The following is a 202408-nucleotide window of genomic DNA, read 5'->3' on the forward strand; positions in this document are numbered from 1 at the left end:
TTTTCGACAATAGGTGGTGACTTTTCCTTCTTGCGCTTGCCTAGAGGAAGAACTCCATCTTTTCGAAATCTTTGAAGCCAATTACCGTTTTGAGCACGGTTTGCAATATTGCTTTTTCTATTCCCTTGTCGCATAACTCAGTATTGCTTTACATTGCCACCAACTCTCAAATATGCTAAATCATTGCTTACAAACTTCCGCCAATCACAATCAGTTCCGAGGCTTTTGCGAAGCTCGCTACACCGCTATTTGAAATTGGATTTGTTTTAAGATACAAAGGGGAATACAAAAATGTAAACAAAAACCGACTTATCCAAACTTGTTTTAATATAAGAATACCCATTGCAAAATAGCAATATTGCAACTGTGAACATTGTTCACTTATGTATCATTGTGTATCATACTGTATCATTGTTGCCCACAATTCATCCCTCATTTCCCAATTTTGTTACGAATCAAGAGTAGTAACCGAATAGTCACAACTAATTGGCTAACAAAGGCAAGAAAAGGCAACTATCGGCAAGTGAAACTGCCTGAGAATAAAGATAATCCGCTCTAAATCCGCGAATCCGTAATCCGCCTACTTCCCAATACAAAACTTACTAAAAATAAAATCCAGCTGGTCTTCATTGGTGATCTGGCCGGTGATGGTGCCGAGGTAGTGAAGGCTCTGCCGTATGTCCAGCGCCAGCAGGTCGCCGGGCAGCTGGTCATTGATGCCGCGCTGCACCTCGTTGAGCGACTCGCCCAGTTTCTGCAGCGCTTCGTAGTGGCGGGCATTGGTGACAATGGTTGACTCCTGCGAGATATTTCCCTGCACCGCTTTTGCCACCAGCGCGGCGCGCAGCCTGTCTATATGCCGGTGCTGCCGGGCAGAGATGGGAATGATGCCGGGCAGCTGGCCAAAGGGCTCCGGCAGGGTTGCCGCATCCGTATCGGCCTTGTTGGCGATAAGCAGGTGCTTGATCTGCTCCCCGTCCAGCCCGGCCCGGACAGCCTGCAGCTCTGCAGGGGTGGTGTCGTTGATATCGAAGAGATAGAGAACAATATCTGCCGCGCGCATTTTTTCCCTGCTTCTTTCCACGCCGATGCTTTCGATCGCATCCTGTGTGTGTTCGCGTATGCCCGCGGTATCGATCAGGCGGAAAAGAATGCCGTCTATGTTCAGCACTTCCTCTATGGTATCGCGTGTGGTTCCGGCGATATCGCTTACAATGGCACGGTTCTCGTTAAGCAGGGTATTGAGCAGGGTTGATTTACCCGCATTGGGCTTGCCGATAATAGCCACCGAAACGCCGTTCTTGATCACATTACCCAGCTGGAACGATTGCAGCAGTCTTTGCGTTGCCAGCTGCAGCTGCGCTATCAGCTGCTGCAGCTGCGCACGGTCTGCAAACTCCACATCCTCCTGCGAAAAATCGAGTTCGAGTTCTATCAGCGCAGAGAATCTGATCAGCTGTTCGCGCAGCTGTTGGAGGTCGGTTGAAAAACCGCCGCGCATATGGTGCAGGGCGGTTCTGCGGCTGGCTTCGGTATTACTGGCAATCAGGTCGGCCACCGATTCGGCCTGGGCAAGATCCATCTTACCATTCAGGAAAGCGCGCTGCGTAAACTCACCGGGTTTGGCAATACGCACCCCCCGGCGCGTGATGGCCTGCAACACCTGCTGCTGCAGAAACGGTGAACCATGGCAACTGATCTCGATCACGTCTTCGCCTGTATACGAGCGCGGCGCTTTGAACAGCGATAACACCACTTCATCCAGCACCGTATCGCCTTCCTTCATCAACCCCACCTGCAGGGTATGCGAAGGCTGCTGCTGCAAATCCTTCGAGGGAAACAGGGCATTCACCACCTCAAATGTGCGGGGGCCGCTTACCCTGATCACACCGATCGCTCCCACGCCGGGCGGGGTTGCCAGCGCTGCTATCGTATCATCCCAGCCATTGAGCATTGTGTTCATCGGGTAAAAATAAACCAAAATTTATACCTGAGGCGTTAGACCTGAGTTGTCATGAGTTACCGTGAGTTGGCATGGGTTGGAGGGTACTCACATCAACTCACGACAAACTCACGATAACAACTCACGTCAACACGCATTCCCCTTTTTCAGTCGTTCTGCACTACAAACGTGATACTCTGTTTCTGGCGGTGCGTTACTTTTCTGCCGTTCTGGATGGCGGGAGACCAGTTGCGGCTTTTTTTCAGTACCCTGAGCGCTTCATCCCTGGTGCCATAGCCGGGATCGTTCTCGGCCCTGATATCGCTGAGCAGGCCGTTCACATCCACGCTGAAAGAGATCACCACGGTATATTTTCCGAGGGGCGCACCGTTCTCGCTGGGAAGATCCTTGTTGAGGTTACGTTCCAGGTATTTCAGCCATTCTGCCGCACCGCCGGGGTATTCGGCCGGGGTTTGCACGATATTGAACTGCTCGTCGATATCCCTGTCAACCTTGGGCGCCTCCACCTTACCGGGATCTTTTTCGGGAGGCGGCGCAACAATGCCCTCGTCTTTGGCACCCTCCATGTTGATGGTTCCGATCTTTGTGTTTTCCAGCTTGTCTACATCCCTGATCTCGTCTTCGGGTTGTACCTGGCTGTCCTGCACGATCCTGGGCGGTGTAAACTGCGACATAGCCACTTTCGGCGGTTCGGTTTTTGGCGGAGGCAGGGGTGGCGGTTCAAGGGGTTTGGGCTCTACGTAATTCGTCAGCTTCATCTCTGTTACCAGTTCGATGCGACCGGACGATTTTCTGCTGCCCGCGATAACGGCGCCCACCACAAACAGCAGGCATACCACCACCGTTCCGGCAAGTGCATAGGCCAGGCGTTTGGGATAGGTTCTGCGCAGTTCATAAGCACCATACAGTTTGTTGCGGCACTCGAACAGTATATCGAGCAGGTCCGCCGTAAGAATGGATAATTTTTCCATAACGTTGGTTTAGGAATGGGATGCGTTGAAGGAAAAAATCCATACCGAGATTTTGGAATTGGGGATTGGGAAATTTTGAAATTGGTCTTGCTCATCACGTGTCCTTTCAATTTCAAAATTTCCCAATTCAAAATTTCAAAATCAAAAAAAATCCCCGCAGATAACCTGCGGGGATTTTATCAGTAAAAAGCTGAAACGATTATTCTTCAGATACCATGAACGTAATGCTCTGCTTGTGGCGGTAGATTACGTTGCGGCCGTTCTGAACCGCAGGCTTCCATTTGGGACCTTTCTGGATTACCCTAACGGCCTCTCCCTTGGTTCCGTAGCCAGGATCGTTCTCAGCAACCACATCGCTGATGGCGCCGTCCTTGGCAACGATAAAGGAAACGATCACGGTGTATTTGCCGGGAGGCGCTCCGTTCTCAACAGGTAAGTCCCTGTTAAGGGTACGCTCCAGGTACTTGGTCCAGCCTGAGAGACCGCCGGGGAACTCGGCAGGGATCTGTACCACGGTAAATACCTTATCGTAATCTTCTTCCACTTTGGGCGCTTCCACCACACCGGTGGGTTTTTCAACCGGGGGCGCTACGATGCCTTCGTCTTTCACACCTTCCTGGTTAATGGTACCGATCTTGGTGTCTTCCAGTTTTTCCACCTCTTTGATTTCCTCTTCAGGCTTCACTTCTTCATCCTTCACAATTTTGGGAGGGGTGAATTTGGTGATCTCCACTTTGGGTGGCTCCTGCTTGGGCGGGGGGGGCGGAGGAGGAGGCTCGGGCCTTTTCTCTTCCTTTTTCATCGCTTCCAGGTTTACGTCCTGTACCACGATCTCGGTTTTGGGGCCACTGCTTTTGTTGGCAATGATCGACAGGGCCAGTAACAGTGCGCAGATCACGAAAGTGCCGATCAGGGCATTCCGGATACGCCTGTTATAAGTCTTACGGAGTTGGTAGGCACCGTATTCCTTATTACGCCCGTCGAACAGGATATCGAGGATATCCGCGGTGGCAATTTTATTAATATCCATGGTGACTGTCTTTAATAATTAGATGCTGTGATTCAGATTTTCCATATTAATTCTGGCCGGCGGCGGCTGACTGGTCTGATATTTTCACCAGCTGCGCTTCCGAATCAGAAATATCCACCAGTGCGTAACGCTTCAGGATGTTGATGGCCATCTCGTCGAGAATATCCACCACATTCTTATACGTACAGTCATCCGATGGTTTGATCACCACAACCAGGTCTTTCTCCGGCGTACGGGCCTTTTTATCGATCAGTACGGTACGGATCTCCTTGAAATTGGACGATTTGAAGTTGGAGCCATCCGGCTTCAGGGTACCTTCGTAGTAGAAGACATGGTTGTCTTTTCCCAGAAGGATGGTGATAACACCCGATTCCTTGGCTTTGTTCTGCTCCTCCGGTTTATCGGCATCTTTCGGAAGAAAGAGCCGCATAGCGGTTGCTTCGCTCATCGTCGTGGTGAAAATGAAAAACGTAATGAGCAGGAAGCCCAGGTCAACCATGGGCGTCAGGTCAACTCGGGTAGATAGCTTCTTCCCTTTCTTGACCCCGGGGCCTTTTTTATGGCCACCGCCACTCGAGGTATCCATTTCTGCCATGTCGGTAGAATTTTGTTTTCGTTACAAATTTGTTTGCTCGCGCACCTATTCTTCCGATTTCTCACCGGCCTGACCTTTCTTCCACAGGTCTGTGCCCACAGGCGCCCCTTCGGGGTTGGTGATCATCTGGAATTTCAGGATGTCGTTCTTCTTGAAAGCAGTGATAATGGCTTTGAATGCCGGATACTTGGCAAAATTATCGCCTTTCAGCAGGTATGCCGGTTCTTTCTCGCCGGTATAGGCTTCCTTGATAACACGCATCCAGGTAACCAGTTCATTATTTGCTGAATCCTTTACGGGAATACCGGGTAACAGGGAACCTTTTTTCGCTTCGGGAGCGAGTTTCAGGAACGATGCCATGCTTCCGAGGGGTGCACCGAAGAATTCGGCGTTCTTGAAGGCATTTACATCCAGACCCAGGTTCTGTGTAGTATTCAAAGCATTGGCAATCAACTCTTTCTTGTCTGCTTTATCCATCGCAATAAACACTTTGCCGTCCTTGTCAAGAATTACCTGTACAAAATTCTCCGAAGGCGCTACCTTGGAAGACACCGAATTGGGCGTCTTCACTTCTATCGCTTCCGATGGTTTGAATTTCGTGGTCAGGATAAAGAATGACAACAACAGAAAGGCCACGTCACACATCGCCGTCATGTCGATGTTCGTGCTCTTACGAGGTAATTTGGCTCTACCCATTGTTTGTTGTTTAGATTGATTATCAGATTATAGATTCAAAACCCGCAGTTTTCCACATAATAATCTTTCGATTATTTGTAGTTGGCTGCAAAGCTTTGTGTTAATGTAAAACCTGATTCATCAATACCATAAGTGATACCGTCGATACGGGTAGTGAACACGTTATACATAATGATCGCAACGGCTGAAGTACCGATACCCAGTGCGGTGTTGAACAGGGCCTCGGAGATACCTTTTGACAGTTCGCGTGCAGCATCACCACCGCCTTCGTCGCCAAGGGCAGAGAATGATTTGATCATACCCAGTACCGTACCCAGCAGACCCAGCAGGGTAGCCACCGATGCGATGGTTGAAAGGAACACCAGGTTTTTCTCCAGCATAGGCAGTTCCAGTGCAGTGGCTTCTTCCACTTCTTTCTGGATGTTCAGCACTTTCTGCTCGGTAACCAGTTCGTTGTTGGTGATCATTTCCTTGTATTTTTTCAGACCCGCTTTCATTACGTTGCCTACAGATCCTTTTTGCTTATCACAGGCAGCCAGGGCTTTATCAACATCTTTGTTGGCAAGGTGAAACTGTACGCTGCGTACAAACTCAGCGATACTGCCGGTACCGGCAGCTTTGGAGATGGTCAGCAGCCTTTCGATACAGAAAGTAACCACAGTCAGGAAGCAGCCGATCAGGATCGGTACGATGATACCACCCTCGTACATCTTGCTAAGGCCGGCTTTAGGTCCTTTGTGCTGAGGCCAAAAACCACCATTTGAATCGGGTGTAGTGAAGTTGCTCGGTGCACCCAGCACAAAACGCCAGATAACATATCCGAGGATGATACAACAAAGCGGAGCCAGCCAGGAAATGGAATTACCTTTCTTCTTGGGTTGTGCAGAAGACGGGCTTTTTACGGCAGCGCTTGCAGATGGTTTTGTTTCAGCCATGACTCAATTGATTTTTTGGTTTAAAAAATTACAGTTGGTTGTTAAAAAAAATTCCCCGCAATTCTACTGAAAATTGTCTTGAAAAAACAAAACAATCTTTTACGTACATTCAAGGGGAGTACAAAATAGTTAATTTATTGAACGCGGCAAAACCACATTGGTAAACTTTTTCGAATCCTTCCCGAGGGGGTTCGCAGGGTAAGGGGTTCTTTTCCCGGCCGGTACGGGATTCGCCGATTAAAACGGCCTTTCCACCATCCCTCATAATGCGCTTACAACAGCCGTAAATAAGTTTGTCGCCACCCTATCTTTAGGGCTTTCTTCTAAAACTATCATTACACTTTATGAAAAAACAATTACTCGCAATCGCGCTACTGGCGGTTACCGCAGCCACTGCGCAGCAAAGGGATACCAGCTCGCCCGCCCCCCGTGGAGGTGCGTTCCCCGGGTTCCCGGGCGGTGCGGCCGGCGCCGGCGCCAGACCCAGACCCTACAAAGACGTGATCACCGACAAAGCCATCACCAAAAAAGGCCTGTTTACGGTGCACAAACTGGAGGAGAAGTATTATTTCGAGATCGCCGACTCCGTTCTGGGCCGCGAAATACTGGCCGTTACCCGTTTTGTGAAAGTACCCGGCGGCGGCGGCAAATACGGCGGTGAGCAGGTGAACGAGCAGAGCCTGAAATTTGAAAAAGGCCCCAGCAACAATATCTTCATCCGCGTGGTGACGCTGATCAGCACGGCCGATTCCACCACGCATATCTCGAGGGCGGTGAAGAATTCCTACCTCGACCCCATCGCAGCTGCATTCCCCATTGCGGCATTCGGCAAAGACTCCTCCAGCGTGGTGATCGATGTCAGCGATTTCTTCAAGGGCGATAACCAGGTTGTGAGCCTGGACCCCAACGATAAACGCGCTTTCGGCCTGGGCATGCTTGCGGCCGACAGATCCTATATCCAGAGCATCAACACCTACCCCATCAATACCGAGATCAGGACGGTGAAAACCTATTCTTCCTCTGCAGGCGGATTTGGCGCTGCGCCCGGTGCGCCCGGCGGCGGCGCCAGTTTACCCGCTGCACAGGCGGCCGGTGCGGTTACCCTGGAGCTGAACACCTCCATGATCATCCTGCCCAAAACACCGATGGGACGCCGGATGTTCGATTCACGCGTCGGGTTCTTCGCAGACCGCTTTGTGGTGTACAGCGATGACCAGCAGCATGTGGACAACCAGACCTTTGCGGTTCGCTACAGGCTGGAGCCCAAACCCGAGGACAGGGAGAAATACAAACGCGGTGAGCTGGTGGAGCCCGCCAAGCAGATCGTATACTATATCGATCCCGCCACGCCAAAACAGTGGGTAAAACCCCTGATCGACGGCATCAACGACTGGCAGAAAGCCTTTGAAAAAGCCGGTTTCAGGAACGCGATCGTGGGTAAAGAATGGCCCAACGATCCGAACATGAGCCTGGAAGACGCGCGTTTTTCCGTGATCCGCTATTTTGCCTCCGATATAGAGAACGCATACGGTCCGCAGGTACACGATCCCCGCAGCGGCGAAATTCTCGAAAGCCATATCGGCTGGTACCATAACGTGATGAAACTGGTGCACGACTGGTATATGGTACAGACCGCAGCGGTTGATCCCAAGGCAAGAAAAATGAAGTTCGACGACGAACTGATGGGCCAGCTGATCCGTTTTGTATCTTCCCACGAAGTGGGTCATACCCTCGGTCTGCGCCACAATATGGGCAGCAGCAGCAAAACACCGGTGGAGAAACTGCGTGACAAAGCCTGGGTGGAAGCCAACGGACATACCGCGTCCATCATGGATTATGCGCGTTTTAACTATGTGGCGCAGCCGGAAGACAATATCTCTGAAGTGGGGTTGTTTCCCCGTATCGGCGATTACGACAAGTGGGCGATTGAATGGGGATACCGCTATACCGGCGAGAACGACGTGGAAAAAGACAACCTGATCGCCAACAAATGGGTGGTGGAACGCCTGGGCGCCAATCCGCGTCTTTGGTTTGGCGGCGAGGGCGGTAACCAGGACCCCCGTGCACAAACCGAGGACCTGAGCGACAACAACGTGAAAGCCAGCGAATACGGTATCAAGAACCTGAAACGCATCATCACCCAGCTTCCGGAGTGGACCAAAGAAGAGGCCGACCGTTATGAGAACCTGAATGAAATGTATACGCAGCTCCTGGGACAGTTCAACCGTTACATGGGTCATGTGATCAAGAACGTAGGCGGATACTATGAAACCTTCAAGAGCGTGGAACAGACCGGTGATGTGTACGAGGTTACACCGAAAGACAGGCAGAAAGACGCCGTTGCCTTCCTGAACAGCCAGCTGTTTACCACGCCCACCTGGCTGCTCGACAGGAATATCCAGAACAAGATCTACTCGCCCCTGGCATCTGAAAGACCGGTGGCTGCCGGAAATACCAATGCCACGGTACAGACCATCCAGACCAACGTACTTAACAGCCTGCTCGATGGCCAGCGCCTGTACAGGCTGGTGGCATCCGGCAACCGCTTTGGTACAGCCGCTTACGGTCTTGATGAAATGATGGATGATGTGCGCAAAGGCGTATGGAGCGAGCTGAGCAGCAAAAAACCAACCGATGCCTACAGGAGAAACCTGCAGAAAGCCTATGTAGACAGGCTGATTGCCCTGGTAAAACCAACGCCGATCACCATCACCATCATAGGCGCTCCCAGGGGTGCCAATTTCGGTGGCAGCCTGCCAACCAATACGCTGAACACAGATGTAACTTCTGTGGCCCGCGGTCAGTTGCGCACATTGCAGTCTGAAGTAAACGCAGCCATTGGCGGCACTTCCGACAAAATGAGCAGGTACCACCTGCAGGATGTGGCTGCAAGGATCAGGGAAGCACTGGATCCGAAATAATAGCTGATCAGGGAAAAGCTGTACCGGTTTCGGTACAGCTTTTTTTTGCTGCAATCGAATGTCCGGCATCCCGTGATGTCCCGTTTTATCCCTCGCAACAAATGTTAAAACTCAGGCTAAACACCCAAAGTGTCCGGCATTTCGCTCCCGCTTTCCGCATTTAGCCTCACACCTTTTTATCTTTGTAAAAAATCGGCTATGAGAAAGGCACTGGCTGCACTACTGGTTTTGTTTACGCTGACGGCATCTGCCCAGAAGAAAACGGTATGGGGTTACCTGAGGGACAGTGCAACACACGAGATCATACCACTTGCCAGTGTTACCAATCTCAGTACAGGCAGAACAGTGATGACAGGAAACAATGGCCGGTTCTCCATCGAACTCTCTCCCAACCAATTGTTATCGTTCGCAGCGGTAGGCTATCATTTCGATACCGTTTACTATAACAACAAACATGCGCAGAGCGATACGCTGACCTTGTATCTTTCCTCTCTTGCCCACAACCTGGGCAATGTTACCGTAACATCAAGGGCCGTGAGCCGCTACCAGTCAGACAGCATTGAACGGAGAAGGTTTTTTCTGCAGGGAAAGGCCGAATACAAAATCCCCACCGTTGCCAAAGCCAACTCGGGCGCCGGCATTGCACTGAACCTGGATCGTTTTTCGAGACATGAAAGAGAAAAAAGAAAAGCATTCGACCTGTTCGATACAAACGAAAAAGAGGCTTATATCAACTACCGTTTCCCCGGGTCACTGGTAACCGGGTACAGCGGTCTGAAAGGAGACGATCTCCGGCAATTCATGCAGCAATACCGCCCTTCTGCCGGATGGCTGAGATCGCATACCGACGAGGAGGACATCAAATACTATATCAACGACCGGCTCAAAGAATTCAAGAAGCGGGGAGTGAATTAGCGGATTATGGATTCGCAAATCCGCTAATTATTACTCATACCTCAACGCCACAATCGGGTTCAGTCTGGCTGCTTTCATGGCGGGGTAGATGCCGGCGATAAGACCCACAACAGAGCAAATGATCACGCCCGTGATCACCCAGCCCCAGGGAACAACGAATCCGGTTTTGAGTACGATGGAAAAAAGATTGCCTACCAGTACCCCGAGTATGATGCCGAACAAAGCGCCGAGCAGACTGATGATCATACTTTCAAACAGGAACTGGTGGCGGACGTTCCTGCTTTTGCCGCCAATGGCTTTGATAAGACCCACTTCCTTGGTGCGTTCATTTACCGCAACCAGCATGATGTTCATCAGACCTATCGCCGCCCCGATCAGTGTGATCAGGCCGATGGCGCCGGCAGACCCTGTGATGCTGCTGAGAAAACCGATGAACATCTCTGCAAATTTATCGCTGCGTTCGATCACGAAATTATCTTCTTCAGTGGGCTCCAGTTTACGTACGGCGCGGAAGATGGAGGTGGCTTCGTCCGATGCCACATCGAGCTCGTTTACATTGTTCACCATCACACCCAGCATATAGGAGTTACTCGCATTCCTGAAATTCCTGACATTGGTATAGGAGGTGATAAGCACATCGTCCTGCCGCATCATGGCGCTGGATCCCTTGCTTTTTAAAAGCCCGATCACACGGTAGGGTAAACTGCCCACCCGTACGATCTTGTCGATGGCCCGCTCCGGTCTGTCGCCAAACAGTTTTGACGCCACATTGGAACCCAGCAGGCAAACGCTGCGGCCGCTCTGGATATCAAGTGAATTGAGGTTGCGGCCTGCCGCTACGGAATAGCCGTTTACCAGCAGGTAGTTTTCATCGCCACCCCAGATCACCACCTGGGGATTGGTTTTTTTCTCTTCGAAATGGATTTCCTGTGCCGCCGGACCTCTTCTGTACAAAGCCACCTGCGCACCCGGGAAATCGTAATTGGTTTTAAAGAATTCCGCTTCTTCTTTACGGATCGGTTTGTTGAGGTTTGACTTCTTCTCTTTCAGTCCGCGTTTCTTCTTGGCCATATTACCGCCGCCATTGCCGCCAAACCGTACGCGCGATTCTTTGAACCGGATATTGAATGCATTGGCACCCATGGAGGAAAAGCTCTCCTTCAGACTCTGGTTCATCGCCTCTATGGCCGTAATGATCCCGATCAGGGCCATAATACCAAAAGCGATGATGGCCACGGTGATGCCTGTACGCAGCTTATTACTCCGTACCGTACGCCATGCCAGCGAAAAAGAATCCAGTAAGGTCATAGGGGTGTTGTAAGGCTTATAAAGGTAACAGAATTCGGCAATTGGGGAGGGAAATATGAGGAACGGCGGGAAGGAAGAAGAACATGAGTTGGCGTGAGATGACGGGTGAGATGAGACCAAAGAAATGTCCAATCCACTCACGTCAGCTCACGATAATAATTCACGATAGCCATGTCCAATCTTACCTATTCCATTCATCAGAAATACAGAAAATTCAACACCCACGACGGGAACAGCCCGATCAGGATAATGGCCGCCGCGGTGATGATGAGCAGGGTATGGAAGCTTTTGCCGGTGGGCACCACGGATGGTGTGCCTTCTTTGAAGTACATGGCCTGTATAACCCGGAAATAGTAGTAAACGCTGACAGCGGCAAATATTACCGCGATGATCACCAGCCAGATGGAGCCGCCTGCTTTTACAGCGGATGCCAGCATATAGTATTTGGCGAAGAACCCTGCGGTAAGCGGTATACCCGCGAGCGATAACAGGAATACCGTATTGGCAGCTGCCAGCACAGGATGTGTTTTAGCCAGGCCGTTAAACCCGTCGAATGTATAATCGTTCATCTTGATCAGTATCGCAAATATGCCGATAGTGGCAAGACTGTAGGCTATCGAATACAGGAGAATGCCTTCTTTGGCAAGATCGTTATCGCTGTACAGCGCAAACAGCATAAAACCGGCCTGCGCAATGCTGGAATAGGCGAGCATGCGTTTTACGCTCTGCTGGAATACGGCCGTAATATTGCCTACCAGCAGGGTGGCGATGATCACGAACGTAACAATGATACGCCAGCTGGGACCCATCAGCGCTGTATGCATGCTGAACAGACGCACAAAAGCAATAAAGCCGGCTGCTTTTACCACCGTAGCCATAAAGGAGGTGAACACGCTGGGTGCACCGTCGTATACATCGGGCGTCCAGAAATGAAAGGGCGCGGCAGACACTTTAAAAGCCATCGATACAAATACCAGCAGTATGCCCGCCACTTCCAGGAAGGGGGCGCTGACCATGGTGGTACCCGGAATGGGCTGGCTGTTACCAAAAGAGAAATTACCCGTGGCGCCGTATATCAGCGTAATACCCATGAGCAGTATGCCGGTAGAGAAACAGCCCATCAGGAAATACTTCAGCGAAGCCTCGTTGCTGCGCAGGTTTTTTTTGTCGGCACCGGTAAGTATGTACAAAGGGATCGATAAGATTTCGATGCCCAGGAACAGCATCAGCAGCCCGTTGAAAGAAGTGAGTATGCTTACACCGCACAGCACAAAAAAGACCAGTGCATAGTATTCCGCGGTATCCGCGCCCGTGCGCTCCATATCCCTTCCGCTGAGCAGTACATACAATAAGGTAGCCGTAAATGCAATGGTGTTAAAGAACAGACCGAACTGCTGGAACTCCAGCATGCCGTGTGTATTGACATGAATCACCCAAACACCGTAGGTGTTAAGCAGGTTGGCGATGACCAGCAGCAGCAAACCCGCAGCGGCGATATTGGTGATAGCGGCCCTGTTCTTTACCCAGATACCGCTGAACATCATCAATACACCCAGTAAAGCAGAAACAATGATTGCATTCATAATTCTTATCTTGATCCTCCCCGCCAGGCGGGAATGAAATTCTTTTATCTGTTTACCAATACCGCCTGCACACTGTCTTTTGTGAGGTTGATCATCGGTTGCGGGTACACACCCAGTACCATGATACCGATGGCCAGCAGCACCAGTGCCCACTGCACATTGGGCGCTGTTTCGCCCGCCTGTTCGGTTATGGAACCGGTGCTTCCATACAATACTTTCTGTACCATATTCAGGGTATATACCGCTGCCAGGATCACGCTGATGCAGGCCACGGCAGCCATCCACATATTATACTGGAACAACCCGTTAAACATCAGGAACTCGCCTACAAACGCATTGGTCAGCGGCAGCGCGATATTGGCGAATGCCATCACCGCCAGCAGCACGGCCAGTGCCGGCGCTTTTTGTGCCAGTCCGCCAAGTTCGCTGAACTTCCGTGTTCCCAGCTGCTGTTCGATGGCGTCTGCCACGATCCACAGCCCGATCACATTGATACCGTGGTTGAACATCTGTACCATGACGCCATTCAGTCCTGCGCTTTTGCCCGCAAAAATGGCGGCCGACATCAGACCGATATGCGCTATGGAGGAATAGGCGATCAACCGTTTGAAATCGTCCTGCCGGATCGCTATCAGCGATGCGTACAGGATACCGATCACCGAAAGAACGATCACCACATCTGCAAAATGAACCGATGCATGCGGGAATACGGGCAGCAGCCAGCGTATCACCGCAAAGATGCCCATCTTCACCATTACGCCGCTCAACACCATAGTAACGGCCGTAGGCGACTGTTCATAGGCATCGGGCTGCCAGGTATGGAAGGGAAATACCGGCATCTTGATGGCGAAAGCGATGAAGAAAAGCCAGAAAACAAAATTCTCCATCCTGGCATCGAGCACCGCACGGTAAAATGAGTGCATGGCAAAAGAGCGGTCGGGTGTATGGAAATATACATACAGGATACCGATCAGCATCAACAGCGAGCCGATGAATGTATAGATAAAAAATTTGAACGTAACGGGTATCCTTCTTTCTCCGCCCCAGATGGAACACAGGAAGTATACGGGTATCAGTGCCAGCTCCCAGAAGAAGTAGAACAGCAGCGCGTCGGTGGCAACAAATACGCCGGTAAGACCGGCCTGCGTTAACAGCATCAACGCATAAAAACGGCCCGCGTTCCTGTATTCGTTACGGTAGGTGGCGAGGAAGATGACAGGGAAAGATACCGCCGTGAGCAGGCAAAGCATCTTACCCATGCCGTCCATCTGCAGGGCAAACCGGCTGCCGAGATCCGGTAACCATGCTGCATCAAATACCAGTTGCTGTTTGGGATAAAAGAATACACCTGCTATGGCAATGATCAGGCTTACCAGCGAGGACAGCAATGCCCATCCTTTCGCGGTTTCACTTTGTTTCAGCAGGAGGCTAACCAGTCCTGTGACCAAAGGCGTCAATATGAGTAAAACAGGGATCATCTATTGTCCGTTAAAATATTTTGCTGAAAAAACGCGTGATCGTTGCATCATTGAACCATATCAGTATAAACACAACAATCGCCAGTACCATTACCAGTATATAATTACCTACCTGACCGCTCTGCAGCAAACGCAGTTGCCGCGAACCGTATCCCACCAGCCTGCCTGCGCCGTTCACAATACCGTCGATACCGCTTTTCTCCACCACATTTTTCAGGAAGCCGGCAAGCGCGTTCAGCGGGTTTACGATCAGGGCATCGTACAGCTCATCCACATACCATTTGTTTTCGAGCGCTTTGGATAAACCGGCGCTGGTTTCTTCTTTGGGCTGGTAATTTTTGTACAGTCTCACTGCCAGCACGATCACGATCACGATCGCCGCGGTTGAGCCGGCCAGCATCAGCCATTCCTGCGAAGCCTCGGGGTGGTGGTGTTCTGCCACCGCATTCGATCCCGCAAAAACGGGTTCAAGAAAATGTTCCAGGCTATGCGCATTCGCCGCAAACAGCTCGGGAATACCGACAAAACCGCCCAGCACCGACAACACCGCCAATACGATCAGCGGGAAAGTCATCTGCCAGGGACTTTCATGAAGATGGTGTTCCTGCTCGTGCGTGCCTCGGAAATTACCTAGGAAGGTAAGCGTGTACAGGCGGAACATATAAAATGCAGTCATCAATGCGCCGGCAACGCCGATATAGTAAAACAGCGGATTTTTTGCATAGGCCGCCACCAGTATCTCATCTTTGGAAAAGAACCCCGAGAAAGGAGGTATACCTGCAATGGCCAGGCAGGCAAGCAGGAATGTGATATGCGTAATGGGCAGGTATTTTTTCAGTCCGCCCATTTTACGGATATCCTGTTCATGGTGCATGGCATGAATAACGGAGCCCGCGCCAAGGAATAACAGGGCTTTGAAGAAGGCATGCGTCATCACATGAAAAACGGCGCCGGTATAAGCCCCCGCACCAAGACCCAGGAACATATAACCCAGCTGGCTGACGGTTGAATAGGCCAGTACTTTTTTAATATCGTTCTGCTTAAGCGCAATGGTTGCGGCAAATACCGCTGTTGCCAGTCCGGTAACCGCCACCAGCGTCTGCGTGGCCGGCGCCAGCGTATACAGGATATTGCTGCGCGCGATCATATAGATGCCCGCAGTTACCATGGTGGCGGCATGGATGAGTGCGGATACCGGTGTGGGACCGGCCATTGCATCGGGCAGCCAGGTGTACAGTGGTATCTGGGCGCTCTTGCCCATTGCGCCAATGAACAGCAGGGTTGTGACAGCCGTGATATCGGCCGTGCTTAATTTGGAAACATTGGCAAAAACATCGCCGTAAGAAACCGTGCCCAGTCTGAAGATCAGCCAGAATACGGCCAGCAGGAACCCAAGATCACCGATACGGTTCATCACAAAAGCTTTCTTGGCCGCGTAATTGTAATTGGTATTCTTAAACCAGAAGCCGATCAGCAGGTAAGAGCAGAGACCCACGCCCTCCCAGCCAATAAACATGATTACATAGTTGGCGCCCATAACCAGCAGCAGCATCGAGAATACGAACAGGTTCAGGTAAGCAAAATACCTTCCGAAATGCTGCGGCTCCTCTTCGTGCATATAGGCAGAGGAATAGAGATGGATCAGGAAACCGATACCGGTAATGATCAGCAGGAAAAGAGAGGAGAGCTGGTCTACCTGGAATGCAAATGGAATGCTGAAATTGTCAACACTGATAAAATTGAACAGGGTGCTGGTGCCACCACCGTTGGCTTTTACATCGAAGAAAAGCACCAGGCTCACCACAAACGACGCCAGTATAGCACCGCAGCCGATAATGCTCACGGCCGGTTTTGACAGGAAGCGCCTGCCCAAACCATTGGCAAGAAACCCGATCAGGGGAAACAAGGGCACCAGGAAAACAAGTTTGCTCATAATTATGCTGAATGCTCAGGGTTGCATGCGCGGCACTTTACGGAGAAAGAACCTGGCATGGCCAAAAGCCTTAGTTTTTAAGCCTGTTCAAAAAATTAATGTCCACCGAATGCGTATTCCTGTACAACATCACAATGATGGCAAGGCCCACGCTTACTTCCGCTGCCGCCACCACCATGATAAAAAATACGAACAACTGTCCTTCAATACCCGTTGTTGCCGCCGGGTTCAGTGTGAGCGCTGCCGCATGGTGCATTTTTGAGAATGCCACCAACAACAGGTTCACCGCGTTCAGCATCAGTTCCACGCACATGAAAACGATGATGGCGTTACGGCGTGTAAGCACGCCGATAATGCCGATGCTGAACAATACCAGGCAGAGATAGATATAATACTGAATGGGCATGTTAGTTGCTTAATGCGCGGTGCCAGGAACTTACCGTTCAGGGCAACATGCAATGATGAATATGTCAATTTTTTTACTCCTTGTTCTCTTTGCTTTCAGCCTTACGGCTTGCGCCCTGCTCTATTTCTTTCCGATCACCACTGCCCCCACCATCGCGCTGAGAAACAATACGCTTGTTATCTCGAATGGCACCACATAATCCTGGAACAGCGCTTTGCCAAGGTTACCGATCAGACCTATATTACCCGTTTTCATCAGGGCCGTCTTACCCTGCATATCGCCTGCCTGGCGAACAAGCGAGATCAGTACCATCAGAAAACAGCCCCCCGATATGACACCGGCCAGCTTCATCCAGATATGTTTCTGCGGTTCGGTTTGGGTATTCAGGTTCATCAGCATGATCACAAACAGGAACAGTACCATGATGGCACCCGCATATACGATCAGGTTCACAATGGCAAGGAACTGCGCATTCAGCAATACATAATGACCCGATATGGTAAAAAACACCACGATCAGCCACAATACGCTGTGCACAGGACTTTTACTCACCAGCACCATAATGGCGCTGAAAACAGCAAGTGCAGAAAGAAAATAAAACAGTATTTCGGTTGTACTCATTTCGGTCAGTTGGTAATCAGTAATTAATAATTGTATTGGTTATTAATGATTAACCGGCTGTTGTTGGTTCTTTACGGCCTTTTGCTTTTTCATAACCCTCGGGGTCTGTTTTCGGATTGGGGATCAGCAGATCGTCTTTTCCGTATATAAACCCTTGCCGGTTGAAATTGGAAGGCGCAAATGTTTCACTTAGGTAAATAGCGTCTTTTGGACAGGCTTCCTCGCACAGCCCGCAGAAGATACAGCGCAGCATGTTGATCTCGTATTTGGCTGCATACTTTTCTTCGCGGTACAATCCTTTTTCTTCGGGCAGTCTTTCTGCGGCTTCCATGGTGATGGCTTCCGCCGGACAGGCAACCGCGCACAACCCGCAGGCGGTGCATCTTTCACGGCCTTCCTCATCCCTGTTCAGCACATGCAAACCGCGGAACACCGGGCTGAACGGACGTTTCTGCTCGGGATACCTGATGGTGGGCTGTTTTCTGAAAATATGACTGAACGTAATGGCCATGCCTTTAAAGATCGCGGGCAGGTACAACCGCTCCCATAAACTCAACGGCTTACGCCCTACCGCCTGTGCCCTGTTCGTTAATGCATCCATTTTGACAAAAATATTTTTATACTTTATTGATTGCAACTTTTATTTGGTGCTTGGTCTGTGCTTATCCTAACTACAGGCCACAAATTACAGACCACTTCTACCCCTGCCTCCACAATATCACCGCCCCGGTTGCCAGCATGTTCAGCAGTGCCAGCGGTATCAATGTTTTCCAGCCCAGGTTCATCAGCTGGTCGTAGCGGAAACGCGGGATCGTCCAGCGGATCCACATAAAGATGAAAATAAAGATCACGATCTTCACCAGCAGGGCCAGTACGCCCAGCAGGGCCGCCAGGTTAGGCGCCAGTGTGCTTTCGTCCAGGAAGGGTATATCATAGCCGCCAAAGAAGATACAGGCCATTACCGCGCTGCTCATGATCATGTTCACGTATTCGGCAAACAGGTAAAAGCCCAGTTTCATCGATGAATATTCCTGGTGGTACCCAAAGTTCAGTTCATTCTCTGCTTCCGGAAGATCGAATGGCGTACGGTTGCATTCGGCCATGGCACAGATAAAAAAGATCAGGAAACCCAGCGGCTGGTAAACCACGTTCCACATTCCGCCCTGTGTCATCTGCTGCTCAACGATGGTGCGCAGGCTCAGCGAGCCGGAGATCATGAGTACCGCGATCAGCGAAAGTCCCATGGCCAGTTCATAACTGATCGCCTGCGATGCACCGCGCAGGGCGGCCATCAGCGAGAACTTATTATTCGAGGCCCAGCCGCCGATCATGATGCCGTATACACCCAGGCTCACCACACCAAATATGTAAAGGATACCGATGTTGATATCGGCCACCTGCAATTCAATATTCCTTCCGAACAGTTCCACATGACTGCTCCAGGGGATCACCGCGCAGGTCATCAGCGCCGCCGTCATGGCCAGAATGGGTCCCAGCACAAACAACACCTTATTGGAGGTGTTCGGGATGATCTCTTCTTTCATGATCAGTTTCAGACCGTCTGCAAAGGGCTGTAACAAACCAAAAGGTCCGGCACGGTTGGGTCCCGGCCTGTCCTGCAGTACCGCCGCCACCTTCCGTTCTGCGAATGTGGTATACAATGCAATCCCCAGGCTCGCGAAAACGATGATCGCGATCAGCACGAGTTTTTCGATGAGCAGAAACCAGTCAATAACAAGTAAACTCATTCAGGTTTTTTTAAAATATTCTCACAATCAGATTTCAGCTTCGGGATATCGTTTTCCACCGTTTCCCAAACCTTCTGTTCACCGACGCCAAAGTATTCGTGAACAATTATGTTTCGCATTCCTTTCATCAACACCCAGTCAAACTCCTCATGCTCCAACTTAAATTCCTTTGTAATTACTGCTGGTGCTTCTCCGATAATCATTATAAAATTGCAAACCGCAGCACTCAAATAAAATCATTCAGAAACCTGTTTTCATCATAGCCTTGTGTCGAAATAAGTATCTTGTTACAGGCATCAAGAATATGCTGAACCCTTGTTTGTCTCCGAATTCACTTTTCATAAAGCAGCCATTTATCTGCCTCTATAAAAGGTCTCATATATTCCGATATAGCATTTGTGCTAACCACCTGTACCCTCTTGTTTACCAATCTTTCAATATCCTCATGCCATGCAAGGTAACGTAACCCTATCTTACTCCTCTCTTCCAGGTCAACCAAAACATCAATGTCGCTGTCTTCTTTCGCTTCGTTTCCCGCATAAGAACCAAATAACCAAACCCGCTTAACAGGTTTTCCTGAAAAGTATTCGCGAATTACACGTTGTATATGGTTTCTTGACAGGATCATTTTGCTCCCCTAAAATCTTTTGCGTGCGCCGGACCCTCTATCTTACTTAATTCAACATTCGGCTTATTCACTTCGCTTACCTTATGAATATCCATCAGCAGTTTGGGTTTACGCCCTTCATGCACCGCTTCAAATATCTCCGTTGGTTTGATCATACCCACTTTGCCCTGGTAATGGTTTGCCGATATCACCGAATGGCGGTTGATCATTCTCGGTCCTTCGATCACCCAGTCGCTTGTTTTCTTTTTATCAAAGCGGCAGGTATTGCAGATCCAGGCCGGTTTGCCATCGGGACCGTCTTCCACCTCACCCCATTCGTCTTTCCTGGCCGTAACACGGTATACTTCATCGCCACGGTTCCATAAAGTTACTTTTCCGCTGCAGCTGGGACAGTCGCGGTGCGCATCCATCGGTTTCAGGAACCATACGCGGTTCTTGAAACGGAAAGTACGGTCGGTCAGCGCGCCCACCGGACAAACATCGATTACGTTACCGATAAAATCGTTGTCGAGGCTTTTCTCGATGAAGGTTGCGATCTCCGAGTGGTCGCCGCGGTCGAGTACGCCGTGTTCCCTTTTCTGCGTCAGCTGGTCTGCGGTAAACACGCAGCGGTAGCAAAGGATGCAGCGTGTCATATGCAGCTGTATATAAGGGCCGATATCGTGTTTCTTAAATATGCGTCGCTGGAATTCATAGCGTGTGCCTTCCTTGCCATGTTCATAGCTCAGGTCCTGCAGGTGGCATTCGCCCGCCTGGTCGCAGACAGGACAATCGAGGGGGTGATTGATCAGCAGGAATTCAACCACACCGGCGCGCATATCGAGCACTTTGGGACTGGTGATGTTCTTTACCTCCATCCCATCCATTACGGTTGTTCTGCAGGAAGCCACCAGTTTGGGCATGGGGCGCGGATCTTTTTCGGAGCCTTTGCTCACTTCCACCAGGCAGGTACGGCATTTGCCCCCGCTGCCCTGCAGTTTGCTGTAATAGCACATGGCAGGAGGCGCCACTTCCCCGCCTATCTTACGCGCAGCATTCAGTATCGTGGTACCCGCGGGCACTTCGATGCTGATGTTGTCGATGGTGACTTTTACTAATTGCTGATCAGCCATGGTAATTCAAAATTCAAAAGTCAAAATTCAAAAGCCAAAATTCCAGAACCAGAAATCAACAGTCATTGCTGTCTTGTGTTGTGTAAGACCGGCGCCGTATAGCACAAGGTCTTTGTTCTTCGTGAAACCCAAAATCAAAACCAACATTCATTTTTTGAATTTTGACTTTTGATTTTTGAATTCCTACGCCGGAACATGAATCGCATCCGCATAATGCGCAAGTCCATAGTTCCGTTTTTGCGACTCCTCGGGATTCTTCACATGCCATTCAAACTCGTCTCGGAAATGCCTGATGGCGGCTGCCACCGGCCATGCGGCGGCATCACCCAGCGGGCATATCGTATTGCCTTCGATCTTGCGCTGGATATCCCAGAGCAGGTCGATATCGCTTGTCTTTCCTTTTCCGTACTCGATGTTCTTCAGTATTTTTTCCATCCAGCCTGTTCCTTCGCGGCAGGGAGAACACTGGCCGCAGCTCTCATGGCGGTAAAACCGCGCAAACGTGAGAGTGTTCTTCACCACGCACTGTTCTTCATCCAGCACGATAAACCCGCCCGAGCCCATCATCGATCCGGTGGCAAAACCGCCATCGCTCAGGCTTTCATAGTTCATGTACCTTGTTTCGCCCTTGGCTGTTTTCAATAACAGGTTGGCAGGCAGGATGGGCACGGATGAGCCACCCGGTATACAGGCTTTCAGTCTTTTGCCGTTGGCGATACCGCCGCAGTATTCATCACTGAAGATGAACTCTTCCACGGATATCGTCATATCGATCTCGTAAACCCCCGGCTTTTTGATATTACCGCAGGCAGAGATCAGTTTGGTTCCGGTTGATTTGCCAACGCCGATCTTTGCATATTCCTCGCCACCCATATTGATGATGGGTACTACGGCAGCCAGTGTTTCTACGTTGTTCACCACCGTAGGCCGCATCCACAGACCCTGCACCGCAGGGAATGGCGGTTTGATGCGCGGGTTGCCGCGTTTGCCCTCGAGCGATTCGATGAGGGCCGTCTCTTCTCCGCAGATATAAGCACCTGCGCCGCGCTGCACATGGATATTGCAGTCGAACCCGGTGCCGAGTATATTCTTACCCAGCCATCCGTTGGCTTTTGCCTCGCCGATGGCCGCTTCGAGTATATCTACGATCCAGGCATATTCGCCGCGTATATAGATATAGGTATCGTTGCTTCCCAATGCAAACGAAGACACGATCAGCCCTTCGATCAGCAGGTGGGGCAGGAATTCCATCAGGTACCTGTCTTTGAACGTACCGGGTTCGCTTTCATCGGCATTGCAGACAAGGTGACGGGGAACGCCCTCGGGTTTGGCGATAAAACTCCATTTCATACCCGCCGGGAAACCCGCGCCGCCGCGACCGCGAAGTCCGCTTTTCTTTACCTCTTCCACGATTGCTTCGGGGCCCATGGTCTTGAGGGCTTTCTCCACGCTGCGGTAACCGCCTTCGCGGCGGTACACATCGTAGGACCTGATGCCCGCTACCTGTGCTTTCTCTAAAAGTAATTTTACACCCATATGAAAAGTCAAAAGTCAAAACCCAGAAACCAAAGGAAAACTGCGTTTTTACTTTTTGATTATTGGTTTTTAATTATTGGCTGCGGCACTGCTACGGCATTCGGCAATGATCGCATCTACTTTGTCTTTGGTCAGGTGTTCGCGGAAATGTTTTCCAAGCTGCATCATGGGGGCATAACCGCAGGCGCCCAGGCATTCCACTGTTTTCAGTGTGAACATCCCATCGGGTGTTGTCTCACCCGGTTTGATACCCAGTTTTTCGCCGATATAGGCAATGATATTATCGCTGCCGCGCAGCATACAGGGACCTGTCTGGCAAACTTCGAACATATATTTACCAACCGGTTTCAGGTTGTACATACTGTAGAAGGTAGCCACTTCGTACACCTCGATAGGGTTCAATTGCAGCAGTTCGGCCACATAATCCATGGTCTCGCTGCTAAGCCATCCGCCAAAACTCTCCTGCGCCAGGTGCAATACGGGCAGCAGCGCACTTTTCTGTTTCCCCTCCGGATAGCGGGCAACAAGCCGGTTGAATTCCTGTAACTGTGTATCGTTAAACTTGGTCATATTTTGAAAATTTGTGAATTTGAAAATTTGAAAATGCTTTCAGCATATGTCAACCTGAAAAAACATTTTCAAATTAACACATATTCAAATTTTCAAATGACTACCCATCCATCTCTCCCGCAATCAGGTTCAGGCTGCTCATGGTTACGATGGCATCGCTGAGCATGCTGCCTGTTACCAGTTCGGGATAGGCCTGGTAGTAAATAAAACAGGGCCTGCGGAAATGCAGTCTGAACGGCGCACGGCCGCCATCGCTGATCAGGTAAAAGCCCAGTTCACCGTTGCCGCCTTCCACCGACTGGTACACTTCGCCCTTTGGCATATCCACTTCTCCCATTACGATTTTGAAATGCCAGATCAGCGCTTCCATTTTCGTATACACATCTTTTTTCTCGGGCAGGTAATACTCCGGTGTATCTGCATGGTATACGTTGGCCTCTCTGCCTTTGAATTCCTGTACTTTTTTATACGCCTGTTCGATAATGCTCAGGCTCTGCCACATTTCTTCGTTGCGGACCAGGAAGCGGTCATAGTTATCGCCTGTTTTACCAACAGGTATGATGAATGCAAAATCCTGGTAGCTGCTGTACGGACTGTGAACACGCACATCGTAATCAACACCTGCGGCGCGAAGGTTGGGACCGGTAAAGCCATAGCTTAGTGCGCGTTCTGCACTGATGGCGCCGCCGCCGATGGTTCTTTCCATGAAGATGCGGTTGCGCGTGAACAGGTTTTCAAACTCCTTCAGCACTTTGGGATACTCGTTCAGGAATTTCTCGAGTTTCGCAAACGCTGTATTTGTGAAATTCCTTTCAAAACCGCCAATACGCCCAATATTAGTAGTAAGACGGGACCCGCATACTTCTTCATATATCTCATAAATAAGTTCGCGATACTGCATTACATACAGGAAGCCGGTATAAGCGCCGGTATCCACGCCCACGATAGAATTACAGATCAGGTGATCCGAAATACGCGCCAGCTCCATGATAATGATCCGCAGGTAATCCACCCGCTTGGGTGTTTGCACGCCCAGCAGTTTTTCGCAGGTGATATGCCAGCCCATGTTGTTGATAGGACTGCTGCAATAGTTCAGCCTGTCTGTCAGCGGCGTGATCTGGTACAAAGGTCTGCGCTCCGCAATTTTTTCAAATGCGCGGTGGATATAACCCACGGTAGACTCGGCAGAAACGATGCGTTCGCCATCCAGTTCCATGATGTTCTGAAACACACCATGCGTGGCAGGATGCGTTGGTCCCACATTCAGCGTAGTCGTCTGCTTCTCAATCGAGCCCTCCGGCAATTTGATATGATGCTGCTCTGTCATTTTCTGTTATTGCTGTTCAGTTCCTTATCTCTCTCTGTCCCTGCTCCCCCACTCCTTACTCTTCTGTTCCTTGCTCTTCTGTTCCTTGCTCTTCTGTTCCTTGTTCCTCCGTTCCCCACTCCTACCCTCTTCCAAACATCTCATCATCCTTATCCACCCTGGTCTGGTCTTCGAGCGGGTATTCTTTACGCATAGGGAAATAGTCCATTTCGTCTACATTCAGGATGCGTTTCAGGTTGGGATGACCCACGAAGTTCACCCCGTAAAAATCAAAGGTTTCTCTCTCCATCCAGTTGGCTGCCGCAAACAGTTTGGATGCCGTGAATACATCGGGCTGCGCCACGGAGGCATGCACCCTGAAGCGTATGCGCACATTGTCCTGCAGGTTATGCAGGTGGTATACAACCGCCAGCTCCCTTCCCGCATCATCGGGGTAATGCACCGCACAGAGATCGGTGAGGAAACGGAAATTAAGCGATGGCTCGTCAAAAAGGAACTGCATCACTTTCAGGTTATTTTCTTTGGCCGCTTCAAAGCTGAGCATACCATAGGATTCTTCAAAATGAAAAACGGCTTCTCCGAATTTCTCAGTCAGCTTCTGTTGTATGGTCTCGTTGGTCAAAGCCATGTTGTTTGCCTTGGTCCATGGCCCATAGTCCATGGTGATAACATTGTAATAAAAACGCTTCCATGGGCTATGGGCCATGGATATGTTGACTATTGTATGCCGTAACTGTTCATCAGCGCTTGGTACTGCTCGCTGTTTCTTCTGCGGATGCTTTCCTGGCCCACCAGTTTCTGCACGTTCATGATACCATCCAGTATCGCTTCGGGACGTGGCGGGCAACCGGGCACGTATACATCCACCGGGATGATCTGGTCGATACCCTGCAGCACGCTGTAGGTATCAAAAATACCGCCGCTGGAGGCGCATGCCCCTACGGCGATCACCCAGCGGGGCTCTGCCATCTGCAGGTATACCTGGCGCAATACGGGGCCCATTTTTTTGGCGATGGTGCCCATTACCATCAGCAGATCGCACTGCCGGGGCGAGAAACCAACCCTTTCGGAACCAAAACGCGCCAGGTCGTAATGCGAGCCCATGGTGGCCATGAACTCGATACCGCAGCAGGACGTGGCGAACGGCAGCGGCCAGAGCGAATTTTTGCGGGCCAGCCCAACCACATCGCTCAGTTTGGTGGTAAAAAATCCTTCCCCGGTATATCCTTCCGGCGCTTCTGCTACAGATACGGCGCCCGCGGTATCTGCTTCTATGGGGTGAATATTGAATCGTACGGGACGAGGCATAATGTTAATTGATCATTAATAACGGGTAATCAGTCATCAGTACAAGGAGTGTGCTTGGTTTCCGTGCTAACCGTTGATTATCGATTATTAATTGTTAATTATTAATTTTTATCAGTCTTCCCACTTCAGCGCACCTTTCTTGATGATGTATATAAACCCGGTAAGGAAGAAAGCTACGAACATAAGCACCGCGCTGAAACCTGCCCATCCCAGTTCGCGGAAATTGACCGCATAGGGATAGAAAAAGATCACTTCCACATCGAACAGTACGAACAGGATGGCAACGAGGAAATATTTGATGGCGATGGGCTGGCGTGCCTCGCCATGGTTTTCGATACCGCTGGCAAATGTCTCGAGTTTATCGGCCGTTTTCCGCTTAGGCCCCAGCCAGGCAGATACGGCGATCATGGTGAGCACAAACCCGGCTGCAAATACCAACTGGATACCTATCGGGAAGTAATTGTCAGCAGAATTGGATGTATTCACATCCGCCAGGAAGTTTAGCCAGCTCATGATTAGAATAATATGGCGCAAAAATAAGCCAGCGAAGGATATAAAAGAAAAACTCCCCGATTATGGGGAGTTTTTCAGGGGTTTATTTTGAAGATTTGCTGTCTTTGGCGGTTGAACTACGGGTACTGGTAGACCCGGACGATTTTTTGCCCTGGGGCTTGCTGTAGTAATCTATTCTTTTTTGCACTTCGGCTTTGGCGCTTTGTGCGTATTTGTTATTCTCATCGGCCGGATCGGGGTACAACTGCATCATACGATCGGTTGTTTCCACCACTTTCTGGGCCGTTGCCAGGTATTCGTCAACCACAGACGTACGTGTACCGTCTGAAGTTACCTTGAAATTGGGGTCATCGCTCAGCGTGGCCATTTTTTTCAGGTAATACTTCATAATATAGTACTCGTTAATAAATACGTCCTTTTTGTTCTTTTCCTTGTCTTTTGTCAGCAGCGCTGAATCCAGGAACATGATCGCCGGTACACCGGTACCTGCCAGTGTATCAGGGTCACCCGCCACCGCGGCTCTCCGCAGGAAGCTGTAGGGCTGTGCTTTTTCAGGATAGGCCTGCAGGTAAGCTTTTGCCAGGCTGATGGTCTGCGGGTAATCTTTTGATGCAAATGCCGCGTTTGTAATGGTGTAGAACTCAAACTCTCCCATGGGGCCGCCCCTCAGATTCGCCTGCTTCTGCAGCCATTCGATCTGCTGGGGGTACATTTTAGCCTTGCCGAACAGGGTGGCTGCCTGGCCCATATAGGCGATCTTGTTTACTTTGGAAGTATCGCTGGCAATCGCTTTTTCCAGGTAAGAAACCGCCTGTGTTTCGCTGCCGGGGAACTTGGAGAACACTTTCACCGCCAGGTCATAATCTTCGGGTTTGATCTCGCTGGCAGGGTTGGCAAAATATTTTTCCAGGCTGGCTTTTGACTGAACCGAATCACCCATCCTGTCGTAGTTCAATGCATAGAGGTAATAGATGGCAGGAAATTTATCCGCACCGCCAATAGAAGCTTCGGCCTGTTTCAGTTTGGCCACACTCTCGGCATTATTGCCTGAACGGAACAGGTATTCGGCTACGAACACCTCGTTTTTGGCATCCTTATCTGCTTTGGTGATGTATTTATCCAGGTATTCCTTTGCCTTGTTTACGTCTTTGGCAGCATAATAGCTGTACAAAGCGTGGTATGCCAGCGGAAATTCCGGATCGGCGGTAATGGCATTGTTGAAATACTGCTCGAACAGATCTTTGTTGTTCTGGCTCTGGTAGATCTTACCGATACGGTACAGGGCAAACGCATGTTTGGGATCGATGGTAGCTGCCTGCTGGAAAGCTTTTACGGCTTCTCCACCATTTTCGCCGCCCATTTTCAGGTAATTGATACCCATATTTACATAGATCTCCGCATTGGCGGGATCGATGGCGGCTGCCTGTTTCAGTTTGTCAACGGCATACACATTATCGCCTTTGCCTGCGGGTGCATAGGCATTGGCGCGGCCGATCGCATTCAGCACTCCGGCATTGGCCCTGCCTTTGTTCCTGCCCTTGGTTTCGGTGGAGGCGGTGATGGCCTGCTCGAATTTCTGCTTGGCGGCATTCAGATCGCCACCCTCCAGTATTTCCACATGACCCATGCCAACAAGCAACCAGGGATCGCTCCCGATTTCGCCCAGGCCTTTCTGGTAAAGGTTTTTTGCTTCCAGCAACTGTGCGGGAGATACCGGCGTAGAACCGTCGGTAGCCAGGTAAGCCTGACCCAGCCAGTAAATGGACTGCGGGTCTTTGGGATTGGCCGCATAGGCTTTTTGCAAAACATCCTTCGCACTGGCATTTTTACCATAGTTCAGGTATTTGATGCCGTCGGCCACCTGGGCCGTCAAACACTGTGCAGCAATCAGTGCTGTCAACATCAGAGAAACGATCTTCTTCATTGTTCGGGTTGTTTATAGTTATTGTTAATCCGCATTCTTAATATTCCCTTTCCTGCTCATAAATCCCATTTTCGCAGGTGCCAGGAATGCCCTTCTGAAAATCAACTGTCCGCGTTCAAGACTCATAAAGTTCATAAAGCCCGTCCCCAAACGGTTTGTGTTTTCTTTCAGGATATAAAACAAGGGCCGTGCCAAAGGGTATTGCCCATATGTTATAGTTGACTGTGAAGGTTTCGCAAATTCTTCCTTGTCTTCACAGCTAATGCATTGCACCAGTGCCAGGCGTATCTTGTTACGGTACGCCAGCTGCTTGGGATCGTACAAATCTCCCACCCAGCTCATGCCCACAAAACCGATGACATCGGGGTTACCGGATACGATGTCGATCACTTTCTCGCTGTTTTCAGCAGCCACCACATTTGCACCGAAAGACGCACCTTTTAACAAACTGTCCTGCAGGTAGCGAACCGTACTGGTTGCATTCCTACCATCCATCACCGCCGTCAGTTTGTGTCTGCCGCTGAGGATATCCTTCAGCGCCGCAATGGTGAACACACTGTCTTTCGCGTCCCTGTTTACCACCACCGCTATCGCATCAAACGCCAGCACGCCGTATACCGGCTTGAATTCGAGTCTTGCCTTGTACGCATCTTCTTCTTTCTCCGTCAATCCCTTCGCCACAATGATCATGCGTGTGCTGTCAGACTGCAAATCCCTGAAACAAGCTGCTTCCGATTTATAGGAAGCAATGATATTGGTGTTGGGAAAAGAAGAATGGTAAACCTGCAACTGTTCTTCAATCACCGGTTTAAAACTTTCATCAACGCTGATACGGATGGTGCCTTTCTGGGGCGTGTCTGGCGCTTCTCCCTTTTGTGAAGAATCGCCGCAGGAAACAAAGAACATAGCTACCAATCCGGATACTACTGTAAGAAGGTATCTTTTTTTCATCTTATCCCTGACGTTTGATACCCCTGTACAATCTGAACCCGCCGTATAGCAAACAGATACCGCCGAACATATACCGGAACATCGGATCGATACCTTCAAATTGTGTCAGCTTCAACTGTTCCGCAAACAGCATCACCACGGCCATGCTGAGGAACAATACTGCCATCACCAGGTCATAAGTCATCCTCATTACCATATAGCTTTTCTGCTTTCTCTCTTCAAAACCTGAATTCATAGCGTTTCCTTTATAACCCGGGAGGGGCAATTTAAAAAAATATTTCAATTCCCGCGTGATCCAGTCGGCTGTCAATTTTTTAGATCCGGTCATTTGACAGTAAGATGCCCGCCCCGTTTATTTCCATAAACACCGTGCCGCGGATGCTAATAACTGTTAGCAGATTTAACAGAATCGGGGCCGCAGTGCAAACCCATTATCTTTGTGTTCATGAGATTACTGATGGTATGTCTGGGTAATATCTGCCGCAGCCCGCTGGCGGAAGGGATCATGAAGAACCGGGCGGCAGCGGCCGGTCTCGACTGGGAAATCGACAGCGCGGGCACCGGCGGCTACCATATCGGGGAGGCGCCACATGTTCTATCACAAAAAGTGGCCATGTGCAATGGCATAGATATCAGCGCACAACAATGCCGGCAGTTCCGGAAAGAAGATATAGACAGGTTCGACAGGATACTGGTCATGGATCTCGACAATTACCTGGAAGTAAAACGCATCAGCGGAAATAATTGGGCTGAGGATAAAGTTTCCCTGCTGCTGGATACATTGTATCCCGGTGAAAAAAAAGAAGTGCCTGATCCGTGGTATGGTACCGAAAAAGACTACCATCTTGTTTTTGATATGATCGACCGGGCCTGCGGAAAGCTGATCGACACCCATCTGAAACGGGTAAGCTGAGTATTTTTGTGGCCTGCGGGCGCAACAAAATCTAACAAAAAACTAACGATACACTAACCGAATTTTAAGCGATCCGGCGCCGAAAAACCGCCGGCAGCCACCACATCAACTCATCATCTTTCATGAACAAACCAGGCTTACCACAGGGAACCCGAGATTTCAGCGCTGTCGTTGTCAGAAAGCGCAACCATATTTTCACAACCATACGTTCGGTTTTTGAACTGTACGGGTTTCAGCCGCTGGAAACACCCGCCATGGAAAACCTGGATACGCTGATGGGCAAATACGGCGAAGAAGGCGATAAACTCATTTTTAAAATACTCAATAACGGGCTCGATAACCCGGCCAAGGAGCAGCAGGCAAAAGAAGCCTTCAGCAAAATACTCTCCGGCAAAAGCAGCAGGGATATTACCGAGCGGGCGTTGCGCTATGACCTTACCATCCCCTTTGCAAGGTATGTGGCCATGAATTTCGGGCAGCTCACCCTGCCGTTCAAACGCTACCAGGTGCAACCCGTGTGGCGCGCAGACCGCCCGCAGAAAGGCCGTTACCGCGAGTTTTACCAGTGCGATGCCGACGTGGTGGGCAGCCGCTCTTTATTGAACGAAGTGGAGCTTGCGTATATCTACAGCCAGGTATTCAGTAAACTGAGGGTACCGGTGACCATCCATATCAACAGCCGCAAGGTGCTGGCGGCGCTGGCAGAAATCTGCGGCGGGGAAGACAAAATGATGGACATCACCATCGCCATCGACAAGCTGGATAAGATCGGACTGGAAAAAGTAAAAGAAGAATTATCCGGTAAAGGCCTGAACAGCGGGCAGGTAGCCGTGATAGACCAATACCTGTCAATCGGCGGCGATGAAACGGAGAAAATGACGCAGCTGAAAACACTGCTTGGCGGTAACGCCTCCGGGCTGCAGGGCATTGCGGAAATACAGTATGTGCTTGATCGCTGCAGATCGCTGCCCGCCGGCAGCCGTCTTCAGACAGATTTCACGCTTGCGCGCGGACTGAATTATTATACCGGCATCATATTCGAGGTAAAAGCCAACGGTGTGCAGATGGGCAGTATCGGCGGCGGGGGCAGGTACGACGATCTTACCGGTTTGTTCGGTGTACCCGATGTACCCGGCGTGGGTATCAGCTTTGGCGTTGACAGGATCTACGATGTGATGGAAGAACTGCAGGTGTTTCCGGATGATGTGGCTGCGGGCACACGCGTACTGTTTTTTAACCTGGGCCAAACAGAAAGCGAGAAAGCCTTTGCACTGATGCAGCAGCTGCGTGAAAAACAGGTTGCCTGCGAACTGTACCATGAACAGGCCAAATTTGACAAACAGTTCAGATACGCCGATAAAAAACAGATCCCTTTTACGGTGATCATCGGCAGCAAAGAGGCGGAAAACGGCACCTGCGTGGTAAAAAACCTCGCCAGCGGCGAACAGCACACCATTGCACAGGCGGTCTTGCCGGATTTCTCCTTTCAGTAGTGAAATGCCGGCGTTCTTACGGTAAACACTGCAACGCATTGTTGCAAACAGTCATAAAAACCTGCGAATCTGCGGTCATAGGGTCCAGCAACCAGAATTTGGCATAATATTTTAGGTATTCCGGCAAAACAATCAGTAAGGTATGAAAAGAGTTTTCGGCATTTTGCTGCTGGGTGTTGTTGCATTGGCATCCTGCAGCAAAAAAACTCGTCCCACAACCAGCGTTCCCGCTAAAAAAACAACACCCCCCGTAACGGTGCTCGCCCCGCCGATAAGCGATTCGGTGGTTACCGCCCCCACACCCGTTCCAAAGCCGGAAACACCGGCCATCACGCTTCCCGCCGGAATGGCCCCGATGATCGTGATAGACGATAAAGGCCGTATTGTAACGGCCAAGGAAAAATTACCCGAAGAAGTTGCCGACAAAGTAAACTACAGCCGGATATCAAGGGGATTCAGCCCGGTACAGCGCCAGAACCTGATTTATCGGTTCAAGATGATACCGCCCCGGGTATTGTTCGTTCCCGACCAGCTGGCGTCCAAAGGCGCAAAAGGCACGTATGTGATCTATAAAAAGAAGTTCTGGTACTGGAAAAAAGAGGATGGTCTTTTTCACCTCGATGAAACCTATTACCAATAGGCTGGGAATAACGAATACCGATCGGAGTTCATTTCGACATTCGATATTCCTTGTTCAATATTCGTTATTCTATCTCGTATCCGCTTCCTCCCGTCTTCTGATCAAATATCCCGTGGGTTCGGTCTTTTTCCCTTCGAGCAGGTAGCCCCTGGCATCGATAACGATACCGCTGATCTTTTTCTGCTCATCGCGCCTGAAAACGGCAAGTCCCTGGAAGGAAACGATCGAAAATGTATCGGCGGCAATACGGTTGAAATCGGATTCGCCCGCAGAAGAAGCGATCAACAGACCGTTGCTGCCCATAGACACCACCACCTGCGCCACCACGCTTCCTTCGGGAAAAACATAGGTGCCAACATAGGGTCTTAGCAGTGCGGTATCAACTTTGGATTGGGCCTGTGTACACAGAATGGAGAACAGCAGGATAAACAGTGTAAGGATTTTTTTCATAGCAGTGTCGTTGTTACCGAATATACGATTATATGACGGAAGACGGTATTGCTATATTGTTACATTGCGGTATGGTTGCATTGTATTGCTGAGGATTACGCTGTGGCGATGTGTAACAATTAAGCTATTCAACCATACAGCAATGCAGCAAGCAACAATTCAGCCATCTCCCTACAGCCCCTCGTACACGATCGCCGCACCCTGTCCAACACCTACACACATGGCGGCAAGGCCGTATTTTGTTTTCCGCCTGCGCATTTCGTGCAGTAAGGTGGTTGATATACGGGCTCCGCTGCAGCCCAGGGGGTGTCCGAGTGCAATGGAGCCACCGTTCACATTAACGATGGATTCGTCGAGCCCCAGGTCGCGGATACAGGCGATGCTCTGGGAAGCGAAGGCCTCGTTCAGTTCTATCAACCCCATATCCTGTACGGTAAGTCCAGCGCGCAGCAGGGCTTTCTGTATGGCGGGAACAGGGCCGATACCCATAATGGCCGGATCAACACCTGCCACCCCCATGCTCACTATCCTGGCCACCGGTTCCAGGCCGAATTCTTTCACGGCTTCTTCGCTGGCCAGCAGCAGCGCCGCCGCGCCATCGTTGATACCGGATGAATTGCCTGCCGTTACCGTTCCGTCTTTTGCAAAAGCAGGTTTCAGCGAAGCCAGTTTCTCGATCGATGTCTGGCGCGGATGCTCGTCCTGGTTAAACCAGGTGATCAGCCGGTCTGCGATCATTTCTATGGCAACGATCTCCTCCTCCCATTTACCCGCCTCGAGTGCCGCAAAATATTTCTGCTGCGAGGAGAAGGCAAACATATCCTGTGCCTCGCGGCTGATCTGCCATTGCCGGGCAACATTTTCCGCTGTTTCGCCCATGCTGAAAGGCGGGTACATCTCGGCCAGCTGTTTATTGGTAAAGCGCCAGCCGATCGTGGTATCGTAGGTCTCCTGCTTTCTGCTCCAGGCCCCCTCGCTTTTGGCGGTAACAAAAGGGGCGCGTGTCATGCTCTCCACACCCCCTGCCAGGTACAGCATCCCTTCTCCGCACCGGATGGCCCTTGATGCATCCATAACCGCCTGCAGACCGCTGGCGCAAAGCCTGTTTACGGTATTACCCGCCACCGTAACCGGTAAACCGGCAAGCAGCGCCGCCATCCGGGCCACATTGCGGTTGTCTTCCCCGGCCTGGTTGGCAGCGCCGGCGATCACGTCTTCGATGGCTGCGGGGTCTACCTGCTGGTTGCGCTGCAGCAGCGAGGAAAGGGTATGCGCCAGCAGGTCATCCGGCCGGATGGTACTCAATCTTCCCCCGTAACGGCCGATAGGTGTTCTGACAGCATCGATAATATAGCAGGTTTGCATGGTTGCGTTTTTTAAAAAGCAGCGAAGGCTATGTGTAAGAAGCAAAGAAGTCGCTCATTACCAACCTTCACTAAAACATCCCGCAAAGGAAAACAAAACGTTACAATCTGTGAAATCGGGTAAAAACGGCTGCGTTGGGGTTATCTTTGCGCCATGGATACCGGTTTACCCAATATACGCCATGCCGCAACTGCCGAGCTGGAGAAATATTTTGAATCGATAGGAGAAAAGAAATTCCGCCTTAAACAGGTGCAGGAATGGCTTTGGCAGAAACATGCGCATCGTTTTGAGGATATGACCAACCTCAGCAAGGGACTGAGAAGCCAGCTGGCGGCGCATTTTTCTCTCCCGGCATTACAGACAGACCTCACGCAGCACAGCGCCGACGGCACCGTCAAAAGCCGTTTCAAAACATACGACGGACACCTGGTGGAAGGTGTGCTGATACCCACGGACGAACGTAAAACGGCCTGTGTGTCCTCACAGATCGGCTGCAGCCTGAGCTGCAGGTTCTGCGCCACCGGGTATATGGAACGCAAGCGGAACCTGAGTTATGACGAGATATACGACGAAGTGGTGCTGATCAACCAGCAAAGTGAAAAAGCCTACGGTAAAAAACTCACCAATATTGTATTCATGGGTATGGGCGAGCCCCTGCTCAACTACAATAATGTACTGAAAGCCATCGAACGGATATCGGCGGAGGACGGTTTGTTCATGAGCCCGAAAAGGATCACCGTTTCCACCGCCGGCGTGGCCAAGCAGATCAAAAAACTGGGTGATGACCAGGTACGTTTCAAACTGGCTTTATCGCTTCATGCCGCCAACGACGAGAAACGGAATAAGATCATGCCCATCAACGAAAGCAATAATATCAGAGCGCTTGTGGATGCGCTGAATTATTTCTACAGGAAAACCGGCAACGAAATAACGCTTGAATATATCCTCTTCAAAGACCTCAACGACTCGGAAAAAGACGCGCAGGAACTGATCAAGATCTACCGCCAGGTTCCCGCAGACCTCGTTAACATCATCGAATACAATCCCATCGACAATTTCCAGTTCACCAAACCGGATGAAGACGCCGTGCAGCAATTCATGCAAACCCTGGAATCGAACCGCGTCAACGCCCGTCTGCGCAAAAGCCGCGGCAAAGACATCGATGCGGCATGCGGACAGCTGGCGAATAAGTAATTTGAAAATTAGATCATTGGACAATTTGAAAATAGTGATGGCATTGCTATATGGCTTAATTGTTAAACAACAATGTTACCATTTAGCAATGTAACCATTCAGTCATTTTCAAACCTGCCTGCCGGTAGGTGGGTTTTCAAATTATCCTTTAACATTTGTTTACATCTTCCGCTTAAACCTCCCCTTTCTCCCCTGGTCTTATCTCCAAACAGTAAAATAAAGACCATGAAAAAAATGCTGATAGCTGCCGGAGCGCTGGTATTGATTGCGGGCGTATCGCAGGCACAGACAACAGAGAACAAAGACAAAACCATTGAGCACCACAGACATGGCGGGTTCAGGCAGGGTAAGGATTTTGGAAAAGACCTTAACCTGAACGAAGACCAGAAAAAACAGTTCAAAGAGATCAACGACAGTTACCACAAACAGGTCATCGATATCCGCAATAACAAAAGCCTCAGCGCCGACGAAGTAAAAGCAAAAACACAGGCTTTGCGCAAAGAGCAGTTCGGCAAAACACAGGCTGTTCTGACAGCAGAGCAGAAAGCGATCATTGCCGAAAAAAGAAAAACCACCGGGGGCAGGGAATTTCATAAAGGAAGAACAGCGATGCAGGAGGGCAGACACGCCGGCCAGCTGAAGGAAAAACTCGGTTTATCCGACGACCAGACCGCCAAACTCGAATCCAACCGCCAGGCTTTTCACGAAAAAGCAAAAGCTATCCACGGGAATGCCAGTCTTACAGATGAGCAGAAAAAAGAGCAGGTAAAAGCACTGGCCAGGCAAAACCACGAAAGCATGAGGTCCGTCCTTACCCCGGCACAACTTGAAAAATTAAAAGCTGGACGAAAACATAAAAATGGTTCTAAATAAGCATGGGTGATTTTTGGTGAGGGAGCAGGCGATGAGCCTGCTTCTTTTGTTAGATAGACTATCGAACAGGGAATAACGAACAAGGAATATCGAATGTCCGGGGGACAGGGCTTTCGCTTCCTAATCGACTATCCGGCGTTCCTTGTCCGATATTTGTTACCTTTGCCCTTCATTCCTGTTGTAAAACAGCAAATCCCGCACAAATGAAGAAGCGTACAGACAACTTCGACAAGTTCAGCAATCAGAAGAAAGGTTCCGCCATCAAGGAAGAGTTCAGGCAGCAGAAAAGAAAAATCAAGCAGGAAGCCAGGGCCGCAGGCGAGGAAATGCGTAAGAAGAAACTGGACAAACAACGCGGCATCAAAGAAGAAGACGGGGGAAGCCCTGCAAAGTACGAGGCAAGAGGTCCGAAGAAACCCTTTAAGACCGCGGAAAAAAACGCCGGAAAGCAGTTCGGGAAAAAACATCCCCGCCAGGAAAAAAATGCAAAGCCCGATCCTTCTCCGCAGCCAATTTCCTTCAAAAAAAATACGAACGACACAGAGCAGATGCCGCTGAACAAATTCATTGCGCATGGCGGCGTTTGTGGCAGACGCGAAGCCGCAGAGCTGGTGAAAGAAGGCAAAGTGACGGTGAACGGCGATAAGATCTTTGAACCCGGCTACAAAGTTTCCGGCAAAGACAAAGTGATCGTAAAGGGCAAGCAGGTATTTCTCCAGAGAAATGCCGTGTATATCCTGCTCAATAAACCCAAAGACTACCTCACCACTTCCGCCGATCCGCAGGGAAGAAAGACCGTGCTGGACCTGGTCAAACAGGCAACCACCGAAAGAGTATACCCTGTTGGCCGACTTGACAGGAACACCACGGGTGTATTGGTCCTTACCAATGACGGCGAACTGGCTCAGAAGCTAACGCATCCTTCTTTTGAGATCAAGAAGATATACGAGGTAACACTCGATAAACCCGTTGCCAAAAAAGACCTTGAATCCATCCTGAACGGCCTTGTTCTCGAAGACGGACCGGTGAAGGCAGACGCAGTGGGTTATTCAGAAGGCAATAACAAAAATGTGGTGGGCATAGAGATACACAGCGGCCGCAACCGCATTGTGAGAAGGATATTTGAACACCTGGGTTACGATGTAAGGGCGCTGGACCGTGTAATGTTCGCCAATCTTACCAAGAAGAATGTGGACAGGGGTAAATGGCGCTTCCTGAATGAAAAAGAAGTGAGGCTGCTCAAATTCATGAACAATTCCTTTGTCAGGAAACAGAAAGTATCCTGAGCATGCACATAGATATCATTTTCGAGAACGATCATTTTATTGCGGTCAATAAACCTTCCGGTCTGCTCAGCATTCCCGACAGGATCGGAGAGGAAATCTCCCTGAAACAGTTGCTGATCAACCGGTATGGCAGTGTTTATACGGTGCACCGTCTTGACAGAGATACCAGCGGTGTGATCGTTTTTGCCAAAGACGAGGAAACACATAAACAGCTGTCGCAGCTGTTCGAAGGGCGGGATATGGAGAAATACTATCTCGGCCTGGTATATGGTTCCATGATCAACACATCCGGAAGCATTGACGCACCCATCATGGAACATCCCGGCAAAACAAGTAAGATGATGACGCATGCCAAAGGCAAACCATCGTTGACCGATTACGAGGTGCTGGAAACCTTTCGCCTGTTCTCCTGGGTAAAATTCCGGATACATACAGGCCGCACACACCAGATCCGGGTACATATGCAGCATATTGGTCACCCCATCGTATGTGATGATTTGTATGGTGATCCCAAACCTGTATTGCTGTCTTCGCTCAAAAGAAATTTTAAATTATCCAAAGCAGCCGAAGAAGAGCGACCCATACTTAACCGCCTGGCTTTGCATTCATCAGAACTGTTGTTCTCACTCAATGGCGTGTCGTTTCATCTTACGGCTGAACCGCCAAAAGACCTGCGGGCTGTGTTGCAGCAGCTGCGGAAATTATGAGTGATTGATCCTGTTGCATGGTTATTTCCGGCTACTCATAATGGCGGTAAACGACAGGTGCTGTAGGCATCGCACAGTTCCATACCGCCCGTAAAAAATCCAGCTGTCTTTGCCGCAGCGCTGATCATGTCCTGGTCTTTTGCATCAAAGGTTACATGAAAATTACCATCATCGCAAAGATGCAGTGCCAATGGATGCGCAGGATTATCGCCTATCAGGAACCAGACAGGTATATCGTATACATGGGAAAAAAGCACCAACGGAATAACCGAGGCAAGTCCCTGTTGATCGAGTTTTAAAACGATGGACGATTCCTTCCTGCCTGCATAACCCAGCATTCTGTTACGGCTGCGGAAATGCTCAAACGGGAACTCCTTCCAGGAGGATTGTAAGAAATCCAGCAGGTAAAAATGTTTGTTATCTGTTGCCGGCAGAAAAGCGGTTAGCCTATGCAGGATCTGTTCGCGGTAATCCTTTCGATTTGCTGCATTCACCGCTATCACCATATGCGATTTGGTGATGAGGGGCTGTGGTTGAAACGGCTCCCGGTGGTCATAGTATTTACGGATCCTTTTTCGGTCGGAATAATTGGCTTCGTCAAAATCCGAGGCGTAGGACGACTGGAAGGAAGCTATCAACTGGTCTGCAAAAACGGACTGCCGGAAGAAGGCATCCCTGCTTATTTTTTCTACCATCACTGTGAAAATAGTGGGAAACTACAGATTCTTAACTACAACACCGTTTTTCATCACAAAACGCACACGTCCCATGCTTGATATGTCTTTTACCGGATCACCATCCACTGCAATGATATCGGCAAATTTATCTTTCTCTATCACGCCTACCCTGTCATCTCCCAGGAGATCAGCGGCGCTGACGGTGGCGGCGTGTATTGCTTCCAGCGCAGGCATTCCCGCTTCTACCATATAGGCAAATTCCATCCAGTTCTTGCCATGCGCGTATACACCCGCATCGGTACCAAAAGCGATCTTCACCCCCGATTTATAGGCCTGGGCAAATGTGCTCTGTATCTTGGGCCCGATGGCCAATGCTTTGGGTGTAACGATCTCCGGAAAATAGCCTGGCTTTTTTGCCGAATCCGCAACAGATTTACCCGCGGTGATGGTAGGTACAAAATAGGTTCCCATTTTCTTCATCAGTCCCATCGCTTCCTCATCCATATAGGTTCCGTGTTCGATAGAGTTCACGCCGGCGCGTATGGCACGTTTCATGGCTTCTGCGCCGTGGCAGTGTGCCGCCACCTTAAAACCATAATCCTTAGCTGTTTCTACAATCGCTTTTAACTCTGCTTCCGTAAACTGTGGGTTCTCCCCGCTTTTGGCTACGCTCAGCACACCGCCCGAAGCGGTGATCTTGATCACATCGCTGCCTTCTTTGTAACGCTGCCGTACGGCCTTGATACAATCTTCCACACCGTTCACCACACCCTGCGCCGGACCGGGATCGCCCATCAGATCGCGGCGGTAGCCGTTGGTGGGATCTGCATGACCACCGGTTGTGGCGATGGATTTGCCGGCGGTATATACCCGCGGACCTTTGATCAGTCCTTTGTTGATGGCATTGCGCAGCGAGAGATTTACCCCGCTGCCGCCCAGGTCGCGCACCGAAGTAAACCCTGCCATAAGCGTGCGTTCTGCAAACAGCACCGACTGGTAAGCATAGTCAGCGGGATTGAATGTAAAAGTCTCCATGTACTTGTTCGGATTGGTCTCCGTTTCCATGTGCACATGCATATCGATCAGACCGGGCATAACGGTTTTGCTTTTGAGGTCGATGGTCCTGTCGGTTCCCATCGCTGCCGTATATCCTTTCTGCACCTCGGTTACTTTGTTGCCGTCTACGATAATAGACATCTCCTTCAGTATTTCATTCCTGCGGGCATCCACCAGCTGTCCGCAATGGATGATGGTGCGCTGTGCGAACAGAACAGAACCCATCATCATAGCTGTTACAACGAACAACAATTGTTTTCTCATGGCAATTATTTGTACCAAGATAACGCAAAAAGTCCCCATTCAGGCAAAATGCCTGATGGGGACCTGACAAGTACGAACGAAAAAACTATTTATTGGGCTGGGGCGTGTACCGCAGGTAAGGTTTTACCACGTTCACTCCTTTCGGGAATTTTTTGATCGCGTCTTCCGTGCTTACGGAGGTAACCACGATCACATCCTGGCCTTCCTGCCAGTCGGCGGGTGTGGCCACGCTGTAATTGGCGGTCAGCTGCAGTGAGTCGATCACGCGCAGCACTTCGTAGAAATTCCTGCCGGTGGAAGCCGGATAGGTGATCATCAGCTTTACTTTTTTATCGGGCCCGATCACAAAAAGCGAACGAACGGTAAAAGTCTCCGATGCGTTGGGATGGATCATACCGTAGGCATTGGCGATGCTTTTGTCCTGGTCGGCAATGATCGGGAATCCAACGTTTACGTTCTGTGTTTCATTGATATCGTTTACCCAGCCCTTGTGTTTGTCAAGCGGGTCAACGCTCAATGCCAGTACCTTGACATTACGTTTGGCGAATTCTTCCTGCAGCAGGGCAGTTTTGCCCAGTTCGGTGGTACATACCGGTGTATAATCGGCCGGGTGCGAGAACAGGACACCCCATCCATCGCCTAAATACTCGTAAAAATCAATGTCGCCCGCAGTTGTCTGGGCCTGGAAATTGGGAGCTATATCCCCTAAACGTAAGCTCATACTATTTGGTTTTGGTGGTAAAAATAAGGATTTTTATTATTTCCTACTAAAAAAGTAGACTTTGAGGCAATTTGAAAATGAGGACAAGTGAGGGTATTGCCAAATGGCTGCATGGTTGTATTGTTATACTGTTTGGGATCAGAGACTGCCAACAATATAACCGTTTAGCAATGCAGCCATTCCTACCCATTTTCAAATTTTCAAACTACCTCATTTTCAAATCTTCTTCACCACCCTCGCTTTCTGCAAGGAGTTTTTGCCGTATTTGTTTTTTACCTCGTCGATGGCTTTGTAGAGGTTGTTCTTGCGGGTTGCATCGTCGAACAGGCTGCCCTGTACGGCGTGGTTGGTGAGTTCGCTGAGGCGAACGCCCAGCAGGCGAACGGGCTGGCCCTTGCGGTGCAATTTACGGAACAGGTCGATGGCAACCGGTATCAGTTCATCATCGCGCAGGGTATAGTCAATTTTGGTTTGCCTGGAATTGGTTTCAAAATCGGGATACCGGATCTTGACGGCGATACAGCCGGCCAGTTTTTCATCCTGCCTGAGTTCAAAAGCGATTTTTTCGGTCAGACGAACGATCTCGCTCAGCAGGAAAGCTTCGTCGGCGGTATTTTCTTCAAAGGTATTTTCGCTCGATATGGATTTTGCTTCATGATAGGCATGCACTTCCCCGTGATGAACGCCATGGGATTTCTGCCAGAGATCGGCGCCCCATTTGCCCAGTTTTTTCTCAAGCAGTTCCACCGGTGTTTCGCTCAGGTCGCGGATGGTGTGTATACCCATAGCCTGCAGGGTGCGGTGCATCTGCTCGCCAACGCCTGAGAATTTGTTCACCGGCAGGGGGGCAAGGAATTCTTTTTCGCGGCCCGGCTGCACAAACAGGTAGCCATTGGGTTTGGCTTCATCGGTTGCGATCTTGGCCACCATTTTATTAGTGGCCAGACCGAACGAAATGGGCAGCTGGGTTTTATCGATGATCTCCGTACGCAGGTCGATCGTCCAGCGATAGGGATCAAAGAACCTGTCCATGCCCGTGAGATCGATATAGAACTCGTCGATGGATGCTTTCTCGAACAGCGGTGCTTTGGCAGCGATGATCTCGGTAACCCATCTGGAATAATGACTGTATTGTCCGCGCGTACCCCGAACCAATATGGCATGCGGACAAAGCTTAAGCGCGGTCTTCATTGGCATCGCGCTTCTCACGCCGAACTTTCGCGCTTCATAGCTGCATGTGGTTACCACGCCCCTTTCTCTCGAGCCGCCCACAATAACCGCCTTGCCCCTGAGCGTAGGATCGTTAAGCATCTCCACACTTACAAAGAAAGAGTCCAGGTCAAAATGGGCAATATATCGCTGCGGAGCGCTCATCGGTTTAGCAAGGTAGAAAGAATTGATTTACGGAGTAATGGATTCCGGATTGGCGGATTCCGGATTCGTGAATCCGCCGATGCACAGTCAGTCGGATTATCGCCCCGCAATTCCTGAATATACAATCCATAATCCGCCAATCCGGAATCCACTAATCCACTCATTCCTTATCCTACTTCCACGGACATGGGATTGGCCTGGCGACCCGCTGGGGGGAGCGGAAGATGAGGGATATTTCGTAGGTTTTGAGGTTACCGAGCGAGCTTTTGTAGGTGCCTACGGGAACATCATAGGTAAAGCCGGCCTGCAGGTTGCGGTAACCGAAACCGAGATAAGGTATCACCGCTTCTTTACTCCGGTACCAGATGCCGGCATTGATCACCGAGGGCGATTCTTCATCGCCAAACAGGCGGCCGAAATTTACGCCGGCAGTCCAGGAATTGAGGTTGCTTTCCAGCATACAGATGGCATTGCTGTTGAACACCCATTTATCGCTGAGAAAAGTCTGGTAGTCTGCATGGATATTGTATCTCGGCGGATCGATCTGCTCTTTATCGTTCAGCGCAGAGCGCGCCGTTTTCAAGAACCGGTATCCCGATACGCCAAAATCAAAACTCGCCCCTTCCGATACCAGGGAGTAATTGATCCCGGCAAACATGGAGAAATAGGGTTGTATATTCGAGAGATACGGCTCCTGTGTAGGCAGGGCCCGGTTGAATCCCGAGGGACCCAGTTGCTGCGGAAAGCTCAGCTCGGCAAAATTGATCACCGTATTGGAATAGGTTCCGCCCAACCCTATCGACAGTCCGTGCATCTCGTCCTCATCCAGTCCTACATGCGAGCTGACGATAAAATGAAAGGAATTGCTTTTGTAGGCGCCGGAAAGACCCCTGTCCTGCAGGAACATCAGTCCACCCGCGATATAATTCGATTCTTTTGCTTCCTGTTTAAAAAGTTTCCCGTCAAAACAGATCGAGGTGGTGGTTAACGGCTCCACGCCCTCTCCCAGCCACTGGCTGCGGCGATTGCCCACAATACGCCAGCTGGCATCGCCGTTACCGGCCAGGGCCGGGTTAACACTTAACGGCGAGGAATAGAATTGCGAGAATACCGGATCCTGTGCCCGCAATTGTGTGATCGCAAGCAGCAGCGCTGTTACAGCAGTCAGTAGGTATCTGGTACTTTTTCTCATTTCAGTTATCGAAGTAATAATACCTGGCCTTTTTTCTCCACGGGACTGCCGTCAAGCGCAATGCCTGTGGCCACCCATATATAGATCGCCATCGGCTGCTGCACGCCGCCCATGGTTCCATTCCAGCCAATATCTTTGTTCTTTGTTTCAAACACCATTTGCCCAAGCCGGTTAAACACTTTGAAATAATGGAAGGTTTTGATTCCCGACAGGTAGGGATACAGTATATCGTTAACACCGTCTCCATTGGGTGTAAAACTTTTTGGCACCATGATGTTCACCAGGTTCGGATCGAATACGCGCACCAGCATACTGTCTGGCGTAATACAGCCCGCAGGCGAGATCAGTTGTATCACATAATCCTGCGTTACCTCGAAATTGAAATTCGGGTTAAAGGTATTCGGATTATCAATGCCTTTTGTGGGTAGCCACTGGTAGCGGTAACCGGCACTGTCTCTTCCCGTCAGCTGCGTGGGCTCGCCGCGGTAAACACTTACAGACGGAAGCCGTACCGCCGCAATGGGGTACTGGATATCCAGTGTACTGTCGGCCATATTCACCGATGCGGGACAATACAACTGGCTGGCGCGCAGTTTCACATGGTGCTTGCCGCCTTTTACATAGACGTTCACACCGTTGAAATCCGATGCAGTCCGGTTATCGCCAAAATCCCATAACCAGTCCGTGGGACCCATACCCGCGGTGTCTACCAGGTTGGTAAAATGTATCGGCATGTTCACGCAATAGATATCGTAGCTGAACTGCATCAGCGGTTTGTTGATATAATACAGCGCAACCGGCGCGGCCGCGGTATCGATACAGCCAAACTGGTTGGTCAGTATGGCATTATAGCTGCCCGGCGAGCGCGTGGTAATGGCCGGCGTGGTAAGCGATGGAACGACAGCCGACCCGTTATAGGTCCATTGATAGCTCAGCGTTTCGGCAGACTGTATCGAAAGCGTATCCAGTTTGTCTTCGCAGATATAGATGCCGTGTTTTGTAACAACCTGGCCAACGGGCAGGGGATTGATCTTTTGCGTAAGACCGCTGGTATGGATACTGTCTATACAGGCATTGTCGGCAGAACGCATGATGGTGAATGTTCTGCTTTCGAGAGTGGGTATGGCGTTCACCACCCATTTATACGCAGCCGTGGTGATATTGGAGATCGTTCCGGTAACACCGTTATCTGTGTAGTCAAAGGTCCAGGGGCCCTGTCCCACAAAATTCACCGCCAGTGTATCAAACGGATACCGGCAGACAACCGTGGGACCTGAAACCGTGGCGCGCGGCACGGGACGCACATACACCGCCACTTTAAACGGATTGCCGGTACAGCCGGTATTGAACGGCACTACCGAATAGGTAACCGTATCCATCAATTCGGTGAGGTTTTTCAGCGTCTGGCTGATGCGTGTTTGTCTCGACAGCCCCGCGCTGAACCCGCTGGCAGACAGAACAGGCGCCACCGTTGGCGTTGACCAGGTATAGGTTGTGTTGGGCGGCGTGGTTGCCGGGGTTTCTTCAAAAGTCACTTCACTGCATACGACCGTGGCCCGGTCCGCCACTTTTGCCAGCGGTATGCCTACGGTTTCTGTAAGCGTAAACGGTGTGCCTGTACAACCATTGGTGCTCGGCGTAACCGTATATACGATCTCGGCAATGGCATTGCTGCCGTTGAACAGGGTCTGCGATATCGTGGGTGCGCCTATGTTTCTTGCACTGCCTCCGGTTACAATACCGGCGGGTACGCTGGCGGGTGCCGTCCAGGTATACAGTGTGTTGATGGGTACCGGTGAAGGTATTACGGTAAACGCCAAGCCGGTGCACACCGTATCGCGCAGGTTGGCCACAACCGGTGTGGGTTTCACAGGCACCACCAGCGTAAAGCTGTTACCCACACAGCCCGACGCAGAAGGCACCACGGTATAGGTGGCGGTATCTGTCAGGTTGTTGGTGCTTTTCAGCGTCTGGCTTACCGCTACCTGGCTGATGGTTTCAGGAGAACCGCCGGTAAGACTGTTCAGGGGCCCCAGTACCGGCGTGCCCCAGGTATAACTGGTGCCTGCGGGAACGGCAACGGCGGCATAACTGAAAGCGGTGCCGCTGCAAACAGACGCCAGCACCTGGTTGGGAATAGATGGCGCCGGTGTTACGCTGACGGTGGCTGCAAACGAAGCACCCGTACACCCGTTGGTCTGCGGCGTAATGATATAGTTGGCAAAGGCCGTGTTTACCGTGGAATTGGTAAGTGTCTGCCCGATATTGTCCTGCGGAACAGGTTGTGCCGAGATACCGCCGATCGTTCCCGACGGGTTGGCAGAAGGCAGGGCCCAGGTATACCTGGTGCCTGCCGGCACATTCAGCGGGTTGATATTGAATACCGTATTGGCGCAAATGGAAACGGTTAGGTTGGCCACCTTAGGCGCTGGCTTTACAATGGCATAGACCGTTTGCTGGTTGGTACAGCTATTGGCCGTAAGCGTATAGTTGTATGCAACGGTAACTGGATTGATGGTTGTATTCACCAGCACTTCTGCGGGATTGATAGGCCCCGCACCATTACCCTGCCCGTTGCTGATGGCGGGCAATACCGGACGCACCCAGGCATACGTGGTGCCTGTTGTAGCCGAGGCGGGTGTATACAGGAACTGTGTGCCGCTGCAGATGGCCGCAGGGTTGAGATCGCTGGTCAATACCGGAGCGGGGTTTACCACCACATTTACCTGCTGCACCGCCTGGCAGGCGTTCGGCGTGTTCAGCGAATAGGTATAGGTTACCGTTACCGGGTTGGAGGTGATATTGATCAATGCCTCGGCAGGATTGCCTGTGCCGCTCGCAGCCGAATTGCTGATGCCCGTTACCACCGTTCTTGTCCAGGAGAATGCAGTTCCCGGCGTATTGCTGTCGGGGGTATAATTGAACACATTGTTGCTGCATACCGCAGGCGGGGTAAGACTTGTATTCAGGCTCGTAGCGGCATTTACCGTTACCGCCACAATAAAAGGACTGCCCGTACAGCCGTTCGCTGCAGGTGTTACCGTGTATGCCGCAAAAGCCGGAGCGCTGGTGCTGTTATTCAGCACCTGGGAGATAGTGTTCTGCGGTATGTTTTGCGCCGTGCCGTTGGCGATTGCCGTAGTGGGCGTGTACAATGGCTGCCCCCAGGTATACTGTGTGCCCAAGGGAACATTGGCAGGACTGACAACAAACGCCGTATTGTTACAGGTGCTGGTGAACTGGTTGGTGATGGTGGGCGTGGGCTTTACATCCACATTAACGGTTTGCGAATTGGAACAGCCGTTGGCGGTAAGCGTATACAGATAAGGCGTGCGTATGGTGGCCGTAGTGCTGTTTACCAGCACCTCGGCAATATTGGTTGTGCCGGAAGCAACCGTACCGTTGTTGATGGCTGCCATGGTTTGCCGGGCCCAGGTGTAGGTGGTTGAGGCTGTAGAAGAAGTGGGCGCAAATGAGAACGGCAACCCGCTGCAGATAGCCGCCGGCGCCGGATTGGTCAGCACAGGCAAGGCATTTACATTCACGGTTACATTCTGTGTATTCACACATCCGGCCGGCGTTGTCAAAACATAGGTATACACCACCGGAACGCTGCTGCTGGATACATTGACCAGCGTTTCGTTCGGATTATTGATGCCCGATGCAACCGGATTACTGATGCCCGTTAAAGCGCTTCTCGTCCACGAAAACATCGTTCCGCTGGTGTTGGACAAAGGATCATAACTAAAAAGCGTGCTTCCGCAGATTGCCGCGGGTGTGACGGCACTGGTAAGCTGCGGCACAAAGGCAATATTCGCATCAAGCGAAAAAGCACTGCCGGTACAGCCTCCTGCCGAAGGTATAACCGAATAGGTTGCCGTGGCGGCAGCCGATGAGCCGTTGACCAGCGTTTGCGTAATCACCGATGCATTGGTTCCCGCGCTTGCATTATTGATGGTACCCGCGGGTACATAGGTAGGAAGCAGCCAGGAATAGGTGGTGCCTACGGGTACATTCAGCGGACTTACGGTAAAACTGGTATTGCTGCAGGTATTCACTACCAGGTTACCCACCATCGGCGATGGCTTTACCGAAACCGTAACCGTCTGTGTACCGGAACAGCCATTGGCGGTGAGTTTGTATACATAGGGCACGGTTACTGTTGCCGTGCTGGTGTTAACCAGTATTTCGGCGGGATTGTCTACCCCCGATCCGCTGCCATTGCTGATGGAACTGACAACGCTCCGCTGCCATTCGAAAATGGTTCCCGAAGTGGCCGAGGCCGGCGGGTACGAAACAGCGCTGCCGCTGCAGATAGCGGCTGCCGTTAAGGATACACTCATCTTGGGCACCGCGTTTACCCGAACGGTAAGCGATTGGGTATTAGAACAGCCGTTGGCAGAAAGGGTGTAGGAATAGGGGACATTCACAAAAGCGGTGGAGGTATTCACCAGTGTTTCGCTGATGCTTCCGGTGCCGCTGCCGGCTGCATTGCTGATATTGGCGGTAACGATGCGCGACCAGGTATAGCTGGTATTCGCCACCGTGCCTTGCGGTGTATAGGTAAACACCGCATTGCTGCAGACCTCGCCTGCAGAAACGGGCGCGGTCTGCACCAGGGTGGGCAATGGCTTTACCGTAACAGGTATCAGCTGGGTGTTTTCGCAGCCTGTAACATCTTTCGTGGTAAAAGAATAATAGGTGGTGATGGGCGAGTAATACCCCACCAGCATCGTAAGTACTTCATCCGGATCGTCTGTTGTGCCGGAGGTAAGCGCGCCGCTGATACCGGTTACATTAAACCGTTTCCAACTGTAGGTTGGACCGGTGGCGGTGGAGTTTGCATGAAAATTGAACTTGGTGCCGCTGCAGATGGCGGCAGGTGCATTGTTCGAGATCAGCGGCACCGAAGAACCTGCGTTCACCGTAACGGTAACGGTAAAATCGGCACCTGGACAAAGGTTGTTCCAGGGCGTAACGGCATAACTCACCGTTCCCGTTGTTCCCGCATTGGTCAGTTGCTGTCCCACAAAAAACTGCGGTACGCCATTGGCGCTGGCGCCTGCGATGGAGCCCGTTACGGCGGGTGTTGTCCAGGTATATTTGGTAGCGGCAGGCACATTGCTTGGCGATGCAAAAAAAGTATTGCCGCTGCAGACTGTTACACTCATATTCGCGATGCGGGGTAATGGGTTCACCCCTACGGTAATTCGCTGCGCCGATCCCTGGCAACCGGTCACCCCGTCTGTGGTGCGTATGCTGTATACGATATAGCGGGTATTGGTGGCATTGCTGTTGATCAGGATATCATTGATGGAAGCGGTACCCGAATTACCCGCTCCCCCGTTCACTTCGGCATTGGTGGTGGAGATGGTCCAGGCAAAAGTGGGCGCATTGAACAGCGTGGCCTGCGGCGTATAGTTGAATGCGTTGCCGCTGCAGATGTCTACGGGTGTTACCGGCGTGCTTAACACCGGGCTGGGGTTTACCGTAACCGCCACATCCTGTGTATTGGAGCAACTGTTGGCGCTGAGTGTAAAACGGTAGTTTACCACCACCGGCTGCACCGTACTGTTGTTGAGCAGTTCGTTGGGATTGCCTACGCCAAAACCACCGCTGTTATCGATACCCGTTACCACATTCCTGGCCCATACGATGCTGGCGCCCGTGGTGCTGCTTGCCGGTGAATAGGTATACCGCTGGCCGCTGCATAGGGCAGCGGGCGAATTGCCCTGGTTGTTTAATACCGGGAGTGGATTTACCGTTGTGGTTACCAGGAAGGAATTGCCTGCACAGGCGCCTGTTTTAGGCGAAACGGTATAGGTTACCGTGGCCGGCGCGGTGGAGGGATTCAGCAGGGTTTGTCCGCCTATGAACAACTGAGAACTGGGCTGATCGGCGGCGCCGGTAACCACACCTGCAGGACTGCTGGCAGACACCACCCAGGTATACCGGGTATTGGCTGGCACATCGGTGGGCGTATACGAAAACAGGGAACCGCTGCAGACGGGCACAAACAGGTTACCGATGCTGGCGGCAGGGTTAACGGTGATACGCAGCAGAAAGCTTATGTTCCGGGAAGTGGTAACGGTATAGTCGGCCACAACCGGTGTGTTGATGGTATTGGTAAGTGTCTGAAAAACCTCCAGCTGGTTAACGCCCGAAGAACTGCCGCTGGCCGCGCCGCCGGGTGTGATCACCGGCAGCGACCAGCTATAGGTTTCGCCCGGGGTATGACCGGGGTATTTGTAATGAAGTGCTTCCCCGCTGCAAAGGGTAACGCTGTAAGTGGTTTGTGTGAAAGCAGGCAGGCTGGCCGCTGCGCACAGCAGAACGGCAAATACCCTGAGGGCATGGTTTTTCATATTGAAGCGGATCTTACCGACGGCCATCACAGACATTTAATTATCTATCGCAGTTAAGCAGTATACTACCTGAACCAAACCCGGTTTCGGGGCTGGGGCGCCGATGAATCCAAATGCAAGAGATGAATCCCTGATAAGCCGCTGCCTGCAAGCGCGGCAAAATAAAGTTTTCCATCCCTGTCTGAAGACACATGGGAAGCTAATTTAATAGAATACTAACAAAATCGAGCGGCGGCAAAAGAAATTCCGCCTGTTTTCAGCGGTAAATATCTAATAATCCGTCTGGCAGGACTACGTGGATTTTCCCGTTTTTATGGTCGATTTTCTCAAGGGTTTCTTCGTGCAGGGGTATATACGCTTCTTTGCCTGCCAGGTCGATACGCAGTAATACCTGGTGCGGTTGCTCGATCACTTCCAGTATCGGGCCCAGGTCTTCTTCCTCGGTAACTAACTGATAACCAATCAATGAAATGGGCGACGACTTACCCGCCAGTTTACGGAAATCCTCTTCGGGCAGCCAGGCCCTGCGGGAAGAAAGGCGGTTGGCGGCTTCTTTGGTATCCACGCCTTCAAGTTTCACATAGGTCTCTTCCTGGTCCCTGGCCCTGGATGTTTCCACGAAATAAGGCAGGTACTGGCCCTTCTGCTCTTCGATGAACAGGGCTTCAACACCTTTCAGCACGGTTTTCTTACCAAGCGCGTGCTTGAGGATCACCTCGCCCTTGAGCCCGAAGCTGGCCACGATTTTTCCTATATGAATGTATTCTTTCATGGGCCTGCAAATTATTGATTGCTGCGGATAAATGGCTGCATTGTTATAGGGTTACATGGCTTTACAGTTACATGGTTTTATAACCAGAGACAAGGAAGCCGTATAACCATGTAACCATACGCCTGCAAAAACAAAAGACCCGAATCACTTCGGGTCTTTCACTATCATGCCTGGAAGATTATGCTTCTGTGTTTCCTTCAGCTTGTTCTTCAACTTTCGCTTCTACCTTTTTAACAACAGGTGTGTAAGCTTTTTTTGCACGCTGTGTTTTCCTGTGCTCTTCGTTACGACGGGCAACACTTGCCTCGTGCTCGTTATGCCAGGCCTGGAATTTGGTCATTGCCGCAGCATCGTCAAACAATCCCAGTTTTACACCGCGCAGCAGGTGTTTCAGGTACAATACTCCCTTGAAAGAGAGAATCCGGCGTACGGTATCGGTGGGTTGTGCACCCTTGTTCAGCCATTCCAGCGCTTTCTGACGATCAAGCTGAATGGTGGCCGGTACTGTAAGCGGGTTGTAAGTTCCTACTTTCTGAATGAACTTACCGTCTCTTGGCGCACGCGCATCTGCCACTACGATAAAGTAGAAAGGCCTTTTTTTGCTGCCGTGCCGCTGCAATCTCATTTTTACTGCCATTTTAAATAGACATTTAAAGGCGTTAATAAATTGGGTTTCGGTCTCGATTAAGAATAATCGGACGGCAAAACTAATTAATTAATAAGAAACAATACATAATTAACCATCCGAATTAGCAATAACTTAATAAAACCCTGCTTGATTGATGAAAAATCATTACTTATTGGCTCCTGTTTATGAAATAATTACTTCCGGCCCATGAACCTGCCGCCCATCGGCATATTGTTCATCATCTTCATCATCTGCTTCATCTGTTCAAACTGCTTCATAAAGGCGTTTACCTCGGTCATATCCTTGCCGCTGCCCCTGGCGATCCGCTGTTTGCGACCGGGGTTGATGGCATCGGGATTGGCGCGTTCATAGGGTGTCATCGATTTGATCATCGCTTCTATACCCTTGAATGCATCGTCGTTGATATCGATATCCTTGATGGCTTTACCCATACCGGGTATCATGCCCATCAGGTCTTTCAGGTTACCCATTTTTTTGATCTGCTGCAGCTGGTCCAGGAAGTCCTGGAAATCGAACTGGTTCTTACGGATCTTTTTCTCGAGTTTTTTTGCCTGCTCTTCGTCGTACTGCGCCTGCGCTTTTTCTACCAGCGTGGTAATATCACCCATGCCCAGGATGCGCTGCGCCATACGTTCGGGATAGAACACATCCAGCGTATCCAGCTTCTCCCCGCTGCTCGCAAATTTGATCGGTTTGTTAACCGTGTATTTGATAGACAGCGCCGCACCGCCGCGTGTATCGCCATCCAGCTTGGTAAGCACCACGCCGCTGAAGTCCAGCCTGTCGTTAAACGCTTTGGCCGTATTCACCGCATCCTGCCCGGTCATGGCATCCACCACAAACAGTATCTCGTTGGGTTCAACGGCCGATTTGATGCTGGCCACTTCGGTCATCATCACCTCATCTACCGCCAGCCGGCCAGCCGTATCGATGATCACCACGTTCTTGTTCTTCGATTTGGCTTCTTTGACCGCATTGCGGGCAATGGCAACGGCATCGTTGTTCTCGCGCTCGCTGTAAATATCCACGCCAACCTGTTCCGCCAGCACGGTCAGCTGGTCAATCGCCGCAGGACGGTAAATATCCGCGGCCACCACCATAACTGATTTGCCTTTCCTGGTTTTGAGATAACTGGCCAGCTTGCCCGTGAACGTGGTTTTACCGCTACCCTGCAAACCCGCTATCAGTATCACGGCGGGGTTGCCGGTAATGTTGAACTCCGCCTCGGTGCCGCCCATCAGCTCTGTCAGCTCGTCTTTAACGATCTTCACCATCAGCTGCCCGGGACTGATCGCATTGATCACTTTCTCGCCCACCGCTTTGTCGCGCACTTTCTCGGTAAACTCCTTGGCGATCTTGAAATTCACATCCGCATCGATCAGTGCACGGCGTATTTCCTTTACCGTATTGGCAATATTGAGGTCGTTGATCCTGGCTTCACCCTTTAGGTTCTTGAACGCCGATTCGAGCTTTTCACTTAAGGAATTAAACATAGTTCAGCTTGTTTCTGCCTGAAAATTGGGCAGCAAAGATAGGGGTTTGGGAGGAGGATGGCTGGGCGGGGTGGATCGGGGAAGCAGGGTGGTATTGTTAAATGGCTGAACGGTTAAATGGCTGACAGGGTTTGGGATGAAAGTCTCGAACAGGCCATATTGAATAGTCAGGCCGGGGTGGTAAGCGCGTTTTACTTTGTTCGTTATACCCCGCCCGCCATCGCCTTACCCCAGGTAGAATTTCAGGTGCTTGGAACGGTTGGTGCTGCGGAGTTTGGTAATGGCCTTGTCTTTTATCTGTCGCACCCGCTCCCGGGTGAGGTGAAAACGTTCGCCGATGTCTTCGAGACTCAGGGGGTGGTCTACGCCGATGCCGAAGAAAAAGCAGATCACTTCCTTTTGTCTTTCGGTAAGGGTTTTGAGGCTGCGTTCTATTTCAAGACGCAGTGACTCATGGTGCACCAGCTGTTCATCGGTCCGGTCTGCATTGGGGTTTTCCATCAGGTCAAGCAGGGTGCCCTCCTCTCCTTCCGACAAGGGCGTATCCATGCTTATGTGGCGGAAGCCTACGCTCATCGTGGCTGTAATTTCGTCGATGCCGATCTGCAGTATCTCGGCCAGTTCCTCGGGTGTGGGCTCGCGCTCAAACTCCTGTTCCAGCTGCTGGTAGGCCTTGCTGATGCGGTTGGTAAGTCCCACTTTATTAAGCGGCAGGCGTACGATGCGGCTCTGCTCGGCGAGCGATTGCAGTATGCTCTGGCGTATCCACCAAACGGCGTAAGAAATGAATTTGAAACCCCGGGTTTCGTCAAAACGCAACGCCGCCTTGATCAGACCCAGGTTGCCCTCGTTGATCAGGTCGGGAAGGGTTAGTCCCTGGTTCTGGTATTGCTTGGCTACCGACACCACAAAACGCAGGTTGGCCTTGATCAGCCTGTCCAGCGCCGATTGGTCGCCCTGGCGGATACGCAGGGCAAGCTGCACCTCTTCTTCGGGAGAGATCAGGTCAACCTTGCCGATTTCCTGCAGGTATTTTTCAAGGCTTTGCGATTCACGATTGGTAATGGATTTCGTGATCTTGAGTTGACGCATACTCATAGCTGAAACAATGTTTTGGGTGTATGTAGGGTTGTTACGTTTTAGCCTGTTTAGGGGGGAGAGATCCTGCGTCACGGAGCCGGCCGATAAGCAATTTAAGCTGTTTTTGAAAGTTTTACAAAAAATTCACATAATACAATTTGCTGATATGCAGGGCTTTAGTAATGGTGCAACATTGAGTTTTTTTGCGGTTTTTTCCCCCCTCCCATCGGCCTTAAAAAAACATTTGGAAGCCATGATTTATTTAATATTATTGCAGCCCTACGAAGATTGTAGATTAAAGAGATCGTAATGAGTAAAAAGCAACTTTATACGCTGGAATTCCCGGTAAGATGTTCTCCTGCTATTTTATACGAATTCCTGGCCACACCGGCGGGTTTACAGGAATGGTTTGCCGATAAGGTAGATGAATGGGAAAATGTATACAGTTTTTCCTGGAACGGCGGTGCGCCCGATAAAGCCGATGTACTGGATAAGGAAGAAGATAAATTTATCCGTTATCACTGGCAGCACAGCGACAAGAACGAATATTTTGAATTCAAAATAGAGAAGACGGAGATATCCAACCAGACCATTCTTCTGATCAAGGACTTTGCAGAAAAGAACGAGATCAAAGACCAGAGCCAGCTTTGGGAATACCAGGTAAAAGAACTCTTTCACAGGCTGGGCGCTTAATGCCTGCCTGTTGCGGTGTGCAGGTCTGCACTACCCTCCAGCATAACCAGTATTTCTTCAAATCCCTTACAGAAAAAATCGGGCAGCCGGTCCCATTCCTGCAGCGGTATTTTTTTTGCGATTTTCAGGAAGGGTAACTCCTGTCTGACCGTTTGTGTTGTTGCCGGAACATACCTGTCCGCCCGCAAATGATGCTCCCACGCATCCTCACCTGTACAAACCAGCCAGTCGCCCGGGTATTGTGCCAGGTACCTGTTTACATTTTCCGAATACTGCCGCAGGTAAGCACCCGATAACTGCAGCGTGATGCTGCAGAAATTTCCCCACCAGAAAAAACTGCGTATCGCAAAAGCATCCTGGCCCGAAAAATTGCGCGGGTGATCCAGCATTACCCAGGGCAATCCCTCGTACTGTTCTCCTTTCGATATCTTCGGTGAACGCGGACCGGCATCTGTTTTCAGTTTCGGGTGCCGGTCGAGCAGTAAGCCGTATTCCGCGCTGGTCTGACCGAACAGTGCGTATACTTTTTCGATAACGGCGTTCTTTGTTAAAATCCAGCCGGCATCAACCACCAGTTGGCGTTCCGTGGGCGAAAGCATTATTTTTGCGCGGGCCATAAAACAATATTAAGAAGGATACGTGATTAAAAAACTCGACATACTCATCATCCGTTCGTTCCTGGGTCCTTTTCTGGCTGCATTGCTGATCTCGCTGTTTGTGCTTACCATGCAGTTCTTCTGGCTGTATATCGACGATTTTGTGGGCAAGGGCCTGGACCTGTTTGTGATCCTTAAACTGGTGGGACTGGTTATCCTGTTCTGGGTGCCGATGGCATTGCCGCTGGCCCTGTTGTTTTCATCGATCATGACATTCGGTAACCTGGGCGAGACTTTTGAACTGGTGGCGATCAAGGCATCGGGCATACCCCTGCTGCGGTTTATGCGGCCGCTGACCATCATAGCGATATTCATCTGCGGACTTGCCTTCCTGTTTGCCAATAACATTGTACCGGTGGTTAACCTGAAACTGTCGGCGCTGAAATACGATATCATCGTTGCCAAACCGGCATTTGACATCAAGGAAGGTGTGTTCTACGACAAGATCGAGGGCTTTGTGATCAAACTGGGAAAAAAAGAAAAAAACGACAGTGTGATCCGTAACGTGGTGATCTTTGAAAAGAACCGCGATAACCTTTTACAGGACAACCTGCTGGTAGCCGAAAGCGGTATCATGCGCATCACGCGCGACAAGCGCTTCCTGGAGTTTGTGCTGAAGAACGGCTGGCGTTACGAGGAAAAAGGCGCTTATAACACCGTCAATACGCAGTTTACCCGGATGGGGTTCAAAGAATACAAAAAGGTTTTCGATCTCAAAAGCTTCAAGCTTACACAAACCGGCGACAGCGCATTCTACGACCCCAAGATGCTCAGTCTGCGCCAGCTGGACAAAGCCATCGATTCGCTGACCGATATCGACAGTTTTTATATTGCGCGATCCGAGCGGGAGGTGACGCCCTATCTCCCTTTTGCAAAATATGCCGATACCGGGTGGGCAAAAATAGACAGCCCTGCGCTGAACAAAACCGCCAAAGTGTTCAGCCAACTGATCCCCGACTCCATACGGATGCAGGTACTCGATGCGGGCTCCACCCAACTGGCCAGCATCAAGGGAAACCTGTCGGTACTTGCTTCCGATTACCAGGAACGGTATAAGCAACTGCTCAAGCACGAGATAGAATGGCATAAAAAATTCACACTGTCATTTGCCTGTTTTGTCATGTTCCTGATCGGCGCCCCGCTGGGTTCGATCATCAGGAAGGGCGGACTGGGTGCGCCGCTGGTGTTTGCGATCATCTTTTTTGTGCTGTTCCACCTGTTCAACACTTTTGGGGAGAAATTCGTGACCTCACAGCAAACAGGGCCTTTCCTGGGTATGTGGCTGTCTACCTTTGTACTGGTGCCGGTTGGCATTTTCCTGGTGTTTAAAGCCATGCGGGACTCGCAGCTGTTTAACCAGGAATTCTACTACAGGTTGTTTAAAAAGTTGCGGGCTTTTTTGGTTAACTTTAAGCCTGCAAAAAAATCAAGCTAAATTTTATTGTATGAAAAACCATAACAAGGGCCGCCGCGATTTTATCAGAAACGCAGGCGCCGCCGGTATTGCCGCAGCTGTGCTGCCATCCTTCGGCGCTTTCGCATCCGATTTACCCGGCACGGGCTTTACACAGAAACCTTTGCCTTATGCCTATACCGCATTGGAACCGGTGATCGACGCCATGACCATGGAAATTCATTATTCCAAACATGCCGCCGCTTACGCAAAGAACCTCAACGATGCATTTACCGAGGAGAAAATCAATACCGCCGGCAAATCGCTGGAATCCATCCTGCGCGATATCTCCAAATACTCCGGCAAGATCCGCAACAACGGCGGCGGGCATTATAACCACGAACTGTTCTGGCAATGTATGAAACCGGGTGGCGGCTCACGCCCCTCGGGAAAACTGGCGGCCGCGATAGACCGGGGCTTCGGCTCCTTCGACGCCTTCAAAACACAGTTTACCGATGCGGGCAAGAACCGTTTCGGCAGCGGCTGGGCATGGCTGGTGCTGAACAACGATAAAAAATTAGTGGTGGGATCCACCCCCAACCAGGATAACCCCCTGATGAACCTCAGCGACCTGAAAGGCACGCCCCTGCTGGGCCTCGACGTATGGGAACATGCCTACTACCTGAAATACCAGAACAAACGCCCCGACTATATCAACGCCTGGTGGAATGTGGTGAACTGGGACTATGTAGAAAAAAGATTCGAGTCGGCCTAAAACAATGAATGCGGAAGGCCAGGTGTGAAAAGATCAACGTCTTTTTGCACCTGGCCTTTCCTTTTGCAGTTTCCTAACTTCGCTTTATGAAAACAACAACCAAATGGGTGTCTGCACTTGCTTTTGACGGCGTGGCGGATACCGGTCATACCGTTCGGATCGACACCAGTGTGGAGGGCGGTGGACTGGGCTCTGGTATGAACCCCAAGAAGATGCTGCTCTGCGCTGCCAGCGGCTGCAGCGGTATGGATGTGGTGGAGATACTCCATAAAATGAAAGTGCCTTTTACCGTACTCGAGATAGAAGCCGAAGCCGAGCAAACCGAAGACCATCCCAAAGTGTTCAAATATGTGAACATGGTTTATAAAGTTGATGCCGCACCGGAATACCTGGATAAAGTGGAACGCGCCGTTACCCTCTCCCAGGAAAAATACTGCGGTGTTTCGATCATGCTGTCGAAACACTGTAAGATCGGGCATAGCGTGGAATTGATTCGGAAGGATTAGTGGATTTGCGGATTACGGATTTGTGGATGATTGGCCGATGGCGGTGAGCTGACTGCAATTGCAAAGGGCAAAATAGTTCTCTTCTCTCTGCGAGCCTCTGCACCTCCTGCGTCTCTGCGGTGAACAAGCACTGTCTCTTCACCGCAGAGACGCGGAGAAAGGGAGTTTCGCAGCATGCACTCCCGCCGATGTTGGTCGCATGACCAACATCCGATAATCCACTAATCCGTAATCCGCAAATCCCTCATCACCCCCCATCCCGAAAAAATAATCCGTGAATCCATCATCCGCGAATCCGTAATCCTATTTTTGCAATAAACTTCCTCCCTGCAATCCGCCAAGCAAAATTTCCGCGTCCAGTTATGGATCAGCATACTGAGTGTTGTGCTGTTCCTGGCAAAGATCATTGCATACCAGATCACGCATTCGCTGGCCATTTTAACCGATGCGCTGGAGAGTATCGTAAACGTGATTGCGGGATTCATCGGGCTCTATAGTTTGTATGTGGCCGGCAAACCCAGGGATCTTGATCATCCCTATGGCCATGGCAAAGCCGAATTTGTCTCCGCCGCCATCGAGGGCGGACTGATCGTGGCGGCAGGCGTTATGATTGTTTATGAAACCGTACTCAATTTCATCGCCCACAAACCCATCGAACAACTCGACAGCGGGTTATGGCTTATTGCGGCAACTGCTTTGCTCAATTTTATCGCGGGCAGCGTATGCCTCCGGATGGGCAGGAAAAATAATTCGCTGGCGCTAACAGCCAGCGGCAAACACCTTCAGACCGATACCTATACCACGTTCGGGATCATTGCCGGTCTGCTGCTGATGCTGTTTACAAAACTGTACTGGTTCGACAGCCTTATCGCCCTTGGGATGAGTACGATCGTGATCTACAACGGCTACCGCATTGTACGGGCCTCACTGGCGGGTATTATGGACGAGGCGGATATACAGCTGCTGAAGAAATTTGTACGGATACTGAATGAGAACCGCCCTCCCAGCTGGATAGACCTGCATAACCTGCGCGTGATCAAATACGGCAGCCTGCTGCATGTGGATTGCCATTTCACGCTTCCCTGGTACCTCAACCTCAAAGAAGCACACAAAGAAATTGACCTGCTTACCGACCTGATCAAAAAAGAGTTCGGCGATGCCATCGAACTGTTCATCCACACCGACCCCTGCCTCCCGGAAAGCTGCCCGCTCTGCATCAAAACAGACTGCCCGGTAAGACAACACCCCTTTGAAAGAAAGGTTGAATGGACACTGGAAAACGTACTCCTGAATGAGAAGCACCGGCTGCAGGGGGAGATATGAATCGTGAGACCTGAGTTACCGTGAGTTGGGGGGTGGGGTGTTCTTGAGTATATTGTTAAAAGACCCTCAGGGCTTTCCCCGAATCTCAAGTCAACTCACGATAACTCACGGCAGCTCACGTTACCCCATTCCCACTCCCTGACGTTTCACGTTACCCGTTTCCTTAATTTTGCCTTTCAAGTAAATCCCGTTTGCCATGCAGGTTTGGAAAGATTACCAGGAGAAGAACAAGGATCGTTTTCTGAACGAATTACTCGATCTGTTACGCATACCCAGCGTGAGTGCCAGAAGCGAACACAAAGACGATATGACGCGCTGCGCGGAAGCGGTGAAGCAACGCCTGCTGGAAGCGGGCGCCGATAAAGTGGAGATATACCCAACGGCAGGTCATCCTGTCGTATATGCCGAAAAGATCATCGATACCTCCAAACCCACGGTGCTGGTATATGGCCATTACGATGTACAGCCGGCAGACCCGCTTGAACTATGGCATAGCGGGCCTTTTGAGCCGGTTATCAAAGACGGCAGGATCTATGCGCGTGGCTCCTGTGACGACAAGGGCCAGTTTTACATGCATGTAAAAGCGCTGGAAACGATGGTGAAAACAAACACATTGCCTGCCAATGTCAAATTCCTGATTGAAGGAGAAGAAGAGGTGGGCAGTCCCAATCTCGCCACCTTTGTTAAACAGAAAAAAGAACTGCTGAAAGCGGATGTGATCCTGATCAGCGATACATCGATGCTGAGTACGGAAACGCCCTCTATCGATATCGGTGTGCGTGGCCTTAGCTACATAGAGGTGGAAGTAACCGGCCCCAACCGCGATCTTCACAGCGGCGTATATGGCGGCGCTGTTGCCAACCCTGTAACCATGCTTGCAAAAATGATCGCAGGCTGCCACGACGGGAACAACCATATCACCATACCCGGTTTTTACGACGATGTGGTGGAGGCGACAGCAGAAGAAAGAAAAAAAATGGCGCAGGCGCCTTTTGATGAAAAAGAATTTAAAAAAGACCTTGGCATCAACAGCCTCTGGGGAGAGAAAGGATATACCACAAACGAAAGAACAGGTATCCGCCCTACGCTCGAAGTAAATGGCATATGGGGTGGCTATACCGGTGAAGGCGCTAAAACGGTTCTGCCGTCGAAAGCTTTTGCCAAGATATCCTGCAGACTGGTTCCCAACCAATCTTCGGTGAAGATCACCGAAAAGATCCTGAATTATTTCAAAAGCATCGCACCAGAGGGCATTACCGTAAAAGCCGAGGAACACCATGGCGGCGAGCCCTATATGACGCCGATCGATTCGGATGCTTATAAAGCCGCAGCCAAAGCAATCGAAGCCACATTCGGTAAAGAACCGATACCCGTTCGCGGCGGCGGCAGTATTCCGATCTGCGCCCTGTTTGAAAAAGAACTGGGACTGAAGATCGTATTCATGGGCTTTGGTCTCGACAGTGATAACCTGCACAGCCCGAATGAAAAATTCGATGTGTTCAATTTTTACAAAGGCATAGAGACCATTCCTTATTTCCATCAGTTCTTTACAGAAATGAAAGCATAACTTTCAGGAAGTTTCCTGCTTTCCAAAAGTTGCTAAGGTATTATGTCAGAGACCAGAGAAAAACTACGCATCGATAAATACCTCTGGGCCATCCGTTTGTTCAAAACTCGGAGCCAGGCAGCCGATGCATGCGACAAAGGCAAGGTCAAATACCAGGGTAATTCTGCAAAAGCCTCACGCATTGTGGCAGTGGGCGATGAATACGAAGTAAAGACCGAAGCGCGTAAATGGGTGATCAAGGTAACCGGTCTTCTGCATACCCGCGTTCAGTATTCAGAAGCGATCAAATACTATATCGATATCACGCCTGCAGAGGAGATGGATCGTATTACGTTCGAGGCATCGGTGTTCCATACGGGAAAACGGCAGAGCAAGATAGGCAGGCCAACCAAAAAAGAGCGGAGGGATATCGACGGATTCATGGATTTGTAACACAATGATTCATTTCCAATAAAACCAGCCCGGTATGAAAAAATCCATTCTTCTGCTTTGTTTTGCATGCAGTGTTGCAGTGACTACGCTGCAGGCCCAGACACCCGCCGATTCAATCACCGTTGTTTCCAACCCTGAAAAAAAAGCGGAGTTCAAGGGAGGTGTCAATGGATGGATACGTTTTCTGGAATCCACACTCGACAGGAATTTGCTTGAAAAAAACAATGCCCCTTCAGGCAGCTACCGCGTGATCGGCAACTTTATCGTTGACAGGGACGGATCCGTAAAGGATATCAGGATCGAGGAAGACCCGGGTTACGGTGCTGCCGACGAATACAAGCGGGTGCTGCTGCTTTCCAGCAAAAAATGGATCCCTGCCTCGGATAAAGGCATTGCCGTTGCCTACCGGCATAAACAGTCGCTGACCCTTATCAGGTAATAAGCTTCCGCTATGTTTGGTTCTGAAACCGGTCACTGGCCCAAAGCCTGGTCGCCCTTGCTTGAGCGGTTTGTTTACTTTTGTGCCATGAACATAGATATCATCACCGTTGTTCCCGATCTGCTCGAGAGTCCTTTCAGCCACAGCATCATGAAACGTGCAAAGGAAAAAGGACTGCTGACGGTGCAGACGCATAACCTCCGCAAATGGGCCATCAACAAGCATATGCAGGTTGACGATTACCAGTTTGGCGGCGGCGCCGGTATGGTGCTCATGCCCGAACCGCTGGCAAATGCAATAGAGGAACTGCAGCAGGACAAACCCTACGACGAGATCATTTATCTCACACCCGACGGCGCATTATTCGATCAGAAAACCGCCAACCAGTTATCGTTAAAGAACAACCTGCTGCTGATCTGCGGTCATTACAAAGGGATCGATGAAAGGATCAGAAAACAATATGTGACAAGAGAAATTTCCATCGGCGATTATGTACTGAGCGGCGGAGAACTGCCTGCCGCCATATTGGTGGATGCGATCGGCAGACTGCTACCCGGGGTGTTGAACGATGAAACCTCGGCCCTGTTCGATTCTTTCCAGGATAATTTACTGGCCCCTCCCGTGTATACCAGACCCGCTGATTTCCGCGGCGATAAAGTTCCCGAGATACTATTACAGGGCGATCCCAAAAAAGTGGAAGAGTGGCGCCACGAACAATCCGTAGCGAGAACGAGAGAACGAAGACCGGATATGCTGGAAGACTGACGAATCCTTGGATTGGGGATTTTAAAATGGGAAATTTTGAAATTGAAAGAAGTTATCTGCAATTCCAAAATTCCGATTTCCAAAATTCCAAAATCACTTCACCTTATACCATTTCTCCTCCACCCCTTCGTTAAACTTAACGGTGGTGTTTTCCACTTCGCTGTCGAGAGAGGCAAGGGACATTTTGAGTTTGGAGGGGTATTTGATGCCGCCGTAATCCTGGTACTCTTTCACATCCAGGGTGGCTTTCATGTCTTTGCGGATATTCCTCCCGAAGGCCTTCATCATGCTGCCGAAGCCGGTGAGGTTGGCGGCCATATCGCCAAATGCCTCTATGCGGTTAACAAGAAAAGTTTCGCTGTTGATAAAGTAAAACAGTTGCTGCCCGGTTTTCAAAGTAAGCCTGATCTTGAAAGAAGGCACTTTGTTTACTTTTTCCGTGCCCACCAGCTCGGCGGTATGACCTTTTGCTGCAGTGCCCACCAGCTCGGGAAAAGCACCGGCGCAATCCAGTTCATACTGCTGCGTGCTCAGTTCTTCGGGTTTCAGCTGTGTGATAACGGCAGGCGTTCCCTCCATCGGGCCAAAACCGCGCATCGGCGGAACATAGATATAGCCCGCGGTATCGGTGATCAGGGTAAAGCTTTCGCCCATACCCATAATGCCGCCAACCTGCCTGCGGTATAGTTTTCCTTTTTCCTTTACCGAGGTAACGGGCAGTTCCATATTCTGTCCCATCACCGATATCTTTACATTACTGAAAGTTTCAAGGGTTTTGATGGCCTGCAGCTTATCGCGGCCGCCGGCAGCCGTCTCGTATTTTGCCAGTATTTCTTCTGCGGTTTGCGCATGGGCGGTCACCAGCAGGAATGTTCCGAGCAACAGCGGCAATATCCTTTTCATATAGCGTATTTTCGTTGATGAGCGCCAAATGTAATTCCCGGGCGGTAAATAAAAACATAAAAAAGGTGTACGAGCCGTTTCACAAGACGAATACCATGAACACGCAATCCTTCAGCATTTCCGGCAACCTGGCAGACGTATGGAAGAAATCGGTTTACCCTGCCGAGATCAGGGTGGAGTATGGGGTTATCCAGTCCATCCGCCGGCTTGATCCCGCAGCTTCCTTTTCACATTATATACTGCCCGGCTTTATCGACAGTCATGTGCATGTGGAAAGCAGTATGCTGGTACCGAGTGAGTTTGCAAGACTGGCGGTGGTGCATGGAACCGTAGGCACCGTAAGCGACCCGCACGAAATTGCCAATGTATGCGGACTGAAAGGCGTGGAGTTCATGATAGACAATGGCCGGCAGGTGCCTTTCAAATTCAATTTCGGTGCGCCAAGCTGTGTTCCCGCCACCCTGTTCGAAACGGCTGGGGCAACACTGACCAGTGCCGATGTACGTAAGCTGCTTGAGAAAGAGGAGATCAAATACCTGAGCGAAATGATGAATTTTCCGGGCGTATTATTCAAAGACCCGGAAGTGATGAAAAAAATTGCAGCGGCCCATGCGCTGGGCAAGCCTGTTGACGGGCATGCACCCGGACTGCGGGGAGAACAGGCAAGGGAATACATAGAAGCAGGCATCTCCACCGATCACGAATGCTTTACGGCGGAGGAGGCGATCGATAAACTGCAGCATGGCATGCATATCCTCATACGGGAGGGAAGCGCCGCAAAGAATTTTGAAGCACTGATAGAATTGCTGGAGGATCATCCCAGGATGATCATGTTCTGCAGCGACGACAAACACCCCGACAGCCTGGCAGAGGGTCATATCAACCGCTTATGTGCAGGGGCTGTGGCAAAGGGCATCGATGTGTTTTCCGTACTGCGCGCGGCCTGTGTAAATCCCGTATTGCATTACCATCTCGATATCGGGTTATTGCGGGAAGGCGATCCGGCAGATTTCATCGTTGCAGATGACCTGGTGGATTTCCGGATCCGGCAGACCTATATCGATGGTTTGCTTGTGGCGGACAAGGGTAACACGCTGATCAGACCGGTGCCTGTGCAGCGCATCAACCAATTCGATTGCAAAGAACTGACTGTCGCCGATCTTGCTGTTACCACCGCGGAATATCCGTCTGATAACGGATTGATACCGGTGATAGAAGCGCTGGATGGGCAGCTCATCACCAACCGGCTTGACTTACCGGGAAAACAGGATGGCCTTAATTGGGTAAGCGATACGGAAAATGATATCCTGAAAATGGTAGTGGTAAACCGCTATCATACCGCGCCGGTTGCAAAATGTTTTATCCGGAATATTGGACTGAAATCAGGCGCGATCGCCTCTTCTGTGGCACACGACAGTCATAATATTGTTGCGGTGGGTGCCGATGATGAAAGTATAGCCGGGGCGATCAATCTTGTAATAAGAGAGCAGGGCGGCGTGAGTTGCTGCAGTGGGGAAAACAGGTCTGTACTGCCGTTGCCGATCGCCGGTTTGATGAGCGATCAGGATGGTTATGCCGTTGCAAAAGCATACACAGCCATCGATGCCATGGCAAAAGCAATGGGCTCCCCATTATCCGCGCCTTTTATGACGCTTAGTTTTATGGCGTTACTGGTGATACCGCATCTAAAACTGAGCGACAAGGGTTTGTTTGACGGGGACAGGTTTGAATTGTTGTGATCACGCGGCTACACGGCCGGCAAGGCAATAAGCGCACTGTGAAAAAGACCGAAAATAAAGAAGCCGGTATAAACCAGTTTCTTTATTAGCCAGAACATCCTTGCGATGCACAGACCATACCTGGATCCTTCTGAATACCTGTAGTCATAAGGATCGGAATGCTAGAACCGGTAGTTAACCCCAATCCGCATATTGATCCCTTCACCCAAAACCGTTTTATCACGAAGAGGGGCAGCCCATTGCGAACGGGCAGGTAAATAGGTTGTATTGAAAAGATTATTAATAGCTAACGAAGTTCCCATCTTCTCAGTGATTTGATATTGCGCCGATAAATTAAATACCGTGTATTGCTTTAAAGGCACTTCTGCATAGTTATATTTCCATCCGCCATTACCATTCGGAACAGGCGCAAACCGGTTCCTGTTACCCATGTGTACGCCGCTAAACAGCAGCTTTATTTTAGCGATGGGGTTGTATGCAATAAATGCGGTGGCTTTTGGAGCCGCTATGAATTCTGAATTAATATAAAAGAGTTGGTAAGGATTATCTGCTTTATAAGTTATTCCTTCAACATAAGAATAAGTAGCTCCCATATCCAGTTTATCCTTTAAGATCGCAACCCCGACTGAGATATCTGCACCATAAATTTTCTGAGGTGTTTTTGCCGGTTCGTACCGGTTTTCAGCGTTGTTGTACACAAGTCCTGCTCCTGTTTTAGAAGTGCTGTAATAACCGGTAGCCTCAAACCTCAGTTTACCGATGTACGACAAGAACCCCAATTCATAATTATCCGTTACAGGTGCACTGAGGTTTAATGTACGCACAATATCCGCATTGGTAGCTCCCTGCAGTATGCGTCCTACATTCGGCAATGTATATCCCTGTGAAAAATTTATATACGGGCTGAAATCTTTGTATTTCACATACCTTAACCCAATATTGAACGAGACATTTCTGAAATCCTCACGACCTGCGTTGATCGGATTGGATTTATTATAAGTGCCGTCGGCTCTCAAAGTCGGCAATGTGCCATATGCATCAGACCGAAGCGACATATTATCGTATCGCAAACCGGCTTTCAACACCCAGCTATCCTGTATCTTAAACGCCGATTGTATATAAGGCGCGATGCTCACCAGATCCAACTGTGGAATCCATATTCTCCCATCCAGCAACGTGCGGGATGTTTTGTCTTTCAAAATATCCAGTCCATAAGTAAGTGTCCAATCCAGGTTTTTGTACTTGATGCGGGTATTGAAATTCGGCCTGATGCCATATTTCTCAGAATAAATAGCCGATTGCCCGCCCCCCTCAAAAAAATTGGGTGAATAGTAAAATACGTTCTTGGATTTAGCATAATAGACGTCTGTTGTGAATGTTGTGGTACGCTGAAAAATATCAGTGGCGGTATACGTCAGCGCAGCATTGGCAGTGCTGAGTCCTGTTGGCTTTTCAGGGTCATTACTGGTTTTTGGAGTGCCATAACCCGGTATGATCGTATAATCACCGACTGCATTATATACTTCGATGGAACTGTTATAAGGAGCGAAAGGGGTTTCCAGTTTTGACTGGTATACATTACCCGAGAAAGCAATATGCTGTTTCCCGGTAATCGCATAACCAATATTCCAGTAGAGACTTAAGATCTTTGTATTGTCTAAGCCATAGATGGGAAAAAGCGTCTTTTTATTTGGACTGTATTTATTTCCTGTCTGTTCGTAACTAAGACCAGCGTAATAATTCCATTTTTTACTGTTCCCATACAGGGACTGATGTATACCAAAACCCTGTGCATCTTTCGTATTTGCGAGATTGGAGGTTCCCCAAAGGCTGGTGGTTCCCTGTAGACCGCCTGAGGAAGCGGGAGCCTGTTTGGTAATATAATTAATAACCCCGCCCGTGCCCCCCACACCGAACGCAGCGGAAGCTCCTTTGATTACTTCTATCCTTTCCACATCATTGGGCAGAATAGATTTTATTTCAGCCTGGCCGGGAATGAGTGGTGTGGACTGCGGAATACCATTTACCATTACCAGGAAATCTCTTCCGCGCATGGTCTGGCCCCAGTTAAAGTAGGTTCCGGTTCCTGAAGCCAATCCGGGTACCTGCAATTCCAGTATATCCGTGATATTGGAGGTTTGGGCCAGGTATTTTTTAATTGCCTGGGAATTGACTACCGTTACCGAGGCTGGTATTTCCGACAGCAGCTCGCGTCCACGGCCGGCAGTTACCACCACTTCATTAAGTAAACCATCGGCCTCTTCAGCTATGAAATTCAGCGCCAGCGCTTCGTTATCATGTAAAAGAACCGTTTTCTTTTGTGTTTTATAGCCAACCAGGGAAAAGAAGACCGTGTAATTGCCGGGTGACAATTTTTCTATGAGGTAAAAGCCCTTTGTATCTGTTATTGCTTCTGTGGCCATGTTGAGCAGGCGGATACTTGCGGATGATACCGGCAACCCGTGGGAATCAGTTACCGTACCGTTTACAGAGGCCGTTTGTGCATAGACATCAACAGAAACAAGAACATAGATAAAAATTCCTAATAATTTTGGCATAATGCAGTATAAGGGTAATGAGATTGCGCAAAATTCTATGTTTGGGAATACCGTGACTGACGGATTTGAGAAAATAAGTTACGCAAAAAGGAAAATTTTCTTACTTATCATGATCTTCCTGCGCCGTTGTGGGTCGCATGACCACTACTGTTCGAAAGATAATTACGAGGAGTTACACAATAAAATAGTATTCATTTTTCCTTGTTCGCCATTCATCATTCCCTACCCCGCCCAGCCTTCCCGATCCAAACTCCGGTAATGGATCGCTTCGGCAACGTGCTCGGGTTTTATATCCGCACTCTCCGCAAGATCAGCGATCGTTCTGCTCACTTTCAGTATCCGGTCATAAGCCCTGGCGCTCAGGTTCAGCCGCTCCATCGCTTTCTTTAGAAGCGCTTCACCCGCGGCGCCGATAAGGCATATACTGCGCAGCAACTGGCTTGTCATCTGCGCATTGGCATAAATACCGGGATGCTCCCTGTACCGTTCGGCCTGGATATCGCGGGCCCTGATCACCCGCCCGCGGATAGTGGCGGAAGATTCTGCCTGCGTCTGGTTACTCAGCTCGCTGAATGCCACCGGCGTTACCTCCACATGCAGGTCTATCCTGTCTAACAATGGACCCGATACCTTATTGAGGTATTTCTGCACCGAACCGGGCGGACAGGAACATTCACGTGTGGGATGGTTATAGAATCCGCACATACAGGGATTCATCGACGCAACCAGCATGAAGTTCGCAGGAAAATCCAGCGCCATTTTTGCACGCGATATCGTTACCCTTCTTTCTTCCATCGGCTGGCGCATCACCTCAAGCACGGCTCTTTTGAACTCGGGCAGTTCATCAAGAAACAGCACGCCATTGTGCGCAAGCGATATCTCGCCCGGCTGCGGGGTGCCGCCGCCACCCACCAACGCCACGTCCGAAATGGTATGATGCGGTGCACGGAACGGCCGTTTGCTGATCAGTGCGCTGTGCTCCGGCAACTTACCCGCCACGCTGTGTATCTTGGTTGTTTCCAGCGCTTCCTGCAAACTCAATGGCGGCAGTATCGTCGGTAATCTTTTTGCCAGCATGGTCTTACCTGCACCCGGCGGACCTATCAGTATGGCATTATGTCCGCCCGCAGCGGCAATCTCCATGGCGCGCTTTATGTTCTCCTGCCCTTTCACTTCGCTGAAATCGATATCGAATGCGTACTGGTTACCGAAGAATTCCTCCCTTGTATGCACCACTGCTGGCTGCAGGCTGTTTACATCTTTGAAAAAACCGACAACATCGTTCAGGTGTGCCACGCCATACACTTCAAGCTGGTTAACCATGCCTGCCTCCCGCGCATTGGCCGTCGGTACGATCAGGCCTTTAAACCCTTCCTTTCTTGCCTGTATTGCAATGGGTAACGCGCCCTTGATGGGGTTCACCGTTCCGTCGAGACCCAGTTCGCCCATGATCAGGTAACTGGCCAGCCGTTCCGTGTTCTCGATCTGCTCGCTGGCGCCAAGTATGCCGATGGCAATGGGCAGGTCGAATGCAGAACCGGTTTTACGTATATCCGCCGGTGCCAGGTTTACCACGATCTTTGTGCGGGGCATGTACCAATCGTTCGTTTTGATGGCACTCTCTGTTCGCTGCAGACTTTCTCGCACGGCATTGTCCGGCAGGCCAACGATCGTATAGCTTTGTCCCATGCTAACATTTACTTCTATGGTGATCGTAATGGCTTCCACGCCGTACACGGCGCTGCCGAAGGTTTTTACCAGCATGCGGTTCGCGGTTAAAAAGCGAAAATTATGGGAAGCGGGGCAGGAAAAATAGCGTAGTTATACGGGGGTTAATTGTTATCCTTCTCTAATTCGTTGGCTGCTGGTCAGGCAACCAGCAACGATGGGAGCCTCATCCTTTTCGGATAATTGTTTTTATTTTATCCTGGTTATCTGTCATCTCCAATCGTTCATTTTTTTGGAACGACGCAGTTGTTTTACCCTGACAACGGCTCCAGCTATCTCTCTGTGATACACTGTTGCTGGTCAGGCGACCAGCAACGGCGAGGAAGAAAGCAGCACTTGCGCTATTCAACAAATAAGCCCCAGGTTATGGTCACCACAGATCAAATACTACAAAGGCCTGTCAAATAATTTTGGCAGGCCTTTGTATATGCTTTCTCGAATCCTTTCCGCTATGGCTCAAAATAAACCTTATCGTATAATTTCATTGATTGTTTACTGAATGGGTTTAAATGAGCAAAGATGCCGGCATTATAGCCTTTACGCTTCAGCTTGCGATTTGCAAGTATCAGATTATACAGCGTATAACCGAAAAGTCCTGTAACAAACCATACCATTGGTATCTGCTTAGAAAAAAAGACTAAAGCCAAAAGGGGCGCTACTAGAGTTACGTAGAACATTAAAAGTCGCATTATTCTTCGTTTTTATTTACCACAAATGTACATACGACCGGCACATCTCATTGCAAAATATCCGATAGTAGGTGGAGAAACGGCTAGGGCTACCAATGCGAGTGCCGACGCACCGCCGTGATTACTGTATACATCTATCAAGCAATTTCCCCATCCCCTAAAAAAGTCACTAAAGCGGTTAAGTAACAAGAATTTATAGATTCCGGTTGCACTGAAATTGGCCAGTAGGCAATCCTTTCACCGGATTTGTCCCCGTAAAACGTTTTTTCTCATGTGTGTGTTTCTAAATTTTAGAAAAATTGCTGTAGTCTAACGGACAGGGGGATTTTCGTATAACATTACAAACATAGTTAACCGCAACAACCGTTGTCTGGGTGTTTACACCCATTTTTTTTATAGATAAACAACTAAAATCTGCACTATTGTTGGTATCCGATAGATAACCATTTCTTAATGTTCAAGTGGCATATTCATTCGCGTATTTATACGCAATACTGCCGCCCGTGGTGCGGGCGGCAGTCCTCCGCCGGCGTTTGTCGCCTGACCAACGTCAGCAGAAAAGAAAATAATACCCCCAGATCAGTTCCACTGGATGGCATAGTAGACACATGGCACCGTTCCGATATTGGTCAGGTTATGCAGCACATTCGAACCCAGATAAACAACATCTCCCCCATTTGCCTTTTTATGCTCCGTGCCGATCTGCATTTCGGCATTGCCCTGTAACATCACGATGACCTCCTCGTTTTTATGTGTATGCGGGTCATGGCTTTTGTTGTTGGGGTTAAGCGTTGTTACATGCATATCGAAACGGTTCAGCATCACCGTTGGGCGGTCGAAGAACTGGCGTACCCCGCCTTTGTTATGCGGTTTAAATGGAATATCGTTCCAGTTGACCGCAAAAGAGCCGCCGGCATTTCTTCCCCTGTCTTTATCAGGCGAGTCCGAACGATAGCGCATCGCGTAGACCTCGGCAGCCTGGTCTCCGTTGAAGATAGCCAGGCTGTCGGCATTCATCAGCCCTATCACCGATCCTGTGCCGAGAGAAAAACTGCTGTCTTTCAGTTTTACGGTAACTTGTCCTTCTTTTACGATAAAGAATGTCTCCTCACCATCCCTTCCCAGGATATGCCGTGAACTTTGGGGTGTGAGCTTATAGGCAAACATGGTATGGGAAGACAACACTGCCCCCCACCCCTCAAACAGTTTCTGCGCCAGTTCGCCGGCAGAACGCGCGGGACCGCCGGTCACATGGTACACATCCGAGGCAACCGGTTTTTGTGCAGTTGCCGCTGCCGCCAGAACACATGCCAGTAATACGGTCAGCGCACTTTTTTTAGTCGGGAAGTTTTGCATACTTCCAAAATACCTATAATTTCTCTAAAAGTGAAACAACACCTTCCCGCTTCAGGATCAGGTAGCCGATACGGTCGTTGCTGATACCGGGTTTGAGATGGTAACTGAATTCCAGCTGATCGTTGTTGACAGCCGTTTCAAAATAATAGAACTGGAGATTGGGGTACTGTTTCAGATCCTGGCCTATCTCGTACAAATGTGTTGACAGCACAAACAAGGCGCTCTTCAGTTTACGCAGTCCCTCGATCACCGTTACACTGCATTTGATAGCATCCTGCTGGTTGGTGCCTTTGAAGAGCTCATCGATCAGTATCAGCCAGTTCTTACCGTCGCTGATCTTTTCTACCGTGTTCCTGATACGCTGCACCTCGTTAAAAAAGAAGCTCTCGCCTTTGATGATATTGTCCACCACCTGTATATTGCTCAGCATGCCATCGAGGAAAGCCAGTTCCATGCCCGAGGCCGGCACACCCATACCGATATGCGCCAGGTAGGCCGCTATACCCACCGCCTTGATGAAGGTACTCTTACCCGCCATATTCGCGCCGGTAAGAAAAAGAAAATTCTTGTCCCTGGCAAGATCCACATCGTAGGATACCGGCGTCTGCAGCAGGGGATGATACAGTGCCCTGGCATTCAGAAAAGGCTCTGCGCTGCGGCTGACGGTCGGAAACGCCAGCTGGTAATTGCGGCAGGCTATCGCCAGGCCAAGGTACGCATCAAGGGTGCTGTACAGGCTGATCAGTTCAAAAGCGGCGTTCTTATATCCTTCCCGCACATAACCGGTATATACCAGCACATTTACCGCCGACAGGTTATGCTTGTCTTCCTGCAGGATACGCTGTATCATCGGCTTGGCCAGCATCAGGCTGATGCGTGTTACCCAGCTGGAAAGGTCCTTGCTAAGCGTTTTACCTTCCAGCAGCTGCACGATATGGTTCAACCCTTTTGTAAAATCGATCACATGAACGATCGAATACCGCATCAGCGAATAATCGTGTCGGTTGAACAGCTGGAATATTTTTGCATCGAGCTTATTCGGATGATGGGGATATCGGTTCACATGCGAGTCAAAGAATTTCTCGATCATCATCACCGTTCCGTTGCTGATATAGGCAGGCCATTCGTCGATGATCTCCATCAGGCAGCGTATGGTCTTCTGGGTGTCTTCAATGGCTTCCACCGAATCAAGCGGGTGGCCCAGCAGGTAATGCAGGTGTTCCCTTCCCCCGTTTGTCTGTGCAAAATTGAGGTGGTTGAATACAGACTGCTCTTCTTCGCTGTGAAAGATCGACAGATCGGTGAGCGTGGTTTTGTCTATTTGCATGGTCGGGCTATGGATTTCGGAGTAACGGATTGGTGGATTACGGATTACCGGATTGTCAAGGTAAGGCATTCCCGTAAATAGGGACCGGGGTATGAATAAGTCAGGGTTACATCCCCCGCAACCATCCACAAATCCATCATCCGCTAATCCATAATTTTCTACCTGACCTCAAACCCAAGCCGTTCTCCCATCTGAGATTCATTCCATACCCCATTTCCATAAACCAGGTGGCCATTTACGAATGTATGGGTAACAGATGCGGGAAATGCAAATCCTTCGAGCGGGCTCCAGCCGCATTTGTACAGGATATTTTCTTTTGTTACCTGTGAAGACCGGTTCATATCCACCAGCACCAGGTCTGCATGATAGCCTTCCCTGATAAAGCCTCTTTCACGGATACGGAAGCAGCGCGCAACGGCATGACTCATTTTTTCAACCACTTTTTCCATACTGATCCTGCCCTGCTGCACATAGGATAACATCAGCAACAGCGAGTGCTGTACAAGCGGTAACCCGGCATGAGCATGTTCATAGTCTTCCTGCTTCTCTGCCCAGGTATGCGGGGCATGATCGGTTGCAATCAGGTCCAGCCGGTCATCGAGCAAAGCTTTCCATAATGCGGCTTTGTTATGCGGCGCCTTGATCGCAGGGTTACATTTGATGCGGTTGCCGAGTGCGGCATAATCATCGCTGGTAAAATGCAGGTGGTGCACACATACCTCCGCGGTAATGCGTTTTTCCTCCAGCGGGATCATATTGGTGAAAAGCTGCAGTTCTTTTTCCGTGCTGATATGCAGTATGTGCAGGCGGCTGTTGTATTTTTTTGCAAACTGTATGGCGCGGAAAGATGATTCAAAACAGGCATCTTCGTTACGGATAACAGGATGATCGGATGGCTCCAGCTTACCCTTGGCTGTCTTCAGTGCAGCAAAATTGGCTTTAATGATGGCCTCATCCTCGCAATGGGTGGCAATCAGCAATTCGCTGCCGCCAAATACCTTGTCGAGCATCAGCGGGTTATCCACCAGCAGATTTCCGGTCGAAGACCCCATAAATATTTTCACACCGCATACACGGTCTTTCTTTTCATTGGTGCGTAACACTTCCTCTATGTTATCGTTCGAAGTGCCCATAAAGAAAGAGTAATTGGCCAGTGAGGTACGGGCAGCGATAGCGTATTTATCTTCAAGCAGGGTCTGCGTAAATACCGGCGGACTCGTATTCGGCATCTCCATAAAACCGGTGACGCCGCCGGCAACCGCCGCCCTGGCTTCGGTTTGTATCGTGGCTTTATGGGTAAGTCCGGGTTCACGGAAATGTACCTGGTCGTCGATCGCGCCGGGAAGCAGGTGCTGCCCTTCTGCACTTATCTCGATACATTTTCCTTTTGCATCGATCGAAGCGGCAATCTTTTCTATCCGCCCGTTTCTCAGCAGCACATCGCCCTGCTGCTGTCTTCCTTCGTTAACGATCGTAGCGTTTTTGATTAGGTACTGGTCCATGGATGCAAGTTAATTTGAAAATTCGGGGATTTGAAAATTTGAAAATGGGGTATTGCCGCATGGCTTAATTGTTAACTGTTTTCTCAGCCATTACAACCTGCTTCCATTTTCAAATTTTCAAATGATCAAATTTTCAAATTACCTAGTCTTCAAAATGCAGCGAAAACACCACCATCCGGGATAATATCTGGCCCAGGTTGTTGGAGTATTTCAGCGCAGGGTCGGGCTGGTGAAGATTGGTGAGACCGTTGCTGATCTTGATCTCGGGCGAGAGGGTTACAAAAGGCAGGTAAAAATTGAAGCCGATACCCAGCTCAAAACCTATATCGGTTCGCTTCAGCTTGATCATGTCCTCCACATTGCGCGAAGCGGAATTGCTTGACAGGTCCGTGTCGAACTTCATTCCCGCCAACAGGTAAGTGCGGAAATTACCGATCCTGTCCGAATTGAATTTGAGTTGTATGGGCAGGCTCACCAGTGTGGCAGGCAGTATCTGGTTCTGCACCTGCGACTCACCGGCCTTGGCAGTGCCCAGTTTAAAATTGATGGATTTGGAACCGCCGATGATCAGCTGCGGATTCACACGCACCTGGAAATGGTCGCTTAATCTTCCCGTGGCCATCAATCCCATGGCAATACCCCCGCTCGATCGCGGTTCCGCGATCAGAATACTGTCGCTTTGCAAAAAGGCAGGCGCTTTACTGAGGTGCAGCGTGGAGGTATTATAACCCAGTGTAAGACCAAAATAATAGGTAAGGTCTTCGTGCCCGCGCCGGTAGATCTCCTTTTGCGCATGCACGGAGCCCATACAGCATAACAGTATGACAGGAAACAGGATCTGTTTCCGCAGCAGGAAAAAAATAAATCTAATCAATTTACAGTCAATCAATTGTGTTCCAAAAGAACCAGATGGGTACAGGTAGGGATAATAGGCCTTGGTTTGGTCTGTACCGCAATATACCGCGGGAAATTGAGTTATGGATACCGGAAAGACGGTTTTTAACAGAACGATGGGGCGGACGTAATGTGCAAAGCGGCCCTGTCCGGGTATGCGTTGGATGCATGACGACCTCTGTACATTTTATCTCAGGCGCTATATCAGGCCTTGCTTCCGCAGTAGATGGTGCAGATGCCCAGGCTTAACCTTTTGAAATAGGTGGCTGCATAACCTGTTTTGGCAAGTATCGAAAGAAATTCCTTACCCTCGGGAAAAGCTTCCACGCTGTTGGTGAGGTACTGGTATGCTTTTCTGTTATTGGCAAACAGTCTGCCCACCGCGGGCGTGATAATGTTCATGTAGATATCGCAAAACGTTTTAAAAGGCTGGGCAGGTTTGGAGAACTCGAGCACCACCAGCTTACCTCCCGGCTTTAATACACGCAGCATTTCGGACAGGCCTCTCTCCAGGTTTTCAAAATTCCTTACACCGAAGGAAACTGTAATGGCATCAAAACTGTTATCGCCGAAAGGGATCTGCTCGCTGTCGCCTTTGTACAGCGTGATATGATCACCCAGCTGCAGTTTTTCGATTTTTTTTCTTCCCAGTTCCAGCATCCCCTCGGAAATATCGATGCCGGTGATGTGCTGCGGGTGCAGCATTTCCCAGGTCATGATCGCAATATCGCCGGTGCCGGTGGCTACGTCGAGCACCTGTTGCGGTCTGCGATCAGCCAGCTGGCTGATCGCTTTTTTACGCCAGCGGATGTCCACGCCGGCGGTAAGAAAACGGTTCATGAAATCGTACCGGCCCGCAATGCTGTTGAACATCTGCGCCACCTGCTCTTTTTTCTTCATCCCGCTTTCCTGGTCGGGCACCACGCCATCATGAGCGAATTGGGTCATAGGCGCAAAGATAAGGAAACACAGGCGTGGGTCGGGTATGGCCTATCACCATCCCTCAGGTCTGACGCCTCACGTTTCCCGTCCCAGCTTCCTTATCTTCGTTCCCATGAAAGCGCTTGTATACAAATCCACCGGCAGCTGGTACTCGGTGAAAGCCGAAGACGGGCGGACCTACCAGGCGCGGATCAAGGGCATTTTTAAGATCGACGAGATCAGTTCAACCAATCCCATCGCCGTGGGTGATGAAGTGGACCTGGCGATAGAGGCGGTTCAGGAAGAATCTGCCGTGATCACCGAGATCTATGAGCGGCGCAATTACGTGGCAAGAACTTCGCCGCACAACAGGCGGCAGCACCATATCATTGCCTCCAATTTAGATCAGAGCCTTCTTTTTGCCACGCTGAAGGAACCCAGAACTTCGCAGGGTTTTATGGACCGCTTCCTGGTTTCCTGCGAGGCTTATCATATTCCCGCCGTGATCGTGTTCAACAAAGCCGATATCTACCGCAAAAAAGAAATGGACATCTTCGGAGAAATGAAAGCGATGTTTGAAGCGATCGGTTATACGGTGGTGCTCACAAGCATTCTGTCGGGACAGGGAATGGAAGAGGTGAAAGAACTGCTCCATAACCGCACCACCCTGCTGAGCGGACACAGCGGTGTGGGAAAATCATCGTTTATCAATGCCCTGTTCCCGGAATTTGATTTGCCCACGCAGGAAGTGAGCGGATGGAGCGGTAAGGGTATGCATACCACCACGTTTGCGGAAATGTTCGACCTGCCTGCCGGCGGCCGTATAATCGATACACCGGGTGTGCGCGAATTCGGGCTGGTGGACATCAGCAAGCAGGAACTCTCGCAATATTTCCCCGAAATGCGCGCCGCACTCAACGATTGCCAGTTCAACAACTGCATGCACATCAATGAACCGGGCTGCGCGGTAAAAAACGCTGTCAGCAGGGGAACCATCACACCCGACAGGTACGCCAGTTACCTCACCATACTGGATACGATAGAGGAGAACCGGTATTAAGAAACAGATGGTTGAATAACTGATTAACAGACGCCGTTGCAGAGAATTTATTCGATTAGCCGCCCTGCTTCCCGTCCTTCACTTCATTATACTGTTCAAACCAGCCTGCGTATTTAACGTAGTTATGGGCGATACGGTCGATCTCGCCGTGAATGAGTTCTTCTGACACATCCTTTATTTTTTTCGCGGGTACACCGGCATAGATCGTGCCTGCTTCCACCACCGTGCCTTCGAGCACCACGGCCCCTGCGGCGATGATGGCATTTGTATGAATCACACATCTGTCCATGACGATAGCGCCCATGCCGATCAGCACATTATCATGCACCGTACAGCCATGCACGATTGCATTGTGACCGATGGACACATTGCTGCCGATCTCGGTCGGGTTTTTCTGGTAGGTGCAGTGAATGGTGGCGCCGTCCTGCACATTTACCCGGTTACCCATTTTGATATAATGCACATCGCCGCGTATCACCGCGTTGAACCATATGCTGCACTCCTCTCCCATTACCACATCTCCTACAATGGTGGCATTGGGCGCTACAAAACAACGATCGCCAAACTGTGGTTCTTTACCGTTTACGGGAAGAATGAGTGCCATAAAAGAAAATTAAGTAAGTGATCAATGGGTGGCTAAAGTTACCGCATTCAGAAATAAATGGACAATAAAAAAGGGCTTGGTAAATTGCAGCATTGAACCACCGATGAATAACCGGCAATTATTTCTCCAGCACCTGGCGCAGACTTCCTCCGCACCGATCGGTATCGAAATGGTGCGGGCCGAAGGCGTATACCTGTTCGATGCCGGCGGAAACCGCTATACCGACCTGATATCGGGTTTCAGCGTATGCAACATAGGTCATGGCCACCCCGCGGTGATCAAAGCGGTGCAGGAACAGGCGGCGCAATATATGCACCTGATTGTATACGGTGAGTTCATCCAGTCGCCACAGACCGGCTATGCCAAACTGCTGACGGATCATTTGCCCGCAACGCTCAACTGCGTGTACTTCACCAACAGCGGCGCAGAGGCAACAGAGGGCGCTATGAAACTGGCCAAACGCGTTACGGGCAGAACAAAGATCATTGCCTTCCGCAATGCCTATCACGGCAGCACGCAGGGCGCGTTAAGCCTGATGGGCGATGAATACTGGCGCAATGCATTCCGGCCCTTGCTGCCTGGTATCGAACACCATAGCTATAACGATGAAGAAGCGCTGAAGGCCATCGACAAAAACACCGCCTGTGTGATCATGGAAACCGTACAGGCGGAAAGCGGCATCAGTGCACCATCGCTGCCATGGATACAGCGCCTCCGCAGCAAATGTGATGAGCTGGATGTGTTACTGGTGCTTGACGAGATACAGGCCGGTTTTGGCAGAACAGGCAGTTTATGGGCTTTTGAACAGTTCGGCATTGTACCGGATATTTTGCTGCTGGGCAAAGCGCTTGGCGGCGGTATGCCATTGGGCGCTTTTATCGCCGACAGGAAAAAGATGCATATGCTGTCGCATGATCCTGTACTCGGGCATATCACTACGTTTGGCGGGCACCCCGTTTCCTGCGCCGCGGGCAAAGCGGCCATGGAAGTGCTGCTGAACGGCCGATACACCGATACGGTAAAGGAAAAAGAACAATTGCTGGTTGACAGGCTGGTGCATCCCGCCATTGTTTCGCGCAACCATTTCGGTCTTTGGATGTCGCTGCAATTTGCCACGGCGGAGATCAACCAGCAGATCGTTCACCGCTGCGTAAAGAATGGCGTGATCACCGACTGGTTCATTTTTGCGCCCGACAGGTTACGCATCGCCCCGCCACTTACCATCTCGCCCACAGAGCTTGAACAGGCATGCAGGATCATCCTGCAAAGTATTGATGAAATAACTGCATAAGACCGCTGCGGGGATGCTGCAGCGCCTGTTTTATTTACACGGTGTTCTTCTGCAGTACTGGCTGTACAGTTTTTCGTAAACAGGTATGATGTTGCTGATGTCGAAACGTTCTGCCTGCTGGTGGGCGGCTTCTTTCATTTCCGCAAGTTTTGCATTGTCCTGCAGCAAGGCTATCGCAAAGCGGCTCATGGCATCCACATCGCCCACCTCTGTCATAAACCCTGTTTTTCCCTGTATATTGATCTCGGAGAGACCGCCCGCATTGGTGCTGATCACCACGGCGCGCGCCGCCATGGCTTCGAGTGCGGCAAGACCAAAGCTCTCGTATTCCGAAGGCAGCAGGAAGATATCGCTTACGGCGAGGATGTCTTCCATCTGCTCCTGTTTTCCGAGGAATTTCACATCCTCGTCTATGCCCAGTCTGCGTGTCAGCTCCTCTACCACCGGTCTTTCGGGGCCATCGCCTACCATCAGCAGTTTGGCGGGCATTTCTTTCCGCACGGCGGCAAAAACCCTGATCACATCGTCCACCCTTTTCACTTTGCGGAAATTGGACGCGTGCACCAGCACTTTTTCATCGTTTGGCGCAATCACTTTCCGAAAGGCGTTGATCGGTTTTTTATTGAACCGGTTTACGTCCACAAAATTGTAGATCACCTGTATGTCTTTGTGAATGGCAAAAGACTTATAGGTTTCCTCTCTCAGGTTTTCAGATACCGCGGTAATGGCGTCGCTTTCGTTGATGGAGAAAGTGACAACCGGTTCGTATGTTTTGTCGCGCCCCACCAGCGTAATATCCGTACCATGCAGCGTAGTGATTACCGGTACCTCCCTGCCGGTCTTCTGCTTCACGATCTGCTTGGCCATATAGGCCGCCGATGCATGCGGAATGGCGTAGTGCACATGCAGCAGATCCAGGTCATAATTCATGATCACATCCACCATCGTACTGGCCAGCGCCACTTCGTAAGGCGGGTAGTCGAACAGTGGATAGGTAGGCACCCGCACTTCGTGGTAAAATATATTTGCATTGAACACATTCAGGCGAACCGGCTGCTGGTAAGTGATAAAATGAACCTGGTGCCCCTCATCGGCAAGGGCTTTTCCCAGTTCCGTGGCCAGCACGCCACTTCCTCCAAAAGTCGGGTAACAAACAATCCCTAAACGCATACTATTGATTTAATCGTGGTCTGAAGCAAGACAATCCCGTTTGCCGGTTTACGGGTTAGCGGTCTTCCGGGTCCGGGTTGCAAATAACACAAATTTCCGCATACACCTTCCCCGTTCATCCTGCTTGTTCAAATAACACAATTGGTTAACTTTAGTGCCTTATGAAAAAAATACTTTCTGCCTTATTCGCCCTCCCGGTATGTGCCATGGCGCAGCAGACAGGTGATTCTGTGATGATCCGCAGACTGTCAGACGAGATCATGCGCAACGGTAAAGCCTATGACCTGCTCTACCAGCTTACCAAACAGATAGGCGGCCGGCTGGCCGGCTCACCGCAGTTTGCCCAGGCGGTAAAATGGGGCGAGGCATCCATGCAGCGCAATGGCGCCGACAATGTTTTTCTGCAGCAGTGCATGGTACCCCACTGGGTTCGGGGTGGTACCGACAGGGCCGTGATCATGGAAGTGGACGGTAAAAAAACAAGCCGCCAGTTGGATGTACTGGCGCTGGGTAATTCGCTGGGCACGGGTAAAGTGATCTCGTCCGAAGTGCTGTGTGTGGCGGATTTCGACGAACTGGAGCGCAGAAAGGAGGAAGTGAAAGGAAAGATCGTTTATTACAACGCTGGTTTCGATCCAACCAATATCAAACCCTTTGTTTCTTACGGACAATCAGGTATCTACCGCCGCTCAGGCGCAAGTCGTGCAGCCAAATACGGCGCAGTGGGGGTGATGATCCGGTCGCTGACCGAATCAACCGCCAATAACCCGCATACCGGTGCCATGCAATACAATGATTCGTTTCCCAAAATACCCGCGATCGCGGTTGGCCCCAGGGATGCGGATGAGGTATGGGCGCTGTCCAGGAAATCCAGGTTCAGCATGGGCATGCTCACCTACGGCTATTTTATGCCGGATACCATTGGCCATAATGTAGTGGCCGAGCTGAAAGGAACAGAATTCCCCGATCAGTACATTACCGTTGGCGGGCATCTTGACAGCTGGGATGTAAACGAAGGTGCCCACGACGACGGGACCGGCGTTGTACAAACCATCGAGATCATGCGTGCGCTGAAAGCCATCGGTTACAAACCCAAACACACTATACGGTTCGTATTGTTTGCAAACGAAGAAAACGGGCTGCGCGGCGGCACCAAATATGCCGAAGAAGCCAAAGCCAAGAATGAAAAACACATTTTCGCCCTCGAAAGCGATGCCGGCGGTTTTACACCGCGTGGTTTTTCGCTCGGCGTAAACAAGACCCAGCTGGCCAAAGTAAAAAGCTGGCTGCCATTGTTATCCCCCTATGGCGCAGAAGAGATCACCGAAGACGGCGGAGGCGCGGATATAGGTCCGCTGGCAAGAACTTTTGGCACACCCGTAGGAGAACTGAACCCCGATCCGCAGCGGTATTTTGACTTACACCATGCCCGCAGCGATGTATTTGAGAACGTGAACAAACGCGAGCTGTTACTGGGCGCTGTGAATATGGCGGCGTTGATCTACCTGGTAGACAAATACGGTCTCTGATAAGCAGCAGAAAAACCTGGCGGTCACTGTAAAGCTCCATTAGCCGGCCTGCAGCAGGAAGATCGCCAGGCGTTTATGAATATCCGGTACATGCGATTTCCATTCGCGTACCGTTTTTGTCTGTATGGATTCCGACGCGGCCGTAATATCCACGGCGATGCACAGCCTGGTTTCATCACGCAGCGATTGCAGCATATCCCTGATCAGGGCATTGTTGCGGTAAGGTGTTTCGATGAACAGCTGTGTGCAATGCTGCTGATGTGAATGCAGCTCCAGCTCTTTCAGTTTTTTTTTGCGGTCCTGTGTATCGATCGGCAGGTAGCCATGAAACTGGAAACACTGGCCATTCATTCCGCTCGCCATCAGGGCCAGCAAAATGGAGCTCGGGCCCACCAGCGGTCTTACGGGGATATTATTTTTTTGTGCTGCTTCCACCAGCAACTGACCGGGATCTGCAATACCCGGGCAGCCCGCTTCGCTGATGATGCCGATATTCCTGCCTTCTTTCAGTAACTGTATAAATGTTTTTTTGACTTCTTCCTCCGCCTTGTGGATGGCGAACCACTGGTAGTCATCGATCACCATTTCCCGCCAGATGGATTTAAGAAAACGCCGCGCTGTTTTTTCATTTTCCACGAAAAAAGCCTGGCAATCCTTTACAGCATCCGGTACATAGGCCGGGATGGTTTCGCGTGCATCTTCGTACAATACGGTGGGGACCAGGTAAACTTTTCCGATTGGCATAATGCTGGCTATTTACCGGTTGATTTCAGCGGGTACATACTCAGTGTTGCGGCCACCACGGAATAGGCCGGCGCCAGCACCCAGCCGATAACAGGCAAGCCATGCATCAGGTAAAAGATCAGCCCGTTGCCGATGGCCAGTCCTTTGTGTGCGCCGATAAAGAAAATACTTTCTGCGGCCGTTTTCCTGTGACGTTCCATACTGTAGTCGAGCATGGAAAATCCGTAGTAATAACATTCAACCAGCAAAGCCAGTATGGGCGTAAGCCATCCTGCAATCGGCACCAGGCTTAACACCAGGATCGTAAGCAGGTACACGGTTTGCCACAGGCTGTTGCGGAGGGCGATGAAAATACCGCGTTTGATATCTTTCAGCAGCTGCCTGAAACCGAAAGGAAAATCCTTCCCTTCAATAATGGCTTCCGTTTTCTCGCTCAGGTAAGCAAACAAGGGCGAGCCAACGATCAGAAACATATACTTGAACAGCGAAAAATAAAAAAGCATCTGCAGCAGCCACAACAGCATGCCGCCCATGGTAAAAAGAAACCCGATAAAGCTGTTATCGAGCGCATTCAGCCAGTCCTGCAGCCCGGTTTCTTTTGCCAGCCATTCGATAAAGGTGCTGGCGGTTTTACCAAAAAAATACATCCCCAACATAAACAGCAGCGTATACAGAATGCCGGGTATCAATATCCATTTCCATAGCTTATGCTTTCGTATAAACCGGTGAGCTTCGAAATAAGCCTGTATGGCAATGATCATTTCCTTGAGCACGGGCGGGGGATTAGGTCTGCAAAGTTAACGCATTCGCTATTTTTGATCTTATGAACCCTATAACGCTTCTGCGCTCGCAGAAATTGCCCGCTGCCTTCTATGAACGGAAAAATGTGTGTACGGTGGCAAAGGGTCTGTTGGGTAAAATACTGGTCTCCAATTTCGACAACCGGCTTACTGCCGGCCGGATCGTTGAAACAGAGGCCTATAACGGGCCGGCCGATAAAGCCTCTCATGCGTGGAATGGCCGCCGCACCAGCCGCACCGAGATCATGTACCGGCATGGCGGCGTGGCCTATGTTTATTTCTGTTACGGCATCCACCATATGTTCAACGTGGTTACCAATGTTGCCGATATACCGCATGCCGTTCTGGTGCGTGCGCTGGAACCGGTTGCGGGCATCCAAAGCATGCTGGCCCGCACCAGCAAAGCAAAAGCCGATTTTACGCTCACAAAAGGCCCCGGCAACCTGGCAAAGGCGCTGGGCATTCATACAAGCCACAGCGGTATGGACCTGCAGAGCGATGCGTTGTTTATTGCCGACGACGGTGTGCGCATCCCCGCAGCAGCTATTGCCGCCACACCCCGGATCGGTGTTGCCTATGCCGGCGATGATGCCCTGCTGCCATATCGGTTCCTGGTAAAAAACAATCCCTATGTAAGCGGGAAAAAGCTGGCGGACTGATGTTTTGTGACTACGGGTTACCGGTTTATTCCGGGCGTTATTTAGAATTTAGGACAGTTGATCGGCCGCTCCTGTGAGGGGCGAAGGGTATAGATCAGCGAAAGCTCGATACCGCCGCGGTTCATCGATGCGGTTTTGAGTGAAGAGGTATTGTAATCATAAGTGGCGCCAAACCTGAAATCGCCGAACTCCAACCCGAGATACGGAATGATGGCATCTTTCATACGAACCCAGCTTCCGATATACAGGCTTGTGGGTTTCTCCACGTCCGCATTGGCGGAAAGCTGTATCGCTCCCCCGAACATGGTTTCTGTGGTGGCTCCCTGCATGGAGTGCAGCGCGCTCAGGTGAAGGGTGCTGTTGATGCCTACGGGAAAATAACCGCCGGCATGTACCGTGGTGCGCGGGTTGAGTAGGTACTCCGCACCGGTAAAATACTGTTTCGGGCGATTGATATGGTACATGCTGATACCGAAATAGAAATTATTGCGATCGGTGGTACTGCCATTGTACAGCAACCCTGCATTGACATCGATATAGCTTGATTTCAGCGTGGCGTTGTTGAATATTTCAGAAGTAACATTTGTAAAACCAAGCGGTGTCAGCTGGTCTTCAAAATTCATCTGGCTTGTATTGATCAGCATATTGGCATAAGTGATCTGGAACCCCGCGCCTATCTGCTGAAATCCCTCTTCATCCAGGCCTTTGTGATAAGCCGTTGAGACGGATGCATAATTGAATTTTACCGCACCCACGGCGCTGCCTGCCGAGCTGCGGTCGCTGAAGCCCATTACGCCCACACCCCAGGTGTCGTTGCTGGCTATCCTGTCCTGCATAACATGAAAATCGGCAGAAGCCGTTACCGTGGTAAATGCATTGTCTATCGCAGGCCACTGGTTACGGTAATTACCCGCCACGCGCAAAGAGCCAAAAAATTTACCGGTAAGCGCGGGATTCAGGGTAAGCGGTGAAGAATAGAACTGTGAGTAATGGGGATCCTGGGCCGAAATATCATTCAGCAAAACAAACAAACAGCCGGCCAGGAGCAACTTTCGCATAAATAACAGAACACCGAATGTAGGTGAAACGATGCACCAACGGGTACCCCGCGGGTAAATATTATAGACAAGTTAACGGCTCAGGCTGCTGCGCGGTTGCCTCAGGACTGCATTTTTGTACCAAATGCCAGGTCGCCGGCATCGCCCAAACCGGGTACGATATAGCCTTTTGCGGTAAGTTCATCATCGATATCGCCACACCATACCCTGATATGCTCCCCGCATTCGCGGCGCACAAATTCGATGCCTACGGTGCAGGCGATCGCTGCCACCACATGAATTTCCCTGGGGGAATTTTCATTCTGCATGAACTCGATGGTTTTTACGATCGAAGCGCCTGTTGCCAGCATAGGATCGCTGATGATCACGATGCGGTTATCGAGCGCAGGACAACTCATGTATTCCAGCTTGATTTCGAAGTTGCCATCGCGATGGTGTTTCCGGTAGGCGGAAACAAAAGCGTTATCGGCTTTGTCAAAATAATTCAGCATGCCCTGATGTAAAGGCAGTCCCGCACGCAGTATCGTAGCCAGCACCGGTTGCGTTTGCAGCAGTTTACTCTCGTGCGTGCCAAGCGGCGTGGGCACTTCCCCGGTTTTATAAGGCATCAGTTTGCTGATCTCATACGCCGCTACCTCGCCAATACGTTCCAGGTTTCTCCTGAAGCGCATGCGGTCTCCCTGTATATTCACATCGCGCAGTTCGGAAACCCAGTTGCTGAGAAGGCTATGCTGTTCACTAAGGTTAACTACCATGACGCCGGGGATTGGTTGAGGCCCCAAAACTAAGCCTATCAAGGAAAAAGGAAAAGTTTGTTTAGGGAAATGCGCCGGTTTCAACCGCAGGTTACCGATCGTTTGCCCCATACCCCGCTAACCCCTGGCGCCGCGCATCGGTGTCATTGTTAACTTTTTACTGAAAAATTTTTCCGTATTTTCCTCAACCAAACACCGAACATGAAAAAAGGATTATTGGCTGCTGCCTTGTTTGCAGTGGCTTTTGGTTGTAAAAACGGCAAAAAAGAAAAAGAATTCGATACAAAATCCTATGAGCAGGTCAAAGAATCACTGGCAGAGAAAGAAAAGAACAGTCCCGCCAAATTCCTCTTCGTGGAAAGCCGTGACAGGAAGAACCTGATCGGTCAGACCGTTGTAAAAGGCACGCTTACCAACCGGGCCACTGTTTGCTGGTATAAGGATGTGGAAATACATCTTTCCTTCTACAGCAAGACAGGTGTCAAACTCGACGAGGGTCTTGAAACGGTCTATGAAAACATTGCACCGGGCAAAACCGTGAGATTCAAAACAAAATATTTCGCTCCCAAAGGCACAGACAGCGTTGCGGTGCAGGTAACAAAAGCCAAGGGGGATATTTCCATACCGAAATAGCGTGCAGGAGGCGGATGGTTATCAGGTTGTATTGTTAAACTGTTGGCCGGGGCTGCCATTGTTTATCCCATTTCAGTTCCCGGTGTTACCTATTTCACCAGCACAATCTCCACCCGCCTGTTCAGCTGCCGGCCGGTGGCCGTGCTGTTGGTGCTCCGGGGCAGGGAAGCAGCAAACGCCCTGGTGATGATTCTATCGGGCGGGTACACCAGTCGTCTGATGAGGTATTCTTTTACCGTTTCCGCGCGGCTTTGCGAGAGGCGCAGGTTGTAGGCGTCTGTTCCCAGGCTGTCGGTATGTCCCAGCACTTCTATCCGCTGAAAGCTTCGGGTTTTGATCTTCGCAACAAGGGTATCGATCCTGCTGGAAAAAAGCGGGTTCAGTTCGCTTTTATCGAAACGGAACAATACATCCGGGATAACCAGTGTATCGTTCACCGGCAGTGATGAAATGGCAGGCTGGTTGGTACGTTGTGTTGTTTCGGCAGGGCGCTGGGCAATGGTAACCGGCGCAGGATCTTCATCGCTGTCAAGAAAACGGTTGGGTGTATGGCGGTAATTGTTTGCGTAGAGCCGCTGCTCGTTTGCGGCCCTGTCGGCACAGGCTTTCAGCGTTGTGTCAACAGGCAGCAGCGTTACATTATCGATATCGTATAGGATCAGCCAGTTCTGTTCTTTTCCGCGCATGGTGCCTTTGGTAAGGTTACCGATCAACAGGTATTTTTCCGTTCCGCTGGCAGTAAAGCGGATGGCATAGTCTTTCCAGCCCTCGGCCGCATCTTTTATTTTATCCGCTGGTTTTATCGCCAGCTTCTGTTTTGCCTGCATGATCTGGCTCTGGTGATGAAAGGGCTCCACATCAAGCAGGTAAATATCCGTATGGTCAAAATACCTGTCTGCCGTGCGAACCGACATCCCGATAACATATTCCCTGCCTGCCTGTAAGGGGCAAAGCAGTCTGGTATAGAGATAACTCCTGAAAATTCCCGGCCGTACGATATTTTCCATCACGATGCTCTCATGATGGTTGCCAAGAAAAAAACCTGCCGTTCCCTTGATGCTCGATACGGCCAGCAACGGTATCCTGAACCAGCCCTCTGCCGAGCAGGCAGACCGGTATTCGATACACTGGTTCCTGTCTTCAAAACTTCCGTTGGCAACAAGGCTCTGCGCGCCGAGTTTGCCGGCAGAACATAACAACAGCAGGATGAGCAATCGGAGAGACATGGGATAAAGGTACGGGAGATATGGCGTGAGACGTGAAACATCAGACGTCAAACGTGAGTTGGCGTGAGTTATCGTGAGTTTTTATCAGTTATTAAGTGATTATAGGCGGGAGGTGGGCAATGACTGCAAATAGTTGCCGTGAATACAGGCGAAAGGTTTATCAGGGCCAGGATCCGGGCCAGCCGTCGGGATTTTATATCAGCTCACGTCGACTCACGCCAACTCACGAAAAACGCTCTTTCCCTCACAAAAAAAACAGGAAAGCCGACCGCTTCCCTGCCTCAGGATTATTTTTTTGTCTTCCGCACGTCTCACGCCCTATACCAGCATTCTTAAAGGTTCTTCCAGCAGGCTTTTCAGGGTCTGCAGGAAGGCTGCGCCGGTGGCGCCGTCTACCGCGCGGTGGTCGCAGCTAAGTGTCACCTTCATGATATTGCCGGGTACCACCTGGCCGTTTTTCACAACGGGCACCTGCGAAATACCACCCACTGCCAGGATGCAGGCATCCGGCGGGTTGATGATGGCGGTAAACTGGTCGATACCAAACATGCCGAGATTGGAGATGGTGAATGTGCTTCCTTCCCAGTCGGCGGGCTGGAGTTTTTTATCTTTTGCTTTCTGTGCAAATTCTTTTACTTCAACACCGATCTGGCTGAGTGATTTGCCATCGGCAAAACGAACAACCGGAACCAGCAGTCCGTCCTCAACAGCTACCGCCACGCCGATATTGATGTGATGGTTGTAACGGATCGTATCTCCCAGCCAGCTGCTGTTTACTTTGGGATGCTGGCGTAAGGCAACCGCCACCGCTTTCAGCACCATATCGTTAAAACTGATCTTGACGGGCGATGTTTCGTTGATCTTGCCGCGGGCCGCCACGCAGGCGTCCATATCGATGGCCATGGTCAGGTAAAAATGCGGCGCGGTAAACAGGCTTTCACTTAAGCGCTTCGCGATCACTTTGCGCATCTGCGATACCGGTTTGTCTTCAAAGCTTACCTGTCCCAACGGAGCCGCAGGTGCCGCTGCTGCTGCCTTAGCCGGGGCTGATGCGGCCGGTGCTTCGGCTGGTTTGTACTGGTCTACGTCTGCTTTGGTGATCCGTCCGTTATCGCCGCTGCCTTTTACATAGCGGAGATCGATCCCTTTTTCGGAAGCCATTTTCTTTGCCAGCGGGGAAGCCAGTATCCTGCCATCGTTTACTACAGCGGTTTCCGCTGCGGGTTGCTGTGCAGCAGGCTGTGCCTGTGCCGGGGCTGCGGTCTCTGCTGCTTTTGCCGGTTCGGCCGCCGATTGGGCGCCGCTTTTAACAGCAGCTACAATGGCGTTTACATCTGTTCCCTGTTTTCCGATGATACAGAGCAGGTCGTTCACCTGTATTTTTTCTCCGGCCTTGGCGCCCTGGTACAGCAGAATGCCGTCTTTATAACTTTCCAGTTCCATGGTGGCCTTATCGGTTTCGATATCAGCCAGCACTTCTCCTTTTTTTACGGCGTCGCCGATATTTTTATGCCATCCGGCGATAACGCCTTCGGTCATGGTATCACTCAGCCTGGGCATCAGCACCACTTCTTCCATAGAAGCGGCATTGGCAGCGGCCTCCTGGGGCTTTGCCTCCGGCGCGGGAGCAGGGGCCGGGTCTGCGGCTTTCTTTTCTTCCGCCTTGGGGGCGGCGCCGCCTGAATGCTGCGCAACCAGCGCCGAAACATCTTCTCCCTGCTTACCAATGATGGCAAGCAGTTCGTTTACCTGTAATTTACCGCCGTTGGGAGTGCCAATATGCAACAAAGTGCCATCCTGGTAGCTTTCCAGCTCCATGGTGGCTTTATCGGTCTCTATCTCAGCTAATAAATCACCTTTCTTAACCTGGTCGCCAATTTTCTTGTGCCAGGCGGCAATGACGCCCTCTGTCATGGTATCGCTTAACCGGGGCATTAAGATCGCTTCAGCCATATTGCTCTTGCTCGTTTAAAATGAGCCGTGAAATTACGGAATGATTGGGAATTAGGGGTGGGGAATTAAGGCGGGTAAACCGGGACGGCAAATCGGGCATCGGGACCGCACATAAGACAGGATGCCCGGCGGTACCTGCATGAAACCGCCGGCTGCCCGCTATGCCAGTTACGATGCGGTCACCAATGACCAGCAACCTGGCCTACTGCCCCTGCGCCAGGCTGTACGCCTTTTTATCGGCCCATTTATTCAGGAGTTCTGTAGAACAGATCTTGAAATCGGCTGACAGGCGTTTATACAGTTCCAGGATATCGACCTGTGTGGCCGATACTTCGCCGATGGTTTCAAAACGGCAGGCATAGGTGTTCACCAGGTTGGTGAACGAAGAGCCTTTGGGCCATACCTGTGTGCCGCGGTTGCTGATGGTTACCAGCTTAAACAGGTCGGAGGTATGGTGCAGGCATTTTTCTGCGATCACGGCCGGCTGCAGGTTGCTTTCAATGAACATATCCACGCCAACGATGGTTACCGGCTCCAGGTCTTTGCTCTCGAGCATGGGGTTCTCCGAAAGTCTGAAATGGGTGGGTGTGGCCTGCTGGTCGGCGATGATCGGTTTGGGATGATTGGCCGGCAGCTTCCCGAAATTGGCGATAATGGCATCCGTAAATTCCGTTGTGTTCACAGACCTGGTTGCCTTGTCGCCAAAATCGCCTGTATGGATACCGCTTTCGAGCGTGTACAGCAGCGCATTCTCCATCATGGCCGCGGCTTCCATCAGTCCCAGGTGACGCAGCATACCAAAACCGCTCAGCAGCAGCGCGGTGGGGTTCGCTATATTTTTGCCGGCGATATCAGGCGCCGTACCATGCACCGCTTCAAAAATCGAAATATGGTCGCCGATATTGGCAGAAGGCGCAAAACCCAGTCCGCCTACCAGTCCCGCACAGAGATCGCTTACGATATCGCCCTGCAGATTGGTCAGCACCACCACATCAAAAAGATCCGGCCGGCTAACCAGTTTCATACACAGATCATCCACGATCACGTCGTCGGCTTTCAGACCGGGGTATTCCCTGGCTATTTCGTAAAACACTTCCAGGAAAAGGCCATCGGTCAATTTCATGATATTGGCCTTATGACCGCAGGTGATCCTTCTGGCGCCTTTTTTCTGCGCCATCTCAAATGCATACTTGATCACCTGGGCGCTTCCCGGGCGGGTAATAAAACGGCGGCTCAGCGCCACATCGTGCGTAAGCATGTGTTCGATACCGCCGTAGGTATCTTCGATGTTTTCACGGACAATGGTAATATCGATCGGGATCCCCGCTTTGCTGAACACCGTATCCACCCCGTGCAGGGTCTGGAAAGTGCGTTTGTTGGCATAGGTGTTCCAGGTTTTGCGCGCGGTGACGTTCACGCTTTTTACGCCTTTTCCCTTGGGGGTTTCCATCGGGCCTTTGAAGAGAATACCGTTGGTCTCGATAACCTGCTGTGCTTCGGGGGTCATACCGTTGCTGTATCCCTTGTCGAACACCCATTTACCCATATCCACGAACTCGTAGTCGAGCGGCACCCTGGCGGCATCAAAAACGGATAACACGGCGGCCATGATCTCCGGTCCTATACCATCACCTTTCGCAACAGCAATTTTTGTCATATAAGCGGTTTTTTAGTGGTGCAAAGGTACGTGATTGCAGGGTAGCCGCAGGTTGGCGGGCGATGGTTTTTCTTTAACAATTCCTTGCACTAACAGCAAACACCCTGCAATCGGGGCAAACCGAATGAAAAGCCTTAGCCAGGGCTGCAACACGGGAATACCCGCTGGCAATATTGCTTCTAATTCCTTATTTTTAGGGCAAGCAAACGAAAGGGGTATGGTATCAAAAATTTCGGAGGGCGTGGAGATCAGCGTGGAAACATTTTACCAGCCCGATTACAGCAACCCGCTCAACAGCGAATTCATGTTTGCTTATCGCATCACCATCGAGAACCATAACCATTTCACCATTAAGCTGCTTCGCCGTCAGTGGTATATTTTCGACAGCAACGGCGAACACCGCGAAGTGGAAGGAGAAGGTGTAGTGGGCGTGCAGCCTGTATTGCAGCCCGGCGAGCGGTACAATTACCTGAGCGGCTGCAACCTCCGCACCGAAATGGGACGCATGCATGGCTCCTACCAGATGCAGAACGAAAACAGCAAGCAGCTTTTTTCCGTAAAGATCCCCGCGTTCGAGATGATCGTTCCCACGAAAATGAATTAGGTGGTTTTGGTCTGTAGTCTTTGTTTGTTTGACAATAATCACAAAACACAACCCACCCCTACGGCTTATACTTCGCCTCGTCGAATATTCTTTTCGCCGGTGTCTGCATCAGCGCTGTGAGCGGCACCTCCTTATTTTTCTGCATCCATTTACCGACGATCTGCGTGCCTACAAACTGTCCGATATTGCCGGGTGAGTCTGGTCCCAGCGCCTGTGTATTCGGCGCATCGTTCATGTAATCGCGTGTCATATTCGGGTCTATGCTGAACAGGAGATCGCTCTGTACAAAAAAGCTCCAGATATTTTTTTCATTGTCGTAGCAGCCGGATAACTGCTTTGCCGTGTAGCCCGTTTTCAGGGTGTCTGCCGTTTCGGGTAATAACCTGTTGAGCAGGTACTGCCGTTTGCCTGCTTCCACCATCTGCTCCACCAGCGGCCCGGTAACTTTATTGGGGAACATATCGTCGATGATATTCTTCATACAGTTAACAGGTATATAAGCCGGCTCAAATTTCCTGGCAATAAAAGGCGGATACAGTTCCTGGCTCATGGCCGTCTGGTACAGCGGGTAATCCCTGCCCATATACAGCTGCAGCCCTATCGCCAGCGCATCGGCGGTGATGATGTTTCCATAGCTGTTGACAGGACCGATAAAAGTGATCAGCCTGACCGGCAGTTTGTACTCCGGAAAATAATATTTCACGAACTGCATTCCTTTCCTGATCTCCGCAGCGATCGGTGCAAAATCGCCAAACAGTTTGCGTGAATCGGCATACATATCACGGTAGCTGCGCAGAAACAACTTTATATCCCGCGCGCTGTCGGGCGATACGCCCAGTATATTGAACAGGAAATCCTGCGTAAACCCCGGGTATTTTTGGTACACCGCCTGCAGCGAGGCATCGATATGCAGGGTATCCACCGCAAAAAAATCATTCTCAAAACGGATCGTCTGGCTGCTTACCTGCACCTTCGACACATCGGGTGTTTTGGGTTTGCTGCTGCACGCAGAAAGAACCAGCAACAGGCATACGTAAACTGTATACTTCATGACCACAAAAGTAAAATGCCGGCGGCAACAAATCATACCCTTCGGATAATAGTCTGTTAAAGTAACCGGCGCATGGTTGTCTGAACCGCTTACTGTCCTGCGGCAGGGTTTTCTTTAAATGTCTTCCCCGGGCGTTTTTGCGCTACCGCAAAACTCCCGAACTTCGTGTTATGAAAATATTTCTTGCGCAGCAGAATTATCATATCGGCAATTTCGAAAGCAATACCCGTAAGATCATCCAGGCCATTAAGGAGGCCAAAGAACAGGGCGGCGACCTGATCCTTTTCAGCGAGATGAGCGTTTGTGGCTATCCTGCACGCGATTTTGTGGAGTTCAACGATTTCATCGGCAGGTGTTATACGGCCGTGAACGAGATAAAGGAACATGCCGATACCATCGGCGTGCTGGTGGGCGGACCTGCAAGAAATACACAGCACAGGGGCAAAAATCTTTTTAACGCTGCTTTTTTCCTGTATGAAAAAGAGATCAAGGCCGAGGTGCACAAAACCCTGCTGCCCACCTACGACGTGTTTGATGAATACCGTTATTTTGAACCCTCATTCAACTGGCAGGTCATTCCCTTCAAAGGCAAAAAACTGGCGGTGACCATCTGCGAGGATATCTGGAACCTTGGCGACAATCCTTTGTACCGTACCTGCCCGATGGATATACTGATGGAACAGCAGCCGGACATCATGCTCAACCTGAGCGCATCACCGTTTGACTATACACACGATGAAGACCGAAAATCGGTGATCAAAGCCAATGTGCTGAAATACCGCTTACCCATGTTTTACTGCAACGCGGTAGGCAGCCAGACAGAAGTGGTGTTCGATGGCGCGTCGCTGGTATTTGACAAGGATGCCAATCTCTGCAGGGCATTGCCCATGTTCGGCGAAGCGCTGGAAGCAGTGGTGCTGAACGATGACGGAAGCATTGCCGGATCCGTTCTTGAACCCGCAAGCCGTGTACCCGACAAAGAACTCGTACCTGAAACGCTGGAACCGGAACTGAATATTTCGCAGGTGTACGATGCGCTGTTGCTGGGCATCCGCGATTATTTTGGTAAAATGGGTTTCAGCAAAGCCATTCTTGGTTCATCCGGCGGCATCGACTCTGCCGTAACACTTGCCATAGCCTGCGATGCCCTGGGCGCAGAAAATGTGCGGGCCATACTGATGCCTTCGCCCTACTCCAGTACGCACTCTGTGGACGATGCCGTGCAGCTGAGCAAAAACCTGGGCAACCCCTATGATATCCTTCGCATAAACGAAGTTTACCAGGCATTTCTCAACACATTGCAACCCATCTTCGGCGATCTGCCGTTTTCGCTGGCGGAAGAAAATATCCAAAGCCGGGGCAGGGGTAATCTACTGATGGCTATCGCCAATAAATTCGGGTATATACTGCTGAATACCTCCAATAAAAGCGAGCTGGCCACGGGCTACGGCACTTTATACGGCGATATGGCGGGCGGACTGGGTGTGCTGGGCGACTGCTACAAATTACAGGTGTACGCACTGGCCAGGTATATCAACAGGAACAGGGAAATCATACCTGCTTCGATCATCACCAAAGCGCCAAGCGCAGAACTGAGACCCAACCAGAAAGACAGCGACAGCCTGCCCGAATACGAATCGCTCGACCAGTTGCTTTACCAGTATATTGAAAAAAGACTGGGACCTGCCGAGATCAAGGCCCAGGGTTTTGACGGCGCGCTGGTTGACCGCACGCTCAGAATGGTGAACGCCAACGAATACAAACGCAACCAGTTCTGTCCCATCATCCGCGTTTCGCCCAAAGCGTTTGGCGTGGGAAGAAGGGTGCCGATTGTAGGCAAGTATTTGGTGTAGACAGGGGTTGGTGGCGAGGTTTAGGATGATCTGTCAGAGCGGCTATATGGCTGTATTGTTACAATGCAACAATGTAGCCATGCAGCCATGCAGCCACACACCCACCACCCCCCATTCCAAAATTTCCCAATTTCCCAATCCCCAATCACTCATGTATCACCATCACCGGCACCTGGCTGTGAAATGCCAGCTGCTTGGTATGGCTTTCGGAAAAAAGACTGCCGAAAAATCCCTGTTTTTTGGCGATGGTAATCACCAGGTCGATCCCGTATTCGGATGCAAAATCATTGACCGCTTCCGTGAAATTGGCGTTTTCAGAGAAATGGAACTCGGGTGAGAGATCGTTCAGCAAACGATGCAGCGCATAGTCTTCTGCCGAATGAGTGGTATCGTCTTCGTATTCTTCCGGATCGTCTTCGATTGCGAACACAAACAGTTTTGCTTTTGTTTCCTGTACGATCTTCCGCACAAGTTCAACCGGCACTTTGCTGTCTTTCCTGTCAAAATCGCTGGTAAGCATGATCTCTTCTATCCGTGTAAACGAACACCCTGCAGGAACGATGATCACCGGTGTATGTGTATGCTTGGCCACCGATACCGCATTGCTGCCGATCAGTTTTTCCTCCAGCGCACCGCCCCCGGTAATACCCATCACCACAATATCGGCCTTTACTTTATTGCAGACATCATCAAGTCCTTCCGCCAGGTCGCCGTATTCGTTGAAGATCTCGATCAGCACGTTTTTTGAAAAAGGCAGCAGGTCCGACCGGAATTTGGCCAGCCCGTGCTCGCTTTCTTCTTTCAGTGTATCCACTTCGAGCATCTGTATACCGGGCACCATCGGGTCGATGGTTACGGGTATCTCGTAGGAATGGTACAGGACAATCTTTTTAACAGACAGTTGCTCAGCAAGTTGCAAAGCATAACGGGCCGCGTTCTGCGCGGTTGCCGAAAAATCGGTCGGAAGCAGCAGCGTATCCATATAGAGGTATTTTAGGATAAAGCAAAAAAAGCATGCCGGGAAATTTTCGGATGGCCGATCGGATGATTACCGATTGCCGATTAATTCATGCGCAGCAATACAGGTAACTTCCTTAAAAATCCATCGGCAATCGCCCATCTAAAAATCGGCATTCCAACAACCCTGCTTCCTACAGATTTTCTATAATGCCCGCAATTCCCTGGCCGCCGCCTACGCAGGCCGTGACCATGCCGTATTTTTTGTTGAGCCGTTTCATATCGTTCAGCAGCTGTACCGTAAGCTTGCAGCCGGTGCAACCCAGGGGATGACCCAATGCAATTGCCCCGCCGTTGATGTTAACGATATCCGGATTGAGCCCCAGTTGGCGGATAACCGCCAGCGATTGCGAGGCAAACGCCTCGTTCAGTTCGATAAGTTCGATATCGTTCAGCTGCATATTGGCCTGCTTCAACACCTTGGGTATCGCCGCCACCGGACCGATGCCCATGATGCGCGGATGAACACCGGCAGAAGCGCAGTTCACGAGACGGCCGATGGGTTTTAATCCCAGTTCGTTTACCATCCGCTCGCTCATCACCAGCGCAAAGGCGGCGCCGTCGCTGGTCTGCGAAGAATTGCCGGCGGTAACACTGCCACCCGCCGCAAAAGCGGGTTTCAGTTTGCCAAGCGCTTCAATACTGGTATCGGCCCGCACGCCTTCATCGGTATCCACCACATAAGAGCGGGTTGCTTTTTTACCTTTTTCGTTCAGGTAGGTTTCTTCAACCGTTACCGGCAGTATGCCATTTCTGAAATAGCCATTTTCTATTGCATGTTTTGCTTTCTGGTGCGATGCCAGTGCAAATGCATCCTGTTCATCGCGGCTTACCCCGAATTCTTTTGCCACGGCTTCTGCGGTAAGTCCCATACTCAGGTAATAATCGGGATCGTCTTTGGCAATGGAATAGGCGGGCACGGTCTTCCATCCTGCCGTAGGAACCAGGCTCATGCTCTCCGTTCCCCCGGCAATGATGCATTCCGCCATACCGGTACGTATCTTGGCCGTTGCCGTGGCAATGGCTTCGAGTCCGCTGGCACAATAACGGTTGATGGTAATACCCGCCACTTCAATACCCAGCGCCCTTGCGGCAATGATCCTGCCGAACTGTAAACCCTGTTCGGCTTCCGGAACCGCGTTGCCAACGATCAGATCATCCACTCTTTTCGGATCCAGCTGCGGTACCGATGCCGTGAGCCCTTTCACCACTTCCACGGCCAGGTCGTCCGGTCTGAAAAAACGAAACCCGCCCCGCTTGCTTTTTGTTACCGCGGTACGGTAGCCCGCTACGATATACGCTTCCTGCATAACAAAGATTTTGCTTACCAAATATACGGATTATTCCGAAAAGTTGTTTATGCAACTAATACGCTCCTTACCCGCCGGCATTTCGCAGAAAAGAAACCATCCACGAATCCAAAATCTGCAAATCCCTGATCTTCCCCCCTATCTTCGCGCCATGATCTACCCGCTGATCCGTAGTCTCTTATTCAATTTCGACCCGGAAAAAGTGCATTATTTTTCGATGAATATGCTGCGGTCGGTATGCAGCACTTCGGCCGGACTAAAGCTGGTGCAAAACTGTTTTGGTGTTAAGGAGCAGGGACTGGCAAAGGAGCTTTTGGGGCTGCATTTCCGAAACCCGGTGGGACTGGGTGCGGGCTTCGACAAAAACGCGCTGTACCTGCGCGAGCTGGAGGCGCTGGGTTTCGGGTTTGTGGAGATCGGCACCGTTACACCCAAACCGCAGGCAGGCAACGACAGACCGCGTCTGTTCCGGCTGCCGGATGACAAAGCCATCATCAACCGCATGGGGTTTAATAACGACGGACTGGAAGCGGTGAAGCTGCGTCTGCAAAAATGGAATGAAAAAAAACAACAGCTGGTCGTGGGAGGTAATATCGGTAAGAACAAGGTTACGGCCAATGAAGATGCCTGGAAAGATTATGCTGCCTGTTTCAGGGGCCTGTTTGATGAGGTGGATTATTTTGTTGTGAATGTAAGTTCTCCCAATACACCGGGCCTTCGAGAGCTGCAGGAAAAGGATGCCTTGCATAAGATACTTTCTGAGCTGCAGTCGATCAACCAGGGAAAGCCCAAGCCCAAACCATTGTTGTTGAAAATAGCACCTGATCTGACCATTGATCAGCTGAACGATATCATAGATCTTGCGCACGATGTAAGGTTAAGCGGTCTTGTTGCGACCAATACCACCATCAGCCGAGAAGGATTGAGTGAGCGTTCCGCCGCTGAAAGTAATAAGATCGGTGCGGGCGGATTAAGCGGAAAACCCTTGAAACGCAGATCTACGGAGGTAGTGGAATATCTTACGCAGCAAATGCAGGGAAGCGTTCCGGTTATCGCCAGCGGCGGCATCTTTACCGGTGAAGATGCAAGGGAAAAACTGGATGCAGGCGCATCGCTGGTGCAGGTCTGGACCGGGTTTATTTATGAAGGACCTTCTATCGTGAAAAATATCTGTCGCTGCCTTTCTGCGTAAGGGCGCAACATTTGCAAACAACCAATACATGGAATCCTTATTTACTTCCGACAACCTGGTCAGTTTCCTGGTACTCGTAGTGCTCGAAGTGGTGCTTGGCATCGACAATGTGATCTTCGTAAGCATCATCATGAGCCGCCTGCCCGAGAAATTACAACCCAAGGCGCGCATAACCTGGATGGTCAGCGGCATCCTGCTGCGGTCTGTGCTGCTGTTTGGCCTGAGCTGGCTGCTCTTGCAAAAAGGCAAGCCGCTGTTTTCCGTATTTGGCAAAGAGGTGGATCTGTCAAGCCTGGTAATGATCGCCGGCGGTCTGTTCCTGATCTATAAAACGGTAAAGGAGATACACCACAAACTGGAGGGTGAAGAAGAACAGGCAACCGGCATCAAAGCAAAACCGCTTGGTTTTGGCAATGCAGTGGTGCAGATCATGCTGATCGATATGGTGTTCAGCTTCGACAGCATCATCACCGCCGGAGGTACGGCCAAAAGCCTGGAGATCATGATCGCCGCCGTGGTGGTGGCCATGATCGTGATGTTCCTGTTCAGCCCGAAAATAGCGGGGTTCATACACAAACATCCCACGCTTAAAATGCTGGCCTTGTCGTTCCTGGTGCTGATCGGCTTTGTGCTGCTTGTGGAGGGCTGGGATTCGGAAAGATCACACGATCTGCACCTGAAGAACTATGTATATTTTGCGATGGCCTTCTCATTTATCGTGGAACTGCTCAATATGCAGGTACGCAAACGCTATGCCCGCCCGGTGAAACTGCATGAGCCCCACCTGGACGATATAAAAGCAAACGACGGGGATGATATGGCCAGATGAGGGAGATTGCCGAAGGAGGATTGCAGAGATAAGGAATTGCAGACAGGAGGCGATTGAAGGCGGGAAAGTATGGGGCGATGGAGAATTTGGTGGATTGGGGAATTTTTGATTACTTTGAATTACAAAGCGCTTTTTATGGAAGAAAAAAACGAGCACCTGGATGCCCTGCGGGATATCCGGAGCATGATGGAAAAGAGCAGCCGGTTTATCAGCCTGAGCGGGCTGAGCGGTATTGCCGCGGGCTGCTGCGCGCTGGCGGCTGCATTCTATATATGGTGGCAGTTCAACGGCCAGCGTTTGTACGATTATACCGAAGAAAGAAATATGGTACTGGTAAGTTCCCTGCTGGCGGTGGGACTGGTTACGTTTGCCGCGGCGATCGTGCTGGCTTTTTTGTTCACCTACCTGCGGAGCAGGAAAACGGGTATCCCTATCTGGGGCAATACCGCGCAGCGGCTGATGCTGAATACGGCGATACCCCTGCTGGTGGGTGGCGTGGTGGTGCTGAAACTGCTGCAAATGGGCGTGATCGCGCTGGTGGCGCCGGTATGCCTGTTGTTTTACGGGCTGGCCCTGATCAACGGAAGTAAATATACCCTGCGGGAGATTCGCTGGCTCGGGTTCAGCGAGCTACTGCTGGGCATGCTCAATCTCTGGATGACCGGGTACGGTCTTTTTTTCTGGGCCCTCGGGTTCGGGGTACTGCATATACTTTACGGTGCCATCATGTGGTGGAAATACGAGAAACAATAAAACAGGCCCCGGAGCAGCATGAAGAATCCTATCGAACATCTTAATAAGGCATTTGACAGTCGCGTGAGGCTGGGTATTATGAGCGCCCTGCTGATGAACGAACAGGTCAGCTTTAACGAACTGAAAGAATTGATCCAGGTTACAGACGGTAACCTGGCCAGTCACCTGAAAACCCTCGAAGAAGCTGCCTGTATCAAAGTGAACAAAAGTTTCATCGGCCGAAAAACCAATACCACCTATGCGGTTACCAGGGCCGGGGAAAAAGCTTTCAAGACACACCTGGAAGCGCTTGAACAGATGATACGCAACACGAAATAATTTTTTTGTATTTATACTTTGAAATTCAAAGCACTTTTACATCAGTCAGATTTCTTACCCAAACCAACCGATATATGGAATTCAGCAAAACCCCGTTCCTACCGCGCGCCATAGAAAATGCCGCAGCAAACAGGCCATTCACCAAAGGACTTATTACCGCCGCACTGACACTGCTGCTTTTGATCCCCACTCTTTTTATCGCCAACCTTGTGGAAGAACGCCAAAACCGGCAGGCACAGGTGGTGGCCGATGTCAGCAGCAAATGGGCCAGCGCCCAGCGCGTTACAGGGCCCTACCTGTACATTCCCTTCGTGCAGCAGGAGAAAATGCCCGATGGCACCAGCCGCGCCAGTAAACGCTACCTGTACCTGCTGCCCGACAACCTCTCCGTTACCGCCGACATTGTTCCCGAGCAAAGACCCCGCTCCATCTACAAAGTGCTGCTGTACCGAAGCTCCGTTACCGCAAAAGGAAACCTTTCGCTGTCATTTCCCGCGGAGTTCAACAGCCAGTCACTGTTGTTATCGGAAGCCCGGGTATGCATCGGCATCACGGATTTCAAGGGCATCGAAAAAAAGATCGCCATCGGCATCAATGGCAAAACCTATGATCTTCTGCCGGGCTTACCCGCTGCAGACATGGATTCCGTGGGACTTTCTGCCGCCATCGACCTGTCTGGACTGTCCGCAAACCAATCGCTCGAATTCAGCCTGCCCATGCAGTTACGGGGCAGCCGGCAACTTCATTTTGCGCCTATGGCAGGCAGCAGCCGGTTCACCATTCGTTCAGCCTGGCCTGATCCTTCTTTTGACGGCAGCACGCTTCCCTCTGAACGCGAAATAAAAAAAGACGGGTTCACGGCCGTCTGGGAATTCAGCAGGGCCAATCTTCCTTTCAATACCGTATTATCCGCCGGCCAGGTGCCGCGTTCGTCTTTTGATTTTGGCGTAAGCATGTTGCAGCCAACCGATCAGTATGCAAAAACCGCCAGGAGCATCAAATACGCCATACTGGTTATCGGTCTCAGCTTTGCCCTGTTCTTTATCATCGAGATCATGCAGCAGCGGCCCATGCACCCGGTGCAGTACGTGCTGATCGGCATGGCGCTATCCATCTTCTATATCCTGCTGTTATCGCTGAGCGAATTCATTTTATTCAACCAGGCCTACCTGGTTGCGGCGGCGGCCACCCTGCTGCTGGTTACCCTGTATGTAAAATCGCATTTCAGGCAATGGAAGACAGCGCTTGTTTTCGGCTCGGTGCTGGCCGGGCTGTACACGTTTATTTTCATCCTGATACAGCTGGAAGATACGGCGCTGCTGCTGGGCAGTATCGGTCTGTTCCTGATTCTGGGCGGTATCATGTTCCTGAGCCGGAAAGTGAACTGGTACCCGGTACAGAACCGCTGACAATACATAAAACAAAAGAGACCTAATTTGCAGAACAGGGATATCGTATACAATACACATAATCATGAAACAACAGGCAATTACCCGGGCTTTCAGGCATGCATGGGATGGCATTTCTGTTTTTTTCCGTCATGACCGCAATGGCAGGATACATCTTGCCGCTGCCATACTGGTGTTGCTGGCCGGGTGGTATTTTTCGGTAAGTGCGGTGGAATGGTGCATTCTCTGTCTCTGCGTGGCACTTGTGATCGGGCTTGAGATGATGAACCATGCGCTGGAGAAGCTGTGCAATATGGTACACGAAGAATGGCACCCGGTAGTAAAGGTCATCAAGGATGTGTCTGCCGGCGCCGTACTGGTCGCATCAGTGATCAGCCTGATCACTGGCCTGATTATTTTTCTTCCCAAACTACAATCGATCCTATGAAAATTACGAATATCAGCAAGCTCCTGTTGCTGTCTGTGAGTTTTACCATGACGATGTTACTGGTGCGTTTTTTCTATTCGCATACCATGGATTACCGTTTTTATGGTTGGAATACTTTTCTGGCGGCTATCCCCTACCTGGTGAGTACGCAACTGATCAAACTCAGGAGGTTCAGTGTATTCGCGGGGTTTCTGCTGATAGTCTGGCTGCTGTTCTTCCCAAATGCACCGTATATCATCACAGACCTGCTGCATTATGAAGAGCGGCCGCCTGTGCCTTTCTGGTACGATATACTGCTGGTTACTTCCGCTGCATGGAACGGTCTGATCCTGGGCCTGGTATCGCTGATGAATATCGAAAAATTCCTGCACAAATTCCTGAAGCCGCTGTGGGTGAATACCTGTGTTGTATTCAGTCTGTTGCTTTGCGGTTACGGTGTGTTTATCGGGCGCTTTCTCCGGTATAACAGCTGGGATATTGTAACCGATCCGGGGTCGCTGGTATATGCTTCCGCGCATCATGTATTGCTGCCGCAGCGTTACTCCAAGCTATGGGTGTTTACCTTACTGTTCACCGTACTGCTGACGATCATTTATTATACCCTGAAGCACCTGCCTGCAGCGGTGAGAGAGCAGAAGGAATAATTTGGAAGTGTGCTGATTTGACAATTTGAAAATGAGAGGACGGCTGTATGGTTAGCTGTTGTATAACAGGATAGCCATGCAGCCATTAAACATTTTTTAGAAATCAAATCCCATGGCAAAATACCATACCGGGCTGCCTTTGAATACGCCTTTCATGGGCCAGCCGGCATCCAGCTTCATAAAATAACCCAGCAGGGTGCTGCGTACACCAAAACCATAGCCCCCGGCAAAAGGACCCAGACCGCCGGCATCCAGCCTTACCACCACGGGGGTGCCTGCCTGCTGGTAAATAACACTGGGTCGCTTGATGCCATTGTATTTACCGTTCCATGCGGTACCCAGGTCTACAAACTGCACCAGCTGAAAATTGCGGAGGAAGGCGTTGTTGATAGGCCTGTTAAGCAGCGTGGAGAATACCGGAAAACGGAATTCGCTGTTGATCACAAACGCATTGTTACCATTGGCCACATTCTGGTTATAACCCCGCATGTTGACCGCGAGCGACTGAAACGCATAACTCTGGTCCGCGGCCGGCGGGTTGTTGTTGAATTTCGGACTGATCCATCCGTCAACGCCACCCAGGTAATAGATCAGTTTTTTATCTCCCCATGAGAAATCCGCAGCTGCACGTCCTGCCCAGATAAAGTTGCGGTAGATCTTATGATAGTAACGTCCGTCAAAGCCAAAGTTATAGGTTGCCTTACCGCCGGCGGTGGTGGGCATGTTCATATCCAGGTATACCTTATAGCGAAGACCCACCCATATATTCTGCGTAGGATTGATGGTATTGTCGTGCACGTACTCAAAACGCGTGAGCATATACTTGCTCAGCGTATCGGGGAATTTCAGTGCATTGGGATCGGGTATTCCTGTACTGTTGTCGTAAGAGCGGAGTACGCCCCTGTCTGTACGGAACCCTACCGTGGCCCGCAGGCTTTTTACCTCGTTCAGCGGATAGCTTACATTGGCCTGGTACAGGTTGGTGTACAGCATGGTATTGTAAGGCGTATTGAAAAAATTGCTCACATTGCTCCGGTAATAGGTAAGTCCCCAATCGAGCCGTTTGCGGTAGTTCTGGAAGGTGAAGAAGATGTCTTTATCGCTCAGGTCTGTTCCCAGTCTTACACCGCCCACGAATTTCACATCTTCCATCAGGTCGCTCACGCCCACACGGAAAGTGAAGTTGAAATCGTTTCCGTTATTGAGCTGTATCGGGCCCGAACCGCCGCCGTAAGGCTGGTAGCGGTTGATCAGTATGTTATTGGTAAAGCCGGCCAGCACATAATCCGAATTAAACTTCAGCCGGTAATCGAATAAGCGGGATCTCGATAAGATGGAGGAGGGTGTATTCGGCAACGCGCTGTTGCTGTTCTTTCTTATGGCCGTATCGGGTTTTTCGTCTGCGAATTCGTTCTGGAAAAAGTCGTTCGCTTTTTTGGCGGTATCGGCAGCGGCTTTGTTGTATACGATGGCTTTGCCGCCCACGGTGCGCTGTTCCTGGTTCAGCTGCCGTATGTATTCTGTTGGTCTTGCATTCACGTTACGGCGGACCAGGGCGATGGAATCTACCTTGAGTTTGTACACAAACTTGAAGTCTCCCTCCTTTCTTACCTCGCTCACCTGCCCGTTGTTGCCTGCGATACGTGTTTCGAGCAGGGAACTCTGGTAATTGGTGATGGGAAAGGTATACGTGGAGTCTTTGTATACCTGGAAATAACCGGTGCTGTCGGGCTCCTGTTTCTGCCATGCCCGCAGCGTGGAATCAAATTCTTTTGGCGATGGGTTACGCAGCAATTCATCACCGATATAGTACAGTGTGTCCAGACCGTTGCGCTGTGTTGCAAAGAACCCCGCCCACCGGTTGCCGATGCCATTTGCATCGGATACATAGGTAAAATGGTTGGTATTGTACTGCATCGGGTAACGCGCGTTGCCGGCCTTTACATTCGTGAGCTGCGCCAGCTGTTTTTCCTTGCTGTCGTTCAGCACATCCACCATGTAAATATTGAAAGGGTGTTTTCCCGGCAATACCGTATCGGCATTCGGCGCCAGGGGGGCCGGCCGGTTGGAAGAGAATATAATACCCACCCTGTTGGGAAATGCAACGAACGAGGGGTCCAGATCATCGTAAACATCGTTGGTGATCTGTGTGGCTTTCTGCTGCTCTATCTTATAGGTGTAGATATCCGAATGCCCGTTCTTTACAGCACTCAGCACAAGGGTATTGGCATCCAGCATAAATGACGCGTCAAGCACCTGGTCAAAATCGGGTATCTCCTGTTTGAAACGTTTGTATTTGGCAAGCGCATCGTATACGAACATCTTCACTTTGCCGTTTTCCCAGTACATCACCAGCAGGCGGGTGCCTTTGCCGTCCCATGCAAGAATGGGGTAATTGGGATTGATATCACCCTGGTTGGTGCGCACGCCGATCTTCAGCAAAGTTCTTGCATCGTAAAAATTCTCCATCAGTTTTACGGCATACTGTCCTTTCTTAAACTCCACCACGGCATAGGTGTTGCTGCGGAAGTTGGGATTGGCCTGGAAACGGAAATAATCGTTTTTCGATACATCTTCCGAAACCACCATCTGCCCCTTGGGCTGGTTGCGGCGCTGGCGGATATCCTTTGCATACAATTCCTGCTCGTACTGCATAAAATCGCTCAGCACTTCCTTGTATTTGCGTTTGCATACCCGCAAACAGGCATTGTTCAGGTTCTTGTAGATGCGTGCCAGGTACAGCAGGTAGGTTACATTGTCTTTACGGTATTTATCCGCAATGTATTTCCAGAAAGCATGACCTGCGAGCACCGGTTTTTCAAAGGCGAACTGGTAAAAAGAGTTGTACCTGCCGCCCAGCATGGCGCTTTTCAGTTCATCGTCTTTTTCGGTGCTCCAGGGCTGGGCCGCATAGGCAACATAACCGTCTACCAGCCATTTGGGAAGATCAAGCAATGCCTGGTTGCTGGCAAACTCGCCGATATCGTCCCCAAACAGCATATTATCCGTCAGCACACGCGCAATGCCTTCGCGGATCAACCGCTTCAGGTGTTCGTGGTTGCCGTCGAAATATACCACCAGTTTGTTATTGACCAGTTTGGTAAGTCCGCCCGCATTCTGCCAATCCGAGCCAAGGCCGATATTGCTGCTCTTATAATCGTTGTAATCGTTGTACACCACGATATTGGCCCGGCGCTGCAATGAATATTCGGTGAACAACTCGATGGATTTCAGCTCTTCCTCTGCTGTCTGCGCCACAAATTTGCCCAGTTCCACACCGCCCTGGGCGATATAGGTGTTAAAATTGGGTGACTGGTAGAATTTCCAGTTGAATTTTTTATGCTGGATACGGTTCTTTCCGAATTCCACGGAATTCACCTGAGCCATGGTGAGAAAAGGAAAAGCGATCAAAGTAAAAACAGTCCAAAGGGTGATTCTATTCACTTGCATATCCGAACTTTGTGTTTTTAAAATTAGTCAATTACCGCTAAAGCGTCCAAAAATACCCATGCTTACCGTCAAGGCATTTACCTTCAGTCCCATCCAGGAAAACACTTATGTGCTGTACAACGAGCATAACAAAGCTATTATAATTGATCCCGGCTGTTACTTCAGCGCTGAACAGGAAACGTTAAAAAAGTTTATAGAAGATACGCAGCTGGAACCCGTAAGGTTGCTGAACACCCACTGCCACCTGGATCATGTTTTCGGCAACAAATGGGTATACGATACCTGGGGGCTGCAACCCAATATCCACAGGGACGAACTGCCCATGCTGAAACTGGCGCCGGCTTCGGGCGAGAAATGGGGGTTGCCTTTCCGGAATTACGAGGGAGAAGTGCAATACCTCGAAGCGGGTGATTCCATCCTGCTGGGTGCGGATGTACTGACGGTGATCCTTGCGCCCGGTCATTCACCGGCCAGTCTTTGTTTTTACTGCGCCGGCCAGCAGTTCCTGATCGGCGGCGATGTGCTTTTCCGCGAAAGCATCGGCCGCACCGATCTTCCCGGCGGCAACCACGAGACCCTGTTAAACAGTATCCGTACGCAGCTTTTCGTACTTCCCGATGAGATAACGGTATACCCCGGTCATGGTATGCCTACCACCATAGGGTACGAGAAAAGGAATAACCCTTTTCTGACTTAGGGAATGACTGTTTGCCGAAGGGTGAAAACGGTTGGCCAGAGGCCAAGTAACCATTCAACCCCCAATCCTTTCAAAAGATTCACCTCATTTCACCCTGCATCACTGCGCATTGTTATACGCCGTAATAAAGATGGCGCCGAGGTTTTTATAAGGAGGAACATAGTCGTCGAATTTCTCTTCTATGCCGCCGTTGAATTTGCCGCCAAGGGTTCGCCAGATGGCCGGCCAGTTCAGGTCTTTTCCCTGGCGCAGCTGCTCTGTCATCAGGTTGATCAGCCCCTGGTTGATGATACCCGCCCCTACCTGTTTGGAAGAAATGATATGGGCGCCCGGACAGATCTCCAGCACTTTGTTCAGCATCTGGTAACCGCCGCAGCTTCCCACCAGCACCACTTTACCCGAAGACGGCAGCTTGGAGATGGTTGAATTAAGGTAATAACTGTGTCCCCGATGGATCACAACCGTTGGTTCCAGGCCTTTGTCTTCCAGATAGGCAATCAGTTTATCCTGCGATTCCGCATCGAGATCCTGTTTCTCATCCAGCGGCAGGTTGGAATAGATGGTTACCGGTGCGCCTTTTACCGACTGCACCTCCACCCATTGCGGTTTTCTGGTGATACGCCAGTTGGCATTGCGGAACTGCGCCAGGAAGGCATCGTAGTAGGTACGGCCGTCCTTATCGCCATAAAAGAACTGCTGAACGATGATCCGCTTCGAAGTGTCGCGCAGCAGCTGGTTCGGCATAATATAGATCGGGTTGATGCCAAGCTGCGCCGCCACATCGATGTGATTGGACGAATCCATCGATAGGAAAATGGTATTGAGCAGGTTATAGATAACGGTGCCCCGTTTGTTCTTTTTCTGCTGGTTCTCTGCCAGTTTGATCTGCACCTGGTCGAGGATGAGTTTACGGAGATCCTTGTTATAGATACTGCCGTACGAATCGGCCACATCCACCGCATCTTCCAGGGTGCGGGTATTCTCCAGACCGCTCACAAAACCCTTCATGTAGGTCTGCGAGGTGGACTTGTCCATCTTGTCGAGAAAATTATCCAGCGTATTATACGCGGCGCACATCTTCAGGAATTTCTTGTAATAGTCGTTGTGCACCAGCTGCAGCAGGGTATCCGATCTGGACTTGCCCAGCCTGCTGATGATACGCGGGTATACGCCGCTTACAAAACTCGAAGTGTAGATTTCCTCCTCGCCCAGCACCGCTACATAGTACAGTTCTTCGGGTGATAACCCTTCCAGTTTTTTGAACCGGACATTGAGATTGCTTACATCGTGCAGGGCATTGATCTCGTTGATATAAAGCTCGATGGCTTTTGTGTGCAATTTATTCACCAGTGCCTTTGCGGCCATCGGCGTATCGCCGTTCTGCATACGTTTTGCGTAGCCGATACGGGTTTTAACAAGCAGTGCATAGTATTCGCTCGAATCCTTTTCCAGTTTGGGTGTGATGGAATCCATGCTGATCTTGCCATTGTAGATATCGTCGAGGAAAGGAAAATACATCCGCCCCGTTTTCAGCTGCGACATTTTTACGATGGTTTTCACCAGGGGGTGGTTGATCGAGTGAATGCGTTTGCCCAAAGCGCTGTGGCTGTCGCTTGCATAGTTGTACAGCTCCTCCTGGTCGCGGAAGGCAGCCAGTATGAGCAGGCTGTCTGCATAGCGGTTATCGGGGTATTTTTTCAAAATCCGCATCAGGTTTTCCGGATCGCGCTGGCAGGCTTTGAGCACCAGTATGTCTTTGCCGGGGACTATGCCCTGGTTTCCCTGCAGGGCGTAGTTGTCTACCAGAATCTGGCCAACTTCCATCGGGTTATCCCTGACAACGCCCAGAATGGAACGGCCGTTGATATCGAGCCGCATGGCATCGTCGTAGGCCTTTACCAGGTTGGATAACAGGCTTCCGCTGATCACTTTTGCGCGGTAACCCGAAATAAAGCTGGTGAGCATTTCGTTGATGCCCCGCAGCCATTTGAATTTGCCGTTATTGTCCAGCACGGTATTGATCTCCACGCCGGCCCGCATATTATTGACCAGGATCCTTACCGCCCGGTTAATGGAGCGGTTCAGCGTATCGCTTTTTGTGATCGGAAATTTGGATATGGTAGTCAACGAGTTAACTATCGACTCATGATGCAGTTGACGTATTGCCGGGATAGCCGGCACCGGGATCTCACGTTGCCCGAAAGAAATACAGACCATCAATGAGGCTGCTACAAATAGGGTAATTTTCTTCATTCGCATAACTTCATACAAAAATACTGCCACCGGCGTTAAGATGCATTTCCGGACGTTTTTGCAGTTAACAATAACATAATAAGCGTATTTCCCCGTTTTGCGGCCTGCACAAATTAATTTTGTGTAAACATAACGTTAACATGGAAGGAAAGGCAAAGAAGATTCTGATTGCTGACGACGAACCGGATATTTTAGAGATCATTAGCTACAACCTCGGCAAAGAGGGTTACGATGTTTACACGGCAAAAGACGGCAACGAAGCCATAGAAAGGGCCAGGATACTGCAGCCGGAGCTTATCATACTCGATATCATGATGCCGCGCAAAACCGGTGTGGAAGTATGCCAGATACTGCGCAGCCAGCCTTCTTTCCAGGATACCCTTATCATCTTCCTCACCGCCCTGAACGACGAAGCTTCGGAGATCAAAGGCCTCGAAACCGGCGCCGATGATTATGTAAGCAAACCCATCAGTCCCAAAGTGCTCGTAAGCCGCGTAAACGCCCTGTTCCGCAGGGTCAACAGCAAGGAAACGGGCAAAACCATCGAGATCGGCAATATCACCATCGACCCGGTGAAATTCCTGGTAACCATCGACGGCAACGAGCTGGTACTCGCCAAAAAAGAATTTGAACTGCTGTACCTGCTTGCCTCCCGCCCCGGGCGCGTATTCCTGCGCAACGAGATCCTTTCACAGGTTTGGGGTAACGATGTGATCGTTGGCGACCGCACCATCGACGTGCATATCCGTAAAGTGCGCCAGAAGCTGGGCGTGGACTGCATCACCACCGTAAAAGGTGTGGGTTATAAGTTCGAGCTGTAGGCATGGGGTAAGACCCACGCACCGGCATCATGAACGGCCGGAATATTGGCGGTTACCGGATAATTTTGCCTTTCGTACTTTGTACCCGTAAATCGCAGTCTGCACGCATGTTTACCACCAAGAATTTCTCACCGCAGCAATTATCGGCATTTACGGCGCTGATCCTATCCGTGCCGGTGGCGCTGGGCATCTGGGTGCTGCGGATGGACTGGCTGATAGCCCTGGTATCGCTGGGCGTGGTCTTCTGCGGCTCTTACCTGCTGATTCGTTTTGTGCTGGAATCGTTTATCTACCGTAAGATCAAACTGATCTATAAATTCATTTACCAGACCAAGGCCACCAAGCGCGAGGAGACCTATTACAAATACATACTGCCGCAAAAAGGCATCGACGAAGTACGCGCCGATGTGGAGCAGTGGGCGGAACAACGCAGCGCGGAGATCGAAAAACTGAAGACCAACGAAGCCTACCGCAAAGAGTTTCTGCAGAACCTGGCGCATGAGTTCAAGACCCCGATTTTTGCGATACAGGGTTATGTGGATACGCTGCTGGGCGGCGCCATGGACAACCCCGAAGTGCGCAAACGTTTCCTGGAGAACGCCGCCAGAAATGTGGACCGTATGGTGAACCTGGTATCGGACCTGGACGAGATCACCCGGCTTGAAAGCGGCCAGCAGCCCCTGTACAAAGTGAATTTTGTGATACAGGACCTGATCCGCGAGATCTATGAAACGCTTTCCATCAAAACAAGCGCAAAGAATATCCGCTGCAGCATCAAAAAAGGATGCGAATACCCCATCACCGTATTTGCAGACAAAGAAAAGATCCGGCAGGTGCTGAATAATCTTTTTGAAAACGCCACCAAGTACGGAAAGGAGGGCGGCACCATTGTTACCAGTATCTACAAAACGGATGGCCGCCATGTACTGATCGAGATCAGCGACGATGGCATCGGTATCTCGGAAGAGCATCTGCCAAGGATATTCGAACGTTTCTACCGAACCGACCGCGGACGCAGCCGCAATGTGGGCGGTACGGGACTGGGACTGGCCATCTGCAAACATATCATAGAAGCCCACGAACAAACGGTTCATGTACGCAGCAAGCCCGATGTGGGCACCACCATAGGGTTTACGCTGGATGCCAGGAAGGACTAAGGGTAAAAGTCAGAACTGAAAAATCAAAATCAAAAAATGAATCGCGGGTAGTGAGTGCAGAATTGCCGACCTGCAAATTGGCCATCGAACACAAACAATATTACAGATTTATCATATACAACCGGCTGCCGGTTCACTGTTCACCCACTCCTTTCACTTTCTCTTTTGAATTAAAAAAGACTGCCCCGATAGACATCAGGGCAGGCACATGAGAAAATTATTCAATTGCTATGTTCTTGCCCTGCAAAGGTGTTGCGGCAATGTTACCCAGATATGAAGCCAATGCAACGAAACTGTTATGAAATAGGTTTCTGCAAATACAAAAAAGCCTCCAAAACCTATATTACCAAATCATTAATTATTGCTGTGCCGGGTTCTTACCGAAGCATAAGCCTATTTTTGCCAAAACAAAAAAGCTATGGGTATTAACAACTTTGGTCGATTGTTCATGCCAAAGAACAAGGTTTTTTATGAATTGTTTGAGGACGTAGCGGAAAAAGTGAACGAGATGGGCGTGAAGCTCAAAGAAATGGTAAGCGAGCCCGACCACAACAAAAGGGCCGCGATCCTTGCCCAGATAGAAGACCTCGAACACAAGAACGACGATAATACCCATAAGATCTTTACAGAGCTCGGCCGCAACTTCATCACACCTTTTGACCGCGAAGACATACACTACCTTGCCACGGCCCTCGATGATATCTGCGATTACGCATACGCCTCCGCCAAAAAAATCAACTTCTACAATGTAAACCCCAACGATACGGGCATCCAGAAAATGGCCGACCTGATACTGCAGGGCACTGCGGAGATCAAGAAAGCGGTGATGGGGCTTCGTGATATGAAGAACCTGCGCGAAATGACCGAGGCGATGGTAAAAGTGAACAGCATCGAAAACCAGGCCGACGATGTATTTGATATGAGCATCGAAATGCTTTTCCAGCAGGAGAACGATTTCAAGGAAGTGATCAAGAAAAGAGAGATCTACCAGGTGATGGAGATCGTAACCGATAAATGCGAAGATGCGGCCAATGTGATCGAATCCATCATCATCAAGTACGCGTAACGTTCGTACTTCGCAACCCGCAGTTCGCACTCAATATTCAACCCTGTTTGCATGTTCACTTTACTAATAGTCATCATCGTTCTGGCATTCATCTTCGACTACATCAATGGTTTTCATGATGCGGCGAATTCCATTGCAACGATCGTTTCTACCAAAGTGCTTACGCCTTTCCAGGCAGTGCTCTGGGCTGCCTTCTTCAACTTTGCAGCCTTTTTCATCGCCAAATTCGTTTTCAAGGAATTCGGCATCGGCAATACGGTTGCCAAATGGGTGAACGCTGAGTTTATTACGCTCGAAGTGATTCTGGCGGGTATTATTGCCGCCATCATCTGGAACCTGATTACCTGGTGGTTCGGCATTCCCTCCAGCTCCTCGCATACACTGATGGGCGGCTTTGTGGGAGCGGCAGTTGCGCACGCCGGTTCGCTCAGCGATCATGGCAGCAACGTGATCAACTATGCAAAAGTGATTCCCACTTTTCTCTTCATTTTCTTTGCGCCCCTGATCGGCATGATCATCGCATTCTTGATAACCATCCTTATCGTGCACCTGTGCAAACGGGCCAACCCTTACCGCGCAGAGAACTGGTTCAAACGTTTACAGCTGGTGTCTTCCGCGGCGTTCAGTCTCGGGCACGGCAGTAACGATTCCCAGAAAGTGATGGGCATCATCGGCGCAGCCATCATTTACTACGAAGGCACCAAGGGAAACCATATGGATTTTAACCAGTTTGTTGCGCGGTACGACTGGGTTCCGGTAACCAGCTTCCTCGCCATCGGTCTCGGTACCATGAGCGGCGGCTGGAAGATCGTTAAGACCATGGGCACGCGCATCACCAAGGTAACCCCGCTGGAAGGTGTGGCCGCCGAAACAGCCGGCGCCATGACACTGTTCCTTACCGAGCATTTCAAAATACCCGTATCCACCACGCATACCATCACCGGTTCCATCATCGGCGTAGGCGCCACCAAGCGTTTGAGCGCGGTGCGCTGGGGTGTAACGGTAAACCTGTTATGGGCATGGATACTCACGATTCCCATCTCGGGTATTCTTGCGGCCGTTGTGTATTTTATACTCAAACTCTTCGTAAAATAATCTTCCGGTTTCACTGATTCCTGTGCCGCAGCTTTAGTTACTTGCTGATTTTGGGCTTATTTTGCAGGTATGAAAAAAGTACTGGTTACCGGCGGCTGCGGCTTTATCGGTTCGCATACCATCGTGGATCTGATCGAAAACGGGTTCGAGGTGATCTCGGCAGACGATAACTCGCGCTCTTCTGCCTATCCCCTGCTGGGCATAGAACAGATCACAGGTAAGAAGGTAAAGAACTACCAGGTTGACCTGAAGAATTTCGACGAAACCCTGGCCGTTTTCCAGGAGAATCCGGATATCGTTGGCGTGATCCATTTTGCCGCGTACAAAGCAGTGGGTGAATCGGTGGAAAAACCGCTGCTGTACTACGAGAATAACCTGTTTGGCCTGGTGAACCTGCTGAAATGCGTGCAGGAATTTTCGGTGCCGCATTTTGTTTTTTCTTCGTCCTGCACCGTATACGGCAACCCCGATGCCCTGCCTGTGGTAGAAACTTCCCCCATCAAAAAAGCAGAGTCGCCCTACGGCGCCACCAAGCAGATGGGTGAAGAGATCATCCGGAATTTTTCGGGCAGCGCACAAACCAGCTCCATACTGCTGCGTTATTTTAATCCCGTAGGCGCCCATCCAACGGCCATTATCGGCGAGCAGCCGCTGGGCAAACCACAGAACCTGGTACCCGCCATCACCCAAACGGCGATCGGTAAAATACCCAGGCTGGTGGTACATGGAAACGACTATCCCACCCGCGACGGCAGCTGTATACGCGACTATATTCATGTCTGCGATATTGCCAGCGCGCATACGCTTGCATTGCTGTACCTGATCGATCAAAGGAATGCATCGGCATGCGATGTGTTTAACCTGGGCACGGGCAACGGCGTAAGCGTGCTCGAAGCCATCCATGCTTTTGAAAAAGTAAGCGGCGTACAACTCAATTACGAGATCGGCCCGCGCCGGTCGGGTGATGTGGTTGCCGTTTATGCCAATAACGAGTTTGCCGTAAAAGGACTTAACTGGCAGATCAGGTACGATCTTGACGATATGATGCGCACGGCATGGAACTGGGAACTCAAGATCAGGAAAGCGGAAGAAGCGGTTAAAAGCAATTAGCGGCGGGAACAGACATTCACACTGCAACCTGCTACATGCCCGTGCATTATTTTACAAGACCGTTGTAATAGGCAAACAGTTTTTTCAGGTCTTCTTCTTTTTTCAGCCTGAGGTTTCGCGCAGAGATAAATTTGCTGACCTCCTGTTGCTTTTCCGAAAAAATTCTCGGTGTGGTTTCGTTGCCTTTGCCAAGAGACATCATTCCTTTTTCGGCATTATAAGCATAATAAACAGCAACCTCGCTGAACCTGCGTACAATGGGGCCGCCCCCATAAGCCGGTTTAACGTCTTCGTAGCTGATTTTACGGTATTTCAGTAACTGTATGGTGCCGGTGTCCAGCACTTCGTAGTAGTTGCCGGTGGTTTGTTTGTCGATATCGGGATAGCCACTCCTGAAAACAACGGTGCTCCCGGTATTGCCGCAGTCATGAAACCTGATGTAATCAATGGGTGTGAGCGCTTCCATCTCGCTGTCGCCGATTTTATAGATCAGCCGGCTCTCGCCGAGATTGAGTTTTACCCTGATATTCCGATAGCTTTTACCTCTGGCAACGGCAAGATCGGCGTAACAATATTCCTCATTGAAATAAGGCGTTCCCTCCGCGGTGTAAGCCGTTCTCAGGTAAAGCGGGTTGCCGGATACATCCTGCAGAAAACTGTTGTTTTCACTCATGTAGGCCAGCTGGGCCCGGACGCAGGTCAGGGAAAGCAGGAAACAGATAGAAACAGCTACCAGGTATTTCATCGTATATGTCTGTTCCTACAAGATACAAATTAAACCGGATCGCTATTGGCTGGTCAGCATTTTCTCGGCGTTCTCCGCCACCTGCAGCGCTTCGATGAACTCGTCTATTTCGCCACCCACCACGGCATCGAGGTTATAGGAGGTAAGACCGATGCGGTGGTCTGTTACCCGCCCCTGCGGCCAGTTATAGGTTCTGATCTTGGCGCTTCTGTCGCCGGTGCTCACCAAAGTTTTCCGCCTGCTGGCGATCTCTTCCTCCTGTTTGCGAACCTGCTCCTCATAAAGCCTTGTGCGAAGCATTACCATCGCTTTTTCGCGGTTGCCGAGCTGTGAGCGCTCTGTCTGGCACACCACCGTAACACCGGTGGGTATATGCGTAAGGAATACCTTGGTCTCCACTTTGTTTACGTTCTGTCCGCCCGCACCGCCGCTTCGGGCCGTTTCCATTTTTACATCGCTTTCCTTCAGTTCAAAGTCAACTTCCTCCGCCTCGGGCATAACGGCAACCGTGGCGGCCGAGGTATGTACGCGGCCCTGCGTTTCGGTTGCGGGCACACGCTGTACGCGGTGAACGCCGCTCTCGAATTTGAGTGTTCCGTATACATCTTCGCCCGTTACTTCCACCACCACTTCCTTGTATCCGCCCACGGTGCCTTCGCTTTCGCTCACAACGGCTGTTTTCCAGCCTTTGCGTGCGCAGTAACGCAGGTACATGCCAAGCAGATCGCCGGCAAACAAACTGGCTTCATCGCCGCCCGTACCGGCGCGTATTTCAAGGATGGCATTCTTATCGTCCTGCGGGTCTTTGGGTATCAGCAGTTTGGTCAGTTCACTCTCCAGTATCGTTTTCCGCTCTTCCAGTGCAGGCAGTTCCATCTTGGCCAGTTCGCGCATATCCTCATCGGTGCCATGCTGCGCCTCCTTGGCGAATTCGTAATCGCCCATCACTTTTTTATACTCCTCGTAGGGCCGTACGATCTTCTCCAGCTGCCTGTATTCCTTGCTGTAGGCACCAAACTCCTTCTGTTTATTGATGATTTCGGGATTGGTCAGTGCAATACCCACCTGGTCAAACCTTGCTTTTATCGCGTCAAGCTTATCGAGCATATCGATTTTTTGAGGATGCAAAATTACGGTTTTCCAGGGTTTTCAACGGGTTTCCCCTCACCCTGTCTCACCATGTATATACCGAAGAAGGCCATTTAGTTAGGCCGGATTAGTTTGTTGAAGTATCTTGATGATCCATAAACTGCCCGCTATGCGTTTGCTGTATGCCGCTGTTTTTTTGCTTGTATCCTCTGCCGGTACCCGGGCCCAGACAGCCGATGTACTGATCCGCAACGGTAAAATACTGGACGGAACAGGCAACAGCTGGGTATATGGCGACATTGCCGTTAAAAACGGGAAGATCGCCGCCACGGGCAGGCTTGACAAATGGACCGCCACCAGGACCATCGATGCCGCCGGTCTGTTTGTTGCGCCGGGTTTTATCGATGTGCACACGCATATCGAGGACGATGAAAAAAGAAACCCCACCGCCGATAATTTTATTTACGATGGCGTAACCACCGTCATTACCGGCAACTGCGGCTCCTCGCGTGTTGATCTCGGCGCTTATTTTTCGATGCTCGACAGCCTGAAGACTTCCGTTAATATCGCATCGCTGATCGGTCATAACGATGTGCGCAAAGCGGTAATGGGCACCGCCAACCGCGATCCCGATGAACAGGAACTGCAGAAAATGGAAGCCATCGTTGAAAAGGCCATGAAAGACGGCGCGGTCGGGTTTTCCACCGGGCTGATCTATATACCGGGCACCTATTCCAAAACAGCGGAAGTGGTGCGGCTGGCAAAAGCCGCCGCCAGGCATGGCGTATACGCCAGTCATATGCGCGACGAAGGCGACAGCGTCACGCAGGCCATTGAAGAAGCCCTGCACATCGGCCGCGAAGCAAACATGCCGGTGGAGATATCGCATTTTAAACTAAGCGGTCAGCAGAACTGGGGACGCAGCAGGGAAATCCTTCCCATGATCATCCGGGCAAGAGCGGAAGGTCTTGATGTAACGATAGATCAGTATCCCTATACCGCAAGCAGCACCTCGCTGAGCACGCTGCTGCCCGACTGGGTATTATCAGACGGCCAGGACTCAATCAAGGCAAGACTGGCCAGGCCCGAAGTGCGCAGACAGGTCAGCAACTATATGCTGAGACGTTTGCAGAAAAGAAGGCTGAAACATTTCAGTTACCCGGTGGTGGCCAGCTTTAGGGCAGACTCTGCACTGAACGGTAAGAGCATAGAGGAAGTTAACCTTATCAGGGGAAGAAAACACAAAGCCAGGGAAGAGGCCGAAACGATCATACAGATGATGGAACAGGGCGGGGCCGGCATGGTATTTCATGGCATGAGCGACCAGGATGTAAAGAACATCATGCAGTACCCCTTCAATATGTTTGCCAGCGATGCCAGTATCCGCGTTTTCAATTCCGGCAATCCGCACCCGAGGGGTTATGGCACCAATGCCAGGGTGCTGGCCAAATATGTTCGTGAAGAAAAAGTATTGTCGCTTGAAGAAGCCATCCGCAGAATGACGTCCCTGCCCGCGCAGAAATTCCGCCTGGAACACCGGGGACTGCTTCGCGAAGGGTTTGCAGCGGACATTGTTGTGTTTGATGCAGCTAAAGTGACGGACCTGTCGACCTATGATCGTCCGCACCAGTATTCCACCGGCTTCCGCTATGTACTGGTAAACGGGAAAATAACGGTTGACCAGGAGAAGCATACCGGAACCCGGGCGGGAGAAGTGATTAGGGGGGAATGAGGACGGGAGACTGAGTTGACGTGAGTTATCTGCAGTTGGTGGGAGTTGGGAAAAATGGGGATATGTATAAAACAATATTTGTTCTGTTTATGCTTGGGGGGCGTGTGCTGGCACAGGATGCCGGGAAGCTGCACGGAAGGGCCATTGTTGTGGATTCGCATAACGATATTCTGACGGCCTGTATGGAAAAACACCTGAGCATGGACAAAGACCTGCGGGGAAAAACCCAATCCGATCTTGCGCGTTTTAAACAGGGCGGTGTGGACCTGCAGTTTTTTTCGATCTGGTGCGATGGCAATAAAGCCGATCCTTTTGCCTGGGCAAACAGGGAAATGGATACACTGTATGCGGTGGCTGAGCGCAACCACGATAAACTGCTTATCGTAAAAAACCCGGCGCAGCTACAGGAGGCCATCAGGCTGAAGCGGGTGGCGGCCATGTTCGGCGTGGAGGGCGGGCATATGATCGAGAACGATGTGCATAAGCTGGAGCAGTTATACGAACGCGGCATGCGCTACCTCACACTTACCTGGAACAATTCCAATGCATGGGCCACTTCGGCAATGGATGAAACAAACAAAGCGGACAGTCTTGGTAAAACACACAAAGGACTCACCGATGCCGGCAAACAGATCATCAGGCGTATGAACGAGCTGGGTGTAATGGTGGATGTTTCGCATGTTGGCGAACAGACTTTCCGGGATGCGCTGGCGGTAACCACCAAACCCGTTATCGCCTCGCACAGCAATGCGTACAGTCTCTGCCCTGTTTTCCGCAACCTGAAAGACGACCAGATCCGCGCCATAGGCAGAAACGGCGGCGTGATACAATTGAATTTTTATTCCGGTTTTGTGGACAGCAGTTTCAAAACCAAGGAACGCGCATTTGTTGCAAGGCACAGGACCGAGATAGATTCGCTCACAAAAACAGGTATGCAATACGAGTATGCGGTTACCACCATTTCGGATACATATTCTTCGGAAGTGACGGCAGCAAGACCACCGATGGGTATGTTGCTGGACCATCTCGATTATATCGTACAACTGGCGGGTGTTGACCATGTTGGGCTGGGCTCCGATTTTGACGGCATCAATTCCTCACCGCAGCAGCTGGACGATGTTACTTCCTACCCACTGATCACAAAAGCCCTGCTGGAACGCGGCTACAGCAAACGCGATGTGAAAAAGATCATGGGCGGCAATTTTCTGCGTGTACTCAAAGCCAATCAACCCTGATTTACCATGAAACAACCGTCTTGTTCTCTGCCTCTGTCGGTCCCGCTTTTTTTCCGTGCCGGTATTCTGCGGAACGTAGTGATTGCGCTGCCCATTCTGTTAGGTGCGTTTGCATCGGGCGCCCAGCCGTTCTCTCCGCAGGAGATCGCCAGATGGAAAAAGCAGGCCCGCCAGATTACCATCATCCGGGATAACTGGGGCATTCCGCATATTTACGGCAAGACCGATGCCGACGCCGTATTTGGTTTGCTGTATGCGCAATGTGAAGATGATTTTAAGCGGGTGGAGATGAACTATATTGAAAAACTGGGCAGGACAGCAGAGGTAAAAGGCGAGTCTGAACTGTATAACGACCTGCTCATACGGATGGTCATCGATTCGAGCGAAGCGATAAAAGATTACCGGAACAGTCCGGGCTGGTTAAGAAAGCTGATGGACGCCTATGCAGACGGTATCAACTACTATCTCCATACCCATCCCGCCACCAAACCCGCGCTGCTGAAACGTTTTCAGCCATGGTATGCACTTCTGTGGACAGACGGCAGCATCGGCGCCATCGATGTGGCGGGCATCAGCGTAAACGAACTGCGCAGTTTTTATGGCACTGCCCCGGGTATCACCGCTTTAACAAAACCGGTCGAGTTTGATCCTTTACCCGGCGGCTCAAACGGATTTGCGATCGCCCCGGCCAGAACGGCATCGGGCAACGCCATCCTGTATATCAACCCGCATGTTACTTTTTATTTCCGTCCCGAAGTGGCAGTACAGAGCGAGGAAGGGTTGCATGCCTACGGCGCCGTGACCTGGGGCCAGTTTTTTGTGTACCAGGGATTCAATGAACACTGCGGCTGGATGCATACCTCGAGTTACAGCGATGTGGCGGATGCATACAGCGAGAAAGTGATACAGAAAAACGGCGCTTTTTTTTATGAATACGATAAGCAGCTGAAACCCGTTAGACAAAAAACAATAACAGTAAAATATCTTTCCAACGGTCGGCTGGTATCCAAAGACATTACCACCTATTACACGCATCATGGACCGGTTATGGCCAAACGCAACGGGCAATGGATATCTGTCAGGGCAAACAACAGGGATATCAAAGGTTTGATACAATCCTGGCAGCGAACCAAGGCCACCAGCCTGGAAGCGTTCACCAAAACCATGGAACTGCTCGCAAATACCTCCAACAATACGGTATACGCAGACGATAAAGGCAATATCGGTTACTGGCACGGCAACTTTATGCCAAAACGGGATCCGAAACTGAACTGGACAAAACCTGTTGACGGCAGCACCAGCGCCACCGAATGGAAGGGCCTGCACTCACTGAAAGAGTTGATACAGGTGCATAATCCATCATCGGGCTGGATACAGAACTGCAACTCCACTCCCTTTACCGTTTCGGGAAGCAGCAGTCCGAAGAAAGGAGATTTCCCTGTGTATATGGCCCCTGCCGGGGAGAATTTCCGTGGCGTGAATGCCGCTAAACTGCTCGCAGAAAACAAGGGCTATACGATCGATAAAACAATTCACACAGGCTATGATACCCATCTGGCCGCATTTGATGTACTGGTGCCCGCATTGCTGAAAGCATACGAAACGAATACAACCGATACAGCCTACCGGTTGCTGGCCGAACCGATAAAAACGCTTGCCGCCTGGGACAGGAACAGCGCGGAAAATTCCATTGCCACCACATTGGCTGTTGAATGGGGACAAAAGATTTGGCCATTGGCACAACGCAGTAACGGCGATAACGATAACGCCGACCAGGTTGAAAAAACACAGCGTTTTGCCGCCTCGGCAAATGCGCAAACCCTGCTGCAGCCGTTGCTTGCCACCATCGATGAGCTTTCGAAAAAAATGGGCTCCTGGCAGATACCCTGGGGTGCTATCAACCGGTACCAGCGTTTGAGTGGAGATCTTACGGAAAAATTTGACGACGCAGAACCCAGCATATCCTGCGGTTTTGCCGCTTCCACCTGGGGATGCCTGCCATCGTTTGTAAGCCGTACCTATGCAGGAACCAATAAACGGTATGGATATAACGGCAACAGTTTTATCTGCGCGGTTGAATTCGGCAAAAAAATAAAGGCGAAATCATTGCTTGCGGGCGGAGAAAGCGGGGATATTACTTCCAAACATTTTGGCGACCAGGCAGAGATGTATACAAAAGGACGGTTTAAGGATGTATTGTTTTATAAAGAAGATGTGGTGAAACATGCGGAGAGAACCTATCATCCCGGGGAGTGAGTATGCCGGATCTGCGGATCGGCATACCTGATAGGTGACGTTCCGTGCAGATGGGGAAGACAGAGACACGGACTCAACACAGAGGCACGGAGGTACAGAGGAACACGGAGAAAAATCTCTGTGCAACGCTGTATCTCCGTGACTCTGTGTTAAAAAACGCTCAACCCTGTGGCAAATACGCTATTTCGCCACCTGCAGCCGGAGGGTTTTACGAAGTGAGGTGTGAGAGGACAGAGACACGGGTCAACACAGAGGCACAGAGATACAGAGGAACACGGAGGGAGAACCTGCTACTCGAAGTCGCAGCCGATGGGTGCGCCGGGTGGAATTTCTTTGTGTTGCGGCTGGGGTATGTCTGTGGGTTTATCTATTCTTTCTATGGCATAAGTATAATGGGCGCGGTTGCTGGCGGTCATTTGCTTTGCATATTGTTTTAGCGACTGCAGCCTGTCGAAACAGATGGATTTGACAATATAATTCGCGTTATCGTTCTGGCTAAGACTTAACAGGGCCGTCAGTACCATCTGCTGCGTTTGCAGCTGCACCTGTCCTTTCAGTCCTTTCTGTACCGGCGTTTTCCAGGTTTTGGCGATGATCGCATCCAGCACATCATCCCAGCCCTGCGTGCCTGCCTGGGCCTTGAATTGTGCAAGACGGTTAGCCCGTTCGGGATGGAACAGGAAATCCAGCTCGTATTCCGTCAGCGCTTCCGCCGCCGCCAGCGGGTCGAAGTTCATACCTGTTCTTTTGGGAAAGACTTCACCCACGGCATAGTACATGGGTGGGCGGGGCGGTATCAGCTGCATCATCTTATCGGGCATGGACAGGATTTCCGGCGACAGGCAATCGAGCGCAGCCTCCAGGGCTTTTGCCTGCACCTCTCTCGGGAGTACCTGCGGTGTTACCTGTTTATCGCCGCGCACGCTGTAGCTGTAATTCATTCCGCCGATCAGTTTACAAACTGCCTCCAGCTGGTAGCGGTGGTAATTGTATACGGGCACCAGCGCATCCTCCAGCCGGGATAAAGGCGTGTTTATGCGGATATTGTTCTCGGAGAACTGTGCCATCGCTTTCTGCCTTACCTGTAACACGCTTTTCAATTCATCCGCAGCATCTTTTCCGTTGTCCCAAAGGTGCGCATACGGGTGCAGACCGCCTGCCGCACGGGCATCGGCGTCTGCGATAAACAATAACCCGCGGCTGGTATTCTCTTCGAGAATGGTTTTGAGTGCATCCGCTTCATTGGTGTCGGGTGCAAAATCGGCATAACCATAGGTAATGGCGCGTTTATCCCAGTCACCGATCTCGTTGGTATACACTTTCGAAAAATCGATCTCACCTTTTGCATTGATGAATACATTCGGGTGCGGGTAGTCCATCACCGAAGCCATATTATTATGACTGGATGCATAATTGTGCTGCAACCCAAGGGTATGACCCACTTCATGCGCCGCCAGCTGACGCAGCCGCTGCAGCGCGGCGTTGCGCATGGTTTCAGTAACAGGCTTGCCGGTTTCATAAGGCGCCAGCAGACCGGTAAAAATGAGGTAGTCCTGGCGCACCCGCAAAGAACCAAGTGTAACCTGTCCTTTGATGATCTCTCCAGTTCTCGGGTCGGTAACAGAAGCGCCATAGCTCCAGCCCCGGGTAGAACGGTGTACCCAGTTGATCATATTGTACCGGATATCCATCGCATCCGCCGTATCGGGTAATAGCTTTACGATAAAAGCGTCTTTATAGCCGGCCGCAGTAAATGCCTGGTTCCACCAGCGCGCACCGTCGAGCAGGGCAGAGCGGATGGGTTCGGGCGTGCCGTTATCGAGATAATACACAATGGGTTTTACGGGATCGCTGATGGCCGCCGACGGATCTTTTTTCTGCAGCCTGTGCCGCGCAATGAACATTTTCTCGATCGGGTCTGTAAACGGACTGCTGTAATCAAAATAAGATATGCCAAAGTAACCGCTGCGTATATCGTGCACCCGCGGTTTGTACTGGTTATCGGGTAACTGTACGAAAGAATGGTGCATGCGCACCGTGATGGCCTCGGCAGACGGCGTAACCGTGGTAACGAAACGTCCCGCATCGCTGCCGCCGGTAAAACTGATGGTGGCTTCTATCTCGGTGTTCAGCGGAAAATTCTTTGTGCCGGGGAGGTAGATGGCAGAACGCGGTTCGCTGAACACATAAGTGCCCTGGCGCATCAGGCGGATACGGTCAGCCACATTCTGGGCATCACGCACAAAGAAAGCAGTGGCATCCACCAGCACTTTATCGCCTTCGTCCTCATCCACAACAAAACTGCCAATGGTTGACTGCGCAAAGGATTCTTTCACAGCACGCTGTTCATTCCTGTCGTCTGAAACGGCGCGGTAGGCATAGTTAGACTGTACCAGCATCAGTTTCTTACCCACTTTATTGAAAGAAACGATCCTGGTACCGCCGATCAGCCCCCTGTCGAGGCCTATATCGTTCGATCCGAGTCCGGCGGGTAAAGAATTCACATACAGGAATTCCTTGTCGAACTTATCCACCTGCATCCACAGTTTACCGTTAACGGCGTCCCACCAGAAAGGGAAATAGCCGTCGAAGCGTTTCATGTTCTTTGTTTTTTCGGCGATTTTTGAACTGTTCTGGGAGAGCGCCGTCAGCGATAAAAGACAGATAAGCAAAACAGGAAGATAACGCATAGCAGTGGGTTGGTTCTGTGAAAATCGGGTTTACCGGCAAGAAAGATAACCCATTTTACAGATTGCCCGGTCAAAACAAAGGCCGCATTTCAGCCAAAAAAACGGGCATGCGCTGCCTGGTATATGGCAGAAGGTGCAAACAAAAAATCCCGCCAATGCTATTGGCGGGATTTTGTATGATGACCGTTTCAGGTTACATGAAAGGAGTTCCTTTGTTATCATCTGTTTCGGGAAGATCAGCCACCGGTGTAGGTTCGGGTGCTGAAGGTTCCGTCATAGGGGCCGGTGCGGGAGCGGGCGGCGGTGTTTTTTTAACCGGTGATTTTTTCTTCGGCGCGGCTTTCTTTGCTGCTTTTTTGGGAGCGGTCTTCTTTGGCGCGGCTTTTTTAGGTGCAGCTTTTTTCACGGCTTTCTTCGCCGCTTTTTTGGGCGTTGATTTTTTCTTCGGCGCAACTTTTTTCTTTGAAGCGGCTTTTTTCTTGGGTGCGGCTTTTTTCTTGGGTGCCGCTTTTTTCTTGGCAGCTTTCCTGACCGCTTTTTTAACGGCTGTTTTTTTCTTAGGGGCTGCTTTTTTCTTTGCGGCCTTTTTGACTGCTTTTTTTGCGGGGGATTTTTTTGCGGCTTTTTTTACTTTTTTGGGAGCCGCTTTCTTGGCTGTTTTCTTAGCGGCTTTCTTTTTACTTGCTTTTGCCATGATGGTATTAGTTTGTGTTGATCAATGATGGTATTGGAAAGTTAAAAAATTATTCCAACAAACCATTCTTTTTCAATTTTATTCCATCCGCTAAAAACCAAGCCGGCGAAGCCATTGCACGCAAAGGGTGGGCCACTGACTCAGCAAGGGATCTGCGGGAGCCATGCCGAAACCATGTCCCCCATGATCGTAGATATACATGGTGGCCGGCACTTTGTTCTTTTTTAACGCCGTATAAAAAGCGATGCTGTTCATAGGCGGAACGCCCTTGTCATCGTCTGAATGAACCAGGAACACCGGGGGCGTGGCGGCAGTTACCCTTGTTTCGGTGGAGAGGGCTTTTACCAGCGACTCATCAGGCGCGGGCCCGAGCAGCATATTGCGGCTGCCGCGGTGGGCAAAAGCCGTATCCATAGTAATCACCGGGTAGATCAGGATGGAGAAGGCGGGTCTTGTGGCTATCCGCAGCAGCGGGTCGGCTGCAGCAGGATCGCCCTCCTGCAGCAGGGTGGTTATCGTGGATGCCAGGTGCCCGCCGGCGGAAAACCCCATCACACCTGTTTTTGCCGGGTCTATATGAAACTCTCCGGCCCTCGACCGGATGATGCGCATGGCCCTTGTTACATCGTTATACTGGTCGGGGTAGCGGTGACCCTCCTGTTTGGCGTTATTGAGACGGTACCGCAGCACAAATGCATCGATCCCATTCTCATTAAAGAATTTCGCGGGAAGCACGCCTTCCTTGTCGAATGCAAGGTGAGAATACCCCCCACCCGGGCAGATCAGCACAGCGGTTTTTCCGGCGGCCGTGCCTGGTGCGGGGTAATAGTCCATGAACGGCGCCACGGTATCGAATCCCTTGTTCATTACGGCTTCTGAAGAGGGGTAAATGAAAATGCGCTGCTGCGCATCGCTGGGTAGTTGTGACATAAACAACAGGATAAAAAAAATGCTTCTCATGGTAAACGAAAATAGGTTGGTTGTAAGATCGCTGATGTCAATTTTTTAATAGTGTTACCTTCTGCCTGGGGTGCCCATCCATTTAAAAAGACAGTAACGATACCTTGCCATCCATCGTTGCCATAACCAGCTGGTTATCGCTGAACACATTCACGGTATTGACCATCGAATTATCGGATTTGAACACCCATAGTTTTTTCTTCGCTGCCGGGTCTATGGCATATACACGACCGTTCTTTGTACCGAAAAACACCCTGCCTTTTCTCTCTATCAGCATTGAAGGCACATGCTCGTAACCAAAGCCGCAATCCAGTTTCCAGTCCACCGCCTGTTTCTCGCGCGAAGTGTGGAAGGCAACAATGGCATCGTTCATCGTCTTTCCGTACACATAGGCTCCGTCGGCAGAAATACCGATCGACTCCCTTACGGTGGCTTCGTTATTACGCCACAAAGTGGTACCGGTATGGATATCGATGGCAGACAGGTAACGGTCCGGCGCTACAATATACACCACATCGTCTTTGATAACGGGTATGCAGGAAGCCGGCGAAAAATTACGCACGGCAGAGCCATTGTTCCATTTCCAGACCAGCTTACCGGTGGCGGCTTCCAGCGCGTACAGGTTTCTGTCCCAGGCGCCAAAGATCAATTTATCGCCATGCAGTACCGGCGTGCTCATTACCGGGCCCTCCAGTCCCTCAAAACGCCATAGCTCTTTTCCATCGGCCAGCGACAATGCGCGGAACCGGTGATCGCTGCCGCCGATGTATACGATGCCCTTCTTGATCAGCGGACAGCCCAGTACCGCCGCATCGGTCGAAACCTCCCATAGTTTTCGGCCGCTGGTGGTTTGCAGGCAATAGATCTTTCCGTCGCCCGAGCCGGCCACCATCCTGTCGCCACTCACCGCAGGCGAGGAAAACACGGCCCCGCCTGTCTGGAACGACCACTTCTTTTTACCGTTCTTTACCGACAGTGCATCTATCCTTCCCAGGCTGTTGCCGAAGAACACCAGTTGGCCGCTCACCGCAGGCGTGGAGATCACATTGGCATCCGAATGGAAAGTCCATTTCTCCTTTACCGACGGAAAGCTGTCGTTCACTGCATAAGAAGGTCTTGTATAACCTGTGTTTGTATACGGGTGCTGTTCCAGCTTTACCCCTGTCCAGGGCTGTTTTGTAACCATACCCGGCGTACGCTCTGAAAAGATCATAGAATCTGTGCGTACGTCCACCAGGTTATAACCGCCATAAGCCGCTTTTGCCCTGAGGTTTGACCGGCCCATCACACCGGGTATGCCTTCAAAATTCAATGCATGGTTATTATGTCCATGACCGCAGAGGATGGCCAGGGTATGGTGTTTCTTCAGACGGTCGGTGACCTCGTACCAGTTGTCGAGGGCATTATCGATCGGGTAATGGTTCAGGAAGATCAGCGGCTGGTAAGGACCTATTTTCTCCAGCTCCTTATCCATCCAGACAACCGCATCCCTGGGAATATGTCCATCACTCATACGCACGTACGGACCCGAGGCACAGCCCATAAAGCTGATGCCGTTGTAGCTGAACACAAATTTATCGTTGCCAAAAACCTTCCCGAAGGTAACGCCGCCACTCTCGCTCCAGCCGCTGTCGTGGTTACCGGGAATGATGTAATAAGGCACTTTCAGCTCATCAAGCAGCTGTTTTGCAAGTCTGATCTCTGCATCCGTACCCAGTTCGGTGATATCGCCGGTGATCACCACAAATGCGATACCGGTCATCTGGTTGATATCGGCCACTGTTCTCTTTAAATCCTCCTCTGCCTTGCCATCGGGCGACCCGATATGCGTATCCGAAAGAAAAGCAAAACGGAAAGGCTTCCACTGGGCATGCCCCAGCGCCAGGCAAGCGAAAAATACGAATGACAACAAGACATGTTTCATGCCCGGAAGTTACTGATCTTTGAGATGGAACGGTTATTGCCCTAGGGGATTACATGGTTACCGATTCATTCCTGCATCCGCCGATCGGGGACCCGTAAAATCAACATTTTCCTTTATGAAAAAAACAGTGGTATTGGGCGCAAGTGATAACCCCGCACGTTACAGTTATCTCGCCGTGGAGAAACTGCGCCGCTACGGGCATCCCGTAGTTGCCATCGGCAGGAAAACTGGAAAGGTTTCGGACACGGATATCATTACCGAAAGACCCAACGAACAGGCGGTGGATACGGTTACGCTTTACCTGAACCCGGCGCTGCAAAAGCAGTACTATGATTATATTCTTTCCCTGAAACCCAAACGCATCATTTTCAATCCCGGCGCCGAAAATCCCGAGCTCGAACAACTCGCCGAAGAAAACCATATCCAACCCATGGAAGCCTGCACACTGGTATTACTGAGCACGGGGCAGTATTGAAGAACAGATGAGCAGGGAACAGGTGAGCAGGGAACGGATGAACAGGGTATTCTCTATTTATGTTCTTTTTCCCTGACCTGCAGCTGGTAGGCCTGTATCAGGGCCGGGGTTTCGGGGGTAAGGGTAAAGCTGACACGTATATCGGCGTTGTCTCCGGCGATCGTAAAATAACCGCGGAGCTGGTTTTCAGGAACCATACCGCTTACCGAGATAATTTTGCCCGCTCTGGCAAATGCGGCAGCGGCTTCTTTTTTCAGCAGAACAGTATCGTAATCGGCAAAGAAATTTTCGGCGAATATTCCGGACGATACCACATCAGCAAAACCGGGCAGCAGTTTCACCAGGGCGTTCTTTCTTTGTTCCAGTACGGGTGAAGCAGGCAGTTGCCGCGGTCTGAGCTGGGCCAGCCGTATCAGGGTATCCAGTACGGCATAATTGGGAGCGGTGGTGGGCGCGTACGTCAGGTTGGCAAAAAAGACAACGCCAATACCATATTCCGGAAGAAAACGCCAGTTGCTGCCAAAACCGGGCAGGCCGCCGCTGTGTGCAATGCTTTCACGACCCTCGCAGTCGCGCGTCCAGTTCAGTCCGTAGCCATAGGCCGAAGTGGTGGGACAACCACGACCACCGGGATAGCGGTAATTCAGGTTCATACCGATAAAACGCCAGGGCTGGTGCATTTCACGGAGCGAACTTCGCTTAACGGGTCCGGTTTCGGCATCGTTTCTTACCGGCCATGCCTGCAGATGCAAAGCCATATACCTGCTGAAAGATTCAATGGAAGTGACCATACCACCCATGGCACCATAAATACCATCGTGCAGCAGCGCTTCTTCTTTCCAGTCATTGTTTACCCAGCGGTAGCCATGCGCCAGGAGACCGGCGGGGATTTTTGTGTATTCCCATTCGGCCTGGTTCATACCCAGGGGTTGCCAGATATTTTTTGCGATGTATTCGCTGTAAGCCATGCCGCTTGTTTTTTTAATGATATAACCCAGCATCGCAAAACCCAGGTTGCTGTATTCATAGGCAACGGCGGGATCGTTCGATAAACTCAATCCCTTTCTGATCAGCGAAAGCAGTTCCGCATCCGTATCTGCCAGCTGGCGGTCGCCCCAGGGATTGTCTTCCGGAAAACCCGCCGAGTGGGTCAGCAGGTGCCTGATGGTGATCAGCGGCGCATCACTGGTAAGCGCCTGTCCCTTCAGTTCGGGAATATATTTTTCCACCGGGTCATCGAGTCTGAGCCTGCCCTCGTCCCGCAGTTTCAGTATGGCCATTGCCGTAAAACTCTTGCTCATGGAAGCGATACGGAACATGGATTTGGTGGTTGCGGGTATCTTTCCTGCCCTATCGGTATATCCTCCCGCGCCTTTGTATACCAGCTCACCATCGAGCACCACACCAAAGGCATAACCGGGAAAATGGTTTTTCACTGCATACTCGCGGTAAAGCTGTTCAACAACCGGGAAAGCCACCCTGATACGCTCCAGTCGCCCGCTGTCTGTGAACACCGGCGGCCGGTAGCGGGCATCAGTGTTTTGTCCGTTTGCAAAGAAAAAAGTGGCGACGAACAGTGTAAACAGCCTGAGACGCAGCATAGGGTGGAATATTATTGGGTAATAAAAATTTACCGAACAGATACAATACCGGCTATCGGCCGGGCGAGGCCAGCATTAATACGCCAGCAGTTTGTCCACAACCTCCTGCAGCCTGCTTTTTGCCAGGAAATTTTTCTCCAGGTCTGTATTGAAAGGCACGGCCGTATCCAGCGATGCGCACCGCATCACCGGCGCATCGAGGTATTCGAAAACATGTTCCGTGATCCAGGCGCTGATCTCGGCCCCGATGCCTCCCGTAAGCGTGTCTTCGTGCAGGATCAGCACCTTTCCTGTTTTGATCACCGTTTGCCTGATGGCATCGTAGTCAAGCGGCTGCAGCGTGCGCAGGTCAAGGATATCGATCGAAACGCCCGGATGCTGTTCCTGGTATTCGATGGCCCAGTGAACGCCTGCGCCATAAGTAATTAACGATATATCCGTTCCTTCGCTGACGGTCTTCGCCTTGCCGATCGGTGTTTCGTAGTATCCATCCGGAACGGCGCCTGTAACGCTGCGGTAAAGCGCTTTGTGTTCAAAGAACATCACCGGGTTGGGATCATGGATGGCAGCGATGAGCAATCCTTTGGCGTCTTCCGCTGTTGCGGGATATACCACTTTCAGTCCCGGCACATGTGTAAACCAGGCTTCGTTGCTCTGCGAATGAAAAGGGCCGGCACCCACGCCACCTCCTGTGGGCATGCGGATCACCACATCGGCGTTCTGTCCCCAGCGGTAGTATATCTTGGCCAGGTTGTTCACGATCTGGTTAAACCCCACCGATACAAAATCGGCAAACTGCATTTCCATTACGCTCTTGTATCCTTCCAGGCTCAGCCCAAGGCATGCACCCACCACAGCGCTTTCGCATAAAGGTGTATTGCGCACCCTGGCCGTACCGTATTTTGCGGCAAACCCTTCGGTGATCTTAAAGGCCCCGCCATATCCGGCAATATCCTGGCCCATCAGCACCAGGTTATCGCAACGGTCCATACTTTGCGAAAGCGCTTCGGAGATCGCATCGATATAGCGGATTTCCCTGGTATCCGTGGTAACCGTTTCGTTTGCCGTTCCCTGTTTTGGCCTGGCATACATATCCGCCAGTTCGGTATTTGTATCGATGGTGATGGCGGCGGCCTGCTGCGCTGTCTGCAGTTCCATTTCTATGTATCCCCTGAATTCATTGCGTATATCGGCCACCTGCATTTCTGTGATGATCTGCTCCTGCAGCAGGTACTGCTCAAAATTCCTGATCGGGTCTTTGCCTGCCCATTCTTCAAACAATGCAACGGGCACATATTTGGTACCGCTGGCTTCCTCATGTCCGCGCATACGGAACGTCATACATTCCACCAGGTAGGGTTTCCGGCGACTGATACAATAGTCGCGAACACCGCGGATGGTATGGTACACGTCAAGAATATTATTGCCGTCGATACGCACGCCTTCCATACCGTACCCCCTGGCTTTATCTGCCAGGTTTTCGCAGCGGTATTGCTCCGATACCGGTGTGCTTAGCCCGTAACCGTTGTTCTCTATCACAAATACCACGGGCAGGTCCCATACCGCTGCAAGGTTCAGCGCTTCGTGAAAATCGCCTTCGCTGGTGCCGCCATCGCCTGTAAACGCCAGGGATGCTTTTTGTTCCTGCCGGAGTGTATAAGCAAGCGATACCCCATCGGCAATGGCCAGCTGCGGCCCCAGGTGCGAGATCATACCGCAGATATAATGGGGTTTGCTGCCAAAATGAAAACTCCGCTCACGTCCTTTGCTGTAGCCTTCTTTGTTACCCTGCCACTGCATAAAGAGTTTGTGCAAAGGCATCTGGCGCGAGGTGAATATGCCCAGGTTGCGGTGCAGCGGCATGATCCATTCATCGTGCTGCATTGCCAGTGCACAACCCACCGCGATCGCCTCCTGCCCGATACCGCTGAACCATTTGCTGATCTTTCCCTGCCGCAGCAATACCAGCATTTTCTCTTCGATCATGCGCGGCAGCAACAGGTTGCGGTAGAGGTAAACCAGTTCTTCGTTGGAGAGTGATTGGCGGTTGAAATCCATGGATCAGAAATAGGCACCCAAGTTAAGCAATGCGCAGGAAACCCGTTATACGGACCGGAGGAATCAGCGGATTATGGATTGGCGGATTGATTTCAATGGACCATTCGGCGGGCTGCTGCATCGGGATTCCAAAAATCCAGCAATCCTTATTCCACTAATCCATAATCCGCAAATCCGTAATTCAAAAAAAAAAGCCGTAGAGCGATTACTCTACGGCCCGGGTGTATGAAATGATTGGCTTAATCCCTTCTGCTGCCAAAAAGGCGCAACAGCATCAGGAACAGGTTGATAAAATCCAGGTAAAGCGTGAGGGCTCCCATTATGGAACGCTTCTTCACTTCCACGGCCGCTACGCCGTTGTGTTCGATGCCTTCACCGATATATTTTAGTTTCTGCACGTCATAGGCGGTCAGGCCGGTAAACACCAGTACACCGATAAAACTGATCACATACCCCATGGAATCGCTTTTCATGAAAAGATTGATCAGCGAAGCGATCACGATGCCGATCAGTCCCATCGTCATGATACGACCGAAAGAGGTCAGGTCCTTGTCGGTGGTATATCCCATGAATGCCATTACACCGAACATGGCCGCGGCAGACAAAAAGCAGGCTACCACCGATCCGGTTGTATAGATCAGCAGGATAAAACCGAAACTGATGCCGTTGATCGCCGCATAAGCGATGAACAGGCCGAGCATCAGGGGCGCCGGCAGCCTGTTGTAACCAAATGACATCAGCAGTACAAAAGCCAGCGGAGCAAACATTACGATATAGCCCAGCGGGTTAAGACCGGTGCCATCTGCTTTTATCAGGTAAGCCAGCAGGTTGAGGTTGTTCGAAAACAAAAAAGCAAACAAAGCCGATACACCCAGCGCCAGGAACATCAGCGAGAATACATTGGCCATAAACTTTCTCGCGCCTGTTCTTTCCTGTACAATCGTGTAATCGATATTCGTGCTGCGGTTCTGTAGTTCCATCGTTCGTGTTTTTTACAAATATACTGTTATGAATGGAGGAATGGAAGGGTTTTAGCATTGCATTAGAGAATGGGGAAGGGAGGGCGTGAGACGTCAGACGTGAGTTAGCGTGAGTTGGGTAGGGTTGTAAGATAATAAGCCGGCGATGCCGTAAAAAAGCGAATCCCTTTCAACTTCGACATCCATATCCCCCTCACCTCTCACGATAACTCACGTCAACTCACGATGCCCATCAGGCTGCCTCATTTCCTCCCCCTCACTCCCGGATAATGATCCAGGGTCTCGAAGACATAGCGGGGGTTTTGTTTGAGGATGCCGATGAATTTGGCAAGCGAATCGGCGTCTGAAGGATGCTGAAACATCCTGTCGTGCGTAAGGATCACCAGGTGCCTGGGTGTATGCGTTCTGTTGTTTGCGAATGCGCTGTCTACCTCTGCTGCCAGTTGCCCCGGCGTCTGCACCGGTCTTGCGCGTTTGTTGAAATGCCATTCCACATCCCAGCCGATCACATAGTAGCCGGCGCTGTCGAGCAGCCTGGCGATGGGTCTGGTAAGCCAGCTTGCCTTAATGGCGCCGGTTTCGGCCCAGGCATTGTTGCCCGGCAGCCTGGCGATGCGGTAGGGAACATGCATGGAGTCCTGCGCTTTCAGAAAATCCAGTTCCGCCGATCCGGGATGCAGGTAAAAATCACGGTACCTGCCTCTTGCATGACTGTAACTGTGATTGGCCAGCAAAAAATCGGGATACGACTCGCGAACCGTGGTAACGATCTTCGGGCCATCGCTTTTCATGGCGCTGTGCAGTCCTACCATAAAAAAACTGGCTTTGATCCTCTCCCTGCGGCAGAGTTCATAACAGGCAAGCGTGCCGTGCTGCGGCCCGTCGTCAAAACTGAGATAGATATACTGTTTGGTGCTGTCGTAAGCCAGTGGTTGCCAGTCGAATTTATTACGCACCGGCTTGTCTCCTTCCGTTTCGCCGGTACCGCCCTCGTCGCCGCGGGCATTAACACAGCCTTGCCATACAACACAGCCCATCGCCAGCAGGGCGATAGCCAGGAATACACGTTTCATAGTAGCATAGTTCTGGGTGCTAAAATAGCAACAAGCGGGATTTTCTCACAAAATTCCCCTCTGCGTAAGTATTAAATTCCTCATAATTCTCAAGGTTTGCGTGGGTTGAGTATATTTATCCCCGTAAATACCACTTTGAGATGAACAGGAAAGAAGAGACGTTACAGAATGTCGTTATCAAGTTTGCCGGCGACAGCGGCGATGGCATGCAACTTACCGGACAGCAGTTTACCAATAACACTGCTTTATTAGGCATTGACCTGGCTACTTTTCCCGATTTCCCTGCCGAGATCAGGGCCCCTATCGGTACCCTTCCGGGGGTGAGCGGGTTTCAGCTGCATTTTTCCTCGAATAAAGTGTTTACCCCGGGCGATATTGCCGATGTGCTGGTGGCGATGAATGCCGCCGCGCTGAAAGTGAACCTGAAAGCCCTGAAACCGGGCGGAAAGATCATCGTTAACCTCGAAGGATTCGATGCCAAGAACCTGCGCCTGGCCAATTATGCCGATGGCATTAACCCGCTGGAAGACGGCAGCCTAGATAATTACGAAGTGATCAGGATAGATGTGACCAAGCTCACACGCGAAGCTGTTAAGGATTTTCCAGAACTGGGCAACAAGGAACGCGACCGTGCAAAGAATATGTTCGTGCTGGGTTATATCTACTGGATGTACAACCGGAGCCTCGAGAACACCATCGAGTTCCTGAAAGAGAAATTCGGCAAAAAACCGGCTATCCTCGAGAGTAATATCAAGGTGTTGCAGGCCGGTTACAACTATGGCGATACCACCGAAACCTTCACCACCCGCTATAAAGTGGAGAAGGCGAAAATGAAACCCGGTCTCTACCGCAGCATCATGGGTAACCAGGCATTGTCACTGGGACTGATAGCCGCGGGTGAGAAAAGCGGTCTGGAGGTTTTCCTCGGCGCCTACCCCATCACACCTGCTTCGGATATACTGCATGAGCTCAGCAAATACAAAAGTTTTGGCATCAAGACCTTCCAGGCCGAAGACGAAATTGCGGCGATTGCGGCGGCCATCGGTGCCAGCTACGGCGGCGCATTGGGCGTAACCGCCACATCGGGCCCCGGTATGGCTTTGAAAACAGAAGCGATGGGACTGGCCGTGATGCTCGAGATACCGCTGGTGATCATCAATATCCAGCGCGGCGGACCCTCAACCGGTTTGCCCACCAAAACAGAACAGAGCGATCTGCTGCAGGCCTACTATGGCCGCAACGGCGAATGCCCCATGCCTGTGATCGCAGCGGCGACACCCAGCGACTGCTTTGATGCGGTATACGAGGCCGTACGCATTTCCATACAGCATATGACGCCGGTTACGCTGCTGAGCGATGGGTATATCGCCAATGGTGCAGAACCCTGGAAATTCCCCACCACCTCCGATCTTTCGCCTATCACCGTCAATTTCAAAAAAGAACTGGCGGAAGATGAGCCAAAATTCCAGCCTTACAGAAGGGATGTAAAACTGGCGCGCTCATGGGCCATACCCGGAACACCGGGTCTGGAGCACCGCATCGGCGGACTGGAAAAGCAGGACGTTACGGGCAATATCAACTATGAACCCGAAAACCACCAGCATATGGTGAATATCCGCCAGGCCAAGGTTGACAAGATAGCGGACCATATTCCCCTGCAAAAAATAGAAGTGGGCGCCGAAAAAGGCAAGGTACTCGTGATCGGCTGGGGCTCTACCTATGGCGCCATCAAGAGCGCGGTGCTGCAGCTCGAAGCCGAAGGACAGGCAGTAAGCCATGTACACCTGCGTTATGTACGCCCCTTCCCGAAAAACCTCGGGGATATCCTGAAGAATTTCGAGAAAGTGCTTGTTCCTGAAATCAACAACGGCCAGCTCGTAAAAATCCTCCGCGACCAGTACCTGGTAGATGCGAAGCCCTATAACAAGGTAATGGGTATTCCTATTACCAAGGGAGAGTTGGTGGATGTGATTAAGAAGATGTTATAATGCACGAATTAGCGAATTCCGGATTGGCGGATTAAGGGATCAACAGATTAACTTTTTTGGCCCGATGGAACAGGTTTCGCCGGGGCAATTCAAAATATCCGTCCCCAATTAGCGAATTCCCAATCCGCAAATCCGCTAATTCACAATCCATTAATCCCCAATCTTCCCACTCACCTTCTCAATATCCACCGCTATTTTGTAGATGAAATAGAACTGGTCGGTGATGGATTTGAAATCGGAAAGAAATTGCCGGGTATTGGATTCCATCTGGCCGGCGCGCAGTTCTTCCTGGCGTTTGCGCATAAGTTCGTTTACACGTTTGTCGAGTATGCGTATCTGGGTGGTATCGGGTTTGGGAGCCCCTTCTTCCCGTTTGCCATCCATCGATTTTCTTGCCTGCTGCAGTGCAAACACACTGGCGTTGATCAGCGGTATGTATTCCTGGCTGATGTATTCGGGTTCCAGTGTATCGATATAATAGGAAAGTGTGGCAATATGCGAATTCAGCATATGCACCGCCACCACGAACTGGTGTATCTGCTCTATCTTCTTCTGTTTGCTTTTGGGTTCGGACAACATACGCGTAAAACCGTCCGACAGGTTGGCCATCGACACCCAGCTGTTTTTACGCAGTAAGATCCGCGCCTTGTTTTCCGTAACGGTGCCGGTAAATGCGCCGGATGCCGACTGGTAATAGATCAGCGCATCGGTAAGTGATTTCTTCATGTACACATTGATCTGCTGGTGCTCCCATACCGGTACAAACAGGCTGCCGAATACAAAGGCGATGGCGGAACCGATCGCGGTATCGATGATCCTGTCGCGCAGGATCGATTTGAAATCCTGCGGATCCAGCAGGTGAAACATCAGCAGGATGTACAGCGTCATCAATATCACGCTCACCAGGTACTGTTTGCGCATAAAACTGTAGGCACCGATCATGCTCAGCGTAAGCAGGATGATCACGGAAGTGTTGTCTCGTATCAGGTACAGCGACAAAGCGCCCAATGCAGCGCCGATAAGGGTTCCGCCCAGTCGCTCCCAGTTACGCTGGCGGGTAAGGCTATAACCCGGTTTCAGTATCACGATAACCGTCAGCAATATCCAGTAGCTGTGTCCGAAAGCAAGGAACTGCGCAATGATATAGGCAAACAGCGATGCAAAAGCGATCCGGAGCGAATGACGGAATATATTGGATGTAAAACTGAGATTATCGATCAGCAGTTTCGGATCCACCGGTTCATGGGTGATAAAGGCATCGGGATCGGGCGCGCTGAACTTTTTCCTGCGCAGCCTGGCATCGTAGGTGGTGTACTGGTGAAGTGTGCGGATACGTGTGGCCAGTTCATCGATACTGTCCAGGATATGCCGCAGGCTGATAAACCCTTCCAGGTTTTCGGGACTGAGTTCTCTGGCCCTCAGTTCCTGTAAATGTTTTCTTTCCTCGGAAAGCTCGGCATCAACCGCGTCGTCGTGGATCGATTTACGGCCGCTTTTCAGGGCGATGCCGATCTTGTCAAGCTCGTTCGCCAGTGTTACGATCAGGTGCCGGTATTCCTCCAGTATGCCGCTTGTATCGAAATACCGGTGCAGCTTTTCATAATCCTGGTGCGAGGTCATCACGATCTCGAACAGATCCGATACATCGAGGAACACCATCATCAATACCCGGCTGGTATGGGTGGACTCTTTTACAATGCTTCTTGTTTTAAAGATGAGATCGGCCACCAGCGCCTGTTTTTCCTGAACGGCGATCTGTGCCCTTACGATCTCTTCATAGTCCTTTTCGTAGCTGAAACCCGTATCGTAGAAATTCGCTTTTGCCTTCAGGTATTCGGCGGTGGCCATCACATATTCGCCCAAGGCCTGCTGTATGATCTTGTAGGGTCTTATCGAATGCAAAAAACTGCTCAGCAACAGGTACCATGCGCCGCCTGCCAGCAGGTACAAAGCATTGTACAGGATTTGAATACCCGCCAGTTGGTGCTGTGTCTGCAATACCAGTACCACCAGGGTCGCCAGACCGATGGCGGTGGCACGGGCACCGTATACACCGATCATGGAAGCCGCAAAACAGCAAGCAGGCAATACCAGCATGAACAGCCAGGGTACGGCCTGTGTATAGCCTGCCAGCAACGCTATGGCAAATACCAGCAGCCCGCTTACGATCATACCGTTTCGCCGGTGGTGAATGGGGCCGGGATTATCGGTAAGACTCACGCTGAGCGCACCCAGCGCCACGGCCAGTCCCACCGACAGCAGGTCATAATAAGCAAACAACAATACCGGTGCAAGAATGGCCACCGTCATGCGCACGCCATCGCTTACATAATAGCTGTTGATGAAACTGCGGTATTGTTTGAGGTAGTAATCCAAGTAAAATACGAATTACAAAATGGGTTGACGGGTTCCTTATACGAATGTAACAAGAAAGCGGCAGGAGTGAGGGCCGCCGGCGCAACAACAAATGTTTACTAATTTTGTGCCATGGACATTGAACAGCTGAGGGAATATTGTTTAAGCAAACCCGGAGTGGAAGAAACCTTTCCCTTTGGTCCCGACACACTTGTGTTCAAGGTAAAGGGCAAAGTGTTTCTGCTTACCGGACTCGACAGTTATCCCATGCGATTCAATGTTAAATGCGACCCCGACAGGGCCGTTGAGCTGAGGGAAGAATACCCGCAGCAGGTATTACCCGGCTACCATATGAACAAAACACACTGGAACACCATCGTTGCCGACGGCAGGCTGAACGGGAACCAGCTAAAAGCATTCATCGATCATTCCTACGAACTGGTGGCAGCACCCAAAAGAAAAAAATAGTTGTACGCTCTGCGAGCCTATGCACCTCCTGCGTCTCTGCGGTGAATAATTGGCATTCTTTTACCGCAGAGACGCAGAGAACAATCCGATAATCCGCCAATCAACATTCACCCCTTATTTACCACCTGTTTTTTATAATACACACAGATCTCCCGCAGCCCGCATTCGCCGCATTTGGGATTACGCGCCAGGCAGATATACCGGCCGTGTAAGATCAGCCAGTGGTGGGCTTTATGGACCAGTTCCTTCGGGATATGTTTGATCAGTTCCTTCTCTACGGCAAGCGGCGTGGTCAGTTGTTGGTCTACCAGTCCCAGCCGTTTGCTTACCCTGAACACATGCGTATCCACCGCCATATTCGGCTGTTCATCGACCACGCTGGTGATCACGTTCGCGGTTTTGCGGCCCACACCCGGAAGTTTGATCAGCTCCTGCACCGTCATCGGCACTTCACCCTGAAAATCGCTGATCAGCATATTGGCCATACCGATCAGGTGTTTGGTTTTGTTATTGGGATAGGATATGCTTTTGATATAGGGGAACAGCTCCTCGAATGTTGCATCCGCCATTTTCTGCGGCGTTCCGAATCTGGAAAAAATTGCCGGGGTGGTCTGGTTAACCCTTTTGTCGGTGCATTGTGCAGACAGTATCACCGCCACCAGCAGCTGAAAAGGATTGTCGTAGATCAGTTCCGTTTCCGCCTCGGGTATATGGGTCTGGAAAAAATCGAGTGCGTACCGGTATCGTTGCTTTCTGGTCAGAAGAAAAAATTAAAGATTTTCGAAACGCTAAATTGAGGAAAATTGCCGAGGAACAGGAGGTTGGGATGGCATGCGTAATGGCTCTGCCGGCCGGCTCGCCCAAACGGTTTCAACCCTGTCTCTTCAATGCTTCCTGCCCGGGTTGCCCTGGGCATGGCGCATAACGGCTTTCAGCGATTGTTTGGAAGGCGATAGCAGTTTGAGCTTGTCCAGCTGCCTGAGCGTACGGCGAAGGCGTTCTAAGTTATCCTGCAGGGTAATATCTTCTTCCAGGGCCTGCTCGATCCGGGCCTGCAGCGCCGGTGAACATTCCTGGTACAGGTATAGGATAAGGTCCTCTTCTTTGATTTTTTTCATAACACAATCCCGCCCATCGTCAGAGGAATGAGGCGTTTTATTAAAACGGGCTTTGTGTCTGATTATTGTTGCCTGCCCCTGCCTGCCGGGGCCCAACGATTTTGCCTGTATTTTATTTTTTAACGGCCGAAGAATCTTCGATAAGGTAGATATCCTCCCCCTCTTTTTTCATGAGGTAATGCTCCCGGGCAAATTTTTCCAGGGCGGCGGGATTGTTCTGCAGATCATCCAGCTCTTTACGGGCTTTTTCGATCTCCTGAACATAATACTGTTTCTTGGTTTCCAGCTTTTTCAGTTCCGCTGTGCGCTCCCGCTGCTGAAAAAAATCCCTTTTGTCAAAAAATAGCATCCACACAATAAAAAATGCCGATACCAGCAGGTATTTATTGGTGAGGATGGACAGGATCTTTTTCATACAGTAAAACTAATGCGTGTATGTTTTCCGCAAAAAGAAAAGTAATCAACAGCTGGGGAGAACCGCAGGCCTGAGACGCCAGGCGTCAAATCTGAGACGTGAGCTTTCGTCTCACGTCTCAGATTTGACGATGCTATTTTTTGCCGAATTTGATCTTTCCCTTCGGATAGATCGCTGTTTCGCCGAGCATTTCCTCGATACGGATCAGCTGGTTGTATTTGGCAATACGGTCTGTACGCGAAGCCGAACCGGTCTTGATCTGCCCACAGTTAAGCGCAACGGCCAGGTCGGCGATGGTGGTGTCTTCCGTTTCACCGCTGCGGTGGCTCATAATGGTATTGTAGCCATTATGCTGCGCCAGCGATACCGCATTGATGGTTTCGGTAAGCGTACCGATCTGGTTCACTTTTACCAGCAGACCGTTGGCGATATCCTTATCGATGCCGGTCTGGAGCCTGGTTACATTGGTAACGAACAGGTCGTCGCCCACCAGCTGGCATTTGCTGCCAACCGCATCGGTCAGTGATTTCCAGCCATTCCAGTCGTCTTCCGCCATACCGTCTTCGATGGAAATAATGGGGTATTGCTTCACCCATTTCTCCCAGAATTTCACCAGTTCATCGCTGCTTACGGCTTTGCCGCTGCTCTTGTGGAATACGTATTTTTTCTTCTTGGCATCCCATAATTCGCTGTTGGCGGCATCCATGGCGATAGCGATCTGCGAACCGGTCTTATAGCCCGCGGCGGTGATGGCCTCGAGTACGGTTTCGATGGCTTCTTCGTTGCTCTGGATATTGGGGGCAAAACCGCCTTCGTCGCCCACATTGGTGCTGAATCCTTTTTTCTTCAGTACGCTTTTCAGCACATGGAATATCTCCACACCCCAGCGAAGACCTTCGCTGAAAGACGAAGCGCCTACCGGCATGATCATGAATTCCTGGAAATCGATCTTGTTATCCGCATGCGCACCGCCGTTGAGGATATTCATCATGGGGATGGGCAGTGTTTTGGCATTGGTGCCGCCGATATAACGGTACAGGGGAAGACCGGCTTCCTCTGCCGCCGCTTTGGCAACTGCCATGCTTACCGCCAGCAGCGCATTGGCGCCCAGTTTACCTTTGTTCGGTGTGCCGTCGAGAGAGATCATCATCTCGTCGATAGCGGCCTGCTGACTTACATCGAATCCCTGTATCTCTTTGGAAATGATATCGTTAATATTTTTTACCGCTTTCAATACGCCTTTGCCGGCATACTGTTTCTTATCGTTATCACGCAGTTCCACCGCTTCATGAATACCGGTGCTGGCGCCGCTGGGAACGGCTGCGCGGCCGAAAGCGCCATCGTCTGTCAGTACATCCACTTCCACGGTAGGGTTACCGCGACTGTCCAGAATTTGCCTTGCGTGTACTTCAATAATGTAGCTCATGGTTGTTTGCTTGTTTGGTTAGGGTTTATAGGAGCCGCAATTTACGGAATTGGATGGATGGGGAATGTGTTATTTTAACATGATCCGGGGATTGGTGGACCTGCCTGCCGGCGGGCCGATTGTGTGGATTGGCGGATTATATGTTCGAAGTGCGCAATCCAATTGCATTGACCGCTTCAGTCCCATCCATCCTGGTATAGATAATATATTAATTTGGAACAGCGTCCGCGCCGTTGTTGGTCGCATGACAACTACTATTCTGACCAACAACAACTATTTTTTTGTGAGTGACCGGAAAATATCCTCCAGATTATGCTTCTCCGAATGAAGCGAAACGATATTGAGGTTATGATCTATCGCCAGCTGCAGCAATTGTTTTCTTACGTTTTCCGGATCATTTGTTTGGAGTTTCCAGTTACCGGGGGCGGGCTGGTCGATATGTTCGATAGATGCGATGTTATTATGCAGCAGGCCGATATCGATCAGTTCATGGAACTGCACGGAAACGATATGGTGATCGCGTTTGCCTTTCTGGAGATTGGCAAGCGTATCGTCTGCCACTATATTTCCCCGGTCGATAATGATCACACGGTCGCAGATGGCTTCCACTTCCTGTAAAATATGAGAGGAGAAAAGAACGGTCTTGTCTTTTCCCTGCTGTCTGATCACATTTCTTATCTCTACGATCTGGTTGGGATCGAGACCGCTGGTGGGTTCATCCAGGATCAGCACTTCGGGGTCATGGATCAGCGCAGCGGCCAGTCCTACCCTTTGCTTATATCCTTTCGACAACTGTCCGATCTTCTTTTTTGATTCGATGGTGAGTCCGGTCAGTGAGATCAGTTTTTCAACAGCGGCTTTCTTATCGGCAATACCATGGATACCCGCAATAAACCCCAGGTATTCCCGCACATACATATCGGTGTACAACGGGTTTGCTTCGGGCAGGTAGCCGATCTTCTTTTTAACGCTGATGGGATCCTGCTTCACATCAATGCCGCCAACAATAACCTGTCCCGCATCCGCCTGCAGGTAGCCGGTGATCATTTTCATCGTCGTGCTTTTTCCCGCACCGTTGGGTCCCAGAAAGCCTACGATCTCTCCCCGGTCTGCGGTAAAGGAAATTTGATTGACAGCTTTCTGTTCGCCGTAATGTTTGGTGAGGTTGGAGATGGAGATCATGGAAGTTGAAATTCAAAAGTCAAAATTCAAAATTCAAAAACGGTGCGGGCCGTTTTCAGTGGCGAACCTGCCTGGCTTCCAGGCAAACGGATTTGCGGGTCAAAAGTCTGTATTTAACCCATAGGTTTGCTGACAAGGCTGTTAAAATTTCAGTGCAGCAGTTCTTCTGAATTTTCAGGAAGATGATCATACTCGCCTTTCAGCGCATACCAGCCAAAGATGGTGAACCCAATGGCAATCGGAATAAATACCACCACGAATACGCCCCACTGGATTTTGGTATCGAGCACCGGTTTCTTTGCAATCTCGGAAGCCGCGGTCTGTATCAGGTAATAAACGGCCACCGGCCCGAGCAATACCCATAAGATGCCTGCAATACGTTTGATCTGGTTCATACTGGTTGGGTCTGGATTTATTGGTTAACAGTTCGGGTTCTTTTTTTTGCGGTCCGATCATTTAATCATCGATCCGGCTGTCGATGCGGTTATTAATGTACAGCACGCCTATCACAAGACATAATCCCCCCACAATGATCGGGTACATCAGGCCAACAAGCTTGTCAGCGGTATAAATGGTTGTCAGCAGCGTTGCGATAAACGGCGTTAAGCCTCCAAACACACCGTTGCCGATATGGTATGGCAGCGACATCGAGGTATACCGGATCTTCGTCGGGAACAGCTCCACCAGGAACGCCGCTATCGGGCCGTATACCATGGTCACATACAGTATCAGCACAAAAACAATACCCACAAACAACCAGTAATCCTGCCCGCCGAGTGTGCGCATGGTTGCTGTAACAGGAGGCAGATCGGGTTTTTCGCCATACAGCGCCTTATCGAATGCATAGTGCCTGGTGACCAGCAATGAGCCATCGGCATAATATTTTTTTTCTGTTACGGTATGAATGGCATCGGCCGGGTATTTTGTGGTTGCCAGGCTGCTGCTGTCCACCGATCTTTTCTCCACCAGTTCCAACTTACCGGATTCATCAACTGCAGTAAGCATTTTGTGGAACAGCGGTTTGTAGGTAACGATCGCCAGCAACATACCACCCAGCATGATCCATTTACGGCCGATCTTGTCGCTCCAGCTTCCGAATACAACAAAAAAAGGTGTGGCGAATAAAATCGCCCAGATCAGTATGGTGCGCGACTGGTCGAAATCCACCTTACATACGTTCTCGATAAAGGACTGTGCATAGAACTGACCGGTATACCACACCACCCCCTGGCCCATGGTTGCACCAAACAGCGCCAGTAATACCATTTTGAGGTTGGCCTTATGCCCAAAACTTTCTTTCAAAGGATTAACGGAGCGCGTGCCGCTTGTTTTGAGTTTCTCAAACAGCGGCGACTCTTTCATCTTCAGCCGGATATAGATCGATACCACCACCAGCAATATCGAAACAAGGAAAGGAATACGCCATCCCCAGTCGTTGAATTTGGCGATGGACTTCGCCTTGTCGGCATCGAGGCTATGTCTTGTCAGCAGGATCACCCCCAGCGATACAAACAAACCAAGCGTTGCCGTGGTCTGTATCCAGGAAGTGAAGAAACCGCGTCTGTGCGCGGGCGAATGTTCGGCTACATAAGTGGCCGCACCCCCGTATTCGCCGCCAAGCGCCAGGCCCTGTATCAGCCGCAGCAACAATACCAGTACCGGCGCGGCAAAACCGATGGAATCGTATCCCGGTATCAACCCTATCGCAAAAGTGGAGCCGCCCATCAGCACAAGGGTCAGCAGAAAAGTATACTTACGCCCGATCATATCGCCCAGCCGGCCGAATACCAGGGCCCCGAAAGGACGCACGATAAACCCCGCCGCAAATGTGGCCAGCGTGGAAAGCAATGCAGCGGTGGGATTTGTTTTAGGGAAGAACTGGCTGGCGAGTACCGTGGCAAGACTGCCGAAAATGTAAAAATCATACCATTCAATCAGTGTGCCCAGCGACGAAGCGCCGATCACTTTCCAGATACCCTTGGTTTCTTTCATCTGTTGGTCTTTGTTGGTTTGTTTGCCGGAGGAGATGGCCCCGGTGAACTTTATCTCACCAAAATCAGCATCCCCCCGCTGTCGGCCTTCCCGGCTCATGGTACAACCTATGCAAACGGTTGTCAAACTACGTGAAACCGGGGGAATAAACAAGAGAGTATGGCTATATTTACCGCTCAAATTGATTCAGGGTTGAATCGGAACATGGTTGCATTGTTACATTTACCTGTTACCAACGCCCCCCTTCAGGCGCCACCCAACAATGCAACCATATAACCATTCAATCCCGCTCATTTTCAAATTCTCAAACCCGCCTGCCGGCGAGGCAGGTTATCAAATTTCATGTCCCACCCCTACCAGATACAATCGTTCGACGAGTACAAAGAGAAATACAGGAAAAGCATCGAAGATCCCGCGGCGTTCTGGGCGGATATTGCACAGCATTTTCAGTGGCGGAAACGCTGGGACGCCGTACTGGAATGGAATTTCCGTGAGCCGAAAATCGAATGGTTCAAAGGAGGCAGACTGAATATTACGGAGAACTGTCTCGACAGGCATATCGCCGAAAAAGGCGACCAGCCCGCGCTTTTGTGGGAGCCCAATGCACCCGATGAACATTCCCGGACCCTCAGCTATAAAAAACTGCTGGAGAAAGTATGCCAGTTCGCGCATGTTTTAAAGAACAATGGCGTGAAAAAAGGCGACCGCGTTTGTATCTATATGGGTATGATACCCGAGCTGGCCATTGCCGTACTGGCCTGCGCAAGGATCGGGGCGGTGCACAGCGTGGTGTTTGGCGGTTTTTCGGCGCAGAGTATCGCAGACCGTCTGGCCGATGCCAAAGCCGAATTCATCGTTACCTGCGACGGCGCTTTCCGGGGTGCAAAAGACATCCCGCTGAAGAACGTGATCGACGATGCGCTGATCGGCAATACAACCGTAAAGCGTGTGATCGTATGCACACGAACCCGCACACCCGTTTCCATGATCAAGGGAAGGGATATATGGTGGGAAGAAGAGATGAAACGGGTGGAAGAGCAGGGCCTCAATTTTATCGAAGCCGAAGAAATGGATGCGGAGGATTATTTATTCATCCTCTATACTTCGGGTTCAACCGGCAAACCCAAGGGTGTGGTGCATACCTGTGGCGGTTATATGGTATGGGCCAACTATACCTTTATCAATGTTTTTCAGTACCAGCCCGGGCAGATCCATTTCTGCACTGCCGATATCGGCTGGATCACGGGGCATACCTATATCGTGTACGGTCCGCTCAGCGCAGGCGCCACTTCGCTGATGTTTGAAGGCGTGCCCACCTGGCCCGATGCCGGCAGGTTCTGGGATATCATTGAAAAATACAGGGTCCATATTTTCTATACCGCACCCACGGCCATCCGCAGCCTGATGGGTTTTGGAACCGAGCCGTTGGCAGGAAAAGACCTTTCCTCCATAAAAGTGCTCGGCACCGTGGGCGAGCCCATTAACGAAGAGGCCTGGCACTGGTACGACGAGCAGGTGGGAAAAAAAACGTCTCCGATCGTGGATACCTGGTGGCAAACAGAAACCGGCGGTATACTGATCAGTAACCTGGCAGGCATTACACCCGCCGTGCCCAGCTGGGCCACGCTGCCTTTACCCGGTTTGCAGATGGTACTGGTTGACGAGAACGGCAAAGAGATCCTGGCAGAAGGCGAAGAAACCGTTTCGGGCAATCTCTGTATCAAAGCGCCCTGGCCCGGCATTCTGCGCACTACCTACGGCGATCACGAAAGATGCCGCACCAATTATTTCGCCACCTATGAAGATCTTTATTTTACAGGAGACGGCGCACTGCGCGATAAAAACGGATTTTACCGGATCACCGGACGCGTGGATGATGTACTCAATGTAAGCGGACACCGTATAGGCACCGCCGAAGTGGAGAACGCGATCAACATGCATGCAGGCGTGGTGGAAAGTGCGGTGGTGGGCTATCCGCATGATATCAAAGGACAGGGTATTTATGCCTACGTGATCTTTTCTGAAAGTGGGAAAAAAGAGGAGGAACTGACTAAGAAAGATATTCTCCAGACGGTAACCCGCATTATCGGCCCCATTGCCAAACCCGATAAGATTCAGTTCGTGAGCGGCCTGCCAAAAACAAGAAGCGGCAAAATCATGCGGAGAATCTTACGCAAGATCGCCGAAGGTGAAGTAAGCAACCTCGGCGATACCTCCACCCTGCTCGATCCGGGCGTGGTTGAGGAAATAAAGAACGGCAGGCTTTGAGAGAACGGGAACAATAGAACAGATGAACAAGGAATATCGAATGTTGAAATAAGGAGGAATGAAAATCTCACTTACTTCGACATTCGATATTCCTTGTTCGATATTCGATATTCTATACAAGCGCCTGATACGTCAGTGCGGCCAGGATGCCGCCGATCACCGGGCCGAGTACGGGTATCCAGCTGTAGTTCCAGCCGGAGGGGCCTTTGGATTTGAGCGGAAGGATGGCGTGCATGATGCGCGGACCGAGGTCGCGGGCCGGGTTGATGGCATAGCCTGTGGGGCCGCCGAGAGAAAGACCGATACCAAGCACCAGCAGGGCAACGGGAAGGGCGTCGAGCGCACCCAGGCTGGCGGCGGGGCCGGTGATGAACAGCGCACCGAATACAAGTACAAAAGTGCCAATGAGCTCGGTAACCAGGTTGGACATGTTTGAGCGGATGGCAGGCGATGTGCAAAATACAGCCTGGGTCAGGTCAGTGTCGGAGGTAGCATCGAAATGTTTTCGGTAACTGATCCAGACAAGCAAAGCGCCGGTCATGGCGCCCAGCATCTGGCCGCCGATATAAGCGGGCACCTGCGCCCAGCTGATTTTATTTATTGCGGCAAAAGCAATGGATATGGCAGGATTGAGATGCGCGCCGCTGGCTTTACTGGCAATATACACCGCCACAAAAACGGCGATACCCCAGCCAAAGGCAATCACCAGCCAGCCGCTGCTGTTGCCCTTGGTTTTGTTAAGCACCACGTTGGCAACAACACCATTGCCCAGTAACACCAGCACGGCGGTTCCGATAAATTCGCTCATGAATACAGACATAGCAATAAATTTTGGTTTGGAATATACTTCGTTATTTCGATAATATTATACTTCATCAGCCTGAAATGCCGCAGCGGCGTTGATCGCTTTCTTCCAGCCATCGGCTTTTTTCTGTACCGCTTCCTTTGGCATTTCGGGATGGAATGCCCGGTCCTGCTGCCAGTAGCCCTTTATCTCATCGAGGTCTTTCCAGAAGCCGATCGCCAGTCCGGCAAGATAGGCGGCGCCCAGGGCGGTTGTTTCGGTGATCACCGGTCTTACCACCGTTGTCTGCAACAGATCGCTCTGAAACTGCAGCAGTTTGTTGTTGATGGTGGCGCCGCCATCCACTCTCAGCTCGCTGATGGTTACGCCCGCATCCGCTTCCATGGCATGCAGCACATCCATTACCTGGTACGCGATGCTTTCCACCGCCGCTTTCGCAAAATGACCCGCCGTGGTACCGCGTGTAATACCCACAATGGTGCCGCGTGCATGCTGGTTCCAGTAAGGAGCGCCCAGCCCGGCAAAGGCTGGAACCATGTATACGCCGCCGTTATCCGGAACCGATTCGGCAAGCGCCTCCACTTCCGATGAATGCCGGATGATGCCCAGCCCGTCGCGCAGCCATTGTACAACGGCACCCGCAATGAACACACTTCCTTCCAGTGCATACTGTACTTCGTTATTGATCTTCCAGGCAATGGTGGTTACCAGGTTGTTCTTGGATGCAATGGGTTTGCTGCCTGTCTGCATCAGCATAAAACACCCTGTGCCGTAGGTATTCTTTACCATACCCGGCTGCACACACATTTGCCCGAACAGGGCAGCCTGCTGGTCGCCGGCCATACCCGCCACCGGTATGCGTGCACCGGTAAGTACATCTTTGGTATATCCGTATACCTCGCTGCTCGACCGCACTTCCGGAAGAACGGAAACGGGTATGTCAAACAGCTCCAGCAGATCGGTGTCCCATTGCTGTGTATGGATATTGTACAGCATCGTACGCGAAGCATTCGATACATCCGTCACATGCTGTTCACCCCCGGTCAGCTTCCATACCAGCCAGGTATCGATGGTTCCGAAACAAAGCGCTCCGGATGCGGCCAGGGCACGGGCCCCTTCTGTATGATCGAGTATCCATTTGAGTTTGGTGGCCGAGAAATACGCGTCGAGTATCAGTCCGGTTTTTTCCTGTATGATACCCGCTTTGCCCGAGGCCCGCAGTTCGTCGCAATAAGCCGCGGTGCGTTTGTCCTGCCATACAATGGCATGATACACCGGCTCGCCTGTGAGCTTATTCCATACCACGGTTGTTTCACGCTGGTTGGTAATGCCGATGGCTGCAATATCCTGCAAGGTAAGCCCTGCCTTGATCACGGCTTCGGTTGCAACAGACAGCTGCGTATACCATATTTCGGATGCATCATGCTCCACCCAGCCGGTATTGGGAAAATGCTGTGTAAATTCTTTTTGCGCAACGGCAACCACCTCACTTTTCCGGTTAAAAATAATAGCGCGGGAACTGGTGGTTCCCTGGTCGAATGAGAGAATAAATGAAGACATAAACTGGCAGGCTTTATCGTATAAATATATGTTTTTAAGCAATCGGCGCACCGGCAGGCTTGGCAACCCTGCACCGCAGGGATTCCTGAACGAAGCAGCGGCGCCTGCACACATCATCAATGCATAACACGGAACAGCTTAGTTCAAACGGTAATGCGCGGCAAGCGTTTCAAAAGCGGCCACCTGCTGGTTGATCCAGTTCCCGTCTTTGTGCAGCACATCGGCCATGACTTCGGCCACCGGCCGTGCAATGCGTATGCTTTCTTCCGCGTCCAGCAGCAGGGTGCGGGTACGGCGGGCAAGCACATCCTCCACCGTTCTGGCCATCTCGTGTTCAACAGCCCAGCGTACCTGCGCTTCGTGCACATACAGTTCTTTGCTGAGCCACCGGTCCTGGTGTGCGTTCATGGTTTCTTTCAGCTTATTGAGGTCAGATCCATAATAATACAGCGGATCCTTCCTGTCAGCCGCATTATCCGATCCGTGGATAGGAAGCGAGGCCGTGGCCGTTGGCAGCCGCTGCCAGCCCAGTTCTTTTTCCACGCGACCGATCAGGTCTTCTCCCATCTTGCGGTAGGTGGTCCATTTACCGCCCAGGATGGTGAAGAGCTGCGAGCCGGATACGATGATCTTATGGCTGCGCGATATCTCCTTGGTTTTCTTTCCTTCTCCCTGCGATGCGGCAAGCGGACGCAGTCCGGCAAATACGCTTTTCACATCAGAACGCTGCGGCTGTTCGCTGAGGTAGGCGCCGGCGGTCTGCAGTATAAAGGTGATCTCTTTCTCCAGGGCCACCGGCTCCAGGCTGGCATGTTCAACCGGTGTATCGGTGGTACCCACCACCAGTTTATCGTGCCAGGGTACGGCGAACAGCACACGGCCATCGGCCGTCTTAGGTATCATCAGCGCGTGGTCGGAAGGAAAGAATTTCCTGTCGAGCACCAGGTGCACGCCCTGGCTTACCCGGATGGTTTTGTGTGCAGCGCTGTTATCCATCCTGAGGATATCGTCCACAAACACGCCCGTGGCATTGATTACTGCTTTTGCCTTCACTGTGTATACGGTGCCGGTTTCGGTATCTGTTGCGGTAACACCGGATAGGCGGTTCCCCGTTTTCAGTAAACCGGTTACCGCCATGTAGTTGAGCGCGCAGCCACCTTTCTCGAAAATGGTCTGCGCCAGGTTTATCGCCAGCCGGGAATCATCAAACTGCCCGTCGTGGTACGATACGCCGCCGAGCAGTCCCTCTGTTTTTACACCCGGCATTTGTTTCAGCGCTTCACCGCGTGCGATAAACCCCGAAGGACCCAGGCTCATACGACCGGATATCCAGTCGTACAGCTTTAGCCCGATGGTATATTTAAGCCTGTCGGACAAACTGTAAACGGGGATGATGAAATGCTGGTTACGCACCAGGTGCGGAGCGTTGCGGTGCAGCAACCCTCTTTCGATACTTGCTTCCCGTACCAGGGCAATATCGCCCTGCGCCAGGTAGCGCACCCCCCCATGTACCAGTTTGGTGCTTTTACTGGAAGTGGATTTGGCAAAATCCGACTGTTCGAGCAGCAGGGTCCTGTACCCCTTGGAAGCCGCTTCCAGTGCGGCTCCCAGCCCGGTGGCGCCTCCCCCGATGATGAGAATATCCCACTCGTAAGCAGGATCTGCCAGTTGTGCAAGCCATCGCCCGCGGTTCATATAGGTATCTGTCATGATTGCATTGCTTTGCTTATTTTTATCAATATGAAACCAATTGAAACAAAATAAAATTCAAAATGAAAATATAAAACGATTTTTATATTTAAAAAGAAAGGATTAAAATAATTTTGAAAAGGATTCGAAATATATTCTTCCGTAACCGTAACCATTTACTTTCCAGATAATTAGCCTTATTTTTGAGAACAAGCTCCTGCCATGAGTAACCTTACCTCCCGCCATGAACAAATACTGGAAAGGCTGAAAAAACAAGGCTCTGTGGCAGTATGGGACCTCTGCAAGGAATTGAAAGTTTCCTCGGTTACCATACGAAAAGACCTGAAACTGCTGGAAGACAAACACCTGCTTTACCGCACCCATGGCGGTGGCACGTTAAAGAATCCGTACGCCAGCGACAGACCGGTGAACGAGAAGGAAAAAATCAATGTAACCGAAAAAGAAAGCATTGCCAGGGCGGCGGCGGCGCTGATTGAGGCGAATGACAGCATCATCATCGGGTCGGGCACAACGGCGCAGATGGCGGCCGCACATATCAAACCGCAGGGCTCGCTTACCGTGATCACGGCGGCGCTGCAGGTGGCGGCGGCGCTGATACACCATCCCGATACAGAAGTGCTGCAGCTGGGCGGTATGCTGCGCAAGAGTTCGGTATCTGCCACGGGACTGTACGCGGAAAAAATACTCGAAGACTTTTCCTGCACCAAATTATTCCTCGGCGTTGACGGTATCGATGTGGAATTCGGTCTTACCACCACCAATGCCGCCGAAGCGCAGCTTAACAGGAAGATGCTGCAGGTGGCGCAGAAAACCATCGTGCTTGCCGACTCCTCCAAATTCGGCAAACGCGGCTATGCCCGTATCTGCCGCCTCGAAGATGTGCAACAGGTGATCACCGATGCCGGTATATCCGAACATACGGTAAGCGTATTAAGGGGCATGGGTATTGAAGTAACGATCGTGTAAGAACGGGATGAGCCGATTCTTGTAAATCCGGTATACCTTTTTTTATCAACCCCCTACACCGTTTTCATAATCTCCGCGCTTTGCCCTTCCCAGGAGGGAAATAATTTGCGGTTGTTGCTGATGCCCAGGTGGCGGTTGGCCACGGCGCTGAAAACAGAGCGGAAATCCGTGCTCACGGGCAGATCGCGGCCATCTTCCAGGTCCTCTTTTGCCAGTGTTTTGATATTGCTGTACACTTTGCCGCCCTTCACATCATTACCCAACACAAACAAACAGCTGGCCCTGCCATGGTCGGTGCCGCCGGTGCCATTCTGGTGCGCGGTGCGGCCGAATTCGGTCATGGTCATTACGGTCACATCGTCCTGCCAGGCACCCATGTCTTTCCAGAATGCGGCTATGCTGTCGCTGAAATCCTTAAGGTTGCGCGCCAGCGCACCGTTGGCAGTTCCCTGATTGAAATGCGTATCCCATCCGCCGCTTTCGGCAAACGCCACTTCGAGACCGATGTTCATCTTGATAAGGATAGCAATCTGTTTCAGGGAATTGCCCAGTGCTGTGTTAGGATACGCCACGCCGGCTGCAGGCTGGTAATTTTTGATATGGTTCAGGTTCAGCATCTTCATGGCATCAAAACTTTCCCTGCCCGTTTTATTGAGTATCTGGCTGGAGGTTTGATCGTATAACTGTTCGAAAGACCTGGAAGCGAGACCGGAGGCAAAGGGATTACCGCGCAGCTGTATCGCAAACTCCTGCAGGTTGTTGATGGCAAGAGATTCCTGGTCGCCATACAAACTTCTGGGCATGGCGCTGGTAATACTGACTGCCTGGAACGGCGAAGCATCGTGTCCTGTCAAACCCACCGCCCTGTTGAGCCAGCCGCTCGGGGTGCTTTTACTGAACGGGGTTCCGCTCTCCATATAATCCTGCGCATCAAAATGGCTCCGGGTATTGTTGGGACTGCCCACGCCGTGCACAATGGCCATCCTGCCCTCTTTAAAAAATGGATCGAATGCGCCCAGGGAGGGATGCAGCCCGAATTTTCCGTCGAGGTCTATCATAGCGCCTTCGGTCTGCGCCGGACTCATATACAGGGTAGGACGCAGCAATTTCAGATTGGGATCAGAAAACGGACTTACGGCCATCAGTCCATCCATAGCGCCGCGCTGGAAAATGCAGACCAGCGTCTTTGTTTTTTTATACGGAGCCAGGATCTTGCTGCTGCCCGCAGCGCGCGCGATGAACGAAGGCACACCGCCAAGTCCTGCTGCAAACAACGCCATGGCGCCTGATTTCATAAATGCTCTGCGATCGGTCATAACAGGTATTTTGTTGTATCCGTGAATACAGGTTTACTTTCTTTGAAATTCCGGTGAGCCGATGATGATGCCCGTAACCTGGGAAACCGTATTAACATTACCCGCCACATACAGGGTGGTAACAGGCAGGTTTTTTTTACCCAGCGCGGCTCTCTGCATGGCCCTTGCATTTCTGCGGCCGGGCACAGGCGCTGCGGGTTCGTTCTGCATGTCTGTTTGCATGGTGCCGGCGGCGACACCGGGAACAGGTGTTTTGTCTGCCGCCGCGTTGATCTTCTGCTCAAGGTTCACATCCCGCACCATGGCTGTCAGCCGTCGGATATTATCTTCCTGGTCGCGCTCGGGCAGCAGCAGCCGGCTGTAGGTGGTTAAAGCGGCTTCGGCGCTCTCTGGCTCATGGTTATCGTTCAGCGCTGCCAGGTTGATCCTTACACCGGGTATCTTCTGCGTGGCAAAAGCCAATCCGAAATTCATCCTGTTCAGCAAAGAACCGGTGTTGATCCAGTAACTGGCGCGATCGGGGAAACCGGTGGGCGCCTGGTAGAAATAAAAACGCTGGCCCATTTTCGTACACCAGTTGTATATCTCAAACGGCTGCACGATATCGGCATTGGTGGCGCGTATGGCGCTGATGGCAAGTTCAAAAGGCGATTTCACTTTTTCGCGCAGCGATTTTTTCTCCCAGAATTCCGGGCTGTTCACCATCGTGATCAGAACGGTTTTGATATTGCCCTTTGATGTCAGGTAGGCGTCTGCCATCCGGTTCACCAGTGCAGCAGAAGGCGTATCTGATACAAACCGGGCAGCCAGTTTGGCGCCGATGAATTTTGCGGTGGAAGGATGGTTGGCCAGCAGGTCAAGCACTTTCATCCCCTCTTCATAACCGCCGTTGGCGGGAAACTGGCGGCCGAGTATGGTTTTTGGATTCTCATTGTGTTTGTCGCCGCGAAACAGGAAGTCGCCCTCACGGATAAGACCGCGCCGGGCCAGTGCGGCAGGCGGTGTATTCTCCATCAAACGCGTACCCGGACCATCCTTATACATCGGCGCAACACCCCAGCCGGTGAGCGCCCGGGCCAGTTCCGTTACATCGGTCTGTGTATAACCGCCGTCCACCCCCAGGGTATGCAGTTCCATAATCTCGCGGGCATAGTTTTCGTTCAGTCCCTGTGTTTTCCGGTTTTTGACAAACTGCTGCATTACCTGCGAGCCGGCCCTGGTGCTGTCTTCCGCCATATCCTGCATGCGTTTGCGGAGCGCGTTCACAAAAGCGCTCTTCTCCTGTTTGCGCGATAATTCATTTTCATTGCTTACGCTGGTGGCATTATCCAGGTACTCGAGCATGGCAGGATGCTTGGCAGTGGCTTCGAGCAGCTTTTCAAAATTGCCCAGCAGGTTCGGACGGATCGCGTCCCGCTCATACGTCATCACAAACTGCTGGCACTGTCCCTTGGTCAGTGATACATTGAAATGGTTGAACCAGAAATCCGTAAGCACTTCCTGCAGCTGGTTCTCTCCATAGGCGGCGCGGATCACTTTCTGGTTAATCAGCTGGCGCTGCAGTTCCTGCGGCAGTTTATACCCCTGCTGGTCCATGATCATCTTAAGCTGCTGCCGGTATTCGGGTTTATCGAGGTTTTTGACGGAGTCCCTGTTGAGCAGGTTGTTCTTTGCGGCAATGCGTATTACCTGGCCGGCATTGAGGTAGGTGTTTACAATGTCTTCGTTGCGCATGGCCAGCGCATCGTATCCCTGCAACCGCCGGCTCACCGCGGTATCCGGCTGTGTGGTGTTCAGTTGCTGGTCGAGCCATTTTTCAAGACCCATATCGGCCACCTGCTTTATCTGACCCGGTGTGGCGCCAAAGCTGAACCGGCTTAACAGGTGCGCCGCCGCCTGTTCTCTGCTAAGACCCATTTTTTTATACGGCAGACTGATCTTTGGCTCCTGCGAAGTATCGGTGCCGGTACCTGCAAAAGCAAAAAAAGCAGCGGCAACGGATAAGCCGGCAAAAATTTTTATCCTCCGGAATACATGCATCGCGGTGTATTTCTGCTATGGATGGATGAAAAAGGAAATGGTTTAATGAACTTTAACAAATTCCGGGGTGAAAAAAAATCGCCACAGATTACACGGATTAACACAGAAAAAACTGTGCAGGTCTGTGTAATCTGTGGCGACTAAATAAGAACCGTACCTGTTAGTTACGCCGCCGGTTTCTTCACCGCAACGCGGTACAGGATCAGTCCCATCAATGCAAAGAAGATCGTTCCCAGCACAAAATAGCCTCCCTGTGATAAGACGGATACCAGTCCGTGCTCCTGGTTCACCGCGCTGAGGAATTTTTCGCCGCCCGAGGAGCCGGCAAGGAAGGCGATGACCACTCCCGCAACCGCACCGCCGGCCACCAGGCCTGTGGCGAACAGGTTGCCGTTACCCAGTTCCTGCTCTTCAGCGCTCAGACGCATATTGGCTTTTTTCTGCCGCTGCTCCACGATGCCCCGTATGGCGCCGCCGGCAAAAATAGGCAGGGTGGTAGCCAGCGGCAGGTAAACACCGATGGCAAAACTGAGCGATTTAATACCACAAAGTTCCATGGTGATCGCCAGGAATACACCCACGACCACGTACTGCCAGGCAAGACTGCGGCTCAGGATACCGATATCAAGGGTAGCCATCAAAGTAGCCTGCGGCGCCGGGTATTTCTCAGTGCCGATGGCATGCTGTATCCCCGCCTGCACCATTTCTGCCGTAGGCTTATCCAGGAATTTTACGGTGATGCCGATCACGATCGAGGAAACAATCGCGCCCACGAACAGCGCTATCTGCTGGTTGCGCGGCGTAGCCCCTACAATATAACCTGTCTTGAGATCCTGCGAAGTGGCGCCCGCATTGGCAGCGGCAATACAGATCATACCGCCCACCACCAGCACCACCGGCTCGTAGGTATGCCCTGTCCAGCCCACACCCAGGAATATCAGGCTGGTTCCCATCAGCGTGGCAATGGTCATACCGCTGATCGGGTTATTGGAAGAACCGATCAGACCCACGATCCTGGATGATACGGTCACAAACAGTGCACCGAACAGTAACACCAGTATGCCTATAAACAGTTTCTGCAAAAAGTTTTCACCGGGCACCTGGGGCAGAACAGCGATCAGTAATACCAGCCCCAGGCTTCCCAGTCCCACGATCTTCAAACTAAGGTCTTTATCCGTGCGCGCCACCGAGGCAACGCCTGTTTCCTTGCTTGCCTTCAGGGAACTCAATCCGCCTTTCACGGATTTAACGATGGTGGGAATGGTTTTGATAAGGGTGATGATACCACCCGCGGTAACGGCGCCGGCGCCTATCAGCCTGATATAAGCATAATAAATGGCGGCGGAATAATCGGCAAAAGTATGCGTTACAGGATCCCAGTTGCCCCTGCCGCCCGGCTTGGTGATATCTGCCAGGTAGCCGAGTTTTACGAGCTGCTGCGCAATCATATCCGAAGGAACCAGCGTAGACAGTAAAGGAATAAACACAAACCAGCTCAGTACACTGCCCGCCACCAGTACACCCGCTATCCGCGGACCGATGATATAGCCCACACCCATGTATTCCGGCGTGATCTCGCCGCTGACCTTGGCCGAGGGAAAGAATTTATTAACCTGTTTGGTGATCGCATACGGCGTTTCCGCAATAACATGCAGCACTTTCTGCAGCAAGGCATACACAAAAGCTACGCCCAGTCCCCAGAAAGCCGTCTTGGCAAAATCGCCGCCTTTTTCTCCGGCAATCAGTACATCGCCGCAAGCGGTTCCTTCGGGGTACGGAAGGTTTTCATGCTCGTTTACGATAAGCGCTTTCCGCAATGGCACCATCAGCAATGTGCCCAGCAGGCCACCCACGATGGCGAGGATCAGTATGGTGAGGTAGTTGAAATATTCGGCGCTGGATGGCGAAGACAGGAACAGGAACCCCGGCAGCGTAAAGGCAACGCCCGCAGCGATGCTCTCTCCGGCGGAACCCGTTGTCTGGATGATGTTGTTCTCGAGGATGGTCGTCTTTAAAAATTTTCTTCCCAGCGTGATCGCGATCACCGCAATGGGTATGGATGCGGATACGGTAAGGCCTGCTTTCAGCGCCAGGTAAACGGTTGCGGCACCGAATATGACGCCGAACAGGCTGCCCACTAAAATGGATTTTACCGTCAGTTCCTTCATCTGTGTTTCGGGCGACACAAACGGTTTGAACGTTTTCTTTACATCAGACATATATGGCAGGTTTCGTTAGGGAATTTTGAACATGAGGGGATTTGAGAATTTGAAAATGAGGGCATTCTTACATTGCTGCATGGCTATATTATTAGGATCATCGGCCATATAATCATTTAACCGTGCAGCCATCCATCATTTTCAAATTGCCAAATTTTCAAATTTTCAAATTACTTTCATTTTTCTTTAAAACCCCAAAATACGACTTATGGCCGAAACGCAAACTGAAGTACAAAAAACCGGCATGCCCAGATCGGTGCCGTATATCATCGGCAATGAAATAGCAGAAAGATTTAGTTTTTACGGCCTTCGGTCTATTATGGTTACCTATATGGCAGTGGCTTTTTTTAACCCTGCCCTAAATCCCGCCCTTACCGCCGAAGCTGATGCCAGGGCCAACGAGATGGCGCATATGTTTGTAACACTTGCCTATTTCATGCCGCTGCTGGGAGCCATTATGGCCGATTGGTTTTTTGGTAAGTTCAAAGTGATCCTGTTCGTTTCCATACTCTATACTTTCGGACATTTTATATTATCCGTTTCAGGGGGCAGCTATACGCTTTTCAGTACGGGGCTGATCGTGATAGCCTGCTGTGCGGGTGGTATCAAATCCTGCGTATCGGCCAATGTGGGCGACCAGTTCGATAAATCGAATGAGCATCTTTTATCAAAAGTGTACGGTTGGTTTTATATGGCCATCAACACGGGTGGAACGCTGGCGCCTCTGTTCATTCCGCTGCTGAAAGAAAAATACGGTCCCGATATCGCCTTTGGCGTACCGGGTATACTGATGGCGATCGCCACCATTATCTTCTGGCTGGGAAGAAAGAAGTTTAAAAGAGTGCCGCCCGCCGGTATCAAAAGGGAAAACTTCGTCACCATTTCGTTTTATGCACTTATCAAAGTTTTCCGCCGTAAACCCGGTCAAAAAGTATGGGAAGCCGTTGGCGAAAAATATTCGGCAGAGTCGATAGACGGCATCAAAGCGGTATACCGGGTACTGGCCGTATTTGCTTTTACACCGATATTCTGGGCGCTGTGGGACCAGAACCTGTCTGAATGGGTATTACAGGCCACCCGTCTTGACCTGACGATAACCGGTGATTTCAAACTGCTGCCGGAGCAGGTTAATTTCGTCAACCCCCTGTTCCTGGTATTGCTGATACCTGTGTTCAACTCTGTTATCTTTCCTTTCCTGGAAAAACGCGGCATCCGCGTAACGCCGCTGCGTAAGATCGGCGGCGGTATGGTGATCATCGGTGTATGTTTCGTGATCATCGCCTTACTGCAGGGACAGATCGATGCGGGCGGCAAACCTTCCGTATGGTGGCAGATACTGGCCTATGTTTTACTGGCTGCTTCCGAAATACTGGTTTCGGTTACCTGTCTCGAATACGCGTATACCCATTCACCCAAATCGATGAAGAGCACCATGAGCGCGCTCTACCTGCTGGGCATTTCTGCGGGCAACCTGCTCACGGGACTGATCAACAGCAATATTGCCGACAAAGGTTTTTTCAGCCAGTTCACGGGCGCCAAATATTACTGGCTGTTCATCGGTATGCTGGTATTCTTTATCGTACTGTTCCTGCTCGTATCCAGCCGGCTGCCGGAGAAACGGTATGTTGGAGAGGGGGAGTAGGCAGGATGGGGGATTGGGAAATTTCGTTTTTGTTATGTATCCCGGCAAACAGTCATTTCCCAATTCCAAAATTTCAAAATTTTCTCAAGTCAGTTTATTGTCCACCGCATACTTGATCAGCTCCATATTGTTGAGGAAGTTCATCTTTTCGAGGATCTTGGTGCGGAAGCTGCTGACGGTATTGGTACTCAGGTTGAGTTCTTTGGCGATATCGGTTACGGTTTTGCCGCGGCCCAGCAATTTCAATACTTCGAGTTCCCTGTCGGAAAGATTCTTGATGGAGCGGTCTTCGAATTGTTCTTCCACCGAATCGGCGAGGATGGCGGCCACATCGGGCGTTACATATTTTTTTCCGGAGAGCACATAGTTGATGGCCTGAACCAGCTCTTTGGACGCAGTATCCTTGGAGAGATAGCCCGAAGCGCCGGCCCGTATGGCCCGCACCGCATAATGCTGGGGCGCATGCATGCTCATAACGATCACCGCCGTGCCGGGTGATGCGGCCCGGATCTCTTTTACGGCATCCAGACCCGAATCGCCCGGAGGCATGGAAATATCGGAGATAATGACATCCCAGCTCTGTTCATTTACCAGCTGCAACAGTCTGGGGGTATCTTCCGCCTCCGCCACTTCGGCAAAAGGAAAAGACTCCTGCAGCAGGCGCGCGATGCCCTGGCGTACGATGGTATGGTCATCGGCAATGATAATCTTCATAGATCCGTCTACATGATTTTGGGGTCAACAAACATTGAGATCATCAGCGGATCGTCCGTTTGAGCCGATACCTCACTTATCCTATCTCACTGTCCCGTACCTGCTCTCAAGCACGATTTTACCAGGATATCCCCGGGGGGAACTCTGCGCCGCAATACTACGCATTGTATTGTTAAAACCCATGGTAAAATATGTACGGGATGGCGTAAAGACCGGTTCTTGTTTGGCCATGCATTGTCGTATTTTCGCCGCGCATATACCCTGCATTAATCGTAATCGTATGAATATCTTACTTCTTGGTTCTGGCGGAAGGGAACATGCCCTTGCCTGGAAAATGGTGAAAAGTCACCATTGCGACGACCTGTTTATTGCCCCCGGTAACGCCGGCACCTCCCAGTTCGGCACCAATCTTCCCATAGAAGTCACCGATTTTGAAGCCATCAAAAAAGCCTGTATTGAATACAAAATACAGATGCTGGTGGTGGGCCCCGAAGAGCCGCTGGTAAAAGGTATTTACGACTTTATACGCCAGGATGCGCAGCTGCGGCATATAACGGTGGTGGGCCCGTCTGCAGAGGCGGCGCAGCTCGAGGGCAGCAAGGCCTACAGCAAAAAATTCATGCAGCGGCACGGCATACCCACCGCCGCCTATGCCGAATTTACTTCGGATAACCTGGAAGAGGGTAAAGCCTATATCCGCCATCACCCGCTTCCCGTTGTGCTCAAAGCAGACGGCCTCGCGGCGGGTAAAGGCGTGGTGATCGCCGCCACGCACGAAGAGGCATTACAGGTATTCGAGGAAATGATCGTTCACCGCCAGTTTGGCGAAGCCAGCAGCAAAGTGGTGATAGAAGCTTTTCTGCAGGGGATCGAGGTAAGCGTTTTTGTGCTGACCGACGGGCAGGACTACCAGATCATCGGTCATGCAAAGGATTATAAACGCATCGGCGAGGGCGATACGGGTCTGAATACGGGAGGAATGGGTTGCGTAAGCCCGGTGCCTTTTATGGATGCATTTTTTATGCAGAAAGTGGAGGAAAGGATCATCAGGCCCACGGTGCAAGGTCTTTCAAAAGAGCAGCTCGACTACCATGGGTTTATCTTTTTCGGACTGATGAATGTGAACGGAGAGCCTTTCGTGATTGAGTATAACTGCCGCATGGGCGATCCCGAGACCGAAGTGGTGATGCCCAGGCTACAGACGGATATTGTATCACTTTTTGCCGCGATGGACAATGGCACGTTAGTTGATACAAATATCGTATTCGATGAGCGAAGCTGCGCTGCAGTGATGGCCGTAAGCGGTGGTTACCCCGGATCTTACCTGAAGAATTTCCTGATCAGCGGTCTTGAGACCCTGGAGACGGACGGAAGCGCTATGGTCTTTCATGCAGGTACCCGCGAGGAAGACAACGAGGTACTGACCAATGGCGGCCGGGTGCTGGCGGTAACCGCTTACGGTAATACCATTGCCGAAGCAGTGGCAAAATCGAAAGCGGTGCTGGAAAACATACGGTTTGAAGGGATCTATTACCGAAAGGATATCGGGTATGAGTTCAATTGAACCATTGCCGATCGCAGATGGCCAATCGGATGAGGGAAATTAACGAGTCCCGGGTTAAAAAAACACCGATAATTGGCCGCTGACAATTGGCAATACCGCAATTCCTCGGTATTTTGGCTTTGTTAATTCGGGTAAATTCAGTCAACTTTGCTGACAAGTTTTTAATATTTGATATTTTTTAGATAAGATGGGATTATTTAACTTCTTTACGCAGGAAATTGCGATGGACCTGGGTACCGCCAATACCCTTATCATACACAACGATGAAGTAGTAGTAAACGAGCCTTCCATTATTGCCCTTAACCGGAACAATATGAAGGAAGTGCTGGCCGTGGGAAAGAAAGCCTTGATGATGCACGAGAAGACCCACGAAAGCATCCGTACGGTAAGACCGCTGAAAGACGGTGTGATCGCCGACTTTAATGCCGCGGAACTGATGATACGGGAACTGATCAAAATGATCTATCCCAAAAAACCGCTTTTCCCGCCAAGCTGGAGAATGGTGATCTGTATCCCCTCCTCCATCACCGAGGTGGAGAAACGCGCCGTTCGCGACAGTGCCGAGCAGGCAGGCGCCAAAGAAGTGTATATGATCCATGAGCCCATGGCAGCTGCCCTGGGTATTGGCATAGACGTGGAAGAACCCGTGGGTAATATGATCATCGATATCGGCGGTGGTACCACCGGTATCACGGTTATTGCACTGGCGGGCATCGTATGCGACCAGAGCATCCGTATTGCCGGTGACGAGTTCACGGCAGACATCATGGAAGCATTGCGCCGCTACCACAGCCTGCTGATCGGCGAACGAACCGCAGAGCAGATCAAGATCAATGTAGGCGCAGCGATGAAAGACCTCGACAACCCGCCCGAAGACCTTCCGGTAAACGGCCGCGACCTGGTGACGGGTATCCCCAAACAGATCATGGTCAGCTACCAGGAGATCGCCGAAGCGCTCGATAAAAGCATTTTCAAGATCGAAGAAGCGATCCTGAAAGCGCTCGAAACCACACCGCCCGAGCTGGCGGCCGATATCTATCGCAGGGGACTGTACCTGACAGGGGGCGGGGCCTTGCTGCGCGGACTCGACAAGCGTCTCAGTGCCAAGATCAAACTTCCCGTACATGTGGCAGACGATCCGTTGAAAAGCGTGGTGCGGGGTACAGGTCTTGCATTGAAGAATTACCAGCGTTTTCCGTTTATTATGAGATAAGAGGGCTTGGCCTTTAGCTGTTTTGCCGGATGATTACTGTGTACCCGATCATCAACAATAAAAGCTGATCGCTGATGCCAATAGCTAATCGCTTTCCTTTTGAAAAACATCTTCCTCTTCATCCGCCGCTACTTTACCTTTCTCAGCTTTTTGCTGTTACAGGTGGTATCGATCATTTTGCTGAGCAATGCCAGTAAAACGCATGAGGCGTTCTTTTCTTCTTCGGTGAACGAGGTTACGGGTAATTTTAACCAGGGCTACAATAACCTGCGCGGGTATTTCGGACTGAAAGAAATCAACCGGCAGCTGGCCGAAGAAAATGCCCGGCTGAAAAACATGCTTTCCTCCAATTTCCAGGCTTCCGACACTTCCGTAAAAACGATAATCGATACGCTGGTGCGCGATACGCTGGGCCGCTCGCGCAAATTTACCTACCTGCCTGCGCATGTGGTCAACAGCAGCTATACGCTTCAGTCTAACTTCCTCACACTGGAACGCGGCGCCGCACAGGGTGTGAAAAAAGGCATGGCCGTTACCGGTCCCCAGGGTATCGTGGGCGTGGTAGTGGAGGTAAGCCCCAATTACAGCCGCGTAATGAGCCTGCTTCACCGCAACAGCAAAGTGAGCGCGATGATGAAAAAAGACAACAGCGCCGGCAGCGTGGAATGGGATGGCGTTGACCCCTCCCATCTCATACTCCGCAACGTAACCAAGGGGTCTAAAGTGGCGGTGGGTGATACGGTGCTGACAAGCAATTACTCCGCCAACTTCCCGCCAAAGCTGATAATCGGCACCGTTGCCGGTATATCGTCTGAGGCATCCAGTAATTTTTACACGCTGAAAATAAAAACGGCCACCAACTTTTTCAATGTCCAGTATGTGTACCTGATAGAGAACGTGCGGTATGCAGAGCAGATGCAACTGGAAACCAGCCAGCCGAAAACACCATGAGCAGCCTGCTGAAAAATATGATCCGGTTTGTACTGTTCATCCTGTTCCAGGTGGTGATACTGAACGAAGTGCCCCCGCTGCACCAGTTTATCGTGCCGTATGTATATTTTCTGTTCCTGCTCTGGCTGCCTTTTTCGATCAACCGCTTTCTGCTGCTGGTCATTGCCTTCCTGTTCGGTTTAACACTCGATTTCTTTACCGGCACCCCCGGCCTGCATGCAGCCCCCTGCGTGCTGATTGCCTATATACGGCCCTACCTGCTGAACCTGATCATACCGCAGGAAACCACAGAACAGAGCTACCTGGAACCCAGTCCCCGGAACATAGGCTGGGCGCCCTATGGACTGTATGTGGGACTGCTCAGTTTTGCCCACCATTTTTACCTGGTGCTGATCGAGTGGCTCCAGTTCGGGAACTTCCTGTTCTTTATCGGAAAAGTCCTGGGCACCACAGGCATCAGCCTGCTGCTGATCTTCATCACCGAACTGCTGTTCAACCGCAAGGGAAAACACAGAACGAATGCGGCTTAGGCGTTTGTGGTCTGTGGTTTGCAGTCTTTACCTGTGTTGACAAACCAACCCACAGATCAAAGACCACAGACGATAAACCTGTTTCATAAACTTTTCAAAATCTTTTCCGACAAACCCGTTGAATTCAGCAATTTTGTGATCAGACTTCACGTTACACAGTTTACAATTTTCATTTTGTTATATGCCGGTATTTAATCAGAGCAGGAGAAGGGTCATACAGATCATCTTCGCTGCGGTGTTTTTGGTGATAGCGGGGCAACTGGTGAACCTGCAGGTGTTTTCTGCCAAGTACAAACTGGCTGCGGAAAACAATGCCGTTCTGCGAAAGGTGATCTATCCCGACAGGGGCATCATCTTTGACCGCAAACGGAAAGCGATCCTGGAAAATACGATCAGTTACGACCTGATGGTAACCCCTTCCGATGCCAAGGGCGTTGATACCTTCGCGCTCTGCGGCCTGCTCAACATAGATACCGCCGAATTCAAGAAAAGGATGCGGGAGCTGACCTTCAAGAACGGCTGGGTGAAACAAAGCGCATTTCAGTCGCTGCTATCTCCCGAAATGTATGCGCGTCTGAATGAAAACATCTACAAATACAACGGGTTTACCCTGATGGAACGCTCCGTAAGAACCTATCCTTACGGGGTGGCGGGTCACCTGCTGGGCTATGTGAGGGAAGTGGATACAGGCTACCTGAGACGGCACGATGGCGAAGGCTACCAGCAGGGCGACTATGCCGGCCGTACCGGACTGGAAGCTACCTATGAAAAAGTGCTGATGGGCCAGCGCGGTGTCAAAAACTATATCCGGGATAACAAAAGCCGTATCCAGGGTTCGTACGAAAACGGCGTGTACGATACCACCGCCATCGCGGGGAAAAATATTTATACAAGTGTTGACGTGGACCTGCAGAAGCTGGGCGAAAAACTGATGTCCAACAAAGTGGGCAGCATCGTGGCCATCGATCCCAGAACAGGCGGCATTCTCTGCATGATCAGCGCGCCCACCTATGACCCCAATTACCTTACGGGCACAGACCAGCGCAAACATTTTGCAGAGATGAGCCTGGACCCCAGACAGCCTTTTAACAACCGCGGCCTGGGCACTTATTATTCTCCCGGCTCCACCTTCAAAACCGTGGTGGGCATCATCGGTCTTACCGAGGGGGTGATAGACGAGCGTACCACGGTAAGCTGTCCCGGTTACTTCACAGGCTGCGGAAACGGCAAACCGAAATGCCTGGATAAAGGCGTTTTCAATTTTACCAATGCCGTTGCGCACAGCGATAACTCCTATTTCTCTACGGTGTACAAACGTTTTCTCGAACAGCGTAAATTCCCCAATACCGACAGCGCCCTGTCTGCTTTCAAAGCCTACGCCGCTTCTTTTGGCCTGGGCGGCAAACTGGGGGTGGATCTTCCTGCGGAAAAACAGGGACTTATTCCGCTGGCAGACAATTACCACAAGGAATTTGGCCCGAGGATCTATCCCTGTAACCTGATCTCCAATGCGATCGGGCAGGGTAAGGTACTGACAACACTGGCGCAGCTCGCAAACGTAATGGCCATCATCGCCAACAGGGGCTGGTATTATACGCCGCACCTGGTAGACTCGATCGAAGGAAATGACGAATACGATATGCTTGCGCCCTACAAAACCAAACACTATACAGATAAACGCATACCCGATTCCATCTATACCGCGGTGCAGGATGGCATGCAGGCCGTGGTGGAATACGGCACTGCCGTTCGTTCAAAAATACCCGACATCGTTTTCTGCGGTAAAACAGGTACGGTGGAGAACTATGCGAAAGTGAACGGCGTGGTGAAAAAACAGCCGGACCATTCTTTCTTCGGCGCTTTTGCCCCGAGGAATAACCCCAAGATCGCCATCGCCGTAATCGTGGAGAACTCCGACCAGGGCGCCCGTGTGGCCGCCCCCATCGCCAGCCTGCTGATCGAAAAATACCTGAAGGATTCCATACGCGGCCCGGAAAGAAAAGCCATGGAGGAGGAATATACCAAACGTGTTTACATACCGCCGTATATGCAGGTGCTGATCAACCAGCGCGATTCGCTGAAAAGAGCCAGGGCGGCTGAAAAACTGCTGGAAGAGGAAAGGAAACAATCGGAAGAAACCGAATCCGATTCCACCACATCGCAGGAACTGATACAGCCCGAAGACGCAGACAGACCCGCCAGGAAAGCGCCCGCACCCGTAAAACCCAAACCCCTGAAGCAGGCAGTGGCCATGCTGCAGACGGAAGAAAAAAAATACAAACGAGCCAAATAATCCCATGAGCAACCGCGGCAATACTGTTACCGAAGGAATAGACTGGATAGTGGTCTGGCTGTATGCCTTACTGGTTACCATCGGCATACTCTGCATTTTTATGGTGGAGTACAAACCCGAAACCAACTGGCTTTCCTCTTTTATCGGTGGCAAAACCAACTACAGCAAGCAACTGATCTTTGGAGGTGTTTGTGCACTGGCAGCCACTTTCGTATTGCTTACAGACAGCAAGCTCTTTACCGCATTCGCCAACCTGTTGTATGCATTCGGCATATTGCTGATGCTGGCCACTTTTGTGGTCGGCAAGAACATCAACGGTTCCAGAAGCTGGATACCGCTGGGCGGCGGCTTCAACCTGCAACCCGCGGAGCTGTGTAAAATATTTACCGCACTGGCGCTTTCAAAATTTCTTTCCAGACAGGAAACGGAGTTTACCAGATTAAGATCGCAACTGATCGCCGGCGCGCTGATTGCGGCGCCTGCGGTGCTTTCTATCGCCCAGCATGAACTGGGTCTGGCGCTGGTGTATTCTGCTTTTCTGCTGCCCATGTACCGCGAGGGATTGCCCGCGCAGATCATGATCTATGGTTCTTCATTTGCAGTGCTGGTGATCGCCACACTCATCGTTGAGCCCAATACGCTGGCCATTGCCCTGACAGTTGTTGCGGCCATCATCTTTTTTATCGTGCGCAAATACGCCAAAAGAAGCAAGGGACTGCTGGCGCTGGTGGTGGTGCTATGGCTGGTATGTGTAGGCGTACAGCGCTTTGTGGTGCCTTATATCTTCAACAATGTACTGGAGTGCTACCAGAGCACCCGCATCTACAGTATGGTGGGTAAGGACTATGACTGCAGCCTCAATAAAAAATCGCAGAGAAAAGAAGGCGAAAAAGCGGCACGCAAACCCGACGATTACAATGTGCGGCAAAGCAAGATAGCGATCGGATCGGGCGGCTATTTCGGCAAAGGGTTTCTGAAAGGCACTCAGACCCGCGGAAAATATGTGCCCGAACAGCATACCGATTTCATCTTTACCTCGCTCGGTGAAGCCTTCGGGTTAACGGGGTGTATCGCATTTCTCTGTATTTACCTGTTCATGCTGTACCGGATCATACGCATTGCCGAACGGCAGCGAAGTACTTTCAGCCGGGTATATGCCTATAGCGTGGCAAGCATCCTGTTCTTTCATATTGCGGTTAACGTAAGTATGACGATCGGCCTCTTCCCCATCGTCGGCATCCCGCTGCCGCTGATTAGCTACGGAGGTTCTTCGCTGCTCACCTTCACCGTTCTCATCTTTATCTTGCTAAGGCTCGATGCAGACAGGCAGATGGTGTTGCGGTGAGTTGGCTTAGGGGGGTTATGGATTGGCGGATTCCGGATTAGCGGATTGGTGGATTGGTGAGTGCATTGGCGGTTGCTGTTGCTGTTTTTTTCACCGCTGAGGGGCAGAGGTCCGCTGAAGAATCATTCGCGAATCCGCCAATCCACAAATCCTCGAATCCGCTTCCCCTCCTATCTTTACCATTCAAACCCTGATGACAACATGAAGATCATACCTCTTTCCGAAGGCGCTTTTACGGTTGACAGGACCAAGGTATTTGTTCCCTTCGAACTGGGTAAGGAACAGCTGAACGACCGGCCCACAGGCAGTATGCTGGTGGAAATACAGCCCTTTGTGGTGATCACGGAAAAAGACATTATCCTGCTCGATACAGGACTGGGATACAACGGTCCCGACGGTCAGCCGCAGCTGTACAACAACCTGCGCAAAGCAGGCATCGACCCGTCAAAAGTAACCAAGGTGCTGATGAGCCACCTGCACAAAGATCATTCGGGCGGTGTTACAGTTAAAAACGCAGAAAACCATGAACGTTTTCTTAGTTTCCCCTATGCCACCTGGTACCTGCAGCGGAAAGAATTCGAATATGCCACCGGCGCAGGCACGGCATCGTATATAACCGAAGACTTTCTGATGCTGGAAGATTTCAGTCGCGTTGCCTGGCTCGAAGAAGACCAGGGGCTGATCGATAACTACATTCGCTACGAACGCACCGGCGCACACAGCAAGTTTCACCAGGTATTCTGGATCGAAGAAAACGGGGAGACCGTTTTCTTTGGCGGCGATGATGCACCCCAGCTGTCGCAGATGAAAAAAAGATATATCGCCAAATACGATTACGACGGTAAAAAATGCATGGAACTTCGCCAGCAATGGTGGGAACAGGGGCAAAAAGAAAACTGGACCTTCCTGTTCTACCATGATATCAAAACACCGGTATGGCGGAAAAATGGATAAGCGTTGACGGGCCGGTCTTTGTTCGATATGACCTGTTCCCGTAAACCGATCAACTGTTCCCCTTCCGCATCTCGATCCGCTTCTGCAGCTCTTTCCGGATCATGTTGTTGAAATCGCGCTCTGCCGTCAAGGCCCTGTTGGCGCGCTGATCGGTGGTGAGTATTTTCCGGAATTCCTCGCGGTATTTTTTTCTTACGGCAAGCGTGCTTTCTTCCTGCTCAAGCACATCTTCTTTTTTTTCCAGACGTGTTTTTCTCAATTCAGCCACATAACCGTTGTACACGGGCCAGAATTTCTGCGATTCTTCGGGTGTAAGGCTGAGCTCTCGGGTGATATAGGCGATCTTCAGGCTTTCGAGCCTGCGCGGCTGCAGGTGAACAGGGGCAGCCAGGCCATAGTCCGCAACAGAAACCAGTAAAACGATCAGTACAATTATCTTTTTCATCTTGTTCAATTCGATACAGGAACAATGGTTTCGGCATCGGGGTTATCAGACAGGTATCTTGTCAGCTCCTCGTCGCTCATGCCATGTATGTTTTCCCGCAGTTCTCCTATGGTTTCCTTTGAAGATACCACGGAGATCTTTTCGGGATTGTATAAATAGGTTGCCAGGTCGTTTTCGCTCATTTTCTGCAGTTCTTCCGGAACATTCATCCGGCCATATTTCCGGTACGGCGATTCGGTGAACAGGAATGCGCTTGTTACCAGCACGCTGGCAATGATGGCGGCGGCTGCGTACTGCATCCATTTGCGCGTTTTGCGCAAGCCCACCAGTTTACCCGTCTGCGGAGCGGGCGCGCTAAATGACAGTGTTTCAAAATAGCCCGCAGGCACCGTATACACTTCCTGCCTGGGAATGGCGTGCAGCAAAGGCGCGATCTCCGCCAGTTCGGCCAAAGGTTCCGATGCCGCATTTCCGGCCCTGATCCTCGCAAGCACCGATCCGGCAAAACCCTCGAAATAGCCCTCGGGAACGCCAAATCCTTCCCGGGTAATCGCGGGCAATACCGGGCCGGATGGTATGCCCTGCGCCAGTTTTTCCGCCAGCTGTTCAAAATAACCGGCCGGCACCAGGTAAGGATGCCCGGGCTGTTCTTTTGCCAGAACAGGGCTTGCCTCCTGCAATTCTGCTGCTATTTCCGCGTTTTTTTCCATTGATCAGTACTATTGACAGCTGTCTATATCCTTGGTTTAATGATTTCTGAGGAAATCCTCTATTTTTTTGGCCGCGTGGTGATAGCTTGCCTTCAATGCCCCTTCGCTGGTATCGAGTACCTGGCTCATTTGCTGGTAAGGCATCTCGTCGAAATACCTGAGATTGAACACTACCCGTTGTTTTTCAGGCAGTTGCTGTATCGCCAGCTGCAGTTTCCACTCCAGCCGGTTGCTGTCAAAATTGCTGTCGGCCTTCACTTTATTGCTTAAACCGGCCGCCACCTCGTCAAGCGGGACCGTGCTCTTTCTTTTCTGCTGTTCCAGGAAACTCAGCGCTTCGTTGGTGGCGATGCGGTACAGCCAGGTATAGAGCTGGCTGTCTTCGCGGAAATTCTCCAGGCCGTTCCACACTTTGATAAACATATTCTGCAGCACGTCGTTGGCGTCGTCGTGGTCTACCACCATGCGGCGCACATGCCAGTACAGTTTTTCCTGGTATTTTTTGATGATGGCCGTAAATGCCCGCTCCTTCGACGCCTCCTGCCGGAACGCAACCAGTAATTCCCTGTCATCTGCATGCATGCGGAACAATTTTTATAAAAATAACGAAAGCCCCGAAAATGGCCATTACAGACCCACCGTTGATATAGACGGGCCTACAATGCGCAATCTTTCCTAACTTCAGCACCGCAAGCAATTATGTCATCCTCTCAATACATTACCCATTTCAAGCGCAATGTAACGGACAAGTATGTGATCTACAACAGCCTGTTCGCCGCGCTTCCTTTTTCCGGCATCGCCAATGTAGGCGCGTTATTACCCATTCTGCTGCAGGCCTGTGTGGAAGGCTATGCGGAAGGAAAAGACCCGATGCAGATCATCGATCATTTCTTCAAACAGCATACCACCGTTACATCCGAAACGGACCAGCTGGACAGGCTGTTCAAGTTTGTGCAGTACATAGAGCGGCAGGTGGTGCTGTTCGACTCTATCGAAGATGCCGCTTTTACCACCGTTAACGATATAAACGGCCCCGGCAGTCTGAAAGCGCTGCTTAACGAAGCGGTTTTTGCCGGCAAGACCCAGGCGCTGAAGAATAAACTGCGCAGGTTCAGGGTACGCGTGGTACTTACCGCGCATCCCACGCAGTTCTATCCCGGAACGGTGCTGGGCATTATTCACGACCTGGGCGAAGCCATTGCGCGCAACGATTTCCATACCATCAACCAGTACATCGAGCAGCTGGGGATCACTCCCTTCTTCAACAAAAAGCAGCCAACGCCTTTTGACGAGGCGGTAAACCTGATGTGGTACCTGGAAAATATACTGTACCAGTCTATCGGCAATATTTACAACTATATCAACCAGGAGGTATTTGACAACGGTTTCGACGGCGACAATCCCTTTATCGAACTGGGTTTCTGGCCCGGCGGCGACCGCGACGGCAATCCCTATGTTACGGCCGATATCACACTGAAAGTGGCCGAGGCATTGCGCAGTGCCATCATCGTGTGTTATTACCGTGATATCCGCAAACTCACAAGAAGACTCACTTTTACAGGTGTGGATACGATAATGCATGCGCTGGAACAGCGTTTGTATGAGAACGTGTTCCGCCCCAACGAATCATCGCATATTACCTCGGAAGAACTGCTACAGCAGTTGTATGCGATACGGGAGCTGATCGTTTCAAAACACCATTCGCTGTTTCTGTCAAGACTGGACAGCCTGATACATAAGGTGAAGATATTCGGCACTTATTTCGCAGCGCTGGATATCAGGCAGGACAGCCGCATCCATACCAGGGTACTGGCGCAGATGAACACGGAACTGGTTGCAAAAGGCCTTACACCGATATTGCCCGATAACTACGACACGTTTTCCGCAGAAGCAAAAATGAACCTGCTGGCGGGTCTTGAAGCAACGATCGATCCGAGAGTTTTTGAAGATGAACAGGTTCGCGAAACCTTACAGAGTATCTGTGCCATCACACTCATACAGCAACGCAATGGCACCAAGGGCTGCGAACGCTATATCATCAGCAACTGCCAGAGTGCGGTGAATGTAATGGAGGTATACGCACTTGCCCGCCTGTGCAGCGGCGCCGGCGAACTTTCCATCGACATCGTTCCGCTGTTCGAAACCATCGACGATCTGAAAGCTGCCGAAGCGGTGATGGAATCGCTGTACGAACTGCCCGCCTACAACCAGCACCTGCACCATCGCAAAAAACAACAGACCATCATGCTGGGCTTCAGCGATGGCACAAAAGACGGCGGCTACCTGGAAGCCAACTGGGGCATCTACCGCGCAAAAGAAAACCTTACCGCCATCTCCCGCAAATACAGCATCAAAGCCAAGTTCTTCGATGGCCGTGGCGGACCGCCTTCTCGCGGCGGGGGCAAGACCAATAAATTCTATGCCTCTCTTGGTAATACCATCGAGAACGAGGAGATACAACTGACGATACAGGGACAGACCATCACCTCCAATTTCGGCACGATACAGTCTTCGCAGTATAACCTGGAACAGCTGCTGAGTGCCGGTATCAGCAACGAACTGTTTGCCGACCAGCGTATACAGTTATCACAGCACGACAGGCATTTGATGGAAGAACTGGGGCAGACCAGCTATGAAGTGTACCAGCAGTTCAAACAGCACCCGCTGTTCATGCGGTACCTGCAGAAATTCAGTCCGCTTAACTATTACAGCAAAAGCAATATTGCCAGCCGGCCTGCCAAAAGAGGGGGCGGTACGGAACTGCGTTTTGAAGACCTCCGGGCCGTGCCTTTTGTGGGAAGCTGGAGCCAGCTGAAACAGAATGTACCCGGCTATTACGGCGTAGGCACCGCGTTAAAACAGATGAAGGAAAAAGGTCTCTGGGAAGATGTCAAAGCCATGTTCCGCAACACGCTTTTCTTCCGCACGCTGATCGATAACAGCATGATGAGCATGCTGAAATCCAATTTTGCACCCACACAGCATATCGAGAAAGACGCCACCTACGGCCCTATATGGGAGCTGATCAAAAAAGAATTCGATCTTACCCAGCAGCTTGTGCTGGAACTGGCGGGCTCGAAGGAGCTGATGCAGGAAGACAAAACGGGACGGGCCTCCATACTCATGCGTGATAAGATCGTACTGCCCCTGCTGACCATACAGCAATATGCATTGTTTCATCTGAATGATCCTTCGGTCAGTGCGGAAAGAAAACAAGTGTACGAAAAACTGGTTACCAGAAGTATGTTCGGCATTATCAACGCGGCAAGGAATTCAGCCTGAGGTTTGCGTCAATGATACGTTGCAAAACGGCCGGTTTCCTCTGCGGATTTTTTCACCGCAGAGGAAACCGGCCGTTTTTTGACCGCTGTTATTTCTTGGGGTCCGGTGCATTATCCTGCCATCTCCACAGATGCAAACAGGCATAGGTCCGGTAGGGGCTCCATTTAGCGGATATCTTCAGCATTTTTTCTTTCATCCCCTTTTTATCCGTGGTATCGAGTTTATATAACCTGACCATCCCTTTCTGGATACCAAAATCGTCTACAGCAAACACGTCTTCGCGGCCAAGTGTGAACATAAGCAGCATTTCAACAGACCAGCGCCCGATGCCTTTGATCTGGGTGAGTAATGCAATGATGGCCTCATTTTCCATCGCCAGCAATTTTTTATCCGTGATCCTGTGTTCGATACAGAACTTTGCCACATTGTGTACATAACTCACTTTTGCATTGCTCAGTCCGATGGCGCGCAATGTTGCCGGCGGTGTATCCAGGACCTGCTTTGGCTTGGGTTCTTTTCCGCCATACAGGTCAAGGAACCGCCTGTAGATCACATCGGCAACTTTTGTGCTCAGCTGCTGGCTCATAACGCTCGCCATGATGCGAACGGGTATATTGGGATGCAGTTTCAATTGGTGGGTGGCCTCTCCCAGGGCTTTCAGAAGCTTTTTGTCTTTGCCAAGATGTTCGTGGTAACTCATACCATAAAATTAAACGACTGGCTGAAATTAGCCGCAGATCCGCAAATGATTGCGCCCGTTTATAAAAAATCTGTGTGACCGGGCATTGCCGGCGGTGTACTTTTGCATCATGCAGCGTCTTATCCAGCTGACCGCAGACGGTTCGCACACCATTGCCATCCCGGAGATGCAGCTAACCTATCATAGCCATCACGGCGCCATACAGGAGAGCATGCAGGTGTTTATCGAAGCGGGTCTGAAACCATTGCTGGCATCTCCTGCCGATACGGCGATCCGGATACTGGAGATCGGTTTTGGCACAGGACTGAACGCAATTCTCAGCCTTCGCGAAGCGGAACAACATACCCGTTGTATCGAATACATCTCCACAGAAAAATATCCGTTGACCATCGAAGAAGCCAGGTCTGTAAACCACGGAGCGCTGCTGCAGCTGCAGGAAGCCTTTCTTAAACTCCATAACGCCGACTGGGAAAAACCGGTTGCCATCAGCCCCTGTTTCTCCCTGCTGAAAATGCACTGCTATCTGCCGGCGCCGGTTGTCACGGATCCGGTTCACTGTATTTTTTTTGATGCCTTTGCACCCGATGTGCAGCCTGAACTATGGTCACAGCCCTTTTTTGAACAATTGCATGAGCTGCTCCTGCCGGGCGGAGTGCTCACCACGTATTGCAGTAAAGCAACCGTACGCAGGGCCCTTTCGGCAGCGGGATTTTCGGTTGAAAAGATCCCCGGCCCCTGGGGTAAAAGAGAAATGGTTCGCGCGTATACCTGATTTTGCGTAGCTTTCTCAAAAGCTTTTTATGAAACCCATTGCCTTTGTATGCTTTTTGTTTGCGGGATTGCTGTCTGCCGCCGCACAGGATAAAGACGAACAAACCATCCGCCAGCTGCTCCATACCCAGACCATTGAATGGAACAAAGGCAATATCGAAGCATTTATGCAGACCTACTGGAAAAACGACAGCCTGGTATTTGTGGGCAAAAGGGGTCTTACCTATGGTTATAACGCCACGCTGGAGAATTATAGAAAAAGCTATCCCGACGCCGCGGCCATGGGCAAACTCTCCTTTCATATCCTGAAAGTGCAGCGGCTTGCTCCGGACGCGTATTTTGTAATCGGCAAATGGATGCTCACCAGAACCATCGGCAACCTGGACGGGCATTATACGCTGCTGCTGAAAAAGATCAGGGGGCAGTGGGTGATCGTAGCCGATCACAGCAGCTGAGTTACCCGATCAGGGCTTCGCGGCTGCGCATCAGCCGGCCGAACACCCAGTGACCGATACAGACACCGATCACCGAAGAAAAGATATCGAGGTAATCGAACGTTCTGCCGAACACCGGTATCTTCTGCAGGTATTCGTTAAGTACCACCAGCAGCAGCCCGATCAGGCAGGTAAGGCCAAGATCCCGCTGGCTTTGCAAGCGGAAAATACGCTGAAAGAAAAGACAGGCGCCAAAAGGCAGCAAAAAAGAACCGATCAGGTTTGGCGCGATGCCGACAATCGGTTTGACCGATACCGGTATATACACAAAAGGCCGGATAATGAATTTAACACCCCATATCAGCAGCACTCCCGCAATCATAACCCATTTGGAAATTCGTTTCAGAAACATGGGAGTGATTTGAAAGTGAGGGGATTTGACAATTTGAAAATAAGAACGGCTGCATTGCCTGAGCCGATGACAGGTTGATTGCCGTAACAAGATACCCATTTTCAAATTTTCAAATCCCCTCGCTTTTAAATTGCTTATTGTTCAATATCCAGCGGCTTGCTCCACACCCAGATCACCCACCAGAGAAAAGCGGCAAGACTGATCAGAAACCACAGGTAAAAAAGCAGGTTGGCCCTGGTGATATGATCGTGTACAAACCCGAGATCGTACTTGATGCCAAGCGTGCAGTTCACTGCCATCCACAGCAACCCCATGGCCAGCGTATTGACAATACGCAGCAGGTATTTTTTCATACCAGGTTCCATCGCACGCGGTTTAGGTATAAAGTTCCGATTTTCTTCCGAAACCGGCGATCGATGCACTGGCTATGACCGCCGATTTTTGAATTTTTACTTTTGATTTTGCATTAATCAAAACTCTGGTTGCTTGCAGCGGCCATTTTCACGATGCGGTCAAACTGCGCCGGTGAGATATCGTTGTAGAAATAATAGATGGGATCCTGTGGCACGCCTCTCCGGTGCACCTCGTAATGGCAATGCGGCCCGGTGCTTTTTCCGGTAGATCCGATATAGCCGATCACCTGCCCGCGTTTTACCTGCTCGCCCACCCTGGCTTTGATACTGTACATATGCCCGTACAGTGTTTCATAACCAAACCCATGGCTGATCACCACCCGGTTGCCATAACCGCCTGTATTGAAACCGGCATCGGTAATGGTGCCATCGGCTGTTGCATAGATCGGTGTTCCCTGCGGGGCGGTGAAATCCATACCCAGATGCGCTTTGCGGTATTTCAGTACGGGATCTATCCGGTATCCAAAGCCGGAAGCGATGCGGTCGAGGTTCTTGTTGCTGACAGGCTGTATGGATGGCGTGGCCGCCAGCAGTTTTTCTTTGTTATTGATCAGGTTATTGATCTCGTCGAAAGAATGCTGCTGGTAAGCCGTACGCAGCGAAAGATCGTTGAGCTGCGCCGTGATGCTTTTCACCAGCTCCGATTCGCCCATCTGCTGCACCAGTTTCACTTCTTTTTTCTTCAGCATATCTTCCACGCGTGCACTGTCGGGAATAGGGTTTGCCTGGAAGATCATCCGGTATACATTGTTATCGCGGTTCTCGATCTCGTCCATCTGCAACTCAAGCTGCTTGATGCGTTCGGTAAAAATACTGTAGTTGTTGCGCAGGTCCTCATTCTGCTGACGCAGGAATTTTTCCTTGGGAGAATCGATATACTGGAAAGCTATGATAAAGATAAGGGTACCCGTAACGATCGAACTGGCCACAAAACCGATCACCCGCAGCAGTTTTACCCGCAAAGGCACATCCAGCTTTTCATAGCGCAGCGTATGGGTGTTATAGTAGTATTTGACCTTTTTCATGAAAAACACTTAAAAAGAGAAAAAAAGCAGCGGTAAAACTGATTTTGACCCCCACTTCTCACATTTGATTTTTCCTTATTTCCGTACCTTTGACACCCTTAAAAAGTGCCCAAATATAGTTTCTAAGCCACTAACAATCTTCTTAAATTTTCCCTGTAATGATGACCAGCGCCGAGATACGCAAACAGTTCCTTGATTTCTTTGCTTCAAAGAAACACCAGATCGTGCCATCGGCACCCATCGTGGTAAAGAACGATCCCACCCTGCTGTTCACCAATGCGGGCATGAACCAGTTCAAGGATTATTTTCTCGGCAACCGGAAGCCCGAGTTCACCCGCATTGCGGATACCCAGAAATGTCTTCGCGTAAGCGGTAAACACAATGACCTGGAAGAAGTGGGCGTAGATACCTATCACCATACCATGTTCGAAATGCTGGGCAACTGGAGCTTTGGCGATTATTTCAAAAAAGAAGCGATCGCATGGAGCTGGGAACTGCTTACAGAAGTATACAAACTCGATAAAGACCGGTTATACATAACCGTTTTTGCAGGCGATGAAAAAGAAGGCATCCCGCGCGATGAGGAAGCTGCCGGCGAATGGGCGAAGCTGATGCCCGAAGATCGGATACTGCCATTCGGCAAAAAAGACAATTTCTGGGAAATGGGCGATACGGGCCCCTGCGGACCCTGTACCGAAATACATGTGGATTGCCGCACCGAAGAAGAAAGAAAACAGGTGGATGGCAAAACCCTGGTCAACCAGGACCACCCGCAGGTGATAGAGATATGGAACAATGTATTCATCCAGTTCAACCGCCTGAAAGACGGAACGCTGGAACAATTGCCGGCAAAACATGTGGATACCGGAATGGGATTTGAACGCCTGGTGCGCGTACTGCAGCAAAAACAAAGTAACTATGATACCGATGTGTTCAGCGGTACCATTGCCGCGATCGAAAAGATCTCCGGCCGGCAATATCCGCAGAACGACTCACGCGAAGCGGTGGCTTTCCGCGTACTGTCGGATCATATCCGCGCCATCGCTTTCACCATCGCCGACGGGCAGTTACCCGCCAATAACGGCGCGGGTTATGTGATCAGGCGGATATTACGCCGCGCCGTGCGGTACTATTACACCTACCTCAATTACAAACAGCCTCTGCTGTACCAGCTGATCCCCGTGCTTGCCGCACAGTTCGGCCATGTATTTCCCGAGCTGGGGCAACAGCAGGATTTTGTAACCAGGGTGGTGAAAGAAGAAGAAGATGCGTTTCTGAAAACGCTCGACAAAGGACTGAAACGCATAGACGATATCATCGGCGCATCGGGAAATCAGATAGGAGGAAAAGCGGCATTCGAACTGTTCGATACGTTCGGTTTCCCGATCGACCTGACACGTTTGATCGCATCGGAGAGAAACCTTACGGTGGATGAAGCGGGGTTTGATGCGGAAATGCAGCAGCAGAAGAACAGGAGCCGTGCCGCAGGCACCGTTGATACGGAAGACTGGGTGGTGCTGACCGATTCCGGTTTCAGCGAATTCATTGGCTACGATTCTGCCGAAGCAAAGAGCAGGGTGGTAAAATACCGCAAGGTAAAAGCCAAGGGTAAGGAAGCATACCAGCTGGTGCTCGAGGCAACACCTTTTTATGCAGAAAGCGGCGGACAGGCAGGTGATACCGGCACACTCGATTTTGGAGGAGAGATCATTCCCGTTATCGATACCAAAAAAGAAAACAACCTTACCATTCATTTTACCGAACAGCTGCCCACCGGAATAAACACCGGTGTCATAGCCAGGATAGATACTGCCAAACGCCAGTCAACCGCCATACACCATACCGCAACCCATTTGCTGCATGCCGCATTACGCAAAGTATTGGGCACGCATGTGGCGCAGAAAGGAAGCCTGGTGAACGATGGACAGCTTCGTTTCGATTTTTCTCATTTTGCCAAACTGTCTGCAGAAGATATCCGGTCTGTAGAAACCATGGTGAATGAAAAGATCCGTGAGAACATCCCCGTCTTTATCAGGGAGATGAACAAGGACGAGGCAGTGGCCATGGGTGCGATGGCATTATTTGGAGAAAAATACGGCGATACCGTTCGCGTGGTCATCATCGATCCCGGTTATTCGATCGAACTGTGCGGAGGCACCCATGTTGGCGCCACCGGTGAACTGGGTGCATTCCGGATCAGACACGAATCTGCCGTGGCAGCCGGCGTGCGAAGAATAGAGGCCGTAAGCGGAGGTGCTGCAGAAGCGCTTTTTAACGAACAGGCAGAACAGCTGGGCGCGATACGCGAACTGCTGAAAGCGCCGAAGGAGCTGGTGAAAGCCGTGGAAAACCTGGTAAGCGAACAGGCAGACCTGAAAAAACGAATCGAAAGCCTCGAAGCAAAACAGCTTAACATCATCAGGAATGAACTGATCGGCAAAACGGAATCTGTTCATGGCGCCAGCTTTCTGGGTGCGATCGTGGATATCGGCTCTGCCGATGCATTGAAAAAACTTTGCTTCGAACTGAAAAACGAGCTGACAAATTATTTCGTGGTACTTGCCGCCAATATAGAAGGCAAAGCACAGGTGGCGATACTGATCGACGAAACTTTGAGCAACAGCAAAAACCTGGAAGCGCCGAAACTGATCAGGGAACATGTGGCAGGACTGATCAAGGGCGGCGGCGGCGGACAAAAAACGCTGGCCACTGCCGGCGGGCAGGATGCCGGCAATCTTCCGCAGGTTATTGAGAAACTCCGTTCCCTGCTTTAGAGAAACAAACAACAACTTTTGGAAGGTTTGACAGCTTTCCAAAAGTTGCCGCCATTGCGCATATTGACCGTCCCGTTTTTTTTCTTGATCATCAATAAATTGATTTTCAATTTATTGTACGTGATGTGGCAGACAACCGCCCCCCGTGCAGCTATCATCCCCGCGCCGAAAATCATTAACCTTTTTTAACATTTCCGAACACCTTCGTATTTGTCGAAGCCTGTAGATTTGATCTACTAAATTATTCGTATAACTAAATTATCCAGCCATGTACAAGAAACTGATACCAGCCGCTGCACTTGCATTTTGTGTGAGCGTTGCCGCCACCGCGCAAACCCGCGAGAAAACAGAAAAACTCCCAAAGAAAGAAAAAGAAGAAAGCATCACCATCCGGAAAAAACCCGGGGCAAAAGAAAAGACCACCATCGTTATCGACGGTGATGAGATTACGGTTAACGGAAAACCATTGAGCGAGCTGAAAGATTCCGATGTGGAAGTGTTGCGTAACCATGCCGGTCCCGATGCGCCTATATTTGGCCGCATGGCGCCGATGGGCGGCGGGGCAAAAATGTTTGGGAATGGTTTTGCCTTCGGTAACAAAGCCGTACTGGGTGTGAATTCCAAAAAAGATGAAAAAGGCGCCAGGATCGTAAGCGTGGAAAAAGAAAGCGCCGCCGAAAAAGCGGGTCTCAAACAGGACGATATCATCACCAGGGTTGGCGATACAAAGATCAGCGGCAGCGACGATCTGTACGAGGCCATCGGCAAACATGATCCCGAAGACAAAGTCTCCATCACTTACCTGCGCGATGGTAAAGAAACCACCGCGTCTGCCACACTGGGCAGGAATCGTACCAACGGCCGGGTATTCAATTTCAACAGCAACGACCTGGAACCTAATTTCAATTTCAACATGCCCCCGCTGCGCGGGCTGGAAGACATGGAATGGAATGGCTTGCGCAAACCCAGGCTGGGCATGACCATCCAGGATGTTCCTGAGGGAAAAGGTGTGAAAATAACCGATGTGGACGATGCTTCAGCAGCAGAAAAAGCCGGGTTGAAAAAAGAGGATCTGATCACCGATATCAACGGCAAGATCATCAGTTCCGTGGATGAATTAAAAAACAATATCCGCGACCTGAAAGAAGGTGACAGCGTGAAAGTTACTTACCAGCGCGCCGGAAAAAGCCAGACAGCCACCATTTCCTTCCCCAGGAAATTGAAAATGGCAGAGCTATAGTCAGTACTATATTTTTTTTCTCATGTGCATATAGGCCGCGCTGTTCCCAGCGCGGTTTTTTATTGCCGAAAAACAGCATCATATCAGATTTTTGTCAAAAAAAGAACCATAAGAAGATATTTGTATATTAGTTAATCCCCCCCGAAGAAATTTTAGTAATTCAGTTTTCTTTTAAAACATCGTGAAGTGTTTTTGGATAACGCGCATGCACCAATCCGAACAGTTATTCTATTACAAATCAAAATAGATGGGTATCCGACTGTATTGCTAAATGATAATTTTTATGCGAAAGCCGGAGATATCACTTTGCAAGGAAAATTTAAAGGATATGACACCAATCGTGGCGGATTATTATTTTTCAGATGACTTAAGAATATAGCGTATTCCCGGAAGGCAGGATTCGACAGCTATTAATGGCAGCATTGTTAAAAGCGAGATTATTGATGGTTACTTTATTCATCACAAGGACAGCAGTTATGGAAGAATGTTTCATCCTACATTCCATGAATATGATCTTCGAGGGCACATTGATACGGCAATCTATGTCCGTAAGCATCTTGATCTACGTTTAAGAGAGTTTTTTGAAGGGATGAACATGAAATTGATTCAAGCCCATTCCTATCAAGATTCTGGCCTTTTGAGCGAGGAGTATTATTTTCAATATAAGGTGGGCACTGCCCAAAAAGGTATTCTCTGCTTGGCGTATTCAAATGAATTTAATGAGTTGCCTATTCAACTTTCACCCTTTATGGATAGCATCAAGGGAAAGAAAGTAAACGAATATAAAATTCTCACATTTGGAAGGCCGGTTCCAAAATATACTATTACGATTGACACTCTGCTCACAGGGGTCAAAATGGAACGAATTAGAGAACCACCCCCGAAAAAAGTTTTTGACCTAATTGATCTCTATACGAAGGCGTCCAAAATGGGGGTGACGAAATAGTCGCCTCTATTTACATTTAGCTTTCTGCACCGCTTTTCCCTACCTTCGTCCGAACATATTATTCTCTTGGAAGCAGCGGAAAAATACGAGGTGGTTATCGGCCTGGAAGTGCATGCACAGCTTGCCACTAATAGTAAATTGTTTTGTGGCGACAGCACCGCTTTTGGCGCCGAACCCAATACGCATATCAGTCCGGTTACACTGGGGCATCCCGGCACCTTACCGGTGACAAACCGCAAGGCGGTTGAGTATGCGATCAGGATGGGGCTGGCCTGTAACTGCGAGATAGAAAAGGACAATTATTTTGCGCGCAAGAACTATTTCTACCCCGATCTTCCCAAAGGATACCAGATATCGCAGCATACAACGCCTATCTGCAAAGGCGGGAAAGTGCGCATCAAAACAGCCGATGGCGAAAGGGAGGTGCAGCTGAACAGGATACACCTTGAAGAAGATGCAGGCAAGAGCATCCATGATATCGACGACGCGTATACCTGCATCGATCTTAACCGTGCGGGAACGCCGCTGATAGAGATCGTTACAGAACCCGATCTCTATTCGGCCGAGGAAGCCTGGCAATATGTGACAGAGATCCGCAAACTGGTTCGCTGGATAGGCGTATGCGATGGCAATATGGAGGAGGGCAGCCTGCGCTGCGATGCCAATGTTTCCATCCGTTTGAAAGGAGAAAAAAGCCTGGGTACAAAAGTGGAGGTCAAGAACCTCAACTCCATCCGCAACGTAAAAAAAGCGATCGAATTCGAGATCGACAGGATGATCCGGCTGGTGGAATCGGGCGGAAAAGTGCAGCAGCAGACAAGGAGTTTCGATGCCGCTACAGACACAACATTTGCCATACGCGATAAAGAGGAAGCAAACGATTACCGCTATTTTCCCGACCCTGACCTGGCGCCTTTTCATCTAACGGATGAATTCATCAATACCATTGCCGCTGCTTTGCCTGCACTGCCCAACGAACTGGTTAACCGGTACCAGAATGCTTTTCAGCTCACCGAATACGATGCAAGACAGCTTGCCGAGGAGAAAGCGGCTTCGGATTATTTTCAGTCGGTAACAGCCTACTCAGATCAATACAAAGCCATCGCCAACTGGATGCTCGGGCCCATCCGCCAGTTCCTGAACGAAGCGGGCATGGGTTTTGACTCATTTGGCCTGCAGCCATCGGTACTGGCAGAACTGATTAAACTCGTGGAATCCGGTAAGGTTAACTTTTCCATTGCGTCTTCAAAACTGCTGCCCGCCCTGATCAGGGAAAACGGTTCGCCGCTGGCACTGGCGGAAGACATGAACCTGCTGCAGGTAAGCGATGCCGGCGAACTGGCATCCTGGGTAAGCGAGGCCCTGGCCGCCATGCCCGATAAGGTAACGGAATACAAAAAAGGAAAAAAAGGCTTGATCGGTTTATTTGTCGGCGAAGTAAAGAAAAGAAGCAAAGGAAAAGCCGATCCAAAAATAGTAACACAGCTTCTCGAAGAAAAACTGAACAATTAATCGCAGGCGGCAGGTATTTCTTGTACCCGCAACACCGGCATCATCCATTATCACAGAGCATGAAAAAAATTCTTTTCGCAGCACTCGCGCTTATTTCCATTACAGCCTGCAAACAGAAAGGCGGCGGTGATTTTACCGTAAGCGGCAAGATACGCAACCCTCCTTCGCAGAAAATATTCCTGCAGGAAATTCCTTTTGACCGGCAGCAGCCTGTTATACTCGATTCGGGCAGCATTGCGTCGAATGGCACATTCTCGCTACATGCGCTGGCCAAGGAAGAAGGTCTGTACCGTGTGGTTGTTGAGAACGGCCCCGACGTGCTGCTTGTAAATGATGCGAAAGACATCAAACTGGAGATGGATGTAAACCATTACCGCTCCTACAAGGTAACCGGCTCCGCTGCAACCGGTCAGCTTCACGATCTGTTTGAGCAGTACCGCGTAAAAGACTCTGTTCTTTACCTCGCATTCATGCAGCTGGATACGCTTCACAAACAAAACGCATCCGACAGTCTTGTGAAAATCGCCGAGGCAAAAAGGGATGCGGAAATGAAAGCCATGAATGCGATTGTTACCGATTTCATTAACAAATCCGATAACGGAACCGCTACCTATTATGCCATCGGCATGGCCTCACGCACCATGCAGCAGGAGGAACTGGTGAAACTATCCACGGCCGCTGCCGATAAATTCAAAACCCATCGCGGTCTGGCCATACTGAAAAGTATGCTCACCGTACAAAATAAACCACAGCAACCCTCCTATGCCCTGATGGGACAGCAGGCGCCGGAGATAGCGATGCCCGATACAAAGGGCGTTCCTTTCAAACTGAGCAGCCTGAAGGGAAAATATGTACTGGTTGATTTCTGGGCGAGCTGGTGTGCCCCCTGCAGGAAAGAAAATCCGAACGTAGTGGCGGCATACAACAAATTCAAGGATAAGAACTTCACCATCCTGGGCGTGTCGCTCGACGAAGACAAAGCCAGCTGGGAGGCCGCTATCAAAGAAGACAAATTAAACTGGACGCATATCAGCGATCTCAAACACTGGCAGAGCGCCGTGGTACCCGCTTACCAGATAGAAGGCATTCCCTTCAATGTACTGCTGGACCCGCAGGGTAAGATCATTGCAAGCAGTTTGCGCGGGGAGGAATTGGAAAGAAAACTTGCAGAAGTGCTGAAATAATACACGGCAGATTCCCGGCTTGAAACATTACCGGGAATCTGCAGCAAAACACCAGGTATTACCAGTCACTTTTTCCGGAGAGAGAACAGTTTCCTGCCTGCCTTTCCCGTGCAACTTCGCAGTATCCACCATCGGATGCACACGAGCTGCTTTTCCCAACTTACATTTTGGTAAGTGACCGTATTCTGCAATAATCCCTTTCTACTTTTGGGATATCAACCAACCTGATATCCTATGTCAACCAGAAGAAACTTTGTACATACGATGGGCGTGATAAGCAGCATGCTTGTTATCCCGGAAACTTTTGCGAACCCGAAAAAGGAAGAAAGCGTATTAACCCCTTTGCTTGCCAACAGGAACCGGGAAAATTCCTACTGGTATATCGGTCATCTGATGTCCTTACTGCTTACATCCAAACAGACCGGAGGCAGTTATGCCTTACTCAGGGCCACCGAGCGAAGGGGGCTGGAGCCGCCGCCACATACCCATACAAAAGAAGACGAAACATTTTTGATACTGAACGGCGAAGTAACCTATACCGTAGGCAACAACAGTTTTCATGCGGGACCGGGCGATACCATGTTTTTACCAAAAAACATCCAGCATTCCTTTAAAATCAAAACCGAGAAACTGGAGACACTCATGCTACTTACACCCGGCGGGTTTGAAAACTATTTTATAGAAATGAGCGAGCCTGCGGCAAGGATAGAACTCCCGCCGCTGCCGTCAGCCCCACCCGATATTTCAAAACTGGTTGCAACCGCAGCTAAATATGGGATACAATTTCCACCGTTATAGAGCATAAAACGATTACTCCGTTCCGGTGATATTGTTCCTGATGGCCTGGATGGTCCGTAAAGGCGTTTTGTTCATTGCCGTATTGAATCGTTCATCCTGTAAGTTCCGGTATCCCCATTCAACAATGGATGCGATAACAGGGATCAGGGTTTCTCCGATGGCCGCCAATGTATATTCTGTTTTAGGAGATGAAAATTCAGAAGCGCTGCGGGTGATGATTTTCTTCTCCAGGAAAAAATTCAGTTCCTGTGTGAGTATCTTATCCGATATATCCGGAAGCTGGTTTTTGATGGCGCTGAAACACAGGGTCTGGTCTCGCAAACTCCACAAAATTCCCATTTGCCATTTACCGGCGATAAACTGCCTTGTATGCTGAACCGGGCAGCCCAGGTAAATATTGTCTGAATCGTTCCTTTCCATACGGTAGGTTTCTGGCGCTGAATAAATGTACAACTATTCAATCATCTCCCTCAGCGCGCCGCATACGCAAACAAAAGAGCCGCACTTATGGTGCGGCCCCTGTATTATACCAAAAAAGAACTGAGACTATTTGTTCAGGTTCGGGTTGTTCAGCACTTCCTGCTGGGGAATGGAGAACGTAAGCTTGGGATCATTGTAAGTAAATGAGTTACCCGCTTCAAACAGGTGGTTGGAACCTCTTTTCACAGTGAACTTACCTCTTTTCAATGCCAGATAAGCTTTTCCTTCACCCCAGAGTTCGATACGTGTCTGCAGATAGATCTCATCCAGCAGCGCCTGTCCGCCCAGTGCATTCACATAAGAAACATCGGCGATCCTGTCGCTCAGGTAAGCAGAAAGCGCTGTTCTTGCAGCGGCATCCTGTCCGGCACGTGCTTTTGCCTCGGCATTCAGCAGGTAGAATTCATCTGCACGCATATAAACATAGTCCATCTCTACATACCTTGTTCCGCCAGAAGTGCGTGCGGGAGCGAAGAATTTGTTGATCGGCTGCAGTTTATACTGTACTGTGGGAGCGGCAAACTGTGCTTTCCTCGAGTCATCGGCCCTGATCGCATCGTACAGACCGCGGTCGATGGTTTTGGGATCACCTGCCCAGGTATAGCTGTATGTGAACTGGTCAACCTGTCCCCACCAGGATACCAGGTTCAGACCCTGCGCCAGGGTAAGGTCTACACCCCATATCCAGCTTGGTGTGGTTACCTTGTTGAAACCGGCGGTGGCGATGTTGCTGCCATCGTATACATAGTAGGTTTTCGCGGTCTTGGGGTAGGCATTCATCAGGTCCTGGGTAAGGGTAACCACCTGCGCCCAGTCCGCGGTGGTACCTCTTGCTGCCAGCACATAGGCCAGCAGACCTTTGGCCACGTTCTGATCAACCTGGTCTTTGGATGCGCGTGTATAACCGTTCAGCAGCGTAATTGCATCGTTCAGGTCAGCGATCATCAGGTCCCATACATCCTTGGCGGTGCTTTTGGGCTGGTTGGCAGAATTGGGATCAGCCGTTTTGTATATCGGCAGGATCTTGGCGGTACCGTCGCCGTAAGAAGGCGCGTACAGCTGGCTCAGGTAAAAATAACCGTATGCCCGCATGGCTTTGGCCTGACCCATGGTTACCTTGTTACCCGCAGTGGTGGGTGTGGCATTTGTGCCGCCAAGGATATCAATGATGGTATTGGCGCCAAAGACCTGGCGGTAGTAATACCTGAAAGGAATATAGTTTTCGTTTACGGTAAAGTTGGGCGTAGCCACATACTTGGCCAGGTTGGAATACCAGCCATAGGTTACACCTGCCAGTACCATGTCGGACTGCAGCATATCGGTATAGATATCGATGCCTTTCTGGCCAAAATCGTCATGACCCGTGGTACCGCCTACCTGCGTGGAGAACATGGTCGTATACAAACCTGAAATGCTGCCGTTCAGGAGTTTTGGATCCTGCGCAGCCGCAGCGCCCAATTGCTCGGGCGTGGTGAACGCGGTCGGCTGTGTTTCGAGGAAAGATTTTTTACATCCTCCCAGCACCGCCGAAGCAGCTACAGCAAGCGTTACAAAATATTTCGTTTTCATATCTGTTGTGTTAATTTGATTAGAATCTAACTTTTAAACCGGCCGTGATCGTAGACAGCGGTGAATACCTGTACGTATCAGAGTTACCGGTTTCAGCAGTGGAAGGATTGAAACCTCTTCTTGCAGAAGCCAGCCACAGGTTGTCGCCGGATACGAAGAAAGTTACCTGCTGAACGCCGATCCTATCGGTAACACGTGCAGGCAGTGTATAGCCGATCCTTACGTTGTTCAGTGCCATATAACTTGCTTTTGTCAGGAACCTGGTAGAAGTTGAGCTCACGTTTGCATCGAAATTGTTGCCAAGACGTGGTACATCGGTGATATCGCCCGCTTTCTGCCATCTTCTCCTGATATCCGTGTTGAAGTTATTGTTACCGGCAAGACCGCTGGCCATCAGGCCTGCATAGGCACCGTCGTAAGAATAACCGCCGATGCTGTACAGGAACTGAACCGCTACATCAAAGCCTTTGAAACCTGCGCTCAGGTTGATGGCACCACGCAGATCGGGGATCGGTGATTTGCCAACATAGTACTGGGTGGCCTGGGAATAGGTTTTGGTGACACCCTGTTTCAGGGTTGCCGCTTTGGCGGGATTATCGATCTTATATTGCTCCAGGTTGGTCACCTGCTCACCCGCATCGAAAGTGCTGTTGCCATTGGCATCATCATAGAAAACTGTCCAGGTGCTTACACCGGTGGTGGGATCCACACCGGCGAAATTGCGCATGTAGTAATCGTAAATGGAATGTCCTTTTGCATAACCGTAAGTGCCCTGAACATCGATCAGTTTGGGTTTGCCGGTTGAAGGATCCAGCGGCATGGCAGTCAGCTGGTTCTTGAAATGTTCCCCATTCACGCTCAGGTTGAGGAAGAAATCTTTCTTCTCGATGATATGACCTGTCAGTTCAAATTCCAGACCTGAGTTCCGCAGCTTACCATCGTTTACGGTAATGCTCGCATAACCGTTGGAGATACCGATGGAGCGGTTGAAGTTCATGTTCTCCGTATTTTTTACGTAGTAGTCAACAGAACCTTCCAGGAACCTGCCGAGTTTGAACTCAGCGCCAACCTGCATCATTTTGGAAGTCTCCCAAGTCAGGCTCGGGTTACCCGGTACAGGCACACCGAAGGAAGGCAGATCGTTCAGGTTGTTGATAGAGATGCTGCTGTAACCCGGGTAGAGACTGAAACCATCCTGGTCGCCGAGGATACCGTAGCTGGCTTTCAGTTTCAGGTAATTGAGCAGGCTGCCGCGCTTCATGAAATTCTCTTTCGTCACTTCCCATCCAAGACCCACGGAACCAAAAGTACCCCAGGCGTTGCCTTTGATGAAGCGGGAAGAACCGTCTCTTCTTACGGTACCGGAAACATAGTATTTGCTCTGGTAATCGTAGTTAACCTGTCCGAAATAGCTCTCCAGTTTGTTGGTGTTCTGGCTGGAACTCACAGCGCCCTGGATTTTTACGATGGCATTGTCCAGTTCCATACCGTAGTTGTCAACCAGGTTCTGGCCACCGGCGCTTGCAGAAGACAGCCTGTAGTTGGTTGCCTCATGCGCTGCCAGCACTTCTACATTATGGCTGTTGAAGCGATGTGCGTAGCGCAGCATGTTCAACAGGTTCAGGTTCATCAGTTCAGACCTTGTATGGAAGATAGAACCGTTCTGGCTTGCAGCCGAACCATAGAATTTATTGTTACGGCTAACCGCCAGGTTGCTGTAGTACTGCATACCCAGCCTGTTCTCGAAAGTCAGGTCTTTGGTGAATTTCAGTTTTACAGAAGCGTTACCGGTAAGATCATTACGGGTAGAGCGGCTGGTGTTAAATGTTGCATCGGCAATGGAGTTTGTCAGTGCGCCAAAGCCCCTTGACTGGCCGTTACCCGCACCATAATCGTACATATTGCCGCCGAAGATCGGGTCTGGCACCAGCGCCCCTGTTGCCGGGTCGCGCAGGAACAGCGGGAAGATGGACGGGATATTGTCAACAAACCAGAAGATGCTGTTGGAGTTGCTTGCCTGTCCGTTGTTATTGGTTACCGCGTTTGAATAGTTAACATTCAACGAAGTGGTCAGCCATGATTTTACCTCGTGGTTCAGTTGCAAACGACCCGAGACACGGGTAAAATCGCTGTTGATGGAATAGCCTTTGTCTTTCAGGTAACCGAAAGAAGAGAAGTAATTCGTTTTGGCATCTCCGCCGCCGAATTTAAGATTGGTCTCGGCTCTGCTGGAAGACTGGAACCCGTAATCCTGCCATCTTTCAGGCGTCCATTTGCGGGTAATGCCTGCCCGCACCTGGCGGGTTGCCGGATCGATCAGGCTGCTTGCATCGGCAGAAGTGCCCTGGTTCCACATATAGTATGCAGGACTGATACCTGCCGCACCGAACAAACGGGTGTTGGCATAGTTGGTGGGGTTGGCATTGTTCCTTGCCACACCTTCATTGTATACGCCTTCCCATGCCAGGCCGATGTAATCTTCAGGAGAAGTAATTACATCGTAGCGGGGAAGCAGCGACATATTGGAGCCATACCTTCCTTCCACTTCGATAAAAGATTTTTTTCCTTTTCCGCTCAGCGTGGTCACAACGATCACACCATTGGCACCTCTTGAACCGTAGATTGCTGTAGCGGCAGCGTCTTTCAGTACCGTTATGGATGCGATGTCGGCCGGGTTAATGCCATTCAGGGAACCTGCAAACGGTACCCCATCTACGACATAAAGAGGGGAACGGTTGCCGTTCACGGAACCAAAACCACGGATACGCACCGTGGCCGAAGTACCGGGCTGACCGGATGTGTTGATCACCCGTACACCCGCCACCTCACCGGCCAGCGCCTGGGATACGTTTGATACGCTTTTGTTACTGAGGTGTTCGCCGGAAACCTGCTTGGCGGTACCGGTGAAAGCCTGTTTGGTTGTGTTGCTATAACCCACCACCACCACTTCGTCAAGATTTTGCGTGGTTGCTTTCAGGGAAACATCTACAGAAGAACCGCTGATGGCAGCTTCCTGCGTTGTAAAGTTCAGCGCACTGATAACCAGTGTTCTTGCTGATGGGGAAACAGAGATGGAATAGGTTCCATCTTCTTTGGTGGTGGTACCTGCAGCGGTACCTTTCACCTGCACCGAAGCGCCGGAAACCGGGCTTCCTTTGTCATCGCTTACCCGACCCGTGATCGTACGGTTCTGCGCAATTGAATGCAGCATTCCGAGACACAGTCCGAGCAGCAGTAGCAATTTTCTCATAATTCAGTTTTTGATTTGCGGGGCGCAAATTAGTTAGAGAATTTTAACGTGAACACTATTAGACAGCCGCTTGTGCCAATTTGCTGCACTTTTTGTCAATCCATTCCTATATTCTTTATCAAGAAGCACTACATGCTGAATTACAAATAATTATATATATTAAAAAAAATAAGCACCTCTTATTTGGGGTGCTTATTCCTATAAATCAATATGTCTGGCGGATGATTAGTTGTCTTTCGCCAGCGGGTTCAGCAGCAGCTCATCGGCCGAAATTGGCCAGATATATTGCTGTCCGCTTGCCGGGATGGAACTAACGCCGGGTTTGGCCGGAAGCGGCAGACCCAGCCTGGTGATATCGGTTCCCCTGAGGCCTTCGCCCAGGAACTCGATGCGGCGTTCGGTAAGGATCGCATCGGTTAACGCAGTGGCGGTAGCAAAATCCGCCGCGCTAAATACGGTGGAAGCATCTGACCTGCCACGTACCGCGTTCAGCAACAGAATTGCCTGGGCGTCTACCGCATTGGTTGATCTTACCCTGGCTTCTGCCAGGTTAAGCAGCACTTCTGCATAACGGATAACGGGTGCATAATCGGTAAAGGTTGATTTAACCGAATACTTGGTCAGGTAGCTCTTGCCGCTGAATACCTGCACAAAGCTTCTCCTTGCATCGGTGGATTTCCAGCCGGTATTGGAAATAATACCTGTAGAAAGCAGGGAGTACTCGCCATTACCGCCGTTGAAGGCAGAAGGTCCGTAATAGTAACCCAGCTGGTTTTGTGTGCCGGGTGTTTCGTTATCAGCAAAAGGCATAGATAAGATAGACTCGGTGGTGGTATACGGCGGCTTGAACAGACTGGTATAATCCGCCTGCAGGGAATGGTTAACACCGGTTGCAGCAGTAAACGGCGGTGTGGCAGAGACAATTTTGTTTGCCTCGGTAATCACCGCAGCATAGTTACCCATGCTCAGGTACACCCTTGTTTTCAGTGCGATCGCCGTGTTCCTGTGCGCCCTCACCGTGTTAAGCAGGGCAGACGCATTTGTGAGCGGAAGATTGGCTTCCGCAAAGGTCAGGTCGGCCAGTATCTGCGTATACACTTCGGCAACCGTAGAACGGGTAAGTGCATAGTTACCCGAACCTGTGTTTCCGGTTAAACGAAGGGGAACACCCGGTTTGCTTCCGTTGCCATCCCAGTAAGGGCGTGCATACAACTGTAACAGCGAGTAGTAGCTCAGCGCCCTCAACAGACGCGCTTCGCCGATATAGTTGCTGGAAAGCGTGGCGCCCACAACACTGGTGCCTTTTGTTGCCATACCATCGATCAGCACATTTGCCAGGTTGATTACGTAGTAGGCACGTGACCAATGGTTCATAACACTGTTGGTAGAGCTGTTGCTGGGTGTATAGTTCCAGATATCAAATCCCGTAACCACGTTTGTACGGTCGTTGGAGAATTCTTCCCCGCGGATATCATTGAATATCTGGTAACGTCCGCCATACATGCCCGCATTTTTGATGGCAGCATAAATGGCACGCACCTGACCTTCTATCCGGTCTTTGGTATCAAATGCGGTGGATGCAATGACTGAGGTAGATGGCACTGGTGCCAGGTACTCATCCTTAGCGCATGATGCCAGTTGCATTCCGAAAGCAGCCAGCACGATGTATAGAATATTTTTTTTCATTTCTCTATGATTTAGCTTTTACGATTAGAATCCGACATTCAGGCCAATGGTGATGGTACGCTGGTTGGCAACAGTGTTCCTGTCTATACCAAAGTTTGAAGAACCGTTACCGTTGGAAGATACTTCCGGATCGGGTCCTGGGTATTTGGTCATGATAAGCAGGTTATTGCCGGATACATAGAAACGCGCGTTGGAAATCTTCACTTTTTCAAGCATAGACTTCGGCAGGTTGTATCCCAATGTAAGGCTTCTGAGTTTCACGAAATCTCCGCTGAAGACATTCACATCAAGAGGGAAAGAAGAACCGTTTGACACGTTGTCGCCGAAGATCACTTTCGGTATCTCGGTCTGGTCGCCGGCTTTCTGCCATCTCCGCAGCATGTCGGTGGAGTTATTCCAGAAACGCTGGTCGCGCAGACCTGCATTGGTACCATAATAGAGGTAAGAACCGAACTGGTAGGTAAACAGCGCATTCAGTTCAAATCCCCTGAAGCGGAAAGTATTGTCAAAACCACCGTAGAGTTTTGGATTGGTGTTTTTGTATACCATGGCATCAGCACTGCTCACGCTGGGGGCAGTGGTTCCGTCTGCATACATAAAGCGGGACTGGCCCGCAGGAGCAACATGCTGGAAGTATACATCCTTGCCGGCAGCGTTGACGAATATCCTTCTTCCCGTGGCAGGATCCACTCCTTTTGTGCGGGTAACGAATATCATACCGATGGGGTAACCCGCTTTGGTGATGCTTGGGTTCTCCAGACCGCCCGTAGCCGATACGATCTGATCAAGACCCAGTGCAAGAGAAGTTACCTGGTTTTTGTTATAGCTGATGTTGAACGATGTGTTCCAGGAAAACTCTTTCCCGGTTATGGGCGATGCGTTCAGCGCAAACTCGATACCTCTGTTATACATGGTACCTACGTTTGCGGGGATGGTTGACGGCAGACCTGCAGAAGGCGGCTGCGGTACAAAAAGCAGCAGGCCATCGGTGTTGCTGTTGTAATAAGTCAGTTCACCCGTGATACGATCGTTCAGGATTCCGAAATTGATGCCGATATCGGTTTTCTTGCTGGTTTCCCAGGTAAGGTTGTTGTTGCCGGCAGAGTTGAACGACAGTGTTCCGCTGCCGCCATACAGACCCGCTCCGAAAGTTGACAGAGAGGCAAAGTTGCCCAGTCCGCCGATATTACCCACTTTACCATAGCTACCGCGGATACGGAAACTGCTGAATACCCTGTCGAGCTTGGCAGCTGACCAGAATTTTTCATTGGCAATTTCCCATGCAGCGGAAGCCGCCCAGAAAACACCGTATTTGGAATTGATACCGAGCTGTGAAGCACCGTCGCGACGAAGGCTACCGTTAATGGTATAGCGTTTGTCGAAGCTGTACTGCAGCCTTCCGAACTGAGAGTAGAGATAGTTTTGTCCGATGCTCAGACCGGCAGCATTGGGCGTAGCCCATCCACCCTGGATATTGGTGAACGCAGGATCCGAAACGTTGATCCTGTTCAGACCATAACCCGAACCGGTTGAGTTCTGTTCCTCGATACCGCCCAGTAACGAAACAGTATGCTTTCCGGCAAATGTTTTATCAAACTGCATGGTATTGGTCCATACCGTACGAAGATTCTTGGTAAAGTTGGTAGTGGTTGAACCATTGCTGGAAAAACCTTCACCCGAAATAGGGCTGAAATACTGGTCGTTATCCACCAGTATGTAATCCATACCGTAGGTGCTGCGGAGTGTGAGCCAGCTGAATGGTTTTACCTGCAGGTAAAGGTTGCCGATGATATGATCGGTAAAGCTGTTGGTCCTGTTCTGGTCCAGCTGGATCACCGGGTTATTGAAACCAACCTGCCCCAGTTTGTTACCGCCAACGCCGATGAGCGCACCGGAATAGCTGTAGGAACCGTCGTTATTATAGGGAGAGATATTGGGAGCAGTAACCAACACTACGCGGCCAAGACCGGCTGTGGAGAAGGCATCACCCAGCGAGCCGGAACTTACGGCAGCAAGGTTGTCTTCTTTTGAATACTGGATCTTACCGCCAAGCGATACGTGCTTGGTTGCTTTGTGGTCTATATTCATCAGCAACGACAGACGATTGAAATCGTTGCGTTTGATAATACCCTGCTGCTTGGTATAGCCAGCTGAAAAATAATAGCTGGTGGCCTCGTTGGCACCCGATACACTTACCGAGTTGCTGTGCATGATACCCGTACGGTATACATAGTCGTACCAGCGGGTGTTGATGGGTTTGCCATCAGGTCCGTTCATCAGCGCAAACTGATTGGTGGCGCTGAACGTGCCTGCATTGGTGAGTGCCGCGTTCTTTAAATCCGTATACTGAAAAGCATCGAGCAATTCAGGCAGTCGCTGTACCTGTGACCAGCCGAGCCAGCTGTCGAGCGTTACTTTGGAGCGACCCGCCTTTCCTTTTTTGGTTGTTACGAACAATACACCGTTTGCCGCGCGGCTGCCATAGATAGCGGTAGCCGCCGCATCTTTTGCCACATCCACGCTTTCGATATCGTTGGGATTCAGGCTTGCCAGCGCGTTGCCGGCAGAGTTGGTAGAACTGAAATCGCCGGTAAACATCGGTATACCGTCGATTACGATAAGTGGATAGGAAGAAAGAGAGATTGAATTGGTACCGCGTACCCTGATCACCGGCGGGCTGTTCAATACACCGCTTGGAATGGTGATCTGAACACCGGCAGCGCGGCCGCCCAGTGCCTGTTCAAAACTCTGTGTGGGCTTTCCGGCCAGCACCTCGCCCTTTACACTGGCGATGCTGCCCGTCAGCTCCTTCTTGCGCTGGGTACCATAACCCACCACAACCACTTCGGATAATGCGGTGTTTTCGCTTACAAGACTAACCCCGTAGGTTGCGGAAGCGCCGAGTGTAACGGACTGGTCCACAAAACCCACATAGCTGAAACGCAGCGATTTGTCGTTGGGGGATACCTGGATGCTGAAATTTCCTCCGTTGTCTGTCAGTACCCTTCTATTGGAGCTGGAGGTTGAAACGGTGACGCCTACAAGCTGTCCACCTTTGTCATCGGTTACTTTACCGTTGACGGTCCGGTTCTGGGCATAGAGCTGTGTGCAGAAGAGTACAGCGCTCGCCAGAATGGCCATAAGTTTTCTCATGTGCAGTTTTTTTGAGTTAAACGAATTCAAAAAATAGACAGCAATTCCTGCGAATTGCTGCATATAAGCGCCCAAAATAGCGGAAAAACCGCTAAAAATCGGGGGCTGACCGCTTAAAAAACGATTATTACCGAATTTTGTAGGGCACTGCAGGGTAAAAATTTTACACGCACGGAGGCGCCGGCACTTGCCCGGATCTCAGTAATAAAGCTGGTTCCCGAAACTCAGGCTTTATTGCTTTTTCCCGATACAGACAATATGAGCACCGGCAGAAGCGCCAGGTTGGTCAGGGTGCCCACCACCAGCGTTAAAGAAGTAAGCCAGCCCAGCGCCTTGGTGCCGCCAAAACTGCTGAAGCAGAAGATGACGAACCCCGCTATCAGCACCAGCGAAGTATAGATGATGCTGATACCCGTATGGCGTATGGTTTGCTCGAGGGTTTTTTTGACGCCATAATTATAGTGCGGCAGCTCCTGTTTGTAATTGACCAGGAAACGGATGGTAACATCGATGGCAATACCCAGCGCCACGCTGAAAACAAGTACCGTAGAGGGTTTCAGCGCAATACCCGACCAGCCCATCACACCTGCGGTGATCAGCAGGGGCACAAGATTGGGCACCAGCGAACAAACCAGTATCCGCACCGAACGGAACAGGTAGAACATACAAAGCGTGATCAGCAGGAAAGCCCAGAAAATACTGTCCTTTAAACCTTTGATGATAAAACCCGAACCTTCGAGAAAACTTACGCTGCTGCCGGTAAAACTGATATGATAGGATGCCGTGTCAAACAATTCGCCGGCTTTGTGTTCGAAATCCGCTATCAGCAGGGGCAGCCGTGCGCTTCCCACATCTTTCATGTTTACGCTGATCCTGGCCACCTGCTGGTTGCTGTCGATAAAATTGCGCATGATACCCATCAGCCCCTTACCTGAACCGGCCGCTTCGTTTTTGAAACGCAGGTATGGCGCCATAAACACCAGATCGCCCTCGTAAGGAACGGCATAGCTGAGACTGTCGCCGTCGAAATACGCCTGTTTGGCAAACTTGAGCCCTTCCACAAACGACAGCGGTCTGGCGGCGGCAGGGTTGCTGCCGATATAGGCAGACAATTCATCGATCTTGCTGATGGGTGCGCTGCGTAGTATGCCTTTTTTCTTTTTGGTATCCACCACTATTTCCAAAGGCATCACACCGCCGAAATTCTTTTCAAACCATTTCAGATCGGTGTAGATGCGGTCGTTCTTCGGGAGATCGTCCACGATAAAACCCTCGCTTTTCAGACGGAACATACCCATTACGGCCAGTATGCACAGCACCGCGGTTACACCATACACCCATGCCGCGCGCTGAAACGCCCATCGTTCGATACGCAACAGCATTTTCTCGAGAAAAGCATTGTCGAGGTAACGGATATGCCTGGGTTTGGGTACGGACAGGTAACTCAGCACCGAGGGTATAAACACCAGCGATATCAGGAACAGCGCCATGATATTGACACCGGCTACCACGCCGAATTCTTTTAACAGATCACTTCTTGTCAGGGCAAACACGGCAAAACCTATCGCAGCTGCAATATTGCAGAACAGCGTTACCACACCCATCCTGCCCACCATATTGATCAGCGCCTTCTCCTTATCGTTTGTATCGCGGTAGGCGCTGTGGTATTTGTTGAGAAAATAAATACAGTTGGGTACGCCGATCACCACCACCAGCGGCGGTATCAGCGCGGTCAGCAGCGTGATCTTGTAGCCAAACAACACCAGGGTGCCCAGGCTCCAGACAACACCCATACCCACCACGGCCAGGCTCATAAGCATGGCACTGAAGGAACGGAAGAAAAGCAGCAGCGTAATGGCAGACAGCACCAGTGAACCGATCAGGAACCAGTTCATTTCGTCTTTGATGCGGTTGCTCATGCTGGTGCGTATAAAAGGCAGGCCGCTTGCATGCACGGTTGCGCCCGTGTTTTTCTCGAACAGGGCTATCTCCTTCATGATGTCGTTGATGAGCCTTGTTCTGCTTTTGCTGTTGATGGTATCCTTGTTTACACCAATACCCAGCAGGTAGGTTTTTGCATCGGGATTATACAGCAGTCCGCGGTAAAACGGAAGGTTTTCAAAAACATGCCGGTCGCTGTCGAGCGCAGCCTGCGATGTATAGGGTGTATGAAAGATACGCGCCGGCTTCAGTTTCTGCACTGCCGAATCCTTGACGAGTGTTACGGCTTCTGGAATGCTCAGCACTTCGGTAACACCCGGAATGGTTTTTACCCGCTGGTGCAGCTGCGCAACCGCATTGAAAAAAACCGGTGTGAACATTTTATCCGATTCAATCCCTGCCACCATGGTATTGTTATCGGCGCCGAATTTTTTCAGGAAAGCCTGGTATTCTATGTACCGGGGATTGTCTGTGGGAACGGCCCTGGTAAAGTCATAACTCAGCTGCACTTTGGACCCCTGCCAGCCGAGGAACCCGGTTGCCAGGGTTAAAAGGATCAATAAAAGCAACCTGTTCCTAAGGATAAACCTGCCCAAACGATACCACATACGACAAATTGTTTCAAATAATACTACAATATTCTGCCCCTACTCACGACAAAAACAGGCTGTTTCACCGGTTTTTCAGCGAATAAGCCGCAAGTTAGTTCATAACCGGTTCCCATAACGAAAAACCGTGCCGCGTGACGGCGTTGTGGTGATTACACCACAAGCCTCATTACTACAAGAGAATGGACAAAAATTGGACAATAAATACAAGTGTTTCAAATAGGCATTTGCGGGGATAAGTTGGAAATTTTGCAGCGGCTGAGGTTAGTTTTCCATTCCACTGGTTATCCCGTTCAGACCGTGAGTGAAGGGCTGTGTAATATCCTATAGATAAGACCAATATCCGTCCCCCTATGATAAAACTCTACAGATTCCATTATCTGTTGTTCTGTTGTTTGTGCGCCGCGTTCAGTTCAACTGCGGTAGGGCAGGGCGTATGTTCGAGCAGTGCGGCTGCATCTGTATACAAACAGGACTTTGGCACATCAAGCAAATCCAACAGCAAAACCACCGTTCCCGCTGGCTTCACCACCAACTATTCCTATATAAACGGCACGTTAGATGATGGCGAATATGTGGTTACACCGCAGGTATCCAATATATCCAGTAACAGTACGCTTTCAGATTGGGGTCTTGGTGGCGATCATACCACGGGCGATGTGAACGGCAATATGTACATCGTAAATGCCGGCAAGCCCAGCAGCGGCCCGGTTGATCTTTTCTTCTCCAAGCAGGTGGATAATCTTTGTCCCGGTTCCGTGTTCAGCTTTTCCGCATGGCTGGCCAACATGAATACGATCCAGACCAAAAGCTCCATCTGTGTGAGTAACTACACCTACGCAAAAGTTACTTTTAACATCAAGAATACATCGGGTACCATACTGGCCACCTATACCACCGATACCTTACCGCTTACCAAGTACCGCAGCACGGGATCGCTTAACTGGAACCAGTACGCTTTCCAGTTCACCTTACCGGCGGGCACTACCTCGCTGGTATTGGAAATGAGGGATGCGCTGGGCGGCCAGGCCAGCTATTGCGGCAACGATTTTGCCGTAGACGATATCGAGTTCACTGCCTGTACGCCTTCAACGGTTGTTTCGCTTAGCACGGCATCTGCCATCTGCTCAGGCACGGCCACCACTTTCAACAGCACGCTTACCAATAACCCGTTTGTAACACCGTATTACCAGTGGCAGAAAAGCACCGATGGCGGAACCACCTGGAGCAATACCGGAAGCGCCAGCTCCACGGCCAGCGATTTTCCGATCAGCAGCGCCAGCACTTCCGACAACGGTATGTACCGTGTGGTGGTAGGACCGGATGCATCGAGCGTATCCAGTGCCTCTTCTTCCTGCGTGAGTTTTTCCAACAGCGTCACCCTTACCGTCAACCCCACGCCCACCGCGACTATTTCGAATAACAGTCCGGTCTGCTCCAGCAGTACGCTGACGCTTACGTCGACCCCTTCGGGCGGAACTTCGCCGTATACCTACACCTGGAGCGGGCCCAACAGTTTTGCGGCAACTACGCAGAACGCATCGATCACCAATGTTACCATGGCTGCATCGGGCACCTATACGTATACGATAACCGACAGCAAAGGCTGTTCACAAACCATTACCGCTAATGTTACCGTAAACCAGACACCGGTTGTCAATCCCATTACCTCTTCATCCGGGGCCGATGGCGGTTGTACCGGTACGAGTTTCACGTTGAGCAACACTACTACCGGCGGAACATGGGCAAGCAGCAATACGGCGGTGGCAACAGTCAGCTCCGGCGGACTGGTTACCATGACGGGTGGCGGAACCGCCCTGATCTCTTACACGGTTGTCAACGCGGGCTGTTCCACCTCGGTTACCAAATCCGTGAGCGGTACCAGTGTAAAGCTGAAGCAGGATGTGATCGAATGTAACAACGGTGTTACCCACTTCAGCGCCACCGATGCAAACTATGCCGTTACCTACAGCACGGCGGGAACCGGCACTGCTTACAGCTGGGTGGTAACAGGCGGTCCTTTTACCTACCAGGGCTCTTCTTCGGCCAGCTCGCAGTACCCCGACTTCAACCTGCAGTCAGGCTACTCCTACCAGGTGATCGCCAACTACACCACCAATGGCATCACCTGTTCCGACACGCAGATGGTGTACAAGAATGTACTCGCAGCCGATACGATCAGCAACTCGCACGATACCACGGTTTGCTATAACACTTCACCGGTAAGTCTTTCGGGAAGGGCCTCCCCCGTTACCAACAGCTTTACCTGGTCAACCAGCGGTTCGGGCACTTTCTCATCGCCCAATACGCTTTCTACAACTTATACGCTCAGCGCTGCGGATAAGGCGGCGGGAAGCATCAAGATATACCTGACAGGTACCTCCAGTCTGCAGGCCACCGGTAACTGTAACGGTAATGTGGGAAAGGATTCCATGATACTCCGTATTTACCCCAATAATACCGGCACCAACAGTACCAAATCGATCTGCTCCAACCAACTGGTGAACTACACACCCACTTCCACAATTGCAGGAAGCAGTTTCAGCTGGTCTTCTGCACTGGCTTCGGGCTCCATCACCGGTAATTCGCCGACAGGTTCGGGAAATATCACCGATTCGCTGATCAACAATTCCAATTCAGCAGCGGGTTCTGTATTGTACACGATCACACCGTTTGCCTTTACGCCCGAGTCGCGCACCTGTCCGGGAACACCTTTTACGCTTACCGTAACCGTAAACCCCACCCCATCGGTGGCAATTTCAAACAATACACCGGCCGTGTGTACCGGCAGCGCCATCAACCTGCAGTTATCGAGTTCACAAACCGGCGTTCTGTATACCTGGGCTTCAAGTGTTGTAAGCGGAACGGCCACGGGCAATTCTTCCAACGCCACACCCACTGCATCGAATACGATCACCGATGTGCTGACAAATACCTTCAATGCAAATACCACGGTTCGGTATCGTGTAAGCGTGGCCTCATCCAACGGCTGCAGCCGTACCGATTCAACCGATATCACCATTTATTCACTGGCCACGGCTGCCAACGCGGGACCTGACCAGTTGTTGTGCAGCGGCACCAACACCGTGATGGCGGCCAATGTTGCCGGCTCGGGAACAGGCGCGTGGACTGCTGTTGCGGGTAATCCTTCTGCTGTGAACTTCGGTACACCCAGTTCTCCGTTCAGCACGGTAACCGGTTTACAGGCCGGTACTTATAGCCTGGTATGGAGCATCACCAACGGCTCATGCCCTGTTTCAAGAGATACCGTGCAGCTCATCAACTACGCACCCACAGTTGGTGGAACCATAACGGGCAGCACTACGGTGTGCGCATCTTCCAACAGCGGCACGCTTTCACTCACCGGCTACACCGGAAACATTCTGCGCTGGGAGGCTTCCACCGACGGCGGCACCACCTGGCCCACCAGTATCAGCAATACAACAAACACGTATACCTATTCCAACCTTGCCGTTACCACTTCTTTCAGAGCCGTTGTACAGAATGGATCCTGCAGCATTGTATACGCCAGTCCTGCCACGATCACGGTGACAGCAACAACCGGTGCAGGCATCCTGGCATCTGACCTGACGGTTTGCGCAACCAGCAACAGCGGCACGATAAGTATCACGGGCTATACCGGTAACATCCTTAACTGGCAGTTTTCCACCGATGCGGGCGGCAGCTGGACAAACCTGGCCTATACCGGTAACAGTTATACTTTCTCCAATATCACCGCTACCACTATGGCAAGAGTGGTGATACAGAGCGGCAACTGTGCTGCGGTTAATTCCAATGCGGTGACCCTTACCGTTAATCCCGCAACGGTACCCGGCACCATCAGTGCCAATGCCACTGTCTGCGCCGCAGCCAACAGCGGATCGCTGACACTGACCGGCAACACAGGAACGGTCAGCCAGTGGGAATCTTCCGTGGACGGCGGGACCACCTGGAGCGTGATCGCCAATACAACAAGCACCCAGTCTTACAGCAACCTGACCACCACCACCTATTACCGGGCGCTGGTGAAGAGCGGTTCCTGCAACGCCCAGTATACCAACACAGTTATCATCACCGTGCTGCAGGCCGTTACCCCGGCCAATGCAGGACCTGATCAAACACTTTGTGCCGTAACCTCGGCCACACTTGCCGGTAACACACCTGCTTCCGGTTCCGGTACCTGGACTTTCGTTTCAGGACCCACCACACCGGTTTTCACCAATGCCAATAACCCAACCACCACGGTCAGCGCAATGACCACAGGTACCTATATCCTTCGCTGGACAATTGCCAACGGTTCCTGCGCCACTTCTTCCGATGATGTGCAGGTGGTCATCAGTCCCCAGACAGTTACAGGAACACTTGCAGCACCGCTGACCGTTTGTGCCACAGCCAACAGCGGCACGCTTTCTCTGTCGGGATATACAGGCTCCGTTTCAAAATGGCAGACTTCCATCGACAACGGCAATACCTGGACCGATGTGGTCAATACCACCAATACCATTTCTTTCTCCAACCTCTCTGTTACCACTGCCTATCGCGCCATGGTGGCAAGCGGGGTTTGTCCGGCGCAGGGTTCCAATACCGTTATCGTTACCGTACTGCAGCCCGTTACCCCGGCCAATGCAGGAC

General features: G+C 50.8%; 166 protein-coding genes (1 of these 166 running past the window's edge). 67 read left to right on the forward strand and 99 right to left on the reverse strand.

Features of this window, described 5'->3' with window-relative positions:
• The 7 genes from GWC94_RS12340 to GWC94_RS12370 form a co-directional block, all read right to left on the reverse strand.
• A protein-coding gene (locus GWC94_RS12340) for a hypothetical protein (RefSeq protein ID WP_161835322.1) crosses the window boundary here: on the reverse strand, positions 1 to 134 show its start. The gene continues 286 nt to the left of window position 1, outside the view; the window shows 134 of its 420 coding nt (coding positions 1-134); it begins with the start codon at positions 132 to 134; its stop codon lies beyond the left edge, outside the window.
• A 446-nt stretch (positions 135 to 580) separates the two neighbouring features.
• On the reverse strand, positions 581 to 1963 hold the full coding sequence (gene mnmE, locus GWC94_RS12345; protein WP_161835323.1) for a tRNA uridine-5-carboxymethylaminomethyl(34) synthesis GTPase MnmE: 1383 nt from the start codon (positions 1961 to 1963) through the stop codon (positions 581 to 583).
• A 146-nt stretch (positions 1964 to 2109) separates the two neighbouring features.
• Positions 2110 to 2934, reverse strand: coding sequence for an energy transducer TonB (locus GWC94_RS12350; RefSeq protein WP_161835324.1), 825 nt, complete (start codon positions 2932 to 2934; stop codon positions 2110 to 2112).
• A 199-nt stretch (positions 2935 to 3133) separates the two neighbouring features.
• Positions 3134 to 3964 (reverse strand): energy transducer TonB, encoded by an 831-nt coding sequence (locus GWC94_RS12355; protein WP_161835325.1) that lies wholly within the window; start codon positions 3962 to 3964, stop codon positions 3134 to 3136.
• A gap of 46 nt (positions 3965 to 4010) precedes the next feature.
• Positions 4011 to 4559: an ExbD/TolR family protein gene (locus GWC94_RS12360; RefSeq protein WP_161835326.1), complete on the reverse strand. Its 549-nt coding sequence runs from the start codon at positions 4557 to 4559 to the stop codon at positions 4011 to 4013.
• A 45-nt stretch (positions 4560 to 4604) separates the two neighbouring features.
• Positions 4605 to 5255, reverse strand: a complete 651-nt coding sequence (locus GWC94_RS12365) for an ExbD/TolR family protein (protein WP_161835327.1) — start codon at positions 5253 to 5255, stop codon at positions 4605 to 4607.
• Between the two features lie 71 nt (positions 5256 to 5326).
• Complete coding sequence (locus tag GWC94_RS12370; RefSeq protein WP_235918524.1) at positions 5327 to 5965, reverse strand: MotA/TolQ/ExbB proton channel family protein; 639 nt, start codon at positions 5963 to 5965, stop codon at positions 5327 to 5329.
• A 115-nt stretch (positions 5966 to 6080) separates the two neighbouring features.
• Here GWC94_RS12370 and GWC94_RS16860 point away from each other — a divergent pair, with 115 nt between their 5' ends.
• The 3 genes from GWC94_RS16860 (at position 6081) to GWC94_RS12380 (ending at position 10026) form a co-directional block, all read left to right on the forward strand.
• Entirely contained in the window at positions 6081 to 6260 is a 180-nt protein-coding gene (locus GWC94_RS16860) for a hypothetical protein (protein ID WP_235918525.1), read from the forward strand.
• 274 nt (positions 6261 to 6534) lie between these two features.
• Positions 6535 to 9111 carry a zinc-dependent metalloprotease gene (locus GWC94_RS12375; RefSeq protein ID WP_161835329.1) on the forward strand — a complete coding sequence of 859 codons (2577 nt, stop codon included), beginning with the start codon at positions 6535 to 6537 and terminating at the stop codon, positions 9109 to 9111.
• 198 nt (positions 9112 to 9309) lie between these two features.
• Positions 9310 to 10026 carry a carboxypeptidase-like regulatory domain-containing protein gene (locus tag GWC94_RS12380; RefSeq protein WP_161835330.1) on the forward strand — a complete coding sequence of 239 codons (717 nt, stop codon included), beginning with the start codon at positions 9310 to 9312 and terminating at the stop codon, positions 10024 to 10026.
• A gap of 30 nt (positions 10027 to 10056) precedes the next feature.
• Here GWC94_RS12380 and GWC94_RS12385 read toward each other — a convergent pair whose 3' ends face one another.
• From GWC94_RS12385 to GWC94_RS12480, 20 genes are all read right to left on the reverse strand, one after another.
• Positions 10057 to 11334 carry an ABC transporter permease gene (locus GWC94_RS12385; RefSeq protein WP_161835331.1) on the reverse strand — a complete coding sequence of 426 codons (1278 nt, stop codon included), beginning with the start codon at positions 11332 to 11334 and terminating at the stop codon, positions 10057 to 10059.
• Positions 11335 to 11531: 197 nt separating this feature from the next.
• The gene (locus GWC94_RS12390; RefSeq protein ID WP_161835332.1) at positions 11532 to 12917 is read right to left on the reverse strand and encodes an NADH-quinone oxidoreductase subunit N; all 1386 of its coding nucleotides are present in this window, start codon (positions 12915 to 12917) and stop codon (positions 11532 to 11534) included.
• A 44-nt stretch (positions 12918 to 12961) separates the two neighbouring features.
• Positions 12962 to 14395, reverse strand: a complete 1434-nt coding sequence (locus tag GWC94_RS12395; RefSeq protein WP_161835333.1) for a complex I subunit 4 family protein — start codon at positions 14393 to 14395, stop codon at positions 12962 to 12964.
• A gap of 10 nt (positions 14396 to 14405) precedes the next feature.
• Entirely contained in the window at positions 14406 to 16328 is a 1923-nt protein-coding gene (gene nuoL / locus GWC94_RS12400; RefSeq protein ID WP_161835334.1) for an NADH-quinone oxidoreductase subunit L, read from the reverse strand.
• A 70-nt stretch (positions 16329 to 16398) separates the two neighbouring features.
• Positions 16399 to 16734 (reverse strand): NADH-quinone oxidoreductase subunit NuoK, encoded by a 336-nt coding sequence (gene nuoK / locus GWC94_RS12405; protein ID WP_161835335.1) that lies wholly within the window; start codon positions 16732 to 16734, stop codon positions 16399 to 16401.
• A 120-nt stretch (positions 16735 to 16854) separates the two neighbouring features.
• A complete protein-coding gene (locus tag GWC94_RS12410) occupies positions 16855 to 17355 on the reverse strand; it encodes an NADH-quinone oxidoreductase subunit J family protein (RefSeq protein ID WP_161835336.1) in 501 nt (166 codons plus the stop codon).
• A 49-nt stretch (positions 17356 to 17404) separates the two neighbouring features.
• Positions 17405 to 17956, reverse strand: coding sequence for an NADH-quinone oxidoreductase subunit NuoI (nuoI, locus tag GWC94_RS12415; protein WP_161835337.1), 552 nt, complete (start codon positions 17954 to 17956; stop codon positions 17405 to 17407).
• A 97-nt stretch (positions 17957 to 18053) separates the two neighbouring features.
• Positions 18054 to 19103, reverse strand: coding sequence for an NADH-quinone oxidoreductase subunit NuoH (gene nuoH / locus GWC94_RS12420; protein WP_202628753.1), 1050 nt, complete (start codon positions 19101 to 19103; stop codon positions 18054 to 18056).
• On the reverse strand, positions 19100 to 19333 hold the full coding sequence (locus GWC94_RS12425) for a HepT-like ribonuclease domain-containing protein (RefSeq protein WP_161835338.1): 234 nt from the start codon (positions 19331 to 19333) through the stop codon (positions 19100 to 19102). The genes nuoH and GWC94_RS12425 overlap by 4 nt, the downstream gene beginning before the upstream one ends.
• 101 nt (positions 19334 to 19434) lie before the next feature.
• Positions 19435 to 19731, reverse strand: a complete 297-nt coding sequence (locus GWC94_RS12430; protein ID WP_161835339.1) for a nucleotidyltransferase family protein — start codon at positions 19729 to 19731, stop codon at positions 19435 to 19437.
• On the reverse strand, positions 19728 to 20843 hold the full coding sequence (locus GWC94_RS12435; protein ID WP_161835340.1) for a 2Fe-2S iron-sulfur cluster-binding protein: 1116 nt from the start codon (positions 20841 to 20843) through the stop codon (positions 19728 to 19730). The genes GWC94_RS12430 and GWC94_RS12435 overlap by 4 nt, the downstream gene beginning before the upstream one ends.
• 183 nt (positions 20844 to 21026) lie before the next feature.
• A complete protein-coding gene (gene nuoF / locus GWC94_RS12440) occupies positions 21027 to 22379 on the reverse strand; it encodes an NADH-quinone oxidoreductase subunit NuoF (protein WP_161835341.1) in 1353 nt (450 codons plus the stop codon).
• Positions 22380 to 22448: 69 nt separating this feature from the next.
• Entirely contained in the window at positions 22449 to 22949 is a 501-nt protein-coding gene (locus tag GWC94_RS12445; RefSeq protein ID WP_161835342.1) for an NADH-quinone oxidoreductase subunit NuoE family protein, read from the reverse strand.
• 100 nt (positions 22950 to 23049) lie between these two features.
• Positions 23050 to 24276: an NADH-quinone oxidoreductase subunit D gene (locus GWC94_RS12450; protein ID WP_161835343.1), complete on the reverse strand. Its 1227-nt coding sequence runs from the start codon at positions 24274 to 24276 to the stop codon at positions 23050 to 23052.
• Between the two features lie 121 nt (positions 24277 to 24397).
• On the reverse strand, positions 24398 to 24982 hold the full coding sequence (locus GWC94_RS12455) for an NADH-quinone oxidoreductase subunit C (protein ID WP_235918526.1): 585 nt from the start codon (positions 24980 to 24982) through the stop codon (positions 24398 to 24400).
• Between the two features lie 11 nt (positions 24983 to 24993).
• Entirely contained in the window at positions 24994 to 25584 is a 591-nt protein-coding gene (locus GWC94_RS12460; protein ID WP_161835344.1) for an NADH-quinone oxidoreductase subunit B, read from the reverse strand.
• 111 nt (positions 25585 to 25695) lie between these two features.
• Positions 25696 to 26097: an NADH-quinone oxidoreductase subunit A gene (locus GWC94_RS12465; protein WP_161835345.1), complete on the reverse strand. Its 402-nt coding sequence runs from the start codon at positions 26095 to 26097 to the stop codon at positions 25696 to 25698.
• Between the two features lie 82 nt (positions 26098 to 26179).
• Positions 26180 to 28021 (reverse strand): tetratricopeptide repeat protein, encoded by a 1842-nt coding sequence (locus tag GWC94_RS12470; RefSeq protein ID WP_161835346.1) that lies wholly within the window; start codon positions 28019 to 28021, stop codon positions 26180 to 26182.
• Positions 28022 to 28045: 24 nt separating this feature from the next.
• Positions 28046 to 28972, reverse strand: coding sequence for a PstS family phosphate ABC transporter substrate-binding protein (locus tag GWC94_RS12475; protein ID WP_161835347.1), 927 nt, complete (start codon positions 28970 to 28972; stop codon positions 28046 to 28048).
• A 1-nt stretch (position 28973) separates the two neighbouring features.
• Positions 28974 to 29207: a hypothetical protein gene (locus GWC94_RS12480; RefSeq protein ID WP_161835348.1), complete on the reverse strand. Its 234-nt coding sequence runs from the start codon at positions 29205 to 29207 to the stop codon at positions 28974 to 28976.
• A 210-nt stretch (positions 29208 to 29417) separates the two neighbouring features.
• On the opposite strand from GWC94_RS12480, the gene GWC94_RS12485 reads away from it, so the two are divergent.
• The 3 genes from GWC94_RS12485 to GWC94_RS12495 all read left to right on the forward strand — a co-directional run bounded on the left by GWC94_RS12485 (position 29418) and on the right by GWC94_RS12495 (position 32018).
• A complete protein-coding gene (locus tag GWC94_RS12485; protein ID WP_161835349.1) occupies positions 29418 to 29885 on the forward strand; it encodes a low molecular weight protein-tyrosine-phosphatase in 468 nt (155 codons plus the stop codon).
• 122 nt (positions 29886 to 30007) lie between these two features.
• Positions 30008 to 31378: a histidine--tRNA ligase gene (hisS, locus tag GWC94_RS12490; RefSeq protein ID WP_161835350.1), complete on the forward strand. Its 1371-nt coding sequence runs from the start codon at positions 30008 to 30010 to the stop codon at positions 31376 to 31378.
• A 142-nt stretch (positions 31379 to 31520) separates the two neighbouring features.
• Positions 31521 to 32018 (forward strand): hypothetical protein, encoded by a 498-nt coding sequence (locus GWC94_RS12495; protein ID WP_161835351.1) that lies wholly within the window; start codon positions 31521 to 31523, stop codon positions 32016 to 32018.
• 69 nt (positions 32019 to 32087) lie between these two features.
• Here GWC94_RS12495 and GWC94_RS12500 read toward each other — a convergent pair whose 3' ends face one another.
• Positions 32088 to 32468, reverse strand: coding sequence for a hypothetical protein (locus tag GWC94_RS12500; RefSeq protein WP_161835352.1), 381 nt, complete (start codon positions 32466 to 32468; stop codon positions 32088 to 32090).
• Positions 32469 to 32639: 171 nt separating this feature from the next.
• Entirely contained in the window at positions 32640 to 33833 is a 1194-nt protein-coding gene (locus tag GWC94_RS12505; RefSeq protein WP_161835353.1) for a thiolase family protein, read from the reverse strand.
• A gap of 153 nt (positions 33834 to 33986) precedes the next feature.
• Here GWC94_RS12505 and rlmN point away from each other — a divergent pair, with 153 nt between their 5' ends.
• From rlmN to GWC94_RS12525, 4 genes are all read left to right on the forward strand, one after another.
• A complete protein-coding gene (gene rlmN, locus GWC94_RS12510; protein WP_161835354.1) occupies positions 33987 to 35027 on the forward strand; it encodes a 23S rRNA (adenine(2503)-C(2))-methyltransferase RlmN in 1041 nt (346 codons plus the stop codon).
• Between the two features lie 225 nt (positions 35028 to 35252).
• Positions 35253 to 35900, forward strand: a complete 648-nt coding sequence (locus GWC94_RS12515) for a hypothetical protein (protein ID WP_161835355.1) — start codon at positions 35253 to 35255, stop codon at positions 35898 to 35900.
• Between the two features lie 203 nt (positions 35901 to 36103).
• Entirely contained in the window at positions 36104 to 37186 is a 1083-nt protein-coding gene (locus tag GWC94_RS12520) for a pseudouridine synthase (RefSeq protein WP_161835356.1), read from the forward strand.
• A gap of 2 nt (positions 37187 to 37188) precedes the next feature.
• Positions 37189 to 37893 (forward strand): RluA family pseudouridine synthase, encoded by a 705-nt coding sequence (locus tag GWC94_RS12525; protein ID WP_161835357.1) that lies wholly within the window; start codon positions 37189 to 37191, stop codon positions 37891 to 37893.
• Positions 37894 to 37928: 35 nt separating this feature from the next.
• Here GWC94_RS12525 and GWC94_RS12530 read toward each other — a convergent pair whose 3' ends face one another.
• The 10 genes from GWC94_RS12530 to GWC94_RS12575 all read right to left on the reverse strand — a co-directional run bounded on the left by GWC94_RS12530 (position 37929) and on the right by GWC94_RS12575 (position 53554).
• A complete protein-coding gene (locus GWC94_RS12530; protein WP_161835358.1) occupies positions 37929 to 38588 on the reverse strand; it encodes a hypothetical protein in 660 nt (219 codons plus the stop codon).
• A gap of 21 nt (positions 38589 to 38609) precedes the next feature.
• Positions 38610 to 39890: a metal-dependent hydrolase family protein gene (locus tag GWC94_RS12535; protein WP_161835359.1), complete on the reverse strand. Its 1281-nt coding sequence runs from the start codon at positions 39888 to 39890 to the stop codon at positions 38610 to 38612.
• Between the two features lie 85 nt (positions 39891 to 39975).
• Positions 39976 to 40611, reverse strand: a complete 636-nt coding sequence (locus GWC94_RS12540; protein WP_161835360.1) for a peroxiredoxin — start codon at positions 40609 to 40611, stop codon at positions 39976 to 39978.
• 216 nt (positions 40612 to 40827) lie between these two features.
• Positions 40828 to 41985 (reverse strand): DNA polymerase IV, encoded by a 1158-nt coding sequence (gene dinB / locus GWC94_RS12545; protein ID WP_161835361.1) that lies wholly within the window; start codon positions 41983 to 41985, stop codon positions 40828 to 40830.
• 172 nt (positions 41986 to 42157) lie between these two features.
• On the reverse strand, positions 42158 to 43177 hold the full coding sequence (locus tag GWC94_RS12550; protein WP_161835362.1) for a PorP/SprF family type IX secretion system membrane protein: 1020 nt from the start codon (positions 43175 to 43177) through the stop codon (positions 42158 to 42160).
• A gap of 5 nt (positions 43178 to 43182) precedes the next feature.
• Positions 43183 to 49578 (reverse strand): PKD-like domain-containing protein, encoded by a 6396-nt coding sequence (locus GWC94_RS12555; RefSeq protein ID WP_161835363.1) that lies wholly within the window; start codon positions 49576 to 49578, stop codon positions 43183 to 43185.
• Positions 49579 to 49798: 220 nt separating this feature from the next.
• On the reverse strand, positions 49799 to 50314 hold the full coding sequence (rimM, locus tag GWC94_RS12560; RefSeq protein WP_161835364.1) for a ribosome maturation factor RimM: 516 nt from the start codon (positions 50312 to 50314) through the stop codon (positions 49799 to 49801).
• Between the two features lie 178 nt (positions 50315 to 50492).
• The gene (rpsP, locus tag GWC94_RS17015; protein ID WP_317163478.1) at positions 50493 to 50939 is read right to left on the reverse strand and encodes a 30S ribosomal protein S16; all 447 of its coding nucleotides are present in this window, start codon (positions 50937 to 50939) and stop codon (positions 50493 to 50495) included.
• A 197-nt stretch (positions 50940 to 51136) separates the two neighbouring features.
• Positions 51137 to 52456, reverse strand: a complete 1320-nt coding sequence (ffh, locus tag GWC94_RS12570; protein ID WP_161835366.1) for a signal recognition particle protein — start codon at positions 52454 to 52456, stop codon at positions 51137 to 51139.
• Between the two features lie 225 nt (positions 52457 to 52681).
• Positions 52682 to 53554, reverse strand: coding sequence for a sigma-70 family RNA polymerase sigma factor (locus tag GWC94_RS12575; protein WP_207708591.1), 873 nt, complete (start codon positions 53552 to 53554; stop codon positions 52682 to 52684).
• Between the two features lie 291 nt (positions 53555 to 53845).
• Here GWC94_RS12575 and GWC94_RS12580 point away from each other — a divergent pair, with 291 nt between their 5' ends.
• On the forward strand, positions 53846 to 54229 hold the full coding sequence (locus GWC94_RS12580; RefSeq protein WP_161835367.1) for an START-like domain-containing protein: 384 nt from the start codon (positions 53846 to 53848) through the stop codon (positions 54227 to 54229).
• Here the strand turns inward: GWC94_RS12580 and GWC94_RS12585 are convergent.
• Positions 54226 to 54846 (reverse strand): hypothetical protein, encoded by a 621-nt coding sequence (locus tag GWC94_RS12585; RefSeq protein ID WP_161835368.1) that lies wholly within the window; start codon positions 54844 to 54846, stop codon positions 54226 to 54228. The genes GWC94_RS12580 and GWC94_RS12585 overlap by 4 nt on opposite strands.
• 22 nt (positions 54847 to 54868) lie before the next feature.
• Here GWC94_RS12585 and GWC94_RS12590 point away from each other — a divergent pair, with 22 nt between their 5' ends.
• The 8 genes from GWC94_RS12590 (at position 54869) to trmD (ending at position 62085) form a co-directional block, all read left to right on the forward strand.
• Positions 54869 to 56320 (forward strand): LptF/LptG family permease, encoded by a 1452-nt coding sequence (locus tag GWC94_RS12590; protein WP_161835369.1) that lies wholly within the window; start codon positions 54869 to 54871, stop codon positions 56318 to 56320.
• A gap of 10 nt (positions 56321 to 56330) precedes the next feature.
• Positions 56331 to 57053, forward strand: a complete 723-nt coding sequence (locus GWC94_RS12595; RefSeq protein ID WP_161835370.1) for a superoxide dismutase — start codon at positions 56331 to 56333, stop codon at positions 57051 to 57053.
• A gap of 86 nt (positions 57054 to 57139) precedes the next feature.
• Positions 57140 to 57559 (forward strand): OsmC family protein, encoded by a 420-nt coding sequence (locus GWC94_RS12600; protein WP_161835371.1) that lies wholly within the window; start codon positions 57140 to 57142, stop codon positions 57557 to 57559.
• A gap of 372 nt (positions 57560 to 57931) precedes the next feature.
• Complete coding sequence (locus tag GWC94_RS12605) at positions 57932 to 58882, forward strand: cation diffusion facilitator family transporter (RefSeq protein ID WP_317163483.1); 951 nt, start codon at positions 57932 to 57934, stop codon at positions 58880 to 58882.
• A gap of 196 nt (positions 58883 to 59078) precedes the next feature.
• Complete coding sequence (locus GWC94_RS12610; RefSeq protein WP_161835372.1) at positions 59079 to 60449, forward strand: dipeptidase; 1371 nt, start codon at positions 59079 to 59081, stop codon at positions 60447 to 60449.
• Positions 60450 to 60491: 42 nt separating this feature from the next.
• Positions 60492 to 60881 (forward strand): RNA-binding S4 domain-containing protein, encoded by a 390-nt coding sequence (locus GWC94_RS12615; protein WP_161835373.1) that lies wholly within the window; start codon positions 60492 to 60494, stop codon positions 60879 to 60881.
• A 34-nt stretch (positions 60882 to 60915) separates the two neighbouring features.
• Positions 60916 to 61320, forward strand: coding sequence for an energy transducer TonB (locus GWC94_RS12620; protein WP_161835374.1), 405 nt, complete (start codon positions 60916 to 60918; stop codon positions 61318 to 61320).
• Positions 61321 to 61332: 12 nt separating this feature from the next.
• Positions 61333 to 62085, forward strand: coding sequence for a tRNA (guanosine(37)-N1)-methyltransferase TrmD (gene trmD, locus GWC94_RS12625; protein ID WP_235918527.1), 753 nt, complete (start codon positions 61333 to 61335; stop codon positions 62083 to 62085).
• Positions 62086 to 62178: 93 nt separating this feature from the next.
• Here the strand turns inward: trmD and GWC94_RS12630 are convergent, their stop codons facing one another.
• Positions 62179 to 62988 (reverse strand): outer membrane lipoprotein-sorting protein, encoded by an 810-nt coding sequence (locus GWC94_RS12630; protein WP_161835375.1) that lies wholly within the window; start codon positions 62986 to 62988, stop codon positions 62179 to 62181.
• A gap of 65 nt (positions 62989 to 63053) precedes the next feature.
• Between GWC94_RS12630 and ade the strand changes: the two genes are divergently transcribed.
• Positions 63054 to 64727, forward strand: a complete 1674-nt coding sequence (ade, locus tag GWC94_RS12635) for an adenine deaminase (protein ID WP_317163479.1) — start codon at positions 63054 to 63056, stop codon at positions 64725 to 64727.
• Positions 64728 to 64888: 161 nt separating this feature from the next.
• Here ade and GWC94_RS12640 read toward each other — a convergent pair whose 3' ends face one another.
• The 7 genes from GWC94_RS12640 to ubiE all read right to left on the reverse strand — a co-directional run bounded on the left by GWC94_RS12640 (position 64889) and on the right by ubiE (position 75729).
• Positions 64889 to 67285 carry a TonB-dependent receptor gene (locus tag GWC94_RS12640; RefSeq protein ID WP_161835376.1) on the reverse strand — a complete coding sequence of 799 codons (2397 nt, stop codon included), beginning with the start codon at positions 67283 to 67285 and terminating at the stop codon, positions 64889 to 64891.
• A gap of 222 nt (positions 67286 to 67507) precedes the next feature.
• Positions 67508 to 69049, reverse strand: coding sequence for a YifB family Mg chelatase-like AAA ATPase (locus GWC94_RS12645; protein ID WP_161835377.1), 1542 nt, complete (start codon positions 69047 to 69049; stop codon positions 67508 to 67510).
• A gap of 1232 nt (positions 69050 to 70281) precedes the next feature.
• Positions 70282 to 71058, reverse strand: a complete 777-nt coding sequence (locus GWC94_RS12650; RefSeq protein ID WP_161835378.1) for a cupin domain-containing protein — start codon at positions 71056 to 71058, stop codon at positions 70282 to 70284.
• A gap of 13 nt (positions 71059 to 71071) precedes the next feature.
• On the reverse strand, positions 71072 to 72385 hold the full coding sequence (locus GWC94_RS12655) for a MutS-related protein (protein WP_161835379.1): 1314 nt from the start codon (positions 72383 to 72385) through the stop codon (positions 71072 to 71074).
• A gap of 158 nt (positions 72386 to 72543) precedes the next feature.
• A complete protein-coding gene (locus GWC94_RS12660) occupies positions 72544 to 73887 on the reverse strand; it encodes a dihydroorotase (RefSeq protein WP_161835380.1) in 1344 nt (447 codons plus the stop codon).
• 142 nt (positions 73888 to 74029) lie between these two features.
• Complete coding sequence (gene porT / locus GWC94_RS12665; RefSeq protein WP_449619049.1) at positions 74030 to 74776, reverse strand: type IX secretion/gliding motility protein PorT/SprT; 747 nt, start codon at positions 74774 to 74776, stop codon at positions 74030 to 74032.
• A 209-nt stretch (positions 74777 to 74985) separates the two neighbouring features.
• Positions 74986 to 75729 carry a bifunctional demethylmenaquinone methyltransferase/2-methoxy-6-polyprenyl-1,4-benzoquinol methylase UbiE gene (ubiE, locus tag GWC94_RS12670; protein WP_161835382.1) on the reverse strand — a complete coding sequence of 248 codons (744 nt, stop codon included), beginning with the start codon at positions 75727 to 75729 and terminating at the stop codon, positions 74986 to 74988.
• A 106-nt stretch (positions 75730 to 75835) separates the two neighbouring features.
• Here ubiE and rsgA point away from each other — a divergent pair, with 106 nt between their 5' ends.
• Positions 75836 to 76762 (forward strand): ribosome small subunit-dependent GTPase A, encoded by a 927-nt coding sequence (gene rsgA / locus GWC94_RS12675; protein ID WP_161835383.1) that lies wholly within the window; start codon positions 75836 to 75838, stop codon positions 76760 to 76762.
• A 55-nt stretch (positions 76763 to 76817) separates the two neighbouring features.
• Here rsgA and GWC94_RS12680 read toward each other — a convergent pair whose 3' ends face one another.
• Complete coding sequence (locus GWC94_RS12680; RefSeq protein ID WP_161835384.1) at positions 76818 to 77366, reverse strand: gamma carbonic anhydrase family protein; 549 nt, start codon at positions 77364 to 77366, stop codon at positions 76818 to 76820.
• 103 nt (positions 77367 to 77469) lie between these two features.
• Here GWC94_RS12680 and GWC94_RS12685 point away from each other — a divergent pair, with 103 nt between their 5' ends.
• On the forward strand, positions 77470 to 78657 hold the full coding sequence (locus GWC94_RS12685; protein ID WP_161835385.1) for an aspartate aminotransferase family protein: 1188 nt from the start codon (positions 77470 to 77472) through the stop codon (positions 78655 to 78657).
• Between the two features lie 30 nt (positions 78658 to 78687).
• Here GWC94_RS12685 and bshA read toward each other — a convergent pair whose 3' ends face one another.
• Complete coding sequence (gene bshA, locus GWC94_RS12690) at positions 78688 to 79827, reverse strand: N-acetyl-alpha-D-glucosaminyl L-malate synthase BshA (RefSeq protein ID WP_161835386.1); 1140 nt, start codon at positions 79825 to 79827, stop codon at positions 78688 to 78690.
• Positions 79828 to 79988: 161 nt separating this feature from the next.
• Between bshA and GWC94_RS12695 the strand changes: the two genes are divergently transcribed.
• Positions 79989 to 81356, forward strand: coding sequence for a M20/M25/M40 family metallo-hydrolase (locus GWC94_RS12695; protein WP_161835387.1), 1368 nt, complete (start codon positions 79989 to 79991; stop codon positions 81354 to 81356).
• 39 nt (positions 81357 to 81395) lie between these two features.
• Here the strand turns inward: GWC94_RS12695 and GWC94_RS12700 are convergent, their stop codons facing one another.
• Complete coding sequence (locus GWC94_RS12700; protein ID WP_161835388.1) at positions 81396 to 82100, reverse strand: SAM-dependent methyltransferase; 705 nt, start codon at positions 82098 to 82100, stop codon at positions 81396 to 81398.
• Between the two features lie 8 nt (positions 82101 to 82108).
• Entirely contained in the window at positions 82109 to 82873 is a 765-nt protein-coding gene (locus GWC94_RS12705; protein WP_161835389.1) for an EI24 domain-containing protein, read from the reverse strand.
• Positions 82874 to 82923: 50 nt separating this feature from the next.
• Between GWC94_RS12705 and GWC94_RS12710 the strand changes: the two genes are divergently transcribed.
• Complete coding sequence (locus GWC94_RS12710; RefSeq protein ID WP_161835390.1) at positions 82924 to 83559, forward strand: DNA-3-methyladenine glycosylase; 636 nt, start codon at positions 82924 to 82926, stop codon at positions 83557 to 83559.
• Between the two features lie 41 nt (positions 83560 to 83600).
• On the opposite strand, the gene GWC94_RS12715 is transcribed toward GWC94_RS12710, so the two are convergent.
• Both GWC94_RS12715 and upp read right to left on the reverse strand, forming a co-directional pair.
• Positions 83601 to 84617: a PorP/SprF family type IX secretion system membrane protein gene (locus GWC94_RS12715; RefSeq protein ID WP_161835391.1), complete on the reverse strand. Its 1017-nt coding sequence runs from the start codon at positions 84615 to 84617 to the stop codon at positions 83601 to 83603.
• 101 nt (positions 84618 to 84718) lie between these two features.
• Entirely contained in the window at positions 84719 to 85372 is a 654-nt protein-coding gene (upp, locus tag GWC94_RS12720) for a uracil phosphoribosyltransferase (protein ID WP_161835392.1), read from the reverse strand.
• Between the two features lie 201 nt (positions 85373 to 85573).
• Here upp and GWC94_RS12725 point away from each other — a divergent pair, with 201 nt between their 5' ends.
• On the forward strand, positions 85574 to 86005 hold the full coding sequence (locus GWC94_RS12725) for an FxLYD domain-containing protein (protein ID WP_161835393.1): 432 nt from the start codon (positions 85574 to 85576) through the stop codon (positions 86003 to 86005).
• 89 nt (positions 86006 to 86094) lie between these two features.
• On the opposite strand, the gene GWC94_RS12730 is transcribed toward GWC94_RS12725, so the two are convergent.
• The 3 genes from GWC94_RS12730 to GWC94_RS12740 all read right to left on the reverse strand — a co-directional run bounded on the left by GWC94_RS12730 (position 86095) and on the right by GWC94_RS12740 (position 90841).
• Positions 86095 to 87231, reverse strand: coding sequence for an OmpA family protein (locus tag GWC94_RS12730; RefSeq protein ID WP_161835394.1), 1137 nt, complete (start codon positions 87229 to 87231; stop codon positions 86095 to 86097).
• A 318-nt stretch (positions 87232 to 87549) separates the two neighbouring features.
• The gene (locus tag GWC94_RS12735) at positions 87550 to 89184 is read right to left on the reverse strand and encodes a pyruvate dehydrogenase complex dihydrolipoamide acetyltransferase (RefSeq protein WP_161835395.1); all 1635 of its coding nucleotides are present in this window, start codon (positions 89182 to 89184) and stop codon (positions 87550 to 87552) included.
• Between the two features lie 202 nt (positions 89185 to 89386).
• Positions 89387 to 90841, reverse strand: a complete 1455-nt coding sequence (locus GWC94_RS12740; RefSeq protein ID WP_161835396.1) for an NADP-dependent isocitrate dehydrogenase — start codon at positions 90839 to 90841, stop codon at positions 89387 to 89389.
• 217 nt (positions 90842 to 91058) lie between these two features.
• Here GWC94_RS12740 and apaG point away from each other — a divergent pair, with 217 nt between their 5' ends.
• Complete coding sequence (gene apaG, locus GWC94_RS12745; protein ID WP_161835397.1) at positions 91059 to 91445, forward strand: Co2+/Mg2+ efflux protein ApaG; 387 nt, start codon at positions 91059 to 91061, stop codon at positions 91443 to 91445.
• Between the two features lie 58 nt (positions 91446 to 91503).
• On the opposite strand, the gene gldB is transcribed toward apaG, so the two are convergent.
• On the reverse strand, positions 91504 to 92496 hold the full coding sequence (gldB, locus tag GWC94_RS12750) for a gliding motility lipoprotein GldB (protein WP_161835398.1): 993 nt from the start codon (positions 92494 to 92496) through the stop codon (positions 91504 to 91506).
• Positions 92497 to 92666: 170 nt separating this feature from the next.
• Between gldB and GWC94_RS12755 the strand changes: the two genes are divergently transcribed.
• Entirely contained in the window at positions 92667 to 94349 is a 1683-nt protein-coding gene (locus GWC94_RS12755) for an NAD+ synthase (protein WP_161835399.1), read from the forward strand.
• 145 nt (positions 94350 to 94494) lie between these two features.
• Here the strand turns inward: GWC94_RS12755 and GWC94_RS12760 are convergent, their stop codons facing one another.
• Both GWC94_RS12760 and GWC94_RS12765 read right to left on the reverse strand, forming a co-directional pair.
• On the reverse strand, positions 94495 to 95331 hold the full coding sequence (locus tag GWC94_RS12760; protein ID WP_161835400.1) for a universal stress protein: 837 nt from the start codon (positions 95329 to 95331) through the stop codon (positions 94495 to 94497).
• Between the two features lie 169 nt (positions 95332 to 95500).
• Positions 95501 to 96676 carry an acetyl-CoA C-acyltransferase gene (locus GWC94_RS12765; protein WP_161835401.1) on the reverse strand — a complete coding sequence of 392 codons (1176 nt, stop codon included), beginning with the start codon at positions 96674 to 96676 and terminating at the stop codon, positions 95501 to 95503.
• A gap of 151 nt (positions 96677 to 96827) precedes the next feature.
• Between GWC94_RS12765 and GWC94_RS12770 the strand changes: the two genes are divergently transcribed.
• From GWC94_RS12770 to GWC94_RS12800, 7 genes are all read left to right on the forward strand, one after another.
• Complete coding sequence (locus GWC94_RS12770; RefSeq protein WP_202628755.1) at positions 96828 to 97868, forward strand: quinone-dependent dihydroorotate dehydrogenase; 1041 nt, start codon at positions 96828 to 96830, stop codon at positions 97866 to 97868.
• 28 nt (positions 97869 to 97896) lie between these two features.
• A complete protein-coding gene (locus GWC94_RS12775; protein ID WP_161835402.1) occupies positions 97897 to 98697 on the forward strand; it encodes a TerC family protein in 801 nt (266 codons plus the stop codon).
• A 135-nt stretch (positions 98698 to 98832) separates the two neighbouring features.
• The gene (locus tag GWC94_RS12780) at positions 98833 to 99450 is read left to right on the forward strand and encodes a hypothetical protein (RefSeq protein ID WP_161835403.1); all 618 of its coding nucleotides are present in this window, start codon (positions 98833 to 98835) and stop codon (positions 99448 to 99450) included.
• A gap of 18 nt (positions 99451 to 99468) precedes the next feature.
• Positions 99469 to 99768: a winged helix-turn-helix domain-containing protein gene (locus GWC94_RS12785; protein WP_161835404.1), complete on the forward strand. Its 300-nt coding sequence runs from the start codon at positions 99469 to 99471 to the stop codon at positions 99766 to 99768.
• 74 nt (positions 99769 to 99842) lie between these two features.
• Positions 99843 to 101177 carry a cell envelope integrity protein CreD gene (gene creD / locus GWC94_RS12790; protein WP_161835405.1) on the forward strand — a complete coding sequence of 445 codons (1335 nt, stop codon included), beginning with the start codon at positions 99843 to 99845 and terminating at the stop codon, positions 101175 to 101177.
• A 64-nt stretch (positions 101178 to 101241) separates the two neighbouring features.
• The gene (locus tag GWC94_RS12795) at positions 101242 to 101604 is read left to right on the forward strand and encodes a diacylglycerol kinase family protein (protein WP_161835406.1); all 363 of its coding nucleotides are present in this window, start codon (positions 101242 to 101244) and stop codon (positions 101602 to 101604) included.
• Complete coding sequence (locus GWC94_RS12800) at positions 101601 to 102248, forward strand: DUF1361 domain-containing protein (RefSeq protein WP_161835407.1); 648 nt, start codon at positions 101601 to 101603, stop codon at positions 102246 to 102248. The genes GWC94_RS12795 and GWC94_RS12800 overlap by 4 nt, the downstream gene beginning before the upstream one ends.
• A gap of 96 nt (positions 102249 to 102344) precedes the next feature.
• Here GWC94_RS12800 and GWC94_RS12805 read toward each other — a convergent pair whose 3' ends face one another.
• Positions 102345 to 105698, reverse strand: coding sequence for a hypothetical protein (locus tag GWC94_RS12805; RefSeq protein WP_235918528.1), 3354 nt, complete (start codon positions 105696 to 105698; stop codon positions 102345 to 102347).
• Between the two features lie 58 nt (positions 105699 to 105756).
• Here GWC94_RS12805 and GWC94_RS12810 point away from each other — a divergent pair, with 58 nt between their 5' ends.
• On the forward strand, positions 105757 to 106395 hold the full coding sequence (locus GWC94_RS12810; protein ID WP_161835408.1) for an MBL fold metallo-hydrolase: 639 nt from the start codon (positions 105757 to 105759) through the stop codon (positions 106393 to 106395).
• Positions 106396 to 106494: 99 nt separating this feature from the next.
• On the opposite strand, the gene GWC94_RS12815 is transcribed toward GWC94_RS12810, so the two are convergent.
• On the reverse strand, positions 106495 to 108522 hold the full coding sequence (locus GWC94_RS12815) for a hypothetical protein (protein WP_161835409.1): 2028 nt from the start codon (positions 108520 to 108522) through the stop codon (positions 106495 to 106497).
• 266 nt (positions 108523 to 108788) lie between these two features.
• Here GWC94_RS12815 and GWC94_RS12820 point away from each other — a divergent pair, with 266 nt between their 5' ends.
• The 5 genes from GWC94_RS12820 to galE all read left to right on the forward strand — a co-directional run bounded on the left by GWC94_RS12820 (position 108789) and on the right by galE (position 113897).
• Positions 108789 to 109469 (forward strand): response regulator, encoded by a 681-nt coding sequence (locus GWC94_RS12820; RefSeq protein WP_161835410.1) that lies wholly within the window; start codon positions 108789 to 108791, stop codon positions 109467 to 109469.
• A gap of 65 nt (positions 109470 to 109534) precedes the next feature.
• Positions 109535 to 110626: a sensor histidine kinase gene (locus tag GWC94_RS12825; protein WP_235918529.1), complete on the forward strand. Its 1092-nt coding sequence runs from the start codon at positions 109535 to 109537 to the stop codon at positions 110624 to 110626.
• 448 nt (positions 110627 to 111074) lie between these two features.
• On the forward strand, positions 111075 to 111692 hold the full coding sequence (locus GWC94_RS12830) for a DUF47 domain-containing protein (RefSeq protein WP_235918530.1): 618 nt from the start codon (positions 111075 to 111077) through the stop codon (positions 111690 to 111692).
• Positions 111693 to 111743: 51 nt separating this feature from the next.
• The gene (locus GWC94_RS12835; protein ID WP_161835412.1) at positions 111744 to 112787 is read left to right on the forward strand and encodes an inorganic phosphate transporter; all 1044 of its coding nucleotides are present in this window, start codon (positions 111744 to 111746) and stop codon (positions 112785 to 112787) included.
• Between the two features lie 69 nt (positions 112788 to 112856).
• The gene (gene galE, locus GWC94_RS12840; protein WP_161835413.1) at positions 112857 to 113897 is read left to right on the forward strand and encodes a UDP-glucose 4-epimerase GalE; all 1041 of its coding nucleotides are present in this window, start codon (positions 112857 to 112859) and stop codon (positions 113895 to 113897) included.
• A gap of 46 nt (positions 113898 to 113943) precedes the next feature.
• Here galE and GWC94_RS12845 read toward each other — a convergent pair whose 3' ends face one another.
• Positions 113944 to 114642: a hypothetical protein gene (locus GWC94_RS12845; RefSeq protein ID WP_161835414.1), complete on the reverse strand. Its 699-nt coding sequence runs from the start codon at positions 114640 to 114642 to the stop codon at positions 113944 to 113946.
• Between the two features lie 42 nt (positions 114643 to 114684).
• Entirely contained in the window at positions 114685 to 115770 is a 1086-nt protein-coding gene (gene prfA, locus GWC94_RS12850) for a peptide chain release factor 1 (protein WP_235918531.1), read from the reverse strand.
• A 130-nt stretch (positions 115771 to 115900) separates the two neighbouring features.
• Here prfA and GWC94_RS12855 point away from each other — a divergent pair, with 130 nt between their 5' ends.
• The 3 genes from GWC94_RS12855 to GWC94_RS12865 all read left to right on the forward strand — a co-directional run bounded on the left by GWC94_RS12855 (position 115901) and on the right by GWC94_RS12865 (position 120954).
• Positions 115901 to 117463 (forward strand): N-acyl-D-amino-acid deacylase family protein, encoded by a 1563-nt coding sequence (locus GWC94_RS12855; RefSeq protein ID WP_161835415.1) that lies wholly within the window; start codon positions 115901 to 115903, stop codon positions 117461 to 117463.
• A 62-nt stretch (positions 117464 to 117525) separates the two neighbouring features.
• Complete coding sequence (locus GWC94_RS12860; RefSeq protein ID WP_161835416.1) at positions 117526 to 118698, forward strand: dipeptidase; 1173 nt, start codon at positions 117526 to 117528, stop codon at positions 118696 to 118698.
• Positions 118699 to 118704: 6 nt separating this feature from the next.
• A complete protein-coding gene (locus GWC94_RS12865; protein WP_161835417.1) occupies positions 118705 to 120954 on the forward strand; it encodes a penicillin acylase family protein in 2250 nt (749 codons plus the stop codon).
• A gap of 290 nt (positions 120955 to 121244) precedes the next feature.
• On the opposite strand, the gene GWC94_RS12870 is transcribed toward GWC94_RS12865, so the two are convergent.
• Entirely contained in the window at positions 121245 to 123644 is a 2400-nt protein-coding gene (locus tag GWC94_RS12870; RefSeq protein ID WP_161835418.1) for a zinc-dependent metalloprotease, read from the reverse strand.
• 17 nt (positions 123645 to 123661) lie between these two features.
• Between GWC94_RS12870 and GWC94_RS12875 the strand changes: the two genes are divergently transcribed.
• Positions 123662 to 124366 carry a hypothetical protein gene (locus GWC94_RS12875; RefSeq protein ID WP_161835419.1) on the forward strand — a complete coding sequence of 235 codons (705 nt, stop codon included), beginning with the start codon at positions 123662 to 123664 and terminating at the stop codon, positions 124364 to 124366.
• Between the two features lie 62 nt (positions 124367 to 124428).
• Here the strand turns inward: GWC94_RS12875 and GWC94_RS12880 are convergent, their stop codons facing one another.
• Both GWC94_RS12880 and GWC94_RS12885 read right to left on the reverse strand, forming a co-directional pair.
• The gene (locus GWC94_RS12880; RefSeq protein ID WP_161835420.1) at positions 124429 to 125268 is read right to left on the reverse strand and encodes an alpha/beta hydrolase; all 840 of its coding nucleotides are present in this window, start codon (positions 125266 to 125268) and stop codon (positions 124429 to 124431) included.
• Positions 125269 to 125380: 112 nt separating this feature from the next.
• Positions 125381 to 127222, reverse strand: coding sequence for an outer membrane protein assembly factor BamB family protein (locus tag GWC94_RS12885; RefSeq protein WP_161835421.1), 1842 nt, complete (start codon positions 127220 to 127222; stop codon positions 125381 to 125383).
• Positions 127223 to 127337: 115 nt separating this feature from the next.
• Here GWC94_RS12885 and GWC94_RS12890 point away from each other — a divergent pair, with 115 nt between their 5' ends.
• Positions 127338 to 127697, forward strand: coding sequence for a CoA-binding protein (locus GWC94_RS12890; protein ID WP_161835422.1), 360 nt, complete (start codon positions 127338 to 127340; stop codon positions 127695 to 127697).
• 53 nt (positions 127698 to 127750) lie between these two features.
• On the opposite strand, the gene GWC94_RS12895 is transcribed toward GWC94_RS12890, so the two are convergent.
• From GWC94_RS12895 to GWC94_RS12910, 4 genes are all read right to left on the reverse strand, one after another.
• Positions 127751 to 129298, reverse strand: a complete 1548-nt coding sequence (locus GWC94_RS12895) for a serine hydrolase domain-containing protein (protein ID WP_161835423.1) — start codon at positions 129296 to 129298, stop codon at positions 127751 to 127753.
• 75 nt (positions 129299 to 129373) lie between these two features.
• Positions 129374 to 131356: an alpha-ketoacid dehydrogenase subunit alpha/beta gene (locus tag GWC94_RS12900; protein ID WP_161835424.1), complete on the reverse strand. Its 1983-nt coding sequence runs from the start codon at positions 131354 to 131356 to the stop codon at positions 129374 to 129376.
• 239 nt (positions 131357 to 131595) lie between these two features.
• Positions 131596 to 132336, reverse strand: coding sequence for a Bax inhibitor-1/YccA family protein (locus tag GWC94_RS12905; protein WP_161835425.1), 741 nt, complete (start codon positions 132334 to 132336; stop codon positions 131596 to 131598).
• Between the two features lie 242 nt (positions 132337 to 132578).
• A complete protein-coding gene (locus tag GWC94_RS12910) occupies positions 132579 to 133409 on the reverse strand; it encodes a polysaccharide deacetylase family protein (protein WP_161835426.1) in 831 nt (276 codons plus the stop codon).
• Positions 133410 to 133549: 140 nt separating this feature from the next.
• On the opposite strand from GWC94_RS12910, the gene GWC94_RS12915 reads away from it, so the two are divergent.
• Positions 133550 to 135397, forward strand: a complete 1848-nt coding sequence (locus GWC94_RS12915; protein WP_161835427.1) for a 2-oxoacid:acceptor oxidoreductase subunit alpha — start codon at positions 133550 to 133552, stop codon at positions 135395 to 135397.
• A 150-nt stretch (positions 135398 to 135547) separates the two neighbouring features.
• On the opposite strand, the gene GWC94_RS12920 is transcribed toward GWC94_RS12915, so the two are convergent.
• The gene (locus tag GWC94_RS12920; protein ID WP_161835428.1) at positions 135548 to 137773 is read right to left on the reverse strand and encodes an FUSC family membrane protein; all 2226 of its coding nucleotides are present in this window, start codon (positions 137771 to 137773) and stop codon (positions 135548 to 135550) included.
• 111 nt (positions 137774 to 137884) lie between these two features.
• Between GWC94_RS12920 and GWC94_RS12925 the strand changes: the two genes are divergently transcribed.
• Positions 137885 to 138220, forward strand: coding sequence for an MmcQ/YjbR family DNA-binding protein (locus tag GWC94_RS12925; protein ID WP_161835429.1), 336 nt, complete (start codon positions 137885 to 137887; stop codon positions 138218 to 138220).
• 107 nt (positions 138221 to 138327) lie between these two features.
• On the opposite strand, the gene nth is transcribed toward GWC94_RS12925, so the two are convergent.
• From nth to GWC94_RS12960, 7 genes are all read right to left on the reverse strand, one after another.
• Positions 138328 to 138981 carry an endonuclease III gene (gene nth, locus GWC94_RS12930; RefSeq protein WP_161835832.1) on the reverse strand — a complete coding sequence of 218 codons (654 nt, stop codon included), beginning with the start codon at positions 138979 to 138981 and terminating at the stop codon, positions 138328 to 138330.
• Between the two features lie 123 nt (positions 138982 to 139104).
• Positions 139105 to 139338: an anti-sigma factor gene (locus GWC94_RS12935; protein WP_161835430.1), complete on the reverse strand. Its 234-nt coding sequence runs from the start codon at positions 139336 to 139338 to the stop codon at positions 139105 to 139107.
• 112 nt (positions 139339 to 139450) lie between these two features.
• The gene (locus tag GWC94_RS12940) at positions 139451 to 139753 is read right to left on the reverse strand and encodes an FtsB family cell division protein (RefSeq protein WP_161835431.1); all 303 of its coding nucleotides are present in this window, start codon (positions 139751 to 139753) and stop codon (positions 139451 to 139453) included.
• 133 nt (positions 139754 to 139886) lie between these two features.
• A complete protein-coding gene (eno, locus tag GWC94_RS12945) occupies positions 139887 to 141179 on the reverse strand; it encodes a phosphopyruvate hydratase (RefSeq protein ID WP_161835432.1) in 1293 nt (430 codons plus the stop codon).
• A gap of 273 nt (positions 141180 to 141452) precedes the next feature.
• Entirely contained in the window at positions 141453 to 142361 is a 909-nt protein-coding gene (gene gldA, locus GWC94_RS12950) for a gliding motility-associated ABC transporter ATP-binding subunit GldA (RefSeq protein WP_161835433.1), read from the reverse strand.
• Between the two features lie 149 nt (positions 142362 to 142510).
• Positions 142511 to 142756: a DUF6814 family protein gene (locus tag GWC94_RS12955; protein WP_161835434.1), complete on the reverse strand. Its 246-nt coding sequence runs from the start codon at positions 142754 to 142756 to the stop codon at positions 142511 to 142513.
• Between the two features lie 61 nt (positions 142757 to 142817).
• Positions 142818 to 144353, reverse strand: coding sequence for an MFS transporter (locus GWC94_RS12960; RefSeq protein ID WP_161835435.1), 1536 nt, complete (start codon positions 144351 to 144353; stop codon positions 142818 to 142820).
• Positions 144354 to 144695: 342 nt separating this feature from the next.
• Here GWC94_RS12960 and acs point away from each other — a divergent pair, with 342 nt between their 5' ends.
• On the forward strand, positions 144696 to 146621 hold the full coding sequence (gene acs, locus GWC94_RS12965) for an acetate--CoA ligase (protein WP_161835436.1): 1926 nt from the start codon (positions 144696 to 144698) through the stop codon (positions 146619 to 146621).
• Between the two features lie 112 nt (positions 146622 to 146733).
• On the opposite strand, the gene GWC94_RS12970 is transcribed toward acs, so the two are convergent.
• The 3 genes from GWC94_RS12970 to GWC94_RS12980 all read right to left on the reverse strand — a co-directional run bounded on the left by GWC94_RS12970 (position 146734) and on the right by GWC94_RS12980 (position 150696).
• Positions 146734 to 147441: an MIP/aquaporin family protein gene (locus GWC94_RS12970; protein ID WP_161835437.1), complete on the reverse strand. Its 708-nt coding sequence runs from the start codon at positions 147439 to 147441 to the stop codon at positions 146734 to 146736.
• 45 nt (positions 147442 to 147486) lie between these two features.
• The gene (gene glpK, locus GWC94_RS12975; protein ID WP_161835438.1) at positions 147487 to 148986 is read right to left on the reverse strand and encodes a glycerol kinase GlpK; all 1500 of its coding nucleotides are present in this window, start codon (positions 148984 to 148986) and stop codon (positions 147487 to 147489) included.
• 138 nt (positions 148987 to 149124) lie between these two features.
• Positions 149125 to 150696, reverse strand: a complete 1572-nt coding sequence (locus GWC94_RS12980; protein ID WP_235918532.1) for a glycerol-3-phosphate dehydrogenase/oxidase — start codon at positions 150694 to 150696, stop codon at positions 149125 to 149127.
• Between the two features lie 201 nt (positions 150697 to 150897).
• On the opposite strand from GWC94_RS12980, the gene GWC94_RS12985 reads away from it, so the two are divergent.
• Positions 150898 to 151662: a DeoR/GlpR family DNA-binding transcription regulator gene (locus tag GWC94_RS12985; RefSeq protein WP_161835439.1), complete on the forward strand. Its 765-nt coding sequence runs from the start codon at positions 150898 to 150900 to the stop codon at positions 151660 to 151662.
• Between the two features lie 53 nt (positions 151663 to 151715).
• On the opposite strand, the gene GWC94_RS12990 is transcribed toward GWC94_RS12985, so the two are convergent.
• From GWC94_RS12990 to GWC94_RS13000, 3 genes are all read right to left on the reverse strand, one after another.
• The gene (locus GWC94_RS12990; protein ID WP_161835440.1) at positions 151716 to 152978 is read right to left on the reverse strand and encodes a DUF1501 domain-containing protein; all 1263 of its coding nucleotides are present in this window, start codon (positions 152976 to 152978) and stop codon (positions 151716 to 151718) included.
• A 33-nt stretch (positions 152979 to 153011) separates the two neighbouring features.
• Complete coding sequence (locus GWC94_RS12995) at positions 153012 to 155018, reverse strand: DUF1800 domain-containing protein (RefSeq protein WP_161835441.1); 2007 nt, start codon at positions 155016 to 155018, stop codon at positions 153012 to 153014.
• Positions 155019 to 155182: 164 nt separating this feature from the next.
• Positions 155183 to 157237: an OPT family oligopeptide transporter gene (locus GWC94_RS13000; protein WP_161835442.1), complete on the reverse strand. Its 2055-nt coding sequence runs from the start codon at positions 157235 to 157237 to the stop codon at positions 155183 to 155185.
• A 208-nt stretch (positions 157238 to 157445) separates the two neighbouring features.
• Between GWC94_RS13000 and GWC94_RS13005 the strand changes: the two genes are divergently transcribed.
• A complete protein-coding gene (locus tag GWC94_RS13005) occupies positions 157446 to 158879 on the forward strand; it encodes a POT-type proton-dependent oligopeptide transporter (RefSeq protein ID WP_161835443.1) in 1434 nt (477 codons plus the stop codon).
• Between the two features lie 84 nt (positions 158880 to 158963).
• On the opposite strand, the gene GWC94_RS13010 is transcribed toward GWC94_RS13005, so the two are convergent.
• Positions 158964 to 159593, reverse strand: a complete 630-nt coding sequence (locus GWC94_RS13010) for a response regulator (protein ID WP_161835444.1) — start codon at positions 159591 to 159593, stop codon at positions 158964 to 158966.
• A 280-nt stretch (positions 159594 to 159873) separates the two neighbouring features.
• Between GWC94_RS13010 and purD the strand changes: the two genes are divergently transcribed.
• The 7 genes from purD to GWC94_RS13045 all read left to right on the forward strand — a co-directional run bounded on the left by purD (position 159874) and on the right by GWC94_RS13045 (position 168443).
• The gene (gene purD / locus GWC94_RS13015; RefSeq protein WP_161835445.1) at positions 159874 to 161157 is read left to right on the forward strand and encodes a phosphoribosylamine--glycine ligase; all 1284 of its coding nucleotides are present in this window, start codon (positions 159874 to 159876) and stop codon (positions 161155 to 161157) included.
• 187 nt (positions 161158 to 161344) lie between these two features.
• Positions 161345 to 162370 carry a rod shape-determining protein gene (locus tag GWC94_RS13020; RefSeq protein ID WP_161835446.1) on the forward strand — a complete coding sequence of 342 codons (1026 nt, stop codon included), beginning with the start codon at positions 161345 to 161347 and terminating at the stop codon, positions 162368 to 162370.
• A gap of 99 nt (positions 162371 to 162469) precedes the next feature.
• Positions 162470 to 163321 (forward strand): rod shape-determining protein MreC, encoded by an 852-nt coding sequence (gene mreC, locus GWC94_RS13025; RefSeq protein ID WP_161835447.1) that lies wholly within the window; start codon positions 162470 to 162472, stop codon positions 163319 to 163321.
• Entirely contained in the window at positions 163318 to 163851 is a 534-nt protein-coding gene (gene mreD, locus GWC94_RS13030) for a rod shape-determining protein MreD (RefSeq protein ID WP_161835448.1), read from the forward strand. Before mreC ends, mreD begins: the two co-directional genes overlap by 4 nt.
• 181 nt (positions 163852 to 164032) lie before the next feature.
• Positions 164033 to 166144, forward strand: a complete 2112-nt coding sequence (mrdA, locus tag GWC94_RS13035; RefSeq protein ID WP_161835449.1) for a penicillin-binding protein 2 — start codon at positions 164033 to 164035, stop codon at positions 166142 to 166144.
• Positions 166145 to 166148: 4 nt separating this feature from the next.
• Positions 166149 to 167489: a rod shape-determining protein RodA gene (rodA, locus tag GWC94_RS13040; protein WP_161835450.1), complete on the forward strand. Its 1341-nt coding sequence runs from the start codon at positions 166149 to 166151 to the stop codon at positions 167487 to 167489.
• Positions 167490 to 167690: 201 nt separating this feature from the next.
• Positions 167691 to 168443, forward strand: coding sequence for an MBL fold metallo-hydrolase (locus GWC94_RS13045; protein ID WP_161835451.1), 753 nt, complete (start codon positions 167691 to 167693; stop codon positions 168441 to 168443).
• A 49-nt stretch (positions 168444 to 168492) separates the two neighbouring features.
• Here the strand turns inward: GWC94_RS13045 and GWC94_RS13050 are convergent, their stop codons facing one another.
• The 3 genes from GWC94_RS13050 to GWC94_RS13060 are packed head-to-tail and all read right to left on the reverse strand — an operon-like array spanning position 168493 to position 170180.
• A complete protein-coding gene (locus GWC94_RS13050) occupies positions 168493 to 168888 on the reverse strand; it encodes a hypothetical protein (RefSeq protein WP_161835452.1) in 396 nt (131 codons plus the stop codon).
• Positions 168889 to 168893: 5 nt separating this feature from the next.
• Positions 168894 to 169598 (reverse strand): hypothetical protein, encoded by a 705-nt coding sequence (locus GWC94_RS13055; protein WP_161835453.1) that lies wholly within the window; start codon positions 169596 to 169598, stop codon positions 168894 to 168896.
• A 36-nt stretch (positions 169599 to 169634) separates the two neighbouring features.
• On the reverse strand, positions 169635 to 170180 hold the full coding sequence (locus GWC94_RS13060) for an RNA polymerase sigma factor (protein ID WP_161835454.1): 546 nt from the start codon (positions 170178 to 170180) through the stop codon (positions 169635 to 169637).
• 117 nt (positions 170181 to 170297) lie between these two features.
• Between GWC94_RS13060 and GWC94_RS13065 the strand changes: the two genes are divergently transcribed.
• Complete coding sequence (locus GWC94_RS13065; RefSeq protein ID WP_161835455.1) at positions 170298 to 172880, forward strand: phosphoenolpyruvate carboxylase; 2583 nt, start codon at positions 170298 to 170300, stop codon at positions 172878 to 172880.
• Positions 172881 to 172968: 88 nt separating this feature from the next.
• Here GWC94_RS13065 and GWC94_RS13070 read toward each other — a convergent pair whose 3' ends face one another.
• Positions 172969 to 173580, reverse strand: a complete 612-nt coding sequence (locus GWC94_RS13070; protein WP_161835456.1) for a DNA-3-methyladenine glycosylase family protein — start codon at positions 173578 to 173580, stop codon at positions 172969 to 172971.
• Positions 173581 to 173689: 109 nt separating this feature from the next.
• Between GWC94_RS13070 and mnmD the strand changes: the two genes are divergently transcribed.
• Both mnmD and GWC94_RS13080 read left to right on the forward strand, forming a co-directional pair.
• The gene (gene mnmD / locus GWC94_RS13075; RefSeq protein ID WP_161835457.1) at positions 173690 to 174352 is read left to right on the forward strand and encodes a tRNA (5-methylaminomethyl-2-thiouridine)(34)-methyltransferase MnmD; all 663 of its coding nucleotides are present in this window, start codon (positions 173690 to 173692) and stop codon (positions 174350 to 174352) included.
• Positions 174353 to 174380: 28 nt separating this feature from the next.
• A complete protein-coding gene (locus GWC94_RS13080; protein WP_161835458.1) occupies positions 174381 to 174806 on the forward strand; it encodes a YybH family protein in 426 nt (141 codons plus the stop codon).
• A gap of 1 nt (position 174807) precedes the next feature.
• Here the strand turns inward: GWC94_RS13080 and GWC94_RS13085 are convergent, their stop codons facing one another.
• The 3 genes from GWC94_RS13085 to GWC94_RS13095 form a co-directional block, all read right to left on the reverse strand.
• Positions 174808 to 175197, reverse strand: a complete 390-nt coding sequence (locus GWC94_RS13085; protein WP_161835459.1) for a hypothetical protein — start codon at positions 175195 to 175197, stop codon at positions 174808 to 174810.
• 134 nt (positions 175198 to 175331) lie between these two features.
• Positions 175332 to 175562, reverse strand: coding sequence for a hypothetical protein (locus tag GWC94_RS13090; RefSeq protein WP_161835460.1), 231 nt, complete (start codon positions 175560 to 175562; stop codon positions 175332 to 175334).
• A gap of 101 nt (positions 175563 to 175663) precedes the next feature.
• The gene (locus GWC94_RS13095; protein ID WP_161835461.1) at positions 175664 to 176635 is read right to left on the reverse strand and encodes a M23 family metallopeptidase; all 972 of its coding nucleotides are present in this window, start codon (positions 176633 to 176635) and stop codon (positions 175664 to 175666) included.
• A 158-nt stretch (positions 176636 to 176793) separates the two neighbouring features.
• Here GWC94_RS13095 and alaS point away from each other — a divergent pair, with 158 nt between their 5' ends.
• The 6 genes from alaS (at position 176794) to GWC94_RS13125 (ending at position 185089) form a co-directional block, all read left to right on the forward strand.
• The gene (gene alaS / locus GWC94_RS13100) at positions 176794 to 179409 is read left to right on the forward strand and encodes an alanine--tRNA ligase (RefSeq protein WP_202628758.1); all 2616 of its coding nucleotides are present in this window, start codon (positions 176794 to 176796) and stop codon (positions 179407 to 179409) included.
• A 268-nt stretch (positions 179410 to 179677) separates the two neighbouring features.
• The gene (locus GWC94_RS13105; protein WP_161835462.1) at positions 179678 to 180649 is read left to right on the forward strand and encodes a PDZ domain-containing protein; all 972 of its coding nucleotides are present in this window, start codon (positions 179678 to 179680) and stop codon (positions 180647 to 180649) included.
• A gap of 484 nt (positions 180650 to 181133) precedes the next feature.
• On the forward strand, positions 181134 to 181595 hold the full coding sequence (locus tag GWC94_RS13110) for a hypothetical protein (protein ID WP_161835463.1): 462 nt from the start codon (positions 181134 to 181136) through the stop codon (positions 181593 to 181595).
• Positions 181596 to 181661: 66 nt separating this feature from the next.
• Positions 181662 to 183107: an Asp-tRNA(Asn)/Glu-tRNA(Gln) amidotransferase subunit GatB gene (gene gatB / locus GWC94_RS13115; RefSeq protein ID WP_161835464.1), complete on the forward strand. Its 1446-nt coding sequence runs from the start codon at positions 181662 to 181664 to the stop codon at positions 183105 to 183107.
• A gap of 59 nt (positions 183108 to 183166) precedes the next feature.
• A complete protein-coding gene (locus GWC94_RS13120; protein WP_161835465.1) occupies positions 183167 to 184291 on the forward strand; it encodes a TlpA disulfide reductase family protein in 1125 nt (374 codons plus the stop codon).
• A 234-nt stretch (positions 184292 to 184525) separates the two neighbouring features.
• Entirely contained in the window at positions 184526 to 185089 is a 564-nt protein-coding gene (locus GWC94_RS13125) for a cupin domain-containing protein (RefSeq protein ID WP_161835466.1), read from the forward strand.
• Positions 185090 to 185101: 12 nt separating this feature from the next.
• Here the strand turns inward: GWC94_RS13125 and GWC94_RS13130 are convergent, their stop codons facing one another.
• The 6 genes from GWC94_RS13130 to GWC94_RS13155 form a co-directional block, all read right to left on the reverse strand.
• The gene (locus GWC94_RS13130; protein ID WP_161835467.1) at positions 185102 to 185509 is read right to left on the reverse strand and encodes a winged helix-turn-helix transcriptional regulator; all 408 of its coding nucleotides are present in this window, start codon (positions 185507 to 185509) and stop codon (positions 185102 to 185104) included.
• Between the two features lie 126 nt (positions 185510 to 185635).
• Positions 185636 to 187138, reverse strand: coding sequence for a RagB/SusD family nutrient uptake outer membrane protein (locus GWC94_RS13135; RefSeq protein WP_161835468.1), 1503 nt, complete (start codon positions 187136 to 187138; stop codon positions 185636 to 185638).
• Positions 187139 to 187157: 19 nt separating this feature from the next.
• Positions 187158 to 190388 carry a SusC/RagA family TonB-linked outer membrane protein gene (locus GWC94_RS13140; protein WP_161835469.1) on the reverse strand — a complete coding sequence of 1077 codons (3231 nt, stop codon included), beginning with the start codon at positions 190386 to 190388 and terminating at the stop codon, positions 187158 to 187160.
• Positions 190389 to 190613: 225 nt separating this feature from the next.
• Complete coding sequence (locus GWC94_RS13145; RefSeq protein ID WP_161835470.1) at positions 190614 to 192074, reverse strand: RagB/SusD family nutrient uptake outer membrane protein; 1461 nt, start codon at positions 192072 to 192074, stop codon at positions 190614 to 190616.
• A gap of 24 nt (positions 192075 to 192098) precedes the next feature.
• Positions 192099 to 195227 (reverse strand): SusC/RagA family TonB-linked outer membrane protein, encoded by a 3129-nt coding sequence (locus tag GWC94_RS13150; RefSeq protein ID WP_161835471.1) that lies wholly within the window; start codon positions 195225 to 195227, stop codon positions 192099 to 192101.
• Between the two features lie 224 nt (positions 195228 to 195451).
• Complete coding sequence (locus GWC94_RS13155) at positions 195452 to 197776, reverse strand: efflux RND transporter permease subunit (RefSeq protein WP_161835472.1); 2325 nt, start codon at positions 197774 to 197776, stop codon at positions 195452 to 195454.
• 353 nt (positions 197777 to 198129) lie between these two features.
• Here GWC94_RS13155 and GWC94_RS13160 point away from each other — a divergent pair.
• Positions 198130 to 202408 (forward strand): beta strand repeat-containing protein (locus GWC94_RS13160; RefSeq protein WP_161835473.1); only part of this gene is annotated, 4279 nt, incomplete at its 3' end.

The sequence above is a fragment of the Sediminibacterium soli genome (genome assembly GCF_009939225.1).
GTDB classification, from domain to species: Bacteria; Bacteroidota; Bacteroidia; order Chitinophagales; family Chitinophagaceae; genus Sediminibacterium; species Sediminibacterium soli.

Excerpts from the sequence above, each read along its gene's own strand:
- mnmE (WP_161835323.1), bottom strand. The coding sequence starts at position 1,963 with ATGAACACAATGCTCAATGGCTGGGATGATACGATAGCAGCGCTGGCA.
- GWC94_RS12350 (WP_161835324.1), bottom strand. The coding sequence starts at position 2,934 with ATGGAAAAATTATCCATTCTTACGGCGGACCTGCTCGATATACTGTTC.
- GWC94_RS12355 (WP_161835325.1), bottom strand. The coding sequence starts at position 3,964 with ATGGATATTAATAAAATTGCCACCGCGGATATCCTCGATATCCTGTTC.
- GWC94_RS12360 (WP_161835326.1), bottom strand. The coding sequence starts at position 4,559 with ATGGCAGAAATGGATACCTCGAGTGGCGGTGGCCATAAAAAAGGCCCC.
- GWC94_RS12365 (WP_161835327.1), bottom strand. The coding sequence starts at position 5,255 with ATGGGTAGAGCCAAATTACCTCGTAAGAGCACGAACATCGACATGACG.
- GWC94_RS12370 (WP_235918524.1), bottom strand. The coding sequence starts at position 5,965 with ATGTACGAGGGTGGTATCATCGTACCGATCCTGATCGGCTGCTTCCTG.
- GWC94_RS16860 (WP_235918525.1), top strand. The coding sequence starts at position 6,081 with ATGATACAACAAAGCGGAGCCAGCCAGGAAATGGAATTACCTTTCTTC.
- GWC94_RS12375 (WP_161835329.1), top strand. The coding sequence starts at position 6,535 with ATGAAAAAACAATTACTCGCAATCGCGCTACTGGCGGTTACCGCAGCC.
- GWC94_RS12380 (WP_161835330.1), top strand. The coding sequence starts at position 9,310 with ATGAGAAAGGCACTGGCTGCACTACTGGTTTTGTTTACGCTGACGGCA.
- GWC94_RS12385 (WP_161835331.1), bottom strand. The coding sequence starts at position 11,334 with ATGACCTTACTGGATTCTTTTTCGCTGGCATGGCGTACGGTACGGAGT.
- GWC94_RS12390 (WP_161835332.1), bottom strand. The coding sequence starts at position 12,917 with ATGAATGCAATCATTGTTTCTGCTTTACTGGGTGTATTGATGATGTTC.
- GWC94_RS12395 (WP_161835333.1), bottom strand. The coding sequence starts at position 14,395 with ATGATCCCTGTTTTACTCATATTGACGCCTTTGGTCACAGGACTGGTT.
- nuoL (WP_161835334.1), bottom strand. The coding sequence starts at position 16,328 with ATGAGCAAACTTGTTTTCCTGGTGCCCTTGTTTCCCCTGATCGGGTTT.
- nuoK (WP_161835335.1), bottom strand. The coding sequence starts at position 16,734 with ATGCCCATTCAGTATTATATCTATCTCTGCCTGGTATTGTTCAGCATC.
- GWC94_RS12410 (WP_161835336.1), bottom strand. The coding sequence starts at position 17,355 with ATGAGTACAACCGAAATACTGTTTTATTTTCTTTCTGCACTTGCTGTT.
- nuoI (WP_161835337.1), bottom strand. The coding sequence starts at position 17,956 with ATGGATGCATTAACGAACAGGGCACAGGCGGTAGGGCGTAAGCCGTTG.
- nuoH (WP_202628753.1), bottom strand. The coding sequence starts at position 19,103 with ATGAGTTTACTTGTTATTGACTGGTTTCTGCTCATCGAAAAACTCGTG.
- GWC94_RS12430 (WP_161835339.1), bottom strand. The coding sequence starts at position 19,731 with ATGATCCTGTCAAGAAACCATATACAACGTGTAATTCGCGAATACTTT.
- GWC94_RS12435 (WP_161835340.1), bottom strand. The coding sequence starts at position 20,843 with ATGGCTGATCAGCAATTAGTAAAAGTCACCATCGACAACATCAGCATC.
- nuoF (WP_161835341.1), bottom strand. The coding sequence starts at position 22,379 with ATGGGTGTAAAATTACTTTTAGAGAAAGCACAGGTAGCGGGCATCAGG.
- GWC94_RS12445 (WP_161835342.1), bottom strand. The coding sequence starts at position 22,949 with ATGACCAAGTTTAACGATACACAGTTACAGGAATTCAACCGGCTTGTT.
- GWC94_RS12450 (WP_161835343.1), bottom strand. The coding sequence starts at position 24,276 with ATGACAGAGCAGCATCATATCAAATTGCCGGAGGGCTCGATTGAGAAG.
- GWC94_RS12455 (WP_235918526.1), bottom strand. The coding sequence starts at position 24,982 with ATGGCCCATAGCCCATGGAAGCGTTTTTATTACAATGTTATCACCATG.
- GWC94_RS12460 (WP_161835344.1), bottom strand. The coding sequence starts at position 25,584 with ATGCCTCGTCCCGTACGATTCAATATTCACCCCATAGAAGCAGATACC.
- GWC94_RS12465 (WP_161835345.1), bottom strand. The coding sequence starts at position 26,097 with ATGAGCTGGCTAAACTTCCTGGCGGATGTGAATACATCCAATTCTGCT.
- GWC94_RS12470 (WP_161835346.1), bottom strand. The coding sequence starts at position 28,021 with ATGAAGAAGATCGTTTCTCTGATGTTGACAGCACTGATTGCTGCACAG.
- GWC94_RS12475 (WP_161835347.1), bottom strand. The coding sequence starts at position 28,972 with ATGAAAAAAAGATACCTTCTTACAGTAGTATCCGGATTGGTAGCTATG.
- GWC94_RS12480 (WP_161835348.1), bottom strand. The coding sequence starts at position 29,207 with ATGAATTCAGGTTTTGAAGAGAGAAAGCAGAAAAGCTATATGGTAATG.
- GWC94_RS12485 (WP_161835349.1), top strand. The coding sequence starts at position 29,418 with ATGAGATTACTGATGGTATGTCTGGGTAATATCTGCCGCAGCCCGCTG.
- hisS (WP_161835350.1), top strand. The coding sequence starts at position 30,008 with ATGAACAAACCAGGCTTACCACAGGGAACCCGAGATTTCAGCGCTGTC.
- GWC94_RS12495 (WP_161835351.1), top strand. The coding sequence starts at position 31,521 with ATGAAAAGAGTTTTCGGCATTTTGCTGCTGGGTGTTGTTGCATTGGCA.
- GWC94_RS12500 (WP_161835352.1), bottom strand. The coding sequence starts at position 32,468 with ATGAAAAAAATCCTTACACTGTTTATCCTGCTGTTCTCCATTCTGTGT.
- GWC94_RS12505 (WP_161835353.1), bottom strand. The coding sequence starts at position 33,833 with ATGCAAACCTGCTATATTATCGATGCTGTCAGAACACCTATCGGCCGT.
- rlmN (WP_161835354.1), top strand. The coding sequence starts at position 33,987 with ATGGATACCGGTTTACCCAATATACGCCATGCCGCAACTGCCGAGCTG.
- GWC94_RS12515 (WP_161835355.1), top strand. The coding sequence starts at position 35,253 with ATGAAAAAAATGCTGATAGCTGCCGGAGCGCTGGTATTGATTGCGGGC.
- GWC94_RS12520 (WP_161835356.1), top strand. The coding sequence starts at position 36,104 with ATGAAGAAGCGTACAGACAACTTCGACAAGTTCAGCAATCAGAAGAAA.
- GWC94_RS12525 (WP_161835357.1), top strand. The coding sequence starts at position 37,189 with ATGCACATAGATATCATTTTCGAGAACGATCATTTTATTGCGGTCAAT.
- GWC94_RS12530 (WP_161835358.1), bottom strand. The coding sequence starts at position 38,588 with ATGGTAGAAAAAATAAGCAGGGATGCCTTCTTCCGGCAGTCCGTTTTT.
- GWC94_RS12535 (WP_161835359.1), bottom strand. The coding sequence starts at position 39,890 with ATGAGAAAACAATTGTTGTTCGTTGTAACAGCTATGATGATGGGTTCT.
- GWC94_RS12540 (WP_161835360.1), bottom strand. The coding sequence starts at position 40,611 with ATGAGCTTACGTTTAGGGGATATAGCTCCCAATTTCCAGGCCCAGACA.
- dinB (WP_161835361.1), bottom strand. The coding sequence starts at position 41,985 with ATGAGCGCTCCGCAGCGATATATTGCCCATTTTGACCTGGACTCTTTC.
- GWC94_RS12550 (WP_161835362.1), bottom strand. The coding sequence starts at position 43,177 with ATGAGAAAAAGTACCAGATACCTACTGACTGCTGTAACAGCGCTGCTG.
- GWC94_RS12555 (WP_161835363.1), bottom strand. The coding sequence starts at position 49,578 with ATGTCTGTGATGGCCGTCGGTAAGATCCGCTTCAATATGAAAAACCAT.
- rimM (WP_161835364.1), bottom strand. The coding sequence starts at position 50,314 with ATGAAAGAATACATTCATATAGGAAAAATCGTGGCCAGCTTCGGGCTC.
- rpsP (WP_317163478.1), bottom strand. The coding sequence starts at position 50,939 with ATGAGATTGCAGCGGCACGGCAGCAAAAAAAGGCCTTTCTACTTTATC.
- ffh (WP_161835366.1), bottom strand. The coding sequence starts at position 52,456 with ATGTTTAATTCCTTAAGTGAAAAGCTCGAATCGGCGTTCAAGAACCTA.
- GWC94_RS12575 (WP_207708591.1), bottom strand. The coding sequence starts at position 53,554 with ATGAGTATGCGTCAACTCAAGATCACGAAATCCATTACCAATCGTGAA.
- GWC94_RS12580 (WP_161835367.1), top strand. The coding sequence starts at position 53,846 with ATGAGTAAAAAGCAACTTTATACGCTGGAATTCCCGGTAAGATGTTCT.
- GWC94_RS12585 (WP_161835368.1), bottom strand. The coding sequence starts at position 54,846 with ATGGCCCGCGCAAAAATAATGCTTTCGCCCACGGAACGCCAACTGGTG.
- GWC94_RS12595 (WP_161835370.1), top strand. The coding sequence starts at position 56,331 with ATGAAAAACCATAACAAGGGCCGCCGCGATTTTATCAGAAACGCAGGC.
- GWC94_RS12600 (WP_161835371.1), top strand. The coding sequence starts at position 57,140 with ATGAAAACAACAACCAAATGGGTGTCTGCACTTGCTTTTGACGGCGTG.
- GWC94_RS12610 (WP_161835372.1), top strand. The coding sequence starts at position 59,079 with ATGCAGGTTTGGAAAGATTACCAGGAGAAGAACAAGGATCGTTTTCTG.
- GWC94_RS12615 (WP_161835373.1), top strand. The coding sequence starts at position 60,492 with ATGTCAGAGACCAGAGAAAAACTACGCATCGATAAATACCTCTGGGCC.
- GWC94_RS12620 (WP_161835374.1), top strand. The coding sequence starts at position 60,916 with ATGAAAAAATCCATTCTTCTGCTTTGTTTTGCATGCAGTGTTGCAGTG.
- trmD (WP_235918527.1), top strand. The coding sequence starts at position 61,333 with ATGTTTGGTTCTGAAACCGGTCACTGGCCCAAAGCCTGGTCGCCCTTG.
- GWC94_RS12630 (WP_161835375.1), bottom strand. The coding sequence starts at position 62,988 with ATGAAAAGGATATTGCCGCTGTTGCTCGGAACATTCCTGCTGGTGACC.
- GWC94_RS12640 (WP_161835376.1), bottom strand. The coding sequence starts at position 67,285 with ATGCCAAAATTATTAGGAATTTTTATCTATGTTCTTGTTTCTGTTGAT.
- GWC94_RS12645 (WP_161835377.1), bottom strand. The coding sequence starts at position 69,049 with ATGCTGGTAAAAACCTTCGGCAGCGCCGTGTACGGCGTGGAAGCCATT.
- GWC94_RS12650 (WP_161835378.1), bottom strand. The coding sequence starts at position 71,058 with ATGCAAAACTTCCCGACTAAAAAAAGTGCGCTGACCGTATTACTGGCA.
- GWC94_RS12655 (WP_161835379.1), bottom strand. The coding sequence starts at position 72,385 with ATGCAAATAGACAAAACCACGCTCACCGATCTGTCGATCTTTCACAGC.
- GWC94_RS12660 (WP_161835380.1), bottom strand. The coding sequence starts at position 73,887 with ATGGACCAGTACCTAATCAAAAACGCTACGATCGTTAACGAAGGAAGA.
- ubiE (WP_161835382.1), bottom strand. The coding sequence starts at position 75,729 with ATGACCCAATTCGCTCATGATGGCGTGGTGCCCGACCAGGAAAGCGGG.
- rsgA (WP_161835383.1), top strand. The coding sequence starts at position 75,836 with ATGAAAGCGCTTGTATACAAATCCACCGGCAGCTGGTACTCGGTGAAA.
- GWC94_RS12680 (WP_161835384.1), bottom strand. The coding sequence starts at position 77,366 with ATGGCACTCATTCTTCCCGTAAACGGTAAAGAACCACAGTTTGGCGAT.
- GWC94_RS12685 (WP_161835385.1), top strand. The coding sequence starts at position 77,470 with ATGAATAACCGGCAATTATTTCTCCAGCACCTGGCGCAGACTTCCTCC.
- bshA (WP_161835386.1), bottom strand. The coding sequence starts at position 79,827 with ATGCGTTTAGGGATTGTTTGTTACCCGACTTTTGGAGGAAGTGGCGTG.
- GWC94_RS12695 (WP_161835387.1), top strand. The coding sequence starts at position 79,989 with ATGAAAAAAATACTTTCTGCCTTATTCGCCCTCCCGGTATGTGCCATG.
- GWC94_RS12700 (WP_161835388.1), bottom strand. The coding sequence starts at position 82,100 with ATGCCAATCGGAAAAGTTTACCTGGTCCCCACCGTATTGTACGAAGAT.
- GWC94_RS12710 (WP_161835390.1), top strand. The coding sequence starts at position 82,924 with ATGAACCCTATAACGCTTCTGCGCTCGCAGAAATTGCCCGCTGCCTTC.
- GWC94_RS12715 (WP_161835391.1), bottom strand. The coding sequence starts at position 84,617 with ATGCGAAAGTTGCTCCTGGCCGGCTGTTTGTTTGTTTTGCTGAATGAT.
- upp (WP_161835392.1), bottom strand. The coding sequence starts at position 85,372 with ATGGTAGTTAACCTTAGTGAACAGCATAGCCTTCTCAGCAACTGGGTT.
- GWC94_RS12725 (WP_161835393.1), top strand. The coding sequence starts at position 85,574 with ATGAAAAAAGGATTATTGGCTGCTGCCTTGTTTGCAGTGGCTTTTGGT.
- GWC94_RS12730 (WP_161835394.1), bottom strand. The coding sequence starts at position 87,231 with ATGTCTCTCCGATTGCTCATCCTGCTGTTGTTATGTTCTGCCGGCAAA.
- GWC94_RS12735 (WP_161835395.1), bottom strand. The coding sequence starts at position 89,184 with ATGGCTGAAGCGATCTTAATGCCCCGGTTAAGCGATACCATGACAGAG.
- GWC94_RS12740 (WP_161835396.1), bottom strand. The coding sequence starts at position 90,841 with ATGACAAAAATTGCTGTTGCGAAAGGTGATGGTATAGGACCGGAGATC.
- apaG (WP_161835397.1), top strand. The coding sequence starts at position 91,059 with ATGGTATCAAAAATTTCGGAGGGCGTGGAGATCAGCGTGGAAACATTT.
- gldB (WP_161835398.1), bottom strand. The coding sequence starts at position 92,496 with ATGAAGTATACAGTTTACGTATGCCTGTTGCTGGTTCTTTCTGCGTGC.
- GWC94_RS12755 (WP_161835399.1), top strand. The coding sequence starts at position 92,667 with ATGAAAATATTTCTTGCGCAGCAGAATTATCATATCGGCAATTTCGAA.
- GWC94_RS12760 (WP_161835400.1), bottom strand. The coding sequence starts at position 95,331 with ATGGATACGCTGCTGCTTCCGACCGATTTTTCGGCAACCGCGCAGAAC.
- GWC94_RS12765 (WP_161835401.1), bottom strand. The coding sequence starts at position 96,676 with ATGCAGGAAGCGTATATCGTAGCGGGCTACCGTACCGCGGTAACAAAA.
- GWC94_RS12770 (WP_202628755.1), top strand. The coding sequence starts at position 96,828 with ATGATCTACCCGCTGATCCGTAGTCTCTTATTCAATTTCGACCCGGAA.
- GWC94_RS12775 (WP_161835402.1), top strand. The coding sequence starts at position 97,897 with ATGGAATCCTTATTTACTTCCGACAACCTGGTCAGTTTCCTGGTACTC.
- GWC94_RS12780 (WP_161835403.1), top strand. The coding sequence starts at position 98,833 with ATGGAAGAAAAAAACGAGCACCTGGATGCCCTGCGGGATATCCGGAGC.
- GWC94_RS12785 (WP_161835404.1), top strand. The coding sequence starts at position 99,469 with ATGAAGAATCCTATCGAACATCTTAATAAGGCATTTGACAGTCGCGTG.
- creD (WP_161835405.1), top strand. The coding sequence starts at position 99,843 with ATGGAATTCAGCAAAACCCCGTTCCTACCGCGCGCCATAGAAAATGCC.
- GWC94_RS12795 (WP_161835406.1), top strand. The coding sequence starts at position 101,242 with ATGAAACAACAGGCAATTACCCGGGCTTTCAGGCATGCATGGGATGGC.
- GWC94_RS12800 (WP_161835407.1), top strand. The coding sequence starts at position 101,601 with ATGAAAATTACGAATATCAGCAAGCTCCTGTTGCTGTCTGTGAGTTTT.
- GWC94_RS12805 (WP_235918528.1), bottom strand. The coding sequence starts at position 105,698 with ATGCAAGTGAATAGAATCACCCTTTGGACTGTTTTTACTTTGATCGCT.
- GWC94_RS12810 (WP_161835408.1), top strand. The coding sequence starts at position 105,757 with ATGCTTACCGTCAAGGCATTTACCTTCAGTCCCATCCAGGAAAACACT.
- GWC94_RS12820 (WP_161835410.1), top strand. The coding sequence starts at position 108,789 with ATGGAAGGAAAGGCAAAGAAGATTCTGATTGCTGACGACGAACCGGAT.
- GWC94_RS12830 (WP_235918530.1), top strand. The coding sequence starts at position 111,075 with ATGCCAAAGAACAAGGTTTTTTATGAATTGTTTGAGGACGTAGCGGAA.
- GWC94_RS12835 (WP_161835412.1), top strand. The coding sequence starts at position 111,744 with ATGTTCACTTTACTAATAGTCATCATCGTTCTGGCATTCATCTTCGAC.
- galE (WP_161835413.1), top strand. The coding sequence starts at position 112,857 with ATGAAAAAAGTACTGGTTACCGGCGGCTGCGGCTTTATCGGTTCGCAT.
- GWC94_RS12845 (WP_161835414.1), bottom strand. The coding sequence starts at position 114,642 with ATGAAATACCTGGTAGCTGTTTCTATCTGTTTCCTGCTTTCCCTGACC.
- GWC94_RS12855 (WP_161835415.1), top strand. The coding sequence starts at position 115,901 with ATGCGTTTGCTGTATGCCGCTGTTTTTTTGCTTGTATCCTCTGCCGGT.
- GWC94_RS12860 (WP_161835416.1), top strand. The coding sequence starts at position 117,526 with ATGTATAAAACAATATTTGTTCTGTTTATGCTTGGGGGGCGTGTGCTG.
- GWC94_RS12865 (WP_161835417.1), top strand. The coding sequence starts at position 118,705 with ATGAAACAACCGTCTTGTTCTCTGCCTCTGTCGGTCCCGCTTTTTTTC.
- GWC94_RS12870 (WP_161835418.1), bottom strand. The coding sequence starts at position 123,644 with ATGCGTTATCTTCCTGTTTTGCTTATCTGTCTTTTATCGCTGACGGCG.
- GWC94_RS12880 (WP_161835420.1), bottom strand. The coding sequence starts at position 125,268 with ATGTCACAACTACCCAGCGATGCGCAGCAGCGCATTTTCATTTACCCC.
- GWC94_RS12885 (WP_161835421.1), bottom strand. The coding sequence starts at position 127,222 with ATGAAACATGTCTTGTTGTCATTCGTATTTTTCGCTTGCCTGGCGCTG.
- GWC94_RS12890 (WP_161835422.1), top strand. The coding sequence starts at position 127,338 with ATGAAAAAAACAGTGGTATTGGGCGCAAGTGATAACCCCGCACGTTAC.
- GWC94_RS12895 (WP_161835423.1), bottom strand. The coding sequence starts at position 129,298 with ATGCTGCGTCTCAGGCTGTTTACACTGTTCGTCGCCACTTTTTTCTTT.
- GWC94_RS12900 (WP_161835424.1), bottom strand. The coding sequence starts at position 131,356 with ATGGATTTCAACCGCCAATCACTCTCCAACGAAGAACTGGTTTACCTC.
- GWC94_RS12905 (WP_161835425.1), bottom strand. The coding sequence starts at position 132,336 with ATGGAACTACAGAACCGCAGCACGAATATCGATTACACGATTGTACAG.
- GWC94_RS12910 (WP_161835426.1), bottom strand. The coding sequence starts at position 133,409 with ATGAAACGTGTATTCCTGGCTATCGCCCTGCTGGCGATGGGCTGTGTT.
- GWC94_RS12915 (WP_161835427.1), top strand. The coding sequence starts at position 133,550 with ATGAACAGGAAAGAAGAGACGTTACAGAATGTCGTTATCAAGTTTGCC.
- GWC94_RS12925 (WP_161835429.1), top strand. The coding sequence starts at position 137,885 with ATGGACATTGAACAGCTGAGGGAATATTGTTTAAGCAAACCCGGAGTG.
- GWC94_RS12935 (WP_161835430.1), bottom strand. The coding sequence starts at position 139,338 with ATGAAAAAAATCAAAGAAGAGGACCTTATCCTATACCTGTACCAGGAA.
- GWC94_RS12940 (WP_161835431.1), bottom strand. The coding sequence starts at position 139,753 with ATGAAAAAGATCCTGTCCATCCTCACCAATAAATACCTGCTGGTATCG.
- eno (WP_161835432.1), bottom strand. The coding sequence starts at position 141,179 with ATGAGCTACATTATTGAAGTACACGCAAGGCAAATTCTGGACAGTCGC.
- gldA (WP_161835433.1), bottom strand. The coding sequence starts at position 142,361 with ATGATCTCCATCTCCAACCTCACCAAACATTACGGCGAACAGAAAGCT.
- GWC94_RS12955 (WP_161835434.1), bottom strand. The coding sequence starts at position 142,756 with ATGAACCAGATCAAACGTATTGCAGGCATCTTATGGGTATTGCTCGGG.
- GWC94_RS12960 (WP_161835435.1), bottom strand. The coding sequence starts at position 144,353 with ATGAAAGAAACCAAGGGTATCTGGAAAGTGATCGGCGCTTCGTCGCTG.
- acs (WP_161835436.1), top strand. The coding sequence starts at position 144,696 with ATGTCCCACCCCTACCAGATACAATCGTTCGACGAGTACAAAGAGAAA.
- GWC94_RS12970 (WP_161835437.1), bottom strand. The coding sequence starts at position 147,441 with ATGTCTGTATTCATGAGCGAATTTATCGGAACCGCCGTGCTGGTGTTA.
- glpK (WP_161835438.1), bottom strand. The coding sequence starts at position 148,986 with ATGTCTTCATTTATTCTCTCATTCGACCAGGGAACCACCAGTTCCCGC.
- GWC94_RS12980 (WP_235918532.1), bottom strand. The coding sequence starts at position 150,696 with ATGACAGATACCTATATGAACCGCGGGCGATGGCTTGCACAACTGGCA.
- GWC94_RS12985 (WP_161835439.1), top strand. The coding sequence starts at position 150,898 with ATGAGTAACCTTACCTCCCGCCATGAACAAATACTGGAAAGGCTGAAA.
- GWC94_RS12990 (WP_161835440.1), bottom strand. The coding sequence starts at position 152,978 with ATGACCGATCGCAGAGCATTTATGAAATCAGGCGCCATGGCGTTGTTT.
- GWC94_RS12995 (WP_161835441.1), bottom strand. The coding sequence starts at position 155,018 with ATGCATGTATTCCGGAGGATAAAAATTTTTGCCGGCTTATCCGTTGCC.
- GWC94_RS13000 (WP_161835442.1), bottom strand. The coding sequence starts at position 157,237 with ATGTCTGATGTAAAGAAAACGTTCAAACCGTTTGTGTCGCCCGAAACA.
- GWC94_RS13005 (WP_161835443.1), top strand. The coding sequence starts at position 157,446 with ATGGCCGAAACGCAAACTGAAGTACAAAAAACCGGCATGCCCAGATCG.
- GWC94_RS13010 (WP_161835444.1), bottom strand. The coding sequence starts at position 159,593 with ATGAAGATTATCATTGCCGATGACCATACCATCGTACGCCAGGGCATC.
- purD (WP_161835445.1), top strand. The coding sequence starts at position 159,874 with ATGAATATCTTACTTCTTGGTTCTGGCGGAAGGGAACATGCCCTTGCC.
- GWC94_RS13020 (WP_161835446.1), top strand. The coding sequence starts at position 161,345 with ATGGGATTATTTAACTTCTTTACGCAGGAAATTGCGATGGACCTGGGT.
- mreD (WP_161835448.1), top strand. The coding sequence starts at position 163,318 with ATGAGCAGCCTGCTGAAAAATATGATCCGGTTTGTACTGTTCATCCTG.
- mrdA (WP_161835449.1), top strand. The coding sequence starts at position 164,033 with ATGCCGGTATTTAATCAGAGCAGGAGAAGGGTCATACAGATCATCTTC.
- rodA (WP_161835450.1), top strand. The coding sequence starts at position 166,149 with ATGAGCAACCGCGGCAATACTGTTACCGAAGGAATAGACTGGATAGTG.
- GWC94_RS13045 (WP_161835451.1), top strand. The coding sequence starts at position 167,691 with ATGAAGATCATACCTCTTTCCGAAGGCGCTTTTACGGTTGACAGGACC.
- GWC94_RS13050 (WP_161835452.1), bottom strand. The coding sequence starts at position 168,888 with ATGAAAAAGATAATTGTACTGATCGTTTTACTGGTTTCTGTTGCGGAC.
- GWC94_RS13055 (WP_161835453.1), bottom strand. The coding sequence starts at position 169,598 with ATGGAAAAAAACGCGGAAATAGCAGCAGAATTGCAGGAGGCAAGCCCT.
- GWC94_RS13060 (WP_161835454.1), bottom strand. The coding sequence starts at position 170,180 with ATGCATGCAGATGACAGGGAATTACTGGTTGCGTTCCGGCAGGAGGCG.
- GWC94_RS13065 (WP_161835455.1), top strand. The coding sequence starts at position 170,298 with ATGTCATCCTCTCAATACATTACCCATTTCAAGCGCAATGTAACGGAC.
- GWC94_RS13070 (WP_161835456.1), bottom strand. The coding sequence starts at position 173,580 with ATGAGTTACCACGAACATCTTGGCAAAGACAAAAAGCTTCTGAAAGCC.
- mnmD (WP_161835457.1), top strand. The coding sequence starts at position 173,690 with ATGCAGCGTCTTATCCAGCTGACCGCAGACGGTTCGCACACCATTGCC.
- GWC94_RS13080 (WP_161835458.1), top strand. The coding sequence starts at position 174,381 with ATGAAACCCATTGCCTTTGTATGCTTTTTGTTTGCGGGATTGCTGTCT.
- GWC94_RS13085 (WP_161835459.1), bottom strand. The coding sequence starts at position 175,197 with ATGTTTCTGAAACGAATTTCCAAATGGGTTATGATTGCGGGAGTGCTG.
- GWC94_RS13090 (WP_161835460.1), bottom strand. The coding sequence starts at position 175,562 with ATGGAACCTGGTATGAAAAAATACCTGCTGCGTATTGTCAATACGCTG.
- GWC94_RS13095 (WP_161835461.1), bottom strand. The coding sequence starts at position 176,635 with ATGAAAAAGGTCAAATACTACTATAACACCCATACGCTGCGCTATGAA.
- alaS (WP_202628758.1), top strand. The coding sequence starts at position 176,794 with ATGATGACCAGCGCCGAGATACGCAAACAGTTCCTTGATTTCTTTGCT.
- GWC94_RS13105 (WP_161835462.1), top strand. The coding sequence starts at position 179,678 with ATGTACAAGAAACTGATACCAGCCGCTGCACTTGCATTTTGTGTGAGC.
- GWC94_RS13110 (WP_161835463.1), top strand. The coding sequence starts at position 181,134 with ATGTTTCATCCTACATTCCATGAATATGATCTTCGAGGGCACATTGAT.
- GWC94_RS13120 (WP_161835465.1), top strand. The coding sequence starts at position 183,167 with ATGAAAAAAATTCTTTTCGCAGCACTCGCGCTTATTTCCATTACAGCC.
- GWC94_RS13125 (WP_161835466.1), top strand. The coding sequence starts at position 184,526 with ATGTCAACCAGAAGAAACTTTGTACATACGATGGGCGTGATAAGCAGC.
- GWC94_RS13130 (WP_161835467.1), bottom strand. The coding sequence starts at position 185,509 with ATGGAAAGGAACGATTCAGACAATATTTACCTGGGCTGCCCGGTTCAG.
- GWC94_RS13135 (WP_161835468.1), bottom strand. The coding sequence starts at position 187,138 with ATGAAAACGAAATATTTTGTAACGCTTGCTGTAGCTGCTTCGGCGGTG.
- GWC94_RS13140 (WP_161835469.1), bottom strand. The coding sequence starts at position 190,388 with ATGAGAAAATTGCTACTGCTGCTCGGACTGTGTCTCGGAATGCTGCAT.
- GWC94_RS13145 (WP_161835470.1), bottom strand. The coding sequence starts at position 192,074 with ATGAAAAAAAATATTCTATACATCGTGCTGGCTGCTTTCGGAATGCAA.
- GWC94_RS13150 (WP_161835471.1), bottom strand. The coding sequence starts at position 195,227 with ATGAGAAAACTTATGGCCATTCTGGCGAGCGCTGTACTCTTCTGCACA.
- GWC94_RS13155 (WP_161835472.1), bottom strand. The coding sequence starts at position 197,776 with ATGTGGTATCGTTTGGGCAGGTTTATCCTTAGGAACAGGTTGCTTTTA.